The following is a 230,686-nucleotide window of genomic DNA, read 5'->3' as shown; positions in this document are numbered from 1 at the left end:
CCAGCCAAGCCATGGTATAAGAAATGGTGGGTTTGGGTATTGGTCGTTTTTGGATTGGTGATTGCAGTCAATGCAGTTTCCGGTGAAGAAGACGATTCTGCCAGTAACCAGTCAACTACTACAGCGACTCAGGACAGTTCTTCCAGTAATAGCGATGGGACGCTTAAAAGCAATTACAATGTCGGTGAAGTGGCCAACTATAAAGGGTATAAATTCAAGATCAATAAAGTGACGTTCTATAATGGCAACGAATTTGATACGCCCAAGGATGGTAATCGGTATGTGATCTGTAATGTAACCATTAAGAATGATACTGATGAGAAGCAGCCATATAATTCATTTGACTTCAAATGAAATGCTAATGGGAATTCCACCAACATGATGGAAGTCGTGACGAATGAAAAATATACTAACAATACGTTAAACAGTGGCGACCTGGATCCCGGCGCGAGTGTAACCGGTAACCTGATTGGTCAGGCAAAACGGGATGCCGACTTGAAGTTGGAATATCAGCCGTCAATCTGGGATGATAAGACCGTCAAAGTCGATATCAACGAATCAGCGTAAGTTATGGGGCATTTCTTTCACTCCACTTGCTCAATCATATACAATAATGGTGTAAGCGTTTTATGAATAAAAGGGAGGCTTTTTCATGACAGATCGTCTAAAGAATAAGGTCGCAATTGTCACCGGTGCCGGATCAGGTATGGGGGCTGCAATGGCCAAGTTGTTTACTGCTGAGGGCGCCAGCGTTGTCGCCGCTGATTTGAATAAAGATCGGGTTGACAAAGTGGTTGCTGCGATCACCAAAAATGGCGGCAAAGCAGTCTCAATCAAGACAGATGTTTCCAACGAAGACGATATTCAGGCAATGTTTAAGTTGGCAAAAAGTGAATTTGGTCAACTCGATATTGTTGTCAATAATGCCGGCATCATGGACAATATGGCGCCGGTTGGCAATTTGACTGATGACATGTGGAAGAAAGTCTTTGCCGTTAACACTGACAGCGTCATGTACTCGACTCGTGAAGCAATCAAGGAATTCCTGCCGAAGAAGCAGGGCGTCATTTTGAACATTGCGTCAGTTGGTGGAACGAATGGCGGCCGTGCCGGAGTTGCATACACGGCCTCAAAACACGCGGTTGTTGGTTTAACCAAGAATACGGCTTACATGTACCAAAATGACGGCATTCGAGTCAATGCGATTGCCCCCGGTGGCATCAAGACAAATATTGCTGAGTCAATGGGCAAGAATGTTGATAAATTTGGTTATGAGCGTCAATCCCAAGGGATGGGTGCATCACCTGAACCCGGAACTGCAGCCGAAATCGCAAACACCGCTTTGTTCCTGGTTTCCGATGAGGCTCGTTATGTAAATGGTGCTGTCTTGCCGGTAGATGGCGGTTGGACTGCCTACTAAAATTAAATAAGTTTGAACCGTGGAAGTGATTCCGCGGTTTTTGTTTGCCATGAAGTGCACTCCAGGGTATAGGGTAGAAACATTATATAAATAGAAAGAGGCTACCATGACAAAATCATTGATTATTTATTTTTCACTGTCAGGCACAACCAAAACCGCAGCGGAAACCATTCAAAAATATACCCATTCAGACATCATCAGACTGGAACCCAAGACACCATATCCAGCTGGTTACGACAAGTACTCCAAAGTTGGTATGCAGCAAATGCGAGACAAAGCAGATGTTGCCATCAAAACTGCAATACCCGATCTACACCAATACGATTATATTTTTGTTGGCTATCCGACTTGGGATGGACAGGTGCCGCGGATCTTCAACACTTTGTTTATGGAAAATGATTTCTCCGGCAATCGCGTGGTGCCATTTTCGACTAGCGTGTCGACGCCGTTTGAGGATACCCTTGGTTCGTTGAAGGCGGCCGTTGGAGACGGGGTTGCGATTGTTGGTGGGTTTAGGTATTCCGGGGAGGCACAAGTAAGGGATTATTTAAAGGATAATAATTTTAAATAGGCTTATTTTTTGATACTATGAAGACATTGGTTAGCACACTAACACTTTGGAGGTATCAAAATGGCTAAATTTGAATCCAGCATTTTGTCGATTCCTGATTATGTACCCGCAGATATCATTCGAATTAGAAAACTTGTTTCAGCTGATAAGACCAAAATGGCATTGTTCATGAATGTCTCATTGCGGACTTACAAAAAATGGGAAACCGGTCAAAGTCATCCAAGCAAACCCGCTCGCCGTTTACTGCAGATACTTGAGAAGAATCCCCAATTAATTGATAATTGGTTTTAAATCAGCATTTGATGACCATGTATAGAAGAATAATAGCTGAAGGAGTCGCGAAAAAACGCGGCTCTTTTTCATATTCTCACATCGCCACGTTGCATACTGAATATTCATGCATAATATCACCATATATTGACATAAAGTTTAAAAGGTTTATGATTGAGTATATTAAAATTCAATGAGGAAACGGGGAAACATTATGAGTATTTCTGTTATTAAACGATCGTTATTATCGCTTGGTATTCTAGCAACAACAGTCTTGCTGGCGGCATGTGGCTCCAAGAGCTCCGATCAAGGGTCGACTAAGCTGGCATCAAATCAAAAGATCAGCTTATCCACGACAGCTGAGATTACCAGCTTGGATTTGTCAAAAATCTATGATAAAACGTCATTTATTCAAATTGATGAAACTTTTGAAGGCTTGTATCGTTATGATGCAAACGGAAATGTGGAACCTGCGCTGGCAACCAAGACAAAAATTTCTAAAGATGGAAAAACATACACGATTAACATTCGTCACAATGCCAAGTGGAGTAATGGCGATCCTGTGACCGCAAAAGATTTTGTCTATTCTTGGCAACGGGCGGTCAATCCTAAAACGGCCAGTCAATACACTTACCTTTTTGATAATGTGAAAAATGCCGATGCAATTGTGAACGGTAAACTTTCACCGAATAAGTTAGGTGTGAAAGCAAATGGAAAATATCAACTAAAAGTTCAACTCGCTCGTCCAACGACCTACTTCAAAATGGTAATGGCGCGTGAGACGCTTTACCCGCTTGATCAAAAAGTTGTCGAAAAATACGGTAAGAAGTACGGCACATCCGCTAAATACACCGTGTACAACGGCCCATTCAAAAACGTTGGCTGGACTGGAACCAATGACTCCTGGAAGCTGGTTAAAAATAATCAGTATTGGGATAAAAAAGCAGTCAAACTTTCTCAGATCAATTACACAGTTGCCAAATCGCCAAGCACAGCATATAACCTGTTTCAATCTGGCAAACTTGATTTAATCAGTCTTGTTGGTGAACAAGCCAAACAACTTGGGAAGAGTAAAGATGCTGTTAAACGGCCACTAGCCGCAACAGAGTATCTGCAATACAACCAACGTAAAGGCGTCTTCAAGAATCGTAACTTACGGTTGGCTTTCTCTTTAGCTTTGAATCGAAGTCAATTAATTAACAAAGTGATGCAAAATGGATCAATTGTTTCGAAAGGATTTGTGCCGGCCGATTTCGCTAAGAATCCTAAAACCGGTGAGGATTTTGCCAAAGAAGCGTATGTTCCTGGAACAGTTGATCATGATGCGGCTAAGGCAAAGCAATACTACAAAAAGGCCTTATCACAATTGGGTAAGAAGAATTTAACTATCAAGCTCTTGTCGGCCGATGATGATCAAACCAAAGATGTCATTGAGTTTATTCAAAGTGAGCTTCAAGAAACGTTACCAGGTCTCAAGGTTGAATCAAGCAGTATTCCATTTGCCTCGATGCTTGCAAGAGCTTCAGCTGGAAACTTTGAAGTTAACTTTACGGGTTGGTCCGCTGATTTTGCTGACCCAATTTCATTTCTTTCCCAATTTACATCAAACAACCCAGAAAATAATGGCAAGTGGAGCAGTCAAGCATTTGATCAAGCCATTAAAGATTCCAATAACAAGGATGCGAATAATGCCACCAAGAGATGGCAAGATTTAATCAATGCTGAAAAGATTTTGGCCACTGATCAAGGAATTACGCCGATTTATCAAGCCAATGGGATTGACCTGGTTAACCCTAAGTTGAAGGGGGTTGTCTATGATCGAATTAATGGACATTATGACTACAGAACAGCTTATTTAACCAAATAATTTGAAAAAGGGGTAATATTTTGGATAAGAAGTCAGCACTAAATTTAATTGAACATTTATCCAATGCAAATGGACCAAGTGGCTTTGAGGACGAAGTAAAGGATTATGTCGTTCAAACAGCCTCCAGCTTTAGCTCGGTTCACGCGGATCACATGAACAACGTCTATTTGAAAAATAATCAAAATTCACCTTCCAAAGGCAAAACTTTGATGCTGGATTCACACTTGGATGCCGTCGGTTTGATTGTTCAAGCCGTCAAGCCAAATGGAACCATTAAATTTGTTCCGCTCGGTGGTTGGGTACCCGCTAATTTAACTGCAGAAAAAATGCGGATTCGAAACCAAGACGGAGAATGGATCACCGGTTTGGTTGCCACCAAGCCACCGCATTTCATGACAGAGGCAGAAAAGAAAAAACCAATTGATATTGCCAATCTAGTGATTGACGTTGGAACAAACAGCGCTGAAGAGACCAAAGAGGTCTTGAAGATTGATACGGGTTGTCCCATCGCACCTGACACTGAGTGGGAGTACTTCAAAACTCAAGATGTCATGATGGGCAAGGCGTTTGATAATCGGATTGGTACTGCATGCTTGATGACGGCAATGTCTGACCTGGCTGAGGAAAACTTGGATGTTAACTTGGTTGGTGCGATTGCTTCCCAGGAAGAAGTCGGCTGTCGGGGTGCGAAAGTGACTGTTAAAAAGGTTCATCCAGATATCGCAATCTGTCTTGAGGGATGCCCAGCTGATGACACGTTTACGCCAGAATGGCTGATCCAAACCGGGTTAAAGCGTGGGCCGATGCTGCGTGATATGGATACTTCCTTTATTGCTAATCCGCATTTTCAGCAGTTGGCTGTAGATCAAGCCCACCAGAACGGTATTCCATTTACCCGTGCTGTTCGGACTGGTGGTGGAATTGATGGTTCTGAATTGCTTGAGTTCCAAGGGGCACCCACCATTTGTATTGGGATTCCTGTTCGTTATGAACATACTAACTATGGATTTGTGGCATATTCTGACTTCGAAAATACCGTTAAATTACTCAAGGCAATTATTTTGAGCCTCAATGATAAGGTCATTGACGGTCTATAAATCAAGGAGCTGGTATATTTGGATAAACAATATGTAATTGGATTTCCCGCAGAGACTCGAATCATTAATAATCTTGCAAGAAATACCGTCAACGATGACGAGGTCGCTGGTGTCATCAAACACGGTGGGGTCCCAGTGCTCATTCCCACCCGCAATCCAGAAATCATGGAGCACTACGTTGACCTGATTGACGGTTTGCTGCTGCCGGGTGGACCGGATGTTGCGCCGAAGTTCTATGGTGAAGAGCCGGTTCAAAATCTCGGCGACACAGATGCCTTCTTGGACGCCAGCGAAATCGCCTTAGTCAAATTGGCGGTTGCCAAACGCAAACCAATTTTTGGGATCTGCCGGGGCGTCCAAGTGCTAAACGTTGCCCTTGGTGGCACCCTTTATCAAGATCTGTATAGCCAACGGAATCATCCAACCCTCCAACATTACCAAAAGGCGCCGATGCCACAAGGAACGCACACCATCTCCACCACTCCGGACTCCTATTTGGCAAAAATTATCGGCCAGGGTGACTCGACTTTGGTTAATAGCCACCACCACGAGGCCGTTAAGGCGGTTTCTGGCCAACTCAATATTTCCGCATTGGCAAAGGATGGCGTGATTGAGGGCGTTGAAAGCCAAGATGACGACTTGATCATTGGTGTTCAATGGCATCCAGAAGCAATGTTTCGGACCGATGAGAAGCAAGACGCGTTGTTTGCGGATTTCATGGCACGAGTGGAAAAATTCGCAAACCAGAAAGCTGTACATGATTCGGTTTCCACTGAGAATGAATAACAAACTAAAGGATCTTTGATAGGCCAGCGCCAACTGGTTTATCAAAGATCCTTTGTTATTCATAGTGTTCAGTTGTTGAATTGTACGTTAGCGTGACTGGCTGATTATTGAGGTTAACCGTGATTTTCCGGTAAGGTTGAAAACCATGGTGAACAAATTCAACGCTGACCTGACCGTGGTCAACGTTCACGAGATAATCGTTGAATTCGCCGTGCTGATACTTGAAGTCTAGGCCGTTATCCTGATAGTGATGATAGCTGCCCGAATCCCCATAGACGTTGAATGTCATTGTCGGATCAGGCGTTTCAGAAATATGATCGACTTCGGCTCCCCAAGGCAAAATGGTTCCTTTCTTGATAAACATCGGGAGCTTATCTAACGGTGCATCAACGACAATGTCTTGTTGGCCCTCATATTCCCGGTGGTTCCAAAAATCAATCCATTTTCCAGCCGGTAGATAAACCAGTCGTTTGGTCTGCGATGGTTGGACGATCGGTGCGACTAAGATTGCATCGCCAACCATATATTGATCGTTGATGTTTCGGACTCGTGGGTCATCTTCATAATTCAAAACCAGTGGCCGCATGAGTGGCAGACCATTTTTAGATTCTTTGGCAAATAGGTCGTATAGATAAGGGATGAATCGGTAGCGCAGCTTTAGAAATTTACGGTAAATTGATAACGTGGGTTCACCGAAGGCCCATGGTTCCTGGGCACGGGTTCCCATCGCACTGTGGTTTCGCAGCAGCGGACTGAAGATGGCTGCCTCAATCCAGCGGGTCAAAAGTTCCGGCGTTGCGTCTGAACCAAAGCCGGCAATATCGGTGCCGGCAAAAGTGAACCCACTGATTCCCAGATTACACAGTTGGGGAATCAGGAGTTGTAGGTGAGGCCAAATGCTATGATTGTCGCCGGTCCAGACAGTTGAATATTTTTGCGTACCCGAATAAGCGGCCCGGGTAATGACAAATGGTCGTCTATCGGTTGCGCGTTTCACCCCGTCATAGGTCGCCTTGGCCATGTTGTGGCCGTAGACGTTATGCATTTTCTTATGAGTCGACGGCTGGTCGTGATCGCTGAAAACAATGTCTTGGGGAATTTCTCCTTGAAATGAAGCGGGTTCGTTCATGTCGTTCCAAATCCCAGCAACCCCCATATCAGTCAGAAATTGATCATTTTTGCCCCACCATTTTTGAACAGCTTGGCGGCCAAAATCTGGGAAGACGGCATTCCCCGGCCAAACTTGGTTGACGTAGACATTGCCCGCCGGATCCTTGACGAAATAATCATTCTTGATGCCTTGATCATAAATGTTGTAGCCGGGATCCTTCTTGACGCCGGGATCGATAATGGCGACAATTTTTGTGCCGGTGGCTTTCAAATCCGTTACAAACTTCTTTGGGTTGCCTTGATAAGCCTCGTCATTCCAAGTGAACACCCGGTAGCCGCGCATATAATCAATGTCCAAGTGAATCACGTCAAATGGTAAATCGTATTTGTGCATCGAATCCACGATATCTTGGACCATCTTCTGGCTGGCAGAGTAACCCCAGCGTGATTGTTGGTATCCCAATGTCCATTTTTGCGGCAAAGGGGTTCGGCCGGTTAAGTAGGTATAATTGGTAACGATATCTTTGAGAGTTTTACCGCCAATTAGGTAGTAATTGAGGTTGCCGGCTTCAGCTGAGTAGAAATAATAGTTGGGATTTTCTTTGCCAAAATCAAAATGGCTCCGGTAGGGATTGTCGAAGAAGAGGCCATAGGGATGCCCAGCTTTGAGGCCGATCATCACTGGAATCGATTTGTACAATCTGGTGAAATTCTCCAAGTGGGGCGCTGGATTATCGGTATTCCAGTCATCATACTCATAGCCCCGTTTGTTCAGATAACCGGTCTTGTCTCCGAGCCCGTAGATCTGTTCATCAGGTGCCAAATCCTTCACAACTTGAAAGTAGTCGGGATTATTTTGATCGTCGGCACCGGGAACGTTGTGGCCCTCTTCTTGGACGAACTTTTTATGTTCCTCGTCAATCCCCCGATCAAGCGGAGTCCGACTGCCACGGTAGTCAGTGACCAGTGGGTTGCCGTGGGCATCATAGGCATCGATGTGCATGGCCGCGTCCACCTTGATGGTCAAGGCAGCGGTCGTGATTTCATAATGGTCAGGCTGTTGCTTAACTGTGTATGTCGTTGTGGTTTCCTTGTCGCCTTCAATCGCGTATGAGGCACCATGATCACCGCGATTTTCGGAGACCCGAATGATCTCTGGGGTGATAATAGTCAATTGAATTTGACGATTTGAATTGTTAAATGTAATGGTTTGATGATCTGTTTGATAGGTCGGTAACTTGGGCAAGTCTGTCAGTCCTTTCGTTTAGATTATCGTAGCATACGTCCCCTAAGAGATACAATACTGTTCGAAAAGACCAGCCCGCCTGATTTGGTGAGCTGGTCTTGGTTCTCAATGATGGTCGTCATCATGATCATGGAGGCCAATATAATAACCGTCCATATAACCGGAGTCGTAGTTGTCTTCGTCACTTCGGACATAGCCGCCGCCAAGCGGAGTGTTCCAATGATCAATGATCCAGACGACAAATATAATGAAACCCGCGAGCATTACCAGAGCAGATTTTACTTCTTCGAAGGTGGAATCACGCAAGCCATATGGTGCATAATAATTTTTTTGGATAGATTTATTGAGGACGTCAACCGTATTCATCACGTTGGCGGCAGAGACATCCATGTAATCCAGCTGCAAGCCCATAAACAAATTTTGAAAGTCATAAATGTTGTCCATAAAACTTTGGGATGCAATCGGCATCACGTGATATGGAAGGTTCGGATCAACGAGAATGATATTGACATCTGCCCTAATCACTATTTTGTCTTGATAGGGTGCTTGAGCCTGAAAATTTTTAGCATAGTAATCGCCAAACGGATTGTTGCCCATTGAGAATCGGGAAACGGTTGGGCCCTTTTTTCTGATATTGACGAGGTATCGTTCAAATTTTGGATCCTGCAGATCGGCGAGGGTTTTATTCGTTGAAATAATCCAAATTTGCTGACCCTCGTATTTTTTCATCAGGTGGCGATTGATTTGTTTAATTTGTCTGATCTGCTTCTGATTTAAAATGTGAAGTTCGTCAGAAATGACTGGTCGAGGGTTGCCATCCGCTGAGTTTGCATCTGCTCGGACGGAGGTGTTGAACATCAAAATGATTAATAGTGCGATAGGCAAAAGGATCGAACGGGTAAGATAGTGCAACCGCGGGTTCATGGTCATTGTCCTCCTTGGATTTTATGCTGAGTATAGCACCATTATTTTTGTGGGCGGTCAAGGTAACTCTTTTCATTTTTTTGTAATAAGTACTAGGGTTCTTTCATCTTTTGCCATAAAATTGAAATGTTGATTCACGCGTTTATTCAAATTGGAGGGATCCGTCATGGAACTGACAACCGCGAAAAATTATTTGTTATTAACTGAAAGAATCGGTAAGAAGCCAATGCTGCGAACGCGATTTACTGCCCAGGCGTATTTTGTTTTGGCGGCGTTATTTGACTTGGTCGACCAAAGAATTTTGGACATTGGGGAGACTATTTCAATCAAAGATGACCAAGAGTTTGCCAAATTGCCGGATTATCTGAGTGTTTTCAAATCAGAACTGACTGATGAAATTAAGGAGGGACATGACCTGCAGACACAATTGGCAATTATCACCAGTTGGGATATTGCCAACCAGCTTTATGACGGCCTTGGCGCAGGTCTGCTGGCGGATCAGTTGGTTGAGAAGAAGTCGGTCAAGAATAATTTGGACACCCACGTCATCTATCTGCCAAAGGACGCTGCTCGAAAGCAGGTTCAGGATTATCTGCGCAATCAGATTGACGGCGCGAAAATCAGTCAGGACGCCGTTAGTTTGGTGCTGATCCTGTCGGAGTTGGATGCTTTGAAATGGGTGTTTACCGACAAAGAGGAGTTGGCTAACTTGACTGCCGCCTTTCAGCAGAAGGTCGCCGGGGATGCGTTTTACGCCAAAGAAAAAGCCCTGGCCAAAGTGGCTCAAGACGTGATTACGAAGAAGAAGTTTTGGTATGATTCGTGGTTGAGTTGAGGACGCTCTTTGATTTGAAAAAGGCATTCTATGATATAACTAAAGTAAATACATGGGAGGTTTAATCATGAAAGTCCGAGAACAAGGAAACTCACTTGTTGTAACTGTTCCTAAGAGGTTTGGTATTAAGTCAGGAACGGAAGTGGTGGCCATTAAAGGAAAAGATGGGTCGTTCATGTATATTCCTAAAATGGAAAATCCCTTTAAAGATGATGCGGTTCACTTCCAACACGACGAAGCGTTTGATGGTGATTCTACAGGGCGAGAAGAAATATGACAGACTCAATATATTCATATCGCGGGTATACACCAGAACAGGGGGGATATTATTCAGTCTGTTCTTTTTCATCCGATTCTTCAGTTGGTTTCGTGGATCTGGGGATTTATGGTTCATGGGAAAGCCTATCACTCAAAAATGCTCAAAGCCCGATTTGAGAGTCAGTCTCAAATTAGACTTTGGGCATTTCAAGCTTAACCGTCGGCCATTGACGGGATGTCCCTTGCTCAGCTTGAATTCCCGAATTACCAAGCCTATTTTGTTGCATTTCACAAGCAACCTGCCATAATTAAAGTGTATTCAATGTAACCGTTTCCATTAGCATAAGGGGGATATTATCATGGCAATCAAGAAAGTTACTGTTGCTGGTAGTGGGGTCTTAGGCAGTCAGATTGCGTTTCAAAGTGCCTTTAAAGGGTTTGACGTGACTGTTTATGATATTAGTCAAGAAGCTGTTGATAAAGCTGAGGAACGAATCAAAGGTCTGCGCCATGCTTATCGACATGATATTGCGGCGACCGATGAAGAATTTAATGCCGGGATTAGTCGATTGAAATTTACGGATGATTTAGCGGCGGCAGTTAAAGACGCTGATCTGGTCATCGAAGCAATTCCGGAAAATCCCGACATCAAGCATGAATTCTATCAAAAATTGAGCAAGTTGGCACCAAGCAATGCGATTTTCACTAGTAACTCATCTACGCTGGTACCAAGCATGTTTGCCGCTGATACTGGTCGGCCAAAGCAGTTTTTGAACATGCATTTTTCCAACCAGGTTTGGTTGAACAACACCGCTGAAATTATGGGATCACCGGAAACTGATCCGGCAATCTATCAAGAAATTGTTCAGTACGCCCGGGACATCGGGATGGTACCGATTCAGCTGAAAAAAGAGCAGCCCGGCTACATTCTAAACTCACTGTTAATGCCGTTGAACGCGGCAGCGGGGGCATTGTGGCTGAAAGGGATCGCTGATCCAAAGATGATTGATCGGACTTGGATGGCCGCAACTGGCGCACCATGGGGACCATTTGGCATCCTGGACGCGGTTGGGATTCGAACTGCCTACAACATTACTTTGGCAGCCGCCAAAAAGGATCCGGCTGTGATGCCGCTTGCTGATGCTTTCAAGAAGATGCTGGATGAAGGCAAGCTTGGCGTTGAGTCAGGCGAAGGCTTCTACAAGTATCCTGATCCTGAGTATAAGACCAAGGCATTCCTTGAAGGTTAGCCTATTGTTGAATGAACAACAGGTCTAAATCGTTGATTAACCAGCGATCTAGACCTGTTTTTTGATTGCTGACAATTTTTGAAAAAATAAGTGCAGTTAGTTGTAAACGTTTACAAACGTGCTAAACTTTGGGCGTTGAGATAACTTGTTGGTTCTACTTTAGAAAGGATCGATTACAATGACCAAAGTGTTAGCAGTTCTGTATCCAGATCCAGTGGATGGTTTCCCACCAAAATATGTGCGGGACGACATTCCAAAGATTACCCACTATCCAGATGGCTCGACGGTTCCGACACCTGAGGGGATTGACTTCAAGCCGGGTGAGTTATTGGGCAGTGTGTCTGGTGGCTTGGGACTGAAGAAATATTTGGAATCTAAAGGTGTTGAATTTGTGGTCACTTCAGACAAGGAAGGCCCCGATTCAGTATTTGAAAAGGAACTTCCAACCGCTGACGTTGTGATTTCCCAACCATTCTGGCCAGCCTATCTGACAGCTGATTTAATTGATAAAGCCAAGAAATTAAAATTAGCGATCACTGCCGGGATTGGTTCAGATCACGTTGATTTGAACGCTGCCAATGAGCACAATATTACCGTTGCCGAAGTCACTTATAGCAACAGTGTCAGTGTGGCTGAAGCTGAAGTCATGCAGTTATTGGCATTAGTTCGAAACTTCATTCCGGCTCACGACATTGTTAAAGCTGGCGGCTGGAACATCGCTGACGCCGTTTCACGGGCCTATGATTTGGAAGGCATGACCGTCGGCGTGATCGGTGCTGGTCGAATTGGCCGGGCCGTACTGGAACGGTTAAAACCATTTGGGGTTAAATTAGTTTACAACCAGCGTCATCAATTACCTGATGAAGTTGAAAATGAGCTGGGACTGACCTATTTCCCTGACGTTCATGAAATGGTCAAAGTCGTTGACGCCGTTGTCTTAGCTGCACCACTGCACGCTCAGACCTACCACCTGTTTAACGACGAGGTGCTCGCTACTATGAAACGTGGGGCTTACATCGTTAACAACAGTCGTGGTGAAGAAGTTGATCGAGACGCGATTGTGCGGGCCCTGAATTCTGGTCAAATTGGCGGCTACTCTGGGGATGTTTGGTACCCACAGCCGGCACCAAAGGATCACCCTTGGCGGACCATGCCGAATGAAGCTATGACCCCACATATGTCCGGAACAACTTTATCTGCCCAGGCACGATACGCAGCCGGCGCTCGGGAAATTCTCGAAGACTTCTTAGAGGACAAACCGATCCGTCCTGAATACCTGATTGCCCAAGGCGGTAGTTTAGCTGGAACGGGTGCTAAGTCCTACACTGTCAAGAAAGGTGAGGAGACACCCGGAAGTGGGGAAGCTGAGAAGTAGGCTTGCTCATATAATGCTCAAGTAAAATAAAAAGGTTCTGCAATATCTGTCGTTAATAGATGTTTATCTATTGCTGGTGGCAGGTGTTGTAGAGCCTTTTTTATTCTGGTGAGCAATTAGAGATTGATTGTTAACCTTCTGCTTCATGGATATCATCTTGGATATTATCCACTGAAAAATCATGGTCCATATAATCACGATTGTCGACTGGCAGGTGTTGTTCCAACGTATCGAACAGTTGGTAAGCCACGTGGCCCTTATCCAGATGGAAGTCCAGCAGATGACCGCCAAATGTCTTGTCGGCAGAAAGGAAATGATTGTGGAATCCAGCAACTGCAGCGCCGTCAAATAAGGCTGGCGAGTAGTAGCTGATCAGTGTCCCTTCAACTTGGTCGCGGGTGAAGATGCTTTGTTTTTTGGCCGTTTGAGCCAATGTTTGAAATGGCGGCGTTGATTTCTTGACTGCCCGGGTCTTGACGGCCGAGAAGCTTCCGGTGATCTTGATCGAGAAGAACGTGTTGCTGGCCTGGGTAAGTGAGATGAGCTGTTCTTCCACATCAGCTTGAGAAAGATTTTCCAGTTCTGCCAAAGGTGAATAGTTAGCCAAGTGGCTGTTCGCAAATGGCATGTTGAAGGAGTTCGGGACCACATTCACGTTGCCGTCACTATCCACTTGGTAGGGCGTCCCGTCTAAAATGATCAATTCACCGTCAAGGCCTTCGCCAGTGCCGATCCCGGTGTCGCCGTGTTGCAGTAGGTCACCCATTGTCAGGGTGCCTTCTAGTAGGCCGGGGACCAGTAATGCCAAAGTGCCGTGCTGATACAAAGTTGTTAATTTTGTCATCGTTATCCTCCTCTAGTTTAGGATGTCTGGTAATAGAGCTGATTTGAGTTCAATGTTGTCACTGTAGTCAACTGGAATGTCGATGATGACCGGTCCAGCTGCCTGTTGTGCCTGATCAAGGGCATTGGCTAATTCCTCGGAGTTGGTTGCCCGAAAGCCCTTGGCACCAAAGCTTTCAGCGTATTTCACGTAATCAACCGGGCCGAACTTCACGCCGGCATTCTTACCATACTTGGCTTCTTCTTGGAATTTCACCATGTCATAGTAACCGTCATTCCAGATGAGCTGAACGATGTTTAGCTTCAATCGCACGGCAGTCTCAAGTTCCTGACCTGAGAACAGGAAGCCGCCATCGCCGGAGACGGAGATGACTTTTTCATCGGGTCGCACCAATTTGGCGGCAATGGCCCATGGCAGTGACACACCCAGTGTCTGCATACCGTTGCTGAACAGTAAATGACGCGGGCGATAAATTCGGAAGTGACGCGCCATCCAAATATAATGACTGCCGATATCCACCGTCACCGTGGTATCGTCGTCGACTTTTTCCTGCAGCGTATTGACGATATCAAGTGGATGCATGGTACCGGGCTTGGCAGTTGTTGCAGTGGTGCTTTGACCGTCAAATTCTGATCGCAGTTTGGTGAGTTGATCGACTGCTGTTTTCGGAAGGTGGTAGCTTGCTGGCAGAGCATCGGTTAAGGCCGACAGGGTTCCGGCAATGTCTGATTCAATTACCATATCCGGTTGATAATCGACGGTCAACTCCGGGGCCACCGTATCGATATTGATAATTTGGTCATTGTGTTCCACGTTCCAGTTGCGGGCCTCGTATTCCACTGGATCATAACCGATTGCGATAACCAAATCACTTTGCTTGAGCAGGGTGTCGCCGATTTGATTTCTGAACAGGCCAACCCGGCCAAAGTAATCCGCTTCAAATTCGTGAGAAATGGCGCCGGCACCTTGGTAGGTTTCAACTACTGGCAACGATACTTTTGCCAGCAGTTGGTGCAAGGCCTCTGTGACCGCTGGAGAAGAAGCCCGCATGCCTGCCAGGATAACTGGGAGCTTGGCGTTCTTCAGTAAATTAATAATCTGGTCAAGGGTTTTGGCGGATGTTTGAGTCTGCTCGGGTGCTTGCAGTTGTTGCATTTCCGGGCGGGTGACTTCGCCGCTTAAGACGTCTGCGGGTAGGGAAAGAAAGGAAGCGCCGGGCTTGCCCGAAATGGCTGTGCTGTAGGCGTTGGTGAAGGCTTCGGAAAGGTTGTTGGAATCTTGGACTTCAACGCTGCTTTTGGAAGCAACGCTCATCAATTCTTTGCTGGGGATGCTTTGGTGGGTGTAACGGGCAAGATCGTCGCGGGGAACTTGTCCGCCCAATGCAACCACGGGATCACCTTCAGCGGTTGCTGTCATTAGGGCCGTAACCAAGTTGGAAACCCCGGGGCCGGAGGTGGTGGCCACTACTCCCGGTTTACCTGTCAAACGGCCGATGCCAGCTGCAATGAAGGCGGCATTTTGTTCGTGCCGAGTGACGATCAATTTTGGTGCATTGGGCTGGTCGCTGTACTGGAGATCTTCGAATAACTGATCGACTTTGGCACCAGGGATGCCGAATACATATTGAACCTGTTGATTGATCATGGATTGAATTAAAGCTTGTGAACCACGTTTTTTATTTGTCATAAGGAGGACACCTCTTCATTTTTATGTTGACAATTCAACTTACATTTAAAGATAAAGGGCATGTGTTGAATTGTCAACAGGAAAATGATAATCTTACGGTAGGATTTGACGAATGGAAAGGAAAATGATTTTGAAAGATATTGGCTACCTTGCACAGGATATTTCAATTTTGCACCGGCAGTATTACAAGGATACCGGTAAGTTTTTTAAGGAGCAGCAGCTGAATCCAACGGCTGCCTGTATTTTATTGACGATTAATGATAATGCCGAGATTAATCAGAACCAGGTGGCCAAGTCGTTAGTGATCGATAAGGGACTGGCGACTCGAGAAATTAAAAAGATGCAGGCACTGGGTTATTTGACGAAAACAGCCGGGAGCGGCAAATCAATCATCTTGAGTCTCACGGCTGCCGGCCAGCAGGTGATTCCAACCATCCAGGCGATTCGGAAAAACTGGTGGGAGGAACGGTTTGCGGACACTGGGATTCAGCCCGATAGCCCGTTAGTGAGTGCGATTGAGAAGGTTGTTGACTCGATTGTGGATGAGAGTTTGGAGTGACGGCTCTGCTAGTTGGGATGATTTTTTAACGAGAAAATAGAAAAACTGAACCCCCTTGAATTAGATTTCTCCAATTCAAGGGGGTTTCTTGTGCGGTCAGGTAAATTCAAATTGTCAGAGTAAGGTCAATGATAATCGGTGATGTAAGGAGCATGCTGACTTTGGAGATTAGTTTTCATTAAATTATCACTAACACACGAAAAAATCCGTCGTGGCTAGTTGTATTTTCTGAAAATTCTGATGTAAATCAGTCTTAATACTGTCTCCAAGAAATCTCAAAACGAATTGTAAACGCTTTATTAGCAGCGATTCCAACTATCTGCTAGTATTTAACCTCAACCGGTTGTAAAATTGACTTTAATGAAACAAATTCATTTTCATAAATTATTCTGAAAATGTTGTGAAAGGAGTCTTTTTATGGACATCGTCAAAAATGACGTAACCACTTATCCGGCATATTTTGCTGGTAACTGGCAAGCCAGTGAATCCAATAAGACCATTGCAATTCAGTCGCCATGGCGGCACGAAACGATCGGTCGGGTTCAGGCTGTTACCCAATCAGAGGTTGATCAAGTGATTGAGGCTGCTCGGAAGGCGCAAAAGCCCTGGGCGAAGTTATCATTAAGTGAGCGAGGTGCCTACTTAAATAAGTGGGCCGACGAACTTGATAATCAAAAGGACGACTTGGCAACTGCTGTGATGGACGAAGTTGGTAAGAATTACAAAGCCGCTAAAGGCGAAGTCGTTCGTACGATTAACTTGATTCGCTACACTGTTCAGGAAGCCTTACATATGCACGGCGAGAGTGTCCGTGGTGATGGCTTTCCAGGCGGTTCAAAAGAAAAATTAGGGATTATCGAACGGGTCCCGCTTGGCGTTGTTCTCGCCATTTCGCCATTTAACTACCCAGTTAATTTGTCAGCTTCCAAGATTGCTCCAGCATTGATGGCAGGTAATGCAGTCATCTTCAAGCCGGCCACTCAGGGTTCAATTAGTGGCATTAAGATGATTCAAGCGCTCGACAAAGCTGGGCTTCCAAAGGGCTTGTTAAGTCTGGTTACGGGTCATGGTTCTGAAATTGGCGATTATCTCACGGAGCATTCCGGCATTAACATGATCAGTTTTACCGGAAGTACCAGAACCGGTAAACGATTATCCCAAAAATCAATTATGATTCCACTCGTTCTGGAACTTGGTGGAAAGGATCCGGCAATTGTCTGTTCGGACGCCGATTTAGATGTCACCGTCAAGAACATTATCGGTGGGGCATTCTCGTATTCAGGTCAACGTTGTACTGCCGTTAAGCGGGTTTTGGTTGACGACAAGATTGCCGATCAGTTAGTTGCCAAATTAAAAACGGCCGTTGAAAACTTGAGCGTGGGCTCGCCAGCCGACAACAGCACCATCGTTCCTTTAATTGACAACAAGGCAGCCGACTTTGTTTCAAACCTAATCGATGATGCGTTGGACAAGGGCGCTACCCTGGTTACCGGCAACCACCGCGATGGTAATTTATTGACGCCAACTTTATTGGATAATGTCACCCAAGACATGGACGTTGCCTGGATCGAGCCATTTGGGCCGGTCTTGCCGATCATCCGGGTTCATTCATTGGATGAAGCCATCAAGATTGCTAACAAGTCCAACTTTGGTCTGCAGGCCAGTGTCTTCACCCAGGATATTGACAAGGCCTTGGAAGCTGCTGGCGCCATTGAAGTTGGAACGGTTCAAGTGAATGGTCGCCCATCAAGAGGACCTGACAACTTCCCATTCTTGGGGGTTAAGGCATCCGGAATGGGAACTCAAGGCGTTCACAATAGTATTCTTTCGATGTCACGGGAGAAGTTGACGGTTGTTAACTTGCGACCTTGATGACTTGCAGTTACCGGATAAATAATCTTTAAACTAAATAACTCAACTGATTTTCTTGTTTGAGGAGTTATCCTCTGCAGAATGATTAGTTGAGCTTTTTTGTATATTGATAGATTATTTATGAAAAGATGCGTGATGAGTATTTCTAAGCTTATCGGGTATGTAAGTCATGTACACGCTTCTTTATCTTGTATGAGATAATATCATTAGTTGATAAGAACGTTGTTGCACGACACTTTTTACTTAGCAGAACATTGGCAACAGACGGACTGCGATGATGCATCTAGACTAGCTTACGTAGATGCCAATTCATACAAATCTCTTTCAATAAGGTGGTATTAATTAAATATGGCTCATAAAAAAACCAACTTGATTACATTGAAACAGATCGACACTTTTATTAACCCAAGTGCAAACGATTTGGGGCAATCGGATGATAAGCCCCTAAAGAAATTACCTAAAACCCTCAAACCTTTAAAAAAGTTGAATAATCAAGTAGCTTCTCAGGCGATCATCCAAAATTTATTAAAGAGTAACTATTTCTGGAGTGCCCAAACCACAATTTTGGGGCCAGTGTCTGCCTATTTGGACAGTTTGGTTGATAGTCAAAATAAAGATATCTTGAAACAGTTAACCCCACAAAATATCAAACTTATTAATATGTGCCAAATCATTAATCAACTACAGACTAATGGTGAAAATGGGTTGTTATCCGGTGATCAATTTTTTATGCCAGTTACGGAGAAGAGTCTGACCAAATTGCATTCAACCACCGGGGTATATGATTTGCTGACGGATCCCAAATCAAGATTGTATTTTTCAACCAAATACTTTCGCAAAGACATCATCAATAAGCGGCCGGTGGTCACATCGAATTATTTACCACAAAAGCATGCTGGTGAATATACAGCAATGGATGAAGATTTCAGCTTTGCGCCTCATAACGAAAACGATCCGCTTCAAACGATTACTCAAGACGAGCAAAAAAAGCTTCACAACCAGGATATTGATTCACAACTGGATAATATAAATAATATTCATTCAGTCAAGGTGATTGGTAATCCGTTAGAAACTGGACAATTACTGCATTTGTCACTTTTTGATGAACCTGAATTAAAGGATCGGTTTAAAGGTTTGGGTTTTGGCACCGTCGGCAAATTGAAGAGAGATATTTTCTGGGCGATTCAAAATGGTTTTGAGGTCAAACTGGATGGTGATGATTATTTGGCAATTAGCAACCTCAACTGGAATGACTTGAAGCGTAATTTAATTTCTGAAAACTATTACAGTTGTTTACTCAATAGTATTTTGAGCATTGGGTTGCTTAAATTACTCAGAGTTAAAATTTTGCATGAGGATTTAGTCAAAATTATCAGTGCTGGTGCCATGACGACTGCCAAGTATTTAGATCATCAAGGCATGACGATGATTTCACCCATGTGGGCTAAGAAACTGTACGGGTTAACTGAAGACTTGCGCTTTCTTGATGAAATTGGGTATCGGACTTTAAGCGCCTATGACGCTGATGATGACGTTGAATTTGGGAGTGATTTGGATGAAGTTATTTGTGAACTGCCTAAGTTTTTGAGTGAGTTGTACGATATTTGTGATTAGCGGGTGAGCGAGGCATTTAAGGGATTATTAATAATATTGTAGAACCAATAAATAGCGGCTTGTGGAAATAGTTTCCCACAAACCGCTATTGTTATGGTGCTAAATTTGTTAACTGTAAAAATTTAAATTAAAGCAATCCACCGCCGTCAACGGCATAAGCTTGGCCAGTAATAAAATCAGCTTCCGGACTAGCTAAGAATTCCACGATGTTTGCAATATCGTTGGGTTCAACAGTTCGACCTAGTGGGATGGTACCAATGAAGTCTTTCTTGTTTTGTCCAAGCGGCTTCCCGTTAATTTCTGACATCTTCCGGTCGATTTCGTCCCACATGCCAGTCGTACCAACAACTCCGGGCGCATAGGCGTTAACAGTGATGTGATCGGCAGCGAATTCGTTCGCAGCAGCTTGAGTGATGCTAATAACGGCTGCTTTAGTTGCTGAATAGGTTGCCCAAACAGGGAAGGCACGCATTCCGGCAATTGACGAGGCGTTGATGATTTTACCAGGAACGCCAAGTTCTTTAAATTTTTTGGCTGCAGCTTGGATACCATAGATGACACCAAAGACGTTGATTTTAAAACTAAATTCGAGGTCTTCCGGCTTAATATCTTCAAATTTGTCAACTCTTGCTACCCCGGCATTGTTGACCATGACATCAAAGCCACCAAGTTGGCTGGCTGCATCGTCAACAGCTTTGGCAACATTCGCCTGATTGGTAACATCGACGGGGATAAAGACAGCCTTTTGGCCAGCTGAAGCCACCTCGGTAATAACAGCTTGAGCCTTTTCCTTTTGTTGTGGTAAATCACCGATTGCAATATCGTATCCTTTTTTTGATAGATGACGCGCGATCTCTGCACCGATGCCTTGGGCACCACCGGTAATCATTGCTACTTTTGTCATTGTAAAACCTCCATTTGCATTAATTAAAGCGGTTGCACAGATGATTTTACGCTTATTATTTGGAAGTGCCAATGTACTTTTTTATCATTATTGGGGGATTTGGCTTACTGATTGGTAATGGGCAATATTTTGGGAAAATAATGAGCTATACTCTCTTAGTGGTATTACTTAACCGGAGAGTACAGCTCATTATTTCATATCAATATATTAATTTGTCGTTTCAGAATGGACTGCAGCTGGTTCTTTTACTGACTTTTGAACGTCATTGGCAGCAATCTTTTTGCGGTTCCAAACCATCAGACCTAAGGTAATTACAGCGATGACGATTGGTCCAACTAAAGTCAAGTTGGCAGTGAATTCATAAACGATCCATGCCAGTGGACTAGCTGCAAAATCAATACTTGCAACTGATGATGTGCCGGCTGGAATCAAGTTTGATTGCACCATCCGAACAGCTGAAGTGAAGATTGAGGCTAGTGCAGTGGCTGAAAGGACTCCGGCAACCAGGCTGACCAAACCAACTAGGAATGATCGTAAAACATTTCCTTTGGTGTATGGAAGAACCAATGGGAAAATGTAAATCAATCCAGATAGACTGGCAAGTGGTAGGAATTCGTTACCTGGGACGATTACTGATAAGAAGAGAATAGTTGGAACCAACAGAAGTGATACGACCAAAGTGGTTGGGTGACCAATTACCAAAGCTGGAGTCATACCAATGTTGAAGGCTCGGCCTTTGAACTTCTTGCTGACTAGTTCTTGAGAACGGGTCGAGATCGGGTTTAAACCTTCAATAAACATACCTGTAATTTTTGGAATCAATACCATAACGGCACTCAAGATAATTCCTAATTGAAGAGTCTTAGCCATTGGATATTTGGCAAGCAGACCAAGAATGATTCCGATGATCACACCAAGTAGGATTGGATCCCCGAACAGTCCGAAGCGCTTTTCAAGTTTCTTGGCATCGAAGTCAACTTTGTTGAGACCAGGAATTCTTTCAACAATCCAGTTAACAGCGATAGCAAATGGAATGAAGCTGACACAGAATGCCTGGGGAAGTGATACCCCCTTTAAATCTTCACCATAGAATTCTTCAACTTTTTTCTGTGAACGGTCGGCACCAACCAAGGTTACGATGATGGTGATGGTCGCGGCAAACACGCCCCACAGGAAACTTCTGGTTGCGATCGAAACGATTGATCCGATGAAGGCAAAATGCCAGTAGTTCCACAAGTCGATATTCAAGGTTTGGGTTGTCTTGGTTAATAACATTAGGATGTTGATTCCAAGACCTAGTGGGATGATGATCGCACCAACCTGGGTTCCAAAGGCAACAGCAGAAGCAGCTGGCCAGACCTTTGATCCTGACAGTCTGGTAGAAAAATATGCAGCCGCCGGGGTTCCCAAAGAACTGTATGTTCCCGAAGATGGTTTCAAAGATCAGTCCAAGGTGACCGTCACGCCAAGCATTACCTTAGCGCTGGGTGACAAATTTGATGCAACGGAGCACTTCATCGCTGCCATTACACCTGAAGGCCGTTCGGTTACGAAATACTGTGATGCAGCTGCTGAAGGGCTGGTCATTGACGGCGGCAACATCGATACCTCAAAGCCAGGCACTTACACGGTTACCTACCACTTCTATGGCAGTGATCAAAAGGCAACGATGACCGTCACGATCCCGGCCGCAGGTGGCGGTGGTGGCGGAAGCGTCACTCCACCAGCACCGATCACTCCGGCACCACAACCGACGCCAACCCCGAGTCCAGCACCAACGCCGACTGAACCCACTAAGCCGACAACACCGAACATCCCGAACTATGCGGCAACCAAGAAGGCAGCGGTTTACGCCCTCAAGACCATTTACCTCTACCAAAATCCAACCTTTAAGAAGGCACAGCGCATGGCTCGTTACCCAAAGCAGAAGCGGATTAATCGCCCAATGTTTGTTGTGATTGATTACGCACGGTCAAACGGCGGCGCACTTCGCTACAAAGTTCGTGACGTCAACCACAATAGCAAGACCGATGGCAAAATCGGCTACATCACAGCTAAGTGGTCCCACGTCCGTCCGGTATACTACCGCTCAATGCCAAAGGGCAACGTAATTACCGTTATTTCCAAGAAGGGTGTTCACGCCTACAAGAACAAGAATTTAACTGGGCAGGTTAAGTCATACAAGAAAGGCACGCACCTGAAAGTTAAGAGCTCAGTTAAGCACAATTTGACTACCCGTTATGTATTGAGTAATGGGTACCATGTCACCGCTAATAAGAAATTGGTGATTCAGGGGAAGTATTAATCGTATGTCAAAAAGGCAGATCCTAGTTGGGTCTGCCTTTTTGGTGTGCTCATTGAACTGGTTTAAAAATCGGTCTGCAGCTAACATTTAGGTCTAATTCAGTATGACAGCCCCTCATCAAAGGACTATAATAATTATGTTATAGATTTATTTACTATCTTTGAAGGGATGCTATCCATGAAACCAAACAATTCAACTGATGACGGGGCGGTACTCTTTTGCCCCAACTGCGGCCAGCAGGTGACCGTCAACGATGATTTCTGCCCAAATTGTGGGTACAATCTCCGTGCGTATCGGCAGGAAACTCAGGCCTCGATGCCGGATCAACCAACGGCTGTCTCCAAGCCGGCCAAAGCAGCTGGTCGAAAGAGAAAGAAAGTCAGAACCAAACAGCAGAGGCGCCGCAGACGAGAGATCTTTTTGGGCGTCCTAATTGCGATCTTGGTAATTGGCGGCATTACATATGGCGAGTACTACTATTCCAAGACCAGCACGTTACGGCGGGTGGTTGCCGCGGTGAAAAACAATCAAAGCGACTTGCACCGCTACTTTTACACCAACGATCGCAACCTCAAGCTGACGAATGAAGCTCTGCAGCCGCTGACCAAATACTTCAACCAGAATCCCGACCAGCTCCTGGCATTTAAGGCTCAATCAGCTGGATTAGGAACCTTTGACAATCAACGGCTCAGCTATCAAAAGGCCGGCCGGAAGTTTTTGATTTTTCCTGATTGGAAGGTCAAAGTTAAACCAGTCTACGTCACCCTAACTGTTAACGAGAAGAATGCGCAGATTAAAGAGAATGGCACCAAGATTGCCACTTCGAACACCCCACATTTTTCAAAGAAGATTGGTCCCTTGGTGCCCGGAAGTTACCAACTTTCCAGTTCGGCCAACCTAAACGGCCACAAATTGGCCAATACGAACACCTATCACCTCAACAGCAGTCGGACCATCCCGCTAACCCTCAAGACGGTTTCATTTAACGTCACCGGCCCTGCCGGCACGCACGTTGAGATTAATTCGAAGGACCAGGGTAAAATTGGGAGCAGCGGTGTCATGGCCTTCAAGGATTTCCCTTGGACTCAGGAAATGAAAGTTCAAGGAGTTTATCAGAACGGCAAAAAGTCGATTTCTTCTCAACCTCGGGTGATTAGCGGGTCCAATGGCGATCACGATGTTTCATTGGTTTTCAAGGGACTGGTCAGCTATGATGACGCAGACACCTTGTTTTCCAATTTATCCGAAGCCATGACCAGTTACAGTGATAGTGGTGATCTTGATGATGCCACGGACGATGATGGCGATGACATGTCTTCATTCTTTGTTGGCGGCGATTCGAGTCCATACTTTGGCCAATTCCGACATATGGGGAAGAGCTATTATGAAAACGATGATTTGGACGGGATCGATGTTTCCGCTACCGTTGATTCCATCAAGCTCAGTTCTCAAAACAGCAGTGATGTCACCTATGACATGAAGTATCGATTTGACACCGGCGGCCACTACCACATTCAAGTGTTCCGCTATACGGCCAACGTTGTGAAGAATGATGACGACGATAATCCAGTGGAGATCAATTCAATCTCCAACCAGTATCAGAAAATTAGTGATTATGACAAAGCATACTAATGATGTGTCTTTCACATGGGTGATCCAAACCATAGTTCAATTAACAAGAGACCCCAGGCAATTTGCAAAGTGAGCCCCAGCAGAAACCAACGCCGACCTCGACTAGCAATAATCGGCGAACAAATGGCAATTAGCATTGGCAGCGGGAGAAACACCGCAATTGCGGCCGTGATGACAAAAGTGGTATTAAGAAGGTTTAAGCAAATTGTGATGACAACGCTGGCGATGATCACCCATGCGATCCAAACCGAATAGCGTTGGGGGATACGGTAGTCGATCAGCTGATTGTTCACCAAATAATAACTCCCAGCGCTGATGAGTCCAAACAGCAGCAAGTCAACCAATAAGGTCACGGTCAGTTGAAATGAATTAGCGCCGATACCACTAACTGGTGGCAATATGTATAGATGGTGGCGTCGTCGAACCACAGCATAAGGCTTAAGCCGATGATAAAGTTTGCCCAGTATGTTATTAGTATTCGAACATTTTTTGAAATAATTAATCATCCTTTCCAATTATGAAAATCATAAACTGGTATTTAAAAATATTCAAGAAGAGGCATACCCTCAAGGCGATCACATAAACCTTGGAGGTATGCCTCTTCTCGAATTTCAAATATGAACAAACTAAGCTTTCACGAAATCAGGATTCTGGTATTCCGGATTTGGATAGTGATAGAAGCCTTCGCCAGTGGCAACCCCCAGCTTGTTGGCTTTGACCAGTTCATTGAGTTTATCAGCAATCTTTTGATAAGTCTCGTCTTTGGTATTCTCATAGAATCCCATTTCGATGTTGACGGCGGTGTTGAGTCCCATGATATCAAGGAATCCAAACGGACCGCGGTCGACTCCCATGCTGACCATCCAGTTCTTATCGATTGAAATTGGGTCTGAGAAGCCATTTGTCCACAGAGATAGTGCGGCATTGATCATTGGCAGGAAAATTGAATTCATGATGTACCCAGAGATTTCTTTTCTGATCAAAATTGGGATCATGTGAATTTGTTTGGCAAAATCTTCGGCATCGTCAATGGTTGATTGAGGGGTGTCAGGGGCCCACATTATCTCAGCCACATTGTGGATCCAAATTAAATTAGCAAAGTGCATCGCCATAAATCGTTGCTTATTTGGTACAAAATCAATCAATTGACTTGGAATTAGCGTTGATGAATTCGTCAACAATAGCGCATCGTCGGCGATAAACGGCGCCAGGTTCTTGTAAGTCGATTCCTTAATATCGAGTCGTTCCGGGACGGCTTCGATAATGACGCTGGCACCAGTGACGGCAGACTTTAAATCAGTGGTGAGTGATAGATTACTGTTGGCGGTGTCAATTTGGGCATCGGTGGCGTTGATGTCCTGTTGATACTGTTTTGGATAACTGGCAACTTTTTGCTTGGCACTATCGACGGCTTCATCTGAAATGTCATAGATGACGGTTGGGAACCCTGAAAAAGCGGATTGATAAGCAATCTGACTTCCGAGAACCCCGCCGCCCAGAATGACGACTTTATTAACGTTCATAATATCCATCCTTTCTTAATGCACACATATTGTATGCCGGAATGGAAGCGGTTACAATAATATACTTTTAAATTTTTGAGTGGGACTAGTCAGAAACGACAAAAAATAACCAACGGCATGATCCCGATAGAATATCACAATCATGCCGTTGAAGAAACTGCATAACAGTTTTAATTATTTAATTGTCTACTTGGTCGGGAGTATTTCTGCTCCAAATTAATTGGTTTCATCGGCAAATTTATTGTAAAGCTGCGTGAAGTTAATGGTCCCCAATCCACTCGCCTGGTTGTAAATCTTGCCAGGTTGGCCGGTGTAGTACAAATTGTTGTTGTTATCAGCGTCATCGAGGACGTTAAACGGACTGTCTGACTCTTGAGCAAATTTATAAATTTGCGGATTCCAGAAACCGATTGGGGTTTGGCGGCCGCTGTTCATCACGGCGTTGGCACCAGCCATCTGTGGTGAGGTGTAACTGGTTCCGCCGCCAATCAGCCATTTTGTGCTTGGGATGCGAAGGACCTTTTTACCCTTTAGCACTGGATTTTTTCCTGTGACGTAGGTCGCATACCCGGTTTGCAAATCAGCGTTGCCGGCAACGTCAGGAATGTTGCGTGAGTTGCCGGTTCCAAAGATAATGTGGGGATGCTTGGTGAGAGTGAACTTGCCGTTTTTATACGTTAGAAAATTTTCCGCTCTAAACGTATTCACACCGGAAACCCCTTGCTGATAACGAGGGGTCGGATTCAAAGCTCAGAAGCCGCCGCCACCGCCGCCAAAGATACCCATCTGTTTTTCATTGGCGGTCTGAGCGTACGTGTCGCCCCAAGCGCGTTCCTTGGAAACCGTAATGACTTTATTATTCAGAATCTTCTGGTATGGCAAGGTGGTTCCGCCCACTAAGACCTGATAAGGGGAAGTCGACAGACCATGGTTTTCCTTGGCACTCGGTTGACTAACCGGGCCATAGTCACCACTGGCCTGAAAGACGGTAATGCCTTGTGCGGCTGCCTGTTCATACATTAAGTTAAACGCGTCTGAGGTTTGTTTGACGGTTGCGCTTGGATCGCCCCAGTCGGCGGTCACTTCAGGAGCAGCCGAGAAGCTTGATGAAAGCTGCTTGTCCTGGTTGTCGGAAATGGCCGACATCGTGCCGGTGTAGATCGCTGAAGGGTCAGATGTATTTGGATTGGTGTCATCGCCAATGTAGAGATCAATATCTGCCTTTGGGGCAACTGATGAGGCTGATTCCACGTCAACCGTTGTTTCGGTCTGCGGGCTGCCGAGGAGATAGTTGACGCTCTTTTGGACCTCGGCCTTTGGATTGACGAGGTAGTGGTGGTGAATTTGACTCACATTAGCGTCAATGCCGGATTGCTTCCAGTAGGTCGCCACGTCGCCGTCATGAATGTCGCTAACAGTGATAATACCGATCCGCTGCCCTTGGCCCTGAAGACCCTTTTGATACAGGGGATTCAATTGGTAGGCTTTGGCAAACTTTCCGGCACCGTACTTCAGTGAAAAGGTGTTTGCTGAAACGTTGGTGTTTGGCTGCTGGTTGGAAATCGGCAAATCGGCCATTAATGCATGGGAAGCAGCTGCTTTTTTGGTTGTTTTCTTTGCAGTCGCCTTTTTAGTCGGCTTTTGCGCGTACAGCCCGATTACGGCAACCACCTTACTTGATAAATTGCCAGGCAGCTTATAGCTGGTAGTGGCTTCGTAACCCTTCTTGGCCGGTTTGACATATTTTGCGTTAAAAGCCTTTTGCATGTTTTTCGGCGTGGCGGTCAGCTTCATTGCCAAATTGCCGGGATACGCGTAACTGCGAATATGATATTTGTTGAGATAGTCTTTAAATGACTGAATGTAACTGGTGGATTGGCCAAATTTGTCGGCAAATTCACTCGGCGTTAAGTAATGATGATGGTTGGGACTTGTTGGATCGACCGTGTCGTAGACGTAGTTGCTCAAATCAGCCTCGCTGGTACTGGGCTTGAACGTCACGTTGACGACGGTCCGTTTAACGGTTGCCGCCTGACTCACAAATCCGATGGCCGCACTGGCTCCCAAAACCATCAGGCCGCTTAAAGCGGTAATGACAAAACTTTTTCCCCTCAATATAATCACTCTTTTCTTGTGTTATCTGGCTTCAATTATACCAATCTCATTGTGAGATTACTTGAATTTAGGCTGGTTTCCGGGGTTAGTTGGCCACTTTTGCCAGTCAGTACCCAAAACGTGCGATGATGGTAAAACATATTAATATCATAAACGGCGCAAATCAAAAGGCTTGGCGAGTCAACACACTCACTAAGCCTTGATTTGTCCCTTAAGACTCACTAAATTTAAACTTCGCAGGATCCCACATCCGTGAATCGCCAACCCGATCATACCCATAGTGAAAATTGATATACGGGTAGGGATCATCCGGCTGAACGTCCTTGCCGATCATCAGCAGCTGGGATTGGATGAAGCTTTGCACACTGTGACCAATGATCGTCTTATTTGCATTGCTGAGTTGCTGGAAATTGTCATTGACTTTAACAATAAAGCCGCGTTGCTTATCATAAACAATTCCGCCAACAAATAGTGACCAAGCATAGGCATTCTCGCCATTTTCGGCCTCCTTTTGGTCTTGAATCAACTCATCATCCAGACTTTGGTTAAACTCATCCCGTTCTTTTGCGGACAAAGCGGCATAAGGATCTTCGTCCGGGTCATCTGATTCTGATTCCGATGACCCGGGTTCCTCGGTTTCCGTTGATTCATCCAACGACTCCTCTGACGCACTGGATTCAGTCGCTGAGTCGGCTTGCTGACTGGTTTGAGTCGAACTGGAATTATCTGACTGGGTTCCGCCCGTGGCCATCCCAATCACAAATAACACACAGAAGGCAATCCCCAGGTGCTTCCAGCCAAACGGTGCAGGCTCTTGCTTTTGTCGTTTTTGGTATAAATAAATCGCTGCAATGATGAGGCCGATATAGCCCAATCCTAATAGTACTTCAAGAAATTCCATAAAATACCTCCGAATAAAGTGACGAATAATTGCAAATTTAAATGTTGCCAGCTAGGCCATACTAGATAGATACGGCACAAAACTCGTTTATCGTCATTATCTCTGAGAATTTCTTAAAATTACAATTTAAACTCTGAATCTGGGCAAAAATCCGCCCCCGGCGACGACCCGATTCATTAACAGTGTTACAATTTCTTTGGCGAACCAATCAATTTGAACAAGGAAGATGAAAATATGAATACCAAAAATAAATTAAAGGCAACCCTATTAATCGCTGCCGGAGCGCTCTTGCTGGGCATTTCGACGACCCAGCCGACCAGCGCCAGTGCCACAGCATCATCCACTACCAGCACCACTAAATCAACGTCCACCCGTTACGACGCCCAAATTATCACACCAAAGTCACTTGCAAGCGGCTACCAAATTTATTCCAACGTCCCTGGGGTCAAGAACACCACCGGAACGCCAACGACTACAACAGACAGCAGCAAGTACAACAACCAATACGTCCGCGTGATGCAGACGCAAAAGGCCAAGTCGGTTACATATGCGCAAATCCGCCTCAATGGTAAAATTTTGGGTTGGATCAACGCCAATGCACTTAAGCAGACTTCGTTCAAGGCAATCGCCCAAGCCACCATGCAAAAATATAATGCTGTTGGCAGCGTCCTGGTTTCTCACAACAAGAACCTGCAACCCACTTTGGTTAACAACGGCTATGCCAACATGCTCCACAGCACCAAGAATACCAGTGATGGGTCGGTTCTCTATCCACTGGCCTCACTTCAAAACACCATGACTGCAGCAATGATCCAACAATTGATCAACACCAAGAAGTTGACAGCCACCACGACTTTGAGCAAGTACTTCCCACAAGTCGCCCACAGCAAGACGATCACCATCCAGCAGCTATTGACCATGACCTCAGGCATCAAGGGAACAATCAAGGCGCCTGACGATCAGGTCACCGAAGATCAAGCCTACACCAACGCCATTAAGGCTTTGAAGTCCACTAACAAACACAGTTTCAGCTACAGTGACATCAACTACGTTCTGTTAGCTGGCGTTATCGCCAAAGTCACCGGCAAGTCCTACACCAAGAATCTCCAGTCGCGGATTTTGAACAAGCTGGGCATGAAGAATACCAATGCGATTAACGAAACCCAACCGGATTTGACGGCGATTAAGGCTGTCAGCTATAGCAGTTCCAACGGCAATGACTACCAGAACTCCCAGTCGGTTTCCTATCCGGCCCTTTCAGCGCTGCCCGGCGCCGGCAACGTTTTGACGACGCCAAATGACTACTACAAGTTTGTTATTGGCCTGCAAAACGGCAAAGTGCTGACTGCCAAGGGGTATCAGCAGCTAACCAGTTACAGCACCAAGTATTCCGGTGGGATGTACGTTGATCAAAAAGGGATGAAGTCCAATAACGGAACTTATCCCGGCAGCGGATTTAACACCGGCTACACCGCCTCAGACGGCAACCAGCACGTCGCAGTGGTCTTCTTGAACCAGTCACCACTGAAGAACAACATGACGGCTTCGGCATTTCTTGCCAAGATGAATATTGTCGCTACTTATTACTAAAATGTTAATCATTAACGCCCCTGATTGAGAGCATCCAAATGCTTGGAACTCCCGATCAGGGGCGTTTTGTTATCCATTCGTTTCCGGAATCGTTATGCGGAGGTGATAACTTAATTATTAAGATTTAAGAAGAAAAACCATGCCAAAACCATCACCGAAAATTAAAGAAATTCTCAAGAAACTAAAACTTAGCTAAAGGGCGGCTGAATTTCCTGCGAAATCGTTGCCATTTATTTCGGTTTGTTCATAATGGACTTAATTAAATGTTACTGGAATATTACAAACGGTTTACAGCCGTGTTTCCGGTTTTTAAAGGGGGGTGAGCCCATGAAACGGGGGCGCACGTACTTATACATAACACTGATTATCCTGGCGGTTGTTGGTACTGTGGGCGGGGCCATGTACTGGCGGGCTAACAACCAGGAGTTTCGAACGCAACAAGCGGCCAAACGTGCCAATCGCCGCAGGCAGGAGCAGCAGCTCAGCTCAACGGCTAAGAAGCGGGAGGCAAGCACACAAAAGTCGGCGCCAAGACAGATTCAGCACAAAACGACCCAGCAGACCAAGCAGATTACCAGTTACCTGAAGCGTAATCACTTTGTCGGCTCGGCGATTATTGTCAAAAATAACCACATTCTCTACCAGCAGGGCTTCGGTTATGCCAATTACAAATCAGACATCCCAAATACACCCAGCTCGGAATTTCAAATTCTATCCATTCAAAAATCACTGACGGCGGTAATGGCAATGAAGCTGATCACTCAGGGCAAGTTGTCATTGAACACCAAGCTGTCGAAGTACTATCCAAAGATTGCCAATTCCCGGAACATCACCATCCGCAATCTAATGGATATGGATTCCGGTTTGACGATGAGTGAGGCCGGTTCGGTCCGCACACTGAATGAAGAAAACGTCATTAAGTACGCGGTTAACCACATCGTCACTCGATCACCAAAGTATAAGGACTGGTACCAACCGGTCAACTTCGTCGTATTGGCGGGGATTATTTCCAAAATTACCCACAAGTCATACGGCAAATATTTCGATCAGCTGTTTACCAAACCGCTGAACCTCAAGGGGACCGGCTTCGTTCAACATTGGGGCACTCGACCGAACCGGACGCTTGGGTACCACTGGTTGGCTGCTAACCAACTGAAACAAAATTATAGCAGGCAGTATCACGAAGCCAAAGCATCGATGCAAAATGAATTGGGAACCGGCCAGGTTTTCATGACCCCGTTTGACCTCTTCAAGGTTGAGCAGGCGATCCTCAAAGGAAAGATTATTCCGAAAGCCAGCGTAGCCATTTTGCATCAGCCGGGTCTCAATGCCCCGTATGGCGGCGGTATTTATAACCAGCAAAACGGGATTCACTCCCATGGCATTGGCTACGGATATGAATCGTCATTGTTCATCACTCGTAATGGCAAATCCGGTGTCGTTTTACTCAGCAACGACTACCGGCCGGCCAACCAGATTCAAAACTTAGCTGCCAGGTTATTTGACGACCTGGCAACGTAAAAATTGAAAGGTCGCTTTGATTGAAAGCGCTGTAAAACAAGATATTATATGGGTGACGAAACGTTACCCATTTAACAAGGGGGATGATCATATGCCAGTACGACAATGGTTGCAAAAGCCGTGGGTGCGCTTTACGATCACGACGCTCATCTACTTTTCGATCATGTTGGTTCTTTTTTACCTCTACGACTATAGCGGCATTAATCAAGCGAAATTTATCTATAACGACTTCTAAGGGGGAACAACCAGATGATTGAAACGCTCATTTCAACAATCGATTCACATGCACAAAAACAGGGGGATAAGGTTGCTTACGCCTACGATGGCGAGAACCACACGTATCAAGAACTTAAAGATTACTCGGATGCTTTAGCGGAGCGGATCGACTCGATGGCACTACCGCTGAACCAGCCAATCATCGTCTTTGGCGGCAAGGCCTTTACGATGATCGTGTCATTTTTGGCGGCGGTTAAATCCGGTCACCCATACATTCCGGTGGACATCAATTCACCTAAGGAACGTTTGGAAATGATTAATCAGATTGCCAAACCGGTGGCGGTCATCGCGACTGAGCCATTACCGGAGAAACTGCCGGATATTCCAGAAATTGATCAGGAACAGCTCGACCACATTTGCCTGGAAAAAGTTGATTATCGACTGACCCATCCGGTTCATGGAGATCAAACCTACTACATCATTTTCACTTCGGGAACTACTGGTGTTCCAAAGGGTGTCGAAATCAGTTACAACAACCTGGCCGGCTTTGTCGACTGGATGGTGAGTGATGCTTTCGACTTGCCAAAGGATCTGCAGATGCTTCAGCAGCCGGCCTACTCGTTTGATTTGTCGGTCATGAGCCTGTATCCAACACTTTTCCAAGGCGGCACGCTTCATGTCTTATCCAAAAAGACCACCGATAATTTTATCGTCTTATTCACGGCACTGCGGACGATGCCGATTAACACCTGGGTTTCAACCCCATCATTTGTCGACATTTGCCTGCTGGAATCAACTTTTGATCAGGCCCATTATCCGAAGTTACATGATTTTCTCTTCTGCGGCGAGGAATTAACCCACAATACCGCGGCTGCCCTTAACAAACGGTTCCCGGCTGCTCATATTTTTAATACATATGGGCCAACTGAATCAACGGTGGCAATTACCGAAATTGAAATTACCAATGACATTTTGAATCACTATGAGCGGCTGCCAATCGGCTACCTTAAACCCGGCATGAATGCCCAGGTGGTCGACGAAAATGGTGTTCAGGTAACCGATGGCCAGAAAGGTGAGTTGGTCATCTACGGGCAGAACGTTTCCAAGGGCTACATCAACAACCCTGAGAAAAATGCTCAGGCCTTCTTTAAAATCGGCGACCAGCAGGCTTATCGAACCGGCGATATTGTCACCATGGCTGCAGATGGCCTGCTGCGCTACTTTGGCCGGAAAGACTTTCAGATTAAGCTCAACGGTTTCCGAATCGAATTGGAAGACGTTTCCGCACTAGTTAGCAAAGAAGAACACGTCAAGCAGGCGGTGGTGGTGCCCAAGTACAACTCACAGCACACCGTGTCAATGCTGATTGCCTACGTTGTACCGCAGGAAAATGATTTCAAGAATAACTTGGAACTCACCGCGGCGATTAAGAAGAACTTGGGGCAGGATATGATGGCCTACATGATTCCACAAAAGATTGTTTATCAAAAATCACTGCCGTTGAGCTCTAACGGGAAGGTCGACATTAAAGCAGTGATTGCCGAGGTCAACAGTCAATGAGATGGTACATTCCATACGGCAATCCAACCTACTTCATCTGGCTGGCGCTGGCGATTATCCCGTTAATGATTGGGTTGTTGTATGGGCACCGGTTCCGCGGCTACCAGACGATTATCTCGCTGTTCTTCCTGATTTTGACCTTTGGTGGGCCCAACTGGAAAACCGGGATCTCACTGAGTGGTTACTTGATTTATCAGTTGATCCTCGTGTGGCTGTACTCAGGGTACCGGCAGAAAAAGGACACGCCTAATAAGGGGTGGATCTTTGTCACCGCGGTGGTCTTGGCGATCGTTCCTTTGGTTATCGTCAAACTCACGCCGCTGTTTACGCCTGGTCGCCAATCGATTATCGGCTTTATGGGTATTTCCTACATTACCTTTAAAGTCGTGCAGACCATCATGGAAACCCGTGATGGGATGATTAAAGAATTCCACCCGGTGTTGTTTGGCCAGTTCCTATTGTTCTTCCCGACCATTTCTTCAGGACCAATTGACCGTTACCGGCGGTTTGAAGCTGATTATGCCAAGGTGCCGGAGCAGAGTGCCTACCTGGATATGATTCAAAAGGGTGTCCGCTACGTTTTCCAAGGCTTTGTCTACAAATTCGTCCTGGCCTACTACTTTGGTTCGGTACTGATGCCCCAGATTCAAATGCGGGCGTTGATGGCTCACGGCTTTTCCTGGAACATCGTCGCTTACATGTATGCTTACAGTATGGATTTATTCTTTGATTTCGCTGGTTACAGTTTGTTCGCTGTCGGCATCAGTTATCTGATGGGTATCAAGACGCCGATGAACTTCAATCAGCCGTTTAAATCCAAGAACATCAAGGACTTCTGGAACCGTTGGCACATGACTCTGTCATTTTGGTTCCGTGATTACATTTTCATGCGGTTAGTCTTCTTCTGCATGAAGCATCACATCTTCAAGAGTCGAACCACCACAGCCAACGTGTGCTACGTGATTAACATGCTCATCATGGGATTCTGGCACGGCGAGACCTGGTACTACATCACTTATGGTCTCTACCATGGGTTTGCGATGGTCATCAACGACACCTGGCTGCGGTTCAAGAAGAAGCATCAAGACCACATTCCGCATAACAAATTTACAGAAGCCTTTGCGATTTTTCTGACATTTAACGTTGTTTGTTTCAGTTTCCTGATTTTCTCAGGATTCTTGAACACATTGTTCTTTGCACCGAAACCATTTTAATTAAGAGGAGTTGTTCATAATGGATGATAAACAAACGGTACTTGATATTTTAAAAGATTTAACTGGTGAAGATTTTTCTGACAATTTGGATGAAGATTTATACTCAAGTGCGTTGCTGGATTCAATGGGGACGGTGCAGTTACTGCTGGATCTCCAAGATAAATTGGGCGTTCAAGCCCCCGTTTCAGAATTCGATCGAAACGAGTGGAACACCCCTGCTAAAATTATTGCGAAAGTTGAAGCAGCCAAATGAGTGTTAAAAAGCGGCTCTTCATGATATTTGGGCCGATTTTTGCTGCAGCACTGTTGATGCTGGCCGTGTTTTTATCGCCGCTGTGGTCGGGGTTCAGCTATGTGAATCCCACAGTCGTCGACAACGCCGCCGCATCGCTTTCGCCGCAGGTTTTAAAAGGCCAGCTGATTAAACGTAACGCACTTGAACATGGTTATGTCCCATTCTTTGGTTCATCAGAGTGGTCGCGGTTTGACCCGTTTCATCCTTCTGTTCTGGCGGCCAAGTACAAACGAAGTTATCGGCCGTTCTTGCTTGGTGCCCGGGGCAGTCAGTCACTGACGCATTTCTTTGTCATGCAGTCGGTCAATCCCCAGTTAAAAAATAAAAAGGCCGTCGTTTTCGTATCCCCCCAGTGGTTCACGCCCAAGGGAGAAGACCCCAATGCCTTTTCGTTCTATTATTCAACTTTGCAAACGACCAATTGGATTAAGCAGCAGAACGGATCCAAAATGGATCGTTATGCCGCTTATCGGCTCTTGCAGATGCCTTCCGGTAATTCCGACAAGGTGATTGCCGGCGCGTTGGCACGGATCGCTGCCGGTCTAAAGCCGACAACTTCTCAAATGTTGTATGTCAATTTGCGCAACCGCATTTTGCTGAATGAAGATCAAATCTTCTCGCGATATCGGATCCCGCTGAACAACGAGGAAACCATCGATAAGAACGAGGAGCTGCTTCCAGCTCAATACAACTATCAAAAGTTGGATCAGCTGGCTGGCAAAATTGGTGCCGAAAAGACGTCTTCAAATGATTTCCAAATTTCCAACAGCTTTTGGAATCGCCGATTGAAGACCCACGTGAAGAAACTCAAGGGGTTCCAGTCCAATATGAGCTTCTTAAAGTCGCCTGAATATAGTGATTTCCAATTGATGCTCAACCAATTTGCCAACGACCATACCAAGGTGTTATTCATCATTCCGCCGATTAACGCAAAATGGCAGAAGTACACCGGTTTGTCGGCAAAAATGCTGGATCAGTTCAGCAATAAAATTACTTATCAGCTGCGGTCACAAGGATTTACCCACATTGACAATCTCAGCCATGACGGCAACGTTCCTTACTTTATGACCGACACAATCCACCCTGGCTGGCGGGGCTGGCTGAAAATGGATCAGGCAATTCGGCCGTTTTTGACGAAGAAGGTCAAGACACCGCATTACCGAATTGACAACTACTATTACTCTAAAGATTGGCAAAATGAAAGTGGAAGTGACAACGATTTTGATGAATAAGTTTAAAAGCAGGACCGTCATGTTATTCTTGGCGGGCCTGTTGTCTGTTGGGGGCTTGATGGCCGGAAACAAGGCCTTTGCTGCCTATAATGCGGTGATGGCAACCAGCAATAAGCATTACGATGCCCAAATTGTGAATCAAACGACCGTCAAACGCGGCTATAATTTATACACCGACGGTCCTTACAATACCAACGCCACGACCAAGACGGCCGATGGCAATGGTTATAAATATAACAATGCCTATGTCCGGGTCCTGCAGATCAAGACCACCAAGACTGGTACTTACGTGTTATTGAGGTACTACAACCAGAAGCTGGGCTGGATGAATATTCACGGGATCAAGTCTGTGAGTTTCAATACGATTGCCAGTAACATGATGAAGCAATATAACGTGGTTGGAACAGCCGTTTTGGCTTCTGCCGGCAGCAACAATACCGCCGTTGTCAGCAATGGCTATGCCAATGCGTTGAGAAACGTGGTTAACACCAGCAACGGAACGGTTGTCTATCCGCTGGCTTCGCTGCAAAAGGCGATGACTGGCGCCATTATCCAACAGTTGATCAGTGCCGGCCAGTTGACGCCGACAACACCGTTAAGCAAGTACTACCCGACCGTGCCATATAGCAGTCAAATTACAATTGCTGAAATGCTGTCGATGACGTCTGGCATTGATAACACTGATGTGACGCCAAGCAGCCAATTGACGGAAAATCAGGCGTACGCCAGCATGATTCAGCGCCTGAAGTCGACCGGTCAGAATACTTATAATTACAGTGATGCCAATTTCGTGCTGTTGGCCGGTATTATTTCCAAGGTGACCGGCAAAAGCTATGCCCAAAATCTACAGAGCCGGATTTTTAACGCGGTTGGGATGAAGAATACCATCATCGTGGGCAGTAAGCAGCCCAGCACCAAGTCAACGGTGGCGGTCGGCTACACCAATCAAGGTAAATACAATTACCAGGATGCCGACGCGGTTTCTTATGCCCGACTCTCGGCAATTCCCGGTGCCGGCAACCTGTTAAGCACCCCGAGTGATTTTTATAAATTCGTTCAGGGCCTGCAAAACGGGCAGATCTTGTCAGCCAGTCAGTTCCAGCAATTGACCAGCTATGGCAACTACTATTCCGGCGGCCTGTACGTCAATAAGGATGGCCTGAAATACAATAATGGCTCCTTTGGCGTCTCAAGTTTCCATACCAGTTACTACGCCCGAGATGACAACTACCACATGGCACTGGTCTTTATGAACCAGTATCCGCTGGTGGGGGGCATTAGTGCGAAGGCCTTTACGCAGAAGATGTATGATGTGGCGACTTATTATTGACCTTAATGAGATAGAGAGTAAACAAGCGCCAGGCAGAATTAAATTTTGCCTGGCGCTTGTTATTACGTAAAGTATTTAAAGTTACTAATCATTATTTTTGACCATAAACCTGAAACTCATCAATTCCTGCGGCCGCATTGGCAGGTGTGTTCGTGCCATACGTATTGAATTGTGAAACAGTTACTTTGACATACCTTGCTTTGCCACTTAATTTGTCGCTTGTGAAACCAACATTTTGATTATTAGAGCCATCTGCAGCTAATTTCCAGGTTTTGTTGTCGTTACTTGTATAAACCTTGTATGCCGGGTAGTAGCTGGTGTTACCACCGTTGTTGAATGAGATATCAACTCGTGAAAGGTTGTAAGCTCTTTGAAGATCCACAGTGTAACTGAACGGCATTTTGACAGTTTGTCCGTTGCCTGTTAACGGTTTAAAATAACCGCTGTCCTGTGTATATTTGCCATCGTTGGCATTGTTGAGTGCCAAACTGGAATCAGAACTTTGAGTTGCATCTGTGCTTGCAGGCTTGCCTTGAGACAATAACAGGTCTTGATTGTTGGTGATTTTGTTCGTTGAAGTATTTAATTTCCAATTTGGATTGTACTGTAGATTCATGGAAGGGTTGCCGGAATTTTGATTGCTGATGGAAAGTGGCAGCCAAACGTAAGTGGAAGAACCAAGGGCATTGGCGTCCCATCGGTCACCTAGATAAAGATATTCAGGTGTTTTTTTGTTACCAACTTGCATAATGTTTGTTGATTGACTATAAAATGCCGTGTTATTTCCAAGTAATTGTGGGGATGAGCTGCTTGGCTTGGTCCAACTATTCGGATCAGCAATGTTGGTCGTATACGAATAGGATGCCTGGTTTGGATACCAACCGGTTTGGCTGGAGGTAATTAAGAAGTAGTACTTGCCAGAATGAATCATCGCTGGGGCTTCCCGATAATTATCAAACAGTGTGTATGGCTTCATCGAGTTGGTATCAACGTCAGTAAAGTCATCATTCAATTTGAAAATCATCATGTTTTTCCCACCAGAGGTAATGAGATAAGCATCATTGCCGTCTTGATAGAGCGTGAAATCACGGGATGAATAACCCCAAATGCTTGGATTATTGTTCATCTCATCTGGAGTGGCACCATTGATAATCGAACCGTTGCTATCTTCAACTTGACGGGTTCCATCAGCCAGCGTTCGGATTCGCCAGTTTCGATGAGTTGCATCAGATCCCGGTCGCCAATGGCCCTCAAAAGTATATTTGCCCGTTGCAGAGTTACTAGTTGCAACACAGATTTGGCTGCTTGAATAGTTGCTTTGGTCCTCCCAGTGGCCCCAGATAACATATTTGTGTGTTTTCTTGTTGTAAAGTAGCTTTGGCCGCTCGATCTTGTTGCCTAACAAACTTGTGTTGGTCAGCGATGGTGCAATAACCGTTTCTCGGTATGTCCAGTTTAATAAGTCGTGGGATGAGTATAAGTTGATGCCGTTGAAACTAGACTTGTTGTGGTTTTTATCTTCCCCGACCCAATAATAAATGGGGTTGCCATGCTTGTCAGTCTGTTTAAGAAAGCCACCTCCGTGGGCCTGAATTGGTGCTCCTTGAGTATCTCGCCAAGTTTTTCCAACGGGAACCGCCGAATAGTGAGTCTTGGTCTTTTTGACTAAATTCTGATTCTCCATTGAAGAGGACAATAATAAATCGACCGTGTCCAGCTGTGTTTGAGTTGCGGAATCGCTGTTCACAAGTGATTTTGCCATTTTGAGTGATCGATTGACCCGATTCTGACTCAGTTGAGCGTATGACTTAATCCTTGGCTGAAGTTTTTCGGCTCGTCTAATATCTTGTTCTAGATTTTGCTTGCTGGTAGTCGTAGTTGACTGGCTATCACTACTTTGTTCTTGAGCAAATGCAACCTTGAAATGACTAATATTTCCGGTTAAACCCATTGCCAAACCAAAGCTAACACTCAGTAATGCACTAAAGAGGATTTTGGATTTCATGAGATGAGCTCCTTTTCTTTTACCAATAATAAGTAAAATATAAATATATTACTAAAAATTATTTTAGCCCAGCACATGCTCTGTTGCAAGCGTTTTCAAAAATAAGGATCAATAATTGACTGTCCTTGCAACTTTCATTGTTATCCAAAAATATAAAGTTCAACATTCGATTTTGATATTCAAAGAGGTGCTCACAATGCCAAACCTTCCTTAGCATTGCGAGCACCTACTTAGTTAAATTAATGTGTATTTATGAGGTAATGACTTTATCTTAATTAAGGATAATTGGCAAATTACCACTCAATTTCCTCAACTGGTTCCGGCGAATCATTCAACTCATCATTCTTAACCTGACCGTCACCAATTTCGATGATGTGGTCAGCCATTGGTTTAATCATGCCATTGTGGGTAACGATGATCACGTTCTTGTCCGTTTTGTGGCTGAAATCTTGGAGTAACTTGAGGATGCTTTTACCGGTTTTATAATCCAGTGCCCCAGTTGGCTCGTCACAGAGGAGCAGCTCGGGGTTCTTGGCGATCGCCCGGGCAATGGCGACTCGCTGCTGCTCGCCGCCGGATAGTTGGGCTGGGAAATTGTTGGTTCGTTTGGCCAGGCCAACGTCTTTCATGACCTCGGGTACGTCCAGTGAGTCTGGTGAAATTTGGGATGCCAACTCGACGTTTTCCAAAGCGGTGAGGTTGGGGATCAGATTGTAGAACTGGAAGACAAATCCGACTGACAGCCGTCGATAGGTCGTTAGCTGTTTTGGCGAATAGGTCGCGATATTGCGATCGTTGACGATTATGTCTCCTTTAGTGGGCGTATCCATTCCGCCTAAAATGTTGAGCAGCGTGGATTCCCCCGCTCCCGAGGCGCCGACAATAATTGTGAGTTCGCCCTTTTTAATTTCAAAATTAATGTCGTCGTTGGCGCGGACTTCCTGCTCGCCGCTGCCGTAAATTTTGGATACGTGTTTGACGTCGATATATGCCATGACTGCCTCCCGAATTGTTTCTTTATCGATTATGATACTTGTGGTTTGCAGGGAAAGCAACCGTCATTGAGATAGAAAAAATCCTCTCGTGAAAGAACATTGCGAGAGGATTTTGCTTACTTCTTCAATTTATCAATGACTTCCTTAAGTGATTCCTCAAAAGTCGGTAGCGGATGTCCCAAAGCTTCAGGGAGGTCGTTGGAGGTTTCTTCCAGGTCACCATTTCGAATCAAGCGCTGCATGCCAACGATTGAAGCGGCAGCTGCCGGACTGTATCCTGTGGCCACAAGGCGCTTACGGTATTCGTCATCGGAAACCGACATCACTTCAAAGTCGTTATCGGTGACTAACTGTAAGGCGCGGGCCAAATCGGCATAGTCGTGTTGCGGTCCGGAAAATTCATACACTGTTTTCGGCTCATCGGTCATTAAAACTTTGGCAGCTGCTTCGGCGTACTCCCGTTCCAGTGCCCAGCCAACCCGGCCGTTTCCGGCAGAATAGACGAAGGGTCGGTTGTTAATGGCTGCGGGAATCTGCAGGCGCTCATTTTCCAGATACCAGTTGTTTCGTAAGAATGAGTAACCAATTCCCGATTGACGGATAGCCTGTTCAGTATTCTTGTGGTCAACGGCAAGTGGTGATTTGGCAGTGTCTGCGTGTGGGAAGCTGGTGTAGGCGATGAACCGGACACCGGCTTTTTTAGCGGCGTTAATCACGTTTTGGTGTTGTTGGATACGGCTGACTGCCTGACCCGGAATTGAGGAAATTAACAGCAGCTTATCGACACCGGCCAGTGACTTTTCCAGCACCTCCTGCGAATCATAGGACCCTGGTCGAGCTTCAATACCCGGCAACAGTTTCTCAGCCTTCTCAGTGTTCCGTGCCAGTGCGATGATGTCTCGGTTATCAACGTTTTCAGCTAACACTTTAATGACAGTTTGACCAAATTTTCCCGTGGCCCCGGTAACGGCGTATTTCATATTGGCGATCCCCTTTCAAATCATAATCTGAACGACTAAATTATCCTGTTTAATTGATGTTACCAAGGATTGGAGGGGCTTACAAGAATTTGAACTTGGAGAAATTTTCAATAAAATTCGATTATTCATGAAAATTTTCATGATGTTCGATATACTGAAATGAGGTTTTTAACTGGAGGACATGATGAAAAATAATGGCTGGTATCGATTAGGGCAGGTTAGTGCGGTATTCTGCGGTGGCGCGCTGGGCGGCATTGCCCGATATGAAATTGGAAACTGGATCCATAGTGCCAATGGGTTGTTTGGAACCAGCGTCGTAAATTTGGTGGGGTGCTTTTTACTGACGTTTACAATCTATGGCCTAGATTTGCGGTTTGATTTACCGGAGTGGCAGATTCTTGGGCTTGGTACTGGATTCGTTGGAGCTTTCACCACTTTTTCAACTTTTACTGTCCAATTTGTGCAGGGGATTTCCAGCAATCCCTTGGGCTCACTGATCTTCTTACTGGTCAATCTCATGGGTGGCATGCTCTGTGTCCTCCTTGGCTACTTAGCGGCTACTGCAGTTGGGAGGCGTCAGCGATGACAACGATGATCTGGGTAGGATTCGGCACCGGATTGGGAGCTGCTTGCCGTTATGGGATAACCGTTCTGGGCAAATTGGTATCACCGACGATTCCCTACGCGACAATTTTAATTAATGTGATTGGCTCGTTTCTGGCCGGATATTTGACTGGGAGTCAGCTACCGGGAACTGGGGCGCTATTTTTGCTGACTGGGGTTTGCGGTGGCTTCACCACTTTTTCAACGTTTTCCGTCGATACGTTTGTCTTGGTTCGCAATCGTCAGTATTTGGTTGCCGGTTGGTATTGGCTTGGGACGGTTGCCTTAGGTGTTTTGGCCGTGGTTTGCGGTTTGTGGTTGGGTCGATAAGTTAAATTATTGCTTGTAACTATACAAAATGCGATTTTTGTTTAGTGCACCATTTGTTGAGATGTTGCATAATATGTTTTGTAAGGAATGACATGACCCGTTGGTCAAGTGGTTAAGACATTGCCCTTTCACGGCAGTATCATGGGTTCGAATCCCGTACGGGTCATTTTTCAACATTGGGTTATAGCCAAGTGGTAAGGCAACGGGTTTTGATCCCGTCATGCGTTGGTTCGAATCCAGCTAACCCAATTTCATAATATAACTTCTCTCTCAAGTAGCCGACTGTCATTATCAACTATTGACAGTCGGCTATTTACTGATTGTAAAGAGGCCTTATTTTGTCACACATAGAATTAAAAAACGCTAATATAATTAGAATTTTTAATGATTTAGTAAAATAAACAAAGTTTTTCTATGCTCGATTAATCACTAATAGACAAAGTTATGGATGTGTCGTATGCCAGTATAACGGACATTTTATGATGAAACATACGGTTCACTAGAAAGTTATAGAAATATGGGAAAAATGAGCAAATTCGCTGAAATGAAAACTCTTAATTAGAATGTCGTAAACCGCTTTAAAATCTTTATTGAAGTGTTATGATGATGTTGCTGAGTAATCATATTATTAGCGTTAAGAATTGAAAAGAGGGATTTAGATGGACTCAATAGCCAAGCATGAATTAAGCACATCCTTAGAAGAACTTGTAACTAAGACATCTTTCGATGATGTATCTGTAAAATTAATTGTTTCAAATACTTCTTTTAATAGACAAACTTTCTATTATCATTTTCAAGATAAATTTGACTGCCTTCAGTACACACTGTCTGAGTTTGCTGACAAAATTGCGTCAGATATGGATTACTCAAATTGGCAAGAATGCTACTTGAGGATATTCAGATATATTGATTATCATAAAGAGTTTATGCAGCATATCGTGGATTCTCAAGCATACTCACTTTTTACGGACTTCGTTCTTCAATCAATTGATTTGATGCTCCATGGGGTTCTGAAATCTCTCCAAAAGGATGTTTCACGTAATCGAATGCAAGAACAACCTTGGAAGCTTTTTGAGTATGGACTACAGGGTATCATTATCAACTGGTTTACAGATGGGTTGAGAGAGAATCCAGAATTGTTAGTCAACGATTTATTGAATATTGATATGCCTCATCTTAAGATGCTTCTTGGAGTTGATACAGATCGTATTGATCAAACTGGACACTTTGTCCATTCCACGTCTACCATATAGGCAATTGCAATTATATTTTTTTAATTATGATCACGTTTCCCAAAAAGCCAAGCGATATGAAACTTTATCGCTTGGCTTTTTAGTCGCAGAATTTTACATCCTATACATATGGGGTCAGGTGTATAGAAGATATACAAACGGTAGCTTTTGTATATTTGCAACATAATATTTCTGATTTATGCTCAATACGTAACTAAGAGAGATGGCTTAGTTAATAAATAAAAACGTGGTCTGTTAGCATTTGAAAGCGGTACCACGTTTGAAGGAGATGTATTTGGTTTGGAAAGAGACGACGTTGAATCTCATGCTGAAAGCATTAAAAACGCCAACCAGATCACCGGGTTTCAGTTGTTCTCAATGACAACTTCCATGGTGATGACAGTTTATGGCTTTGCGGCATTTGCTAAGCAAGGCCCCACAGCATTGTTCTTTCTCTTCTTGGCTGGGATCTTATGGTTTATTCCAGTTACGAAGGCAGCTGGAGAAATGGCTTCCATTGACGGCTGGAGCCGAGGTGGAATATTTACCTGGGCAAGAAATATGTTGGGTGAAAAAACTGGATGGGCGGCATTGTTCTATCAATGGGTTCACATTACCGTTGGAATGAACACGATGATGTACTTTATTATTGGATGCCTTTCAATAAGTGTCGGATTACCAATCATGAATGATAATCCATTCGTAAAGTTTGGATTAATGATGGTTATCTTATGGGGATTGATTTTGGTCCAACAAAGAGGAACGAAATTAACTGGTAAGATCGCGCAATGGTGTTTCACATTAGGTGTTATTATTCCGGTATTTTTCTTACTTGCAATCTTCATTATCTACCTTGCACAAGGCAACCCAATGCTGATCAATATCAATTTCCATAGTATTCTTCCAAGCAGTTGGAGTGGGGATGTACTTGTTGGGTTTGTTCCATTTATGTTAGCATTTGCCGGTGCTGAAGGATCCGCTCCGCATGTTAAGGATTTGGATCATCCACGTGTCTATCCTAAGGTTATGTTGGCTTTAGCCATCGCGGCTATCGTTTCAGATATTGTCGGAAGTATGGCTATCGCTGGAACAATTCCTAATAAGGATATTCAATTAAGTACTGGAATTGTATACGCATATGGCGCACTGGTACAAAAGTTTGGAATTAGTGTTGTTATCGTAGAAAAGCTTAGTGGATTCTTGCTTGCTGTCGGCGTTCTTGGTGAAATTAGTAGTTGGGTCGTGGGCCCGAATGCCGGAATGTTTGAAGCAGCTAAGTCAGGATTCTTACCACCACGATTTTCTAAAGCAAATAAATATGGTGTTGAAACAAATGTCATGATTTTACAAGGAATTATCGTATCAATCATGGGTGCATTATTAACATTTGGAGCAGGTGGAAGTAAAGCTAACCTTTCCTTCCAAACCGCAATGAGCTTGACCGTTGCACTTTATACACTAATGTACATGTTGCTATTCATTAGTTACTTGGTACTTCAAATTAAGCACAGCGATTTGAACCGACCTTACGTTGCATCCAAGAGTAAGGTTATGAGATTAGTATATGGTGGATTAGGATTCATACTTTCTGCGTTTGGATTCTTTGTAACATTCTTCCCGCCAAAGGATATGATCGCATCTTCGCAAAGAACATATCTTACATTGCTATTAACTGGATTTGCTGTTGTATTCTTCATTCCGTTTATTTTGTATCGTTACCACAAACGTTGGGCAAACGAGTTGGGACTTCCTGCAGAAGAAACAGAAAAACCAACTGTTGTTATTACCCCACAGGCGCATGGAGAAACTGCTAAAAAGTAGGTACTTGTGAACGGCTCAAAATTTTTAAAAAATAAGGAGGAAGCTACCTTACCCAATAAGTAATCTAGCTATAACACGATGAGTGAAAAAAATGATGAACAGATGATTGATGAAATTGGTCTTGAACAGAACTTCTTAGGAAGTGTTGAAGCTGGTAAATCATTGCCAACTGAAGAGTTGCCAGAGCATCCAATGCCAGCTAGCATTGCTGCCCAACTTGTCCAGCATTATCGGCTGAATGAAGCTAAAGCTAATCAAAACCTGGCAACGTTCTGTACAACACAGATGGAGCCAGAAGCCGATAAGCTTATGACAGATGCTCTTAATACGAATGCAATTGATAAGTCTGAATATCCTAAGACAGCTGCAATGGAAAATTACTGTGTAAGCATGTTGGCTCACTTATGGGGGATCCCTAAGGGCAAGAAGATGTACAAAGATTTCATTGGAACATCGACTGTGGGATCTTCAGAAGGTTGCATGCTTGGGGGACTGTCACTGCTGTTGAGCTGGAAACATCGTGCGGAAAAGGCCGGCTTTGATACGAAAGATCTTCATCATCATCTTCCAAATCTAGTTATTATGTCAGGTTATCAAGTTGTTTGGGAAAAATTCTGCACTTACTGGAATGTCGAACTTCGACAGGTTCCAATTGATCAGAACCATATGTCTATGGACATGGATCATGTTATGGATTACGTTGACGAAAATACTATTGGTATTGTTGGAATTCAGGGAATCACTTATACGGGTGCGGTTGATGACATTCAAAAATTGGATCGATTAGTGTCTGAATACAACAAGACCGCTGTGCTTCCTATCCGAATTCACGTTGATAGTGCGTTTGGTGGACTGTTTGCACCATTTGTAGATGGATTCAAGCCTTGGGATTTCCGCTTGAAGAACGTTGTATCTATCAATGTATCCGGTCATAAATACGGAATGGTTTATCCTGGTATTGGTTGGATCGTTTGGAGAAACAATTCTGAGGATCTACTGCCAAAAGAAATGAGATTCTCTGTACCATATCTTGGTTCAAGTGTTGATTCAATTGCTATTAACTTTTCTCATAGTGGTGCCCACATTGTTGGCCAATACTATAACTTTGTTCGATTTGGTTACAAGGGCTATGAAGCGATTATGAACAATGTTCGTAAGGTTTCATTGCGGATTACAGAAGAATTAAAGAAATTTGGTATTTTTGAAATCCTGAACGACGGAAGTCAGTTGCCGATTAACTGCTGGAAGCTTGCTGATGATGCAAAAGTGGATTGGACATTGTATGACTTGGAAGGTGAACTTGCAAAGTATGGATGGCAAGTTCCTGCATATCCACTTCCAAAGAATCGTGAAGATACAACTATTAGTCGGATTGTTGTAAGACCATCAATGACTATGACAATTTTGGATGACTTCATGGAGGATCTAAAGATGGCCATTCATAATTTGAACAAGGAACATGGAAACAACGAATTGGAATACAATATTCCTTCAGCAGCAGACGCAACAACGGTCAGCAATAAATAAAGTAAATAATCAGATGGGAGAAGTGTCAGAAAATGGACGATAAGAAGGTTAGAGTAAGGTATGCACCAAGTCCAACAGGATTCCTGCATATAGGTAATGCACAATCAGCATTGTTTAACTATTTGTTTGCAAAACATTTTGGAGGAACGATGGTATTAAGAATTGAGGATACCGATACAAAGAGAAATGTTCCTCATGGTGAAGACAGTCAGATAGAAAACTTACACTGGCTTGGAATTGACTGGGATGAAGGACCTGATAAGCCTAATCCTAAGTACGCACCTTACCACCAAACCCAAAGAGTGTCATTGTATCACAAGTATATCCAACAATTGCTCGACAAGGGGTTTGCCTACAAAGATTACACTACTGAAGACGAACTCAAGGTTATGCGTGACGAACAACGAAAAAACGGTGAAGCCCCTCATTATGACGGGCGCTGGTATGGAAGAAGCGAAGAAGATCAAAAGGCAGCTGAAAAGCAGGGATTAAAGCCTGATGTGCGTCTTCATTTGCCAAGTAATCATATCTATGCTTGGGATGACATTGTAAAAGGTAACGTTCAATTTAATTCTGACAATATGGGTGGGGATTTCATTATTGAAAAGAGTAATGGAATGCCAACATATAACTTCGCGGTTGTTATTGATGATTATTTGATGGATATTACACACGTGCTTCGTGGCGATGATCATATTGCGAACACTCCAAAGCAAATTGCAGTGTATGAGGCGCTTGGTATTACTCCACCTAGATTTGGCCATATCACTCTAATTTACAATCCAAAAACTGGCAAAAAGTTAAGTAAACGTGACAAAGAAACGTTACAGTTTATTAGTCAGTATAAGAATCAAGGTTACTTGAGTGAAGCGATTTTTAACTTTATCGCATTCCTTGGATGGTCTCCAGTTGGTGAAAAAGAACTTTATTCCAAGGACGAATTAATTAAGGCTTATGATCCCGACCGGATGTCTAAATCTCCTGCATTCTTTGATCAACACAAATTAGACTGGATGAACTCTCAATACATCAAAAATGCTGATGTTGCAGATTTAACGGATCGGATAATGGATCTGATTAAAGAAGGCGAATCAGAGATTGCTAAGAAGCTCCAGGATGTTAATTTGCCAAACTTGCGTGAATTCATCAAGCATGTAACTAAGGTTTATCAACGTGAGGTTTATAAACTTACCGACATTATGGAAAAAGTATACTTCTTTGCAAATGTGGATAGTGAGACATTTGATTACTCACAATTTGATGATTTCTCGCCGGTGGTTGTTCGACTAATTTTGATGCAATTTAGGAGAGAATTGTTAGATGCCAGTGAAAAGGGTGATATCGACTTTGACACGATTATCCGATCGGTGGGAAATGCAACTGGAATTAAAGGGAGAGAACTGTATTTCCCATTAAACGTAACCTTTACAGGGAATACTAATGCTCCACAGGTTGGTAGCATTTTAAAACTGTATTCGATCAGTACAATTATTAATTTGGTTGATAAGGCGCTTACAGGAACTGAAGTAAAGAGTTAACAACTAAGTTCTACTGTGCGGATTGGGAAATTATCTCCATCGATCAATTATATTATTGGTCCGGATGATGGGCATCAGAAAAGGGCTGGACAAATTGATTTGTCCAGCCCTTTTCATTGTATAAGCGTTAATGATTGATAATTTTGTATGCTGCAGATGGATTGACAAGTGCCCAAGTGTATGGGAAGTAATTCATCCAAATATCGTCAGTAAATGCAGGTTCGAATGATTCAATCTGTGGTGAATCGATTCGAACTGGTCTGAGAATATCAGCAATTAATTCCAAACCAACCGTAGAAAATGCGGTGACTTGTATCTCTCTATTTTCGTCCAAGGAGTTGTTGACAGATTGTCCATTCAGCATGGTAAAAACATCATTTTCAATTTCGTTTAATGCCATTCTTTGTTGCATGAGATAAATATCCCATTCCCTGGAATTCGGAATGTACATTGAAAAATAATAATCTAGGAGAAAGTTTACGTATGTTCCAGCAAAATCCTTTGCAGGGGTGTACCCACCGTTTTCTGGACGACTATAAACTGATGCACCACTAAATAGATCTCGTATTGCTTGGAAAGGATTAGGGGCGCTCGAATACATTGATAGAAAGCCCATTTGGCGTTTATAAAGATTAACTGCGTCCGATGGTGTTAATGATCGTACTACCGAGACGTCCAACGAATAATCAACCTTATCAATGAATCGGATTTTACGTTGGGTTCCCAAACCTCGATCACGAAGACGGTTAACGTTTTTCGCGAATTCAGCAAAACAATCTTTTCGGCTTTTAAGTGTAGGTAAACTATTGTTATTCTTTTGCCAAGTTACGAATTGATTTCCCATATCTTGGTTCTTGGGGGAAAAGTTAGTTACTGGATCGATGCCCAGCTGTTCGAGCATTTTTCTCCCATCTAGACCAAGAATATGGCCATTACTACGATTTCTGTTTCTGAAAAATAAGCTGGTACAAAAATCCATGTTTAAATCAAAACTATTAAACATTAGCTTTTCCCTCCTTCTTTAGATTATGGTAGAACGACTAAGTCATAAACTTTTATGTCATTATAATTGTATCAAATACAAATAAAAATTCATAATTTGTTGTCTATCATTAATAACTATTATCTCCTTTTATTTAGAAAAAGCAACCTTTCTTATCTATATATTAGTCAGATAATCATTGTAAATGGATGTAAGCGCTGATAATAAAGCGTTTATGCATGTTAGAAAACATTACATTGAATCTTTTACGTTGTGGAATAAAATTCTAGAAAGTGTGACCATTATGAATTTGGAACAAGTAAAAACTGATTTAAAAAACGTCTTAATTGATTATTTTGAAAATGTTCAGTTTCCGCGGAACGGAATTTTCGTCGTTGGATGCAGCACAAGTGAAATTGTTGGCGATTGGAAAGGTACAAATTCTAGACTAGATATTGGCCGAGCTGTCATCGATACTGTGTATCCATTTCTGAGGATGCGACATATTCACTTGGCAGTCCAAGGGTGTGAACATATCAATAGAGCATTATTAGTCGAAGAAAGTGTTGCTGAGCGAAATAATCTTGAAATAGTCTCGGTTGTTCCTGCCATTCATGCAGGAGGTGGTACCCAGGTAGCAGCATATGAAAGATTTGAACGCCCGGTAGAAGTTGAACACATTTCTGCTTTCGGTGGAATAGATATTGGTGGCACAGATATTGGCATGCATGTGAAGTTTGTTCAAATCCCTGTTAGAACAGCCCATCGTCAAGTCGGTCACGCTGGGGTCGTAACTCTATCCTCAAGACCAAAACTTGTTGGAGGTCAAAGGGCACAATATAGTTTTACAGATAACAATTTGGTAGATTGTAAAATTAATCCGAACGCTGTTCGGACAAAAAAGATCAGCTTCCTTTAAAATGGTGTTTACCACAAACCCATCTTTTAGGAGCTGATCTTTTGTCTAGTATAACCTATTCCGAACGAATTAAAATCGAAACCTTTTGTGAACTAGGGCTGTCCAATATCCAAATGGGCGTTCGGCTGAACCGATCACCGTCAACAATTTCTTATGAATTATCTCGATGTCAACCTTATCAGGCTGAATTAGCACAAACAGATGCCGAATACAAGCGATCACGATGTGGTCGGAAAACTAAGCTGAGCGATGAGTTAAAGCAAAAAATTCTCAACCATTTACGTCTAAGCTGGTCACCAGGAATGATTGCTCACGAATTTAAACTAGCTACTAAATCTATTTATAATTGGCTAAGTCAGGGGAGAATTGGTTTCTCCTTGAATGATCTACCTGAACATGGCGTACGCCAACGGCGTAACGTTGACCAACGATCCAAATATAATCAATCTTTGGGGCGATCAATTGAACAGCGTCCCATGATCATTAATCAACGTAATCGCATCGGCGATTTTGAACTAGATACAGTCGTTGGTCCTCGTGGGCATAGTAAGGCAGTTTTATTAACTTTAATCGATCGAAAATCACGGTTCCTTTGGGCATACCGGTTAAAAGATCGGACGACAGCGACTGTTAATGAAGCACTAACTAAGTTCCTAACCACTTTTAATGGTCCGGTGCACAGCTTTACTGTGGACCGTGGCACTGAGTTTAGTGGGCTAGTATCACTTGAATCACAATATGGTATTAAGACCTATTACTGCCATGCTTATACTCCAGCTGAACGTGGTAGTAATGAACGCTTTAATCGGAATTTACGTTATTTTTATCCTAAAGGGACTCGTTTTGAGCACATTAGTGCTCAAGATTTAACGACGACGTTACTCCAAATTAACCAGCGACCGCTTAAAATACTCGACTGGCAAACACCGTATCAGGTTATGCTGACAAATTTGTCCAAAAATTCGGATTAAATTTGCAATCTACCATTTACGTGAATTTGTCCTGAAGAGATAAGTAGATGAAATTAGATCATGTTCCATCTCGCCTGCTTGTACCCTTGAGAGCTAAATTGTGTCTTCTTGTCTTAATTAATGCGGCTGTCAGTACATCATTTGTCTTAACTGTCCCTGATACTTCAATTAATGTAACTTTTTGTGATTTTGGAATCTTTCTGGGAGCTTTCATATATGGCTCATGGGGAGGAGGGGTTGTTGGTGGAATCAGCGGGCTTTTGATTGTGTTTTTTCATGGGAATCTGAGTTTTATGATTCCTTCCATGATTATTCATAGTGTTGAGGGAATATTCGTTGGTAAAATTGCCTCAAACTCAAATGATGAAGGTGGAACCCTTTATATTGCTGTGGTAACGGGGGTCATTATAATGGTATTAGGATATTTTGTTGCCGACAGTTTATTGTTAACACATACTGTAGCCTATAGAAATATTACGGACAATGTTACCGGAGGGATAATCAATGCAATAGGTTTGTTGTTAATTTCTCCATTGATTCAAGCATATCGCCAGACTAATTATTAATAGTGGCTTGCATGTATTGAATCTTGAAGTGATATCTGCTGAATACAGCATAGAATTGAAAAGGACACTGTTCTCTGTTCAGATGAGGATTAGTGTTCTTGTCATTTATAATTAAGTAAATAAGAAACACAATTCAACCTAATTTTAATTAACCACAAATCGGGAACTTTTTTAATACTCAGTAAAATTTAATTTGAAAAATTTGTGCAAACATGCTGTGTTGTCAAACGCTTTCATATTCGTTACACTATTATTTGTTGAGCTATATTCGATTAATCCAATAATTTTCGTGGTGGGGGATTATTGATTAATAATCATATTACTAGGCAGGACCAGTGAAAAATCTGATCTATTTTGTGTTGTACTTCTCAGAAGGGGGGAAATTATGGACGCACAAGTCGAAAAACCAAAGAAGCATTTCAAGCTGAAAATGCCCGGTGCCTTTGTCATTCTGTTCATTTTGACAATCGTTGCCGTGGCTGCCACCTGGATGGTTCCTGCCGGTAGTTATTCAAAATTATCGTACACGAATTCATCTTTGCAGGTAACTGACCCACACGGTAAAGTCACCACGGTTCCCAGCACCCAAAAAGAATTAGACAAGCTGGGCGTCAAAATTAACATTAAGCAATTTACAGATGGCGGCATCACTGCGCCGGTATCAATTCCAAATACTTACCAGCGACTCAAACAGCGGCCGGCAAGCATTGCGGCTGTCCCGACCAGCATGGTCAAAGGGACCATTGAAGCCGTCGATATTATGGTCTTCATCCTGGTTCTGGGAGGCTTGATCGGAGTCGTCAAAGCCAGTGGCGCTTTTGAATCCGGTCTGCTGGCCCTGACCAAGAAGACCAAAGGGCATGAGTTCTTGCTGATCTTCTTCGTTGCCATCCTGATGGTTCTGGGTGGAACCCTTTGTGGGATCGAAGAAGAAGCGGTCGCCTTTTATCCAATTCTGGTACCGATTTTCATTGCTATGGGGTACGATTCGATCGTGTCTGTTGGCGCAATCTTCCTCGCGAGTTCGATTGGAACCTGTTTTTCAACCATCAACCCGTTTTCCGTGGTGATTGCGTCTAACGCTGCCGGCATCGACTTTACCCAAGGTCTGCCGGAGCGGGCCATTGGTTTGGTGATTGCTGCCAGTTTTGTCGTGACTTATCTGCACTGGTACAGCAAGAAAGTTAAAGCTGATCCAAAGTTTTCTTACTCCTATGACGACCGTGACGAATTTAATGCAATGTGGGAAATTGCCCCAACCGGGGAAGATGCCAAATCCAAATTTACAATGCGTAAAAAGCTGATTTTGATATTATTCGTTGTCACCTTCCCACTGATGGTTTGGGGCGTTATGTCTCAAGGTTGGTGGTTCCCAACCATGGCGGCTTCATTCCTGTCATTTGCAATTATCATCATGTTCCTAACGGCAACTGGTAAAAATGGGCTTGGAGAAACGGGTGTCGTTGATGCTTTCGTGAAAGGTGCTTCCAGCTTGGTTGGCGTTTCGCTGATCATTGGCTTGGCACGGGGAATTAATCTTGTGCTGAATAACGGGAAGATTTCTGACACCATGCTCCAGTATTCATCAACCTTGGTTGCCCATATGAACGGTCCAATGTTTATTGTTGTGATGCTGATCATCTTCTTCCTGTTAGGATTCATCGTCCCATCTTCATCAGGCTTGGCGGTGCTGTCGATGCCGATTTTGGCACCGTTGGCCGATACGGTTCACATTCCACGTTATGTCGTGGTAACTGCCTATCAGTTCGGTCAGTATGCAATGCTGTTCCTGGCCCCAACCGGGTTGGTGATGGCAACCTTGCAAATGCTGAACATGAAGTATTCACACTGGCTGCGTTTCGTGTGGCCGGTGGTTGTCTTCGTCCTCGTGTTCGGTGGTGCATTGCTGGTAACTGAAGTTTTGATTAATTAATATTTAATACGTGAACTCAAAGTGCCTCCCCGTCAGGATTGACGGAGAGGCATTTTGCTCTAATTATTAAACAACTTCCAACAAATCCAGTGACAAACCAGCTATAATAATTAATAATCTGCACGAGACACATTCATGAGGAGGTTCATCATGGGGAAATATATTATCAATTCAAAGCTTAGAAAAGTTGGCGCTCAAGTCGACACAAAAACAGGTATTCATCAATTTATCGTCGATGAACCGATTGCCGGTCACGGAACAGACGCTGGTCCTAATCCGGTGCAATACTTGTTGTCGGCCGTCGGCAGTTGTTTAGCCATTACAGCCAACGACATCGCCCGAAAGCACCCGGAAATTCAAATTAAGAAGTTTGAAACCAAGACGACTGGCGAGACCACTCAGTATCAAGATGGGCGATCGGCGGTGACCAAAATTGTTGTTCAGATTCATGCCGAAACGAATTTGGATGAGGCTGGGCACAAGGCGTTTATGCATTCAGTCGTCAAGGACTGTACGGTTCATGAAACGTTAAAGCACGCGGTTCCGATTGAGTTGCAATTCATCTAGGAGGGGTACTATGGGAAAGATCCGAAAGGTGTCGTTAAGTATTGGAATTGTCATGGTTGCGGTATTTTTGGCGGCTTGTGGCAAGCAGTCTTCCCAAAATAATGCGCAGAACAAGTCGATTACCTTAATGCAGACATCTGATTTAACGTCGTTGGACAATACCAATCAAGCCATGCTGCCGGAGTTTAACACCCTAACCAACATTTCTGAGGGGCTCTACCGGCTTAACAGCAAGGATCAACCAGTCCCAGCAATGGCCACCAAGATTGTTAAGCCAACTGATAACGGTAAAAAGTATGTCTTTCATATCCGTTCGAATGCCAAGTGGAGTAACGGTGATCCTGTAAAAGCGGAAGATTTTGAATATTCCTGGAAACGATCCTTGAACCCGGCGAACAACCCGGTTTACACCTACGTCTTTAGTGGAATCAAGAATGCCGATGCGATTATCAATCACAAGAATTCCTACAAAACGCTTGGAATTAAGGCAACCGGCGACAAGACCCTTGAGATCAATTTGGATCACCCGATGGCCTATTTCAACAAGTTAGTCGCAATGCCGGTCTTCATGCCGCAGGATAAATCATTTGTCCAAAAGGTGGGTGTCAAAAAGTACGGGACTAACGCTAAGAATACCGTTTCCAACGGCGCCTTCAAGATTACCAACTGGACCGGTACCAACGATGCTTACCGGTTGGTAAAGAACCCATATTACTGGGACAGGTCGGCGATTAAGTTAGACCAAATCAACTATAAGACCGTTAAGGATTCCAATACGGCCCATAATTTATTCGAGGACGGCAAGTTGGACGATGCCACCATTTCCGGTGTTACCGCCAAGTCCCTGCAGAAGAATAAGGACTTGAAGCGGATACCTAAGGCCTGGACTTATTATCTGCAGGTTAACCAACGGAAAGGGCGACCACTTGCCAATCAAAAGTTGCGGCAAGCCATTTCATTAGCGATCAACCGAAAAGAACTGACCAATAAGGTCTTGGCGGATGGGTCACTGCCAGCCAGCAGTTTTGTCAGCCCAGGAACAGCCGTTGACCCAACGACTGGTAAGGATTTCAGTCAAGAGACTAGTTTTAGTGTCGCGCCTAACATCAAGCAAGCCAGAAGTTTGCTGGCAGCCGGTAAGAAGGAAGCCGGGATTACTGGTGATTTGAAGCTTTCTATTGTTGGTGATGATCAAGATGTAACCAAGAATGTTGCTCAATATATTCAGGGACAGTTAGATTCTAAACTCCCCGGCGTCAAGGTTAGTATCGCCAACCTTCCTGACAAAGCTCAACAGGCCCGCCGAAGCGAAGGCAAGTTTGATCTTGCTCAGTGGTACTGGTTAGCCGACTTCGGCGATCCAATCAATTACTTGGGAATCTTGACCTCCAACAATACAATGAATCCGGGCAAGTTTAGCGATGCCACGTATGATTCACTGATTGAAAAAGCCAAAACCGCCGCTAATCAGACCGATTACTGGAAATATCTCAGACAAGCTGAGAAGCGATTGATGAACCAAAACGGCATCATTCCGCTGTATTACGTGAGAGAAAGCCATTTGGTCAACCCGAAACTCAGTGGCGTTGAGTATCATGTCGCTGGGTTCCCAGATTATACGCGGGCAACGATTACGAAGTAAGTTGCTGAAAAATTGATAATCGATTTTAAAAGTAGGAGTGCTAGCTCGATTCAGACACAATCTGCATTGAGCCAACATTTCTGAACAGAACCCCTTGAATTGGATTTTTCCAGTTCAAGGGGTTCTATTGATCAAATATATTTTAAATTCATGCGTAATTCCGGTCAGAGAACCACTACCAGAAGGCTCTCTATGCCGAATATATGGTGATTCTAGTTAAATACATAGACCTTACTTTCATAAGGACGTAATTCCGTACCTTGATCATCACTGTAATTGCTGATGACGAGTTTGTCGGCTTTACCCTGACCATAATCTCGCGTCACCGTGTCGGCAGTGAAGTTACTGATTACTAGCAACGTCTTGCCTTGATAGTGACGCCGGTAAGCAAAGACCTCTGCGTCATCAGGATCAATCTCATCATAGCTTCCGAACTTAACCAAGTCAGAATCATGACGGAGCTGAATCAGCTTTTGATAGTGGTAAAAGACGGAATCTTTATCGTCCACCACAGCTTTAGCATTGATTTCTTTATAGGTTGGGTTCAAAGCAAACCATGGTTTTGCATCTGAGAAGCCGGCATTTTTGCCATCGTCCCACGGCATTGGTGTACGAGCATTATCTCTAGAAATGTTAGCTAAATATTTCAGCATGGTTGGCCCATCGACTAGCTTCTTTTCTTCAACCAACTCGTGATAGGCATTGATTGATTCGAGATCTTCGTACTGATCGATGCTGGTGTAGTGCACATTGGCCATACCGAGTTCTTCACCTTCAAAGACAAATGGCGTTCCTTGCATCATGTGAAGGGTCGTGCCCAGCATTTTGGCGGCGCGAACCCGGTACTTTGGATCATCGTTGGCGAAGCGCGAAACTGCCCGCGGTTGATCATGGTTGTTCCAGTAGAGACTATTCCAACCCTTTCCATCTAAGGCTTTTTGCCAACGGGATAGGGCATTCTTCAACTCTGGTAGCTTGACCGGCTGATCGTTCCATTTGCCCAAGCGTTTGTCTGGATTGGGTTCCAAGGCAACGTGTTGGAATTGAAAGACCATGTTCAGTTCATGGCTATCGAGGCCAGTGTAGTTGATGGCATCTTCGGGCTTTGAACTCGGCATTTCACCAACCGTCATGACATCGTAGTGGGAAAGTACCTTTTCGTTCATTTCGTGGAGATAGTCGTTTAACTTAGGACCATCGGCAACCAGACCTTCTGTGAGCGGGTAGGTGCCTGGCTCAGGTGCGTCCGGCAGGCCTTCAGGTTTGGAAATCAGGTTGATGACGTCCATTCTGAAGCCATCAATTCCTTTATCCAACCAGAATCGCATGATGTCCCAAACGGATTCCCGAACGGCTGGGTTTTCCCAATTCAAATCAGGTTGGCCAGGGGCAAACAAGTGCAGGTAGTACTGACCTCGTTCTGGAACGTATGTCCAAGCACTGCCACCAAAGGCTGCGTGCCAGTTGTTTGGTTCATGACCGTTAACTGGATCGTGCCACATATAGTAGTCAGCGTACTGGTTATCCTTGGATTGTTTGCTTTCTTGGAACCAGCGGTGTTGATCGGAAGTATGGTTAACCACGAGGTCCATCAGTAACTTCAATCCGTGGGCATGAACTTCTTTCAACAATTCATCGAAATCAGCCATCGTGCCATATTCCGGTAAGATTTTTTCGTAATCGGCAATGTCGTAGCCGTTATCTTTGAGAGGTGATTGATAAATTGGGTTCAACCAAAGGACGTCAACGCCAAGCTTCTTTAAATAGGGCAGGCGTTTGATGATCCCATGAAGATCACCAATCCCATCATTGTTGCTGTCTTGAAAACTTTGTGGATAAATCTGGTAAATTACGGCATTTTGCCACCATTTTTTGGTCATATTGAATTCTCCTCTTTCTCGTGATTATAGTTTAACCGGTTTACTCAGTTTTGAGTGGATAAAGCCAACTGAAAATGCAGCGATTACTAATGAAACCCCGCCAACCAAGAACATTGCTGGCATTGAGTGCCCAACCATTGGGAAGATGAAGAAGCTGCAAAGAGATGCTGCAATTTGCGGTAAGCAGATTGAACAATTGAAGAGTCCCAGGTAAGCTCCTTCATTTTCACCGTTCAAAGCCTCTGTTAAGAGTGAGAATGGTTGGGTGTTCATGGTGATATAAGTGATCCCAATCAGACAGAATGGCAAAACGAGCAGCCACTTGATGTGGATGAAGAAGATCATGATGAAGCCAAGGGCACCAGCAAGTAGGCCAAAGACATACCATGCTTTTCGATGTTCTGGCTTTGTCCGTGCTTGAACCAGCAAACCAAAGATAACCGAAGCAACGGCCTGGATGCAGGTAAGGACGCCATACCAATTACCAGCGGCTTGATAACCGGCTGATGAAGGGTTGGATGTGTGCCAAACATTGAGGGAAATGGCACCGGCGGCGTAGGTCCAAGAATAGAGAATGGCAAACCATGTAAAAAATTGGACAATTGAGATTTCCCAGAAGACTCGGGGGGCTTTTTTAGTTAATTCCCAGAGACTAGGCTGCTTCTTTTGCTTGGTTAAGTCAATATTGTGATATAAAGCATATTCTTCAGGATTGTATTCGTGAACTTTGGCAATCGTGTAAAACGAGGTCAGCAACAGAACGGCTGCGGCCAGGTAGTAGGCTAATTTAACGGTAATTGGCACTTCACCTTTTTGAGCGACGTTTGAAAGGCCAATGAATGCAAGGAAGAATGGAACCAGGCTGGCAAGAACTCCACCAAGGTTGGAGAAGGACTGCTGCCAAGACCAAGCCATATCTTTTTGGTCCTCGTTGACCATGTCACCGATGATCATCTTGAAGGGCTGCATACAAACGTTGGATGAAAGGTCCATAAATAGTGTGGCAATAGCGGCAAACCACAGTGCGGCCGCCGAACCGTAACCGAATCCGAATGAACCGGCGTTAGGAAGTAATACCAAAACAATTGCTGCGACGGGTGCGCCAATAAATAAATACGGCATGCGTCTTCCAAAACGGGTCCAAGTGCGGTCAGAGTATTTACCGATTAAAGGTTGAATAACCATTCCGGCTAACGGTGGCAAGATAAAGAAAAATCCTAAGTTATTCGGGTTAGCGCCAATAGTTTGAAAAATTCGCCCCATTTGTGATTGTTGAAGCGAGAATGCCATGTTAACCCCGAAAAAACCAAATGTCATTGCAAAAATCGTACTTACTTTCAAACTTGGCAAATGGGATGCAAAACTTTTAGGTTCAGTTTTAACGTCACCATTTCCAGCTTTTACTTTTGCGTCCATAGTAATTCCTCCTAAAAAGTGAGCGGATCCAGGCGGTTAGGGATCGGAGTGTAAGTCTCTTTGGCAGAAAGCTCAGTTCTGGAATTTTTTGTCGAAAACACTTATATGTAGATCTCTGCTTGGATAAGCTATCTCCGTGAACGCTTTCGCAACTTGGCCAATAGATATATATTGCAAGAAAACGTTTACAGCGATTATAATAGCACCCAAAGAAAACGTTTGCAAACCCTTTATATCAACAACACAAACGATTGCGTTTTACTAAAAATTAAAGCGACGTTTACTGTGCTAAAATGGGGTGAACAATGTAAAATGCTTAACGTTAATGATCCCATTAAAGCTTTACAACGTACATAGCTTTACAACGTACATAATAGAGAGGTGGCGCAATCATGGCAGTCACAATTAAAGATATTGCCAAACAGGCAGGTGTCTCTACTGCCACTGTTTCAAGGGTGTTGTCTGGCCAGACAGCATTTTACTCAGAAAAGACAGCAAAAAAGGTAAAAAAAACAGCCAAAAAGCTTGGCTATCAAAAAAATACGGCTGCCGTTGAACTGGTTACCCGTCGCAGCAAGGTGATCGCAGTCATTCTCAGCTCAACCAAATCAAACTTTTCTGATCAGATTATCAATGGTATTCAGCAAGAGGCCCGTCGGCATGATTTGAATGTGATTATCGTATTTGCCGGCGAAAATGATTCCCAGATGGAGCGGAAAGCATTGGAAACCGTGATCGAGCGGTCGGTAATGGGGATTTTGCTGGTCGCCGTTAACCTTAATCCGGCTAACGAGGACTTGTTACTGAATGCTAATATTCCGTTTCTGTTCCTGTCAATCACCATCGAAAATCGGGGATTGCCGTTCATTACCTCCGACGATTTTCAGATCGGCTATCAAGCCACTAAGTATTTGATTGATAAGGGTCATTCCAAGATTGGATTTGCCGCTGCAGATTTAGACTCTGTGACCGGTCAGTTGAGGTTGGATGGTTATCGTCATGCCTTGGCAGACAATGGGTTACCATTGAATTCAGGTTGGGTTTTGGGCGGTGACTTTGCCTATGAAGATGGCGTTAATGCCATGAAACAATATGGCCGTAAGCCGGAAGTGACCGCGGTGATCGCGTCCAGTGACTTGGCCGCAATCGGCGTGATGAATCAGGCGCGGGATTATGGATTAAAAATACCGGCTGACCTGGCTGTGATGAGCATTGATGGTACGAAACTTTGTGGCATCGTGCGGCCACAATTAACCAGTGTCACTCAGGAGTTCTTGGAGATGGGAGTTCGGGGGATGCAGCAGATTATCAGTCCGCCAGCAAAAGCCGCCAAGTCATCCTTTACCCCATTTAAAATTATTCCCAGACAAAGTGTCTAGGACCGTCGTACAAAGCAGCAACCCGAAACTCAACGGGGTTGAGTATCATGTCGCTGGGTTCCCAGATTATACGCGGGCAACGATTACGAAGTAAGTTATTTTAAAAGTTTGTAACAAAATAAGAAGCCTCAGTTCAATGCGGACGTGTGTCTGAATCGAACTGGGGCTTCTTATTTTGGCCATAAAGGCTTGAATGCTGGATTTCAATTTTATGCGAATAGAAATTCTTAGCATTACTGATTAGGCGATATTCTTTGAACCTCGCCGTCGAATGAGGATCCAGCCACCTGCCAAGATGATCAGTGAAATAACGACGACCACGACAAACAAATGTTGGTAAGCTTGCTGGGCAATTTGGTAAAAGGTGGCTAATTTGTCGGAGTGCGATTCGGCTGCCTTTGCTAATAAATTCCGATAGTATTCCTCAAGAGGTGTACTCAGCGACAGACGACTAAATCCGCTTTGGATGATGGTCGCATAAACGGTTGGCGCAATCGTGAGGCCAACTTGACGACTGACAGACAAAGTCCCAAGCGCAATCCCGTTATCGGCTTGGTCGGCGAATTGGGCCATCAAAACGGAAAGCTGGGCGCCCATCAGCATGCCGAATCCAAAGCCAGCCAACGTTGAGGTAGCTAAGAACCAACCGTCTGCTGGACTTAAGAAGGCAATCATGGCAAACCCGACTGCTGCTTTCCTGTCCCCCATATTTCCGATCCTCCACATGAATGTTTTACTTCGTGAGTGACGTCGTGTCACATAACCAACATCTGAATTATAGCGCGTCGATGACACGGTGTCACTATCGTTGCTCAATAAAAGCTTTTTTGGGATGTCAGAACATTTATCTTGTGGGCTTAAATTGACCCCGATTCAAATAATCATGTTAGAATCCTTTTGTAAGCTCTTACATTGAATATATTGTTGCTAAGAACAAAGACACAGTATCGATAGTACAGGGAGGTTACCTTATGAAAATTACAACAGCGGTTGCCCAGAAACAGGGTGCAAATTTAACAATTGAATCTGCAGAGTTGGACTCGCCTAAAGCAAATGAAGTTTTAGTGGAGATAAAAGCAACAGGCATTTGCCACACTGATGCTGCTGGTAGAGACTATGCCACGACACCGTACCCGGTTGCGCTTGGTCATGAAGGTGCAGGAATTGTCAAAGAAGTCGGTAGCGGTGTCAGTACTGTCAAGCCAGGTGATCACGTGGTCTTATCGTTTTCGTATTGTGGTCATTGTGAAAATTGTTTGACTGGGCATCCAGCCAGTTGCATTCACTTTAACGAACTCAATGCTGGTGGTCGTAATTTTGACGGTACTCATCGTATTCATAGTGAAGGTGGTAAAGATATTTCCACATTTTTTGGACAATCATCATTTTCCACTTATTCGGTTGTTGATGAACATGGTGTTACTAAAGTGCCAAGCGATGTCGATATTAGTTTGCTTGGTCCATTGGGATGTGGATTTCAAACTGGAGCTGGAACGGTTTTGAATGCCTTGAAACCTAAATTTGGTAGTTCTATTGCTATTTTTGGGACTGGCGCTGTTGGGTTGGCTGCAATGATGGCTGCTAAAATGATTGGAATGGATCATATTATTGCGATAGATATCCATGATAATCGATTGGAGCTTGCAAAAGAACTTGGCGCAACCGAAACCATCAATAGTCAGAAGCGGAATCCAGAGGATGTAGTTAAGGAATTATTGCAAACTGGAGTGGAGTATAGTATTGATACCACTGGTGTTTCTCCAGTTATCAAACAAGCTGTTCACGTCTTAAAACCATCTGGTACTTGTGCGTTAATTGGTTTGGCAGGCGATGTGACTTTCAATATTCAAGGAGAAGTGATCGGTGAGGCAAAACAAATTATTGGTATCATCGAAGGCGACGCCATCCCACAATTATTTATTCCCAAACTGGTCAACTACTACAAAAAGGGCTTATTCCCATTTGACAGACTGGTAAAATATTATAAGTTTGCCGATATCAATCAAGCCTTTGAAGACTCAGCCGACGGCAGTGTCATCAAACCGATCGTAAAAATTGGCAACTAAAAAATAGAAACGCTGGCTCAATCTGGATTAAAATCCACACTGAACCAGCGTTTCTATTTTTGCAGAAGATTATCTTTCCCAACCACACAACCGATAACCATGGCTGCGGGCCCAATGCTTGGTCACGTGGCGCTTGTAACCGGCGTTACTCAGGCCTCGGCAAGTCTTTGAGTAGTGATATCGTTTGCCGTGGTTTGACGCGATCCAGACATAGGTGGTTCTGGCCGAAACTTCTTGGGGCGGAATTGACATTAATCCGCCGCCCATCGTGAATGCTGCAACAACTGTCAAAGTTGCTTTCTTAAGCTTTAACATGATGTTTCCCCCGAAATATAAAATATGTGAATAATAGCACAAAAATAGTTTACCATAAATTATCAGGTATTAATATCACAATATTAATATTTCTATAAGGGAAATTGCTAATCATCTTGCATGATCTTGCGAATTCGTCCCTGCAAGTTCGGCACGACGTCCGTCAAAAACCAGGGATGCTGCTTCATCCAACCATAGTTCAATGGTGAGGGATGGACCAAAGGAAAATAGTCCGGCAAATAGTCTTCGAAGTGGCGAACTGTTTCAGTTAAGTTTCTTTGGCGCCGATTTCCTAGATAATATTTTTGGGCATATTGGCCAATTAATAATTTCAGTTTGATATTGGGCATCTGGGCTAATAGGGGCGGATGCCATTTTTGAGCGAAGCCTTTTCGCGGTGGCAAATCCCCGTGGGCACCTTTTCCGGGATAATAAAAGTCCAGTGGCATGACGGCAATTTTGCCTGAATGATAAAATTCTGTCTTGTTTAATCCCATCCAGTCCCGCAGCCGGTCGCCACTCGGGTCGTCCCAAAAGACCATCGATGCTTGGGCCTTGCGACTGGGTGCCTGGCTGATGATTAAGATTTCTGCTTGGGGATCAACGTGGAACAACGGCTGAATGCCTTGTTTGGTGAACGACTGATTTTGGGGGTCGTCTTGAATCTGCCTAAATAATTCCGCAACTGTGGCCATGAGATCACCTCGTTCTGACTTTTACCTTCATTTTCCACCAAATGATTATCCTGTCAAAGCAAATTCACCATTAACAAGGAGCAATGGCGTAAAATAACCTTAGTTAACAGAATCCGAAGGGGGAAGGGGCAAATGGGCCAAAAGACAATCTATTTTCTCTGCACTGGTAATTCCTGCAGAAGCCAAATGGCGGAAGGTTTTGGCAAACAATATTTGGGTGACCACTATCGGGTGTTCTCGGCTGGAATTGAAAAGCACGGCGTCAACCCAATGGCTGTTCAAGTCATGGCCGAAGCTGGTGTGGATATTTCTAGCCAAACCTCCAAGCTGATTGACCCGACAATTTTAAACCACGCTGACTTGGTGGTTACGCTGTGCAGTGATGCCGAGAAACGTTGTCCGATAACGCCACCGCAAGTCGCCCGTCAACATTGGCCTTTTCCTGATCCGGCCGCTGCAACCGGCAGTTCCAGTGAACAATTACAGGTTTTTCGAGAAGTTCGCGACGCCATCAAGGCGCGGATAATTGACTTTGCCAATCTTGAGGCCGACCAAAAAAATCATTAGTTTAGGCACTGTTATATCAGCCGTTCACGCCACCGACCCCAAAAATGTCCTTGCAATCTGCATAATCGATGCTAATATTAGTATTAAATTAAAACATTAAGCGATGATGAGAAGAGTAGCAAGTATCCTTTGGTAAAGAGAGCCGCGTTTGGTGAGAGGCGGTCAAAGTCAATCTTGTGAAGATGAGCTCAGAGCATTAGGCACGTGCAAGCGATGCCTACGTTAAGACACGTTACGATCTCAGACTTAATTAACCAATTTGGTTAACGAGTTGTGAAGGTGGCCGATTGTGAAATTGACCATAAAACTGGGTGGCACCACGTGTTTACGTCCCTGCAGTATTTGACTGCAGGGGCGTTTTTTTGTTGGGACAAATGAAATCCAGTCATTTGTCTCCGGAGTGCTCTTACATCATCCAAGGAGGTTCAAACAATGTTAGCAGCAGAAAAAATTGAGGTCAATAAAGACGGTACACGGCGGGGGTTATCCAACCTGGCCGTACAAATGATTGCCTTTGGCGGTTCGATTGGTACCGGCCTGTTTCTCGGTGCTGATAGTACGATTCATCGAACCGGACCATCAATCATCTTGGTCTACCTGGTCATCGGCATCTTCTTCTTTTTGATGATGAGGGCGATTGGCGAGATGATGTATTCCGATCCTGAGCAGCATACCTTCGTTTCGTTTATTGGCAAATACGTCAACGAACGCTTGGGCAAATTTGCGGCATGGAGCTACTGGCTGGAACTTATCCTAGCCGGAATGGCCGAACTTACAGCAATTTCAACCTATGTCAAATATTGGTTCCCTGATGTTCCGGCACCATTAATCCAAGTCGCATTCCTGGTGATCTTGAGTGGGGTCAATTTGGCGATGGTCAGTTCCTTTGGCAGGTCTGAAACCTTTCTATCAGGAATCAAAGTCATTGCGATCTTAGCCCTGATTGTCATCGGCGTCTATCTGGTCTTTACCCATCATCAAAATCCCGCCGGCACCCACGCCTCTTGGGGCAACTTGACCGATGGTTTCACAATGTTTCCAAATGGGATTCATCAATTCATCATGGCCTTTCCAATGGTCTTCTTCGCCTTTCAGGGAATGGAGTTTGTCGGCATCACCACCGCAGAAACCAAGAACCCTCGGCGGGTATTGCCCAAAGCAGTTAACCAAATCATCGCTAGAATTTTGCTCTTCTACATTGGTTCATTAATCATTATCATGGCGATCACCCCATGGAAGACCTTGAATCCCAATCAAAGTCCGTTCGTCCAAATCTTTAACCTGGCTGGAATTCCCGGCGCCTCAGCGGTGATCAACCTGGTGGTAATCGCTGCCGCCATGTCGACTTTAAACAGCGCCATTTTTTCCACCGGCCGGCATTTGTATCAGCTGGCTCAAGAGTCTCATGCTAAAGAAATGAAGGCGTTCCAAAAGGTTTCCAAGAGCGGCATCCCGATTGTCAGCGTCCTCTTTTCGGCAGGGATGATGCTTTTGGCACCCGTAATTAGTTCCTTTAACTCGCTTGGTGCGGCCTTTTCATTCATTGCCTCAGTTTCCAGCGATATTTACATTCTGGTGTGCATGCTGACAATGGTTGCCCATTGGAAGTATCGTCATTCCAAGGACTTTCGACCGGATGGCTTTAAGATGCCCAAATATCGTTGGTCCAATCCATTAACGATTGCCTTTTTCATCGCCATTTTTGCCAGCCTGTTCTTCAGTCATGATTCACTGTTGCCGGCAGTCGGTGCGGTCATCTGGGCCTTGGTATTCTACGCGGTCTTGCGGCGGCGGAATACCGAGAATTTGGGCGTTGAAGACAGCAGTGACTGATTTTGAATAGACCGGCGATTCAGCTTCCTGTATGATGGACTTAACAGATAAGGAGGATGAAATCGTGAAAAATGTTTACTTTGACCATGACGGTAACGTCGATGATTTGGTGTCGTTATTACTCTTGCTGCAAATGCCCGAAGTCAATTTGATTGGCGTGGGGGTGATTGACGCTGACGGCTACATTGAAGGATCGGTTCCAGCTTCACGAAAGATTATCACCCGATTCGGCAACGGCGCTCAGGTGTCAGTTGCGGCTTCCAACTCTCGCGCTGTTCATCAATTTCCTAAAGAATGGCGGCTCAGCTCGTTTTCCTTCGATGCTTTCCCGCTGCTCAACGAACACGGCGGACCAACCACGCCGTTGGCTGAGAAACCAGCTCACTTGGATATGATTGACAAGCTTAAGCAGGCTGACGGCAAAACTGACTTGGTGATGACCGGGCCATTGACTGATTTGGCAAGGGCGCTTGAAGTCGACCCCACGATTGTTGATAACATCCAGCGGCTATACTGGATGGGTGGCACGATGCGGACAGAAGGCAATGTTTTGGAGCCTAAGCACGATGGGACCGCTGAATGGAATGCTTATTGGGATCCTGAGGCCGTTAAGGCAGTCTTTGATGCCGATATCGATATCCAAATGGTTGGACTGGAAAGCACCAATCAAGTGCCATTAAATGCCGACGTCCAGCAGCACTGGGCCAGCTTGCGGCGTTACCCGATGATGGACCTGATCGGTCAAGGTTACGCATTGGTATCATCTTATGAAGCTAACTCAACCTACTACCTGTGGGATGTGTTGACGACGGTGGCCAGTCAGTACCCTGATTTGATTCAGTCAAAGGACATTCATGGTGATGTTTTGACCACAGGTGCCGGAGCAGGTCGCACGTTTGAGACTGATAACGGACGGCCAATTAACCTTGTGACCGAAGTTGACGGCCAGGCCTTTTATGATAAATTTGATGAATTACTGACTCAGGGTCATTAAAAATTGCAAATGTGAATAGATGAACAATCGCCTCCAATATGGTAGACTCAGCGTAGAGAACGTTGGCTTATCAATTTGGAGGCGATTTTATGTCGGCACTTAAAATGAAGGAGATTAAGGTAATTGCCAATATTGGCGCGGGAACCATGGGGCATGCCACGGCCCTGCAATTTGCGATGAATGGTTATCCAGTTAATCTCCTGGATATGAATCAAGCGGCTTTAAATCATGGGATGGATTTGATTGAACACGATCTAGCCACTTTTGAAGAAAACGGACTAATTAAAGGCAACCAGAAGGCGGATATTTTGGCACGGATTGTGCCGACCACCGATTATTCTGACGCCTTGGCAGATGCAGATTTCGTGATTGAATCAGTTGTGGAAAAGTTAGCCGTGAAAAAGACCGTTTGGCAGAAAGTTGAACACTATGTTTCCGAAGATGCCATTATGGCGACCAACACTTCGGGACTTAGTCCAACTACCATTCAAGCTGATCTAAAGCGGCCGGAGAACTTGGTGGTGACTCATTTCTGGAACCCAGCACAGTTAATGCCGTTGGTAGAAGTTGTTCCAGGTGAGCAGACGTCAGAAGTGACGGTCAAGACCGCAACGGCTTTAATGAACCACATTGGTAAACACGCAGTCGCCCTGAAGAAGGAATCGCTGGGATTTGTTGGCAATCGAATTCAGATGGCGGTTTTGCGGGAAGCCTTCAAGATTGTCGATGATGGCATTGCCAGTCCGGAAGCGGTTGATGACATCATCAAATACAGTTTGGGCCGTCGTTGGAGCCTGGTCGGGCCAATCGCCAGTGCAGATTTGGGTGGTTTAGATGTTTTTGAAAATATCAGCAGTTACCTCTACGATGATTTGGCCAATAATACCGGCACTGATCCAGTCTTGAAGAAACTGGTGGACGCTGGGAACCTGGGATTGAAGTCTGGCCAGGGATTCTACAATTGGGAAGGTGATATGGGTAAGGAAGCCATTGCCAATCGAGATCAGGCCTTATTGCAATTGTTGGCGGAGGATCAAAAGAAGCGCTAAGAGATGTTACACGTGAAACAACCAAGTGGCAGGGGAAATGGTTGAACCCTGCCATGCTTGAAGCTTCAAAATTCCTCAAGAACCAAAAATGGCATCTATTTCTATGATTTAGAAATAGGTGCCTACTTAATGCTATCTAACTTGACTTTCATTTTCATTGTCCTTTAGTAACTGAGTTCCAAAAGAGTCGGTTGCTTTCACTGGTTTGCAGATTGCCGGCATCTTGAACCTTCTTGGTAAATACACGTTCCAACATCTTCTTCAAAGTTTTCTTCATATTACATGCCCTCCCTGTGTTCAATTCTAAGAGTCATTAATGGTGTGATATCAAGGATTCAATTTAGTTGATTGAGACACTTTTCTTTGACTCCACCTTTAGTATAGGGCATAAAATATTACATTTGAAATGTTTTGCTCATGAATTTGTAAATTAGTTCATGAAAGTGAAATGTATGCGTTTACATTAGCCCAAGCGATTCATTGAAAAATTTTACGATTCAGGGCAGGGTGGGGTCCTTTTAACATCGTTGTCAGTTTGTGGGCAGCCTGGGATCGGCAAAGAAAAAGCACAACGCCATCTGCGCTGTGCCAAGTGCCCCCACACTTGTAATGAACTAAATGCTCTAAACTTGATTCGATACATATCTCTTGGATGATCCCCAATAACGTTTGAGCGATACTCCCCGGCTGATAGCTGTTAAGCCATCGCTTGTGATCCGTGGGACGAGTGATGATTGCCCCGTTCACAGAGCTATTGTACGATAATGCGAAGAAATATACAAGAAGAATTTGAATGAATAGTCCATGGTCAGCATAAGCGACGCTCTATTACTGTGGGTTGCTAAATGCCCAGTTTCCAAGAAGTGATAATTTCCATAATCGCCATCACGACCATGGTTGCGCCGAAGATCTGTAGTAATACCAGAATTGTGCCAAATGGATTAAATGCCAGCAGGATGCCAACCAGGATCAGTAACACACCATACAACACAAAGGGCATTGGTGAAACGTTGACGTACTGACGATGATTGAGCGCGGTGAAGACGTTGGAAATGCCTGTGACGATCAGGACGATCCCCAAGATAAATGGCAAAAATGACAAGAGTGGTTCTGCCAATAAGAAGACGATGACGGCAACGATTAACTGAGTAATGCCGACCGCCAGACTATAGTCGACCACTTCGTTATTTCGCCGCTGCCGCCAAGCAGAAATTAAATTGATCACCCCAAAGACAATGAAGAAAGCCGCAATTAAATTAATGGCGATATTCAACGTGTCGTGTGGGTCAAACAGGAACAGCAGGCCGAAGACTATGTAAGCGATACTTTTCAGCCAAATATAATTTTTAATCTGATTAATGAATGAATACATCTGAATTCCCCCTCAAGACTCATATTACCTATATAATACTAGTAATAAGTTTAAAACGACAGTCTCGAGGTGCGTGATGCAATATCCTAACGTTCATTTAGCCAAATTCATCGACCGACCCAACCGATTCATCTCTCATTGTCGACTGATCGAAACTGGTGAAGTCGTGACCGTTCACGTGAAAAATACCGGCCGGACAACCATTCTCCAACCTGGGGTGACGACAGCGCTGGTGCATAATGACAATCCTAACCGCAAGACAGCCTACGATCTGGTGGCCGCCAAGAAGTACGATCGCCAATGGATTAACATTGACTCTCAGGCGCCCAATAAAGTGGTTAAATCAGGGTTAATCAGCAATTACATTCAACTGCCGGGAATCGAATCGATTGCGACCGTTAACCCGGAGACGACCTATTTGGACTCCCGGTTGGATTTTTCCGGAACCGGCAATTTGGGCCAACGATTCTTCCTGGAAGTCAAAGGGGTGACCTTGGCCAATCAGGGGATCGCTGCATTCCCGGATGCGCCCACCACCCGTGGGTTAAAGCACGTGTTGACCCTGGAAAAGGCGGCTCAGGCTGGATATTTCGCCTATTTATTATTTGTCATCCAAATGAAAAATATTCATAAAATGACCATTGACCGTGATATTTTTAATGACCTGGCGGTGGCAATTGCAAAGGCGCAAAAAAATGGCGTTCACGTCCTGGCCTATGACTGTCAGGTCGAACCGGGATCCTTAACGTTGGACCAGCCAATTCCATTTGATTTGGACCAACCATTTGTCAGTGATGGGCTGCCGTCATCAATTGGTCATATTTGAAAGATTGGCGGTTCTTAGTTCAAATTCCCTTGAATGTCTCGCCAGTCGTGTTATTATGATAGGCGCATTGGTGCGAGTGCGGCATTGTTGATCGCACATACTTGATTTATTTGGAAGGAAGCAATTTTACACACAATGGTAAGTAAAACATTGATCTTCGGCCACCGAGGCTATCCCCATATGTTCACCGAGAATTCTTTGAAGGGCTTTGCGTACGCGATTGATCACGGCATCGATGGTTTGGAATTTGATGTCCATTTAACTAAGGATAACGTTCCGGTGATTATGCATGATGAAAAGATCGATCGAACCACGGATGGAACCGGCGAGATTCGCTCATATACCTTAAAGCAGCTCCGTGAGTTCCATTTGAGTGATGGTGAGACGGTTCCAATGCTCAAAGAGTTATTGACGCTGGCAAATGGCCAACCGGTTCATCTGAACTTGGAGTTCAAGACCAACGAAATCCACTATGACAATATTGAACAGATCGTCCTGGACATGGTGAAGCAATATGACCTGGTCTATCCGGTCATCTACTCATCATTTAACCTCGACTCCCTCAAAATTGCTTACAAGCTTGATCCGACTCAGCAGTATTGCTACCTGTCGGAAGAAGATATTAAAAATCCCCGTGAGTTGATGGCAAAGGAACACTTGGTGGGCTTGCATTTGAGTCACTACGTCCCAATGCGCCACGTGAAGGAACGGATCTGGACCGTTGATGACCCTAAGGTGCAAAAGCATCTATTCGGACTCAACGTTGCCGGTATTTTCACCAATAACTTTGAAGGTGCTGAAAAAATTAAAGCAAACGTCACTGCTTAATCTGATCATTTTACCTGCATTTCCATGACACTGAGTGTTGTGGGGATGCTTTTTTTCTTGTCTTGGATCCGTGAGCCAACTGTTCAGAAAATCACTGTTTTCGTGCTAAAATCGATTCATAGAGCACCATGAGGACACTGAGGGGGATGGATGAGATGAGTAAATGGATTCGCAGATTTTTAGTTGGTTTTGTGGCCTTATTTTCACTGGCTTTGTTTAATTCAGCAGCCGCTTCGACCGTCGATGCCTTCGGGACGATTTTTGAAAATATGATTATGGCGAACCGAATGAAACCGACGGCCCTGAAAGCCAATTCGACCGCGAGCTTCGATATTGTCATGAAGCCACAGGACTCGACGGCTTATTATCAAAAGGCGTTGGATGTCAATGATCCAACCAAGGCTGATTTTAAGAATTATCTGAGCACTTCGGATATTCGCCAGCAGTTTGGCCAGCCTGATGCCGTCATCAATGGGTGGGTTGCCTTGTTTAAAAAGAATCATCTGACCACTCACGTCTACCAGGATGGATTGGTGTTGAATGTGCAGGGGAAGACCAAGGATGTGAATCGCTTGTTCAAAACGAATTTGAGCGATGCCACCTATCACTCGGACCCGCTCCAATTTGGTAAATCCAAACCCAACATTCCCGCCAACCTGCAAGACTCCGTTCTGGCAGTGATGGGAATGGCCGATCATAACAAGAAATTCTGGTTCCCGGATTCTGACGTTACCTTTAAGAGTACTCCCAAAGCGACTAAGGCACTGGCTGATAAAAATGCCGGCTATACCAGTCATTTTACAAAAACCTATGGCGTTGACCAGCTTTACGATCACGGCCTGACAGGCAAGGGCCAGACGATTGGCCTGGTTTCTTTTGGCAATGTCCAAACCAGTGACCTCACGCACTTTTGGCGGCATGAACATGTAAATGCATCCAAGTCCCGGTTCCAAATGGTGAAAGTTCTTGGTGATAATTATCGGAAAGATATTAAATCGACCAGCGACGGAGAAGCCACGATGGATGCTGAATATGCCGGATCTGTGGCGCCTGAAGCCAACATTAAAATGTTTAACAGCGGTTCTGTGATTCCAACGTTAATCAATCTTATTAATACTTACTTAACGGCCTACGACGATGGCAGTGTCAACCAGATTTCCAGCAGTTGGGGGATGGGACCCAACAACTACTTCCAGATTTTGGAGAAAATGAATTTATTGCCATCCCAATATGTTGAGGTGTTGAACCTGGTGCTTGCACAATCGGCACTCCAGGGGATTTCCAATTTTGTGGCTTCCGGTGACAGCGGCGCCTTGAACTACACCGTGGTCGGCATTCATGGAAATGATGTTTTGTTGGACCGGAAAATCAGTGACGCCGATCCGTATACCACTAGTCCTTGGATCACCTCGGCCGGCGGAACCAGCTTACCGTTTAAGCAGTCCGTTGCTCCAAACGGCAAATCAATTGGCACAATCTCCAACCAAAAGCAACGAGCTTGGGGCAGCGATTATTGGTGGCCGTTCCTTCAGGTTAACGATGATTACCTGCTGACAATGCCTGAATTCTTCAACGACATTAGTGACGGCGGTGGCGGCGGGTTCAGTCACGTCTACCAGACGCCGGCCTATCAAGAAGGCGTTCCCGGTGTGAATACCTTTAATGCCCGCGAGTATCTGTCGCAATTAAGTGGCCCAGTCTATAACGCACCACTAGTTTCCGGAACTGATGATGGCAGAAACTACCCGGATATCTCAGCGAATGCAGATGCGACTACCGGTTACTTCACGTATCAAAAGACGAGCACCTCTAATGGCTGGGAGATAAGCGGGGGAACCAGCATTGTTTCACCACAGTTTGCGGGGGTGGCAGCGTTGATTAACAGTCAAGCTGACCATTCGCGAATGGGTTTCTGGAATCCACAGCTGTATCAACTGGCAACCAAATCGGATTCACCACTGCAACCACTGAACGACACTGAGAATAATTCAAATCTGTATTATACTGGTCAACCCAATACTGTTTATAATCAAGCGAGCGGGTTGGGGACCGTTGACTTTGCAAAGTTGATGGATGTTTACAAGTGATGTAATTGATAGTGATATAAAAAGTGCAAACCGAAAACGCGGTTTGCACTTTTTTGTGCTCTAAGACGGTGACGGATGAAGCTCTATTCTTCGTCAGGGCTATATTTCAAAATATCTCCAGGTTGGCAGTCCAACGCTTTACAGAGTTTCTCAAGGGTACTGAATCGGATTGCTTTAGCCTTACCCGTTTTTAAGATGGAAACATTGGTGGGAGTAATGCCCACTTTCTTGGCTAGTTCACCAGTCGAAATATTTCTTTCGGCCATGACAACATTAAGGGTAATTTTGATCAATTATATTCCCCCTTCCTTAAACAGTGAGGTCGTTTTCTTGCTTAATATTCATTGCCATTCTAAACAACGTGTAGATTAATGCGATAAATACCAGCATAACCGCATCATCCAGCAAATTTTCCCACGTATTATTAAATATACCGTTATTGACTCGGCCTAAGAATGACTAAGTCATTTGATTTCCGATCGCAAGAAAGACATCTGAGCAGATTGCGATCATTTGGGCATGAACGATTCTGCGGAGCATTGCTAAATTATCAGCCACAAAGTATTGCTTTTTCCCCAAGTTATGACTGATTCGAATAAATGCTGAAAAGGCAAACAGGGCAGAGAGGATGGCTAAGAAAATTCCAATCGCCATTAAGACCGAGTATGGGAGAATTGGGAAATGGGCAACAGCGCTGTGAGTTACTTGGGTGTGTCCGGGAACAATTAAGAAATCACCATTGTTGGCAATCATTTTCATAATATTGGCATGGGTGAATCCGTTATACAAGTAAATAAACGGCGTAATGAAACTGAAGCAGACAACAACGAAGGCGATCTGCATCAGGACGGAAACGGCACCAATACTGCGATCTAATAATTTTGACATGGATATCAGCCTCTCTCTTTTAATCTGGATTAATTAACTGTATCGAATATATCATATCGATAAACGAATATCAATATCTATTTCTCGATAAAATATATTTGAAATTCATTTGAATTTATTCGACGGTCAATATATGAATATCAAAAAATGGCTGGCAGGTTGGATTTTGAGTGGCTAATATGTGGTTATACCACAATCAATTTGATCTTATACAAAGTCAAAATGAAATTTTTACATTCATTATCATTTTTTTACTTTCAATTTACATTAACGAAACTGGCAATTTACATTGAACCCTCACAATAAATCTTGTAACGAAATAAATGATTTTGAGGTGAGATAATTGTCAATTACTTTAAGAAACGTCCGCAAAGATTATGATGCGCAGACAGAAGTCCTAAAAGATATTTCGGTGAAAGTCGAAACTGGCGAGTTCTTCGTCATCGTTGGCCCATCCGGATGTGGTAAAAGTACGCTACTTAGAATGATCGCCGGATTAACACCGATTACCGCCGGCGAAGTCAGTATCAATGACAAGGTCGTTAATGACTTGCCGCCAAAGGCTCGGAAATTAACGATGGTCTTTCAAAATTATGCCCTTTTCCCATTTATGAATGTCCGAGATAACGTTGCGTTTGGTTTGAAGGCCCGCAAAATGGACCAGGCAGACATTAAGCAGCGGGTCGATGAAGCTTTAAAGATGGTTAACTTAACTGAACTCGCGAACCGCAAACCCCGTGAGTTATCCGGTGGTCAACGACAGCGAGTGGCATTAGCCCGGGCGGTTGCCAGTGATGCCAAGATTTGTCTGATGGATGAACCACTATCCAACTTGGACGCCCAACTGAGAATTAAGATGCGCCAAGAAATTTATGCCCTACAACGCAAACTGGGTCTGACACTGATTTATGTCACCCATGATCAAGTTGAAGCAATGACGATGGCCGACCACATCATGGTCCTGAATGACAAACACGTTCAACAGATTGGAACTCCCAGTGAGATTTATCAAAACCCGGCAAATGATTTTGTTGCCAAGTTCTTCGGTACCCCACAGATTAACATTCTGAATGCCCAGCGTTCGCAAACCGATAGCCATGTTTTGAATGTTTCTTCTGATTTGGAAATTGCTTTGGATGAAGAAGTTCCCGCTGAAAATGTGAAGATTGGCATTCGTCCTGACGATATGAAAGCTGAGGCAGCTGAGAGTGTTGAAGCCAACGCCACCGTTAAGAACACCGAATTCTTAGGGGACGAAACTATTATCTACGCCACCTTGAATAGTGGCGAAGACATTCACGTCGTTGTCCCTGGCCAAGTCAATTACCGAATTTTCCAGCCAATTAAAGTTTCCGCTGATTCCAACCTGATGTTTTTTGATACAGAAGGCAAGCGAATGAACCTTTCAAAGGAGGCCTATGTTCATGCTTAAATCTCCAGCACAAAGCACACCGACAAGCCCGGTTTCGGTTGAGAAAACCAAAAGTAAGCTTGCTGAACAGGAAGCTAAGTTCACATTAAATGCCAAGGATAAGTACTTTGCCTGGGCATTTCTGGGACCGTCACTTTTGATCTTGGGCGTTTTCATTTTCTACCCAATGGTTAAGACACTTTATCTGAGTTTGTTCCTCACCAACACGGTTGGTAAGCCAACGGTGTTCGTTGGGATTTCCAATTATATCAATTTATTGACTTCGGCTGATTATCTATCCAGCCTTGGGGTCACGTTATTCTACGTTTTCGCGGTGACCATTATCACGATCGCTTTGGGATTGGTTCTCGCAAACCTGGCTAGCAAACGGCTGCCGGGAATTGGCCTTTTTCGAACACTATTTTCGGCAACTATGGGAGTTTCCGTTTCCGTTGCCGCCATCTTCTGGCTATTTATTTTTAACCCATCAACTGGATTCCTTTCTCTGGTCAGCACTTGGATGCATCTACCACAAATTCCTTGGTTGACTGATCCAACTGCTGCAATGTGGGCGGTCATCATCACCACCGTTTGGATGAACCTGGGCTTTACCTTCTTGATTTTGCTAGGTGCCATGTCATCTGTACCAACGACTTTGTACGAAGCCGCCAACATTGAAGGCGCCTCATCAAGATTTCAGTTCTTCCACATCACAATCCCATCCATTTCGCCAACCCTGTTCTTTGTTTCCATCATTACTTTGATCGAATCATTTAAGAGCTTTGGGTTGATTGACCTGATGACTAAAGGTGGGCCGACCAACGCTACTAACATGTTGGTTTATCGAATTTACAAGGACGCGTTTTACAGCGGTAACTATGCACAAGCCAGTGCCGAATCGATCATCTTAACGATCATCATTGCGCTGTTTACGCTCCTGCAATTTAAAGTTTTGGAAAAGCGGGTGAATTACTAATGGATCTTGTGACCAAGCCAAAATTGTCCCGGCGAATTTGGGACTACGCTTTATTAACGATTCTCGCGGTGATTGTTCTGGCACCGTTTCTGATTGGTTTGTGGACCAGTTTCCTGCCAACCATGCAGATTGCGCAGGGAAACTTCTTAAGCACCAAGGTTTCCTTCCAGAATTACATTGATGCCTTTACTCAAACGCCAATTCTCAGGTACCTGGGAAATAGTTTGGTAATTTCCACGGCAACCATGATTGCCCAACTGATCTTTTGTTCGATGAGTGCCTACGCCTTTGTGTTCCTGAAATTCAAAGGGCGCAAATTCCTCTTTGGCCTGTTCTTGGCAACCATGATGCTGCCATTTGAAGCCGAAATTATTCCCAACTTCCAGACTGTTAAAGCAATGGGGCTGCTCAACAGTTACTCCGTTATGGTGATTCCATTTCTGACATCGGCATTCGGGGTCTTCATGCTCCGTCAATCATTTATGCAGATGCCGATTGAACTTAAAGAAGCCGCCGATATTGAAGGCTTGGGCCACTTCCAGTTCTATTGGAAAATGGTCCTGCCTTACAACCGAATTCCACTGATGACATTAGGTGCCTACAGTTTTCTGGGTGCCTGGAACCAATATCTGTGGCCAATGCTGACGACTTTCAGCAATGATTTCCGACCAGTCCAGAACGGATTGCGCCAACTTCAGTCAGAAGAAACCTTTAACGACTGGGGCATGATTCAAGCCACAGCTGCAATCGTTGTGATTCCCACGCTGATTGTGCTGTTCATCGGTCAGCATTACTTCAAATCTGGTGTGAATGAAGGTGCGGTTAAATAATGAAAAAAGTAACAGCATTTCTCAAAACTTACGCACTGCCAATCTTTGCGATCTTTGCAATTGTTCTGGGGATCGCCTTTGTGAATGGCTCCAAGAACGCAAGCAGTGCCAAAGCCGGACGAATTCCAGTCGTCTTCTGGCACGAAATGGGCGGTCCAGCTGAGCAAGCTTTGGATAAGATGGTTGATGATTTCAACAAGTCTCAGGACAAATACGAAGTCATTCCCCAATACCAAGGTGCCTACGATGAGGCCGTTCAAAAGATTATTCAAAGCCACGGAACCAGCGCCTCGCCTGCCTTGTTCCAGTCGTTTGATATTTCAACTGCCCAGATGATGCACAGTAAGTACACCACCCCAGTTCAGAAATTCATCGATGAAGACAACTATGACGCCAGTGACATTTCACCAGTTGCCCGTTCGTTCTATTCTAATAAGGGTACTCAGCTGGCGATGCCGTTTAACACTTCTCAACCAGTGTTGTACTATAACGCTTCGTTGTTCAAGAAGTATGGTGTCACCCCGCCGTCCAAGTCGCCAAGCTATAGTGACGTGACCCGGGCAGCCAAGGAACTGTATGCCAAATCCCATCACAAGGTGAAGGGCATGACCATGGAAATTTATGGCTGGCTAATGGAAGAAGCCCTTGCCAATGCCCACACATCATTGATTAACAATGGTGATGGTCACACTGGCAATCCAACCAAGATTGATTTGAATAACCCGACAACTAAGAAGTTCCTGACCTGGATCAGAGCCAACATTAAATCCGGTGACTTCGTCAATTATGGATCCGGAGCCAGTGCCGAAACCAATGAAATTGCCGCCTTCCTGGCAAACAAATTAGGGATCTTCGTTCAATCATCTGCCTATATCGGCCAGTTGACCACCGGTACCAAGAACAAGCTGGGAATTTCCTACTTCCCACATCCGGATGGTGTGAAGGCCAATGGTGTTGGAATTGGTGGGGCTGCGCTTTGGATCTCGAATGATAAACCCGCTAAGACCCAACGCGGTGCCTGGGAATTCATTAAATTCGCTGAAACAGCTAAGAATCAAGCCAACTGGCAAAAGGCAACCGGCTACTTGGCATTAAACAAGAATTCTCAAAAGACCAAGACTTTACAAGATTTGTACAAAAAGATTCCGGCTGCCCGAGTTCCCGGTGAACAACTAGCCAGTGCCAAACCCAACAATACTAACTCTGGTATTTTGATGGAAGGCATGCAGTTGACCCGTGAATTGGAAGAAACTGCGATGGAAGGCGTCTACAATGGCCAGAATATTAACAGTGCCCTAAACACTGCCAACAAGGCCATGAATGCCAACTTGAAGACGACCAACAAAGCGGATGGCGGGTAGTTTGGATTTACTTTCCATTAAGGTTCACGACTGAATCTTAAAGGGAAAGTCGTTAAGAGAGTTGAAGAATTGAAAGGAAGTTACCCATTTTGAGTACTAAAACGTTAATTTTTGGGCATCGCGGTTACCCGTTCAAATTCCCAGAGAATTCACTAAAAGGATTTCAGTACGCTATTGATCATGGCATCGACGGCTTAGAGTTTGATGTTCACCTGACAAAGGACAACGTGCCGGTCATCATGCATGACGAAAAAATTAATCGAACAACTGATGGTAAAGGTTTAATCAACTCATACACCCTCAAGGAGCTGCAACAGTTCCACATGCGAGATGGTGAAACCATTCCAACTTTGAAGAACCTTTTGGCTCTGGCAGTTCATCGTCCGGTTCACCTGAATTTGGAATTTAAGACCAACAAGATCCACTACCCAAAGATTGAACAGATTGTCCTTGATCTGGTCAAGCAATACGACCTGATGTATCCGGTTATCTACTCCTCATTTAACCTGGATTCGCTCAAAATTGCTTACCAAATCGACCCCAACCAGCAGTATTGCCTGTTGTCGGATCATGTGATTAAGAATCCTAAGTCATTAATCGTTAAGGAGCATTTGGCTGGACTGCATCTCAGTCATTACCAACCATTAGCCAACGTTGACGAACGGATTTGGACCGTCGACGATCCGCGAACGCAGGAAAAATTGTTGGCGGATCATGTCGCCGGCATTATTACTGATAACTTTGAACAGGCAGTCAGAATTAAGAATCGTGCTGTAGCAATCTAGCATTAATGTCGACAAAAAGAGCATTCGGATTAGGTTTCCGAATGCTCTTTTAGTGTTATTTGGTGACATACAAACCTTTGTATCCATTACTCATACCGGCTGGATTCCACACAAATCCGTGGATGTTGGTTCGCCAGAGCTGAGTTGTGGCTGGCTGATACAGTGGAATGACGCCTTGGTCTTTCATCAAGACTTTTTCGGCGTTTACCAAATCCGCATATCGCTTGGTGCGGTTATTTGCATCAGTGGTTTTGGATGCTTCAATGTAGCGATCATATTGTGAATTAGCCCAGTGACCATTATTGGTTGGGTTATTCTTAGTCATTAAGTCCAAGAAATTGATTGGATCAGCGAAATCGGCACCCCAAGAGGAAACCACCAGATCAAAATCACCGCTGGTTGACCGTGACAGCTTGCTCTTAGTTGGCACATTGTGGATGGTAATACTCAACCCCAGTAACTTGTTGAACTGACTTTGCAGATACTGGGTGGTCTTCTTGGATTGATCAGTATCATCACTTAGCAGTGAGAGGTGCAGTTTCTTCACCCCAGTCTGCTTGAGGCCGGCTGCCCAGAGTTTCTTGGCTTGGCTTTGGTTGTAGGCAACCCCTGATTTTTCATAGGCGTCACTGGCAAAGTCGGCACCAGTCTTAGGATTCTGGAAGAAGTTGGTGGAGACGAATCCCTTTGGTGCGGTTGACCCATCACGCAGAACTTGGGTAGCCAGGGATTGTTTATTGATAATTTGGGATAAGGCTTGGCGAATTTTGACGTTCTTTAAGGCCTTGACCCGCTTTTGATTCATTTCAAGGTAGATGGTTGAGCCGCCGACAAACTTTTTGAACTCAGGCCGATTCTTGTAGGATGGCACCTCCTCGCCGGAAAGCGTCACAACATCCAACTTGTTTTGCTGGTAAAGCGAAAGTCCGGTGCTTGGCGTTTTGACAACTTGGAACTTAAGCTTGTTGAGTTTAACGGCCTGCTTGTCCCAATAATTAGGATTGCGCTTCATCGTCCAGGTATCACTGGTTCCATTCCAGTCGGCGAGTTCAAACGGTCCGTTGTATGCGGTTGTGGCGCTGCTGGTACCATAACTGCTGCCGTACTTCTTCACCGCGGATTCCTGTTGTGGGAAGAAGGTTGGAAAGGCGAGCAATAATTTGAAATATGGAACTGGATGGCTCAGGTGAACCACTAAAGTCGATTTGTTGGGGGCTGATACGCCCAACTTATTTGGCGATAGCTTGTTTTTTTGAATGGCACTGTAGTTCTTGACCCCTTCAAACAGGTAAGAGTACCCGGAAGCAGTCTTTGGGTTGACTACCCGACGCCAGCCATACACGAAGTCGTGAGCGACCACTGGTTGACCGTTATTCCATTTATCATTGGTCCGCAGCTTGAAAGTATATTTCAGGCCATCTTTTGAAACCTTGGTGCTGGTGGCCAGGGCATTTTCAACTTTGGATTTTGGACCAAGTCGATAGATTCCCTCGCCAATTTGGTAAAGTGGTGTCAAACTGCCGCTATCAGAAGCTTTGGCAGTGTCCAGTGTCGAGATTTCTGAATCGGTGCTGATATTGACAGTTTGGTCCTTGGCCATCTGGTTGCTGGAATTTTTGGTGCTTTGGTTGCCGCATCCTGCCAGCACCAAGATGAGTGCCAGCGCGCCTGTAATTGTTAGTAAATGTTGATTGATTTTCACGTTTTACCCCTCTTTTTTGACATGAAAACTGCCAGCACATTGATACTTGCTGGTCAGGTGATGATACATGAATTGAGTTACTTGGAATTTGTTAGTGCCAAGGTTGACTATATTAACATGGAATGTGGTGGGGTGGCAAATGTGGTGTAGGAAGTGCCTGAAATGTTACATAGTTGAAACGTGTTTTGAGCAACTGAGGCTAACTTCTAAGGGTACTCTGACTAAAGTCCCAAGACCAGGGACTTTAATCAGAGTACCCTTAGAAAACGCCTCACCCGTTGCTCAAAACACTCTAATCAAATTCCTCATACACATTCGGATCCTGCCCATCCACTCTGCCATCCGGCTTAGTGAGAGCGTTGATTTTTTTCATTTCATCCTCAGTCAGTTGGAAATCAAAGAGGTCTTTGTTCGTCCTCTGGTGAATTAAGCTGCTTGAACGGGGCACTGGGATGATGCCTCTTTGGGTATGCCACTTTAAGATGATTTGGCCGGTATTCTTATTGTACTTTTTGGCTAACTCTTGAATTAATGGTTCTTTCAATGCGGCACTCCCTCGGCCTAATGGGCTCCAAGCTTCGGTTGCGATGCCGCGCTGCTGGTCCTCTTTTAACATGCGTTCATTATTCCAATAGGGATGGACTTCAATCTGATTCACCGCTGGAGTGACGCCGGTTTCGTTAATCAATCTGTCCAAATGTTCCGGCTCAAAGTTGGAAACACCAATTGAACGGATCAGACCGCGTTTTTTAGCATCAATCATTGCTTGAAATGCTTCTACGTAGTGATTACGTTTCGGCAGCGGCCAGTGGATCAAATATAAGTCGAGGTAATCCAATCCCAAACGGTAGAGAGATTCCTGGATTGCCTTGGTTGCTTCGTCATATTGATGATACTTTCCCGGCAGTTTGGAAGTCACAAAGAACTCCGAACGGGGGATCCCGGAACGGCGAATCGCCTCGCCGACCATGCCCTCGTTATCATAATTGGTGGCGGTATCTAAACCGCGATAACCGTCCTGGATGGCAGCGAGTGTCTGCTGGAGACCTTCGCCACCGCGAATTTGAAAAGTTCCAAACTGAATCGTGGCCATCTTGTAGCCGTCGTTTAAAGTGATTTCTGGAATTGCGTTATTTGTCAATATTTGTACCTCCATGTTTAATCCTTGCGCGACAATTTATAGTTACGAAAAAAGGAGAACTATTTTTTTGTTTGCTGATCGTTATTTTGGGGTTGAGTTTTTGGATGCGGCTTGGTTGGCTGTTGGTCGACTTTTTTGATCGTGATGTACCAGCCGACCTGCATCGATTTGTTGGGGTTAATGTATTCCACGCTAAAGTCATAAAATTTGGCGTGGAGACTTTTTTCGATGAGCATATTTTTTACCTGCAGGGCATCTGCCCGACTTTCAAACCGCAGATTGCTATTGGTGCTGTACCCACTGTGCTTATTAGGGTCATTATAGGTCTGGTTAAAAAAGTCCAGGTATTCTTTGGAGTCGTTCAAGGTATCACGTCCTTCCTTCTTCCATTGTACCCAACATGCCACTCAATTTCATTGTCCGTGGCTAATTAAGTGGAAAACCTAAAACTTTTCAGATGATATGGAGAATTTTGATCAGGATTGAATTGTGTTTCACATAGGAAACCTCTAAAATATACATATATGGCGAGGAGGGGATCGTCTTGGCGAAAAATGGTTTGTTATTGGTGAATTTGGGCTCACCAGTGTCGCCCAGTAATGCAGATGTGAAAGCTTATTTGAAAGAATTTTTGAGTGATCAAAATGTCGTAACGCTGCCGAAGTGGTTTTGGCAGCCTATTTTGCGTGGCATGATTCTACCGATGCGCACTTGGCGTTCGGCAACCTTTTATCAGCACATGTGGACCAAAGCGGGTTCACCGCTGACGGCTTACACAGAAATCATGAAGCAAAAGGTTCAACAGGACTTGCCTGATTGGGACGTTCAATACGCCATGAATTATGGGCAACCCAGGATTGTCGATGTTTTGCACGAGATGAAAGATCGCGGTGATCGTGACATCGTTGTCTTGCCGCTGTTTCCGGATTACACACAAAGCACCCACGATACTATTATTGAAAAAGTTCAGTCGTCGGGAGTCGCGACTCATATTATTAAGAACTTTTATGATGAGCCGGTGTACCAACAGATTTTGGCCCGGCAAATTGACGAGGCTTACCCAAAGAAACAGTATGATGCGGTGATTTTCAGCTACCATGGCATTCCAATGTCGATGGTCAAAAAAGGTGACCCATACGAAGGTGAGTGTCTCGCCACGACTCAGGGTGTGATGAAATACGTTAAACAGGTTCCGAGTGACAAAGTCAAAACGGTTTTTCAATCTAAATTTGGACCGATGCCGTGGCTCAAACCTTATTTGAAAAATTATTTGATGGAGTTGGCCGCAATGGGTAAACGCAATGTGTTACTGGTGACGCCATCATTCGTTGAAGATTGTTTGGAAACCATCGAAGAAAATAATGTTCAAAACTATCAGACCTTCAAGGCAAGCGGCGGCAACGTCTTTGACTCAGTCAAACCAATGAATGGCAGCGATGATTTTTGCCAATTCTTAGCCGACCTCAGTGTTAAACAACTTCGGGGAGGCGAGGCCGATGAGCCAAGAGCAAACGCATAAAAGCCTTGATGAAATTAATCAAAGTGTCGAGGTTCCCAGCGTTTATGAAACTTCATTTGTGCAAAAGTTTCTTGCATACAGTGGCCCTGGAGCGTTAGTCGCCGTCGGGTACATGGATCCCGGAAATTGGCTGACGTCACTTTCTGGGGGCAGCCAATATCGGTATTCACTTTTGTCGGTGTTATTGATGTCGATTTTAGTGGCCATGTTCATGCAGACATTGTCGATCAAATTGGGCGTCGTTGCCCGGCTGGATCTCGCCCAGGCAATTGCCCAGAAAGTGCCTAAAGCCGGTCGCTACACGTTGTGGATCATCAATGAGTTGGCGATGATGGCAACTGACATGACTGGCGTCGTCGGCACGGCCATCGCATTAAAATTATTATTTGGTTTACCATTGTTATATGGGATTTTGTTCACGATATTCGATGTATTGTTAGTGCTATTATTTTTAAGATTTGGAATCAGAAGAATCGAATTTATTGTGTTAACGGCCATTTTAATTGTTGGTGTCATCTTTGGAGTTGAGGTATCACGGGCAACGCCCAATCTGGCCCAAATTGCTGGTGGCCTGCTGCCGACACCCAAGATTTTGACTAATCATGAAATGCTGATTATGAGTTTGGGGATTGTTGGGGCGACGATCATGCCGCATAACGTTTATCTCCATTCTTCACTCGCTCAGAGTCGCCGGTATGATTACCATAATCCCGCCCAGGTTAATGAAGCTTTGAGATTTGCCAAATGGGATTCCAATGTTCATTTGGTGGCCGCCTTTTTGATTAATGCCTTGTTGTTAGTCCTTGGCGGAACGCTATTTTTCCACACGAACGGGCAGTTGTCGGCCTTTCAGGATGTTTACAACGGCTTGAAGAATTCGGCAATCGTTGGCAACCTTGCCAGCCCGTTGATGAGCACCTTGTTTGCGTTTGCGTTATTGATCACTGGGATGATTTCTTCAATCACCAGTACGTTATCCGGGCAAATTGTGATGGAAGGCTATCTTCATATTCGTCTGCCACTTTGGGAGCGTCGGTTACTGACCCGGTTTGTTACCCTGATTCCGATTTTAGCAATCGGGTTTCTGGTTGGATTTAACGATCACGATTTTGAACAAATTATCGTCTATGCCCAAATTGCGTTATCGATTGCCTTGCCATTCACACTGTTCCCGATGGTCGCCTTGACCAGTAACCATGATTTGATGGGGGTTCACACCAACCAGCGGTATGTGACGATGATTGGCTACCTGCTGACGACGATCATTACCGTTTTGAATTTGCAGTTTGTGATTGCTGCTTTTTAATCAATGTATTTAGAATATTTAAGAGATAAGGGGGAGTTGGATTGAAAATACTTGGCATTTTAGGGTCTCATAGAAATGACGGCGCAACGGACATGATGCTGGAAACCGTGCTGTCTGCGGTTAAAGCGCCTAATACCACTGACATGATCTATTTGGAAGACTATCCATTCAAGCCGGATCAGGGAGATCACAAAGATCCGGTGCTGGATGAACTTGAAGCAAAGATGCTTGAAAGCGATGTTTGGGTGATTGCAGCCCCGACTTATTGGGGTGGCCTAGCAGGGAAGATGAAAGACTTCTTTGACTGCATGCGCCAACGCCTGGTCCGCTTTGATCATGAGGGTGGTACCCATCCGGACCGGTTCAAGAATAAGCACTATTTGAGCATCACGGATTGTTATACCGGAACCTTCGAGAACTGGGTAACCGGCGTCACCGACCAAAGTTTTCGAACCATTGATAAGGTGATGTCGGCGGCTGGTGTGATTAAAATTCACGAACTGGTGTTGACCAACACTTGGGGAATGAAGGCATTGCCCGAGAACAAAAAACAGGCCTGCCTCAAATGGGGTGCCCGCCTGAATACTGAACAAAAGAGAGATGATAGTACATTGAAACGATATATTGAATTATTCTTTATGGTTGCTGTGATGGCGTTATTGACGATGGGAATTCAAGTTGGTTTGCGTTTGGTTTCCACTGCTGATTTCTGGTGGCGCTACGCTTCGTTTGTCGTCATCTTCTATGTGTTGTTGGGATGCATCCTTCATTTCTTTACGGTTGTGAAACATCGCCGACGGTAATTTAACTTGATACTAACATGAGAGTCAGACGCACGGCGTTTTGATCTCATAATTTAATGTAAACAGGCCATCATTCCTAGTTTTGGAATGATGGCCTGATTGTGTTTTAGCCGATCGTTTCACGTTTATTCTCGATAACAGTCGGATTCAACAAGTCTAAGATGAGGTCTCAGCCTTACCGATTATTGTAATTTTTTCTTCACTTTATTCAGTTCCTCAGCAAGTGCAGGCCTGGATGGATACTCATCGATTAAGCCATCGATCCATTTGATAGCGGTTTGCACGCTGCCGAATGCGGTATAGTTTTTGATTCTTCGGCCCATTCGTCGATAGGCTTGTCTGCCGGGATATTTTTCGTTCAGAACAACGTTTTGGTAATACAGCTTGTTGACGACATCTGGGTAGTTAGGGTACAGGTCCTTGCTATAAGTTTCAGTGAGTTCAGGGTTCTGCATGATTAGCTGCATGAGCTTATCGAATTCACGTTCCTTGTCTAAGATGAAGGCATAGTTTTCCGGTGTCAGTTTCTTCGCCGCTTTAGCCAGGAAAGCCGGATATTGGGCATCCCAACTCTTATCCTGTTGTCGCAGTTTCTTGAGTGGTTCGTATGCGTCGGGGTAGTTTGCGAACAGACGGTTTTCGAGAACCGCTTCTTGTTTTTGCTGCTGATCGGTAGCGTCATAAATTTTGATGAGATATCGCTCCCAAATTCGCCGCCACCCCTGGTCCTGTTTTGAAGCCTCGAGGCACAGTTCTTCTGCTCGAACATAGTTTTTGTTTTGAATCGCATTTTGGATTTCCACTTCGCGAATTTGCGGAATGGTTTTATGCTCGTCCATAAACTTCTCGGCATCGGACTGCTCTCCAAGTTGAATCAGGATCCGAGCATGAAGCACTTTATCGTAAATTTCAGACTGAGTCGTTTCAAATCCTTCGTCGGCTGCTTTGATAACTGCCCGAGATGCGGATTGAGCAAGCTTGGCAGACTTTGGTGTGATCAGCGGGAGGGCATTATACAATACCTGATAGCGTTGTTCGGGCCAGCCGGCAAATATTTTTCGCTTAAAAACGCGAACCACGTCCTTAATGACGATTTCTTTTTGTGATTCCAAAATCTCAGGGGCGATATTGGTGCTTAAGTTCTTCATCGAACCAAAGACACGATCAAACGTGTCGGTTAAGGCACCGGAACTGCTGTCGGCATCGCTGAGCATTTTCGCAGCCGTTTCCACGACCAACAGCAAGCCATTCATTGCATGATGATAATGGCCTTGTCTGAACCGGAGCATGTACTTATTGATCACATCATCCAAGACATTGCAAACAACAATGCAGCCTTGGTAATCAATAAAGCCGTAAGATTTGTTTTTACGGACTGTACTTTGAATCAGTTTCTTGGTTTGCACCAACTCAGCATCCGTGTCGAGATCGCCAAATTGGGCGGTCACGTCTCTAAAAAATGTGGGATCGAACTGCGCCTGATTAATTATGAATTGCCGAAGCCCCTCAGGAGAGGCTTCGTTGACGGCTTTGATTAAGGATTGTTTTTCTCCGGAATTCATAATTGTTTCACGCTCCTCTGACGATATCGGAATAATTCAAATCGATAGTACCATAGATTATGAGTGGTTGCTACCGCTTTCAGTAACTAAGTGCTAAATCTTAATGGACAAGGTTTGCAGGCTGAAAGATTACTTCAGTCCACGGGTGTTTAAAAGGTACCCATGTGTGGTATTATTTATATGGGAGCTAAATCCCAAATTAATGAAAAACATTTTGCAATCACTAGGATCTGGTCGGGGAGAAATCTCTGGCCTTTTTTGTTTGGTTTCCGGTTTGCGTGTTGCAATACCTTCCATTCAAGATATATAATTAAAATAATATTAGAGCTATCTCATTTTCATATAATATTCACGAGGGAGATATTGCCATGAAAAATGTTAAGAAGTGGTTGGTGATCGGGACGATTAGTCTGTCGACATTGGCATTCGCAGCCTGTTCGAACAACAAATCATCCGAGTCCCAATCCAAGCCCATTTCCATGCCGACAACTTATAGTGCGACTGGAAAGGCAAGCAAAGCAGACGATGATAGTACGCTGAACGCTGCTGAAGTCGTTGACGCACCGTTTACCGGGATTACACTTGCCGTACTACAGGATAACGTTGAGGATTCTGATGTCTATTCACCAGGTGGTGGCGATCAGTTGTTTAAAAGCAACAAAGATTTTAAGATTGTCAAGGGCGGCCTGGCGAACTTGAAGCTGGACCGATCGAATAACACGGCTACGATTACCATACGGAAAAACGCCAAGTGGTCAAACGGCAGCCCAGTAATTGCCAAGGATGTTGAGTACGCTTATGAAATCATCGGCAATCAAAATACGGGCGCTGAACAGTACTCATCTGACATGGCAACCATTAAAGGCATGGCTGCTTATCACACTGGCAAGGCGAAACAGATTTCAGGGATTACCTATCCTGATGGACAAAACGGCAAGCAAGTGGTGATCCACTACACCCATTTATCCCCTGCGATGCAATACGCCGGCAATTCATTCTTATGGGGGACGGTGGTTCCTTATCAGCACATTAAGAATGTGAAGATTTCCAAGTTATCGTCCTCACCTGCAGTCCGTAAACACCCAATTTTCGTTGGACCTTACAAACTGCAAAACCAGGTTCAAGGTGAGTCGACTGCTTGGGTACCCAATAAATATTATTGGGGACCGCAGCCAAAGATTAAGCACGTCAATATCCAAGTTGTTTCCTCAAGCAATGCTGCAGCGGCGTTTAAGGCGAAAAAGTTCGACTTTGCTTTGGGCGGCCTGCCTGCCAGTCAATATAAATCAGTTAAGAATATCAAAGGCTACACCCTCGCTGGGGCACCTGGTTTAAGTTATGGTTACTTTGGCTTCAACGTTGGCCACTTTGACACCAAGACCAACAAGAATGTCATGGATAAGCACAGCAAAATGGGTAACAAGAACCTGCGAAAGGCCATGCTGTACGCAGTTGACCTGGACAAGGTTAACAAGAAATTATTGAGTGGGGTTCAATGGCGGCCAAATACCTTGATTCCACCAATTTTCAAGAAATATCATGATAATAAAGCAGCCGGGTTCCCATATGATATGGCGAAAGCTAAGAAACTGCTGAAAGACGCCGGTTACAAGAAGAAGGGCAAGTGGTACGTCCAACCCAACGGCAAGAAATTGACCATTCACTTCGGCGCGATGCAGGGGTCCGCTGCCAGCAACGAAATTTCTCGATATGAAGTTCAGCAGTGGCGGAAATTAGGTCTGAACGTTCAAATGACCAACGGCCGACCACTTGAGATTAACAGCTTCTATTCAATCTTGGGCAAGCCAAAGCAAAAGCAGATTGACGTCTTCGTTGGCGGCTGGCAGTTAACTTATGAACCAACGCCAACCCAGTTCTATGGTGAAGATGCCACTTATAACATGGGACACTTTGTGACCAAGAAGAACACCAAGTTACTCAACAGCTTGAATAGTAATAAAGCTTGGAATCAGCAGTATCGGATCAAGCAATTTAAGAAGTGGCAGGTTTATATGAACAAAGAAGCCGCTTATGCGCCTCAAAGCACCTTGCTGAGTTTCACGCCGGTTAACCACCGACTAAAGAACTTTAAGCAGGCGGCCTACAACAACTACCTCTTCCCAACTTTCTGGGATCAATTGGAACTGACTTCGAAGACTCCTAAATAGTTCTGTATAAAAGTAGCGTCATGGGATTTAACTTCCATGGCGCTACTTTTATGTGCTGGATAAACCAAATGCAAAATTCACTCACAAAAAGAGAAACCGGAAACCAATAACGCAAACCTAATGTGAAATTAGGGGGGGCGCAACAAATGCTTTCTGGTAAAGATAGTAAAGTTTTGTATATTGGATGTAGAATCAAAATACTTTCCAAGCGAGGTGCCGCATGATAACACAAAATAAACCTAATTGGGTCAACAATCCCAGAAAGTGGATTTGGATGCTAGTGGGATTTATTATTATCGAGAAATTTTTGGAGAATGGCATATTAGTTCCAGTACTCCTAAAACTGCCCTTTGGAGATCTTACCAGCAATATTTTGTACAAAGGGATCGAAGTGTTGCTAGTTTTGGGGTTAAATATCTGGCTAATCAAACAGAAGTTGTATTTCTCCGTTAATGTTACCTTAAAGACAACTCTCTTTTTCCTTTTTGGTATTGTCTACATTAGCCTGTTTATCTCATCAGGACCGGTGAAACTTTTGCCTCCAATTATACTGTGGACGTTGTTGACGGCGATTTCTGAAGAACTGCTCTTTAGGGGAGTGATTTTTGGGGATTTATTCAAACGCCTCACTCAGCGTCATCTGACGAAGCGTAGCGTTGCAATTACGATTGGTTTATCAAGTCTGTTGTTCAGCCTACAGCATTTGAGCAATTTGGCAAATCAGTCATTGCTGGATACAGTTTGTCAGATGATTGAAACTTTTGGGATGGGGATTTTGCTGGCAGCGATTTATGTGAGAACCGGATCATTAATCACGACGATTTTTGCCCATTTTCTAATTGACTTTCCGATTTTGTATTTAAGTCAGATCAGCACTGGTTCTACCTCTACTGCAAATATGTCTGGGAATGTTTCAGTGGTCGGATCGATTATTGTCGCAATCGTTTATGCCCTGGTTGGAATAGTTGTCATCCGATCAAAATTAGCCAATAACAAGTTACCGGCAATTACACATACTATGGAAAATCCAGCAAATTAAAAGTCCCGATCCCGATAGTCATCCCAATCCGGCATCTTTGAATGGTTCTCCTTGGCGGTTCGAATGTCATGATAAAATCTGACCTTGCGCTTGATGTGACGTTCGTTTTTTTTCAAAAGCGCCAGTTGTTCAAGGACGCGTTGATAGTGGTTATCCAAAATGTCACAGGTTTTGTCCAAGTCCGCATCGTCGTCTTGGGCGGCAAACAGTTCCTGCAATTCCTTGAGTGTCATCCCGGTATCTTTGAAGCAGCAAATCGCTCCCAGGCGGTTGAGGTGCTGCTGAGTATAAGCCCGTCGGCCCTTGATGCGGGGGATGTCGTAAAGTAAGCCCAGGTCTTCGTAATAACGCAAGGTCGTGGTTGGCAAGTGATACATTTTAGATACTTCGGTGATCGAATAAGTTTTCACGGTTGCGGTTTTCAAACAGTTGACCTCCCAAGTCGAAATAAGTTTACTTCAAGTATACTCGAAGTGTTACATTTAAGCTAAACAATTTAGGAGATGGCGAAATGTATCAAGCATCCAAAGATCGTTACGATAAAATGGTTTATAACCGGGTTGGCAAAAGTGGCCTCAAGATTCCTGCCTTGAGCCTTGGACTCTGGCATAACTTTGGTAGTGTCGATTCCTTTGAAAATCAAAAGGCGATTATCCATCAAGCTTTTGATTTGGGGATTACCTATTTCGATTTGGCCAACAACTATGGCCCGGAACCTGGGAGTGCCGAAGAGAACTTCGGGCGGATTATGGCAGAAGATATGAAGCCTTATCGAGATGAAATGATCATTGCCAGCAAAGTGGGCTATTACATGTGGCCGGGTCCATACGGTGAATGGGGATCACGGAAGAATATTATTGCCAGTGCCAATCAGAGTTTGAAGCGGATGGGATTGGATTATGTGGATATCTTCTATTCTCACCGATTTGACCCGGACACGCCACTGGAAGAAACGGCCCTTGCCTTGGATGAGTTGGTTCATGAAGGTAAAGCGCTCTATATCGGGATTTCCAATTATGACGGCAAACAAACAGAAGAGATTACCAAGATCTTCAAGGATTTGAACACGCCGTTTGTGATTCATCAACCCCGCTACAACATGTTTGACCGGCACATCGAAAATGATCTCTTCCCGGTATTGAAGAAAGAACATAAGGCAGCGGTCAGCTTTAGTTCGCTGGCTCAAGGTTTACTCACGGACAAATATTTAAATGGGATTCCAGCTGATTCACGGGCTCACAAATCTGCCAGTCCATTTCTTCATGAAGAACAGGTCGAAGAGACCATTAAGACAGTTAAGAAATTGTATCAGGTCGCTGCTGATCGTGGCCAAACTTTGGCTGAGATGGCCTTGGCTTGGAATCTGCGTGAGCCGGAAATTGCCAGCGTTTTGATTGGTGCCAGTCGACCGGAACAACTGCTTGATAACGTGAAGGCACTGGACAATCTTGAATTTTCTAGTGAAGAACTTAAGAAAATTGATGAGATTTTGGCGACCCAAAAGCCGATTAAATAAATAAGAGTGGAACGCGAGGCGTTTTGCTTAAATGGCGGGGATCAGCCGATCGTTGCACGTTTAAACTTCATACCATTGGAACTCAAGAGAGGCCGAGATATAACTGACAATCAGTTGTATCCCGGCCTCATTTTGATATACAAATTAACTTCCCATTGATGGTTGACTTGAAGTGTAAACTGCTCGATACTTCAGAACAATATTGGCTTTCTTTTGGGTGCCAACCGATGACCACTTACCTTTGGTCTTTTGGTAGACGAACTTTGGTGAAGTGCCATTCAATTGAACAAAGAACTGACCGTCACCTGATTTACGTACCCGGTAAACTTTTGTTTTGCTGGTTGGTGAAAGGGTCGTTTCTGGATCGGTCTTGTTATAAGCGACAATACTCTGTCGAATCATATCTTTATATTGGTTGGTTTGATGGCTTTTCATGATAATCCCGACGATGCCGGCAATCACAATCAGCACCATCAGTGACAGCATGATCCACATGATGTTGGCTCGTTTGGCGTTTTGAGCTTTTTCCTTCTCATTCATTCTATATCACCCCACTATTTCCATTGGAATCGAAAAACCTTACATGTTAAATGTATCACACAAATGGCCCCTTGAGAAAAATGTGGGGGGATTTCTTCAACAGAACATCAAAAAGTAGTCCCAATTTTGTGATAAATACAAATCATTTTAAAATAGTGTTCAGTTGGATGATGGCAGCACGATTTCAAGGTGTACAATAATCACATTATTGCAATTGGAAGGAATGACTTGATGAACATTCTGTTACTGATTATCGTTGGCTTTATCATCGGCACCGTTGTGATTACCCTCGGCGGTGGCGGGGCCGCCTTTTACCTTGGAATTCTCACGACGGTCTTTGGCTTGGGGCCAGCAAGCGCGGCCGCCACTTCATTGGTGACCTCGTTTCCATCATTGTTAATCGGCTCGTACTCTTATTTTCGACTACACAAAATTAAATTACGGATTGCTTGGCGGATGATCATTTTTGCAGTCCCAGCTGTGGTTGTGGGATCCTTGATCTCACCATATATCCCGGTCAAAATTTATTTGTATATTATCGGGGGGATTTTGGCGATTTTAGGGCTCCAGACGTTGTTTAGCAGACAAAAGGATCACCAAAATCCTAATAAATGGTTGGCACCAGTCTATGGTGTCATCAGTGGTCTAATGGTTGGTGTCGGCGGGCTCAGTGGTGGTGGACCGGTGGTTGCCGGACTGCTCGTGATGGGATCCGACATGGTCACCGCGGCCGCCACTTCTTCCTTAGTCCTGGTCGTAATGACCGCAACCGGGTTAATCTTTCACCTTTCTGCCGGTAACGTTGACTGGTCGGTGGGGCTTGGCCTCATGTTTGGGGCGATTCTGGGATCATTTTTGGCGCCGGTCCTGTTGGGCAAACTCGATCCTCAGAAGTTCACGAAATATGTGAAGCCGATTCTGGGAGTTCTGTTGGTTGTGATGGGTGTCTTTACGGCATTAAAGTAATGGCCATAAAGGTCTTGAATTAACCCATGGTGCATGATAATTGTGGATAAAAAAGACGCAAACCTGGTTTGCAATTGGTTTGCGAACAAAAACCAATTCAATTACATTCAGATTTCCCTTGCTCATCACCTTACGTCATCAGCTATAACAGAATCAGGAGGTGAAACCGATGTCGACATATACAACAGGAGAGTTTGCCAAGTTGGGTGGTGTATCAATCAGGACCATCCAATACTATGATCAAAAAGGAATCTTGAATCCGACAACCATTTCAGATGGCGGCCGTCGCTTATACACGGACAAAGAGTTGAAAACCTTGCGATTGATTTTATTGTTGAAATCAATGGGCCTATCTCTGACGACGATTAAAGACCTGTTATCAGAAGATAATTCAACTCAAGTCCTGTCGTTGATGCTTAAGGAACAGGAAAAGAAAATTCAGCATGAGATGACAATGACCGCGGATCAGCTGGAAATGATTCGCAAGGTTCAAGACAGCCTGGCTGATTATGCGCTAATTTCCCAACCTGACCTTGACGGCATCGAAAATATGATGGAAAGCAAACCAAAATTAACCAAGTTTCGCTGGTGGATGTTAACTTGGGGACTGATGATGGATGCACTGGAAATCTTAGCAATTGCCGTTTGGATTATCACCGGCAATTGGGTGCCAGCCGCAATCATCTTCCCAGTTGTGATTGTAATGGCCATTTGGATTATCCGGGATTATTACAACAAAGTTGAGTATATCTGCCCAAATTGTCACCAGCATTTCAAACCGAGCTGGCGTGACTTTACATTTTCCAAGCATACTGCCAAGACGCGGAAACTAACGTGTCCCAATTGCGGTTACCGTGGCTATTGCGTTGAGGTTTACGATGTGAATCCAAAACAATAGTTGGCAATTAATCATGAAAAACACACCCCTTGGACTCTTTTTGAAGTTTAAGGGGTGTGTTTAGTTTGATAGGGTACTTATGCTAATTAAAAACTAGGTTTAATATACGGAACACGTTTGATTGTCGCCCCAACCGAACTTTCTGTGATCCAATTTTGGTTTACCAAGGGCTTAAAGTTTTCTGTTTTTCCAGTAATGATGATGCCAGAAAATCTTGCTTGATTTAATGTCGGATATTTCTTGGCAAATCCGTGGGCATAGTCAGTGATTGAAAAACTATTATATGTGCCGAGATTTTTAGCACTTTGCAATGATTTTCTGAAGCCCTTATAGTCATTTGGACCAAGTTTGCCATTAAATGACTGAATTCCAAGAAAACAATTATCTTCAATCGTTGGATCTGCTTTACCGTTGACACCAAGCCAGAACCAATTTGCTTGGATGCCTTTCGGCAGCTTTTGTAGTATTTGTGAATATGTCATTGGATGGCGAAAGGTCAAAGCCACCTCACCTACATAATTTTTCATTTGCGAAATTTTCTTAACTTCGTAAGCCTTCGACACATTTGGTGATTTAACTCGATTATTGTAAAATAACGGAATCTTGGTTTGGGTTGTTCTCGTGTAAGCCGCCTGATTATCTGTATCCACTAAGTTATCGGTTTGAATTTCATGATATAACCAATTGTACTTACCTTCGACAGTCTGCCATGGTAAATGATAGCCATCAATGTCTTTATATTGGTGGCTTACGACAGTGCCGCCGCCAATGTTACTGTTACCAATAACCAAGTCACTGTTTTGGATATTGGGGCTCATGAGGTCTTGTTGAATTTCCATCTCTTTCATAAGCCCACTAGATTGACGGGCGGAAAAAGATTGAGTAATTTTATATCCAACTGCCGTCATTATTGGAAAAAGAATAATAATTAATAAAATTGTGATTACCCAACGCTTGAGTTTAATACGAAAAGCTAATTTTTCAAATTGTTTATCTTGGTTCATTATGATTCACCAAATCCCTTCTTAATCTTCTTTCTCAACCGATACAAACGCATTTTCACTCCTGGAGAGGTTATCTTTAGATTGGTGGCAATTTCATCAATAGATTGACCTTCGATGTATTTCATTTTTAAGATTTCTTGATCACCAGGAGATAACTTTTGGATAATTCGCTGTAGTTTTTTTGATTTGTCTTCTGTGTGTGGTTCCCTCGTTTGCTTCTGCTGCGGAATAAGGTATTGTTGTAAAATTTTCTGAAGACGGGCTTCACGACGATTTAAATCAATGTATTTCGTTTTGGCAATTTTGTACATATAAGGGCGAATCTTATCTGGCGGGAGTATTAGATCCATTTCCAAAACTTTTACAAAGACATCTTGAACAACGTCTTCTGCGATGTCTTTACTAGCTCCGCGTGAAACCAGGAAATGATTTAATTCGATTGAGATGTTTTTCAGTAGTACCTCATACTCATCAAGTTTCATGACAACCCCCTTTCACTGTATATAACGAACGGGATTCGAATAAGTAACGATAATTACTCAATTATGTAAAAAGAGCCAGACAAGAATGTCCAGCTCAACGACTATAATTTATTCATGTTCCAAAATCTGATTCATCGCGCTGTCGGCACTACTCTTATACATTGTGCCGAATTTATTGGTGTGAACCATCAAGTAATACAGCCGATAAAAGTTCAGCCGTTCATTGGCGCCCGGATCCAAAGGGTAGACTGCGTTATAAGCGGCGTAGAAGTCCGCGTCAAAGCCACCAAAGACGGTGGTAATCCCCAGGTCGAATTCCCGATCACCATAGAAAGAAGCGGGATCAATCAATGCCGGACGACCGTCCGCCAAGAACATGTAGTTGCCGCCCCACAAATCGCCGTGAAGCAGGGATGGCTCGCTCTCATGCTTCGACAACTGATCGAGAATCACTTCGCGAACCCGTTTGTATTTTTCATCGTCACTTGGATTCCATAAATGCTTTTTCATCAAAGCATCGCGGAGCCGGTCCAGTCGGTGGTTGACGAATAATTCACTCCAAGAGTCGGTCCAACTGTTATCGAAGCTTTCATCGTTGCTGACATAGGGCAGGTCAAAGCCAAATTTTCCATTCTTGCTGTAATGCTGATGCAAGTTGGCAACCAGTTCACCTAAGTCACTCTGACTGCCGGAACCTGATTCCAAAAAGTTCAGCAGCAAATAAGCATCGCCGTTAATTTGACCATTGCCCAACACTCGGGGAGCCAAGACGTTAGCTTCCTCGAAAGCTTTGAGCCCAGCAATCTCGCCAGCGTAAAAGTCGGCAGTCGTCTGGGGCTGAACCAGTAGGAAATATGTGTCATCTTTTGTTTCTAATCGAAATGCCTGATTAACATCGCCGCCACCAACGGGGACTGCTTTAGTAATCCCTTTGATGGGCAGTTGTGATAGCCATTGATCATCCATTGAATCATCACCTCTGGGTTCATTGTAACTGAAAATTGAATTTTATGTAGGCTGGAATTGCGATGGGGGTCAAATCGGGTTACCATTAAATCAAATCATATCGTCGATTAAGCAAATTTGCTGGAAAGGAGCTGCAAATGAATTACTTACAAGTTGCCAAGCCGTTGGTGTTACCCAACGGTCAGCAGGTCAAAAATCGATTCTTTAAATCGGCCATGAGTGAAACAATGGCTAACCAAGATCATCAGCCAGATGAACGATATGCCACCTTGTATCGAGCATGGGCAATGGGTGGTTCTGGAATTGTGGTAACTGGTAACGTCATGGTCGATTCAACCGCCTTGGCAGAACCCGGCAACGTGGTCGTTGAGGATGAGCGGAGCTTGGCAACCCTTCAAAAGTGGGCTCAAGCGGGAACGACAAACCACACCCAGTTGTGGATGCAGCTCAATCATCCCGGCAAACAGTCACCAAAATATTTGTCCACTCAACCAGCTGGGCCCAGTGCCATTCCTGTACATGGCCCTAATCAGAAATATTTTAATCCCCCACGTGAATTGAAGAATTCTGAAATTCATGAGATTATCGCTAAATACATTCGAACCGCAGAGATTGCCCAAGAAGCCGGCTTCTCCGGTGTCCAAATTCACGGTGCGTACGGTTATTTGGTTAATCAGTTCTTGTCTCGCAAAGACAACCAGCGGACAGATGAATTTGGCGACTCACTGGAGAATCGAATGCGATTTCTCGTAGATATCTATGAAGGGATTCGCGAATCATGTGGGCCCCAGTTTTCGATTGGGCTAAAGCTCAGCGTGCTTGACCTTGATTTGGAAGGATTCACCGAACACGATTCGATTGCCGTGATCCAAAAGATGGCCGACCTTGGCATCGACTTGATTGAAATCTCTGGTGATGATTACGAAAACTCAACCGTTGGCTTTTCCGGCTATGCCCATATGATCCATCAACTTACAGATGTCCCCATTGTGCTCAGTGGCGGGTTTAGACGAATTTCCACGATGGAAGAGGCGCTGGGAACCCACGACGCCGACATGATCGGAATGTGTACACCAATGGCGGTAATGCCGGACCTGCCTAATCAAATTTTAGCTGGCAGCTACCAACCAGTTCCACTACCACTAACGATGGGGAGTCGGAAGTTGGATGAGAAGTATTCGCCAACATTCATTACCGCGTATTGTGAACAACAGGCGCGTCGGCTGGCAGAGGGGAAACGACCACAGCTATACACGAGTGCCTGGCGCGCCTTGGCGGCAAGCATTCAAATGCACGGGCCAAATGGACTTACACCTCGCCGTGCTCAATAAATAATTGAAGATTGGAAGAAATTCATGTCACAACCATTTGAACCAAATTCATTAGATGAACTAAAAGATCAGTATGACGTCATTGTCATCGGCTCTGGTAGTGCTGGCCTCACCAGTGCCATTCGGGCAACCGAACTCGGATTGAAACCAGTGATTTTTGAAAAAATGCCGAGTGTTGGCGGTGATACTAAACGGGCCTCGTCGGGGATGAACGCCGCGGCAACCTTTGTTCAGACTGAGCATGGAATCGAAGATAGCGTTGGGGCCTTTTATTACGAGACGTTGCGTGGCGGTCATGGCCAAAACGATCCAGCGTTATTGAAGAATTTTACCGAGCATGGTGCGCGGGCAATCGAGTGGCTTTATAAACAGGGTGTCCAGCTGGATGATTTGACAATTACCGGTGGCATGAGTGTGCCCCGGGCGCATCGACCAAGTTCGACTCAACCAATTGGTGGTTACTTGATTAATGGTCTGCTAAGCCAAGTTCAGGCAAAACAGATTCCACTGTTCACCAACGTCAAAGTGACTGAAATCCTGCACGATGATCGGGTTTCCGGCGTTCAAATTCAAACAGAAAACGGTTCGCAAACTGTTCACGCCAAAGCAGTGATTATTGCCGCTGGCGGGTTTGGTGCCAACAAGTCACTCATTGCAAAGTATCGCCCGGATCTTACCAAATACAAGACAACCAACCAGCCTGGAAATACCGGTGATGGCATGTTGCTGGCAGAGCATCTGGGTGCCCAGCTGGTTGATATGGATCGAATTCAAATTCACCCCACCGTTCAACAGGATACGGACCACGTCTATTTAATCGGTGAAACGGTCCGTGGCGAGGGCGCTATCTTAGTTGATCAAAACGGAAAGCGGTTTGTGAATGAAATGGAAACCCGCGACAAAGTTACCAACGCAATCGAGAAGTTGGGTGGTACTGGCGCATACCTCATCTTTGATGCCAAGGTTCGCAAACGTGCCAAGGCAATTGACTTCTATGATCATGTTGGCTTGGTTAAGACAGGCGATGATTTAGCCAAACTTGGTAAACTGATTGGTGTTGATAGTGATACACTATCGCAAACCGTAGCCAAGTGGAATCAGGCCGTTTCCGATCGAATGGACATTAACTTTGGCAGAACGACCGGCCGCCACATCCTTGAAACTGCCCCATATTATGCGATTCACATTGCCCCGGCGATTCATTATACAATGGGCGGTTTGAAGACTAACGATCAAACTCAAGTGCTTAAGGCGGACGGCCAACCGATTCCAGGATTATATGCGGCCGGAGAGGTGGTTGGTGGCCTACATGGTGATAATCGAATTGGTGGCAACTCCATTGCGGAAACCGTCGTATTTGGTTTGCAGGCAGCTCAGCAGGTACGCGATTATATTTTTGAAATGTGAATAAAACGAGGGGTCATTGGAATTTACCCAATGGCCCCTCAACTATTTTTATGTTAAATCCGTTGGATCAAGAAACAAACTTCATCGATCTCAAAATAATCGATTAATCTCATCAAATTCTGCTGGACTCAGTTGTACATCCAACGCTTTGGCATTACTATCAACTTGCTCTGGCAATCTTGCACCGGGAATCACCACGCTAATATCAGGATTGGCAATGTACCAAGCCAAAATCGTTTGAGCAATCGTTGCCTGATGACTTTCGGCGATGGTTTTGACTTGATCTAAACTATCCATGATCTGATTGAATTTTGATGTAGAGAACCTGCTGAACTTGTCTGCATCGTTTCGACTGTATTTGCCAGTTAGCAAGCCTGAAGCCAGTGGGAAATAGGGGACAAAGGAAATTTGGTGTGCCTTTAGATACGGGAAGATTTCTGTTTCTGCATCCCGGTGAACCAGGCTGTAATTGTTCTCCACGACATCGACTTGATTGTCTTGATTGGCTTCCTTGATCTGGTTCAAATTAAAATTAGAAATCCCGATTGCCCGAATCTTACCGGCCTTTTTTGCCTGGGCCAGCGCGTCAACTGCTTCTGCCTTCGGGGTCTTGTCATCCGGAAAATGAATGTAAAAAATGTCGATGTAATCGGTTTGCAGCCGTTCCAACGACTCATCAATCGATTTGGTCAAGAACTTAGGATCGTTATTAGGCTTCAAGTCGTTGTTGGGATCCTGAGCTGCTTTCGATGCGATGACAAATTTTGAACGATCGAAATCTTGAATGACGTTGCCAATAATGTCTTCAGACTTGCCCAATCCATACATAAATGCGGTATCCAGTAACGTAATGCCGTCGTTCAATGCCGCTTTAACAACTGCCTCGCCGTCCGAATCTTTCAGGCCGTCAAATAAATTATGGCCGCCGACCTTGTTGGTCCCCAGACCCAAGGGGCCGCTGACAACCTCGCTCTTACCAATTTTAACTGAGTTATTCAAAGTCAATTCCTCCTTACATATCAATAATGCTCTGCCATAAAAATAGGGCTGAAATTAAAATATTTCAACCCAAGTGTCTATTTTTCGATAATTGATTATTCGTCGTAAGGCCCTTTGCCGAGGTAGGCGTTAATCATCCAAATATTCTTATCAATGTCTTCTTTAAAGCCATTCAGCATATCTTGAGTTGGAAAATCTTTTTCCTCGTCAGTGACCTCGATGCCCTTTTGATATTGATCACGCAAATACCTGAATTGATCAACCAGCCGCTGCATGAAGTCACGCATGGTTAATTGATCCCAGGTAACCTTTTCGTCCGGTAAGCCGGTGTTATCAATGAATTCGTGAGTGGTTGCGAACGGCGAACCGTTGATTGCGATCAGTCGCTCGGCAACGTTATCCAATTGATCAGCTAATTGATCACTATAATCATCCATCAGCGGGTGCAGGCGAAAGAAGTTCTCACCCCGCATGTACCAGTGGGTTTGTTGGATGTTGGTCTGCAGCTGGCTGAGATCTGCGACTAATTGATTCAATTGTGCGCGTGTCTTTGGAAAATCGTACTTGTCTGCCATCAGATTACCTCCCAGAATAATTTTGAATTCGCTTACACAGTCAGTGTACTCGATTCTGGGAGACGGTCGCAAGGAAGTTGCCTTTTAGTTTTCGAAAGGCTTAGTGGTCTTTTGGTCCACTGACAGTCGGTGCCTGTGGTTGGTCAGGCTCCGTCGTTTCCGGAGATTCTTCCAGTTTGGAATGCTTGGATGTCTCCAGCATCCTGACGTAGACGAGGAAGCTGACAAATGCCGCTGCTGATACATAATAGAAGAACCAGTCTTCATGACCGATGTGTTTGAGCCACAGGGCAATGTATTCAACACTTCCACCAAAGATCGCAACGGTCAGCCCATAAGGAAAACCAACCCCGAGTGCCCGAATTTCAGTCGGAAATAATTCTGCTTTAACGATGGCATTAATTGAAGTGTAGCCACTGACGATCAGAAGGCCGCCTAGCATGAGTAGAAACGATGCCACGGGGCTATCGAAGGATTTGAGTCCGAGAAAGATTGGAACGGTCAAAATTGTTCCACCAATCCCGAACCAGTAGAGTAAGGGCTTTCGGCCAATTTTATCTGAAAGGTGGCCAAACAATGGTTGGGCAGCCATAAAAATCAGCAAGGCACCAAAGTTGATCATTGTGACCAGCTTTGGTGCCAGCCCCAATGAATTGATCATGTATTTTTGCATATAGGTCGTGTAGGTGTAGAAAGCAATTGTCCCACCCAAGGTTAATCCAACGACGGTCAACACTTGATTGGGATATTTTGCCAACTCACGCAAGGATCCTCTGGTGGCCTTTGTTTTCTCAGTCTGTTTAAATTGATTTGTTTCGTCCATTGAAAGTCGCAGGTATAAAACGATAACGGCGCCAACTGCCCCAATGGCGAAAGGAATCCGCCAGCCAAATGCCCGCAGTTGTCCATCCGAAAGCATTGATTGTAGAATGATTTGAACGATTAAGGCGATCAGTTGACCGCTGATTAAAGTTACATACTGAAACGATGCGTAATAACCACGCCGTCCAGAGGTTGCCATTTCTGATAAATAAGTGGCAGAAATGCCGTACTCGCCGCCAAGTGATAATCCTTGGACCAAACGAATACAGACCAACAGCAACGGCGCAAAAACGCCGATTGAACTGTAGGTTGGGATAATGGCAATCAACAGCGATCCGGTTGCCATGATGCTGACGGAGAGCGTTAAGGCGGCCCGGCGGCCTTTTTTATCGGCATATTTACCCATGATAAAGCTGCCGAACGGTCGCATCAGGAAACCGACCGCAAAAATAGCGGCTGCACTCAGCAGTTCGACGGTTTGATCACCGTCTGGAAAAAATGATCCGGCAAAATAAATGGCAAAGGATGCATATATATACCAATCGAACCATTCAATCATATTGCCTAAAGAACCTTTAATGATATTGCTTGTAACCCGTTTTTGGCTGTATCGTTGCATGTTGGGACCTCCTTTAATTCAGAACCGAATTAGAAATTAATTAGAGATATTCTAATTAATCACCTAGTATAGGTTAATAATTAATGGGATGCAAGATATCGTGTTAGGTTATATAACATTTTACCAAAACAAAAATGACTGTCACCTGTGAACCAATTGTGGGTTCAACTCCATGGGGCAGTCATTTGAGCTTGATTCAATTAGACAATTGCTTCCAGCCGCAGGAGATGATCAATCTCATAAGTTGGCTTCAATCGGATGGTATTGGGCTGATGGGTTGGGTTGAACCAGACTGAATCGAGGCCATATAAATTGGCCCCTTTAATATCGGAGGTCAGCGAATCACCAATCACCAGTGACTGGTCTTTTGAAAAGCCCTGAATGTTGTGTGCAACATAGTCAAAAAAGCCAGGATCAGGTTTTTGGACGCCGATAGTTTCGGACGCGAAAACATGAGTAAAGTAGGGTGCCAGACCAGACTCGTTGAGCCGCCGATGTTGAGTTTTGGCGATCCCATTGGTCACGACATAAATATCGTGACTTGCACTGAGGTCGGCCAGCAATTGCTTGGCTTGCGGCATCGGGCTGTGACCTTCGGCTAGAAAACTGCGATACCGTTGTTCATAGGCTTTTCCGTCAACAACTTGGCCGTAATGGTCGAAGAAACGACGGAATCGAGTATCCAGCAGCGTTTGTCGACTGATTTCGCCTAATTCATATTGCTGCCAAAGCTGTTCATTAAATTGATGGTAGTCGGCATAGACCTCAGAGGTCAGCGGCTGGCCGATGGTTTTGAATAATTTTTTGAGGGCGTCATGCTCAGCTGCCTGGAAATTCAACAGCGTGTCATCAACGTCAAAGAGTAATGTCGAATATTTCATGAAAGGAGACCTCACGTCATTTTTGTTAAATTCTATCACAATCCGGTGGGAATTTTGCTGATATTCACAAACTTGTCAGAATTGTTGGCTTACCCTTCCTGCGAAGTGCTACCATTAAAGGAAAGGTCTTTTACATTACACACAGGGGAGTCTTAACATGGCAAATCATATCACGCTATATCAGCACGGAACGCTGGCATTACTTGTTCCCGGGCTTTTAAAGGGAACCATTACAATGGGGGAACTGTTAAAACATGGCGATACCGGCATTGGGACTGGCGAAGGATTGGATGGTGAATTGATTATTCTAGATGGCAAACCATATCACGTCCACGCCACCGGGGATGTCACACTAGCCCCCAAGTTATTCACCATGCCGTTTGCCAATGCCCATTTTGCCCGCTACACGCCACTGGCCGAACTGGAAAACGTTGATCAGGCTGATTTGAACAAACAATTGGTCTCGTTAAGTCGAGCTGCCAACACTTTTTTCTCCATTAAAATAACCGGCACTTTTGCCAACATCCAAACCAGAGCGGCGGTTAAATCTCAGCCGCCGTATAATACTTTGGCTGAAACCGCTGAAAATCAGAGTGTCTTCACCCGGGATCAGATTAATGGGACGTTGATTGGCTATTATGCCCCACAACTGTTCGAGGGTGCAGCTGTGGGCGGCTTTCATCACCACTTCATTTCCGATGACCGCAAGTTTGGTGGCTACGTCTTGAATTTCCACCTTGTAAAGGGTGATGTCAGCTACCAGCTGTTTGATACCTTTGAACAACATTTGCCGGTCAGTGATAAGGACTTTATGCAGCACGATTTTTCAAAGGACGACATCGCCGGCAGCATTCAAAAGTCTGAATAATGAAACCATTAATTACAATTATTCCGATTATCGTTATCATAATTTAACGCTTTATAACCTTTTAGTAAACGTAATACTAATATTAGTAAAACTTTTGCATTCGCCGTAAACACTGGGGTGAGTGCATTTTTGTTTGGTCCAATTTAGAAATTTGTATGATAACCAGTTTTAGTACTTGATTTATACGGATGAATCCGTTAACATAACAAACTATGGACGCTGGTTATTTTTTGATAGCGGTCCATATGTAATGCTGTAAATGAATGTAAGCGTTACGACTGTGCGTATAAGAGAGAATGTCACACAACAAAGAATGTGTTGGATTTGTCTGATTTGTTATGTAACCCCTTCCAATCTTTTGGATTGGGGAATCACGACTAATCAAGCGTTGGCTTAAAGTGTAAAGGAGAATGATGATGGAAAAGGCTGTTGCAACAGAAAAGAAAATCTCAAGCGGATTTATTTATTTCTTTGGTTCATTCGGTGGGATTCTGTTTGGATATGATATTGGGGTTATGACGGGGGCACTCCCATTTTTACAAACTGATTGGGGACTGCAAAATAATGCGACGATCACTGGCTGGATTACGTCAGCTGTAATGTTGGGTGCCATCTTTGGTGGTGCGATTGCCGGGCAGCTGTCCGATAAGATGGGTCGAAGAAAGATGATCCTGCTTTCAGCTCTGATTTTCATGGCCGGATCATTGCTATCTGCCATCTCACCGCATGACGGGCAATTCTACCTGATTGCTGTTCGCGTCTTCTTAGGCCTTGCCGTTGGGGCATCTTCAGCTCTGGTGCCGGCCTATATGTCAGAAATGGCGCCGGCCAAAATGCGGGGGCGTTTGACCGGGATTAACCAGACGATGATTGTGTCTGGGATGTTGCTATCTTACGTGATGGATTTCGTATTGAAAGACCTGCCTGAGAACTGGGCATGGCGTTCAATGCTTGGCCTGGCTGCCTTGCCTGCCTTGATCTTGTTCTTTGGCGTATTGAAGCTGCCTGAATCACCACGTTTCTTAGTTAAAAACGGTCGCCCTGACGATGCTCGCAGAGTGTTGAGCTACATCCGGGAAAACGACACCGAAATTGATGACGAATTAGAGCAAATTCAAGATACTGCTTCACAAGAAAAGAAAATTTCAAAATCAACCAGTTGGGCAACTGTCTTCAGTTCAAAATACCGTTACCTGGCAATTGCCGGTATCGGCGTCGCGGCTTTCCAACAGTTCCAAGGAGCCAATGCAATCTTCTATTACATTCCATTGATTGTTGAAAAGGCGACAGGAACTGCAGCTAACTCAGCTTTGATGTGGCCAATTATTCAAGGAATTATCCTGGTAATCGGATCACTGGTATTCTTGGGAATCGCTGACAAATTTAAGCGTCGGACCTTACTAATTCTTGGTGGAACGGTCATGGGATTATCATTCCTCCTGCCAACTGCCATTAAGTTCCTGGTACCAAACGCCAGTCCATTACTGATTGTCTTCTTCCTGAGTATTTACGTTGCCGCATACTCATTTACTTGGGCACCCTTAACTTGGGTTCTGATTGGTGAGGTCTTCCCACTGGCAATTCGTGGCCGGGCATCAGGAGCCGCTTCATCTGCCAACTGGGTTGGTTCATTCGCTGTTGGCCTGCTCTTCCCGATCATGACCGCCAGCATGCCACAAGACGCCGTATTCGCTATTTTTGGTGTCATCTGTCTGCTGGGTGTTTGGTTCATCCATTCACGGGTACCGGAAACCAAGGGCCGCAGTTTGGAAGATATTGAAGAAGAAAACATTAATAAATAATCTGATGATCGATTCCGGACAAATTCTGGGATAGCATCCTATAAAAATTAAAAGCGTCTGACACAAATTTTTCTATTTGTGTCAGACGTTTTTGATTTTGATAGTTACTTCTATATGATAGGGCAACAAAACTCTCTACGAACCCTTATTGCAGCAGCTCTTTAATAATCGCTTCACCAACACCAGTCGCTGAGTTGGGATTTTGGCCGGTAATCAGTCGGTCGTCGACAACGACATTCGGCTCAAAGGCAGTCCCCTTCACGAAGTTGGCACCGGCTTTGTCCAATTCATCTTCCAGCAGGAACTCAACGTCATTCGTGAGACCGTTTAAGGCTTCTTCATCATTGGTGAAGGCAGTCAGCTTGCGCCCATGCACAAAGCGTTTGCCATCTTCTGTCCGCATGGGCAGCAGGCCACACACGCCGACGCAATTGGCTGAGACAATTCCGCCGTTGGCATAAATTGTTTCGGCCAGCCCCGCCAATTCGGTGTTCTGTGGGAAATCGGTCATCGTTCCGTGGCCGCCAACAAAATAAATTACCTGGTAGTCCTTCGGATTGACGTCGGCCGGGGTGAGTGACTGGGCCAAATGGTGATTTTGGAAGGTGTCGTCCAGATAATATTCCCAATCCGTGGCGTCCATGTCATCGGTTCCCAAGCTCAGAGGATCGAGCGGGACATAACCGCCCTTAGGACTGACATAATCGACATCGATGCCGTTATCGGCCATCACTTTGTTGAAATGGGTCGCTTCCTTCAGCCAGATTCCGGTGGCCCGTTGAATCTTCTTGAATTTGGGGTTGTTTGTCACAACCATTAAAGCTTTCGTCATAAGCAGCGTTACCTCGATTCTTCGTTCTGATTAGACTTGTCGATTTCATTTCCTCACCCCCATCATAACAGATAATTCATGAGGATGATGAGAAATGGGGTGTTGTATAAGTTTTAACACATATGTTATCCTTAAGGCCAACCATTCATGAAAATGAGTGGCCCTTTACTTGTAGAATTGTGTTTGAGTATAAATACTAGGAGGAACACATGGCAGACTCAATATTAAATGTCGAGCATCTTAACAAGAACTTTGGCCACAAGCAGGTTCTCAAAGATGTGTCGTTTTCAGTACAAACCGGACATATTGTGGGCTTGGTTGGTCCCAACGGTGCCGGTAAATCAACCATTATGAAAGCCGTCTTAGGACTCTTTAATTACTCAAGCGGCAAGATCACCATTGATGGCGATCCAGTTTCACCCACCAGTCATCGGGCGATGGATAAGGTTGGCGCCTTAATTGAATACCCCGGGATTTACCCATTCCTGACAGGTTATCAGCACCTGCAGTTATTTTCAAAGGAATCGACTTCAAAAGATCAGATTATGGACATCGTTGACAAGATGAAGATGGATTCATACATAAACCGCAAGGCCAAGACCTACTCTTTAGGTATGAAACAAAAGCTTGGGATTGCCTTGGCTTTAGTCGACCGCCCCAAACTGGTTATTTTGGATGAGCCGATGAATGGTCTGGATCCCCAAGCCAACAAAGACTTGCGGACCATTATTTTGGATTTGGCCAAACAAGGCACCACATTCCTGATCTCCAGTCATATCTTAAGTGAGTTGGAAAAATTGGTCGATGACCTGGTTGTCATTGATAAGGGACAGATCGTTTACACTGAGAGCATGGCCAACCTGGAAAATGGCGGTAAGAAGTTATTGGTTCTTAAGACCTCAGACGACGCCCATGCTAAAGATATTTTGAGCCAAAACGGCTACCAGCTTGATGACGGTGATAAGCTCAGCATTGTCGAAACTGACTCAACCAAGATGGCTGACGTGATCAAATTACTGTCCGATAACGATATCGAAATTGAAGATGTCCAACACGTTCACAGCGATTTGGAAACATCACTCTTAAATCTGCTCAAAAACGACAAAGTAAAGGAGTCATAGCATGATAACGTTAGTCAAACAAGAAATCTTTAAACTGCTTCATAAGAAAAGCACCTACGCAGTCTCAGCTACATTATTGATTCTGATGACTGTTTTTGGTGTATTGACCAGAAACTATCCCAAGTACTGGGGTGATCCCAAAGGATTATTTGTCGAAATGTTTACCGGGATCAACTGGATCGTCTTGTTCATGATTGCGGCCTGCAGCTCAATCATTGCGATGGAATTCCAGTACGGCACGATTAAAGAATTATTGTATCGCAAGTACTATCGGGGTCAAATCCTGGTCAGCAAGTGGATTACCATGTTGCTGTACTCGATTTATTTCTATGTTTTGAGCTTTGTCTGGTCGATGCTTTTGAAAGTTGTTTTGTTTAACGATAAATTCAAACTTTCAGATACCTATCAATCAGGTCATTCAGTTATCGAAGCACAATGGCTCGGCATTATCGGCTCCTTTCTAACGATCTGGCTGGTTCTCAGTCTGGTATTATTATTGGCCAATATCTTCAAGAGTACCGCAGCAGCGATTTCAATCGGGATTATCGGTTACTTTGCTTTGAGCATGGTTTCCGGGGTCATGTTCTTATTGATGCACAAGTGGGAATGGCTGAAGTGGAACCCATTGAACATGATGAACCTGCCACAACAGTTGCTATCCAGTTCGGTTCATAAAATGACTTTGTTATCGACACCGGAAATGGTGGTCGGCAGTCTGGTATACACAGCAATTTTCATGGCAATCAGCTACGTTGTCTTCAAGCGCCGGAGTGTCTAAATTAAAATTGAACGTTTCAAAGATGGAATCGGCTAACAGCTGGTTCCATTTTTTTGTGCATAGATTCATGTTTCCAAAAAGGTGTCATTTTAATAACAATCTCATTATTTGTTAAGAGTGTCTAACGTTTGTTCAGAATGAAAGCCTGGGAATAGCAAAATCTGTGATGTTTGGTACTATGTATCTGATTAAATGTTACAGATATATTTCAAGATTGCATGACGGGGGGATTGCATATGGTACATAAGAGTTGGCTGCTATTGCCACTGACGGTATTGTTGATGGGATGCAGCGCGCACAAGACGACCACCGCTCAGACGACTTCGAGCACGGCGAGTGAACAGGATGGCAAATATAACGGAGTGACCTTAGACGTTGCCCGGCGCCACTACCAAGTCGGAACGTTGCAAAAGTTCATTCAATTAGTGGGGGATCATAATGGTCGGTTTATTCAGCTGCACTTAAGCGATGACCGGAATTTTGCGATTGAAAATGACTACGTTGGTCAGTCCTTGAAGAATGCCCAGAAGGTTGATGGCGTTTGGCATAACAAAAAGACCCACCAGTTCTTTTACAGCAAGGCCGAAATCAAGTATTTGGTCAACGATGCCGAACAGCACCACGTGACGCTGATCCCGGAAATCGACACCCCAGCGCATGTGACTGCCTTGGTGAAGCTCATGAAGGCCAATGGCAAGGCACAACTGGCTGATCAAGTCAGCTGGTACTCTAAGAGTTACCGCGACGAGATTCACCTCAATCAAACCGGCATTGATTTCACCAAAAAGCTGGACGACGAGGTTGGCACCTTGTTTGCCGGGCAGGCCAATCCCCGCTTTCATTTAGGCGGCGATGAATTTTCCGATAAGCTAACCAGCAACGCTGCTTACGTCAAATATTTAAACGCCACCAGCGCCAATGTGGAAAAAATGGGGTTCACACCGGAAGCTTGGAACGACGGCTTTTTAAACAGCAGTTTGAGCAAACTCAATAAAAACATCCAAGTAACTTACTGGAACTGGACCGCAGATCAAACCGGCAAGTTAGCTGCTGAGCGCCACAAATACTGGGCCTCGATGCCAAAATTGATCAACCGTGGTTCCAAAGTTTTCAACTATAACGACTACTATCTGTATTTCAATTTATCCAAAACCAACATGTCCAAGAAAAACGTCGCTTATATGATTAAGGATATGAAGCAATACTGGAAACCGACGTTATGGCACAACGACGTTGACACCAAGTTGAAGTCCAAACGGGGGATTGTCGGCAGCAGCGTATCACTATGGGCAGACTCGGCTGGATCGGTCAATGATCAGCAGGTGTACGCCGCCAGTGAGCAGTTCATCAAAACCTTTTTGGCCTTGGCCGAAAGTAGATAGAATGGGGGGATATTATGAGTACCTTGAGTGATTTTGTCATTTTATATCCAGTAATTGTGTCGACAATTTGGATCGTGGGGTCAATCTTTTTCTCCATTCAAGAACGGCGGGTACCGCTGAATAACGACCATCAAGGACAACCAGCTGACCTGGTTTCAATTTTGATTCCAGCCCACAATGAACAGGACACCCTGGCCCAAGTGGTCGAGTCGATCTCAAAGATCACTTACCAACGGATTGAGCTGATTTTAATGAACGACGGCAGTCAAGACAATACCTTGGCGGTGATGACTCAGCTTCAGGAACGGTATGGCCATCAGTTTCCAGTTAAAATTGTTGATATCAAGGTCAATAAGGGGAAAGCCAACGCCCTCAATGAAGGGGCCAAGGTGGCTCAAGGGGAATTTTTGTTGTGCCTGGATGCGGATTGCTACGTCGATCAAAATGTTCTGGAACCGATGCTGGCCAGATTTTACGATGATCCGAAAGTCGGCGCAGTCGCCGGCAAACCAATTGTCCGCAACCGGACCAGTATTCTAGGTCGGCTGCAGTTGTTGGAATATGTGGGCGTAATCGATATTATCAAACGCGGCCAGGCTTTCGTTATTGGCCACATCACAACGGTTTCCGGTGTGGTGGTGGCTTATCGAAAATAGGCGATTATTGATGCCGGCTGGTGGAATATCGATGCCATTACTGAGGATATTGATATTACTTGGCGCCTTTATCACCATGGCTGGCAGGTCCGTTACTGCCCGGAGTCGGTCGCATGGATCTTGGTTCCGGAACGAATAATCGATTTGATTCACCAACGAAGGCGCTGGGCCCGCGGAGGCTTTGAAGTGCTGTTTCGCAACCGGGGGATGTTTATCACCGGTCGCTTGAGTGAACAGTGGCTGCTGATGGACATGGTGCTCAGTGATTTGTGGGCTATCAGCTGCTCATTTGTGACGTTGTTTTATCTGTTCACGATTATGTTCACAGGTGACATCATCATGGACGGCGTGATTTTATTTCTACTATTGCTCATTAGTTTGATTCAATTCTTGATTGGTTATGCCGATTCCAGAGAGTCCGATTTTATCAAATGGCAGGACCTGTCACTGTTGCCACTGTATGTGATTTTTTATTGGTTCATCAACTTGGTCAGTTGCCTAACTGCCCTGGGATCGTTCTTCCTGGATCCGAGTCATGTTGGCAGTTGGCGTAGTCCGGATCGGGGGCTTTAATCATGAAAAAGAAGACTAACAACCTGATTATTCGGAAACGATCCTCAATTCTTAAATTGTTGGAACGGTTCATCTTTTTGGTGGCTTTGTGGGCCATGACAGCTTACGTGATCTACGTCAACGTTTGCTTCCTATTGAACGCATACTCGGACACGCTGGTTTCTGATTACCTCTTTTTGAACCTGTCCTACTTTGCCTATGCCCGATTTGCCATCCTGGTCGTGGTGATGGTCATCTTGATGACAATTTTTGGTTGGCTGCGAATTAAGAAACTTGAGCGGAGGGCGAAAAATCATGAGCAAAACAAGTCGTAAGTGGATTCTAAGCGGTTTTATTCTGGTCTTTTTGGCACTTTTGGCAGTCAGTGTTCGACACAATATTGCCTATCAGCTGGGCAATCGGCCTGATTTTGCGATTTCCAAACGTGACCAGCGAATCAAAAATGGCATCATGGTGTTCTCCTACCACCGGATTTTGGCACCGAATGACATTGTCCGGTTCGATGAAAAAGTGTCGCCGAACACACAGTTTCACGATTTTAACGTCAACCTGCCTTCCTTTAAAAAGCAGATGTATTATTTGAAATCCCATCACATCAAAGTGATTTCAATCAAACAAATGATTGCTATGGCTCACAGCAAGCGCCCCATTCGCGGTAAGTACGTGGTAATTACCTTTGATGATGTTGACCGGACGTCGATCGACAATGCGTTTCCGATCCTCGAAAAATTACATTACCCGTTTACCCAGTCGATTATTACCGGCAACACCGGTTGGTATAAGCAGGGAACTAAATTGGCAACTTGGCCGGCAATCCAAAGGCTGCAAAAACAGGCCGATAGTTTAGTGACCTTTGGTGTTCACACCAATCGGATGCATTATTTGGTTGATCACGGGATCCCGGTGTTCAACATTCCGGCGAACTACACTCGCTTTAAGCGTGATTATGCGGTCAGCCAGGATGTCTTGAAGGAAAAGGTCGGCTATAAGTCACCAATTTTTACTTATCCATACGGCAGCGGCGACTCCCAGATTCAAAAGTTTCTTGCCAACCGCCCCGGCCTAAAAGTCATCTTGACCTTGAACGATGGCTTGGTGACCAACCATAGTAACTTAAAACTCACCCCAAGAATTATTGTGAATAATTACAGTTGGCCGAGCATCACCAAATGGATTAACAATTGAACGAAACTTTGAGATAAAATGAAGATAACGATAAAGGGGGATGCACAATGACGTTTTACACGTACGACTATCTTCAAGGTTCTCAAAGTAGCTGGCAGTACGCCAGAATCATTATTTTAAGCGTGCTGGCAGTCATTTTTATTGGCTTTTTGGTCCATTACCTTCGTAATCGAATGGACAGCAAATACAAAGATTTAACCATTATCGTCGGGACGCTGCTGCTGCTTATTTTAGCGATCCAATACGACGACTTTAGTGCAATTCAGTCCGCTTCTGCGCAGACTGGTCAGATTACGCAGACAGTTAAGCAGATTGCCAAGCGGCTTCATGTGGGAACCAAAAGCGTCAGTATCAATTCGACCACCCAAAATGCCAACCTGATGGCTAAGACCCCCAGCGGTTATTACCGGGTCGACTATAACGCTGACGGGAGTCAGTTTGTGTTGGAAAAGGTCGAATTAGATAGTTCGAGCCACATCAAAGTTCAGGAGGCAAATTGATATGTTTACATATTCAGACGTTGCACTTAAATTAATCGTCGGTTTCTTATTTATCACCATTTTGATTAACCTGACCGGAAAAGGGAATCTGGCACCGACATCAGCAATGGATCAGCTGCAAAACTACGTCCTTGGTGGCATTATCGGCGGTGTGATTTATAATCCGGCCATCACGATGGCGCAATTTTTAGTGATTCTATTGCTTTGGGCACTGTTAATCATGGTGACCAGATATTTGAAAACCCATATTCACTGGTTTGGCAAATTTATCGAGGGTGAGCCAATCACACTGGTGCGTAATGGTCAGCTCTTGGTTGAGAATTGCATTCGCGCCAATCTCTCCGGTAAAGATGTTGATTTCAAGCTGCGAACTGCCGGAGTGTATGACATTCAAGACGTGAAGCGGGCCATTTTGGAACAAAACGGTCAGCTGACGGTTTTGAATAAAGGGGAGGGTAGTATTCGCTACCCGGTAATCGTGGACGGCCAGGTGGATCCGGACGTCTTAGATCTCATGGGTCGAGACCAGCAGTGGCTTGAAGACGAGCTCGCCAAGCAAGGCTTCGACAATATCCGCGATGTGTACTGGGCAACCTATCGTGAAAATGTGTTGAAAGTCGCGGCTTTCCCTGAAAAATGATAATGGTGGAACTAACACGGCCGTGTAAAAATAAACGCGATTTTACCATACGATTATTGAAATACACGGCAATCAAGAATCAAAGGCATAATTATACAATCGATTGATCTTTCATTGACTTCTCAGAGAATTGTTATATTATTAACAATAACTTTTACCGAATCATTGGCAGGTTTTAAATCTGAGTTTTCCGGAGGTCACCATTATGGAATTAGACAGTATCAACCCTTATGTGTTAAAAGTCATGCCGTCCGCAATGCGGAAATTTGATCATGACATTAGTTCCGATCCAAAGATTATCAAATTAACTTTGGGCGAGCCCAACTTCAACGTTCCCGACCATATTAAGCAGGCCGCAATCGACGCGATTAACCACAACGAATCTCATTATCCTTACTATTGGGGTTACCAACCGCTTCGTGAAGCTGCATCAACTTATTATCAAGCTAAGTTCGGCTATCACTATTCCGCTGATCAAATTTTGGTGACGGTTGGGGCGACTGAGGCCGTTGCTTCTGCAGTGAAGACCTTGTTTAAGCCTGGTGACGCCGTGATTATTCCTACGCCGGCCTATCCGCTGTATAACGCTTTGACGACCTTAAACGAGTTGAATACGATTCTGGTGGACACCAGCGATGATGGCTTTATTTTGACCCCGGCCAAAGTCAATCAGGCAATTGCCGACCACCCTGACTGGGATGTCAAGGGTCTGATTTTAACCGACCCGAATAATCCGACTGGCGTTGCTTATACCGAAGAACAAATTAACGCGTTGGCGCCTGTTTTAAAGAAAAATGGCATCTGGGTTATCAGTGATGAAATCTATGGCGAGCTGACATACGGCCAGAAGCACTATTCCATCTCAAAAGTTCTGCCGGATCAAACGGTCGTGATTAACGGGTTATCCAAGTCTCATGCCATGACCGGTTATCGATTGGGATTGGTATTTGGTCCCAGCGGTTTCATCGATGAAATTGCCAAAGTTCACCAGTACACCGTGACCGCAGCTGCGTCAATCGTTCAATACGCAGCGATTGAGGCGTTGACACACGGTCAGGACGATTCCAAACCAATGCTGAAGGAATACCAAAAACGTCGAGATTTTGTCGCCAAGGAAATGGCTGAAGCCGGTTTTGGCGTCGTTCATCCTGGCGGGGCGTTCTATGTTTTTGCCAAGATTCCAGCAGATCTGCAGATGAACAGTTGGGACTTTGTTAATACACTGGCAAAGGAATACCACATTGGCTTGATGCCAGGAGATCCATTTGGCGATAACGAATACGTTCGGATCAGCTACGCAGCCAGTGATGAGGCCTTGGCTGCAGCGATGAAGGCTGTTAAGCAGTTGGTGGCGGATCATTCAGCACAAACAACTGAATAAAATGTGCTGGCTGACGGTTTCATAATAATTTAGATTTAAATGGTACCTCAATTGTCAAATCAAGTGCAACACTAAGAATCTATTCTTAGAAGTGGTCTAGTTGCTAAGCTAGTTCAGGCATTAGATCGGCTGGGCAGCGATAGTTCAATGACCGCCGTAGCCGGTTGTTTAAGGTATCTTGAGCCAGCTGAATGTCAATGAGTGAGGCCGAAGCCAAGGATCTGCCCTTCGGGAAGAACTCGCGCAAAAGGCCGTTAGTGTTCTCATTGGTTCCACGTTCCCATGGTGAATAAGGATGGGCAAAGTAGATGTCAGTTCCCTTGACTTGACTCAAGCTTGAGAACTCAGCACCATTATCAAAAGTAATGGTTTTAAAGTGCTCGGTTCCATAGTCATATAAGGTATTCTGGAGGGCTTTCAAGCAAGTGTCGGCATGATAATTGGGAAGTTTAACGATGATCTCTAAGCGACTAACACGTTCAGTCAAAGTCATTAATGCTGGCTCAGATTCAACCCGTTTGCCTTTGACCAAGTCACCTTCCCAGTGTCCAAGCTCTTGACGCGCTTGAACCATGGCGGGACGCTCTTCGATTGAATGGCCCAGATTTTTCTTATTGATTCGATGATGCTTTGCCCCGGGGCATTTAATCCGGCGACGTAGTTTAGCTGGTAGGTCTGAATTGCGGATAACTAAACGCTGGTCATCAATATACCGGTACACCGTCGGTGTTGAGGGGCAGACAAGCCTTGGGTGATCAGTCTTGAATTGGTGGACAAAAGTATCCACACTATGCATCCTGGGACGCGCTTTTAAAGCTGTCACCAAAGCATTACAGAAGGTTTGACAATGATCAAAGAGTCCACGATAACAGCTATTTAGTCGGTGCTTACGATAAATTGCTTCACCAGTTTCTGCCAGATATGACTGTTCAAAGATATGAGTACTAGCGTTAATCTGTGTCGTTGTCCCACGTTTTAATTCACGTGAAATCGTGCTGGGATTACGATGAAGGGCCTGGGCAATCCGGCGGATAGACCAATCTAAGTCCCTTAGGGATTCAATTCGACCACGTTCAGCTAAATTGAGTTGGTGATACTGATTAGATATGATATTCTTAATTCGGGTCATGAAGATACCTCTTTCTTGTTTGTGGTGAATTAAGAATAGGTCTTCATGGCCTTTTTGACTAGTCTGAATAAAGAACTGGTCTAGTAGAGCAGGTGTTGCACTTCAATTTTAAATCGAGGGATTTAAATGGTACTCAAAAAAGGTCGCAACGTAATTTTTGCTAATTATGTTGCGACCTTTTTGATTTTTATTCAAGATTCAATTATGCGCGCTTACGATCCTTAATGGTAAATGAAAGCAGGAAAGCCACTGCAGCCACGATCAACGTAAACCACAGACCAACGTGGACCCCATTGGTAAAAGCAATTTGATGGCTGACATGACCAGCAGCCGAGTTTCCAAATGCCAACAAACTGGTAGCGATGGCGGTTGCCATGGCCCCGATAATTTGCTGGAAGGTATTCATGATAGTGCTGCCGTCTCCGGAAGTTTGTTCATCCAAAGCTCCCAGGCCAAATGTTTGGGCGGGCGACATGGCGAGCGGCACACCTAACATAATGATGATGTGAGCCAAGATGACGTACCACATTGGCGAAGTTGAGCTGGCCAAAAGTAACAATACCAGGCCGACGATGGTCACACCAAAGCCCAACGTTGTCAGCAGTTTGGGGCTAACCGTATCTGAGAAGCGCCCAGCGATCGCTGAGACAATCGCGTTGACGATTCCCCCTGGCAGCATCACAATTCCAGTCATAGCGACGGGAATTGCCAAACCGTTTTGCCAGAACATTGGCAGTAAGTACATTGATGAAAGAATAATGGCGAAATCCAACATCACTAAAACGGAGCCAACCGTAAATTGATGCTTTTGGAACACGCGGAAATTCAGAATTGGGGTTTCAGATTTTAATTGGCGACGGATGTACCATGCCAAGATAATGACTGAGACGATCAAGGTTCCAATCACTTGGGGTGAGCCCCAACCGGAATCACTCGCCAAGCTGACACCGGCGACGAGGCCGCCAAAGCCGATCGCTGACAAAATGATTGAGAACCAGTCGATTTTGGGCTTAGTGATGTCACCCACGTTTGGCAGGTACTTGAAGGCCAAAATAAAGGCGATTACCAGAAATGGTACAAACAACCAGAAAATCCAATGCCATGAAAGCAGGCCGAGGATCATTCCAGCTAAAGTTGGACCGACAGCGGGCGCAAACATGATGACAAGTCCGATCATCCCCATGGCTGAACCCAGCTTATAGGGTGGAAAGATTAAAGTCGCTACCGTGAACATCAAGGGCAGAATTAAACCGGTGGCAATCCCCTGAATCATTCGGCCGACCAGTAAAATGGCAAAATTCGGTGCCAGTGCTGAAATGACCGCACCGACGATAAAATCACATAGGGCGAATAAGATTAATGAGCGGGTCGAAAAAATCCGCTGAAGCAATGAAGACATCGGCAGGACAATCCCGATTACCAGCATGTAGCCGGTCACCAGCCACTGCATGGTGCCGATGCTGACATGAAGTTCGGCAATCAAACTTGGTAACGCGATGTTGAGGGAAGTTTCACTCAACATCCCAACAAAGCCGCCAATCAGCATGCCCAACATTGCTAAGAATGGACGAGCAACCGGTTTGGCTGCTTGTTTTTGTTTTGGTTCGACAGACGCTTGGTCTGCATTTAACGATTTTTCCATAATGTTTCTCCTAATTCTTAAAACTTTTATATCATGACAATTGATTACACTACCATAAATAAAAGCTGCTCGTAAGTTTTATTTTCAAAAACTTTCATAAAACATGAAAACTTGGTTTAACAGTGGTTACTGGGAACGCTTACGAAAAAATGCAAATATGTAGATAACGGTCACACATTTATGCCGGTTTTCTACTACAATATAGGCAGATGCGTAGACGGATTTGGCAAACGCATTTCGCTGAAATTATTAACGGGGAGCGATTGAATATGAAACATACAGTGTTAATACTGACCGGAATCGGTGTCGTGGTTGCCGGTGCCTGCCTTTTGAAGTCGATGGGGTGGTTTGAAGATGACTCTCACCTGTACGATGAGTACGAAGCGAAATAATTTGTTTGGAGGAATTCTTAATGACAAAAAATAAAGCAATTATGATCGGTGCCGGCTTGGCTAACATGGCAGCTGCGGTCTATTTGATTCAAGAGGGTAACTGGAAGGGCAACCAGATTACTTTTTACTCGATTGACGACCATGGTTCAAATGACGGTTCACCTGCCAGCGAGGCTGCCGGAGAATATTGGAACAAAGTTCACCCAATGGAAAACACCAAAGGCTTCATTGCCCGTGGTGGACGGATGCTCAACTATCGAACATACGTTGATCTGATGGACTTATTAAGCCGAGTGCCTTCCGCAACTGAACCGGGGATGACCGCTGCCGAAGATACCCGTGATTTTGATGCCAAGCATCGCACGTTTGACAAAGCCCGCCTGATGGAAGGCGGCAAGGGCATTATCAATGGTGGCAAGATGGGCTTCAATAATAAGGACCGACTGAAATTAACCGAATTGATCATGATGCCGGATTCTAAAGAAGAACAACTTGATAACGTCACGATCGCTGATTACTTCAAGGATGATCCGCACATGTTTACCACCAACTTCTGGTACATGTGGGAGACGACCTTTGCCTTTCGGGTACAAAGCTCAGCGCAGGAACTACGGCGTTACATGCACCAAATGATTTACGAGTTTACTCAAATCGAGCACTTGGTCGGTGTCAACCGGACTCGTTACAATCAATATGAGAGTATTATGCTGCCGCTGATCAATTACTTGAAAGATCAAGGCGTCAACATTATTTTGAATCGAAGAGTAACTAATTTTGAATTTAAGGATACGCCGATGCAAGACGAGATTACGGTAACTGCCTTGCGGATGACGAATACGGAAACTGGCGAGGAAGAAGACGTGCCGGTTGATGATGACACGGCCGTGATCTTCACCAACGGTTCAATTACCGATTCAGCTACTCTTGGTGATTTCAATACGCCGGCTGAAGAGAATATGGATTATGGTGCCGCGGCCAGCCTTTGGAAGAAGGCCACCAACCGGTTCTATAATTTGGGGAATCCGGACAAATTCTTTAACGATCGTAATGCCAGTGAGTGGGTCAGCTTTACTTTGACGACAAAAGATCATATTTTGTTGAATGAAATTACCCGGATTACCACCCAAGTTCCAGGCAATGCATTAAATTCATTCATTTCCACTTCACCAATTACCCCAATGGGCAATAAGGATGTCAACATGTCGATTGTCGTGCACCACCAGCCGCATTTCACCACCCAAAAGGCCAATGAATCGGTGATTTGGGGCTACTTCCTGTATCCACGACGGAAAGGTGAGTTTGTGAACAAACAGTACATCAAGATGACTGGTAAGGAAATGGTTGAAGAGCTGCTGGGTCAATTATCCAAGGTTGATCCGGGACCGGGCAACATTATGGATAAGAAGCAGGAAATCATGGACAGCGTGATTAACTGCATCCCGGCATACATGCCGTATGCATCCGCTTTGTTCAACAACCGTGCCAAGACGGATCGACCAAAGGTGATTCCAGAGCATTCAACCAATTTAGCTTTCACCGGTGAATTTGTGGAGCAGCCGTATCAAATGGTCTTCACCGAGCAGAGTGCCGTGCGATCAGGAGAAATCGCGGCTTACCACTTTGCCGGAGTGCCAATGGCTAAGTTGGTGAAGAATCCGCGGTATGATCGGGATATTAAGACTTTGGCCAAGGCTACGCGGAAGATGTTCGAGTAATCTGGCCTATACGTCGGTTGAATGAGTCTTAAAAGCAACGTTTAAGCCACATACTTAAACGTTGCTTTTTTGTCTTTGAAAACTATCCCAGTAAATGTGGATAACCAAGATGAGTTGTACACCTTCGACGCACCAAAAACGGCTGAGAAGAGTCACCTGACATTGATTCCATATTATGCTTGGGCAAATCGTGACGAAAAACAAATGAATGTCTGGATCCAACAAGCAAGAATCTAATCAACCAGGATTATATAAGTGAAGTTGAATTAACCACTTTAGATATTTGAACAAAACAAAGAATCCTCCTGTAAATTGTTCTCATTGATTTACAGGTTCTACAATATCTGTTGTTGGTAATAGATTTTTATCTATTACTGATGACAGATTTTTTGTTTATCATTAGAATAAAAAAGCGGACATCTCCCGTCCGTTAACTTGCTCCCACCACAGAATTAAGTCAAGAAAGGAAATGCCCTATGTCAAATGATACTACGAAAATGTTGTTAGGAATAGATGATGAACACTTAATAATTGAGGAAGGACAAGTGGGTGATGATGGAGTGATTCGATTGGTGGGGTCCCTAAACTACACCCCCAAGGCATGCCGCAATTGTGGGATTATCAATGATCACCAAATTATTGGCTATGGTTGGCGGAAGACCACCATTAGATTCGCAAAAACATTGGGCAGCACCGTTATCCTGTGTCTCAATCGGCGAAACTTTCACTGTAAGGCTTGTCATACCAATTTCCTGGCGCAGACGAATGCGGTGCCGAAACACTGCACGATTTCAAATACGACCCGCAAACAATGCTTAGAAAAACTGACCGAACCGGTTTCGCTCAAACACATTGCCGATGAGTTATCCACTTCGGATTCATTCGTTGGTCGGCAGCTCTTGCGCGCTGAACGGGACTTTCAAACCAACTGGCACTATTTACCAAAAGTTCTCCTCATGGACGAAGTTAAAAGCACTAAGAGCGCCACCGACGCGATGAGCTTTGAATTTATGGATGCGGAAACCCACGAATTGATCGACCTGTTACCCTTTAGGACCATCTATCAGCTTCAAAAGTATTTCCAGCATTACGACCAGGCTGCGCGAGAAAATGTGAAAATTATCGTCACCGATATGAACTATACCTATCCCAAATTGGTGGGGCAGATCTTTCCGAACGCCATCGTTGTCATCGATCCGTTCCACTTGGTTAACGCTTTAAATCGAGCTTTTAATAAGACGCGGGTGCGCCTCATGAAAACCCTGGCGACTTCCTCACGCGAGTATCACGCCCTAAAACGCTATTGGAAACTATTATTAACGCCGGAAAATCACCTCAACTATGAAGCTTTCCGTAAGTGGACAAACTTCCCTTATCCAGCGACTGCCACTGATGTGGTTGATGCTTTATTGGACATTGATCCCGAGCTCAAGCAAACTTACAACGTGATGAATCGGTTACGTGAAACCATCAAAAACCGTGATTGGCCCAACTATAATCAAGTATTCCATCACTTAGAGGGCTGCTCGGAAGAGATGTTGGCAACCCTCCAGACCCTAGCGACTCATCATGATGAAATTGGCAATACCTTTACTCACCATTACACCAACGGGCCCTTAGAAGGTTCAAACAACAAGATTAAAGTCATTAAACGCACTGGATTTGGTTACCGAAACTTCTTCAGATTCCGGCTAAGAGTGCTGTTCGCTTTTCGAGTTCATACAAAAAGAGCTCTAATCACCAAGTGATTAGAACTCCAATATTTTGTTCACCAACAACAGTTGACGAAGAACCGATTTACAGGAGGATTCTTCATTACATAAATTGATTACCGGCGCCGTCATCCGGTGTGTTTGGTTTTAGACTGATGTATTTCTTACGGTATTCGGAAGGCGACATGCCATAACCTTTTTTGAAGGCCATCGAGAAGTAATAGACGTTTTGGTAACCAACCTTCGTGGCGATGGTGCTGATTTGGTCAGAAGTCAATAACAGGTACTTGGTTGCTTCTTCCAAACGATATTTTGTCAGGAGATTATTGGGGGTGATGCCGAATGTTTTCTTCATATATAAAGAAACAGAATTCGGATGGATATGAAATTCCTTGCCTAGCTCTTCATAAGTAATCTTTTCGTCAAAATGATCTTCAATGTAGCGCTGGATTTTGTTGGCAATCATCGTGGTTGGCGACTCTTGCGATGTTTGAACCTGAATCTGCTGGAGCAGGTCCAAGAATAGTTGCTGGGCCTTCCAGAACTCAATTGAATTTTGGATGGTGTCAGAGTGGTTTTCATTGGACTTACGGCTGTTGGCAAAGATCTTTTTGATCATTGAGATCACCGTTTCTTCATTAGGAATCGGCTGTTGCTTCTCCAAAAATAAAGTAATGGCCGAGGTGTAGTAATGAATTGCCGGCACGGGAATGACTGGTCGCATCTGCTTTGGTTCCCGGGCTTGGACGTAATTGCCGGCTGTTGCAAAGTGAATCCAGTAGTATTCAGTGGTTTCATCCATTGGTTTCCATGAATAGTGATGGTGCTGTGGTTGGAGAATGAACATCTCACCGGCACTCACGGTGTATTCGGTATTATCTTCTGCGATAAATAATTTTCCGCGTTTCATGAACATCATGACAAAGAATTGGAAATTCTTCCGGTTGGGATGCCGCTCACCGGGACTAAAAACCACGTGGCCGCTTTGAATATAGGTCGGTGTCGGGATACATGAAATCGATAGGAATTGCTTAACCATAGAATAACCTCCAGTGCAAAATCGAATTGTTTGCTGATCACAATTGGGATTTTATAAATCTTTCTGTTGTTGTTATAAAAATAATTCAGAAAGCATAAAAAGTCAATTTCAAATCAGTTTTATATTTCACAAAGAAATTGGCTAAAGACTATTTTTACGCGAATTCTTGCTTGTTCAGCAAATTATAAAAGCGCTTTTATAAATATGTTTTATTTTATAAACACTTGATAGATTTTTAGATTCAATTGATGCCGTTTACACGGTATTCTATATATCGTAAGCGGTTACAGAATCAGATGATTTGCTGATCACATTAAATAAATTTGTTTCCAGAAAGGGCAATTCAAAATGAAACCGGTATCATATTACGACATTAAATATTTGCCAGATTCGACTTTGAAAGAAACGTTCGAAAGAAACATTAACTGGATGCTTTCCCTCACACCAGATCAATTGCTATACAACTACTTGCCGTTGCAACTTTCTTAGCCTTCACCGCACCAAACTTGCATGGTACCGCTAAGCTCTGGTATGCCGGGTTCACTTATATCTTGGCCGCTGGTGTTATTTACACTGGTATTCAAACACCAATTACTGCTATTCTTCCTAGTTTGACCACTAATGGCCAGGAACGTATCAATGCCAACACATTCCGTATGTGTGGTGGTGCCATTGGTATTCGATAAGGTGGTGATGCATTCATTCAGAAAATTGCAGTATTTCACAATTCGGACATTATTTCTGACATAATGCTTTCACGAACCCATTCGTGTTCCGAGTTACCCACTAATAAATCAAGAGGCTCAAATCGTTGAATAAACGGTTTGGGCCTCTTTTACTGAATATATATTTGATAAATATAATAAAATGTGAAGACTTCTAATAAAATTTCTGCTAAGATATTACCTAATGATGTAAATGACGGTTGTGAGTCTACAATCGGTTTACAGGATGTATTTGTCACACAAGCTAATATAGAAAGTGGGAATAATTTTGACCAACGTTAAGTCATATATTGAATCAATCAAAGATCAAATTGATCGTCGAGATCCGAACCAAACCGAATTTCAGGAAGCTGTATTTACTGTCCTGGATAGCCTGGAACCAACTTTAGAGGCCCATCCAGAATATGTGAAGAGCAATCTGCTCGCACAATTAGTCGAGCCGGAACGGGCAATTCAATTCCGGGTTCCTTGGCAGTCAGACGATGGCCAATTTAATGTCAATCGTGGGTTTCGGGTTCAATTTAACTCCGCCATTGGTCCTTACAAAGGCGGTTTGAGGTTACATCCCAGTGTTAACTTGAGCGTGGTCAAATTTCTTGGCTTCGAACAAATTTTGAAAAATAGTTTAACTGGTTTGCCCATCGGTGGTGCCAAGGGTGGCAGTGATTTTGACCCCAAAGGCAAATCTGATTCTGAGATCATGCGCTTCTGTCAAAGCTTTATGACCGAATTACAACGCCACATTGGGCCTGACCTGGATGTTCCTGCAGGCGATATTGGTGTTGGCGGCCGTGAAATTGGCTACTTATTTGGTGCTTATAAACGGCTGAATGGTTATCAAAATGGCGTGTTGACTGGTAAAGGATTGACATTTGGCGGCAGTCTCGCCCGTACTGAAGCGACCGGTTTTGGCTTGCTGTATTACACTAACGCGATGTTAAAGGCCCAGGGCGACACTTTAACCGGCAAGAAGATCAAGATTTCAGGTGCCGGAAACGTCGCCACTTATGCCATTCAAAAGGCCACAGAACTCGGGGCCAAAGTCATCACCGTTTCAGATTCCAACGGCTACATTTATGACCCCAAAGGAATTGACTACAAAGTTGTTCAGCAGATTAAAGAAGTTGAACGCGGCCGGATCCGTGAATATGCCGACCGGGTGGCATCCGCTGAATACCATGGTGGATCTGTCTGGGATTTTGACGTTGACTATGACATTGCTTTACCATGCGCGACTCAAAATGAAATCAACAAGGATCAGGCAAAATTGATCGTCAAAGACGGTGTCAAGTATGTCTGTGAGGGTGCCAACATGCCGAGTTACCCGGATGCGATTGCAATTTATCGTGACGGCGATATTCTGTATGGCCCGGCCAAAGCAGCCAATGCTGGCGGCGTGGCGGTATCTGCTTTGGAAATGAGCCAAAACAGCGAACGGTTGGCTTGGAGTTTTGAAACGGTCGATAACCGGCTTCAAGACATCATGGAAGATATTTTCACCAAGTCCGAAGCTGCTGACAAAAAATATCATTTGGATAAGGACTATCAAGCTGGCGCCAATATTGCTGGATTTGAGAAGGTCGCTGAAGCCATGATGGCACAAGGATTAGTATAAGCACTTAACAAGTTGGAACTGAATTTTTGGTGGAAATACCTTTGATGAGCACTTATTGAAAGCATCAAAGATCCATCAATCTCTCAGTTCCAACTTTTTGTATAAAATATACAAAATATGAATAATATCTATTTGAATAATTAGATAAATACTCATCATTCCCTTAAAATCAACCCGCAAGCGGCTTTAAGCTTAATGATATGTGAGGTATTGCGACATCTAAATTGAGCCAACCTCTTCCCATAGTGCTGATAAAATGCTATATTTTATAAAAGCCATTTTTGAGGAGTGAGTATTTTGAAAAAGATTAGAAGATTATTAATTATATTTGTGTCGGCGTTCTCGTTTTTATTCCTAATGAATAATGTTGCATCCGCACAATCAAAAGAACACTACACAATTGGTGTTGGACCGACCTTTGTGCCGTTTGAAATTCAGGCCAAGAACGGATCTTATAATACGGCTCACCCTGGTCTCGATATTGAAATCCTTCGGGCGGCCGCCAAGAAGGAGAACTTCACCTACACGTTGAAAGTCATGAACTTTGCGGCAGCCATTCAAGCGTTGGAAGGCAACCAAGTTGACGGCGTGATTGCCGCTATGATGGCGACGCCGGAACGAGCTGAGAAGATTGATTTTTCAAAGCCATATTATAATGTTGGCCTCGCATTGGCAGTGCCAAAGGGGAGTTCGATTAAAGGATATAATGATTTGAAGGGCAAGACCGTCGCCGTTAAGACCGGTTCAACCTCTGAGCAGTATGCCGAAAGCATTCAAAAGAAATATGGCTTTCATATTACCCGGTTCAACGATAGTAACACTGAACTGAGTAACGTTTTGGTTGGAAACTCGGCTGCGGCGATTGATTCCACGGCCACGTTGTTATACTCAATCAAAAACAAGATGAAACTCCAGTTAGTTGGGAAGGCCGCCAATAAAAATCCGGTCGCCTTCGGGGTTAAGAAAGGCCACAATCAGGAATTGCTGAAACGATTCAATGCCGGTTTGGCTGCCATCAAAAAAGATGGGACCTACGATAAAATCGTCAAATTCTGCACTGGTGAACACAGTAAGTCAGCGATCCCAGTTCAATCAAATTCCGATCGGACATACTTTGGCCTGTTGAAGAGTAACGCCACTTCGTTTGGCAACGGGATCAAGATGACCCTGGAGATCACGATTGTTGCCATTTTCTTCGCGACGATCATCGGAATTATTCTCGGTATCTTGGGCGCCACGCCAAACAAGTTCCTGCGAGGATTATCTTCCACTTACGCCTTTGTCTTCAAGAGTATTCCAGTCATGGTGTTGGCATTCTTCGTGTACATTGGGATTCCCAACCTAACAGGTGAGAAGATCCCACTGTTTATTGCCGGGGTCATCACCATCGTTATGGAAAATAGTGCTTATACGGCTTCCTTTGTCCGTGGTGGGATTGAGGCAGTCGAAGGTGGTCAAATGGAAGCGGCTCGTTCCAACGGGATGTCGTATTTCCAAGCCATGAGATACATTGTACTGCCGCAAGCCTTGCGAATTATGGCACCCTCATTTATCAACCAATTTATCATCGCATTAAAAGGGACCTCGGTTCTGTCGGCGATCGGGGTGGCTGAACTGACCCAGCAAGGAACAATCATTATTTCCAGAAACATGGAAGGTTTCAAAGTTTGGTTGCTGGTATCGTTGATGTACCTGGCAATGATTGGGTTGTTGAGTTACCTGTCCAATCTCGTGAAGAAGCATTATCAATTGGCAAGTTAAAGCGAATCTAACTTAATAGCAGTAAAAAATGAGCAGGACCACCGTCAAATCTGGTGATCCTGCTCATTTTATTTCTTTTAATTCAAATATTGTTGGCCAATTTCTTTGTAAGTCTCAATCATATTGTAGTAAGTATCCAGATCAATATATTCATCGTGCTGATGGCTGGTCGTGTTCCCCGGCCCGAGGACCACCACATCCATCTTTTGGTTCACTCGGGTGTATTCAGAGGCATCTGTTCCAAGCGACACCCCGATCGTTGGCAGGTCCAAAGATTCATGCAGGTGGTGGGCGCCAGCTTTTTGGGCGATGTCGATAATCGCTGATCCGGGATGATTGATCACCGGCCGTTTACTGGTAATATCGATTGTCAGGTTGTACCCTGGCTGTTGATTTAAATGATCAATCAGCTGGTGGAGTTTCTTGATGATCGTTTGGTTATCGAACTCAGGGATCGTCCGAACTTTGACTTTCAAGCTGGCAATGTCTGGAATACTGTTGATTTGTTTACCACCGGCAATAATTGTCGGAGCGTACACGGTATCGCCCAGAATTGGATCAGTGGCTTGAATGCTTTGATAGAACTGTTTTTCCTTGAGGTAGTAATTCACCAGCATATCGATGGCGTTGATTCCCATCTTTGGCATTGATGAGTGGGCTGCCTTACCATGGGCAACGACTTCATACATCAGCCAGCCTTTATGGGCAAAGAAGATAAAATGCTGTTCAGGCGATTTTCGGTCATGACTGACCTGATGGAGCTTGGCTGCCAATTCTGGCGTGAATTTAGCGCCGCCACTATCGACGTAAGCATCGAGGCGCTCTTTTGAGACCCCACTGGGTTCACCGATCACCACGGCGTCGAGATCATCTACGTAGCCTTTATCGGCCAATAATTTTGACCCGAGCTCACCGACTTCCTCACCCATAGTCACATAAAGCCTCAAAATGCCATTGTGGACGCTTTTGGACTCCACAAGGCTGATGAACGCGATTGTTAGGCCAGCGAGTCCACCTTTCATATCGGCGGCTCCACGGCCATATAAACGGTTATCACGGACATTGGGTTCAAAAGGTGGCGTCGTCCAAGTTGATAAGGCGCCTTCATGGACAACGTCGGCGTGGCCGGAGAAGCCCAGAACCGGCCCAGGATTACCCGTGTCATATTCAGCAATCAAGTCATCTCGGTTTTCAGCGTATTTGATGAAAGTTGAGCTTATCCCGTGTTTGGCCAGCAAGTCGTGAATATAGGCGGTTACCAGATGTTCGTTGCCGTTGACGGTGCGAAAGGAAATCAGATCCTTTAAAATCTGCAGCTTTTCATTATTATCCATATTGTGCTATTCCACCTTATCTTTCTGATTAAAATGAGCTAACAGTGCCAATGCAGCCTGCTCGTGGAACTTCGCTGCGTATTTGAGGCCTTCGGGGTTGGCAATAAAGTCCGGGTGATGTAAGTTAGCCTGGCCCTTGCTGCCCATGAATGCGTAACAGCCGGGAATTAATTGCTCATACTCGGCAAAATCATCATCGGCGTTGGAAGGGATGGCATCAGTGACTTTCATGAATTGGCTTGCCTGGTTTGCGATGAGGTTTGTGATTGCTTCACTGTTGTCCACAGGAGCGGGTCCCTGATCCCATGTAATGGTTGCTGTTTGGTCATAAGCGCTGGCAGTGGCATTCACAATCTCGTAAAACCGCTGTTTGGCAAGTTTGCGGTCGGCTTCGGAAAAAGTCCGGATGGTTCCTTTAAAGCCGGCACTTTCCGGAATGACATTGTTGACATGGCCGCCGCGAATGGCACCAACTGTTAGGACTAGCCGATCAGAAGGCGAGATGTTTCGGCTGACAATCGTCTGCAGGGTCATAATCGTATTTGCAACGGCAACGATTGGGTCACGGCCGGTTTGCGGCATTGCGGCATGGGAGCCAACTCCGGTGATGGTCACGTCAAAATTGTCGTTGGAGGCCATCAACTTGCCGATTTTCATGCCAACGGTCCCCACTGGAATGGTTGGCATGTTGTGGATTCCAGAGATTGCCAGGACATCTTTAAGGATCCCCGCATGAATCATTTCCCGTGCGCCAACGTGGCGTTCTTCGCCGGGTTCAAAGATTAAGCGGACATTGCCGGATAACTGCGATTCTCGTTCTTTTAGTAACTTCGCTGCCCCTAAGAGTGCCGCAATATGAAAATCATGTCCGCAAGCATGCGCTGCGCCGGAGATTTCTGATTTGTAAGGTAAATCAGTTTCTTCTTGGAGCGGTAGTGCATCAATATCTGCACGCAACGCAATTGTTGGACCATTACCTGGGCCAATTTGGGCGACAAGGCCGCTTTGAATGGGAAAATTCAGGATTGGAATGGCCATTTGATGCAGCTCATCGGCAATCTTGGCCGTTGTCCATTTCTCTTGATCACAAAGTTCGGGGTGGCGATGAAATTGTTTAAATTGCTCGATCATATAGCGATCGAGTTCGTCTGTAACGGGCGCTGTTTCAACCATCCTAATCACTCCTAATCATTCTTTAATATATATTTAATAATACTTTAAGAGTTTAAGAAAAGATAGTCAAGCAAGGCTTAAAATGTTTCGTGAAACGACTTAGGCAGATTAAGCTTATTCAATAAATGGGCCTGAGACCTTTTGTATTGGCGGCTGATATGATACATTTAAGTGAAACAACGCAAGGAGGAACACACAATGGGACTATTAATTACTGGAATTATCATCATCGTTCTAATCGTGATCGTTGTCGCCTTATACAACGGCCTGGTTAGCCAACGGAACCTGGTTGACGAAGCTGCCAGCCAGATTGACGTTCAGCTTCAGCGACGGGGAGACTTGCTGCCCAACTTGCTGGAAACCGTTAAAGGTTATGCCAAGCACGAACAGGAAACCTTTGAAAAAGTGACCGCGATGAGATCACAAATTCAAGACCCCAACGCCAGTCTGGGCGATAAGGTTAAAGCCGATAATGAGTTAACCGGGGCGTTGAATCATTTGTTTGCGGTTTCCGAAAACTATCCCGAATTAAAGGCAAACCAAAATTTCTTGGCATTGCAGGAAGAACTGACCAATACCGAGAATAAGATTGCCTTTTCACGGCAGAATTACAATAGTAACGTCATGGCATATAATAACAAACTGCAAACCTTCCCAAGTAATTTGGTTGCCAAATTCGGAACCTTCCCAGCTCGTTCTTATCTGGAAGTTCCTGAACAGTCCAAAGAAGTACCACAAATGAAATTTTAAAGGGGCCTGACTGATAATGGATACCATAAATCAGCAAGTTCAGCAGAATCGACGACGAACCTGGTCAGTCATGGCTTTCTTTGTTGTTTTAATTGCCGTTATTGGCTTTCTAATTGGGTTGGTGTTTGCGGTTGCCACCCAAGATGAAAGTATTGATTGGCTGATTCCGACTTACACGATGGTTGGCTTTCTCATTGGGGCGGCCATCTATTCGTTCTTTGTCTACATGAGTGTGACCAACATTTTGATGAAATCTGCCAATGCGCATCAACTCCAAGAATCAGACGACCCGGAATTGTTTAACATTGTCAGTGACTTGGTGATGGTTGCCCATATCCCAATGCCGGCAATCTATTTGACGGATGATCCTTCTCCAAATGCCTTTGCAACCGGAAGAGATCCGCAACACGCTGCGGTTGCGGTTACTAAAGGTTTGCGGGAAATGATGAACCGTGAAGAGTTGGAAGGGGTTTTGGCGCACGAAATCTCGCATATCAAAAACTACGATATCCGAGTATCATCGATTACCGTTGCCTTAACCACGTTTATTGCCGGGGCCGGGACAGTTCTGATTGTTTCCGGAATCAGCTTAATCAGAGGTGGCCGTTGGTTCAGCTGGTTCGGCAGTGACAGCGACGATGACGCCAAATCCAGTTGGGCAATTGCGGTTGGAATTTTAGTTTTTGGACTCATCATGTGGCTCGGCGGCTGGATCATCCGCGCAGTCGGAGTGCCAGTTGCCCAAATCCTCCAGTTCTCTGTTTCACGTGAACGGGAATCATTGGCCGATGTTTCCGGGGTTAATTTGACCCGGGATCCGCAAGGCTTAATTAATGCATTAACCTTGTTAAAAAATGACACCACACCAACCAACAATCCGACTGCCAAGAGTGCCGCGCTTTATATTAATGAGCCGGTCACCCGGCAAGGAAAAACACCTTTTTTGGCCAAGATGTTTGATACCCATCCACCGTTGGATGAGCGGATTGCCAGGCTTAAACGACTGCTGGGTGAACAATAACCAATTCAAATTATGTATGCAAATGGGCAACCGACTCGTGTTTTGACACGTCCCGGTTGCCCATTTTATATTTTAGATTATGCCACTTGTGCACTAGGCGTAATTTTGGTTCGATTGAGCAATACTGAACTGGTAACGACTGACAGGGAACTCAAGGCCATTGCCAAACCAGCCAATTCGGGACTCAAGGTCATTCCGATAAAGTAGAATACTCCAGCAGCAACTGGAATTCCCAATACGTTATAGACAAATGCCCAGAATAGGTTCAACTTGATCCGGTTAAATGTCTTCTTGCTAAGTTCCAATGCCTTGTAAACGTCGCGGAGATCATTTTTAACTAAGACAATTCCACCGGACTCAATAGCGATATCGGTTCCGGATCCCATGGCAATGCCGACGTCAGCGGTGCTCAAGGCTGGAGCATCGTTAATACCGTCACCGACAAACGCCACTTTGCCGGCGCTTTGAAATTGCTTGACCTGGTCGGCCTTGTCGGCTGGCAGCACGTCGGCAACGACTTGATCAATGCCAACTTGGCTGGCGATTGCCTGTGAAACTGCCTGATTGTCACCAGTCAGCATGACTGTCTTTAGCCCTTGTGATTTGAGCGCTGAGATGGCATCCTTTGAAGTCGGCTTGGGAGCATCTTGAATGGCGATTAGGCCAATAATTTGGTGACCTTGGCCAACAAAGACGACTGTTTTGGCTTGTGACTGTAAAGTTGCCATTTGTTGTTTAAATGTGTCACTCACTTCAACGTCATTCAACAACTTGGCATTGCCGACAAAGGCACTTTTTCCATCCACCACGGCTCGAACGCCCTTGCCTTCAATGGCTGAAAAGTTTTCAGCAGGTGAGTAATCAATGCCGTGCTCCTTGGCATTCTTGATAATTGCGGTTGCCAATGGATGCTCGGATGAGGCTTCCAAACTTGCGGCAATCTTTAAGACTTGGCTGGCGTCGCCAACAATATCTGTGACTTGGGGCTTACCAACCGTAATCGTTCCGGTCTTATCAAAAATGACTGTTTTAACATCGTTGACAGCCTCTAAAACTTCACCATTTTTAATCAGGATTCCCATTCGGGCACTGCGGCCGGTTCCCACCATTAAGGCGGTTGGTGTTGCTAAGCCGAGTGCACATGGGCAGGCAATGACGACCACTGAGACTGCAAAGATCAGGGCGTTGGCAACGCTGGCACCAATGAAGACGTACCAGATTAAGAAGGTTGAAATGGCGATTATCAATACCAGCGGGACAAAGATTTCCGAGACTTTATCGGTTAATCCTTGAATTGGCGCATGACTATTCTGAGCTTTTTTGACCAATTCGACGATCTGAGCCAGCATGGTGTTTTTGCCCACTTTGGCTGCTTTGAAAGTGAACGTTCCAGTCCCATTGACTGTAGCGCCAACAACTGAATCACCGGCCTTTTTTTCAACCGGCATACTTTCGCCAGTAATCATTGATTCGTCAATCGTTGATGACCCACTGACGATTTGGCCGTCAACAGCAATCTTTTCACCTGGCCGAACTTTGATGAGGTCACCGACGACAATCTCTGAGATTGGGACTCTGACAATCTTGCCATCACGGACAACTTCGGCATCTTTCGCCTGTAAATTGACCAATTTTTCAACGGCATTGGAGGCATTGTTGCGCATCCGTTCTTCAAAGACCTGTCCAAGCAGAACAAATGTGGTCACGAATGCTGCACTTTCAAAGAACACCGGCTGGTGAGTTGCCATCGCATAAATGCTGTAAACATATGCCGTGGTCGTTCCGATCGCCACTAGGGTGTCCATATTGGAGTGGTGTTTTTTAAACGATGCCCAGGCACTATTGATGAATGGGCCGGCTGCGACGATCATCACGATCGTGGTCAGAATAAACATTGTCCATTCCCCGCCAGGCATCATCCAGCCGAATGGCTTTAGAATCATCTCCGCCAACATTGGCAGCGAAAAAATCAGTGCGATCCAAAATCGTTTTGTGATAGTCATTAGACAACCTCAACTTTCCCTTTGAACATGTCCATGCCACAGCTAAAACCAAATTCGCCAGCCTGGTCCGTTGGCACTTGAACCGTCTTGGTGACGTTGACTGGGAGTTCTTCAGAAAAGCCGAGTTCATTGGAATGGACAACATCCAAGCACCCCTGGTCATTAATCCGTTTGAAATTGATTTCGGCTGGCACACCCTGCTTCAATTTGATGACAGATGGCTGATAGCCCCCGGCGACGGTTACGTTAACTGTTTGTTTATTTTCATTCATGATTGATTCCTCCATTTATTTAATCACTAATTTGCCGTGAAACATATCCATTCCGCAGGCCCGTTGGAACTCTCCGGATTGGCTGGTATCGATTTCAACTGATTCTTTTTGGTTCTGCGGTAACGCTTGGTTGATTCCAAAGTCCGAAAAGACGACTCGATCCAAACAGGATGATGAATCTGTTCGGGTAAAGTTCAGGGTCGCGGGAACGCCTTGCTTCAACACAACCACTTCCGGTGAATAGCCACCTTTGACCTCAACATCGACGATTTGCTGATCATCGTTAACCTTGGCGTTGGTTTGAGCAACTTGGTGCTTGCCGAAGAACCACCAGCCGATAAAACCAATCAAGGCTAATCCAGCAATTAAAACAACTATTTTCAAAAACCCATCTCCCATTCGTCCAAAATCTACATGTGTAAACTTTAATTGTCTATATCTTATCGCCAAAGGTTACACTTGTCAACGCGAAAAACGGAAATTCTTTCAAACCATGACTACAAATGGATTCTCCGAGGCTGCTTCAGGCATTTTAAAAAAAGTTTCCAAATTTTGGTTGACAATTAAAATCTCGTGAGTTAGATTATAGGCACATTAAAATTTGATTGAAAAAATGCAGCGATGAGGAGAGTAGATTCGTCTAACCATTTCAGGGAGTCCCGTTAAGTGAGAAGGGATGATGGTGATCGAATTGAAAGTAGCCTCTAAGCAGTAGATGCGAAGTGATGAGTATCTTCGGTGTGCACCCCTTAAAGTGCCAGTGTATCGTCAGCAATGGCCGTACATGATGAGACGATTTGTGTGAGCAGATCGTGAATTTAGGTGGTAACACGCGAAAGCGCCCTTAATCTTAGAGATAAGATTAGGGGCGCTTTTTTCAGTCAAAAATAAAATAGAAAATTGGAGTGTGGTTTTTATGAAGTTTGCAATGATTGGTGCAGGCGCAATGGGATTACGATATGGTATTTTACTGCAAGAGGCTGGCAACGATGTCACATTTATCGATACATGGCAGCCACATATCGACAAGATTCGTGAACAGGGTGGTGTATATGTGATGCGTGATCATAAGGACCGCCATTTGACTAAGATTAAATTGGAAACCCCAGAAACCTTTGATGGCCATCCGGACATGTTTATTTTCTTTACCAAACAAATGCAGCTGCAAGATTATCTTGATCGCTGTTCACATTTCTTCCACGAAGATCAATACGCCTTCACTGCGATGAATGGGATGGGCCACATTGAAAAACTACAGAAGTACTTCGCTGATGACAAAATCATTGGCGGAACCGCGTTAATTGCGACCGTGCTTCCCGGTCCCGGCGAGGTTGACTTCATGGGTAAGCGGGGTGCCGGCAAGATGAACATGTGCCCACTCAACGAAAAGCCGGACGCAATGTGCCAGGCACTCTTCGATGAACTGCAAAAAGCCAAGATGAACCCAACCTTAACGGATGACTTCACCGGAACTTTGATGACCAAGGTTATCTTTAACTCAGTTATTAACACGATTTGTACCATGTTCGAGTTACCAATGGGTGAATTTGGCAACTTCAAAGGGGCTTATCAAATGGGCCGGCAATTGATTGATGAAGCCTATGACATTTGTGCCCGAGCTGATATCAAATTAGTTTCCAGCCGTGACGAAGAAATGGCTGCCCTTGACCACAACACCCGAATCGATATGCCGCTTCATTACCCATCAATGTATCAGGATATGATTAAGGACCGGCCAACTGAAGTTGATTACATTAACGGCTACATTGCCGAACTTGGCCGTAAATACCATTATGAAGCCAGCACCCATTTGTTTGTTACCCAAGCTGTTCACCTGGCAGAATTTCATCGTCAGAATTTGGCCAAGCAACGTGCCATCAAGGCTAAGCAGGAGGCCCCAGCAGCTCAGACAGCATAGTAGCCGAGGGGATGAACCTGATAATTGGCAGCCATTCGCTCAAGCGTCTTAAAGAGATCAGCTTGCTGATCACGGGTTCCAGAGACTTCGAGATAAAATGAATAGACCCCTAACTGCGTTTTGGTCGGCAAGGACATTAATGCCACCAGATTTAATTGGCTGGCCGCAAAGTAGCCGAGAATGTTGTAGAGGGTTCCCGGGTGATCGTTGAAAGCCGGCGTGACAAATAGTGGTGCCTTGAACTGGTCAGTCACTAATGTTTGCTGGGCAAGCCTATCCAGGTGCGCTCGTCTTGATTTGAACACAATGAACCGCGTGCTGTTATCGTCTTGGTCTGCGACATTATCCATCATTAACGGTGCGGATAAATCGCCCATCTGCGATTGGGGGATGATCGCCGCGTCGCCCGGCTGGCCGGACTGGAACTTCTCCAGTGAAATCATGTTTGATGATGTGGTGATGATTTGCACGTTGGGGATGGTTGACAATAACTTCTGGCACTGACCCTCAGTCTTGAATTGAACATAAAGTCGTTTAATTTGTTGTAAATCAGCAACGTTTGCTACCAGGCCAAAATCAACTGGAATGGTGACTTCGCCGATTTCCGTGACGTTGGCGGTCTGCAGGCGTTGAAGGGTTGCGGACACATAACCGTCAAGCTGGTTTTCTAATGGCAATAAACCAAGGTTGTCGCCGGAAACGGCTTGGTAGACTTGATCGAAAGTGGGATGATAGTCAAAAGTCACGTTGGTTAATGGCTGGGTTTTAAGATAAGCTTTCGCGGCTGCGTCGGCAAAGGTGCCGGCTGGCCCGAGGACTGAAAATTTCATGATATAACCACCTTGTCGTTGGAATTGAGATAATGCTGTTATTATCTCACACTGGATTTCGAAATAATGATAAAAATGAAAGAAAACTCTTTTAATATCTGTGGAAGCGGAAAATTCCCTGATACTTGGAAGAGTTTTTGTTTTTGTTAAACAAAAGTAAAGTCGTTTGACTTCATTCCAACGAGTAACTACTATTAATACTAACGTTTAAGGGGGATTAACAAAAATCAATGAAATTAGCAAACATCAAACCATCAAAATTCAAAACACTGATTTTACCGCTGACGGCTATTACTGCCGGCAGTTTTTGGGTTAGTCTCAAACTCTTTGACATCGCGTTTAAGCGGGTCGATTATGTCCCTGAAACTTCGAAAGAAAAGCAGCAGTACGCCGATCTCTACTATCAATATGTGGATTGGTTCCATCAAATGCCCTCTGAAGAATGGTATTTGAACCGCAATGATCCCGACAAGCGGATGGTGGCAACCTACATTCCGGCCGAGGGCATTTCCAAGAAGACGGTCATCATTGCCCATGGGTATAAGGGGAACCGGGAAACAATGGCCAATTACGCCAAAATGTTTCACGAAATGGGCTTTAATGTCCTGACACCCGATGACCGTGGGCATGGTGAGAGTGCCGGCAAATACATCAGTTTTGGCTGGCTGGATCGTTTGGATTACCTGAAGTGGATCGATCAAGTCATTGACCACGTTGGCGAAGACGGTAAAATCTTACTTTTCGGCGTCAGTATGGGTGGTGCGACGGTGGAAATGCTGTCGGGTGAACGCCTGCCTACTCAGGTCAAAGCCATCATTGCCGATTGCGGCTATTCAAGCATTAAGGAAGAACTCACTTATCTGTTGAAGAAACAGTATCATCTCCCGGAATATCCGGTTGAACCAATGGTGAGTGAAATTAACAAACGGGCTGCCGGATTTGGCCTCAACAGTGCTTCATCGGTCAAACAGCTGGCCAAGAACAAACGGCCAATTCTATTTATCCATGGCGGCAAAGACACTTATGTGCCGGCCCACATGGCTTACGAGAACTACCAAGCCACCCACGCACCCAAGCAAATCTGGATTGTCCCAAACGCCACGCATGCCGAGAGTTTCTGGTATGATCCGGTGGCTTATAAGCGGCGGGTTCAGGAATTTCTGAGAACTTATTTTTAACCATGCAAATCAACTGAAAAAAGTGTTGGACATCTGAAAATGCCCAACACTTTTTCTATTTATAATGACGTCATTTATCGTTTTCAAGTTTACATTAAACCAACTGGTTATACTTACGAAAAGTAAGTCTAAATGCTGGCATTCCATTTTCAGCATGCCTATACTTAATAATTGAACCAAAGATATATTGGTGTTTCACCATTACATGATATCTAAATGAAGGAGATTTTGTTGATGACTAAGATGATTGCAGGACAAGCTTTAGTTAAAGTACTTGAAGACTGGGGCGTGGACCACGTCTATGGAATTCCCGGCGGCTCAATTAATCATACTGTCGAAGGACTCTACCTTGAAAAAGATAAAATGAAGTATATTCAGGTCCGTCATGAAGAGGTTGGCGCCATTGCAGCTTCTGCTGATGCCAAATTCACCGGAAAAATCGGTGTCGCATTTGGTTCAGCCGGCCCTGGTGCAACACACTTATTCAACGGATTATATGATGCCAAAATGGACCATGTTCCAGTGTTGGCGTTAGTTGGCCAAGTGCCACAGCCAACAATGAATACCAATTACTTCCAGGAAATGGATGAAACCCCGATGTTCAGCGACGTTTCGGTTTATAACAAACAAGTCACAACCGCTGATCAGATTCCTTACGTTGTTAACCAAGCAATCAAGGAAGCTTATCGCCAAAAGGGTGTTGCCGTGGTTATCTTGCCAGAAGACTTAACCTCTCAAGAAATTGATTACACACCAACTCGCACGCCATTAACGGTTGCTGACGATTTCAAACAGAGCGTGGATCCGAAAGCTGTCGACGACACTTTGAAGATGATTAAAGAAGCCAAGCACCCATTGATTTATGCAGGCCGTGGCTTGTTGGGCGCTCGCGACACCTTAACCAAGTTCTCTGAGCAGTTTAACATTCCTGTGATGAACAGTGTGCCAGCCACCGGTGTGATCAGCACCGACCATCCTAACTTTGTCGGAGCGACTGGCCGTCTGGGCACTAAGTCAGGATTTGAGGCGATTCAAAACGCCGATTTGATCTTATTCTTAGCTTCAGAGTATCCATTTGCCAACTATTGGCCACAAGATACCAAGATGATCCAAGTCAACAATAACCCTTACGATATTGGTAAACGAATCGACGTTGATTACGCCGTTATCGCTGACGCCAAGAGTTACTTACAAGCAATGATTAATACTGGTGAGAGTCGGCCAAAAGATGCTTGGCTCGAAGCCAACCAAGAGAATAAGCAGAACTGGGACAAATGGCTCGAGCAATTGGCTGATGATGACAGCGATGGTTTGAACGCCGAATCAGTTACCAAGAAGATTGCCGAGTTGGCTGGTCCTAACGATACCTATGCTGTCGATACTGGAAATGTTTCAGAGTGGGGTGTCCGTGGCCTGCCAATGAACAAGAACCAACGCTTCGCAATTTCCGGATTGTTTGCAACCATGGGCTTTGGCCTTCCTGGCGGTCTTGCTGGTGCTTTGAGCGTTCCAGATGCGCAAGCTTGGTCACTCTCTGGTGATGGTGGTTTTGCCATGGTCGCCCCAGACATTTTGACTGAAGTTCGCTACAAGCTGCCAGTGATCAACGTGGTCTTCTCAAATGACCGCTTCGGCTTTATCTGGTACGAACAAATGCAGACCAAGCAACACTTCTACGGTGTTGACTTGAACGATGCTGACTGGGCCAAAGTTGCTGAAGGCTTGGGTGCAATTGGCTTCACTGTCAAGAGCATTAAGGATCTCGATGAGGTCTTTGCTAAGATCAAGGATCTGCAGGCCTCTGGCAATCAAAAGCCAATCGTTATCGATGCCAAGATCAAGCAGGACGATCCGGTCGCAACTGCCTTTATGCCGTTGGATGCTCAAAAGTACGGTGAAGAGACCGCTGAAGGATTTGCAAAGCAATATCACATTGATCGCAAGCAACAACCATCATTGGAAGAACTGCTGCGTTCAAAGGAAAAGTAGTCGATATATGAGTTCGTATGAAAGTGGTCAAATCTTTACAATGATTTGGCCGCTTTTTTACGTTTGCTTCGTGGCGCTCAGAATTAAAAGAAACTGAAACGCTGCCGGACCTGTGAATGAGTTGCTAATGTTACAAAACGATTACGACAATTAGGCGAAGATTGATATACGAGTTTGTGAATTTTACATTAATGAAACATTGTTATATCAGTCTATTCATCACTAATAAGATTGTGCATAATCAAATGGTAACCGCTAACTTAATATTTGGTAAAGGTGAAAATGTTACACCAACATTTCATTGACATCATCCTGTAACGTGGCATAATGAGTTTAATCTTTTAGGGAGGTAGCATGATTATGAAAAAATTTGCAACAATCATTACCGTAGCTTCACTGGCATTACCACTTGCTTTTGCAGCCCCATTGGCCGTATCAGCCGCAACAACACCGACCACGACTGCAGCCAAGACCAAAGGTACCACTTACACTATTGCTAAGAACGGTGTTAAGAACTTCAAGGCGCGTGCATATCACATTAAGAAGAACATTACCTTATATAAGGGCTTCTTCTATGCCGATGCTGGCAAGGTAACCTTTACACCTAAAGGTAAATTGACCAAACCAATGACATATAGTGTTACCCGTTCGGTCACAGTCGCTGCAACTAAGACATCCAAGGCTAAGACATTCTTATATGTTAAGGGCTATGGTTACGTTCTTTCATCACAAATTACCAAAGGACGTTACATGTCAGCTGACTAATTGAATTTGAATAAATGATTAAGCTTCATCCTTCTATAATCTGGTCAAGAGCAATTGTGTTCTTGGCCTTTTTATATGGGGTATAATTGAGAAAATTGATATTGAAGAGGCGATTGCAGTGACTGCAACTTTAACTTTAATTACCGGTGCTGATAAGGGGATCGGCTTTGAAACGGCGATGGCGTTAGCTAAACTCGGCCAACATGTCTTATTGGGATCCCGCCATCAGGATCAAGGGCAGCAAGCCGTTGATAAAATCCGGCAGGCAGGTTATGATGCCGAGCTGGTGATTTTGGATGTTACCAAACAAAGTGATATTGACCGAGCCAAGGCAAGAATTGATGAAAAATACGGTTACCTGGATGTTTTGATTAATAACGCTGGGATTGCTTTGGATAATCACGAAAACGCCGAAACTTTGTCCACGAATGTGATCCGGGCTGAGTTTGATGTTAATTTCTTCGGCACCGTCAGCATGATCCAGGCATTTATTCCGCTGCTAAAGAAATCCAAGTCTGCCAAGATTATCAACGTTTCCAGCAATATGGGCTCGCTGGGGCTGGCGTCAGATCCGAATTCGCGCTTCTATCACGTTAGCTCCCTGGGCTATCAATCCTCCAAAGCGGCGGTGAACTTCGCCACGATTACATTTGCCAAAGAGCTCAAGGATACCCACATCACAGTCAATTCTGTTAACCCGGGATGGACCGCAACTTCCTTTGGCGGCCGTGATGTCAGCCAGCCGGTGCCACAAGGGATGCAGTCGGTCCACCAGGGGGCCCAGCAGATTATCAAGCTCGCCAGTGATCCTACCAATGAACTGAATGGGACGTTTACCGAGAATGAGGGGACGCTTCCCTGGTAAGTTGAGTCTATTCAAAAAACAAAAACGGCACCAACTCGATTTGCTCGGGTTGGTGCCGTTGTGCGATGGTCATTCATTATTCACTTTGGCTAATAACTTTTTAATAAAGGCAATGTAGATTAAAAACTTGTCATTGGTCAGCCGGTAATCCAGACCAGTTCGTTTGTAGATCATCTCCAGCCGATAACGAACGGTGTTGGGATGCGTAATCAGAGCTTGACTGGTCTTTTTGACGGATTCGTTTTGTCTGAAAAATTCCCGGATGGTTTCAAACATCTCATGATTCTCCAATAACTGGTCCATCTCTTCCGGGTACAGACGACTATCTTGAACTCTTGAGAGCTTTTTCACCAGGTCCCACAGGCTGACGTCCCGGTAAAAGATTGGCCGTCGTGACCAGTCCAAGGTTTTAGCGATGTTGATGCCGAAGCTGGCCTCAATATAGGAGCGATGAATTTTTTTGGCCGGGTGGGCATTGGAGACGCCCTCGTAGACGGTAAAACGAGGAATGCGGACATTACTAATCAGCCGTTTAAAAGGAATGCGGTCATCGGGCGGCAATTCCATTTGTTCGTGGTCAAAGAAGGAAATCGCGGTCGCACCATCAGCTGATTCAACGATAAAGTAGGTTTTGATTCGTTTTTCCTGTTGGACTCGGTCAAAAAACGCCCGGATTTGATTCATCAGGTTGAACTGGACAGCAATTCGTTCACTTGGTTTGGGCATTTCCGATAATGAGATTCTGGCGACTCTCACTTTGAGACTGTATAGGTCAACATTCTTCAAACTGGAGATGAAGTCGAAGTCTTTATCCGAAGCGGAATTGGTTTTTAATAAATAGTCCAGATCCAAATCGGCCATCTTATTGATCCGGCGGCCCTCAAACAGAATGGCGTTAATGTCATTCATGATTTGAATGTAGGTGGTATTTTCCCGAATTTGAAATAGCGGGAAGGCTAAGTGCGTACAGTAATCGATTAACGTCTGGGGGATGTCTGATTCCTCATTGTCTGCGTAAGGCTTAATCATCAAGCAGCTGGCTTGTTTTTCCACTAATTGGTGAATCAACGTTTTGGCTGTCTCAATCTTTTCGGGCATCATCCGAGAACTGGTAATCACGATTTGACCGGCCTGTGCCCAGCCGTCAGCCGTGCCGCTGTCCATAATGGTAATCGCGTTGACCTTGCGATTGGCCAACGGTACCTGGTTGACTTGAACAATGTACTTTTGCTCTTTATTGGCGATTTTCTGCAAATCAATCACAAATCTCACCTCCAAAATCCGACGGTTTCATTACCATTATGGTAACGCTTTTTTAAATCTTAGTACATATGAATTGCCAAAATGATAGCTGTTTTGTTATCAAATGTTTTGTCGAGAGCGATTTTGGACATTTGTGCTAAAAAAACGTTAATTTTTTGGAGGAAGACACAAAACTTTTAGGCTGTCGGGATGATACACTCATCCTTGAAAGATGACATCCTTCAACATCCTTCAAAACGAAAGATCGAGTGCTTATTAGAAGGTGTACGCCATGTATTTACTTGACGTGATTCAATATTGTCGATGTCCCCCAATTGGGGAATCACCCTTCCATTGCCATCATGACGCTTGGAGTTAAGATCCCCTTCAGAGTGTTACTAGACTTACGAGTGGCAGAAGCTGTTAGATGATGCAGTAATATCAACTGAGAGTGATATTTAACCACTAACATCGGCAGATTAGTGGTTCATCATTGATGGCAACATGCACCTTGATGGCAGCAAAAAGGGTTCTTCGTCAACTGTTGTTGGTGAACAAAATATTGGAGTTCTAATCACTTGGTGATTAGAGCTCTTTTTGTATGAACTCGAAAAGCGAACAGCACTCTTAGCCGGAATCTGAAGAAGTTTCGGTAACCAAATCCAGTGCGTTTAATGACTTTAATCTTGTTGTTTGAACCTTCTAAGGGCCCGTTGGTGTAATGGTGAGTAAAGGTATTGCCAATTTCATCATGATGAGTCGCTAGGGTCTGGAGGGTTGCCAACATCTCTTCCGAGCAGCCCTCTAAGTGATGGAATACTTGATTATAGTTGGGCCAATCACGGTTTTTGATGGTTTCACGTAACCGATTCATCACGTTGTAAGTTTGCTTGAGCTCGGGATCAATGTCCAATAAAGCATCAACCACATCAGTGGCAGTCGCTGGATAAGGGAAGTTTGTCCACTTACGGAAAGCTTCGTAGTTGAGGTGATTTTCCGGCGTTAATAATAGTTTCCAATAGCGTTTTAGGGCGTGATACTCGCGTGAGGAAGTCGCCAGGGTTTTCATGAGGCGCACCCGCGTCTTATTAAAAGCTCGATTTAAAGCGTTAACCAAGTGGAACGGATCGATGACAACGATGGCGTTCGGAAAGATCTGCCCCACCAATTTGGGATAGGTATAGTTCATATCGGTGACGATAATTTTCACATTTTCTCGCGCAGCCTGGTCGTAATGCTGGAAATACTTTTGAAGCTGATAGATGGTCCTAAAGGGTAACAGGTCGATCAATTCGTGGGTTTCCGCATCCATAAATTCAAAGCTCATCGCGTCGGTGGCGCTCTTAGTGCTTTTAACTTCGTCCATGAGGAGAACTTTTGGTAAATAGTGCCAGTTGGTTTGAAAGTCCCGTTCAGCGCGCAAGAGCTGCCGACCAACGAATGAATCCGAAGTGGATAACTCATCGGCAATGTGTTTGAGCGAAACCGGTTCGGTCAGTTTTTCTAAGCATTGTTTGCGGGTCGTATTTGAAATCGTGCAGTGTTTCGGCACCGCATTCGTCTGCGCCAGGAAATTGGTATGACAAGCCTTACAGTGAAAGTTTCGCCGATTGAGACACAGGATAACGGTGCTGCCCAATGTTTTTGCGAATCTAATGGTGGTCTTCCGCCAACCATAGCCAATAATTTGGTGATCATTGATAATCCCACAATTGCGGCATGCCTTGGGGGTGTAGTTTAGGGACCCCACCAATCGAATCACTCCATCATCACCCACTTGTCCTTCCTCAATTATTAAGTGTTCATCATCTATTCCTAACAACATTTTCGTAGTATCATTTGACATAGGGCATTTCCTTTCTTGACTTAATTCTGTGGTGGGAGCAAGTTAACGGACGGGAGATGTCCGCTTTTTTATTCTAATGATAAACAAAAAATCTGTCATCAGTAATAGATAAAAATCTATTACCAACAACAGATATTGTAGAACCGCAAAAAGCACGTTGGTAACCAGCATTCAGTGTTGGTCATCAGCGTGCTTTTGTTTATTATAAATTAAAGTTCAACGCCGTTGACAATGTAATCCGGCTTATCGCCCTTGTCCATTGCCACAGTATTCTTCGCAACAATCTCAGCCATGGCATCACGTGCTTCAACAGTTGCGTTACCAATATGTGGTGTTAAGATGACGTTCTTCAATGCTTTAAAGCCATCGTCAACTTTTGGTTCGGCTTCATAAACATCCAGGCCGGCACCGGCAATTTCACCGTTTTGCAAAGCGGTTAATAATGCGGTTTCGTCAATTAGCGGTCCACGGGCAGCATTGATCAGCATTGCGCTGTTCTTCATTTCTTTGAACTGCTCAGCTCCTAGAAGATGATGGGTTTCTGGAGTTGCCGGGGCGTGAAGGGTAATGACGTCGGCGTTCTTGACGATTTCATCAACGGTGGTAAATTTAGCACCTAATTTTTCTTCGGTTGCTGAATCAAGTTGATGACGTTGGTTGTAGAGAATCTTCATATCAAATGCGTGCATTCGTTTGGCAACCGCCTGACCAATTTGGCCCATACCGATGATTCCCAAAGTTTTGCCTGCGAGTTCGTGACCCAAGAAGAACAGTGGTGCCCAGCCAGTGAAGCCCTTGGTCCGCATGAGTTGGTCACCTTCAACGACTCGGTGGGCCAAACTAATCATCAAAGCACATGTGACTTCCGCGGTTGAAGTGGTCGAAACCTTTGGTGTGTTGGTCACTGGAATACCCTTTGATTTGGCATAATCAGTGTCGATGTTATTGAATCCGGCACCATAGTTGGCAATCAGCTTGAGGTTTGGGGCGGCGTCGATTACATCAGAATCAACTTTCGTGGAAAGTGGTGTGATCAAGAAGTCTTTGTCAGCAACCCGCTTGCTGAGTTCATCCTTGGTAATCAGATTTTGACTGTCATCAAATACATCAATGTCTAATCCGGCATCCTTGAGAATGTTCAAGGCATGCTCTGGAATTCGACCTGCAATTAAAACTTTAGACATAAACTCACTCCCTAACAAATATTTCATACAACTCCATTATAGGGCATATCAGGGTTGTATGAAACCGCTTTTACGAGTAATGCTATCAACTGATTAACTGAATGACAGTGACAATTTGGTAGGGAAAACCCATGTTGTTTTAAGCTAAAATAGATCTTAGAACGACTATACGTTAAACCATTGTTATATGCATTAATCCTTTGATCGGTTTCGCTGAAAAAACCAGGTAACAATTGAACCAATTAGGATAACGACGCCTATAACTAAGAAAATAAGGTTCATAACCTTATCAACTATATCAGCAGTCCCCTTATAAAGGGTGTATCCGCTATCTGCGACGATCCAAATGCCGATTAATACGCTAAGTAATAGCCCAACCACCGGAACAACTCCAGCTTTCATTTTCTTTTTCATACGTAACTCCTTTCAAGTTGTTTGGGAAGTGGATTATGTAATATGGTGACACTAGAGGGTTGTGCACTTCATCTAGGGTCACCATGCCGAAATTATTGTTGTAAAGGTTCTGAATAGCTTACATATGAGGCGCCTTTTTTTCTGGACGTATATTTGATTCCTTCACCTATACCATAGGTATTCCAAACTGGTGCCAAAGAAAATTTTGAGCTTCCACCAGAAGTATTTGCTAACACACTGTTGGAAAGAGTTGATGTGTTGGTAAAGGTCGGACCAATAAGTTTCATTTTAATAACCTCCTTAGGCTAAATGACTTCCTTCTTTGAAACCCTTACCAAAAGCATCTCTGTGCTTCCACTCGGAGCGTGCAAGCCCTATCATGACGGTTGTCCATATATTGCCACCGGATACCATTGCTAGTTTCTTTGACGAAATAGGCACCACGTTTAAAGATGTGAGTTTATCAAAAGTATTTTGACTGTGATTCATGTTTGTCGACCTCCATTTGTTCGATTTGCCAAAAATCTCGCGAGAACTTTATGACATCTTTAGGATCTCATCAACATCGTGGAAGTTCAAGCTGCAAATTATAGACATGGCGATAAGTGAACGCGTTTATTTCAAAAATTCAAAGAATAATTGTCATATGAGGTTTGAAAATCATATTGGATTGAAATAGATTAAAATGCCGATAATACATGCAAGTAGGAAGATTACCCATGTGATCGTGATGTAGATACCAACATGTCCATGGGAATAATATTTGGTGCTGTCAAGATTTTTATTCTGCATTATCTACTTTTCCTTTATCAAGTTATAGTATTTGTTTCTGTTGCGTAGTAATTGGGAATGAGTACCACTTTCAACGATCGTTCCATTATCCATCACAATGATGCGATCTGCAGCCTGTGCGACTTCCAATCTATGTGCAATATAAACTATTGTTTTGTTTGGAAGTGATCGCAAATTAGTGAGTATTTTCTTTTCGGTCAATACATCTAAGTTGCTAGTTGATTCATCAAATACTAACACCTTTGCGTCGCTTATTATTGCACGAGCGATTGCAAGTCTTTGCATTTGTCCTCCTGATAAACCGGTGTCTTCTGATAAGATAGTTAGATATCCCTTAGGAAGCCTTTTGATCTCTTCATCAATTTCAGCTAATTGTGCAGCCTTTTTTACTTGGGCAAGGGTTTTATCATTTTTTGTCCCAAGTAAAATGTTATCGAGTACCGAACCTGAAAATATATACGGCGTCTGAGGATTATATGCAATATATTTCCGCAATTCTGATGTTGGGGCAGTAGTTGTACTATAGTCATTGATCATGATAGTTCCAGTCGATGGTAAATAAAATTTTATCAATAATTTTAGTAGAGTTGTTTTCCCTGATCCGCTAGATCCGATAATTGCTGTTGATTCGTTACGATTAATAGTTAGGTTTATTTGTTTTAAGATTGGTTGGCCGTACTTGTATTCAAAAGAAACATTAGAATATTGAATAAAGTTTAGAGTAGACTGGTCCTTATTCTCAGAATTTCTAATACTCTGATTGGTTTGTTGATCTATCGGTATGTGCAATATTTGATTTAGCCGCGAACTGGCAGTTCCTGCATGTTGAAGATTGTTCTGCAGATTAATTATTGATTCAAAAGGACCAATGAAATATCCCATTAACGAATTAAATGCTACTAACTGTCCAACTGTAATTTGACCATTAATTGCCATCTTTGCTCCGGAATAAAGTACAAGTAAACTCAAAATTAACCCAGTTGTAGACTTTAATGACTCTTGCAATATAACGGCAACATTATATTGGTGATCAGCTCGCAAGGTATTTACAAACTTTTTGTCAAGGGTTTCATACATTTTGTCCTCAGCATTCAGCGATTTTATCGACTCCATTCCCCTTAGATCTTCAATAAGTTGAGAATTAAGGTCTGAATTTTTCTCCATTCGATTGTAATTATATTTGTGGAAGGGTTTATAAAAGATAAGCATAATTATAATATAAGCGGGAATGCCAATTGCGGATAATATAAAAAGCCTCATATTAATACAAGATAAGACAATTCCAGTGATGATAATTACACCACTGTCCAAAATTGTGATAACTACTGTTCGAGATAAAGTCGAAATAATCGTTTCGGCATCTGAAAACCGTGATGTGATTTCGCCGATCTTTCTTTCTTCAAAAAATGCCATTGGTAGTTTGAATAGGTGGCGAATATATTTCAACAAAATTTCTAGAGATACTCGCTGCCCAAGAACCATTGATAAGTACTCTTGAGTGTAAGTGAAGAAGCCATGGAAAATGTAGGCTAGTAATAATGAGAGTGCAGTGGCACATAATACATCGGCCTGCCCTTTTTTAACCATTGAATCAATAATCTGCTTTAAAAAAAATGCCCCACTAATTGTTATCAATGTTGATAACATAGTTGCTAAGAGTACGGAAGCGATGATTCCTTTTTGCCTAAAAAGTAATTTTGAAGTCGACCTAAGATCGTTAGTATCTTCTTTGATTACGGTGTATTTATCAGTTGGAGTCATGTGAAGTGAAATGCCTGTCCAATCCTTACCAAATGAATTGTATGACATACGAACAGTTTTTATAGATGGGTCAGGATCTGCAATGGTGACTGTGGACTTTGACAATTTACATACTACGACATAATGCTGTCCATATTTTTTATTAACGTGGGCAATAAAAGGGATCGGAATATCTGGTATATTTCCTTTTAAAAATGATATGTTCGTTTTTATTGCCTTTGGGGCTAAATTAAAATGTGTTGCTGCGTGAATTAGACCCAGTGCAGTGGTACCATTTTTGTCTGTTTGTGCATATTTACGAATTGTTGATATTGATACTCGTGACCCATAATACTTCAATATCATCGCCAGAGCTGCAGCCCCACAGTCTGTTTCATCTAATTGACTGACATAATAATGATTCCACATCATATTTTTCCTCCATGAATGCCATGCTCAAATTTTTAATCGACAATTAAAAATTAAGTAAGATATTTTCTAATAGACATATTGTAACATTATTTTGGTGATTTTATATAAAATATTGTACCTAATAAATAATATTATACCTAAAAATATTGATGTGGTATATAATGTTTATAATTAGACAATGGACTCTGGAGGACTAGTTATGAATGTTTCACAGAAAATACAATATTGCAGAACACTAAGAAATCTTACACAAGATGAAGTCGGAAATTTGTTGCACGTATCGAGAAAGACAATTTCAGGCTGGGAAACAGGAAGGAGTTCTCCAGATATTCTCAGCTTAGTCAAACTTTGCAATCTTTTTGACATTTCTCTTGATGATTTGCTACGTGACGAACATATGATTGATCGTGATTACCATGGATAGGGTTATAGTTAATGGCCAACAACAAGAAAGCTTCACCAACGAGATAGAAATGTCATTCTTGCTATGTATTTTAAAAATTTGTAGATTGCTCCTAGGTTGCACAGAAACTCGTTAAATATCATCTTTACAAATTACTATTGACATTGTACTAATGGATGTCTACAATATTTATTAAACAATTAGAAAACGCTGTGAGAAAGTTGAGTAGCGTCATGACAACCTGAAGCGAGCTTCGTTTGGTGAGAGGAAGCAGGAGGATTGACGCGAAAATCCCTTTTGAGCGATGTACCGAAGAATGACAGTAACGTGCATTGGTGACACCCATTATCGTGTTAGCGTATCGCTTTTTTGGCCGTACGTGAAAGGCAGTTGTAGCGATATAACTGCAAATATAAGGTGGTACAGTGCAGTAGGCGCCCTTAATTCAGCATTAGCTGGATGAGGGGCGCCTTTTTAGTTACTCAAAATTTGGATCGTTTTCTAGTGAATCTAGATAGGAAAAGAGTTGGTGAAAATGAAATCTCAGATTGATATTAGTCAGATTAGGAATCAAATTCAGGACTTAAATAATTTATTCATTAAAGGAGATCTTCATTTATGCAGGAATTACATGACTTAAATCCAAACCCGTTACGGAAACGCGATTATTTCGTCGTCAGCTCAATGTTATTTGGCCTCTTTTTCGGGGCTGGGAATTTGATTTTCCCAATTCATTTGGGTCAATTGGCTGGGGCTCACTGGCTGCTTGCGGCGGTTGGCTTTTTAGTGACTGCGGTTTTGCTGCCGCTGTTGTCGGTACTGGCAATCAGTGTCACTCACTCTGAAGGGGTCTATGACGTTGGTAAGCCGCTTGGTCCCGTGTTTGCCTTGACATTCATGGTATTAATTCACGCAACCATCGGCCCATTATTTGGAACCCCACGGACAGCCACGGTGCCATTTACCGTCGGAGTGCAGCCACTGCTGCCGTCATCAATGGCGCATGTTGGCCTGTTAGTCTTTTCCGCCGTATTCTTTGGCTTAGCTTTTCTGGTTTCTTATAAGGAATCTAACGTCATGACGTCAGTTGGAAAAGTGCTCAATCCAGTCTTTTTATTGCTATTATTCAGTGTTTTTGCATTAGGATTTGCCAATCCGATGGGCGTTGCCGGCAAACAAGCCGTCACCGCTGCTTACAAGAGTGATTCCTTCTTCAATGGTTTCCTGCAAGGGTATAACACCATGGATGCTCTGGCTGGCCTGGCATTTGGGGTTACCGTCGTCACGGCTGTTCGCCAGTTGGGAAAGACCAAGCCCAGCAGTAATGCCAAGGTGACTGCTAAAGCCGGGGTCTTCGCAACGGGGGCCATTGGCTTGATCTACCTCGGGTTGATCTGGTTGGGTGCCACGACACTTTCAACGTATAAAGCATCTGCCGACGGTGGTGTGGCCTTCAACCAATTGGTAACTTATTACCTGGGTGGTCTGGGTCATGCTCTGCTTGCCACTTTGTTAACCGTCACTTGTTTAACGACTGCCGTTGGACTGGTGGCTGCCTTTGCACAAGATTTTCATAATCATTTCTCTAAGGTCAGCTATCGCGGCTGGTTAGGCTTTATGTGTGTCGCATCGTTTGCGACTGCGAACTTTGGCCTCGATACGATTATCCAGTGGTCGACACCAATGCTGATGTTCTTGTACCCATTCGCAATGGTTTTGATCTTGCTGTCCGTCTTCTCACCGTTGTTCAACCGTGATCCACTGGTTTATGCACTGGTCGTTGGCTTCACCACGGTCCCAGCCTTGCTGGACATGGTTGCTGCTTTCCCACCAGTCGTGAGTCAAAGTGCCTTTGGTCAGGCGTTGGGTGCTTTCCAGCAGCACGTATTGCCATTTGCTAATCTGGGGATGGATTGGGTGGTTCCCGCTGCTGCCGGTGCCGTCTTGGGACTTGGCCTGCATTTTCTCCGGCCGGTTTTGGGCAGAGCCAAAGCACCTTCATCTGAAGAAAATAATGATTAATACAGTCACATAATGTTTTAACCGATAAAAAAATCGTTGAGCCAGCCACCAGTAATGGCCAGCTCAACGATTTTTTGTGATTTAACAGCTGATTATTGTAAATTAGTAAATGCGCCGTTTTCTTGAAGCAATTTCACAAATCCAGGAACGGTATCTTGACGGTTCCAATCCCGCTGCAGTTCGCAGACTAATTGTGGAATCGTAATCAGGTGAGCGCCGGCTTGTTCAACTCGACGCAAGGCAGTTTCGTGCGCGATCGTGGACGTGCCGCCGACTGCGTCGACAACTGGGTAGACATCAAAGCCTTCAGCGATGGCATCGATGGTTGGGAACGTGAGACAAGCTTCGGTCCATAAGGCTAAAATAATAATCTTTTTCCGGCCGGTTGCCTTGATTGCATCATTGTAATCCTTGTCTTCCCAAGCATTGATGGAAGAACGGTCGTAGGAAGGGGTGTCGCCTATCAAGTCTTTCAGTGGTTTAACAGTATCTGAATTGCGTTGATTATGGGCATTCACTGTCGAAAGCACAATTGGCAGTTTAAAGAGTTTGGCTGCTTCCACAACCATTTCTGCATTCTTCAGTAAGTCCGCATGCCGCATCGAACCAATTGAACCAATTTGCACTGGTTGGTAATCAATGATTGTTAAAACGGCATTGTCAGGTGATAGTAAGCGGTCGTCTGCGCCTCGTTTGTCAAAACTTGTCATAGTATCTTCCTCCTCAAAATTAAATCCATAAGTCCTCTAGAATTCGCTTTCATGATACAACGATCAGGGAGTCGATACTACTAATTACACCTTGACCTCAAAGCCTTGGGAAAGGATTCAATTGTTGAAAAATTTACATTGAAGACTAACATGGAAATTGGATGAAAAACGTAGTAAATAATTTCAAAGCGGCGACAAATGAAATGGTTAAAAAAGTTTTTTTAGCAATGGTGACAATCTTAGTTTCAGTTCTAATGCTTGGGTCGGTCAATTCTCAGGCCAGTTCCAAAGTGAATAACTACATAGCAAGTCACAATATTTCTCACAATCAAGTCTCAAGCAAGATTTGGGGCGGTTTTCCACATTATAAATACCGTCACGGTAAAAATAAGCCTGAGGGCGTGGTCGTTCATGAAACCGGGAACTCCCACTCCACGATTTTTGGCGAAATTGCGTACATGAAGAAGAATTACCGAAACGCCTTTGTCCACACTTTTGTCGATGACGACCACATTATTAACATTGCCAGCACCAAGTATCTCTGCTGGGGCGTCGGCTATCCCGGCAATGCCCGCTTTGTTCAATTTGAACAGGTCGAAATGCACAGTAAGAAATCATTCGCCGGTGAGGTGGAAAACGCTGCTTACTATACGGCCTATATTTTGCACAAATATCACCTTAAGCCCAATGACGCGGTATACGACGGCCACGGCACCGTCTGGTCTCATGGTGCTGTTGCCCATTATCTTGGCGGGTCTGACCATACCGATCCAAAGGGATATTATGCCAATCGCGGCAAAAAATACTTCCACCAATCTTATACCATGGCACAATTTTATCAGCTGGTGTTGACCAACTATCACAACCTTTAATTTGGTGAAATATCAAAAAAACCTTTACAGGTGGAATCTTTTAGATTATTATCAAAAGAGTAATCGTTACTATTTGCAAGGGAGAGGATATCTCATGTTACATAAATTTTCGGGCTTCAAGGCCTGGCTGTTAGTCGTAGTGGCAGTTGCTTTAGGCATTGGCCTAACCGGTTGTGCAAGCAACTCAGCCAGCAATGGCAAAATCAAGATTACCGCTACGACTGATTTCTATGGCGAGGTCGCAAAGGCGGTTGTCGGCAGTAAAGGGGACGTGACTTCCATCATTACCAACCCCAACGTGGATCCTCACGATTATCAGGCATCCACAAAGGTGGCCAAGGAAACGGTTGGCTCAAAGATTGTCATTGCCAACGGGATTGGCTACGATGGCTGGATGAATAATCTGGTTAAGGACAGCAGCAAGGTTGACTATATCAAAGTCGGTGAAGATTTGATGGGTAAGCAGAACGGCGACAATCCACATTTGTGGTATAATCCGGCAACCATGCCTAAGTTAGCCAATACTATTGCGACAAAGCTTGGTAAACTGCAGCCCAAGAACAAGGCCTACTTTAAGAAGAACGCTAAGAAGTACATCGCTTCATTGAAGCCGGTCAATGATAAAATTGCCCAGCTGAAGCAACTCGCCGCAACAAAGAAGAACAAAGAAGTCTACGTCAGTGAGCCGGTATTTGACTACGCCCTTGAAGCAACCGGCTTTAAGGTTGGCGACACCCAGTTCGAAAATGACACTGAAAAAGGCGTCGATCCATCACCGCAGACAATTCGAACGATGCAAAACGGCATCAAGAACCACAAGATCGCCTTCTTCGTTTTCAACAAGCAGGTTGACAGCAAGACTGTCAATAATCTGGTGGCCTTAGCAAAGCAGAACAAGGTCCCGGTATTACCAGTAACGGAAACATTGCCAGCTCATAAGACTTACGTCAGTTGGATGGATTCACAATATACCCAGTTACTTAATATTTTGAAATAGTTCGTATCAAAAAAGCCGAGAAGTCAGAATTGATTTCTCGGCATTTTTGTATTTAATTTTAAATTTTTCGATCAGCGATTAGTTCAAATAGCCACGCCAAATCCAGCCGCCATGATTGCCGACGGTACTGCGAACGTGATAGTAAATTGCATAGTTACCGGTGTTTTTCTTGTACAACTTTTCATGCGCATCGGTTACCCAAGTCACGTTGGGGAGTTCTGAGTTGTAGCCATACCGGGTGCCAAGGTGCTTGGAGTATCTGGCACCCTTGGTGGTTGTGTAGTAGTGCTTGCCCATATTGGCGCGCCAAACTAATTTGACGGATGCCGAACGAGCTGCCGAATACTGCTTACCGGATGGGCCAGGAATCTTGACGATTTCCCCATCATTTTTAGAACTGGAACCAGAGTTGCTTGGTTTTGTCGCACTGCTGGAACTTGATTCACTGGAAGCACTCGAGGCACTGCTTGAGTTAGCGTTGGTGTTGGTAGAAGCTGCCGCTGAACCGGAGTTCAAGTAGAAGCTGTTATTTAACTGGCTAACATCCAAATTCTGGTTGATATTTGGGAACCGGTAGTCGGAAGCCCATTGCCAGGCATTGGCTGAAGGGTACTTCGACCCGGTTGGGGTTGCCGGATAGTCGGCAATCCAGCCCTGGTTGGAGGCGTTGGTGTCAATCTTTACGCCCAACCAACTTGCCATGGTATATAAATCGGTCTTGTTATAGCCGCCCTGATTCAAAGCTGAATCAAAAGCTGCCAAATTGGCATCGTTATTCGCTTTGGAAATTCCACCTAATTCTGAAGATTCAAAGTCAGCTACCATCACGACATCTTTCGAACTGGTAACTGATTGAACGGCATTCATGAAGTTTTGGGCTTCCTGAGCGGCTTGATCAGTCGTCGTAAAGTGAACAAAATGATAGAAATTAATACTTAACCCTGCCTGCTGGGCATACTGCACCTGTTGAGAAAGATACGGATTGATATATCCGGTTCCCTCAGATGCTTTAATCGTGACCGCTTTAACCCCATTTTGAGCTAATGTTTGATAATCAGCGGCAGTTAAATTTCCCTGCCAACTGGAAACATCAACCATGTTGGCGCCAGGTTGGGTACTGGACGGCGTCAAAGCCGCGTGGGCAGTGGCGTTCGTCCCAAATAAAATTCCCCCGGCGAAGAGCCCTAAGATAACGGCCCCTCTTTTGAAACTTTTCCTCATAATCACTCAACTCCCATCTATGTATATACACATCACTGTGATACTAACATGAATGAGGGCCTTTCGGAAGAATGTTTACTTATTGTTTCCACTTCGTCGATCAAGTGAAAAGCTCCAGTAAATTGCGAGTAACAAAACGGCTGCGATTGAAATAGTTGTAATATTATTGGCCATCGCATGGGTGCTGACCTGCCAGGCAACGTAAATTAACGCGAGTTGGAAAACCCACGATAGGATGGACTGGCCGGCAAACTTTTTGGTAAAAAATTTCATTAGATAATTCCTCCTATTATTCTGGAATGTCACCATTCTCAGGGATGTAATCAATTGAATCGGCAATTCGCTTGGGAATTGGAATCTGTGGATCAACGTGGGGATTGTTAAGGTGAATCAGGTTGTAGGACTTGCGATACTCAGTCGGCGATAACCCGGTGGCACTCTTGAAACGCCGCATGAAGACCTTTGGATCGTTGAAGTAAGAGTTGTCGGCGATTTGCTTGATCGACATATCGGTTCGAATCAGCAGCAGTGTCGCCACTTCAATTTTGACGTGATTCAAGTACTGCAAGGTTGTCATGCCGGTGCAGTGTTTGAACAGCCTGGTCAAATAATCTGGATTCAGATGACTGCGGTCGGCAATCTCTGCGACGGTTAAATCACTGGACATGTTAGCCCGAATCCATTCTTTGAGACTGTTAATCCGCGAGCTGTCTTCATTGGCATCGGGACGATTGAAGTATGACTTGTACAGCTGAATTAAAAGTGCAGAAACCAGATAGTCCCGTTCTTCGATAAATGATAATTCATTGTGGATTGATAGAATCTGATGAATCAGAATGGTTGCCTCTTCATAATCGGCTAATTTGAAATACTGCGGCAGAAAAATTTGCCGCTTCTTGCTGGTACTGGCTTTAACTTTTTCAGTCATGTCGTCTTCATCGGCAGTGAGCGTATCTTCTTTGTGCTGGGAGAAAAAGTGAACCCAGTAGAAGTCGACGTCACCTGGGGAATCTTGATAACCATAAAAAGTGGTAAACGGCGGGACAATCAAGACTTCGTGGGTGTTGAGGGTATACCGCCGATCGCCAATCTGTAGATAAATCGGTCCCTTAATACATAGGATTAATTCATAATCACCCTTATGATACATGCGTCGATGGTGCCAGCCTTTATGAGCTAAAAATTCACCACCTTTATAGTAGAGTAGCGTTTTTTCCATTGTGAACGTTGAGAATAACATTTCAAGCCAACCTCCTAACGGTGTCGGAAATCGTCACCAAATGTACGCAAAAATAGTTTTACGGCAATGTCGGAAACAGTCACCAAATGTACAAAACAGTGTCACTATTGGCCTCGTGACGCTATCACGGAACCCAATATTTTCTCAACTGGTCGGATATCATCACTTCTTTTGCCATTATAGACCTTTTTTTATTATTTGGAAACGCTTACTATAAGACTTGTAAAAACAAGTTATGTTTTGAACATTGATTTTTCAGAAAGGAAGTTGAGGCCAATGGTTCAAATTGACGATCGACTAAGAAGCTCACCAGTTTCTTAATCGGGTTAGTTTCAGTGTTTCAGCAATCATTTTTATCCGCCCAACAATGAGCGGGTTACCAAAATTAATTTATTTGGAGGAATTATCATGAGCTCAAATGCAAACGTAGATTCAAATACGGCAAGTGCTCAAGCATTGCTTAACGACACGTTACCTTGGCACAGAAAGATTACCTATGGTTTTACTGATATGTCTGGTAACTTACTGTACTGTATTATCAGTTCTTACATGCTTTACTTCTTCACCAACGTCTTCGGTCTCTCTGTTGGAACGGCCGGTGTTTTACTTCTGATCGGCCGTGTCTTTGATGCCATTGGTGCTCCTGTCATGGGTATCTTGGTTGACCACACCCACAGTAAATATGGTAAGAGTCGTCCTTGGTTCTTGTGGATGTCATTGCCATTTGCCATCTTTGTCTGGTTACTGTTTACCACCCCAGCATTGAGCGGCACTTTAAAAGTTGTTTACGCCGGTGTTATGTACATCTTAGCCGACTTATCATACACCGCAATGTCCACACCAATCACTTCGGTTTTGCCTAACTTAACTTCAAGTACCGACGGCCGGATGCAAGCCAACTCAATTCGTTTGGTTCTTGGTAACGTTGGTAACTTCTTCGCCGTTACTTTCATCATTCCATTCGCTGGTTTACTCGGCGGTGGGAACGAGCAAAAAGGTTGGTCATTAGCTGTTGGTGTTTACTCAATCGTTGCCTTCCTTCTCTTAATCATCGCCTTCTTTGATATGCGTGAAAAGAATATCGAAAACGAAAAAGTGATTACCATTAAAGAAAGTTTGAAAGCCACTAAAGGCAACTGGCCTTGGGTCTTGATTGTTGTTGCCAACTTGGCTTACTGGACTGCATTTATCGTTCGTAACGCTTCAATGCCTTACTACTTCCAGTACAACATGGGCAGCAAGGGTCTGATTTCATTCTTCAACGGTTTCACAATTATCCAAGTTATCGGAATGGCTTCAGTTCCATTCTTCGTTAAATTTATGCACAAGTGGGGCACCACAATCTTCTTCCTGCTGATGACCATGGTTGGTCAAGCATGGGTTGGTTTAGCTGGTTCAAACGTCACTTCCGCTCTGATCGGCTGGTGTGTCGCATGTATCGGTTCAGGTAGTGCCTGCACAATGTTCTTCGCCATGGTCGGTGATACCGTTGACTTTGGTGAATGGAAGACTGGTATCCGTGCCAACGGATTCTTAACTGCCATCGGTGCTTCATTCTGTATCCAAATGGGTTCAGGATTTGGTTCATTCATTGCTTCAATGCTTCTCAAAGGTTTCGGTTTCAACGCTGCCAATGCAACTCAATCAAGCGCAAGTCTTGGTGGAATCAGCTTTACCTTCGTCTGGGTTCCAATTATCATTTACGCAATCAGTGTTATCTTGATGATTATGTATCGTAAATGGGAAAACCACGAACCAGTTGTTAAGGCTGACCTTGCAAAGCGGAACGCCGAAGCTGAAAAGAACGCTGAAGCTGCACAAGCTTAATTGTGAGATTGATTTTAAACTTTAGGAGGAACGCATAGTATGCAAGTTTATACCACACCAAAATTAAATAAGGTCAAGGTTACTTCAGATTTCTGGAAACGCTACCGTGAACTCGTCGTCAAAGAAGTCCTGCCATATCAATGGAAGGTTATGAACGACGAAGCCGACATTTCTATTTCTGAAGATCCCCAAAACAATGGCCAAGACAAGAACAGTCATGCGATTGCCAACTTGAAGATCGCTGCCGGTCAAATGAAAGGCCACCACTATGGCTTTCCATTCCAAGACACCGATGTCTACAAGTGGTTGGAAGCGGCCGCATACTCATTCGGGTATCATCCAAATCCAGACCTCAAGAAGATTACCGATAATCTGATTGATTTGATCGCTGACGCCCAAGATGACGACGGCTATCTGTCAACCTACTTCCAAATCGACGCCCCAGAACGTAAATTCAAGCGACTCCAACAGTCACACGAACTTTACACGATGGGTCACTACATCGAAGCAGGAGTTGCCTATCATCATGAGACTGGCAATGAAAAAGCTTTGGACATTGCTAAACGGATGGCTGACTGCATCGACCGCAACTTTGGCCTTGAAGAAGGCAAGATTCCCGGCTACGATGGTCACCCTGAAATCGAATTAGCACTGTCACGTTTATATGAAGAAACCGGTGAAAAACGTTACCTTGACTTGGCCCACTACTTCTTGAACCAACGGGGCCAAGATCCGGCATTCTTTGAAAAGCAGATTCAAGCTGATGGCGACAGTCCTGACCGCGACCTCATCCCAGGGATGCGTGATTTCACCCGTGAGTACTACTTGGCCGCAGAACCGATCAAGGATCAAAAAGTTCCTCATGGCCACGCTGTTCGAGTTGTCTACCTGTGCACCGGAATGGCTTACGTTGCCCGCTACACTGGCGACAAAGATTTGTTAGCTGCCTGTGATCGCTTCTGGAACGACATTGTTAAACGTCAGATGTATATCACTGGTAATATTGGTCAAACCACGACTGGTGAAGCTTTTACCTACGACTATGACCTGCCCAATGATACTGATTACGGCGAGACTTGTGCTTCAGTTGGGATGTCCTTCTTTGCCCGTCAAATGCTGAACATCCACGCCAAAGGTGAATACGCCGACGTGCTGGAAAAGGAACTGTTCAACGGTGCCTTAAGCGGCATGGCACTTGATGGCAAGCACTTCTTCTATGTCAACCCATTGGAAGCAGATCCAGTTGCTTCAAAGGGTAATCCAGGTAAGTCCCATGTTTTGACTCACCGGGCTGATTGGTTCGGTTGCGCCTGCTGTCCTGCCAATCTTGCACGTTTGATCGCCTCAGTTGATGAGTATCTCTACACTGTGAATGGTGATACGATCTTGTCACATCAGTTTATCTCTAACGATGCTGAATTTGATGACGGTCTGAAGATTTCGCAAACGAACCACTTCCCATGGAGCGGCGACATTCATTATGAGATCGCCAACCCAGACGCCAAATCATTCAAGCTGGGCATTCGGATTCCTAGCTGGTCCGCTAACTTCGACTTGACTGTTGACGGTAAGTCAACCACCTTGCCTGTTGAAGATGGCTTCATCTACATCGATGTTGATGCCAAGTCGTTAACCATTGATTTGAAGCTCGATATGGACGTCAAGATCATGCGCGCCAGCAACAGAGTCAGTGCTGACTTTGGCAAGGTTGCCGTTCAACGTGGACCAATCGTTTATGCAGCTGAAGAAGCCGACAACCAAGCACCACTGGCTTCATATGAAGTTGCAACAGACGCTAATACCGACTACCACTTCGATGAGAAATTGTTAGATGGTGTCGGAGTTGTCAAAGTTGCTGCTCAACGACAAAAGTTGGATTCCAAGGATGCACCTTTGTATGTTGACGCCAGTCAGCCGGTTGAGTCAGAATCAGTTGACCTGAAGATGGTGCCATACTACGCATGGGCTAACCGTGAGAATGGTCAAATGAGAGTTTGGTTAAATAAATAAATCATTTAAAGTTAGCGTTTTCAACCTCTTTCATAATTGGTTAAAATGCTGTATAGTATGACGAGATCCTGATGTTATTTCTGACATAACATCACAACGAACCCCATTCGTATAAGGATCGAGCCCCTCCAAGCAATCCTGCTTGGAGGGGCTTTTTGTGTATTGGCAGGTAAGACAGCTGGCATTTTGAGGTTGAATAATGACCTTTTTTGGCTGGAATCCGGGGCATTTTCAAAAGATTTTCATTCTTAACGCTTACATCATGAAAATGTTTCAAAAATCTATATACTGAATTTTCATAATGGCCTATAATAAATTCGAAAGCAGCAAGGTTGGCTTGCTGTCGGGGGTTCGAGTGCTTAGGAGGCTATTAAAATATGAACAAAAAATCTGGAATGATGTCGTTTTCGATTCTGATGCTGTCATTATTACCAATGTCAACGGGGGCGACGGCTTCCACAATTCCCGGATTAATGAAACAATTTCCAGCGGTTTCATCGGAAACGGCCGAGCTGACTGTCACCATCCCATCATTCACGATGGCCGTAGTGATTATCCTCAGCAGCTTGATTGTCAAACGAATTGGCACCAAAAAATTAGTTCTGGCAGGAACTGCATTAACCGCATTTGGAGCAGGACTTTCAATGTTTTCACCAAGCGTTGCAGTCTTGTTGATTGCCAGAGCGATTATGGGAGCTGGAATTGGAGCTTTTAACACCCTTTGTATCAGTTTGATTGATCGCCTGTACAGCGGTCAGCAGCGTGAACGGATGCTGGGTTTTCAGAACACTTTTCAAGGTTTGGGGGCTGCCGGCGGTGCACTGGGAGTTGGTCTGATATTGATGTACAGTAACTGGCGGATGGCGTTTGGAATTTATTTGATCAGCGTCGTCTTGTTTGTACTGTATCTTTTCTACGTACCTGAAGTTCGTTATGATAACGATGATCCCCAAACTGTCGGTCAAGCTGACGAGAAAGTCTCTTGGATGTCCAAGTTGCAGTTTGGTTATTATTGGATCGTCATGTTCATCTTGATGGTGTTCTACATGACTGTTAATGTGAAAATGCCAACCTACATTTTGAATAATCATTTCGGCGCCTTGTCAGTTGGATCCACGGCGGTCGTTGTGATGTCGATCGGCACGATTATTGGCGGCCTGATTTATGGCTTTATTGAATCGATTGCCAAAAACGCCACTTTGGTCATGGCGATTGCCATTGAAGCCGTGGGTGTCTTCATGATCAGTACGGCCGGCTCGGCGTTGGCCTGCTTCATCGGGGCTTTTACCGTTGGTTTTAGCTTTGGTCTGTTTATTCCGTTCATTTTTTCCAAAGGACTGTCGTTTGTTCCCAAAAAATATGGCAATGACGCGACGACTATTTTGATGATCAGTACCAATGGCGCCAACTTCCTTTGCCCATACGTCAGCAAGTTCATCAACATCGGCGGTACTGACCGCAGTTTGTTTATGATGTCCGGCGTGATTGCCTCAATTCTGGGAATCATCGAGTTGGTCAAATTATTAGCCAATCGGCCGCGAAGAACTGTTCCCGAAGCTTAATGTTTTTGTGAATTTTACTAATCTAAATGTATTTCTGAACCTCTGTATGATATTATTCATACAGAGGTTCTTTCTATATTATGAGCCATGCTGAGTGTTACACTTGAGATGGCTTTAATACAAGGATCGAGTGTTAAAAAATCAATTCGGAATATGAGTGTAATGGGTGATAAGATGACAACAATTAAAGATGTCGCTAACGAAGCGGGTGTTTCGATATCGACAGTTTCACGAATTTTGAACTTCGACGATACGCTTTCTGTGGGGGAAGACACGCGTAGAAGAGTGTTGGAAGTTGCTGAAAAGCTGCAATACAAGAAGCGGAATCGGCATGTACCAAAAGGCGGTAAAAAGATTGGTATTATTCAATGGCATTCTGATAAAGAAGAGCTGACTGATCTTTACTACCTGCAAATTCAATACGGCATTGAGAACAAGGCGGCCAGCTTAGGTGCCGGCGTTGAGAAGTTGACGTTTGATTCGATCGATAAGAGTCGGGTGAAGGGCCTCAGCGGAATGATTGCCGTTGGTAAGTTTGATAAGACCGAAGTCATGAGTTTGAAATCATATGATATCCCACTGGTCTTTATCGGTGAGAACTATTTAGCTTACGATTGTGATAGTATCCGTAGTGATTTCGAGTCACCGGTTCGTAAGATTATTGATCGGTTTATTGAGTACGGTATCAAGGATATCGGGATGATTGCCGGTAAGGAAACGACCGTGACTGAAAAGCAGGGCGTTCGCGATCCTCGAGTGTCAACATTTGATTCGTATTTGTCAGAAAAGGGTTTGTTCAATGATGCCTTCGTTTTCCAAGGACCATTTGGCCCGGATTCAGGGTTTGAGCTGATGAACACTGCAATCAAACAGTTGGGCGACAAGCTGCCCCATGGATTCTTGATTGGCAGTGATTCAATGGCCGTTGGTGTCTTGCGAGCCCTCCAGCAGCAGAATATCAGCGTCCCGGATCGGGTCAGCTTAATCAGCTTTAACGATGTTGCAATTGCCAAGTATACCAGCCCGGCATTGACGACGGTCCACGTTCACACCGAATTGATGGGTGAGCGGGCAATTGAAATGCTGACGGACCGGATTAAAGAACCGAAGAAGGTCCCAGAGCTGACGGTGATTGCGACGGAATTGATGGAGAGGGAGAGCAGTTTATAAAATCAGAGTGGAGCAAGAGGCGCTTTGATCCCAGAATGTAAGGTAATTAAGTGATTATTCCCGGTTTTGGAATGATTGCTTAATTGCCTTACATGGCGGGGATCAGCCGATTGTTGCACGTTTCGGCAAAGTAAAAGTGGTGCTAATGCAAGAGTGGAGCAAGAGGCGTTTTGATCCCAGAATTTAAGGCGATTAAGCGATTATTCCGGGGCTTGGAATGATTGGTTTGCCGGCTTAAATGGCCGGGATCAGCCGATTGATGCATGTTTCAGCAAGGTAAAAGTGGTGCTCACGCAAAATAACAGGCAGGGTCAAAAGCGAATAACTTTTGCCCAGCCTGTTTTTTTAGTAAATTTAAAGATTAACATCTGTTATAACGTAGAATCCAAGTCATCAAAGGAAAAAGCAAGCCTCATTCTCTAGGATGTTTTTCTCAATAGCGACGGGGATTCTCGTCCCCTTTAGAATAGTTTTACTAAAATCTATTGACTATACCCGATAATATAGTAAAATTAAAGCAACAGCACAAAAGAAAGCGCTTGCGAAAGTGATAAACAATTACCACTTTTAAACCCTAGGAGGATGAAACGATGGAAAAAGGTTTACTTTATCCAGTTACCAATCAATTTAGACAAGATCAAAAGTTAGACGGCTTATGGGATTTTAAGTTTGACCCACAAGCTCAAGGTGAGGCCAAGGGATGGACAACCGGTTTTGACGATCCAATTAAGATGCCGGTCCCAGCCAGCTTTAATGATTTCTTTACCGACAAAGATTCCCGTGAGTATACCGGGGATTTCTGGTACGCCAAGAAGTTCTTCGTACCAACCTACATGGATGGCCAGACCATTCAGTTGCGTTTTGGAGCAGCAACCCACCGAGCAACCGTTTATGTAAATGGCCAAGAAATTCGCTCACACGAAGGCGGCTTTCTGCCTTTCACTGCAGATATTACCGATGCAGTGAAATTAGGTCAAGAAAATATTGTGACTTTGAAGATGAACAATGAACTTCATCGAGATGCATTGCCAGCAGGTGATACAGCCACTTTGAAGAACGGCAAGAAGATGGCTAAGCCTTTCTTTGATTTCTATAACTATTCGGGCTTAAACCGGAGTGTTCATTTATTAGCCGTTCCGAAGAACCATATTTATGATTACTCAACAACCTATGATGTCAGTGAGGATCAGGCAACCGTTCATTATAGTGTCCAAGCAACTGACGGCAGCAATTTCAAAGTCAGCCTGAGCGATGAGGATGGCAAGGTGGTCGCAACCGCTGAAGGACAGACTGGTGATTTGGTGGTTAAGAATCCGACATTATGGCAGGTTCGCGACGCCTATTTGTACACCATCAAATTTGAGTTATTGGATGCTGGCAAGGCTGGTGATGAATACAGTGATGAAATTGGTTTGCGAACCATCGAAATCAAAGGTCACGAAATCTTAGTCAACCACAAATCTGTCTACCTGCGCGGCTTTGGTCGTCACGAAGACAGCATTTATGCCGGTCGGGCATTTGATTTGAACGTTGAACGACGTGATATGAATCTGATGAAATGGATTGGAGCCAACTCATTTAGAAGTTCGCACTATCCATACGATGAACAGGTCTATAAATTTGCCGATCGCGAAGGCATTCTGATTACCGATGAAGTGCCTGCTGTTGGGTTCAAGATGGCTGCAGCCAGTTTCCTCGGCGGTTTAAACCAATCATTCTTTGACGGTGACTGGATTGATGAATTGTACAAGAAGCATATTGATCAGGTTAAGGACATGATCAAGCGTGATAAGAACCATCCAAGTGTCCTGGCATGGAGCTTATGCAACGAACCGGATACTTCAACTGACTCGGCGGTGCCATACTTTACCAAGTTGTTTAATGATTCAAAGGATTTGGATCCTGAACAACGACCAAGAACCTTTACCCTTAACGAGGACGACACCTTTGAAAAATCCAAGTGTTTGAAATTCCCTGACTTCTACCTCCTGAACCGTTATCCAGGCTGGTACCACAAGTGGGGATACGAAATCTCTGATGGTGAAGCTGGTTTGCGGGCTGAATTGGATGAATGGAAGAATTCTGACATCGATAGGCCGATTGTCTTCTCAGAATATGGTGCCGATACTGAACCAGGACTGCACAAGTTGCCATCGATTATGTGGAGCGAGGAGTATCAAATCGAATTGCTGGATATGTTCGATCGGGTATTTGACTCCTACGACTTTATCCGGGGTGAACAACCTTGGAACCTGGCCGACTTCCAGACCGTGGAAGGCAACATGCGGGTTAACGGTAACAAGAAGGGGATCTTTACCCGGGATCGTCAACCAAAAGCCGCAGCCTTTTATTTGAAGAAGCGTTGGACTTCATTACCACTGGATTATAAAGCAGGTAAATAGCATTGCAGGAGAGGTCGGAACAATACTTAACGAGTACTGGTGTTCCGGCCTCGTTGTATAAAAGCAAATAGGGTGACTGAAAAGGAGTGTTAACATGAACCAGACAAGTTTTGTCATTGACGGGGAGCAACTGGATCTAAATGCCAAAGATGCCAATACATTTAAAGGCTTTGGCTACTTGAGCTGTAACAATTCTTCCCGACTGCTGCTGGATTATAAATGGGAACATCGAGACAGTTATGATCAGATTTTGCAGATTCTCTTTGGTGGTAAGCATCCATTAATGCGGATGTTAAAAGTTGAAATGGGCGATGATGCCAACACGTCTTCTGGAACTGAACCGGCAACGATGCGCTCTGCCTCGGAAACCGCAAACGTTAACCGTGGGGCTGGTTTCCAGTTGATCGCCGACGCTAAGAAAATCCAACCGAACTTAAAAACGGCCATTCTGCGCTGGGGTGAGCCTGGTTGGCTGAGAAAAGATTGGTTCAACGCCAAGTCGGCTGATCCGGATGGTAAAGTGCCGGCAACTGCCTATGAGCCGATGTATCAGTGGTATAAACAGACGATCATCTCGGCTTATCAGACATATGGTTTTCTGATCGATTATATTGATCCTGACCGGAACGAAACCAAGCATCCGATGGTTAAATGGATCAAATGGTTTGCGGATCGCTTGGAAAACGATCAGTCTGAGTTTCCGAATGACTTTCCGATTAGTCGGTACCAGCAAATCAAAATTATTGCTGCCGATCAGAACTATGAACGTGATTTTGGCGATATGATGATTGCTGATCCGGACTTGCGTGAACGAGTCGAAGCACTTGGCTTTCACTACAACACCGATGATGGCGAAAAACAGCCGTTTACAAAGTTAGCAGACGATTACCATCATGAAGTTTGGTACAGTGAAGGAATTGCGCCGATGACGATGGGTAAGTACCGAGTTCGCGCCAGCAATGGTGACGGAATCAGCGGCCGTCAAAGCGGCTTGGATGTTGCTAACCGACTGATTAAGAGCTACGTGAAATCTCGTCGAAGTTTGTATATTTTCCAACCGGCAGTTTCCGCTTATTATACCGGGGTCAATTACAGTCACAAAGAGCTGATCAATGCCTGCCGACCGTGGTCAGGTTACTACGAAGTCGATAATGTCGGGCTGCAGTGCATGAAGCACTTTACTGATTTTGCCAAAGCCGGTTGGGAAGACGAAGGTGCTTGGCGGTACTTAACCAGTGCCTGCGACAGTCAAGTCGGCGGAACTGAAAACCTGGATCATAATCGGCAGGCCCCAAGTTACATGACTTTGATGGCACCAGACAAGGCCAACTACTCTGTGATTTTTGATAATGACAGTCCTGAAGCGCGCACCTACCAGATTCTGCTGAAAAATCTTCCGGCTTGTGAAGACAAACCGGTTGCCGTTTGGCAAAGCGTTGGTCCCGAGCATACTGGAGATGCATATGACAGTCGGATGAAGCAGTTACGAGAAACCGTTTCGCCAACGGACGGTTTGCTCAAAATTATTGTTGCACCCCATTCGATTGCGACCGCCACCACATTGGATTTGGCTGACGATCCGGAAGTGGTCTATCATCGCTTGGAGAGCCCCCATGAAGACCACACCCTTGGTATCAAATCTGATGATGGCGTTTTGTATGAAGATGATTTTAGTTGCTCGGGCTACCCAGAAAATTATTTATCTTCTCGAGGGAATACGCCACGGTTCACTGCTGATCAAGGTGGCGCCTTTGAAGTGGTCCAGACCGACGAAGGCAACGTCATGCAGCAGATGATTACCGATAAGCAGCGGGCTCTTGACTGGGAATATTCATTTGCTCCCAACTTAACATTCGGCGACGACCACTGGACGGATTACGAGGTTGCCGTGTCAATGAAATTTGACGATCAAACTCAGCAGAATTCGCCAACCGGAAACTACTTTGGGATCGGTTTGCGGGAAATGACCGACGTCAAGGGTCGCCTTGAGAGTGCCCCGTATGTCTTTAAAGTAGCCATTGATGGTGGATGTGAGTTGATTAAGGATGACCAAATTATTGCCGTGGAACACATTGACGGCTTGGATGTTTCGGCAACGCATCAAGTCACGTTTGCAGCGGAAGGTAATCATTTAACTGCGACATTTGATGGGCAGCGGGTTTTCGATTATACCGACACCGACAATCCACATTACAGTGGCCGCGTCAAGCTTGGGAGCGGGTATTACCATACCCAGATTCAGCAGTTAACAGTTACCCAGGGCAAACAGCCACATTTGATTGAACACAGGGTAGATGATCTCGATTCAGCTGTTCAATATACAGGCAAATGGGATCATGTTTGCGGTTTGGGCAATACCAAATGGAATCGAACACTGTCGATGGCAAGTGCCGACCAAGATAATGTGCCAGGCTTTGAATTTGACTTCAACGGATCTGGATTCTCACTGATTGGGGCTCAAGATGCTGGCAGTCGTCTGAAGGTGACGGTGGATGGAGCCGTTCGCAATTGGAATCTGGCACCACAAGTTGGTGCTGATCGGACAGAGAATATCGTTGTTCATGGGTTGTCTGCCGGTAAACATCATGTCGCCATCCAAGTTGTTGGTGGTCGTTACACACTAGATGCGGTGGATTTCTTAAAATAATCCAGAAAAAAGCGAACTGAAATTTCAGTTCGCTTTTTGTATCCCTTAATATTGACGAATTTTAGGTGGTGTGTAGTTCGTCATGAACGTATAAATTTCATCCAGTGAATCGGAGAACAGCACCTTCTTGCGGTCAGCTGCCGATAAGAAACCTTCGCTGGTCATCTTATCAAACATTTTGGCCAACAGGTCATAGTAACCATTCACGTTATAAAACACGCAGGGGTTGGGATTATCCCCCAGCCGAGCCCACGAGAAGGCCTGGGTGATTTCTTCAAGCGTTCCGATGCCGCCGGGAAGGGCGATACAGCCATTGGAGATGTTCATCATCTCAGCTTTGCGGGCAGACATGTTGTCGGTTACCGTCAAATCTGATAATTCTCTTAAACGCGGTGACTCAGCTCCTCGAGCAACTAACTGCTTGGTGGTGACACCGTGAATTTTCCCGCCTTCAGCCAATACTTGATCGGACAACACGCCCATCAACCCGACGCCACCACCGCCGTAAATCAATTCAAGATCGTGGCTGACTAACCAAGATGCCAGTTTTTTAGTGGCGGTGACGTATACGGGATTCGTGCCGGTTGCGGCCCCGCAGTACACAGCTATCCTTTTCATATCCAGTCTCCTTTGAAAATAGTCTAGTCTTATTCTACCAGTTTTTCTGAAAACAATTTTTGAAAATCGACATAGGGGACTATAATTAAATTACCATTTCACGAAATAATTTAAGGAGGTTACCATGGAAACCTATATTTTAGATGATTCAGACGACATGTGGCAGCATTTTGCCAAACTGATTGGCAACGTTTCTTGGCCGGCAGGCAAATATTTGGCCAATGAAATGCTCGGCGGACGGGTGTCTGATTGGGAACGGGTTATCGTTCTAATGGATGACGACCAGTTAGTGGGCTTTTGTGCGGTCGTTCGGGAAGATATCGTTAAAGGAACCGGCTATTCACCATTCATTGGCTTTGTCTTTGTCAGCGAGGATTACCGCGGCAGACATCTCAGCCAACAGTTGGTCAAATTGGCCGAGAACCAAATCAAACAAATTGGGTTTCATAAGGCATACATTGTCACCAAACACGTTGGACTGTACGAAAAATTGGGGTACGAACAAATCGATACTTCCGTCGACCAGTTGGGAAGAAAGATGAGGATTCTAGCAAAGCAATTATAATCTGATTGAGGAGAGAAAGAACTAATGAACGAAGAGACCACAGTACCAAGCCGCCAGAAAGTCATTTTGGGTGCTCTGCTGATATTTTTAGTGGGTGCCAATATGCGGACGGCGATTACGATTGTGCCACCAATTTTGACCAATATTCAAAACTCCTTTCAGATGCCGGAATGGTTTCTGGGGAGCTTAACGACAATTCCTTTGATCTGCTTTGGATTATTATCACCGACGGTTACATATTTTATTAAGCGCTTCGGGATTTTGCCGGTAACGATGGTGGATCTGGGCTTGCTGACAATCGGCAACTTCATCCGGGTTTATTCCTTTACCAGCTTACTGTTCGGGACAATCTTGATTGGTTGTGGGATTGCGATGTTGAATGTCCTCGCACCAACTTTGGTTTCCTATTTGTTTCCGATGCAGATCGGGACTTATACCGGGATGTATGTTTTCGCGTTGTCACTATCGAGTTCGATTTCTGCCGGCTTTAGCGCCGTAGTCAGTCACTTGATCACTTGGCAGGTGATGATTCAATTCATTTCGATTATTCCAGTTATCACAATTATCGTGGCGATCATGTTGAGAACTTCAGGCAAACGCAAGACCTCAGTCAAAAAGACGGCGACACCACTTAATCCAGAGGTCAAAGTGAGCGTTTGGAAGCGGCCGCTTGCCTGGGCATTGGGTGGCTTCATGGGTTTGCAGTCACTTCTTTTTTACTCAATTCTAACCTGGCTGCCACCAATCCTGATGGCATCAGGGATTAATCAGAATACGGCAGGATACTTGTTGGGGCTGCTCCAGTTAGTGGCACTGCCGATTTCCTTTGTCGTTCCAAGAATTATCAGCTCGGTTGCCAAACAGTCAACGATGATTTGGACGATCTCTGGTTTGTTTATCGTCGGATTGGGATCATTAATGATGGCTGAAACCAGTTTCTGGTTTGCGGTCCTTGCTTGTGTCCTTTTGGGATTGTCAACCAATATGGCGTTCAGCGAGGCAATGACCTTGTTCTCGCTGAAGACAAGAACCCCCAACGAAACAGCCTCAGTCTCTGGAATGGGTCAATCATTTGGTTACCTATTGGCAGCGACAGGCCCGATGATTTGCGGCTGGATGAATGGCCTGACCACAAACTGGTTTGCGGTTTTGATTTTCCTACTGGCTGTGACCGTTGTCATGACTTTTGTGGGGTTGTTGGTTGATCGTGAGGAGTATGTGTTTTAAAAATCAGTGTGGGCAAATAAGCGCCTAGCTTCCAGAGTATAAGAGAGTTCGCCAAATATCCAGGGCTTGGATATTTGGCGAACTCTCTTATACGGCCGGAAACTGCTTATTTGCCCACGATTCCACTAGGTAATAGTAAAAAGGCACAAAGTAAACACCAAAATTACATTCCACAAACGCCTCATTAAAAATAAATTAAAAAATGAGTTGACTCTCAGAAAAAATCTGTTACGATAATCACTAATATATTTAACGAGGATCGAATGAGTAATCAGTGGAGTTAGCCAAGAGAGCTGTCACGTCGGTGAAAGACAGCCTAACGAGATTGATGAATATGGTTCGTGAGTTGCAGTAGCCGAGCACTTGTAAGGCTACGATGTTGGGCACATTATCGTCTACAGTTTGAAAACTGACTGAGAAAGCATGCGTGAGTGTGCTTTGAAATAGGGTGGTACCGCGATACGTTCGCCCCTATGGCAGCTTTAACAATTGACCGGTTTGTTAACGCAAACCGGTTTTATTTTTCGAAATTTTGAGGAGGCGGATACTGATGAAGAAGATAGTCGTTTCAGTAGTGGGATTGGTGAGTGTTTTGGTGTTAAGCGCCTGTGGCAAGTCAACGTCCAGTAAGGATGCGACCAGCCGGACCTTTCGAACGACAGCCCAGACAAATGTCATCACTGTCGATCCTAATCGGGCAACTGATGTTGGGAGTTATTTGGCAATTTCGCAAGTTGTCGAGGGCCTGTATAAACAAAATAATCAAGGAAAGATTGTACCGTCGGTGGCGACCAAAATTGTTCAGCCAACTAATGGCGGGAAAACCTACACCTTTAACTTGCGGCACGATGCCAAATGGAACGATGGCAGTCGGGTCACTGCCGGCGACTTTGTGGCCTCGTTCAGACGACAAGTTGACCCCAAGACCAAGTCTCAACGTGCCGGTCATTTGAGCGATATTCAGAATTATGATGCGGTTAATTCTGGCAAAGCGGCGCCATCCAAATTAGGTGTTAAGGCCATTAGCAAGTATAAACTGCAGCTCAAGTTGAGCCACCCGGTTCCGTATTACAACTACGTGATCGCTACCCAGTTGTATCCGATTAATCAGCGGGCGCTCGCCAAATGGGGGAGTAAATACGGTCAGGATTCAAAGCACGCGGCTTCCGACGGTGCTTATGAAATTAAGAACTGGAATTCTTCCAAAGATACCTGGAACTTGGTCAAGAACAAAGACTACTACGATGCGAATAAAGTCGACTTAACCAGAATTCATTTCCAAGTTGTGAAAACACCACAAACCAGCATGCGGTTATTTCAGGCAAAAGACATCGATGAGACCCAAATTTCGGGCAGTTTGGTTGCTGATGCCAAGAAACAATTTAAGAATGAAACGGTGGTTTCAAAATATGGTCAGTTAGCCTTTATCCCTTGGAACAATTACCGTAAGACGACGCGGAATCTCAATTTGCGGCGGGCACTAAGCTACGCTATTAATCGACAATCCTTGGCAAAGAACGTCTTAAAGGACGGATCACTGCCGGCCCAATCAGTGGTTCCGGAGGGTGAAGTTAAAGATGCCAGTGGCAAAGATTTCAATGCCGGGGTTGCCCCAAAGTTGACGTATAATCTCACTAAAGCCCGCCACTACTTCAAATTAGCCCAAGAAGAGTTGGGAAAAGAAACCATCAATGTTCAATTGTTAACCGCGGACACCGATGCCTATAAAGCCGTCGCCGAATATATTCAATCACAGGCCAAAAAAGTATCGCCCAACTTTAATTTGACCGTGCGCTCAATTCCATTGCAGCAAGAGATTTCCGACTTCAGTAATCACAAGTTTGACGCCGGCACGCTCGGGTGGTCGACAGACTTCCCAGATCCAATTGATTATCTGAACTTGGCTGCCAAAGCCGGGGTCATCAACTTTACCAAGTGGACGAACGATAAGTATCAAAAACTGATTGATCAGATTAATGACACAACGCACCAAACTGCTGGGCAACGAGTGAAACTGCAGCAGCAGGCCGCCTCGTTGTTAAACGAACTTCAAGGCGTCACGCCACTGTACCAGTACGCTTCGGTTCATTTGCGAACCAAGAATATTAAAGGCTTGGATTATCCATTAATTGGTTATCAGAAGTATGAGTATGCAAGCTGGAAGAAGTAGTAGAGGAGATTTGATTTTATGACGATTAAAATTGGCATTGCCAGTAATCATTTGATTCATCCAACTGAACGATTCGGAACAAATTTTGTCGATTATATTCAACGAGACTATGTCACTGGGCTGAGACATGCTGGGATGTTGCCGTTAGTCCTGCCCTTGGGCGATCCGAAAGACGCTGAAGATTATATTGCTGGAGTTGACGGGCTGCTGTTGTCTGGCGGCCAGGGGGTGACGCCAATTTTGTATGGCGAAGAGCCCTTGGCGGAAGTTGCTGAAACGGATATTTACCGGGATCAATTTGAAATTGCCTTGATTAAAGCTGCTCAGAAAGCTGACAAACCGGTGCTGGGGATCTGCCGTGGCATGCAGGTGATTAACGTCGCGTTAGGCGGCAATCTGTACCAGGACATCTATAAACAAGCCGGGGCAACGGAGAAACACAATCAGTATCCAACATCTTGGGAGATTCCTACTCACCATGTGACAACCACCGAGGACTCATGGCTTCACCAAATCTTGGGTGAGCGGTTTGCGGTTAATTCCTTTCACCATCAAGGGATTCATGAACCGGGTAATGGCTTGAAAGTCGTTGCCAAAAGTGATGATCAGGTCGTTGAAGGGATCGAATCAAACAATGGTCGAATTATCGGCGTTGAATTTCATCCGGAGATGATGCGGGCAGTTCATCCGGAATTCCAGCGGATTTTTGATTATTTTGCTAAATTGGCAACAGAGAATTAATATAAATGTCAAAGGCTGAAGCCCAGTGATTGTACTGGTGCTTCAGCCTTTTTTTCGCCTACTTAACAATGATAGAGTTGATGATGTTACGGCACCTCTGAGCGCCACTTCTATCTAGACCAAACGTGCAGCAATCGGCTGATCCCGGCCATGTAAGGCACTTAAGCAATCATTCCAAGCCCGGGAATCAATGCTTAAGTGCCTTACATTCTGGGATCAAAACGCCTCTTTCTCCACTCTATGCTTAAATCTCCGCTGCCGGATTCGTCGTATACGTTGCCCACGCCTGAACAGCGACTGTGCCCAGGATTAGGACGGCGCCGATGGTTTCCGGTACGCCAAAGCTGACGCCAAGAAAAATGATCGAAAGTGTGGTTGCTGATAGCGGTTCGAATGACCCCAATACGCTGGCAGTCGTCGGTTGAATGTATCGCAGGCTTTGAAGGTAAAATAGGTATGCAAACATCGTGCCGAAGATCACCACAAAGGAGACGCTGCCGTATGTTGTCCAAGAAAAGGCCGGCATGTCGTCCCAGATCCGGTAATAAAGACTAAAGGCGGTTCCACCGATTAGCATTGACCAACCAACGATGGGAATCGAGCCGTATTCTTTCAGGAGGTTTCGTGGTAATAAGGTATAGAGGGTGGAACTAACCGCTGCCCCCACACCCCACACAAAGCCCCCTAACGGCATTGCCAATGTGGTCAGTTGACCATGAGTCACGAGAAGAACTGTCCCCGACAAAGCCATAATGACCGAGAAGACGTCGATTCGCCGGGGAAAGCGCCGGGTCCACAGAGCTAAATAAATAATAATCATTGCTGGTGCCAAGAACTGAAGGATGGTGGCGGTGGCGGCATTACCAGCCTCAATCGCCATGAAATATGTATATTGTGAAGCAGCCATTCCAATAAAGCTAAAGAAGATTAAGCTTAGTGAGTCCCTTTTGTGGTGCCAAACCCGCATTTCTTGTCGATGATTGCCAATCAAACCATACAGGACCAACAGAATACCCGAAATCAGCATTCGGACAGAAACCAGCCAGTGTGAGCTTACATGGATATCGTCAAATAAAAATTGGGCAAGTGTTCCCGAGATTCCCCATAGTAAAGGTCCCAGCATTGCCAACACAATGCCGCGGATACTTCCATTCTTCACCTGATTCACCTCCCATACATAATGAACCAATTATATTACAAAGATAACCGATTTAGAATAACCCTTTGTAAAATAAAGTGAATTGCGTTAGAGTATCATTAATATTTAATGATAGAACAATACATAAGAGGAGGCCTGCACATGTTTGATAAAATTGGCCAGATTATTTTCAACAACGAAATTGTCGCGAATGCCAGCGACTTTAATATGGGCATTGAGGTCGAAACGATTCGGATTGATTCGGCTGGAAGATTAACCAAGGAACCGTACCCCAAAGCCCTTGGCAATCAACGAAAGAACCATTTCATCAAAACAGATGTTTACCAGATTCAAAGTGAGATTATCACACCGACTGCCCGCAAGTCCTTGGATGCGATGCATTATTTGATGGCACTTAATGATACGCTGTGAAATGCTTTGGAGCCTAACGAATTATTATGGCCGCTGAGCATGCCGCCCGTGTTGCCCCAAGACAAAAGCACGATTCCAATCGCTGATGTTGACCCCGAACAGAAGGCCTACTACGAAAAATGGATCAAAACCCGTAGCGATACCCAAGGGATTCCTGTCGGGGTCCATTTGAACGTCAGCATTAATGACGACGTGCTCAAAACGGTTTGGCAGGCGGTTGACGATCAGTATGATTCATACGCTGATTTTGTAAATTATATTTATATCAAGATCGCCCAAGGCTTTGACTACTACCGGTGGTTAATCACTTATTTGTTTGGTAATAGTCCAATCGCTGAAAAGAATTTCTTCAAACCCGATGAGGACCAGCCGCAGCATGAAGTGCGCAGTATTCGTTCATCGAACTATGGATTGACGTCTGATGTGACCCACAATTATCGCAGTGTGCCGGATTACGTCAAGAATATCGAGTCAAATATTGCCAGCGGCGCCTTGTTCAGTGAAGCCGAATACCATTCAAGCGTTCGTCTGAAAACCATGCATGGCGACCTAACTGACATGATCAAAAACGGGACCGAATACATTGAGTTACGAATGCTGGATCTTGACCCGACGACCGCCTTGGGTGTGCGGACATCCGCCATCCGCTTTTTCAGAATCCTGCTAAGTTATTTCATGATGATGCCGACTCTTGAAAGCGATGAGAAGATTAACCTCAAGTTGGAACAGGGGCGGGCAATGAACGAAGTGGTTGCCCTTGAAAGCCCATCCCAACAGACAATTTATCATCATGAGGCGCAAACTTTCTTGGATCAACTCCAATTGTTTGGGGCCCAGATTCAGTGGGGCCCTGAATACCAGGAAGTCTTGGATACGATGCAGGATCGACTCGACAACCCGAACCTGACGCCGGCTGCAACGCTGTGCGATCATGAGGTTGACGGCTCACTGATGTCATACGGTCTGGCAATGGCCAACCGTTATCAAAATCGCGCCCATGAGAATCCTAATCCATTTACCGGCTTTGAGGAACAGCCCGATATGACGGCCAACGAACTCAGGCAGCGTCTGTTTGGTGTCATGGGGAAACCGGAAAATTATAAGAACGGCTGATTCGTTGACATGCGGCTGACGAATCACTAAAATACTTGATAATTAATTGAAGCCTCTACCAGGTTTAGACGAAGCGAAGCTGTGATGTCCTACAAGTTTTTTCTTGTAGGATATTTTTGAAAATAAAGGATGGTGGGCAAATGAAACAAGCAAAAGAAGTTTCTGATTTCATTAATTCGACGGTTGGGTTGGAGGTGGAAACCCACCGGATAAATAAAAGCGGTCAGTTGAGTCACAAATCATATCCTAAAGGCCTGCTAAATGAGCGTCAGCACCATTTTATCAAGAATGACTTTTTGGAAACGCAGTCTGAATTGATTACCCCGCCAACCAAAACCACCTTGAAGGGGTTGAAATACCTGGGCGTGTATCATCAGGCACTGCGAAGTGAGTTGGCTGGTAAAGAGTACCTCTGGCCATACAGCATGCCGCCGAAATTAAAAGCGGACCATTCTGATATTGTGATTGCCCAAACCGACCCCAAGAGCTATGAGTACCGCCAACAGGTGGCCAAGATCCGAAAAATTGAACGAACTGCCGAGACCGGAGTTCACGTCAATATCGGGTTGACGAAGAAGGCCATCAAGGACTTAACTGCTCAGGAGGCCAATGTGAGCACCGATGATCTGTATCTCCAGGCAGCGGTTGGCTTTATGCGCTACCGCTGGCTGTTGACGTACCTGTTTGGCGCAACACCGGTGGCCTTTACTAATTATTTTGCTCCAAATACCGATGCGCCCATCAGTCCGGTCAGATCACTGCGTAATTCGCACTTTGGCTTTGGAAATGGGTTTATTTCCAGTTATCAAAGTGTCCAACAGTACGTTGACGGCATCTTGAAGGCCGTGGATGATCAAAAGCTGATTGCCCAGCGTGAGTATTATGGGACGGTGCGGTTAAAGCGTAGCGATAATGTTTCTGACCTCCTAACCAAGGGAATTGCCTACCTGGAGCTGAGAATTTACGATTTAGATCCTTTTGAACCGTTGGGGGTGTCTGAAGATGCCGTCGACTTGGTCCGTTTGATGTTTGCCTATTTTGTCAGTCATCGCCCATTTGATTTGCGGACGGCGGATGAAGATATTGCTAAGGCAGACCAGAAAAATGATGTCGTTGCTTTGGAAAATCCATTGAAGATTAGTCAATATCATGATGAGGCGGCGGAATTTATCGGTAAACTGGAAAAGTTCAGCGCTCAAGCTGTTATCCCATTCAATGCTCAACATCTGTGTTTCAAATTAATGGAAATGATTGACGACCCGGTGTTGACGCCGAGTGGGCGAATGGCTAATTGGCTCGGTGAAGACTCGAAAAAGGTGTTTGAAGAACTGTTAAAATTTGCCAAGGGCTACCAGGATGATTTGATTCATAACCCGGCAATCGGCTTCGAATCATTGAGTGCCGCGGACCAGAAGGAAATCTTGGCGACCTTGAAGCAGGGAATTCCGGTGAGAATCAAATAAGAGTGGAGCAAGAGGCGTTTTGATCCCAGAATGTAAGGCGATTAAGCGATTATTCCCGGGCCTGGAATGATTGCTTAATTGCCTTACATGGCGGGGATCAGCCGATTGCTGCACGTTTCGGCAAGGTAGAAGTGGTGCTGGTGCATGGAGCAAGAGGCGTTTTGATCCCAGAATGTAAGGTGATTAAGCGATTATTCCGGGGCTTGGAATGATTGCTTAATGGCCTTACATGGCGGGGATCAGCCGATTGATGCACGTTTCGGCAAGGTAAAAGTGGTGCGGAGTGGTGTACAAAAGTTGCAGACTCATGTCAACTAATGCTTGGAAGCCGCCGCGAAGAGCCCATTATCCAAACAGAAGTTGCCCACAAAAAAGGTCGGAACAATAGGCTAAACCACCTACGTTCCGACCTTTCAATATGAATTGGTAAATTAATAAAAACTAGGTTTACTCCACTCAGTCCCCGGCTCACCCAAGCCTAAGCTTTCACGATGGTAATCCGCTTTTCCGGTTAACAAATCAGTGACAAACTGAGCAACGGCTTGTCGGGTGACTTGCGCTTCCTTGAAGGGTTCACCCTTTTTAGTAACGTGAACCTGCGTATTGCCGGCTTGATTATACAGCCAGGTGATCCGCAAAATCACATAGTCCAAATCACTAGCTTCGACAATGTCGGCCGACTTCTTTCGATCCGATTTCCAAATAATTCCGGTGTGTTCTCGATACCAGGCTTGAAACTTGCCGGTAACTTCCTGGTATAAATCAGGAATGTTGGCGGCAATGAACCGGGTGACCTTGGCTTCATCGAGAACCTTCACAATGCCGTCGGTGATTTCCGGTCCGGCAACAAAGCTCAGATACACCGCATCGGCGTCCTTTAAGTTGGCTTTGATTTTATCAAACTCGGTGAAATCGCCATCGACAAACGTCACGCGGGGACTCTTTTTGGCTGCCAAGCGAGATGAGACGTTATGACCATACAAGACCAAATCAAAATCGGTTTGAGTTAACAGGTCATCAGTCACCATTTGACCAATCTGGCCGGCTGCTCCTAAAATCATTACTTTCAAAATTTTACCTCCATTGGGTTACTTATCGTCATTGTTCCAGCGACCGCCGCCACCCAGACGTTCAACCATCTTTGGATCACGGTGGTCAAAGAATGCCGATTCCTTCATATCCAGGTTTTGGATGAGCTGCATTTCTTCATCGGTCAATTCGAAGTCAAAGATGTTGATGTTTTCAATCATCCGCTCCTTGTGAACCGACTTGGCCAGTGTGATAACGTCCCGTTGGTACAGCCAGCGCAGAACAACTTGGCCAACCCCTTTATGATGATTTTGGGCAATTTCTGATAAGACATCGTTGGTAAATAAGCCGTGCTTGCCTTCTGCGAACGGTGCCCAGGCCTCTGGCTGGATGCCTAATTTCTTCATCCAGTCGAGTTCATCCTGCTGCTGGAACCAGGGATTTAATTCAATCTGGTTGACTTGTGGGGTGACCTCGTTATGCTGCGCTAAGTCGACAAATCGGTCGGCGTTAAAATTGGAGATCCCAATCGCCCGAATCTTGCCTTCTTTTTGAAGCTCTTCCATGGCTCGCCATGAGCCGTAAACGTCTCCGTATGGCTGGTGAATCAAGTAAAGGTCCAAATAATCCAGCTTCAATTTGGTTAACGCCTGCTCAAACTCTTTCTTAGTCGCGTCATAGCCGGTATCACTCACCCAAACTTTGGTGGTCACAAACAGCTGGTCACGAGGGATGTTGGATTCTTTAATGGCATCGCCGACTTCGGTTTCGTTGCCATAAGCCTGAGCAGTATCAATGAGTCGATACCCAGCCGAGAGAGCATCGGCAACAGCTTGTTTAGTTCCACCGTTTTCGATTTGGAAAACGCCGAAACCGGCTGCTGGGATTTCAATGCCGTTATTTAATTTAAATGTTGGTGTATTCATGATGATTATTCTCCTTTATGATTGTCTTTCAAATATGGTTTCTGCCAGAGTTTCTCCGCGTTGTCGGCGGTCATTTCACCGGCATCGAATTTGGCTAAATGCTCATCGAAGGTGTCAATTTTATATTTCAGCAGGGCTTGCGTGTCCTGCATTTCTTTGAGTTTTTCGTTTAAAATCGTCAACTGTTCATGCAAAATATCCTTTTGAGCTTGCCGGACGGCCCCACCTTTGCGGGCCAGGGTGGCAAACTCAATCAAAGATTCAATTGACAGGCCGGCGCTTCTTAAACTTTTCGCCAGGAAAATCCAATTCAAGTCATTGGTTTGGTAGACACGATAACCGTTGTGATCGCGTTTAACCGGGGGAATGACGCCAATCCGCTCGTAGTAGCGAAGCGTATCGGTAGACACCCCAAGTAGTTCCGAGACTTTCTTACTGTTCATTATTTCAATACCTCCGTTCCTCAACTGACAAATACAATATAAACCGTGGAGTGGACTCCATAGCAAGTAAAAAAACTTTAAATATCAATTTAATTTATTTCAGATCTGGTTATTTGATTTTTGAAAGACTAAACTGAGTTTCAAAGGAGTGATAAATGAATGTGTACAAGTGTGACTTTTCTATCTGAAACGGGCGACAACTTTTTAGCCCGAACTATGGATTTTGCTTTTGAATTAGATGGCCGACCAATCGTGATCCCCCGAAAGCAGCATTTTGACAGTGATGCCGCAGAGGCTGGATACGATACGACCTATGGTTTTGTCGGTGCCGGCAGAAACTTGGGCCATTATATTTTGGTTGACGGTGTCAATGAGAAGGGCTTAAGCGCAGCTGCACTGTATTTCAGTGGCGAAGCAACCTACGCCAAAACGGCTAAGACAAACCGGGTCAACCTGGCACCCCACGAAGTTTTGAATTGGCTGTTGGGCAATGCCAGTGACTGTGAGGACCTGGGCCGCAAAGTCGACCAGCTAAACATCATCGATGCTCCGGTCAAGATTCTTGGCAAGGCCACCCCGCTTCACTGGATCATTTCTGATCGCTCGGGTGCCTGCTATGTCTTGGAAATGCTGGCAGATGGCATTCATTATCAAAAGAACCCCGTTGGCGTCATGACCAACAGTCCGGACTTTGGCTGGCATTTGAAAAACCTCAGCAACTACACCGAGTTGAAACCATCACCACATCCTGCCCGCTCATATAACGGGTATGAAATTACGTCATTTGGGCCCGGAAGTGGGGCGCTGGGGATGCCTGGTGACTATACTTCTGTTTCGAGATTTATTCGCACCGTATTTATGCGGGAATATGCCGATCAGGTACCAACTGATCAAACTGTCAACGAACTCAGCCACATTTTGAACTCGGTTGAAATTCCCAAGGGCGTTAAGTTGAAGCAGGATGGCAGCGAAGATTACACCCAGTACCGCGGCTATATGGATATGAAAAATTGTGCTTACTATATGCAGCCTTACGATAATCAAACGATCTACAAGGTGTCCTTGTCAGAAGAACTGCTGAATAAAAAGGCACCGAGTGAATTTCCGATTAAACACCAACAAGTATACGAAACGCTTCGGTGAGGTATCCTCACTGAATGGCGGTTCGTGCACACATGAGTTGTTAAAATCTAAGAAAAAACGCTCGATCATCCCTTTACTGGAATGGTCGAGCGTTTTTTGAATAGTGATAAAACCTATTTTCTGGTCTTGTCAGCGACCTTTTGGCTGCGATTAATGAAGTCCTTGAATAGCTTCCGCGAGTCCTCATAATGCTTGTAAATGTTTTCTGGATGCCACTGGACTGCTAATATCTGATCATTATCTACTGATTCAATCGCTTCAATCACTTGGTCATCGGCTCTGGCGGTCACCTTCAAATACGGGGCGACGTCTTTAACGGCCTGGTGATGACGTGAATTGACATATGGGCGCTGGCCAATAATGTCATTCAAGCGGCTGTGTGGATCAACTGTGACGTGATGAGATGGCATGTTGCCTGGGGCTTCCTGGGAATGTTTCAAAGTCGCGTGTAAGTCCTGGGACAAATCTTGATAGAGGGTTCCGCCCAGGCCAACGTTAATCAGCTGCATCCCTCGGCAGATTCCCATGATGGCTTTGCCGGCAGTCACAGACTGTTTCAATAATTCAATTTCAAATAAGTCGCGTTTGAGATAAGTCATCCCCAGCTTCTGGAATGGTTCTTCACCATAGAAAGTGGGATCGACATCAGCGCCGCCAAGGAAACAGACGCCGTCAAACAGTGTCATATAATCGCGCACGTCTTCGGGATTGACACTTGGGAAAATGACAGGTACGCCACCGGATTTAACGATGGCTTCGATTGCTGGCCGAGGCGCGAACGCGGCATTTCGTTCATTAATGACGTTGGTTGCCTCGGCGAGCGTGTCAGCAGGTAATGCGATTCTTGGGCGCAATAAAATCCCTCCTCAATAATTACTTTCAGTCTATTTGTGTTATTGTACTCCAAACTAATAAATTTACGTGATATTTTGATTGTTGTCAATGTAATTTGAGCTTATTTGTCGACTTTTGATTTGTCGGGTTCCCAACTGCCTTTGAATAATTCCTGCTTTAATTCGTTGGCTGACAGCTTGGCTTTATTTTCAAATCCTTTAAATGGGCGAATCGACTGGAGTGCCGATTGTTGGTAGCGCTTGGCCCGTTTAATCGCATATTCTTCCAAAGAACCATTTTTCAAATGGGTGATTAACTTGGCACTTGGCGTGGTGAGCGGATTTTCGACGCGGTCTTGGAGGTCTTCAAGTTCTTCTTGGTATTCAGGTCCAAGCTGGATTCTATCCGCGTACATTTCCAAGCTTTGGAGGAAGGCTCTGGCATTGGCTTGATATTTGGAAACATCATTGGGATGTTCTTCGGAGACTTCTTCGTTCATCTTATCCGAACGGGCGATGACCTTCTCAACTTCCTCAGGATTCATTGCCGGCGACATGATGAAATAGCTGGCCAGTAAACGGATAAACCGTAACGTATTGGTCCGAATCCCCACAGAACTGCTGGGGTCAAGGTCGAGCATTCTCAATTCAAGGTAGCTGACCCCGGTCTTCGGCAGCTCTCGCAAGTGGGTGTTGCCCTTAAAGCGGACGGCACCATGGAATTCGTAATCTGAAATCAGCTTGCCGTCAGCGACGCCCTTTTCAATTCGGTCAACATAACGCTGAACGTTCGTGTAGTCGCCGCTAAATGGATTGCCAAAGCCGTGTGAACTCTGGCGGATACTGCGAATCGGTGCTTTTGGTCCTTTACCCGGATCAAAATAGTTGGCTTCAGCGACGGGGCTGGCGCCAAATAGATATGTAATGACCCAACGATACCGCAGAAAGCCTTGGGCAATCTTGGCGTATAAGTAGTTTTGCAGCTCAACTTTGGAATTGAAACGATCGCTCATGTTGGCCAGAACTAAATCAAACACGTGGGGATCGATACTCAAGTTGATATGCGCGCCACAAGGCGTTCCTTGAGAAAAGCCGTGACGTTTCAGCCATTCTTTTAAGTAGGCTTCCTTCTTGGGTCCCATTTTAGCGAGGGGAATCTTGCTCTTGTCTTTTGGCAGTCGCGGCGGCATCGATAACGGCCACAACAGCTCACCTGGTGACAGGGCTGACCGCAAGGCGTTGTTAATGCTGAACAAGTAGTGCATGGCGTCCAGGGCATGAGCGGCCGGTGGGGTCACAACCTCAGACATGGTTTCCAGAAAATCATTGGTAATCCAGGGGTTGGTTTGTTCGTCACCGGCCCCGGCTGGGTAGGGTTCTTGGCTTAAATTGCCATTTTCATCAACTCGCTGCATCTCAATTTCAATTCCCATGGTAAAGTCTGAGGTTTTCGCAACGGCTTCGTTATCAAATATTAACTGACCAATTTCACTGAACATGGCATACCTCCTAGTTGAATTAAAATTTGATGATAATTGATGACAAAATACTAACACTATCGCGGACTATAAGCAATGCTAATGGTGTTATGTCACGGAGATTTGTGCTAAAATTATTTTATTTAATTAATTTCTAATTTAGAGGTGGAATCATGAGTATCTTTGTCAAACTGGGCTGGTATTTCAAAAGGGAATGGAAAATCTACCTGGTTGGTTTATTTGGCCTGCTGCTGACGGCGTTGGTCGGAATTATTCCGCCACGGATCATCGGTAATCTGGTCGATTCGATTCATAACGGTAAATTAACAGCTAAATATCTCATGTTTTTGCTGATTGTTTTGACGATTGTCTCCTTTGCCCAATACGGAGCCCGTTATATGTGGCGGACCGCGATTTGGGGTGAAGCTGCCAAATTGGAAAAAGTGTTGCGGAATCGGTTGTTTTTCCACTACACCAGTATGGATCATGAATTCTTCCAACGCTATCGAACCGGTGACCTCATGGCGCACGCTACCAACGACCTGTCCGCGATTCAACGAGTGGCCGGTGGTGGAATTTTGCAGTTCGCCGATTCCATGATTACCGGCGGCACGACCTTGATCGCAATGGTCACGTTGATTGATTGGCGATTAACCCTGATCGCCATTTTGCCGTTTCCGCTATTGGCAGTGATGGCGCGATATTTGGGGACTAAGATTCACATTGCTTTTCGAGATTCTCAAGCTGCCTTTTCACGGCTGAATAATAAAGCCGAGGAAAGTATTACCGGCATCAAGGTCATTAAGGGCCTTGGGCAGCAAAAAGAAGATATGCAGGATTTTGACAACCAGGTTGCCAGAACCATCAACATCAACCGGCGGGTCAATTTTCTGGATTCTTTGTTTGACCCGATGACCACCATGATCATCGCGCTGTCCTATGTGATTACGATTGTTTACGGTGGCTATTTGGTCACCAATGGGACAATTACCATCGGTTCGCTGGTTTCGTTTGTTTCCTATCTGGCCATGATGATCTGGCCGATGTTTGCCGTCGGCATGCTGTTTAACACGTTGGAACGTGGGAATGCCAGTTATGATCGGGTCATGGACCTGATTAACCAGCAAAGCAAGGTGATTGACGATCCTAATGGTGTGACAATTACACCGAAGGGCGAAATCGATTATGACGTTAAGAGTTTCTCATATCCCGGTGACAAACGACTGGCCCTGCAAAACATTGACTTTAAAGTGCCGGCTGGCAAAACGGTCGGGTTGGTCGGCAAAGTGGGCTCCGGGAAGAGTACGATTTTGCGGCTGATTTTACGTCAATTTGATAATTATAAAGGGTCAATTAAGTTTGGTGGCATTGATATCAAGCAATATAAGATGGACGCTTTAATTCCTGCAATCGGCTACGTGCCTCAAGATACGTTCCTGTTCTCACAAAGTATTCGGGAAAACATCCGCTTTGCCCGTCCTGACGCTACCCAAGCTGAAGTGGAACAAGCTGCCAAAAAAAGTGATTTGTATGACCAGATTCAAGCGATGCCAGATGGTTATGACACAGCTGTTGGTGAGGAAGGCATTTCACTTTCGGGTGGTCAACGTCAGCGGCTTTCAATTGCCCGCGCGCTGTTAATCAACCCGGAACTATTAATCTTGGATGATGCGTTATCTGCGGTTGATGCGGAAACGGAAACCCAAATTCTCGAAAATCTGCACGCTGAACGTTCCGATAAGACGACGATCATTTCTGCCCATCGGTTGAGTTCAGTGATGAATGCCGACGAAATTCTGGTGATCGATGACGGCAAAATTGTTGAGCGCGGCACTCACGATCAATTAATGACCCGCGGTGGTTGGTACCACGAAATGTTTGAGCGTCAGGAACTGGAAACCAAAGTGAAGGGAGGCAACAGCTGATGGCTGATTCATCAAAGCATCAATCTGCCTGGTCGAAATCCATTCCGGTTAAGCAGCAGATGCACATTATTGGGCGGCTGTTCAAGTACGCTGCTCCCTATAAATGGTATTTCTACTTTTCAGTCCTGTTTGCGATTGCGGTTGCCGTTGTCAATATTCTCTTGCCAAGAATCATTCAAACCTTTATGGACAGCCACTTGGTCGTTGGTCATCCTGATTTTGCGATGATGTGGTTCTTTGCCGGTTTGTACTTCTTTGGCATGTTGGCAAAGGCTGTGATGCAATTTACCCAGACCTATCTGTATGAAATGGGTGCTGAGTATATGCTCGAAAATACCAGACGGAAACTGTTTGCGAAACTGCACACCTTGGGGATGCGGTACTTTGACCAGACCCCCAGCGGCTCCATTCTTTCAAGGTTAACCAACGATACCATGGCCTTTGCAAACTTCTGGGCCCTGTTCAGTAGTTTGGTGGTTACCATTTCGGCCATGGTTTCCTCATTTGTCGCGATGTATTTGGCAGACGCCAAAATTGCCATGTGGCTGTTGGTGTTCATGCCGTTCTTGTTCGTGACAGTCTGGTACTATCAGCGATACAGTACCCGGGTCTACCGTCGGATGCGTGAACGGTTGAGCCTTTTGAACGCTAAATTAGCTGAAGGCATTACCGGGATCAGTGTGGTTCAGCAATTCCGCCAGGAAAAGCGGATCAATCACGAATTTAGTGATACCAATGACCAGTATTATAATACCCGCCGGGCGATGATTCGCATCAACTCGTTGTTGTTAAACCCAATCATTAACTTGTTCTACGCTTTGGGAACGGTGCTGGTATTAGGGATGTTTGGTATCCGTGGGCTGCATGGCTATGTGCCTGCCGGAATTATTTATGCGTTTGTGACTTATCTTTCCAACTTCTATAACCCAATGTCTGAAATGATGGATCGGCTAAGCGACTTCCAAGATGGGGTCGTTGCCGGCTCAAGAGTGCTGCGGATTATGGATGATCAGACCTACGAACCGAAGCAGCACGCGGATCCCGATGCCACGATTACCCGAGGAAAGATCGAATTCAAACATGTCACCTTTTCTTATGATGGCGAAAATGATGTCCTACATGATATTTCCTTTGTCGCCGAACCGGGACAAACCATTGCTCTAGTGGGTGAAACCGGAAGTGGGAAGACGTCAATGATTAACATCTTGATGCGCTTCTACGAATTTGGTGAAGGGGAAATTCTGATTGATGACCGTGATATTCGTGATTACACCATTCAAGAACTCCGCAAGAAAATGGGGTTGGTACTCCAGGAACCCTTCATGTTTTACGGAACCGTTGCCTCTAACATTCGAATGTTTAACCAAGAAGTCACCGATGAAGAAGTCCATGAAGCGGCTCGATTTGTTCAAGCCGATCAATTTATTGAAGACTTGCCTGATCAATACGACTCGAGAGTGATTGAGCGTGGTGCCAGTTATTCCAGTGGGCAACGGCAGTTGATTTCCTTTGCCCGGACTCTGGTGACTGATCCGAAGATTTTGATTCTGGATGAGGCAACCGCCAATATCGATACTGAGACCGAACAGATTATTCAAACCGGGTTGGCCAAGCTCCAAGAAGGGCGGACGACCATTGCGATTGCCCATCGCCTTTCGACCATCCAAAACGCCGACTTAATCTTAGTTCTGGAGGCCGGCCGGATTGTTGAACGGGGAACGAATGACGAGCTGTTGGAGAAACATGGTTTCTATTACGATATGATTCAACTTCAGAATTCCGCCCATTTGGATTAGGGTGGTTTGCGAATTTTGACTGAAAAAATGGTTGATAGCAAATTTTATTTTGCTATCAGCCATTTTTATATTACGGTATTAAATTATTGAATCTCAATATTGCCGCTGTCTTCATGACTGTCAGCAGCCTTTGGCAATGTAATGGTCAAGACACCATCATTGACTTGAGCTGAGATGTTGTCACGATCGACACCAGGCAGTTCGTAAGTTCTGGACATGACACCATGACTACGTTCACTGGCAACGACCCGGCCTTGTTCGTCCTTCTTCTCAGAATCACGTTCTTGGTCGATGCTCAATGCCAAGTCACCATGTTGATATGCCAGATGGATGTTCTTCTTATCAATACCTGGGACATCAACCTTCATGATGTAGTTCTTATCATTTTCGGTGATGTCAGTCTTTAGATCACCATTTACCATGTAGTCGTTGTCTGCATCAGTTGGACTGAAGAAACGACGTGCCAAAGTATCAAAGAAAGGATCCATTGCGAAACGGTTCATTAATTCATTTGCCATAATACCAATCTCCTTTGTTGATTATTAATAAGATTAATTAATAAGCGTCAAAGGTGGTGAAACGGGGTCTTGGAATCACGTTCCCCCAAAAGAAGCTTTACTGAAGTTTCAAAAGCTGACTACCTGAATCCCTAACCAACCACTCCAAAATATTCGTCAAAATTACTGAATATCAATGTTGCCGGTTTGATCTTCGCTTTCAGTGACTTTTGGTAATGTCACATTTAAAACACCATTGTCAATGTGGGCTGAAATGTTGTCGCGGTCAACACCAGGTAATTGATAGCTGCGTGACATAACGCCGTGACTGCGTTCGCTGGCAATTACCTTACCGTTTTCATCTTTTTGCTCAGATGAATGTTCCTGGTTAATATTAATTGAGAGAACGCCATCTTGATAGTTCAAGTGAATGTTGTTCTTATCGATGCCGGGAACATCAATCTTTAATGAATAGTCTTTATCGGTTTCGTTAATATCGGTCTTCAAGTTGCCGAAGTTCTCATAATCCTTGTCGAAATCAGAAGGGCTGAAGAAGCGGTGAGCCATTCGATCAAAGAACGGATCCAAATCGAAACGATTCATTAATTCATTTGCCATAATATCTATCTCCTTAATTTCAAAATGATTATTCAAGATAACGGGGAACAACACGTCACTTTTTTGTTCCTCCTTTACCTTTCAACTACTATGATAATCAGTTTTAAAATGAATGCCAGCATTTAGCACTCTAATGTTGAGAGTGCTAAAATTTTCTCTTGAATTGGTAATGTTTGCACCTAACAAAGCTCGCCTATGCGCGTTATCATTGGGATGTGCTATGCTGAAGTGAGAAATCAATGAGGCTGGGTGAATGATCATGAGCGATCGTTTTTTCAACAAAAATTTTATTTGGAAGATAATTTGGGTAGGCATTGGGACAATTCTGGTCTGCCTGTTATTTCTGTCGGTCGGATTTTCTACCCAACTCTCACCAGCATTAGTCGATCAAAATGACACCCCCACCCAGCAGGTCGATACAACGACTACGCCGGCGTACAGTCCGAAAACGAATTTCCACTGGTCAACCAAGACAGTTGCCTACTTTATTACTAAGCAGACGAACGGCCATTACCGAGATGTTTGGATGCGGGCAGTCAAAGCCTGGAATGCGGTCGGGGTCGTTGATCTGATACCAGCAGACAATGCGGATCGAGCTGACGTCATTCTCAGTGTCAAACAATCCTATCATGAAGGCGGCGGTACGGTTGAGAATATCGCCGGTGGGGTGGTTGGCTACACCAGCGAGGAATTTGGTCACGTGGACGGGATCCCGCTATTCGTCCATCAAAATAAAAGTTATTTGATTACTGATTCCCTGAAGCAAGCCCACTACGATTCTGTCAATGAACAAGCAAGCGTGGCGATGCATGAGCTGGGGCATGACTTGGGGTTGGAGCACAGTGACAGTCCCCATTCGATCATGCAGCAGGCGGCGCCGACTTATTTGGATAGTATTCCCGAAGTTGATGCCAAGCATTTGGCGCAGTTGTATGCTGGGGTGCCGCGGGGGTGAAAGTAGCCGTATTACCTATTATGGTAATGTTTACCATGCAAAAAAAAGAGCGGCTCAGAAAGTCGCTCCAATTAATAGAACTCTAAGTATTGAACTCACCACACTTACACTGCCAGCAATACCCCGACAGAGTAGTGAATGATCATGGTGATGATCCCAACAATAATATTTCGAATAATAGCTGTTTTAACCAAACCATTCCCCAATCGGGCACTTAGATAACCTGTCAGGCCAACCGAGAGGCAGACGGCCAGAATGGTTGCCGGCCACTGGAAGGCAACTGGTGTCAGCGTCATGGCACACAAGGGGAAGATACCACCGGCAGAGGCGGAAAAGAGTGATGAGAACGCTGCGTCCCAAGGATTCATGTAGTGTCCCAACTTGAGGCCGTATTTGACATTGACAATCGTTTCCAAAGGATTTTTGCTCATTAAGTCTTTGGCGATTTTGTCAGCAGTTTCTTTGGTGACACCCTGATCAACGTAATAATCGGACACTACGTTGAGCTGGTCTTGATAATTAGTCATCAGTAATGCTTTTTCTTTCGTCACCACAGATTGTTCAGTATCTTTTTGGGTACTAACAGACGCATATTCGCCTGATGCCATCGAAAAGGCACAGGCCAACAGGTCGGATAATCCGGCAATGAAGATCGTAAACTGATTAGTTGTCGCAACGGCAACACTGAACAGCACCCCAACAACGGTTAAGATGCCGTCGTTGGATCCCAACACGCCGGCCCGCAGGGTATTGAGCTTCTCATCCATTGTCTGACCATCTTTTTTCTTTTTGGAACGAACACTTACCATGTTCTTCGCCTCATTTCTCTAAAATATGATGTTCAAGATCCAATTAAAGTCCCAATTGTGTAGGTGACTAACATGGTCAAAATCCCGGAAATAATGTTTCGAATCATACCCCGGCCTTTGTTGGCGTTGCCTAATTGAGCGGCAGTGTAACCAGTGATCGCCAATGCAACTACGACGGCAATGAAGGTTGCCGGAATGCGAATGGTCTTTGGGAACAAAGTAATCGCTAAAAGTGGTAAAATTGACCCCGTCGGAAATGAAATCATCGAAGCGATTGCTGCTGATAATGGATTGGTATATTCACCAACGTTGAAGCCATATTTTTGACGAACCGTTGTCTTGACCGGATCTTTTGCCATCATTTCAGAAGTTGCTTGGGCCGCTAAATCGGCAGAAATGCCGTCACCCATCAGTTTGTGTTTGACGGTGTTGAATTCATTATCGTAAGCGGAACTTAAGGCCGCCTTTTGGAGACTGATGGCGTGTCGTTGAGAATCTTTTTGGGTATTAACAGACACCCACTCGCCCATGGCCATTGAGACGGTCCCGGCCAGCATCCCGGAAATACCGGAAATAAAAATTGCAAAATTATTTGATGTCGCCCCGGCAACACCGATAACGATTCCGGCAACCGAAACGATGCCGTCATTGGCCCCCATCACCGAAGCCCGCAGAACATTAATCTTTTGTGAAAGCGATCTTTTCTTCGCCATATGCTCACCTACTTCATAGTTTATAATCATTATTATCTAACAAAAATTATTTTAGTCCTTTATTGTTTAAAAGTAAATTAAAAGTATTGTGTTAGCTAACCACGTTATCATGTCGCTTGACACATATGCTGTGAAGAACCAATTTAGAATCACTATCAAATAATTAGCTATTAACTTTAAGAAGGAGATGCCACTCGTGACCAACCCGATTCTTGAACAATTAACTCAGCACCGTAGTATTCGTGAATTTGAAGATCAACCGTTGAGCCCGCACCAAGTCACTGAATTAGTGAATGCGGCCCAACATGCTTCAACCAGCACCTTTTCTCAACAGTATTCCATCGTCAGTGTAACTGATCCAGCCAAGCTCCACGCGATTGCCGAAGTCACTGGCCATCGTTGGATGGTAAATGGCGGTCACTATTTCGTGATGGTTGCAGATCAGTATCGAAATCTAAAGATTGCCAAAGCACATGGTATCGATCCATACATGTTGCATTCAACAGATAAATTTCTGGCAAGTGTCTTTGACACGGCGATTGCCACGGAAAACATCATGGTGGCCGCAGAAGGTATGGGACTCGGCGGCACCATTATGGGCAGTGTCTTGAACAATCCCAGAAAAATGATTGAATTATTAAATTTGCCTGAGATGACATTTCCCTTATTAGGGATTGCACTGGGGTATCCAAAAGACAAACCAGAATTGAAACCCAGGTTGCCAAAAGCATCAATGCATTTCGAAAACCAATATGATCTTGGTGCAAACTTTGACCAGGAACTCACCGATTATGATCAGCTAATTCGCGAGTATTATCAGTCTCGCAGCACCAATGGTCGATCGGAAACCTTCAGTCATCACATTGTTTCTGAACTCAGCGGGAATCGGAATCTGCGGTCGGATTTGTTTGCGATGATCCAAGCCCAAGGGCTGATGACTCACTAAACAATTATTAGTAAAAATAGTTGACTTTTGAGATGTTTAACATTACATTATTAGTTAATTGATTGACAGTCATTTGAATTTCACAATGTTGAAGAGAAGAGTACGTTGTTGGGCTGCACAAAGCGACCGCTGATAGTGAAAGAGCGGGCAGACAATGACCGAAAGTGCGCTCGGAGTTGTGGCATTTAATTAAAGATGCATTCGAAATGAGGCGTTTTGTTTTTGACAAGACGCAAAAAAGGGTGGAACCACGGTAATTCGTCCCTGATGATCAGCTGATGCTGGTTATCAGGGACGTTTTTGTGTTCAAATGACTGCAAAATAACTTGTGAGGAGATGATTGACAATGAGCAGCTGGGCCGTTATCCAACAGAGCTTACCGATGTTTGAGAAGGGGTTTCAACTCACCTTGTGGCTTTCTTTCGTCGGGATTATTGGATCCATTATTGTTGGCATAATTGTGAGCCTGCTTCAATATTTCAAAGTACCCGTTTTGCACCAAGTGGCATCGATTTACGTTGAAGTTTCGAGAAACACACCGTTATTGATTCAGCTATTTTTCCTGTATTACGCGTTTCCAGTGATCGGCATTAAGTTTGGTGCCGAGTTGTGTGGCATTATCGGATTGATATTTCTCGGCGGCAGTTACATGGCAGAAGGGTTTACCGGCGGCTTCAACGGCGTTTCCAAAGGTCAGTTGGAGTCTGGTAAGGCAATCGGGTTGAGTCGCTGGCAGCTTGCCAGATACATTGTTTTCCCACAAGGATTCTCACTGAGCGTTCCGGCAATGGCCGCCAATGTCATCTTTTTGATCAAGGAGACTTCGATCTTTACGGTGATTGCCATTCCGGAATTGACTAACACTGCGTTGGATTTAATTGGGATGTATTACCGGTCCAACGAGTATCTATTGGTCTTGGTTGTTGGCTATGCGATTATTTTAATTCCACTATCAATCATTTTGACTTTACTAGAAAAGAGGGTTCGCTATGGATCATTCGGGAATTAGTGTTTTATTCGAAGGAACCAATTTTGAGCGGTTGCTCGGCGGCCTCTGGGTAACGGTTAAAATTGCGGCAGTGGCTTTGATTGTCGGCCTCATCTTGGGAATTATCCTGGGTGTTTTGAGGACCTTTAAGAATCGGCCATTGCGAGTGGTTTTGAGACTGTATCTTGAATTCTTCAGGATTGTCCCAACCGTCGTGCTGCTATTTTTGTTCTATTACATCTTGCCACGCCAATTGAATTTTAATCTCCCTGGCGATCAATTGGCCACCTTGGTATTTGCCTTGTGGGTGGCTGCTGAAATGAGCGATATTGTTCGCGGCGCCCTAATCTCGGTGCCGCAGCACCAACGCGAATCCGGTAAAGCAATTGGGCTCAATCGTTATCAGCTCTATCGTTACGTATTGATTCCCCAAGCGATCAGTTTGGAAATCCCGGCGACCATCAATTTGGCCACCCGGGTCATCAAGACGACTTCTCTTTTGATGCTGATTTCTGTGATGGATGTGATTAATATTGGCCAACAAATTATTGAAGCCAATAATCACACCCATCCAACCGGCGTTTTCTGGGTTTACGGATTGATATTTCTATTCTATTTCCTAATCGACTATCCACTATCTTGGTGGGCCAAGCGACTAGAGAAGAAGAGATTGGAGCGGGCAAATGGCTGAGCAGATTTTACAGGTTGAACATTTAGAAAAGTATTATCAAAAGAAACACGTCTTACACGATATCAATTTTCACGTCGATAAGGGCGAGGTCGTCACGTTATTAGGACCGTCCGGATCCGGGAAGAGTACCTTGATTCGCTGCCTCAACGGTCTGGAGGAATACCAGCAGGGGACAATCACTTTTGAGGGGAAGCGGATTAATCCGACCGAGAAAAATTGGCAACAGATCCGCCAAAAGATCGGGATGGTCTTTCAGAGTTACGACCTATTTCCAAATTTGACCGTTATGGACAACATTTTGCTCGGGCCGACCAAGGTGCAAAAGCAGGATAAGTTCGCAGCCAAAAAGGAAGGCCTTGAATTGTTGGAACGAGTCGGTCTCGAGGATTATGCCAACGCATATCCCCGGCAACTGTCCGGCGGCCAAAAGCAGCGGGTCGCGATTGTTCGCGCCCTGGCGTTGCATCCGGATTTTATGTTATTTGACGAAGTGACTGCTTCACTGGATCCCGAGATGGTCCGAGGAATTCTCAACATCATCCAAGACTTGGCTGATGTTGATCACATGACCATGATCGTGGTGACCCATGAGATGAACTTTGCCCAGCAGATTGCTGACAGAGTGATTTTCCTGGAAGATGGCCATATTTTGGAACAAACACCTTCAAAACAGTTTTTCAACGCACCACAAACTAAACGCGCACAAGCATTTTTGGATAGTATGGATTTCTAATATTGAGGAGGAACAATTTCATGAAGAAAAGATCATTTACCAGAATTATCGCCGTTGTGAGTGTCTTCGCTGCTTTATTACTGGTCTTAACCGGCTGCGGTAACAGCAAGAAGTCAAGTTCGCAAAGCAATAACCCAAGTTCCGTTCAGCAGATCAAGAAAAACGGGACGATTAGAATTGCGGTTTTCGGTGACTTACCTCCTTATGGCTGGGTCAACAAAGACGGCAAGCGAGTTGGTTACGACGTAACATTAGCCCACCAAGTTGCCAAAGACCTCGGAGTCAAAGTTAAGTTTGTCCAAGTCAATGCCAACAACCGAGTTGATGCTTTGAATTCCAACAAAGTTGATCTGGTTCTGGCCAACTTCACGGTCACCCCAGAACGGAAACAGGTTATCGATTTTGCCAAACCATACATGAAAGTTTCCGTTGGTGTGGTTTCACCTAAGAATAAGTCGATCACCAAGGCCAGCCAGCTAAAGGGTAAGAATGTGATTGTAACCAAGGGAACAACTGCCGAAAATTACTTCACGTCCAAGCAGCCTGATGTTAAACTGTTAAAATTTGATTCTAAGACGCAGCAGTTTAACGCCTTGAAGAACGGCCGTGGGGTTGCCCTTGCCGATGACAACTCATATCTGTACGCCTGGTCCAAGGATAACCCAAACTACACGGTGGGCATTAAGAGTATTGGACCTAAGTCCTACATTGCCCCAGCTGTGAAGAAGGGCAACAAATCACTTCTTGATTGGACCAATAAGGAAATTAATAAGTTGACCAAGGAGAGTTTCTTTGTGAAAGATTACAATACCCAATTGAAGCCTTACTTCGGTAAAGAAGTGAAACCTTCAGATATTGTTCTGCCAGTTAAATAATCATTGATTAGGCAGCCAAAAAAGCTTTTGGCTGCTTTTTCTAACATTAAAAAATAATTAGAGTTGACGAATCAATTCTAATATGTTTTAATAAGTTCAACATTTCAAGAAAGGAATTATATCTATGAATACTCAACTTCAACAATTGAATGCCTATTATTACGGCTATGCATGGTTTAAGTAGCGCTCGTCAGATGCGGGCGCAAAACGCGTTCGCGTCTAACCTGGGCAAAGTCGTAACTTTGTTGCTGCCAGCTAGACGCTAGAGTCTAGCCGGATGGGTATAATTTCTTAAGCGAGTGAATAAGAAATGGTTCTACAATATCTGTTGTTGGTAATAGATTTTTATCTATTACTGATGACAGATTTTTTGTTTATCATTAGAATAAAAAAGCGGACATCTCCCGTCCGTTAACTTGCTCCCACCACAGAATTAAGTCAAGAAAGGAAATGCCCTATGTCAAATGATACTACGAAAATGTTGTTAGGAATAGATGATGAACACTTAATAATTGAGGAAGGACAAGTGGGTGATGATGGAGTGATTCGATTGGTGGGGTCCCTAAACTACACCCCCAAGGCATGCCGCAATTGTGGGATTATCAATGATCACCAAATTATTGGCTATGGTTGGCGGAAGACCACCATTAGATTCGCAAAAACATTGGGCAGCACCGTTATCCTGTGTCTCAATCGGCGAAACTTTCACTGTAAGGCTTGTCATACCAATTTCCTGGCGCAGACGAATGCGGTGCCGAAACACTGCACGATTTCAAATACGACCCGCAAACAATGCTTAGAAAAACTGACCGAACCGGTTTCGCTCAAACACATTGCCGATGAGTTATCCACTTCGGATTCATTCGTTGGTCGGCAGCTCTTGCGCGCTGAACGGGACTTTCAAACCAACTGGCACTATTTACCAAAAGTTCTCCTCATGGACGAAGTTAAAAGCACTAAGAGCGCCACCGACGCGATGAGCTTTGAATTTATGGATGCGGAAACCCACGAATTGATCGACCTGTTACCCTTTAGGACCATCTATCAGCTTCAAAAGTATTTCCAGCATTACGACCAGGCTGCGCGAGAAAATGTGAAAATTATCGTCACCGATATGAACTATACCTATCCCAAATTGGTGGGGCAGATCTTTCCGAACGCCATCGTTGTCATCGATCCGTTCCACTTGGTTAACGCTTTAAATCGAGCTTTTAATAAGACGCGGGTGCGCCTCATGAAAACCCTGGCGACTTCCTCACGCGAGTATCACGCCCTAAAACGCTATTGGAAACTATTATTAACGCCGGAAAATCACCTCAACTACGAAGCTTTCCGTAAGTGGACAAACTTCCCTTATCCAGCGACTGCCACTGATGTGGTTGATGCTTTATTGGACATTGATCCCGAGCTCAAGCAAACTTACAACGTGATGAATCGGTTACGTGAAACCATCAAAAACCGTGATTGGCCCAACTATAATCAAGTATTCCATCACTTAGAGGGCTGCTCGGAAGAGATGTTGGCAACCCTCCAGACCCTAGCGACTCATCATGATGAAATTGGCAATACCTTTACTCACCATTACACCAACGGGCCCTTAGAAGGTTCAAACAACAAGATTAAAGTCATTAAGCGCACTGGATTTGGTTACCGAAACTTCTTCAGATTCCGGCTAAGAGTGCTGTTCGCTTTTCGAGTTCATACAAAAAGAGCCCTAATCACCAAGTGATTAGAACTCCAATATTTTGTTCACCAACAACAGTTGACGAAGAACCTAAGAAATCAGCCAGCTGGATTCTAATATCCAGCTGGCTTTTTGTTTACTTACATACTTGGGAGAGTGATATCATGACAAAATCTAATAAACGCAGATTATCAATGGCCTTATACCTCAACTACCTGGTTCACGGAATTGGGTTGATTATTTTAACCCAGAATATGCAGGCTCTGGGTGGCTTTTGGAACGTGCCGATTGCGACGGTTTCCTACGTCATTTCAGGGATTGGAATCGGGAAATTAATTGCTTACTTCATCTTCGGTTACCTCTCAGACCGCTTTGGCCGGGAAAAGTTGGTCTTAACCGGGACCCTCAGCTACATGGTATTCTTTATCGGGATTCCGTTTACCCACAATATCGCGATGGCCTACCTGTTTGCAATTATTGCCGGAGTAGCCAATTCGGCGCTGGATTCAGGAACTTACCCGACTTTTGTGGAAATGGGCGGTAATTCAAGTGCCTCGAATGTTTTCATTAAAGCATTTATGAGTGTGGGTGAGTTCATCTTACCGCTGTTCATTGCTACTTTGGAAGCTCATCAATTATGGTTTGGTTGGTCATTCATCGGCGCCTTGCTGGTGTTAGTCGTCAACTTATTCATTCTTCGCGGCGCAGACTTTCCAGATCGGAACCAGGTTGATGAAGAGTTTAGTGAAGAACACCAATCACTTTCCAAAGTTCGGCGAGTGATTGCGACGATTGCCCTTGCGTTGTACGGTTACACAACCATGGCAATCATGATTTTATTTACCCAATGGATTAGTCTATTCGCAACCAACGACCTTGGTTACAGTTCATTGATTTCCCACGGTCTGTTGTCGCTGTACAGTATCGGTTCAATCAGTGGTGTGGTCGTGATGTTTATCCTGTTAAAATTGAATTTCACCGAAACGAAACTGTTAGTGGTGACCAATACAATTTCTCTCATCGCAATTCTCACGGTGACCCATGCCTCAACGGTCATTGTCACCGCCGTTGCCTGCTTCATATTCGGCTTCACCGCAGCCGGTGGGGTGATGCAAATTGCCCTGAACGTTTTGTTGAAAATGTTTCCAAAGCATAAGGGTGTGATTACCGGGACTTACTTTACGTTTGGCAGTATCGCAACCTTTACGATTCCGATTGTGACCGGAATCTTGTCGAAAACCAGTCTTCAATCTGTGATGAATTTTGATGTGATGATTGGCTTGGTTGGAACGGTTTTAGTGGTCGTGACTGCCTTGGCCATCAGTACTGGGAACGTCTTCGCCCATGCCGGCCAGTCGATGATGACCCTTCTTCATATGGGACCGGCACCAATTAGTCAGGGCCGCTCAAAAGATGAATAGTTTGTCAGACAAAAAGGAAACCGCAACTTTGCGGTTTCCTTTTATTGTGTTTCAAATCGTTTCATTTCTGTTCGCAGATCGTCAATCGCAATCTGTCCGGGGGCTGATGCATCACCGACCGTTGCAAAACTCATCACCGACCCAAACAATGGCGCGGTAACTCGAGAGATTCTTCCCAGACTGCCCATGGAAATTGCGATGATTGGAATTTCCAACTTGTCTGATTCGGTTGTAGTGGCCCGCATCATTGTGAGAACGTCCTTGAATTTGTTGGGCATGGCAGCGATCTTGGCAATATCAGCGTTTTGATTCTGCATCTGTTGCAGTAAGTTGATAATCTCCAGTTCCGGCGGGGTACCTTGGAATTCGTGGGCACTCAAGATCACCTTGATGTTGTGTTGGTGTGCTAAGTAAATCAGGTTACTGATTGCCTCTTCGCTGAAATGCAGCTCAACATCCAATATGTCCGTCAACTCATTGGCAATCAACCGTTTATATAGGGTCACATAAGCTGCTTCATCAAGGTCGGCTTCACCGCCTTCACCAGCGGTTCGAAAGGTGGTTAAGAGAATTGTGTCGCCCAAAATACGCCGTAACTTGGCGTAGGTGGCTTGATAAGTGGCGGGATCCAAACCAGCTTGATCATAGTCGATGCGCCATTCAATGACGTCCGGGTGAGCAGTTACTGCTGCTTGGGCCTGCGCCAGAATATCATTGACGGTCCGACCGGTGATCGGCACCGCTATTTTGGTGGTTCCGGTTACAAATGACGTTCGTCGAACTGTTAGCTTTCCACTCATCTCATCAACCTCTCTTTTCTGTATTAAAATCTTGTCCCAATTCTAACAAGCGGTGACCGCAACTTCAATCAAAAAAAGCCTCCCAAATATCGGGAAGCTGCTAATTTCAGTTAAAATCCGCGGAAATCTCCTCTGCCAAAGTACTGCAGGTTAGCCAACAATGGTTTTTGCATCAGCGTTGGCAAGGTCACAAATGTGTAGCCCCGTTTCTTCAGTGATCGAATAATCTGGGGAACGGCGGCAACTGACGTCGGGTGAATATCATGCATTAAAATAATTGAGCCAGGGTGAGTCGTTGCCAGAACATGACTGACGGTTTTAGGCGTATTGAGATATGCCCAGTCTCTGGAGTCAACATTCCAGCGGACGATTGGCCGGTCAAACAAGTTCCCAATCCGACTGTTAACGGCGCCGTATGGTGGCCGGATATAGGTGGGAATTGTTCCCGTGGCCTTATAAATCGCTGCATCGGTCAAGGCAATCTGATGAATTGCTTTGGCACTGGAAAGGGTGGTTAAATCAGGATGGTTCCAAGAGTGGTTGCCGATTTGGTTGCCATATTTGAGAACCAATCGACTGACGCTTGGATAGCGGATAACACTGCTGCCAACCTCAAAGAAGGTTGCGTGGACGTTATAGTGCTTTAAAGTTTTAAGTAATTTCGGTGTTAATGTCGGATCCGGACCGTCATCAAAGGTTAAAGCAACGACTTTCTTGGGTGTTTTCGGTTTGACAAAGTCATATTGCGACGGCATGTAGCGATTGAGAATAATGCCGGTTAACTTACTCAATGGAATGGCGACGTCTTTGACACCATATGAATTTTTAACCAGATGAATGGTTAAAGCCGTTTTGCTCAAAGTAAAGTTATGGGCTGTTAATCGCTTGGGTAACGGCAGGTAAATCAAGTTTTGAACCTGCTTGCCAGACAGCTTGTGATCTTCAGCCAGTTGGGCGCGCGTCAATTGGCGGATGGTGCCCAGACGGTGGAGACTGTTATTGGTGATTTTGCCATAGGTTAATGTAGTCGCTGCATGTGCTTGTGGGACTGAATGATTGCTGATGCTGAATGTCAATAACGATGCAGCTGCGATACTGAACGTTAATAATGCGCGTTTGTTGATCATGATGATCACCCCAAATTACTTTCAAATTTTATTTCAATTTCATTTTCACATTGCCTTTGTGGGAAGTCAATCAAACTTATTTTTGAAATTTTTTCGATGCGATTAAGCCTTGATGACACGGTGATGTGACATTCAAAACGATCAATTCACCAGTGTTGATTTTAAGAATAGGTGTTGACAATTTTTCCAGAATTCGTTATTGTACATGACATTAGATATCGATGAGAAAGTGCTTAGAGAAATTGAAAAGTCGGTATTAAGAAATTCCAAGAGAGCGTCGTTATCTGTGAAGGCGTAATTTCTTAATCACTTAAAGTCAATTTTGAGCACGGTGGTTCGTCAAGAGTCACTAGGGTGCGCCCAATACAGCGCCAACGTATACCGAGTCGACCGGTCGTACGTGAGAGGTGGAATGAATTTCCGCAATGAAGGTGGTACCGCGCAAAAGCGTCCTTTTAGAAGTTTAACTTCTGATTGGACGCTTTTTGTGTTTCATGGACACAAGCGCGGCTGTATGGTCATCGATATCAATACAAAATTATTGGAGGAATTGCGATGTTTAAGGATATTAGATTTACAGCCATTATCAGTGTTGTCATTGGGTTCATGGCTGTCTTATTAAGCGGCTGTGCGTCGACAGCAGTCGGCGGCGGTGCAGGAAGTGCCGAAAAAGCCTTAAAAATAACAATCCCAGGGGAGCCATTGACGATTGACCCAACCAAGTCGATTGAAACTAATGGCGGTGCGGTGATCGATCAGGTCAGCGAAGGCATTTATCGCAGGGATGCGAATAACAAAATTGCTGCCGGAGTGGTTGATGAGGTTGTCAAACCAACTGATAACGGCACGAAGTACACGTTTAATATCAAGAAGGATGCTAAATGGCAGGATGGTTCACCTATCAAGTCGGAAGATTTTGTCAATTCGATTGACCGGCAGGCTGATCCGAAAACTAAGTCCCAGCAGACGACATCCATTCAATACATCGAAAACTTTGCTGCTGTGAACAACGGTAAGGCCGATCCAAGTAAGCTGGGGATTCATGCAGTTAACGACCGAACATTTACGGTTAAATTGACCAAGCCGGTGCCATTCATGAATTATGAATTTACGAACTTCTATCCGATTCAAACGGCGGCTATTAAAAAATATGGCAGTCATTATGGCACTAATTCAGAGACGACCGTGGCCAATGGTGCATACACCATCACTGGCTGGAACGGCAGTAATGATTCTTGGAAATATGAAAAGAATAAGAACTATTGGGATGCCAAAAACGTCAAAATTCCTGAAGTGGATGTGACGGTTGTTAAAGACAATAACACCGCGCAAAACATGTTTAACGGCGGACAAATTGATTTGACCAGTTTGACTGGACAATACGTTAAACAAAATAAGAACAACAAAAATCTGGTGGTAACTGAAACTGGCCGAAACAATTACATTTACTTCAATGATAAGAAGAAAGCCACTTCCAATGAAAACTTGAGAAAGGCCATCAGCATGGTCATCGATCAGGATCAATTGGCAAAGGATGTCCTTCAAGATGGCTCGATTGGTGCTAACAACATCGTTCCAAAGAACTATGCTAAGGATCCGAAAACCGGTAAGGATTTCACCTCGGAAATGGGCGATCAAGCACCAACTGATACCACTAAGGCCAAGCAATATTGGGCAAAGGCACAGAAGGAAATTGGCAAAGACAAGATTTCCCTTGATTTCCTGGTGGATGATACTGATACCGAAAAGAAACTCGCTGAATATGTTCAAGGAGCAGTTTCAGACAATCTGAAGGGCCTGACCATCAATATTGAATCGGTCCCGCATGCCACCCACGTAACGCGTGATTTCTCAACTGATTTCGATATTTGTACGGTCGGCTGGGGACCTGACTATCCGGATGCCCAGAACTTCTTGGACGGCATGCGCAGCAATAACACCATTAATTTCTCGAAATTCAAAGATCAACAGTATGATGACTTGATGAATAAAGTGGATGACACAACTAAGTACGATGCCAACCAGCGTTGGGACTTTGAAAAGCAGGCAGATAAGCGCTTGATGTCAATCGCAGCCGTAGCGCCAACCTATCAAGCCTCGCAGGCACATCTGATCAGCAGCAAGGTCGGCGGTTTGAAGTGGGATGCAATGTCGGGCCAGTCCGGGAAGTTGCAGTATGCGTATTGGAAATAGAGCGCGACGAGACCCGGGAAGCGCGGTTTCTAAGGGTACTTTGCTTGAAGTCCCTGTGTTTGGGACTTTAAGCAAAGTGCACTTAGAAGTTAGCGCTTGGGTCGTCGGAGCGTATTTTCAAAGCCGAAGGGAGCACGCAAGAAGCTAACAAACGTGCTTTTGATCTGAATCTTGGGTGACAGAATACTAAGTTCCAAGCCAGTGCACTTGATCGCAAACTTCCATTTGTGTAACCAAACTACACTGTCGAAAAGTAAATTCAGTTTTGATTCAAAAAGAAAATCCCACTTAAGGAGGTGGTTGCCATGGCATACCAGTTAACGAAATCTAAAGATGTTCCATCTCAGTTAGTCTGCAACCAAGCATTTTACATCGAAAGGAAGATTTATTATGACAAAAATCAATTATACGAATGTCGCAATTTACAACCATGAGAAGCAGAACTTTATCGCTAACCAACACATGGTCGTCGATACGGATACCGGCAAGATTGTTGAAGTTGGCAATGGCAGTTCCACAAACCAAGTTGTCGATGAAGTTTCCGATATGCACGGCAGGTACGTGATGCCGGGAATCATGAACGCTCATACCCATATCACCAGTATTCCAACCTATTGGTGGAACGATGGCAAAGAACAGCGCCATTCCGATTCACGGGAATTTAATACGATGTTTGCCGTGAGAAACATGGCCGATGCAATCGATCACGGGATTACTTACATTAGAAATGTTGGTGCGGCTTTTGACATTGATATCGAAGTCAAGAAAATGCAGGAAAAAGGTTGGATCAGAGGGCCAAAGGTGATGACATCCGGCAAGGCATTTTCAATTACCGGCGGCCATGGATCCGGTGGGGGTTATGAAGTTGACGGCGTTGACGAGGTTCGTAAAGGCGTTCGCCAGGCCATGAAGAATGGTGTCGACAACATTAAAATGATGGTGACTGGTGGCGTCCTTAAAAATGGGGAAACGCCTGATGATATTCAGTTCACGCCTGAAGAGGCCAGAACAGCAGTGGTCGAAGCCCACCACAAGGGGAAGACTGCTGCAGCTCATGCCCAAGGGAACGCGGGTGTTAAAGAGGCAGTTGCAGCCGGGTTTGATACCGTCGAGCACGCATTTGATATCGATGATGAGACGATCGCAATGATGAAAGAACACGGCACGGTGGTGGTTCCAACCATGAACGCGATGTACGCCATCTACAAATATGGGAAAGACACGGTTCCTGATTGGGCTCGCGAAAAGGTGATTGTCAACATCAAGAAGCATTTTGCCAGCATCACCAAAGCTGTTCAGTCCGGGATTCCAATCGCAATGGGCACTGATGCCGGGACACCATACAATGGCTTTAGAAATGAAAGTGCCTACGAGATGGAATTATATGTTGAGAAGGCGGGCATGACCCCTGCTCAAGCAATCGATTCGGCCACCATCAATTGTGCCAGAGCCATGCACGTTGACGATGAGTACGGCCAAATTGTTGCCGGCAACTACGCCGATTTTATTTCTATGGCAGAAAATCCCATTAATGATATTAGTGTCATTCAACACGACAAAGACGTCTATCAAAACGGTACCCGTGTCCACGAACAGGCTGTTGCCACTGCTGCTGAGCGACAATCTGCTCCAAGTAAAGTCAGTGCTGCTATTTAAAAGTGGCAGCATCTTCTGGAATTAAAATCAAATGAGTGAATGATTAGGGTTGACGAATAATTTCTAATATGTTTTAATTAATACAACTTTTACGAGAGGAATTGATAACCATGACAAAGCAATTCACTGAAACTTCAGCCTATTATTTTGACTATGCCTACTTTAAGTAGTGTCCGCTTCGGGGCGGGCGCAAATTTGAGCGTTCGCGTCCAAGTGGTGCAGAGTCAATGCTTTGTTGAGCCCACTAGACGTAATAGTCTGGCTGGGTGAGTTATCATTCTTTACGAATTTAGTAAACCAGCTGGATACCATATCTAGCTGGTTTTTTTAATGGCAATTAGGGGTGTTAATGATGACAAATAAAATTGAAACAGCAACTGAGAGTGACAACCAGGCAATTCAAGCTGCCCGCGAGCAAATCAACCAATTAGATCAAGGCATTGTTGACCTGCTGAAGCAGCGATTCCAAACGTCGGCGTTGATTGGACAGATCAAGGAAAATTCCCAACTGCCAGTGCTCGATGGCGACCGTGAAAGAGAGGTCCTCAATCAGGTTGCACAGCTGGATTCGGATCCTGGCACCCGCAAGTATCTGCAAAAGATATTCCAAGAAATTTTGAAAAACTCACGTGATTACCAACATGAATTAATGCAAAAGGAGACTAAATGATGAATTACTTAACAGCTGGAGAATCTCACGGCCCACAATTGACCGGTATCATTGAAGGCATTCCTTCGGGGCTGCATTTGGACGTTGGTGCGATCAACGACCAACTCAAGAAACGCCAAGGCGGCTACGGTCGCGGCAATCGCCAAAAAATTGAACATGATGAAGTCACCATTACCGGCGGGGTTCGCCACGGGATTACCCTTGGTTCGCCGATTGCACTAGTAGTCAACAATCGCGACCATGCCCATTGGAGTCAAATCATGGATCCAATTAGTCCCGAAACGCCCGAGAACACCTTAAGAAAGGTTGAACGTCCTCGGCCAGGCCACGCTGATTTGGTTGGCGGGATGAAATATCGGCATGAGGATCTGCGAAACGTCTTGGAGCGCTCGTCAGCTCGGGAAACGGCAATCCGGGTGGCAATCGGTGCTGTTTGCAAGCAACTTTTACAACAGTTGGGCATTAATATTGTTGGTTATGTTGAACAGATTGGCCAAATTTCCACCGATGAAAATCCTGAACTTAATGTGGCTAAAATTGAAGCAGAAATTAGTCAAAACGACTTGCGAATCATTGACCAGTCCAAGGTTAGCCCGATTCATGATCTGATTGACCAAACTAAACGTGACGGTGACACCCTGGGTGGCATTATCCGCGTGGTTGCCACCAACGTGCCGGCTGGACTGGGCAGTTACATCAGCTGGGATACCAAATTGGATGGCAAGTTGGCTGCTGCCGTGATGGGCGTCAATGCCATGAAAGGCGTTGAAATCGGCGATGGTTTCAAAGCTGCAACCAGCTTCGGCAGTCAAGTGATGGATGAAATTGATTGGAATCAGGACCAAGGATTCTTCAGGAATACCGATCATCTCGGTGGCTTTGAAGGCGGGATGACTAACGGAATGCCAATTATCGTTAAAGCGGCAATGAAGCCAATCCCAACTTTGTACAAACCATTGCAAAGTGTTGACATCCAGACCAAAGAGGTTAAGAAAGCCAATGTGGAGCGATCGGACACAACGGCAATTGTTCCAGCATCAATCGTCATCGAAAGTGTGGTTGCCATTGAGTTGGCCAAGGCACTCACCGACAAGTTTGATGGTGACAATTTACAACGACTACAAGAACAGCTTGACCAATATCGCGATGAACTGAAAAAATTCTAGGAGGTTTCTATGGAAAAAGTTAAAACGCAATCAACTAAACAGCTCCAAGGAAGTCTCCAAAACGGCCTTCACGGTGAATTGGCCGTTCCCGGCGACAAGAGTATTTCCCATCGAGGCATCATGTTTGGCGCCATTAGTGAAGGGACAACGATTTTGCACCACTTTCTAACCGCAGAAGACTGCCTCTCCACGCTTAAGGCGTTTCAACAACTTGGTGTGCCGATCACCCGAGATGGGGACACAGTCACGATTCAAGGCGTTGGTCTCCACGGACTCCACCAGGCGGAACAACCACTTGATATGGGCAATTCCGGTACCACCACTCGGTTGATCATGGGGCTGCTTGCCGGTCAAAACTTTCCAAGTGAATTAACCGGTGACGCTTCGTTATCCAAGCGGCCGATGCGACGGGTGAGTGAACCTTTGGCAGAGATGGGTGCCAACATCGAAGTGACCGATGGCCATCTTCCTGCTGTGATTAACGGGGAACAATTACACGGTGTCGACTATCATCTGAAAGTGGCCAGTGCCCAGGTCAAAAGTGCCCTCATTTTGGCGGCTTTGCAAGCCGATGGGGTCTCGATTCTGGTTGAGAAGCAGCCGACCAGAAATCACACGGAAAAGATGCTGCGGGCATTTGGGGCTGAGATTGAAACTGAATCGGATGACGTGACGATTACCGTCCATCCTGAACCCCACATGAAAGGGATTACCCTGAATGTTCCTGGTGACATGTCGTCGGCAGCGTTCTTCATGGTTGCCGCCAGCTTAGTGCCAGGTTCCAAAGTCACCTTGAGAAATGTTGGCATGAACGACACCAGAACCGGTCTATATTCGATTTTGAAGCGAATGGGCGGCAGGATCAGCCTATCAAACGAACAAAGTACGGGCGAACCGACAGCGGATTTGACGGTGGAAGCTGCCGAGTTAAAACCAATCGAAATTGGGGCGGATGAAATTCCAGCAGTCATTGATGAGTTGCCATTAGTCGCGTTACTGGCAGCCAAGGCCAACGGGATCAGTAAAATTACTGGTGCCGGGGAGCTGCGGGTCAAAGAAACCGACCGGATTTCAGCCATCGTCACTGAATTCCGGAAGCTGGGAATTGATATTCAAGAACTCGATGACGGCTTCATCATTGACGGCAGAAAACCATGGCAGGTTTTGGATTCGAAATTAGACAGTCATGGGGATCACCGGATTGGCATGGTGATGGCAGTGGCAGCGCTGTTGGTTGATCAGCCGTTAACTCTCACCGGTGCAGACAGCATTAACATTTCTTATCCGGAGTTCTTTGACGATTTGGCAACTTTAATTGCGAGGTGAGTGCTGATGACAACAGTTTTGATTAGTGGGCTGGGGCTGATTGGCAGCTCAATTGCCCGAATTATCAAGGCTGGGGATGCAACTGTTGAGATCATCGGCAGTGACCCGGATGACAATTCCGCCCAGTTTTTGTTGGATCATCAAATAATCGATCAGCGGGCTGACTTCGCTCAGGCAGCCCCACAAGCAGACTTGATTATTCTAGCGGGTCCGGTATCGGTTATTTTGAGGCAGATTGATGAGTTGGCCCAATTAAAATTAAAGGAGCAGGTCTTGGTGACAGATGTCGGCAGTACCAAGCAGTCGATTATGACAGAAGCCAAGCGCCTGACACATAAGGGAGTTGCTTTTCTCGGTGGCCATCCCATGGCTGGTTCACATTTGACCGGTAGCCGGAATGGCTCAACTGATTTATTTAACGGTTCAAAATACTTCCTGGTAACCGGTTCACAAACCAAACAGCAACTTCGCGACTTTGAACAGCTGCTGGATTCGGCAAATGTTGATTGGACGGAGATAACAGCGGAAACCCATGACAAACTGGTTAGCGAACTGAGCCATCTGCCTCATGTGGTTGCGGCAACCCTGGTTAACAGCGTCGCGGACGGCTTGGCCCATGATCCAGTGGGCTTAAAAGCGGCTGCCGGCGGCTTCAAGAGTACGACCCGAATTGCTGCGTCGGATCCAAAAATGTGGACGGCGATTATGATGAGCAATTCCCAAGTAATTGCGCAGGAATTGGCCACTTTTCAAACCGCATTAAGTCATTTTGAACAAGCCATTCAAGACCAAGACGAAGCTGCGATTTATGCCGCTTTCGCCAAAGCACAAAAAATTAGAAAGTCCTTGGACGATTAAGGAGAAAGCCTATGAAACTCATATTGGTTGGATTTATGGGAAGCGGCAAAACCACCGTCGGCAACTTATTGGCACAGAAACTCGGCTTGCCATATCACGATCTGGACGATGTCATCGTGGAAACGGCCGGCAAGTCAATTAAACAGATTTTTGCTGATGACGGTGAGCCGGCATTTCGGCAGCTGGAACATGATGCTTTGAAAGCGTCTTTGGCAGATGATGGGATCTTGGGAACTGGTGGCGGCACGCCGATTCAAGCTGCCAACTTTGAGTTGTTAAAGGCCAGTGATGTCCCAGTCGTGCTTCTTGATGTGATGCCGGAAACAATCATTGACCGATTGAAGAATGATACCGACCGGCCGTTAGCTCAACAGCTCGGGCTGGATGGACTGGTGGATTTGAAAGGTCAACGGGACACTTTATACCAACAGGTGAGTGATTTTCGAATCGCCACCGATGATTTGGCGCCCCTTGAAGTCGTTGACGTCATTAACCAAGAGGGCATTTTGAAGATGTCGTTTGGGAGGAATTAAAATGATCGATGGACACACAAAATTATTTGGCTTATTAGCCCATCCGGCTGCTCACAGCTTGTCGCCGTTGATTCACAATACCAGCTTCCAAGTGACAGGGATCAACGGGATCTATTTGGCCTTTGACGTGACGTCTGCCGGGCTCGCCGACAGCTTGGCGGCGATGCGGGCGATGCACATTGGCGGTTTTAATTTATCAATGCCGCTGAAGACCGACGTTTTGCCATTGCTTGACGAAATTACCCCACGAGCTGAGCGCCTATCTGCCGTTAATACGGTCATTAACCGCGATGGTCGACTGATTGGTGACAGTACCGATGGGCAAGGCTGGGTAGATGCTCTCAAGCAGGATGATATGACCATCGATGAAAAGGTCGTGACCGTTTTAGGTGCCGGTGGTGCCGGGCGGGCGATTATTTCCGCTGCCGTCGACGCAGGGGCGAAGCAAGTTTATGTATTTAAACGGACCAACGATCTTTTTGAAGCCAGAAAAGAACAGTTGGAAGGGTGGTCGGATGTCGTCACTGTCCTGCCTTATGAGGATGAAGGGCTGATTGCCGAAGCGTTTGATGAAAGCCAAATTATTGCCAATGCGACCAACGTTGGGATGGCCGGCGATCAATCGCTGCCAGTTAGTCAGTCCGTGATGAACCATTTGACACCGCAACACATTGTGTCCGACGCCATTTACTTTCCACTCGAAACGCCGTTCATCCATGCAGCCAAGCAACGCGGGAGTCGTACATATAATGGGATTGGGATGCTGGTGAATCAAGCCGCCGGTTCCTTTTTGGAGTGGACAGGACAGCGAATGCCGATTACCCCAGTGATCGAAGCCGTTCATCAGGCCGGCTTACAACGGTCGAAGAATTAAGGGGCTAAATGACCGACAAGCATTCTGTTTTCGGTTATACTTAATGAAGTGTCGAAATTAAATATCAGATAACATTAGGAGAGCCAATCGGCTGAGACGGAACATCTTCGGACCCTTCGAACCTGATCTGGTTTGCGCCAGCGTAGGGAAGTGTTAAAAGAAGCCAAAAGCCTCCTTTTGTTATCTAACGAAAGGAGGCTTTTTATGCACAGAAATATGACTTATAAAATGGTGCTAACGGCGATTCTATCTGCGATCGGCGTGGTCGGCGGCAGTATGTTTGAGTTCACTGTCGGCGTTGCCAAAGTGGCCCCGATGCAGCATTTGATCAATTTGATTTCCGGTGTCCTGGTTGGCCCATGGTGGGCAGTCACCCAGGCATTTATCACTTCATTAATTCGTAATTTATTGGGAACCGGAACTATCCTGGCATTTCCAGGCAGTATGATCGGTGCGTTCTGTGTCGGCTGGCTTTTCCAGAAAACCAATCGACTGATTATTGCGGCATTTGGTGAATTGATCGGCACTGGCATCATTGGTGCAATCGTTGCTTATCCGATTGCCAGTTGGATGATGGGAACCACCGGTGCGATTTATCTGTTCATTCCCAGTTTCTTCTTGAGTGCCTTGGTCGGTGTTATCTTCGGCTATATCATTCTCAAGAGTATTTGGAAACGGATCATTGTACCTCAACAGGACAAATTGGGGATCGGACGCAAGACTAATCGGGATTAAACGTTTCCCGGTAGTGGAATTTGCCAGGGATGATATTTCTGACGTGCCAATCCCGTGGGAACTTGACGAGGGTCTCGGCGTGCAGGACTGCTGCGTACCCCAATTCAACTTTGGGCAGCCAAATGCTGGTGAGCGATGGTGTCAGGTACGAAGCGAATTCCAAGTCATCAAAACTGATGATTTTGACGTTTTTTCCAGGAACCACGTGGTGTTTGGCTAAGCCCTTCATCACCCCAATTGAGAGTGGGTCGGAAGCGACCAGCAGGCCGTCGAGTTGATTGCCATATTCATTCAGCAGGTCATCAGTGGCATCCATTGATTGCTTGGTAGTCCAGTCCGTCAATTTAACGATTGGCTGATGATGGTTGATCGAACACCATGTTTTATAGGTGAGGGTCCGTGCGTCATCAATGATACGACCCTGGCTGCCGTCCAAATTCACTTCATGACGGGAACCGCCGATAAAACCAATTGTTTGGGCATGCGGTGTCATTTCGTTCAAGGCTTTATCCGTTAGCTGAGCTAAATTCGTATCAACCGTATCGACAACGTCATCGACATCACTTCCGCCATCAACCAGAACGACGTTGGGATTAAATGATTTAATGGCGTTGATGGCGGATTTGGAAAGACTGCCAACGACGATGACGGCATCGTAAGCCGCAAAATCGTTTGGCTCAACGCCTTCATCCAACCTGACCACCCGCTTGATACTGATATTCTGAGATTTAGCAGCTTCATAGACCCCTCTGCGGACAAACCGCCAGTATTCATCGCGCGTTTCTTCTTTCAGACTGAGGGTAGTGATCAGCGCAAAGTTCAACTGATTTTTGTCCGGTTTGGGGGCTAGGGAGTATTTATAACCCAGCTTATCAGCAACTTCTCTCACTTTGTCGCGCGTTTCTTTTGCCACATATTCGCTTTTATCCGGACTCAGCGCGCGCGAGACGGTCCCGGGTGAGACCTGCGCCAGTCGGGAAATGTCTTTGATTGTCGCCATCCATCTTCACTCCTCAATTGAATTGTATTACCTCTAGTTAAACACAATTAAATGTTTGGTAGATTGCAAATTTAATCCGAATTTTTTGACAAATTGGTCAGCATGACCTGATAAGGTGTTTGCCAGTCAAGTATTTTAAGTGGTCTCTGATTAATTTCGAGTAAGGTGGTTTTCAAGCCTTGAGCACTAATGTGCTCAAAATAAGTCCCCTTAGGATAAAAATAGCGTAAGTTCCGATTAAATCGTTCATTACTGCCGCGCTCAGCTGGCGTATAAGCATGGCAGTAATAGGTCTTAATACCATATTGTGATTCAAGTGATACTAGCCCACTAAACTCAGTGCCACGGTCCACAGTAAAGCTGTGCACCGGACCATTAAAAGTGGTTAGGAACTTAGTTAGTGCTTCATTAACAGTCGCTGTCGTCCGATCTTTTAACCGGTATGCCCAAAGGAACCGTGATTTGCGATCGATTAAAGTTAATAAAACTGCCTTACTATGCCCACGAGGACCAACGACTGTATCTAGTTCAAAATCGCCGATGCGATTACGTTGATTAATCATCATGGGACGCTGTTCAATTGATCGCCCCAAAGATTGATTATATTTGGATCGTTGGTCAACGTTACGCCGTTGGCGTACGCCATGTTCAGGTAGATCATTCAAGGAGAAATCAATTCTCCCCTGATTTAGCCAATTATAAATAGATTTAGTAGCTAGTTTAAATTCGTGAGCAATCATTCCTGGTGACCAGCTTAGACGTAAATGGTTGAGAATTTTTTGCTTTAACTCATCGCTCAGCTTAGTTTTCCGACCACATCGTGATCGCTTGTATTCGGCATCTGTTTGTGCTAATTCAGCCTGATAAGGTTGACATCGAGATAATTCATAAGAAATTGTTGACGGTGATCGGTTCAGCCGAACGCCCATTTGGATATTGGACAGCCCTAGTTCACAAAAGGTTTCGATTTTAATTCGTTCGGAATAGGTTATACTAGACAAAAGATCAGCTCCTAAAAGATGGGTTTGTGGTAAACACCATTTTAAAGGAAGCTGATCTTTTTTGCCCGAACAGCGTTCGGATTAATTTTACAATCTACCGTTTTAATAAATCTTTGGTTTGTTTTAATAAAATTTATTGACAATTTAACTGTAAACGTTTACATTCTAGATAGCAATTATTTTTTAAAATTTATTTTTATGGGGGATTAATTTATGGCAAGTAATACCAACATTACTACTGGTCGTAGAATCACATCTCGATTATCGTACTCATTTGGTGCGTTCGGTCATGATATGTTCTACGCAACGCTGTCGACCTACTTTATTATGTTTGTCACCTCTCACTTGTTCGATAAAAGTGCGGGCGGACAAAATGATCGAATGATCTTTTGGATCACCACGATTATTTCACTGTTACGTTTTGTTGAATTAGCCATTGATCCATTTATTGGAAACACCATTGATAATACCGAAACCAAGTGGGGCCATTTTAAACCTTGGATCCTCGCTGGTGGGACGGTTGGTTCCATTACATTAGCTATTTTATTCACTAATATGGGTGGTTTGAACCAATCCAACCCATTGTTGTACCTGTTAATCTTTGGTGTTTTGTACATCACCATGGATATCTTCTATTCATTTAAAGACGTTGGTTTCTGGTCAATGATTCCAGCGATCTCATTTGATTCTGCAGAACGTGAAAAAACGGCAACGTTTGCCCGGGTCGGTTCCAACATTGGTGCCAACATTGTTGGGGTTATCGTAATGCCGCTGGTTGTGTTCTTCTCAATCAATGCCAACCATGGTCAAGGTGACCTGCGAGGCTGGTTCATGTTTGGTGCCATCATTGGCCTGATTTCCTGGCTGTCAGCTGTTGTTGTTGCCATGGGAACTAAGGAAAACGATTCATTACTGCGTAAAAATGCTGAAAAGACCCGGATGCGTGATGTGTTCAAAGTGTTAGCCCGTAACGACCAGTTAATGTGGTTATCATTGACTTATGGTCTGTACACCTCAGGAATTGCCATTACCAACTCACTTGAACTTTACTACTTCACTTATATCATGGGTAAACCAGGCGAATTCTCTGTGTTGGCTTCATTGAACATGGTAATCGGAATTATTTCAGTGTTACTGTTCCCACCGTTGGCACAGAAATACAGCCGTCGGAACGTTTTCTTCCTATCTATTAGCATTATGATCGTTTCAATCATCTTATTCACATTTGCCGGCACATCATTACCACTGGTTCTGCTCGCCGCAATTCTCTTCTGTATTCCACAACCACTGATTTTCTTGGTTGTTTTGATGATCTTGAGTGATTCAGTTGAATATGGTCAGTTAAAATTTGGACACCGTGATGAATCATTAACCTTAGCTGTTCGTCCACTGCTTGATAAATTAGGTGGGGCTCTTTCCAACTGGGTTGTTGGGATTGCTGCCGTTCTTGCAGGAATGACTGCTGGTGCGACTGCCAGCGACATTACAACTCATGGACAAATTATTTTCAAGCTGTTCATGTTCGGTATTCCTGCCTTACTGATTTTGAGTGGAACCTTCATCTTCTTCAAGAAAGTCACCTTGGATGAAAAAGAACATGCCAAGATTGTTGATGAACTTGAAAAGACTTGGAACGAGCATTTGGAAACTAACGGAGAGGAATCAATGGCCGACATCGTTAAAGAAGTTGCCAAAGATACGACCTATAAAGCGCCGATTAGCGGAACAATGATTGCCCTTTCAGATGTGTCCGATCAAAACTTTGCCTCTGGGAACATGGGTAAAGGATTTGCTATCAAACCATCTGATGGTAAGGTCTTTGCACCATTTGACGGAACGGTTGAAGCAACCTTCCCAACCCGTCATGCCATCGGACTTCGTTCAGATAACGGTATCCTGACACTGATTCATATTGGAATCGGCACCGTTGAAATGCGTGGAACCGGATTTGTTCAATACGTTCAAAAGGGTCAGCACGTTACTGAAGGCCAAGAATTGCTTGAATTCTGGGACCCAGCAATTAAGAAGGCCGGCTATGATGACACAGTTATGGTGGTTATCAATAACTGGAAAGATATCAAAGACTTCAACTACACAGTTGAGTCCGGGGATGTTAACCACGGTGATGATTTACTGACATTGTCCAAACCTGAAGAATCATCAGACGATAGTGATCAGAAGTAACGCTTAACAAAAACTGAAAAGGGATTGATAAACGTGGCAATTAGAATTGAAGATCAGAATCTGCTGTTTCATTTACAGACGGACCATACCAGCTACATTTTTCACATGATGGAAAATGGTGAACTCGGCCAGATCTATTATGGCAAACGGGTTCACTCAAAGCCTTCATACGATAATTTGATAACCAGAGAGTGGCATAATGCCGCCGCTGTTTGGCGACTTGACCATAAGGACGTGCAGCCGCAGGTCCTTAAACAAGAATATGCCAGCTTGGGGAAGGGTGATTTCCGTTACCCAGCCTACCAAGTTGCGCAAGCAAATGGCAGCCGCATTACTGAATTTAAGTATGAGAGTTACGAGTTGGTGGACGGTAAACAACGCTTGGCCGGGCTGCCATCGGCATTTGATGATATGGATGACGACGCCCAGACTTTGACGATTGCATTACGGGACAAATTGTTGGGATTAGTGATGCATTTGAACTACACGATTTTTCCCCATCAAGATGTCATCGTCCGCAGCGCAGAGTTCCAGAACCAGGGTAATGAAAAGCTCAGGTTGAATTCGGCAGCCAGCGCCCAGCTTGATTTACCAGATGCCGACTACGATTTCATTCAGTTCTCTGGTGCCTGGGCCCGCGAACGTCATATGATTCGAACGCACTTACGCTCCGGTGTTCAAAGTGTTGGCAGCCTCCGCGGTACTTCCAGTCATCAACAAAATCCCTTTGTGATGCTGGCACGTCCGAATACTGATGATGCACAGGGTTCAGTCTTTGGTTTTAATCTGATTTATTCCGGGAACTTTTCCGACCAGGTTCAAGTTGATCAGTATGATGCCAGCCGGGTTCTTGTGGGGATTAACCCAGAAGAATTCGCTTGGAATCTCAAGCCGGGCGACAAATTCCAGACTCCCGAAGCTGTTCTCAGTTACACGGATGCTGGAATGAACCAGTTAAGCCAGCAAATGGGCGCCTTCTACCAAGATCACCTGGTTAACCCACGATTTGCCCACGAGCAGCGGCCAACGTTGATTAATAATTGGGAAGCCACCTTTATGGACTTTGATGAAGACAAGTTGTTAAGCTTCGCGACCACCGCCAAGAAGCTGGGACTGGAAATGTTTGTCTTGGATGACGGCTGGTTTGGTCACCGAAACAATGACGACAGCTCATTGGGTGATTGGTTTGTCAACGAGCCGAAGTTCCCGAGCGGGTTTGGGACGTTTACCCAAAAGATTCATGACTTGGGATTGAAGTTTGGCCTGTGGTTCGAACCAGAAATGATTTCAATTGATAGTGAGTTGTATAAGCAACATCCAGATTGGTTAATCAACGCCCCCGGACGCCACGCTTCACCTGAGCGTCAGCAGTTCGTGCTCGATATGACCCGGTCCGAAGTTGTCGACTATCTCTTCGATGCCATGAGCAAGATCATTGAGATGACCAAGCTGGATTACATCAAATGGGATATGAATCGCAACATTACCGAGACTTACAGCAGTCAGCTCAGTGCTGACGACCAATTAGAAGTGCCGCACCGATACATTCTCGGTGTTTATCAGCTCTATGACCGCTTGGTCAAAGCTTATCCGGATGTCCTGTTCGAATCCTGCTCGTCTGGTGGCGGTCGCTTCGACTTGGGGATGATGTACTATGCTCCTCAAGCTTGGACCAGCGATGACACCGATGCAGTTGAGCGGATGCTGATTCAATTTGGCACATCTTATGGTTACCCGCAAACGATGATGGGTGCCCATGTCTCAGCCGTGCCAAATGATCAAGTCGGCCGGATCACTTCTTTGAAGACCCGTGCCAATGTTGCTTACTTCGGTGATTTTGGCTATGAACTGGATATTACCAAGATGTCTCCGGAAGAACAACAACAGGTCAAAGAACAGACTGCCTTCTACAAGGAACATCGCCAACTCTTCCAGTTTGGGAAATTCTATCGAATCGATAACCCATTTGCCAATGGCGGTAACGTCATGAGCTGGGAAGTCGTCAGCGATGATCAAAAGCACGCAATCGCTGCGCGTTATCAAATTTTGAATCGACCAAACACCGGTTACATCCGCTTGTACCTTAAAGGGCTCGACCCTGACACCAAGTACACCGTTAATGGTGGTAGCGAACAGTTCTACGGCGATGAGTTGATGAACGCTGGATTGTTTGTAAGTGACATTCTCCATGAAACGCACGGAACTGATCAGTCGGCTGACTTTAATTCAAAGCTGTTTGTCATTGATGCCGTCAAATAATCAATTAAAATAACCAAAAATGCCAGTTAGAAAACTGATGATCATCAGTTTCTAACTGGCATTTTTATGTTTTTAAGGCTACTCCCAGACATCCAACTTATGCGACTTGAAGTAATATTCCTTATCATGATCGTTAATCGATCGGGCCACCCGACAAGGATTACCATATGCGACAACATTATCGGGAATATCTTTGGTCACCACGCTGCCGGCACCGATGACGGTATTGCTGCCAATGGTGACTCCTGGTAAGATTTGGACACCGGAGCCGATCCAGACGTTATCTTTTATGGTGATTGGGAAATTATATTGGTAACCGTTTTTCCTCAGAATCGGCAGGACCGGATGCCCAGCAGTGCTCATTACCACGTTGGGGCCGATCATACAGTGATTGCCAATGGTGATGTCATCATCGTCCACCAAGGTTAAGTTGAAATTGATGTACACATCATTGCCTAAATGAAGATGGTGAGCGCCCCAGTTAGCGTGCATGGGCGGTTCAATGTAGCAGTTTTCGCCGACTTCCGCGCACATTTCAGTCAGCAACTGATTGCGTTTGTCGGTTTCTTTTGGGGATGTCATGTTAAATGAATACAATTTCTCCAGGTATTCCTGTTGTCGATCCATTAATTCCGGAACGTCCGGGTGATACAGCAGATGTTTGGCTTTTCGCTCGAGATTATTCATGGTGGAACCCTCCTTTGATGACTCAAGCTTATCATTTTTGGCGATCCAACAGGGGAGAAGTGTCGAAGATATTTTTGTACAGTTCGGCGGTTTTGAAATTCTTACTTTCTTATTCTGGTATAAAAGTTGTAGTATAGAAAGAGTGACTTTTATAAGAAAGAGGAGAATATCTTGTCTAAACGCGATATCATGATTGTGACTTGTGCACTGTTGCTGTCAAACGCAATGAGTGGACTGGACAACACAACCATCAATACTGCTTTACCAGCAATTATATCCGATCTCCACGGAATTGAATTAATGGGGTGGATCGTCGCCGTTTTCCTGTTGGGAACCGCGGTCAGTACACCTTTATGGAGTAAATTGGGGGAACACATCGGCAACAAGCGCAGCTACCAGTTAGCAGCCACCTTATTTGTGGTTGGCTCATTTCTACAAGGGATGGCGCCAAATATTGTCTTCTTGATTCTCGCCCGAACCTTGATGGGAATTGGTAATGGGGGAACGGTTTCGCTGCCATACATTATCTATGCCAGAATGTACAAGAATCCCCGCAAACGAATGCAGGTGTTGGGATTTGTTTCTGCTAGTTATAGCATGGCCACGATTATCGGCCCACTAGTGGGTGGTTATATCGTTGATACATTTAGTTGGCACTGGGTCTTTTATCTGAACGTGCCGATTGGCCTGATCTCAATTGCCTTGGTCCAAATCTATTACAAAGTCAGTCATGAAACTCGCCAGACCCAAGCAGTTGACTACCGGGGAGCCATTATGATGACTATTGGATTGGTGGGTTTGCTTGCCGGAATTGAAATGATCGGCAATGCCAACTTGATTTTGGTGCTGGCCGTGATTGGATTTTCCATTATTGTCCTGATTGTCATGGGGATTTTGGAAGAGAATGTCGACGATCCGATTATCCCAAGTCGATTATTCAAGAACCTGCCGTTGATGATTGACTTTGTTCTGTTCACATTAATCTGGGGAGCGTTTATTGCCTTCCTGATTTATAGTCCAATGTGGGCGCAAGGGTTGTTGGCAACCCCTGCCCTGATTGGTGGTGCCACGCAAATTCCCGGTGCCTTTACCGATTTTATCGGGTCAGAGGTCGTTGCCCCCATCCGGAACTTTTTGTCGCCACAACGGGTAATTGCCATGGGGATCGTCATGTTAATGATTTCCTTTATCATCATGGTCATCTCTGGCGTTCAAACGCCTTATTGGGTGCTATTGATTGCCGGCGCCTTTGAAGGATTCGGGAACGGAGCCTGCTTTAATGAACTCCAAGTTAAAGTCCAGCAAGATGCCAACCCGACGGATATCCCGATTGCGACTTCGTTTAGTTTCTTGATTCGGATGCTCAGTCAGACATTCACGGCTTCAATTTTTGGAATCATTATGAACAATGCCTTACGTGATGGTGTCAGTAAGGCTGGCGGTTCGATTACCATGAAAATGATGAACGAATTAAGCGATGCCTCCAGTAGCGGTTCCTTGCCGCAGCACTTACTGCCGCAAATGAGAATGATTTTGTATAATGGCCTTCACAATATTATGTGGCTGTCGTTGATTTTGATGATTATTTCTCTGCTTATTAACATTTGGGCACAGAAATTGGAACATGATAAAGTTGTTAAACGGGCTGCCAAAGCATCATAAAAAGTCTCCATCAAAAACCAATTTGAAAACTGGTTTTCGATGAAGACTTTTTTATTGTGACTATTTCTTAGCAGTTAATGATGTATCTTTAAAGGTTGATAGTGAAACATTTGCGGTTGCCAAACTATTGCCGGTAACCGTTTCGGCCTTGAAGCTGACCCGATCGCCTTCCGCAATGAACTGCAGCAATGGGTTGAAGTTCTTGGCGCTGGTATCAATCTTATAAACTTGATTGTTGTTCTTCAAAATGAACAGTAAACTGTTATCCGTTCGAACAACTCGGTTGATGGTCCCGCTCACGGTCTTACCGGCTGGAACCGATGCTGCAACCCCGGTCTTTGCCTCGACTCGTTGTTCGAAGATTGCCAAGGTGCTTTGGGCATCGTCGCCAATTGCGTAAGTGCCACTTTGGTTGTTACCATCCGCCAATAGATAAACGTATTTCATAAATGAGTTATTATCCCGATCAAGCATGGAGACAACCCAAGTGGGGTCCCCATTGATTCGGTACAGTAACGGTAATGTCCCGCGGTAATTCTGGGGGTTGATATCCTGTTGGGCATAAGAGATTGCCCGTTCAGGCGTCATAACATTGCCATGCTCACGATAATAGTGCAGGGTGTTGGTCCGTGCATCAACGAAAGTATATCCAAGAATTGAACTCTGGTGTTCGTTGACACTGGTCATACCGGTGAAGTAATAGACACGGCCTTTGTAAGCGTAAGGCGTCAACTTGTCGCCGCCTTCAGTTCCGGCAGTGGTTGGCTTCATAACGCCACTGTGGCCTCCAAAGCTGGTTGCGTTCCAGAAGCCGTGCCGATAACGGCCAAACATTGAGACTTCCTGACTGACAAATTCAGGGGTGACCGCAATATCAACGAACTTCGGCACCTGCTTAGGTGAGTAGACTTTCACTTTACCGGTAATCGTGTTCAGAACAGCGACTTTATAGTGTTTAAAGTCATAGTTTCGGTTCAAGTATGAAATTGGTTTGGCAAGTGTTCTGACATAGTAAGGCGTGCCGTTATCGTCAATTTCCAATTGAGCCGTTGCACCAACCATTGAGTAGCCCAAACTGTGGGCGCTGATCCGCCGGTCGGCATCATTGTTGAAGTAGGCACTTGGCGTGTACTTCATCGGCTTGGCAACAAATTTTGGATCGGCATTCTTGTCGGTGGCGTTGGTTCTAAAGTAACCAGGCACTTTCAAGTAATGAAGATAACGCCAGAAGCCACCGGAGAATTCGACAGGGGCAACATAAATCATCTTGCCCTTATAAATCTGAACCCGCATGTGATTCAAATCATAAACGTTGGAGTTCTTAAAACTATTCAATGAGTTATTCATATCGGTCGAAATCGTTTGTGGTGCGTTCACTACAGGCGTTTCGGCACTGTTTTTGATCACGGGCATTGGCGCGTTCTTGGTGTCATCGTTCATATCCGTTTGGATTGATTGAACGGCTGGTCGTGGATTCATCTTGGTGACCAGGGATGTAATACTGCCTAGGATGATGAGGACGATCACGGCAAGAACGGCGACCATGGCGATTTTACCCAACCAGCCAAATGCGCCGGTGAATCGCTGAACAATTTGGCCAACGATCCCATCGCCGGCTTCCGCTGTTCGAGCAACAGCAGCGTGTGGTGAATACAGAAAGCGGCGGAGCGCAGCGACAACAATCATTCCGAAGATGAACCACATCAACCAACCATCGATCAAAGACGGATACGCAAGATCCGGCAGGTTGAAGTAGGTGTTAATGTAACTGACGATGAACAATAGCACAATGGCTAGTGTTCCGTACGTTCGACCCCGGCGGTCTGCGATAACCAGCAGCCAGATAAATGGAATTAACAAACCTGACAGCTTAACCAGGGTGATGAGTGCAAAATAACTAAGCATGAAATTTCTCCCTTCAATACTGTTAACGAGTTTGAGTATTAAGACTATTATACCTTACTCAAGAGGCAACACCTAACCGCTTTCAAACGGTTAATTCAGGTACCCGCTTGCACCATAGGATCACAAATGCGTTCGAGCCGATGTGAGTTCCAACCACCGGTCCGATCTGGCCAACTTGAAAACTGGCTTTGGGATATTTGGGCTTCAGGGATGCACACCATTTTTGAACGGCTGGCAGGTTATTGGTGCCGGTGACCATCACGTGAAGCGGATAAGCGACTTTCTGATATTGGGTGTTGAATTCTTCATCCAAGTGCTTCAAAGCCTTCTTCATCGTCCGAATCTTTCCGATTGCTTCGATTTGATGCTGGTCGTTCAAAGTTAATAACGGTTTAACTCTCAGTAAGCCACCTGCAAATGCAGCGGCGTTGGTGAGCCGCCCGCCGGTAACTAAGTTCTTGAGGTCATCGACGACAAAATATTCATCGATAGTTGCCCGGACATCATCCAGATTTTGGAGAATTGTGCTCATTGATTCGCCTTGATTGGCCATCATTGAAGCGTATTTCACAAGATATCCCAACGGTTCAATCGTGATGTGTGAATCATAGACTTCAACCTGGGCGTTGGTATAGCCCCGGACTACAGTGCGCAGATTGTTGACAAAGCCCGTGATACCAGTAGTCAAATGAATACTTAGAATCTGGTCGTAGCCTTGATTGGCCAGCTGATCATACACTTTTAACATTTCCATCGGTGTCGGCGGTGCAGTTGTCGGTAATTTTTTGGCCTTCGCCAGTGCGGAATAGAATTCATTATTGGTAATATCAATTCCCTCACGATAGGTGGTACCGTTCATGTTAACGACGATCGGAACGATAGTCACGTTGCCAAGCCGTTGGACTTCTTCATCAGAAAGGCTGGCCGTGCTGTCGGTTACGATTGCGATTTTACTCATTGTTTCATCTCCCGATCTTAGTGATGTTAAATTGATTATAGCATATACTCCAGCATGCCATGCCGCATCTGAGGGTACGGTAAGCCAGGGATCGTAAAATTTGATGAATTATGAAAGAATTCTCATCAAAATAGCGAATCAATATGAGAAGATTACCCAGTCACCAAAGTTTCGATTGCCGATCGTTCATCATTTTGCTGATCATATTGTCTATCGCTCATTAAGCAATGCCCTTAAGGATTGCGACCGCTTACTTCAAAAACGGTCTATGTACACAAATGGCCCCCAGCGATTTCTTTTCTAAAATGGGTGTTGACATCTCCACGTAATGATGTTTAAATGATAACAATTTCATTTTTATCATTATTTTCTCACGCAATTATAATTATAGAAAAAAGCGAGGTAATGCCAATGGATACAGAAGCAAATAAGCCAGTTGATAAACTGACAGTCAAAGATTACGTATACTTAGTTTCAGCAGGGGTTTCAAACGCCGTCCTAGTGATGTTAGGGGTCGGATTATTAACCCAGACCATTGCCAACTTCGTGAATTGGCCACAGTTACACCAAGTCGGGGCAATTGCCCAATGGTTATTGGCACCTGCATTTGGTGCCGCTGTTGCATCTCAATTAAAAACCAACACACTGGTCCTGTTTAGTTCCATGATTGCCTCAACTGTTGGGGCCAACGCCGTTTATTTCATTTCATCCGGCGTTCACGCAGCAACCGCCACTGGTAACCAGATGGCACAAGCAGCCGGAACCGGTGTCTTCACAACTGGTCAACCTATTAGTGCCGTTGCCGCCGGGTTAATCGCTGCCTTAGTTGGTAAGTATTTAACCGGTAAAACGCCACTTGATATGATGTTAGTACCACTTGCCTCAACCTTAGTTGGTTCAATCGCCGGCTTGGGACTTGCAAGTGTCACCACGCCAGCCCTTAACTGGTTGAGTGCCTTTATCGCTCAATCAATGCAGGTTAACCCAATCCTCGGCTCAATGGCCGTTGCCTTGGCATGGTCACTCTTCTTGATGACACCGGCATCGTCAGCTGCCCTGGCAGTTGCCGTTATGCTTGATCCACTTTCATCAGGTGCCGCATTGATTGGAACGACCGCTCAATTTGTTGGCTTCACGGTTATCTCATGGCGTCAAAACAACCTTGGTGCCAACATTGCCCAAGGCTTCATCACACCAAAGGTTCAGTTCCCGAACTTGTTGGCCAACCCACGGCTCGCAATTCCTTCAATGACTGCCGCTGTGGTGGCCGCACCGATTGCGACAATGTTCTTTGGCTTCAAGGTGCCTTACACATTAGGCGGCCTGGGATTGAACTCATTTATCGCCCCACTTAACCTGGCATCAACCAACATGAACATGTTCGTTGCTTACCTGGCAATGGGAATCGTTGTTCCAGCCGTTATCTCAATCGTGCTTTACAGAGTTCTTCTCGGCATGCACTGGGTTAAGGATCAACAACTGCATCTTGAAATTGTTTAAGCTATTACTACCTATATTAATAATATAAAATCAATAACAAATAGAAGTCCCGGAGCTGGATTGCTCTGGGGCTTCTATTTTGTTGATCGTCATTGTTTATTTAGTGCACGATGGCTGTTACTTTGGAAATTGCGGTACCTATGTAATGCTGGTAATGAGCAGCGGGATACTTTGGTTCCCCATTTATACCTGTGATTTTATAACCAATCTTGACAGTCTTCCAATTCTTTTCAGGTGTAATGAAGACCCAAACAGCTTTTGACAGGTCATTGTTTTCCGCCCCATTTAGTACATATGTCGTGTAATCATGCGTGTAAATCATCCATTTGCATCTGAGCGTTCCCGTAGCTGTATTTTTAATGACAAACCCGTCTTTAACAGCATAAAAGTACATATGTTTTGGAATAGAATTAGCCCCTCGATTGACCGTGGCACGCCAATATCTTCCTTGAATTGGGGCGGGGAAACAATCATGTACCCGGCTGGCACTGGCCGTTGAACTGAACATAACTGATAGTACTAAGATTCCCACAAATGATATGATCCACTTGATAATCTTGTTCATGATAGTTCCCCCTGTTGGTAACTTTTTAGTACCTAAAGTGGGATTGGTTCTAATTATTTAACTTGTCAATTATTTTTTTGGACAAAATTGTGAATAAAAATATTTAAAATATTTAATTAGTTTGGCTGTCCTGTCGCAAATATAGAAGAAAAAATCTAACAAAATTCAACATCCCGTTACGCATTGAACAAAGCTATTGTAATATATTCGTAAAGTGCTATAACGAGAAATGGGTACAATAAATGTTACCCAGGTAAAACAAATTATTTTGGGGGTCTCAAGAATGAAAGTCAATAAGATTGAACAAACAATATTGCTAGCGCTTTCCGTTATGGGGGTTTGCTAGGGGGAGCGGTTGGTGCACATGCGGCCACTGCCGGCACAAATAGTCAACCGATTGCTCAAACCTCAGTTGTGTCGCCTGCCGGAAATGCGACATCAGATACAAATACAAGTAAGAGTGCTTCGGTTCAATCAACAAATGGTGTTGAAAGCTCAAACACTGCAGGGAATATGGCGTCGAACAATGACCCCAACAATTCAAAAGCGGATACAGTTAATCAATCAGCAACGCCGAAAGCCAAAAAGACCGTTTCTCGTTCAACCGAGTACAGAGAAACGAAAACCAACACCAAAGTTAAGAAGACTAAACGGGGAACTAAGACGGTTAAGCAACAAGTGATTCGCAAGCAGGTTGTTAATAACACCAAGAAGGGAAAATCAGCTGATCAGACCACTGATAATTCGAATGGCAGCAATCAGGCTGACAGTACCAATTCGACCCAAGCCGATACATCGACCAATGCAGCTACACCAGTGAATACCAATAATACTGCCGCGCAACAAAATACCACTCAGGCTCAGCCAACGATCACGCCGGCAGAAGCCCAAGCAAATCAGGATGCACAAAATCAAAATATCCAGCTGCAGCCTCAGTTAACTCAATCGCAAATTTCCGCCAATAAGGGCCAAGCAATTTACGATATTACGGGTGCTTTTTCTAATGTTGTTGGTCAGGGAACCGCAATTGTTAATTCAATCTGTGAGATTATCTCAACCATTAGAAACTTGCTTTAACTTGATCTAGAGGGGGATAATGATGATGAAGCCTATCAAGTACAAGTATTTGTATAGAGCTTTAAGTTTAGTTGGTATTTCGATAATGTCGCTGTTGTTGGTTGGGACAACTGGTGCGTCCGCTCATGAGCAGAGCCAATTCACCAATGTCACTAACAGTCAGAATCAAAATAATGACGATGACAACAACGACAACGACAATGACAACGGTAATAACGATAATAATAACAATAATGGCGGTGGGGGCTACATTCCTGGTGGAAATTCCGGTGGGAGTAGCGTCAATAACAATGGCGGTGGAGGAATATCTGCCGGTGGTGCAACAGCTGGTGCCACAGCCAATAATGGTTCTGCCACTGTTGTATCCAATCCTCAAGGCCAGTCCGTTAATGGGACGAATAACAGCACTGCTGAGGGCATGACAGGTGTCAACGATTCTGTTGGTTCTGCAACTACGAAAACAGGTAGTGCTGTCACCGGTAGAAGTTCTAACCAGACTCAGTTTCAAAGTAACAACTCTAAGAACAATGGTGCTTCTACATCTGTTACTTCTCAAAAACAGCCACAGAATAAGGAAACTCGCAACTCCCATTCTGATCATTATTCTCAGAAATCTATGCATTCAAACGGTCAATTTCAGCCAAGCAATAAGACAAAACACAAGCCTTATAAGACGACTTGGAGAAAGGGACAAAAGCTGGATAGAAACCAGCAAAGGGAAGTCAGGTATGAAAGAAGGCATTGGAAAAATACAATAAAAGATATCCAAACTATGGTAGATTGCAAATTTAATCCGAATTTTTTGACAAATTGGTCAGCATGACCTGATAAGGTGTTTGCCAGTCAAGTATTTTAAGTGGTCTCTGATTAATTTCGAGTAAGGTGGTTTTCAAGCCTTGAGCACTAATGTGCTCAAAATAAGTCCCCTTAGGATAAAAATAGCGTAAGTTCCGATTAAATCGTTCATTACTGCCGCGCTCAGCTGGCGTATAAGCATGGCAGTAATAGGTCTTAATACCATATTGTGATTCAAGTGATACTAGCCCACTAAACTCAGTGCCACGGTCCACAGTAAAGCTGTGCACCGGACCATTAAAAGTGGTTAGGAACTTAGTTAGTGCTTCATTAACAGTCGCTGTCGTCCGATCTTTTAACCGGTATGCCCAAAGGAACCGTGATTTGCGATCGATTAAAGTTAATAAAACTGCCTTACTATGCCCACGAGGACCAACGACTGTATCTAGTTCAAAATCGCCGATGCGATTACGTTGATTAATCATCATGGGACGCTGTTCAATTGATCGCCCCAAAGATTGATTATATTTGGATCGTTGGTCAACGTTACGCCGTTGGCGTACGCCATGTTCAGGTAGATCATTCAAGGAGAAATCAATTCTCCCCTGATTTAGCCAATTATAAATAGATTTAGTAGCTAGTTTAAATTCGTGAGCAATCATTCCTGGTGACCAGCTTAGACGTAAATGGTTGAGAATTTTTTGCTTTAACTCATCGCTCAGCTTAGTTTTCCGACCACATCGTGATCGCTTGTATTCGGCATCTGTTTGTGCTAATTCAGCCTGATAAGGTTGACATCGAGATAATTCATAAGAAATTGTTGACGGTGATCGGTTCAGCCGAACGCCCATTTGGATATTGGACAGCCCTAGTTCACAAAAGGTTTCGATTTTAATTCGTTCGGAATAGGTTATACTAGACAAAAGATCAGCTCCTAAAAGATGGGTTTGTGGTAAACACCATTTTAAAGGAAGCTGATCTTTTTTGCCCGAACAGCGTTCGGATTAATTTTACAATCTACCCTATAGTCACTTCTGGCAGGGTGGTGACTGTACTAACTGGGCATCACAAGATAGATTACATGCTGGGGGACGAATGACTTCTAGCCAGAAACATGCTAAAAAGCACTTTTGGTCTGGAAACAGAATTTCTACAAAACGATCAAAATGGTATTGTAAACGGATGAAATCAACATTCTTTGGTGCTCGCAAACACTGGAACTATTCCACAAGCTGGACAACGGTTAATGGCTTCTACCGATATTGGACGAAAACGAAGCATCGACCACACTTTACAACAACTAGTTTTCGGAGAGTAATGGCTCATGTCCATGTTGGTGATGTAGTTCAGTTACACTCGAAGAAAGATGGATGGCACCATACTGTAACTATCTCAAAAGTTACAAAGCATATGGTGTACTATACGTCTCAAAACAAAAATAGAATTTTTGCGCCGTTGACGAAAATTAAATCATTAACTGGTCTTTCTAGGACAAACAAAATGCGAGTTATTGAAATGGGGATTTAAAAATGAAAAGGAAAATAATGAAAATTGTATTCGTAGTGATGGGTGTACTTTTCCTGACATGCCTGTTTTTTACGATTTCAGTAAAAAATGCCGTTCGAGCTAACTTGATGGTGCATGGTGTATCGCCGGTTTCAGCTTTTAATTGTAATCCAAAGTTTTCTCCAAAAACGAGTAAGTCGCTACAAATTCCAGTATATTATGTTCCTGACAAGTATGCTTACAAAGATGGGAGTACAGGTGTTCATACGTCAACCTTTGCTATCCGGACGTATTTAGGAATTTTTCACGTTGCTGTCACGGCTGATCAATACTTTGGATAGAAGGAAAGCTATGTAGGAGACCGATCAGTTGACCTCACTACTGGTGATTGGTATTCACGGGGGAAAGAGGAAAAGCAGATGAAAAAAGAATGGTATCGAGTATTTCTTCTAATGATCATGACATTTGCCGGAGCACTATTGATTGGATGCAATCAGATACATGCTGCTGCATGGCAGCCATACAGTCCCAAAATCATGGGATACGCAAAGAAGCAGCGGATTCTCAAATACAATGGAAGTAACTGGGGAAACTATGAAGAGATTTATGAGAAGAGGTATTTTAAGGATACCAAATCAACTAAGTATAAATATAATCATCAATCTCGGGTGATGGTTATTCGCTATCTGAACAAATCAAAATCCCCTGAAGTAAATACAAAGTACAATTATCGAAAACTTGTTTTCCATGGAAACAAACGGCACCCAGTTATTCAATATTATTACAGGCTCGGTAGTCGGAAGTTTCAGTTCCTGTATACGATCAAGTACTGGATGTTTAAGCCAATCAAATATTAGTCCTTGGAAGTGGGCTATCCGGCGACGTATCGATTCTGGTTGGTCAAGCCGGTTAATCACTAACTAGGTCAGTCGCATTTAAGATTCGTTGGATTGTGGATGAGTGTTGTTCACAAACACCCATTAAATGAAAGGTCGATGATGAACTTGTTAGTTACTAGGCAACATCGGATTACTTTAAAGTGGTTGTTACTGTTAGCGTTCTTTTCTGTATTGGTTTTAGTCCCTACCTCAGCGTCTGCCAGTGCCAACTGGAAACACCTTAATATGAATTCATTAGGAGCTGCCACAAAGATGAAAGTTCTTAAATACAATTCACTTAATTGGGGTGAGTATTATGATGATCAGAGTGATTTGTTTAAAGATACTAAGCATGTGCAATATAAGTACGCCAAACGCACCCGAACGCTCATCATGCGGTATCGGAATCCCCAGCAGTTTCTTTTAAAAACTAAGTATAATTATCGGAAGCTGATTTATCGACATGGTCATAAAAATCCAATTGTGACCCATTACTTTAAAGTGGGACACGAAAAGTGGAAATTTGCAACGACCATTCATTATTGGCTAAAGAAGCCAATCCGATATTAGTTATTAACGGAACCTCGAAGCTGATACTTCGGGGCTTTCGTTCCTATGGTTTACCTCTCAGTATTATTTTAATTATGTCCCCAAATTGTTTAATTTTAAACAATTTGGGGACATAATTAAAATAGCTTGTCTTTAAGAATCGGTGGCGTAGTTATTTAAATCTAATCTTACGTGTGAATATCCACTGATTTTTAGGAAATTGGGCGATAATACAAAAGCACCAACTATATTGGAATAGTTGGCGCTCGCCTGTGATTTAATTTAACTCAGTGAAATGCATTGGCTTAAGACGTTAATCAAAAAAGCCAAAAATATCTTTAACGGCAGTCATAGCTTGTGCTAATTCTGCCGCATTGACATGATCAACAATCTTGCCGGATCGGGCGATGTAGTCATAACCCAAAAGACCGGTTAAAATAACATGGCCTTCTATCTTATGAGAAGAAAGTGTAATCTGAAAAGGTGCCTTAATTTTAGTTGCATGGGTAATTGGAAAGCCGACAATCATACCTGTCCGTTGATTATATGCTTTATCACTGACAACCAGTAACGGTCTAAAAGTATTACTGGAATCTGGATTATGGCCACCATATTCATGGCCTGCATGCGGTTCACTATCGATCCAGATGAGATCTCCTTGCTGCGGGATGTCTTTAGTCATTCCAAATATCCTCTCGTCCAACCGGCGTGCCATTGTCCCCAATGTTTTCTTCTTCCATTGCTTTTCGAAGATCGTAGTTCGAGTCTGCACTATAAATGTTGTGTCGAACTGGTAACAAACTGATCACGCCGTTTTCATCCTTGATTGGTTCAAACTCAACGTTTTCCCCTATGTTAAACGAAGCAGGAATTGTCACCATAATCGAATTGCCTTGACGCCGTGTTTTTACAGTCATTATTACCACCCTTTCTACACGTAATTATATATGTAATTACATTTAAACTCAAGAAATTTGTATCGATTAAAATTAGAACGATCTATTTGTTTTGTACGTTGAAAACATAGACTGGGAGGCTTACACTTATAAGCATGCTAAGTACATATAATAGGAGGAAAAGATGAAAGTAATCAAGAGCATCTTCAACTGGATCCTGCCAATTGCCATTGGATTGGCACTGGCGTTACTACTCAAAGCCTATATTATTTCACCAGTCAGAGTGGATGGTGATTCGATGATGCCCAACCTGCAGAACAACGAGCACGTGGTCATTTTAAAAACCAAGCCAATCAAACGCTTGTCAGTGGTAGTGTTTAATGCTTACAAATTGGCACCGGATACGCAACCGAACACTGAATTTGTCAAACGGGTCATTGGCATTCCGGGTGACAGGATTACCTATACTAAGACGGGGCATTTATATGTGAATGGTAAGTACATCAAGCAGCCGTTCATCTCCCGTCAGCAGCAGACCACTGGTACTTTGAGCAACGTCGACGGTAATGGTTTTAATTTATCGATTCTTTCCAAGAAGTGGCGCAGAGGTGGACAGACTGCTGTGGTTCCCAAGGGTCAGTATTTTGTGATGGGTGATAATCGGAATATTTCCTATGACAGCCGTTACTGGGGATTTGTGCCAAAGTCGCATATGGAAGGCGTCGTCTACACATTCC

206 protein-coding genes, 2 tRNA genes, 5 pseudogenes, 1 riboswitch and 2 other annotated features (2 of these 216 running past the window's edge) are annotated in these 230,686 nt (G+C 44.7%); of the genes and pseudogenes, 134 read left to right on the top strand and 79 right to left on the bottom strand.

From position 1 onward, the window contains the following. From KE627_RS12470 to KE627_RS05795, 7 genes and pseudogenes are all read left to right on the top strand, one after another. A pseudogene (locus KE627_RS12470) lies at positions 1–567 on the top strand (DUF4352 domain-containing protein) (it extends 54 nt beyond the left edge of the window). Positions 568–652: 85 nt separating this feature from the next. Beyond that, on the top strand, positions 653–1,420 hold the full coding sequence (locus KE627_RS05820; protein WP_013726913.1) for a glucose 1-dehydrogenase: 768 nt from the start codon (positions 653–655) through the stop codon (positions 1,418–1,420). 106 nt (positions 1,421–1,526) lie between these two features. After that, complete coding sequence (locus KE627_RS05815) at positions 1,527–1,991, top strand: flavodoxin (protein ID WP_013726914.1); 465 nt, start codon at positions 1,527–1,529, stop codon at positions 1,989–1,991. 60 nt (positions 1,992–2,051) lie between these two features. Then, positions 2,052–2,282, top strand: a complete 231-nt coding sequence (locus tag KE627_RS05810) for a helix-turn-helix domain-containing protein (RefSeq protein ID WP_013726915.1) — start codon at positions 2,052–2,054, stop codon at positions 2,280–2,282. A gap of 193 nt (positions 2,283–2,475) precedes the next feature. Next, complete coding sequence (locus KE627_RS05805; protein WP_013726916.1) at positions 2,476–4,128, top strand: peptide ABC transporter substrate-binding protein; 1,653 nt, start codon at positions 2,476–2,478, stop codon at positions 4,126–4,128. 20 nt (positions 4,129–4,148) lie between these two features. Further along, complete coding sequence (locus tag KE627_RS05800; protein WP_013726917.1) at positions 4,149–5,225, top strand: M42 family metallopeptidase; 1,077 nt, start codon at positions 4,149–4,151, stop codon at positions 5,223–5,225. A gap of 18 nt (positions 5,226–5,243) precedes the next feature. Then, positions 5,244–6,011 carry a gamma-glutamyl-gamma-aminobutyrate hydrolase family protein gene (locus tag KE627_RS05795; protein WP_013726918.1) on the top strand — a complete coding sequence of 256 codons (768 nt, stop codon included), beginning with the start codon at positions 5,244–5,246 and terminating at the stop codon, positions 6,009–6,011. 55 nt (positions 6,012–6,066) lie between these two features. Here KE627_RS05795 and KE627_RS05790 read toward each other — a convergent pair whose 3' ends face one another. Both KE627_RS05790 and KE627_RS05785 read right to left on the bottom strand, forming a co-directional pair. Further along, positions 6,067–8,367: a glycoside hydrolase family 31 protein gene (locus tag KE627_RS05790; RefSeq protein WP_013726919.1), complete on the bottom strand. Its 2,301-nt coding sequence runs from the start codon at positions 8,365–8,367 to the stop codon at positions 6,067–6,069. 105 nt (positions 8,368–8,472) lie between these two features. After that, a complete protein-coding gene (locus KE627_RS05785) occupies positions 8,473–9,291 on the bottom strand; it encodes a hypothetical protein (RefSeq protein WP_056938675.1) in 819 nt (272 codons plus the stop codon). Between the two features lie 166 nt (positions 9,292–9,457). On the opposite strand from KE627_RS05785, the gene KE627_RS05780 reads away from it, so the two are divergent. The 4 genes from KE627_RS05780 to KE627_RS05765 all read left to right on the top strand — a co-directional run bounded on the left by KE627_RS05780 (position 9,458) and on the right by KE627_RS05765 (position 13,009). After that, positions 9,458–10,126: a hypothetical protein gene (locus KE627_RS05780; RefSeq protein WP_013726921.1), complete on the top strand. Its 669-nt coding sequence runs from the start codon at positions 9,458–9,460 to the stop codon at positions 10,124–10,126. A 67-nt stretch (positions 10,127–10,193) separates the two neighbouring features. Further along, positions 10,194–10,403, top strand: a complete 210-nt coding sequence (gene mazE / locus KE627_RS05775) for a type II toxin-antitoxin system PemI/MazE family antitoxin (RefSeq protein WP_013726922.1) — start codon at positions 10,194–10,196, stop codon at positions 10,401–10,403. A 340-nt stretch (positions 10,404–10,743) separates the two neighbouring features. Beyond that, entirely contained in the window at positions 10,744–11,634 is an 891-nt protein-coding gene (locus KE627_RS05770) for a 3-hydroxyacyl-CoA dehydrogenase (RefSeq protein ID WP_013726923.1), read from the top strand. 178 nt (positions 11,635–11,812) lie between these two features. Then, positions 11,813–13,009: an NAD-dependent formate dehydrogenase gene (locus KE627_RS05765; RefSeq protein WP_013726924.1), complete on the top strand. Its 1,197-nt coding sequence runs from the start codon at positions 11,813–11,815 to the stop codon at positions 13,007–13,009. Between the two features lie 130 nt (positions 13,010–13,139). On the opposite strand, the gene budA (KE627_RS05760) is transcribed toward KE627_RS05765, so the two are convergent. Both budA (KE627_RS05760) and alsS read right to left on the bottom strand, forming a co-directional pair. Further along, positions 13,140–13,853, bottom strand: a complete 714-nt coding sequence (budA, locus tag KE627_RS05760; protein WP_013726925.1) for an acetolactate decarboxylase — start codon at positions 13,851–13,853, stop codon at positions 13,140–13,142. 12 nt (positions 13,854–13,865) lie between these two features. Next, complete coding sequence (alsS, locus tag KE627_RS05755) at positions 13,866–15,542, bottom strand: acetolactate synthase AlsS (protein ID WP_056938674.1); 1,677 nt, start codon at positions 15,540–15,542, stop codon at positions 13,866–13,868. 112 nt (positions 15,543–15,654) lie between these two features. Between alsS and KE627_RS05750 the strand changes: the two genes are divergently transcribed. The 3 genes from KE627_RS05750 (at position 15,655) to KE627_RS05740 (ending at position 19,587) form a co-directional block, all read left to right on the top strand. Continuing rightward, on the top strand, positions 15,655–16,101 hold the full coding sequence (locus KE627_RS05750) for a MarR family winged helix-turn-helix transcriptional regulator (RefSeq protein WP_013726927.1): 447 nt from the start codon (positions 15,655–15,657) through the stop codon (positions 16,099–16,101). A 417-nt stretch (positions 16,102–16,518) separates the two neighbouring features. Further along, positions 16,519–17,973 carry an NADP-dependent glyceraldehyde-3-phosphate dehydrogenase gene (locus KE627_RS05745; RefSeq protein WP_013726928.1) on the top strand — a complete coding sequence of 485 codons (1,455 nt, stop codon included), beginning with the start codon at positions 16,519–16,521 and terminating at the stop codon, positions 17,971–17,973. 348 nt (positions 17,974–18,321) lie between these two features. After that, positions 18,322–19,587: a hypothetical protein gene (locus tag KE627_RS05740; protein ID WP_013726929.1), complete on the top strand. Its 1,266-nt coding sequence runs from the start codon at positions 18,322–18,324 to the stop codon at positions 19,585–19,587. Between the two features lie 127 nt (positions 19,588–19,714). Here the strand turns inward: KE627_RS05740 and KE627_RS05735 are convergent, their stop codons facing one another. Next, positions 19,715–20,491, bottom strand: coding sequence for an acetoin reductase (locus KE627_RS05735; RefSeq protein WP_013726930.1), 777 nt, complete (start codon positions 20,489–20,491; stop codon positions 19,715–19,717). 207 nt (positions 20,492–20,698) lie between these two features. Further along, the gene (locus KE627_RS05730) at positions 20,699–21,865 is read right to left on the bottom strand and encodes a PTS transporter subunit IIC (protein WP_311318478.1); all 1,167 of its coding nucleotides are present in this window, start codon (positions 21,863–21,865) and stop codon (positions 20,699–20,701) included. Here KE627_RS05730 and KE627_RS05725 point away from each other — a divergent pair. Then, positions 21,771–22,796: a DUF5776 domain-containing protein gene (locus tag KE627_RS05725; RefSeq protein ID WP_338133925.1), complete on the top strand. Its 1,026-nt coding sequence runs from the start codon at positions 21,771–21,773 to the stop codon at positions 22,794–22,796. The genes KE627_RS05730 and KE627_RS05725 overlap by 95 nt on opposite strands. A gap of 177 nt (positions 22,797–22,973) precedes the next feature. Continuing rightward, positions 22,974–24,428 (top strand): zinc ribbon domain-containing protein, encoded by a 1,455-nt coding sequence (locus tag KE627_RS05720; protein ID WP_056938672.1) that lies wholly within the window; start codon positions 22,974–22,976, stop codon positions 24,426–24,428. Between the two features lie 11 nt (positions 24,429–24,439). Here KE627_RS05720 and KE627_RS05715 read toward each other — a convergent pair whose 3' ends face one another. The 4 genes and pseudogenes from KE627_RS05715 to KE627_RS05700 all read right to left on the bottom strand — a co-directional run bounded on the left by KE627_RS05715 (position 24,440) and on the right by KE627_RS05700 (position 28,967). After that, positions 24,440–24,826 carry a hypothetical protein gene (locus KE627_RS05715; RefSeq protein ID WP_056938671.1) on the bottom strand — a complete coding sequence of 129 codons (387 nt, stop codon included), beginning with the start codon at positions 24,824–24,826 and terminating at the stop codon, positions 24,440–24,442. 228 nt (positions 24,827–25,054) lie between these two features. Next, on the bottom strand, positions 25,055–25,951 hold the full coding sequence (locus KE627_RS05710; RefSeq protein WP_056938670.1) for a 3-hydroxyacyl-CoA dehydrogenase: 897 nt from the start codon (positions 25,949–25,951) through the stop codon (positions 25,055–25,057). A 216-nt stretch (positions 25,952–26,167) separates the two neighbouring features. Next, a pseudogene (locus KE627_RS05705) lies at positions 26,168–28,024 on the bottom strand (S53 family peptidase). 253 nt (positions 28,025–28,277) lie between these two features. Beyond that, on the bottom strand, positions 28,278–28,967 hold the full coding sequence (locus KE627_RS05700) for a hypothetical protein (RefSeq protein ID WP_056938669.1): 690 nt from the start codon (positions 28,965–28,967) through the stop codon (positions 28,278–28,280). A 234-nt stretch (positions 28,968–29,201) separates the two neighbouring features. Between KE627_RS05700 and KE627_RS05695 the strand changes: the two genes are divergently transcribed. The 8 genes from KE627_RS05695 to KE627_RS05660 all read left to right on the top strand — a co-directional run bounded on the left by KE627_RS05695 (position 29,202) and on the right by KE627_RS05660 (position 37,925). Further along, positions 29,202–30,557 carry a serine hydrolase domain-containing protein gene (locus KE627_RS05695; RefSeq protein WP_056938668.1) on the top strand — a complete coding sequence of 452 codons (1,356 nt, stop codon included), beginning with the start codon at positions 29,202–29,204 and terminating at the stop codon, positions 30,555–30,557. 327 nt (positions 30,558–30,884) lie between these two features. Then, positions 30,885–32,078, top strand: coding sequence for a serine hydrolase domain-containing protein (locus KE627_RS05690; protein WP_056938667.1), 1,194 nt, complete (start codon positions 30,885–30,887; stop codon positions 32,076–32,078). A gap of 91 nt (positions 32,079–32,169) precedes the next feature. Continuing rightward, complete coding sequence (locus tag KE627_RS05685; protein ID WP_013726941.1) at positions 32,170–32,313, top strand: teichoic acid D-Ala incorporation-associated protein DltX; 144 nt, start codon at positions 32,170–32,172, stop codon at positions 32,311–32,313. A 14-nt stretch (positions 32,314–32,327) separates the two neighbouring features. Continuing rightward, positions 32,328–33,854, top strand: a complete 1,527-nt coding sequence (dltA, locus tag KE627_RS05680; protein WP_056938666.1) for a D-alanine--poly(phosphoribitol) ligase subunit DltA — start codon at positions 32,328–32,330, stop codon at positions 33,852–33,854. Then, positions 33,851–35,068, top strand: coding sequence for a D-alanyl-lipoteichoic acid biosynthesis protein DltB (gene dltB, locus KE627_RS05675; protein WP_056938665.1), 1,218 nt, complete (start codon positions 33,851–33,853; stop codon positions 35,066–35,068). The genes dltA and dltB overlap by 4 nt, the downstream gene beginning before the upstream one ends. 19 nt (positions 35,069–35,087) lie before the next feature. Continuing rightward, a complete protein-coding gene (dltC, locus tag KE627_RS05670; RefSeq protein WP_013726944.1) occupies positions 35,088–35,321 on the top strand; it encodes a D-alanine--poly(phosphoribitol) ligase subunit DltC in 234 nt (77 codons plus the stop codon). Further along, entirely contained in the window at positions 35,318–36,595 is a 1,278-nt protein-coding gene (gene dltD, locus KE627_RS05665) for a D-alanyl-lipoteichoic acid biosynthesis protein DltD (protein WP_056938664.1), read from the top strand. The genes dltC and dltD overlap by 4 nt, the downstream gene beginning before the upstream one ends. Positions 36,596–36,614: 19 nt before the next feature. Then, positions 36,615–37,925, top strand: coding sequence for a serine hydrolase domain-containing protein (locus KE627_RS05660; protein WP_056938684.1), 1,311 nt, complete (start codon positions 36,615–36,617; stop codon positions 37,923–37,925). Between the two features lie 91 nt (positions 37,926–38,016). Here KE627_RS05660 and KE627_RS05655 read toward each other — a convergent pair whose 3' ends face one another. The 3 genes from KE627_RS05655 to KE627_RS05645 all read right to left on the bottom strand — a co-directional run bounded on the left by KE627_RS05655 (position 38,017) and on the right by KE627_RS05645 (position 41,905). Next, entirely contained in the window at positions 38,017–39,930 is a 1,914-nt protein-coding gene (locus tag KE627_RS05655) for a discoidin domain-containing protein (protein ID WP_056938663.1), read from the bottom strand. Between the two features lie 293 nt (positions 39,931–40,223). Further along, positions 40,224–40,925, bottom strand: a complete 702-nt coding sequence (locus KE627_RS05650) for an ABC transporter ATP-binding protein (protein WP_211772874.1) — start codon at positions 40,923–40,925, stop codon at positions 40,224–40,226. 116 nt (positions 40,926–41,041) lie between these two features. Next, on the bottom strand, positions 41,042–41,905 hold the full coding sequence (locus tag KE627_RS05645) for an SDR family oxidoreductase (RefSeq protein WP_013726949.1): 864 nt from the start codon (positions 41,903–41,905) through the stop codon (positions 41,042–41,044). A 184-nt stretch (positions 41,906–42,089) separates the two neighbouring features. On the opposite strand from KE627_RS05645, the gene KE627_RS05640 reads away from it, so the two are divergent. The 8 genes from KE627_RS05640 (at position 42,090) to gltX (ending at position 48,956) form a co-directional block, all read left to right on the top strand. Next, positions 42,090–42,491: a fluoride efflux transporter FluC gene (locus tag KE627_RS05640; RefSeq protein ID WP_056938661.1), complete on the top strand. Its 402-nt coding sequence runs from the start codon at positions 42,090–42,092 to the stop codon at positions 42,489–42,491. Next, complete coding sequence (locus KE627_RS05635; protein WP_056938660.1) at positions 42,488–42,838, top strand: fluoride efflux transporter FluC; 351 nt, start codon at positions 42,488–42,490, stop codon at positions 42,836–42,838. Before KE627_RS05640 ends, KE627_RS05635 begins: the two co-directional genes overlap by 4 nt. A 94-nt stretch (positions 42,839–42,932) precedes the next feature. Beyond that, positions 42,933–43,004, top strand: a tRNA-Glu gene (locus KE627_RS05630). Positions 43,005–43,015: 11 nt separating this feature from the next. Beyond that, positions 43,016–43,087 (top strand) — tRNA-Gln (locus tag KE627_RS05625). Positions 43,088–43,497: 410 nt separating this feature from the next. Beyond that, on the top strand, positions 43,498–44,091 hold the full coding sequence (locus KE627_RS05620) for a TetR/AcrR family transcriptional regulator C-terminal domain-containing protein (RefSeq protein WP_013726952.1): 594 nt from the start codon (positions 43,498–43,500) through the stop codon (positions 44,089–44,091). A gap of 279 nt (positions 44,092–44,370) precedes the next feature. Further along, positions 44,371–45,891 (top strand): amino acid permease, encoded by a 1,521-nt coding sequence (locus tag KE627_RS05615; RefSeq protein WP_056938659.1) that lies wholly within the window; start codon positions 44,371–44,373, stop codon positions 45,889–45,891. A 78-nt stretch (positions 45,892–45,969) separates the two neighbouring features. Then, complete coding sequence (gene gad / locus KE627_RS05610) at positions 45,970–47,418, top strand: glutamate decarboxylase (RefSeq protein ID WP_013726954.1); 1,449 nt, start codon at positions 45,970–45,972, stop codon at positions 47,416–47,418. Positions 47,419–47,450: 32 nt separating this feature from the next. Next, positions 47,451–48,956 carry a glutamate--tRNA ligase gene (gene gltX / locus KE627_RS05605; RefSeq protein ID WP_013726955.1) on the top strand — a complete coding sequence of 502 codons (1,506 nt, stop codon included), beginning with the start codon at positions 47,451–47,453 and terminating at the stop codon, positions 48,954–48,956. 127 nt (positions 48,957–49,083) lie between these two features. Here the strand turns inward: gltX and KE627_RS05600 are convergent, their stop codons facing one another. After that, positions 49,084–49,959: a hypothetical protein gene (locus KE627_RS05600; RefSeq protein WP_056938658.1), complete on the bottom strand. Its 876-nt coding sequence runs from the start codon at positions 49,957–49,959 to the stop codon at positions 49,084–49,086. 283 nt (positions 49,960–50,242) lie between these two features. On the opposite strand from KE627_RS05600, the gene KE627_RS05595 reads away from it, so the two are divergent. From KE627_RS05595 to KE627_RS05570, 6 genes are all read left to right on the top strand, one after another. Beyond that, a complete protein-coding gene (locus KE627_RS05595; protein WP_133286514.1) occupies positions 50,243–50,857 on the top strand; it encodes a TIGR01440 family protein in 615 nt (204 codons plus the stop codon). 41 nt (positions 50,858–50,898) lie between these two features. After that, the gene (locus KE627_RS05590; RefSeq protein WP_211772873.1) at positions 50,899–51,828 is read left to right on the top strand and encodes an IS30-like element ISLpl1 family transposase; all 930 of its coding nucleotides are present in this window, start codon (positions 50,899–50,901) and stop codon (positions 51,826–51,828) included. Positions 51,829–51,875: 47 nt separating this feature from the next. Continuing rightward, complete coding sequence (locus KE627_RS05585) at positions 51,876–52,394, top strand: ECF transporter S component (RefSeq protein ID WP_013726958.1); 519 nt, start codon at positions 51,876–51,878, stop codon at positions 52,392–52,394. A 385-nt stretch (positions 52,395–52,779) separates the two neighbouring features. Further along, positions 52,780–54,327, top strand: a complete 1,548-nt coding sequence (locus KE627_RS05580) for a YfcC family protein (RefSeq protein ID WP_013726959.1) — start codon at positions 52,780–52,782, stop codon at positions 54,325–54,327. A 150-nt stretch (positions 54,328–54,477) separates the two neighbouring features. Beyond that, on the top strand, positions 54,478–54,894 hold the full coding sequence (locus KE627_RS05575) for an OsmC family protein (RefSeq protein ID WP_013726960.1): 417 nt from the start codon (positions 54,478–54,480) through the stop codon (positions 54,892–54,894). A 10-nt stretch (positions 54,895–54,904) separates the two neighbouring features. After that, on the top strand, positions 54,905–56,536 hold the full coding sequence (locus tag KE627_RS05570) for a peptide ABC transporter substrate-binding protein (RefSeq protein WP_056938887.1): 1,632 nt from the start codon (positions 54,905–54,907) through the stop codon (positions 56,534–56,536). A gap of 212 nt (positions 56,537–56,748) precedes the next feature. On the opposite strand, the gene KE627_RS05565 is transcribed toward KE627_RS05570, so the two are convergent. Together KE627_RS05565 and KE627_RS05560 are read right to left on the bottom strand one after the other, a co-directional pair. Continuing rightward, positions 56,749–58,416: a glycoside hydrolase family 13 protein gene (locus tag KE627_RS05565; protein ID WP_013726962.1), complete on the bottom strand. Its 1,668-nt coding sequence runs from the start codon at positions 58,414–58,416 to the stop codon at positions 56,749–56,751. Positions 58,417–58,440: 24 nt separating this feature from the next. Continuing rightward, positions 58,441–59,832 (bottom strand): SLC45 family MFS transporter, encoded by a 1,392-nt coding sequence (locus KE627_RS05560; protein ID WP_056938888.1) that lies wholly within the window; start codon positions 59,830–59,832, stop codon positions 58,441–58,443. Positions 59,833–60,224: 392 nt separating this feature from the next. On the opposite strand from KE627_RS05560, the gene KE627_RS05555 reads away from it, so the two are divergent. Then, positions 60,225–61,211 carry a LacI family DNA-binding transcriptional regulator gene (locus tag KE627_RS05555; protein WP_013726964.1) on the top strand — a complete coding sequence of 329 codons (987 nt, stop codon included), beginning with the start codon at positions 60,225–60,227 and terminating at the stop codon, positions 61,209–61,211. Between the two features lie 240 nt (positions 61,212–61,451). Here KE627_RS05555 and KE627_RS05550 read toward each other — a convergent pair whose 3' ends face one another. Continuing rightward, positions 61,452–61,919 carry an MFS transporter gene (locus KE627_RS05550; protein WP_173667700.1) on the bottom strand — a complete coding sequence of 156 codons (468 nt, stop codon included), beginning with the start codon at positions 61,917–61,919 and terminating at the stop codon, positions 61,452–61,454. 263 nt (positions 61,920–62,182) lie between these two features. Here KE627_RS05550 and KE627_RS05545 point away from each other — a divergent pair, with 263 nt between their 5' ends. Continuing rightward, positions 62,183–63,277 carry an NAD(P)-dependent alcohol dehydrogenase gene (locus tag KE627_RS05545; RefSeq protein ID WP_013726965.1) on the top strand — a complete coding sequence of 365 codons (1,095 nt, stop codon included), beginning with the start codon at positions 62,183–62,185 and terminating at the stop codon, positions 63,275–63,277. A 69-nt stretch (positions 63,278–63,346) separates the two neighbouring features. Here the strand turns inward: KE627_RS05545 and KE627_RS05540 are convergent, their stop codons facing one another. Together KE627_RS05540 and KE627_RS05535 are read right to left on the bottom strand one after the other, a co-directional pair. Then, positions 63,347–63,592 carry a hypothetical protein gene (locus KE627_RS05540; RefSeq protein ID WP_013726966.1) on the bottom strand — a complete coding sequence of 82 codons (246 nt, stop codon included), beginning with the start codon at positions 63,590–63,592 and terminating at the stop codon, positions 63,347–63,349. Positions 63,593–63,699: 107 nt separating this feature from the next. Then, on the bottom strand, positions 63,700–64,287 hold the full coding sequence (locus KE627_RS05535) for a uracil-DNA glycosylase family protein (protein WP_056938889.1): 588 nt from the start codon (positions 64,285–64,287) through the stop codon (positions 63,700–63,702). A gap of 132 nt (positions 64,288–64,419) precedes the next feature. Between KE627_RS05535 and arsC the strand changes: the two genes are divergently transcribed. The 4 genes from arsC (at position 64,420) to KE627_RS05515 (ending at position 68,730) form a co-directional block, all read left to right on the top strand. Next, on the top strand, positions 64,420–64,854 hold the full coding sequence (gene arsC, locus KE627_RS05530; RefSeq protein ID WP_013726968.1) for an arsenate reductase (thioredoxin): 435 nt from the start codon (positions 64,420–64,422) through the stop codon (positions 64,852–64,854). A gap of 432 nt (positions 64,855–65,286) precedes the next feature. Beyond that, entirely contained in the window at positions 65,287–66,687 is a 1,401-nt protein-coding gene (locus KE627_RS05525) for an amino acid permease (RefSeq protein WP_056938890.1), read from the top strand. A gap of 64 nt (positions 66,688–66,751) precedes the next feature. Continuing rightward, the gene (locus KE627_RS05520; protein ID WP_013726969.1) at positions 66,752–67,681 is read left to right on the top strand and encodes a nucleoside hydrolase; all 930 of its coding nucleotides are present in this window, start codon (positions 66,752–66,754) and stop codon (positions 67,679–67,681) included. A gap of 89 nt (positions 67,682–67,770) precedes the next feature. Further along, positions 67,771–68,730, top strand: coding sequence for a 3-hydroxyacyl-CoA dehydrogenase family protein (locus tag KE627_RS05515; protein WP_082602312.1), 960 nt, complete (start codon positions 67,771–67,773; stop codon positions 68,728–68,730). Between the two features lie 154 nt (positions 68,731–68,884). Here KE627_RS05515 and KE627_RS12450 read toward each other — a convergent pair whose 3' ends face one another. Beyond that, positions 68,885–69,007, bottom strand: coding sequence for a hypothetical protein (locus tag KE627_RS12450; protein ID WP_013726971.1), 123 nt, complete (start codon positions 69,005–69,007; stop codon positions 68,885–68,887). Positions 69,008–69,571: 564 nt separating this feature from the next. Then, the gene (locus KE627_RS05510) at positions 69,572–70,102 is read right to left on the bottom strand and encodes an HdeD family acid-resistance protein (RefSeq protein WP_013726972.1); all 531 of its coding nucleotides are present in this window, start codon (positions 70,100–70,102) and stop codon (positions 69,572–69,574) included. Between the two features lie 76 nt (positions 70,103–70,178). On the opposite strand from KE627_RS05510, the gene sfsA reads away from it, so the two are divergent. The 3 genes from sfsA to KE627_RS05495 all read left to right on the top strand — a co-directional run bounded on the left by sfsA (position 70,179) and on the right by KE627_RS05495 (position 73,843). Beyond that, positions 70,179–70,928 carry a DNA/RNA nuclease SfsA gene (gene sfsA, locus KE627_RS05505; RefSeq protein WP_013726973.1) on the top strand — a complete coding sequence of 250 codons (750 nt, stop codon included), beginning with the start codon at positions 70,179–70,181 and terminating at the stop codon, positions 70,926–70,928. A 135-nt stretch (positions 70,929–71,063) separates the two neighbouring features. Further along, entirely contained in the window at positions 71,064–71,756 is a 693-nt protein-coding gene (locus KE627_RS05500) for a glycerophosphodiester phosphodiesterase (RefSeq protein ID WP_056938891.1), read from the top strand. Between the two features lie 155 nt (positions 71,757–71,911). Beyond that, the gene (locus KE627_RS05495; protein ID WP_013726975.1) at positions 71,912–73,843 is read left to right on the top strand and encodes a S53 family peptidase; all 1,932 of its coding nucleotides are present in this window, start codon (positions 71,912–71,914) and stop codon (positions 73,841–73,843) included. Positions 73,844–73,926: 83 nt separating this feature from the next. On the opposite strand, the gene KE627_RS05490 is transcribed toward KE627_RS05495, so the two are convergent. Beyond that, the gene (locus tag KE627_RS05490) at positions 73,927–74,109 is read right to left on the bottom strand and encodes a helix-turn-helix domain-containing protein (protein WP_044502712.1); all 183 of its coding nucleotides are present in this window, start codon (positions 74,107–74,109) and stop codon (positions 73,927–73,929) included. Between the two features lie 193 nt (positions 74,110–74,302). Then, entirely contained in the window at positions 74,303–74,731 is a 429-nt protein-coding gene (locus tag KE627_RS05485) for a DUF2975 domain-containing protein (protein WP_225427172.1), read from the bottom strand. 343 nt (positions 74,732–75,074) lie between these two features. On the opposite strand from KE627_RS05485, the gene KE627_RS05480 reads away from it, so the two are divergent. The 5 genes from KE627_RS05480 (at position 75,075) to KE627_RS05460 (ending at position 80,094) form a co-directional block, all read left to right on the top strand. Further along, on the top strand, positions 75,075–76,163 hold the full coding sequence (locus KE627_RS05480; protein WP_056938892.1) for an ABC transporter ATP-binding protein: 1,089 nt from the start codon (positions 75,075–75,077) through the stop codon (positions 76,161–76,163). After that, positions 76,156–77,118, top strand: a complete 963-nt coding sequence (locus tag KE627_RS05475) for a carbohydrate ABC transporter permease (protein WP_013726979.1) — start codon at positions 76,156–76,158, stop codon at positions 77,116–77,118. Before KE627_RS05480 ends, KE627_RS05475 begins: the two co-directional genes overlap by 8 nt. Beyond that, the gene (locus KE627_RS05470; protein ID WP_013726980.1) at positions 77,118–77,948 is read left to right on the top strand and encodes a carbohydrate ABC transporter permease; all 831 of its coding nucleotides are present in this window, start codon (positions 77,118–77,120) and stop codon (positions 77,946–77,948) included. The genes KE627_RS05475 and KE627_RS05470 overlap by 1 nt, the downstream gene beginning before the upstream one ends. Then, positions 77,948–79,309: an ABC transporter substrate-binding protein gene (locus tag KE627_RS05465; RefSeq protein ID WP_013726981.1), complete on the top strand. Its 1,362-nt coding sequence runs from the start codon at positions 77,948–77,950 to the stop codon at positions 79,307–79,309. Before KE627_RS05470 ends, KE627_RS05465 begins: the two co-directional genes overlap by 1 nt. 89 nt (positions 79,310–79,398) lie before the next feature. Continuing rightward, entirely contained in the window at positions 79,399–80,094 is a 696-nt protein-coding gene (locus KE627_RS05460; RefSeq protein WP_013726982.1) for a glycerophosphodiester phosphodiesterase, read from the top strand. A gap of 55 nt (positions 80,095–80,149) precedes the next feature. Here KE627_RS05460 and KE627_RS05455 read toward each other — a convergent pair whose 3' ends face one another. From KE627_RS05455 to KE627_RS05445, 3 genes are all read right to left on the bottom strand, one after another. Then, a complete protein-coding gene (locus KE627_RS05455) occupies positions 80,150–81,796 on the bottom strand; it encodes a peptide ABC transporter substrate-binding protein (protein ID WP_056938894.1) in 1,647 nt (548 codons plus the stop codon). Between the two features lie 292 nt (positions 81,797–82,088). Beyond that, entirely contained in the window at positions 82,089–82,952 is an 864-nt protein-coding gene (locus tag KE627_RS05450; protein WP_056938895.1) for an aldo/keto reductase, read from the bottom strand. 44 nt (positions 82,953–82,996) lie between these two features. Further along, entirely contained in the window at positions 82,997–83,344 is a 348-nt protein-coding gene (locus tag KE627_RS05445; protein ID WP_225424194.1) for a hypothetical protein, read from the bottom strand. Positions 83,345–83,481: 137 nt separating this feature from the next. Here KE627_RS05445 and hemH point away from each other — a divergent pair, with 137 nt between their 5' ends. From hemH to KE627_RS05430, 3 genes are read left to right on the top strand one after another with little or no spacing between them, the layout of a single operon-like run. Then, positions 83,482–84,456: a ferrochelatase gene (gene hemH / locus KE627_RS05440; protein WP_013726985.1), complete on the top strand. Its 975-nt coding sequence runs from the start codon at positions 83,482–83,484 to the stop codon at positions 84,454–84,456. Beyond that, a complete protein-coding gene (locus tag KE627_RS05435; RefSeq protein WP_056938896.1) occupies positions 84,434–85,762 on the top strand; it encodes an Nramp family divalent metal transporter in 1,329 nt (442 codons plus the stop codon). The genes hemH and KE627_RS05435 overlap by 23 nt, the downstream gene beginning before the upstream one ends. A 41-nt stretch (positions 85,763–85,803) precedes the next feature. Then, on the top strand, positions 85,804–86,565 hold the full coding sequence (locus KE627_RS05430; RefSeq protein ID WP_014939191.1) for a flavodoxin family protein: 762 nt from the start codon (positions 85,804–85,806) through the stop codon (positions 86,563–86,565). Between the two features lie 182 nt (positions 86,566–86,747). On the opposite strand, the gene KE627_RS05425 is transcribed toward KE627_RS05430, so the two are convergent. Continuing rightward, positions 86,748–88,127 carry a hypothetical protein gene (locus KE627_RS05425; RefSeq protein ID WP_013726988.1) on the bottom strand — a complete coding sequence of 460 codons (1,380 nt, stop codon included), beginning with the start codon at positions 88,125–88,127 and terminating at the stop codon, positions 86,748–86,750. A gap of 368 nt (positions 88,128–88,495) precedes the next feature. On the opposite strand from KE627_RS05425, the gene KE627_RS05420 reads away from it, so the two are divergent. After that, positions 88,496–90,295 carry an ABC transporter substrate-binding protein gene (locus KE627_RS05420; RefSeq protein WP_056938897.1) on the top strand — a complete coding sequence of 600 codons (1,800 nt, stop codon included), beginning with the start codon at positions 88,496–88,498 and terminating at the stop codon, positions 90,293–90,295. Positions 90,296–90,515: 220 nt separating this feature from the next. Then, complete coding sequence (locus KE627_RS05415) at positions 90,516–91,334, top strand: CPBP family intramembrane glutamic endopeptidase (protein ID WP_056938898.1); 819 nt, start codon at positions 90,516–90,518, stop codon at positions 91,332–91,334. On the opposite strand, the gene KE627_RS05410 is transcribed toward KE627_RS05415, so the two are convergent. Further along, positions 91,331–91,759: a MerR family transcriptional regulator gene (locus KE627_RS05410; RefSeq protein WP_013726991.1), complete on the bottom strand. Its 429-nt coding sequence runs from the start codon at positions 91,757–91,759 to the stop codon at positions 91,331–91,333. The genes KE627_RS05415 and KE627_RS05410 overlap by 4 nt on opposite strands. A gap of 86 nt (positions 91,760–91,845) precedes the next feature. Between KE627_RS05410 and KE627_RS05405 the strand changes: the two genes are divergently transcribed. Next, positions 91,846–92,850 (top strand): aldo/keto reductase, encoded by a 1,005-nt coding sequence (locus tag KE627_RS05405; RefSeq protein WP_056938899.1) that lies wholly within the window; start codon positions 91,846–91,848, stop codon positions 92,848–92,850. 144 nt (positions 92,851–92,994) lie between these two features. Here KE627_RS05405 and KE627_RS05400 read toward each other — a convergent pair whose 3' ends face one another. Further along, on the bottom strand, positions 92,995–93,390 hold the full coding sequence (locus KE627_RS05400; RefSeq protein WP_013726993.1) for a hypothetical protein: 396 nt from the start codon (positions 93,388–93,390) through the stop codon (positions 92,995–92,997). 231 nt (positions 93,391–93,621) lie between these two features. Here KE627_RS05400 and KE627_RS05395 point away from each other — a divergent pair, with 231 nt between their 5' ends. Both KE627_RS05395 and KE627_RS05390 read left to right on the top strand, forming a co-directional pair. Beyond that, positions 93,622–94,356 (top strand): sulfite exporter TauE/SafE family protein, encoded by a 735-nt coding sequence (locus KE627_RS05395; RefSeq protein ID WP_013726994.1) that lies wholly within the window; start codon positions 93,622–93,624, stop codon positions 94,354–94,356. Positions 94,357–94,525: 169 nt separating this feature from the next. After that, positions 94,526–95,254, top strand: coding sequence for a MerR family transcriptional regulator (locus KE627_RS05390; protein WP_056938900.1), 729 nt, complete (start codon positions 94,526–94,528; stop codon positions 95,252–95,254). Positions 95,255–95,340: 86 nt separating this feature from the next. Here KE627_RS05390 and KE627_RS05385 read toward each other — a convergent pair whose 3' ends face one another. From KE627_RS05385 to KE627_RS05375, 3 genes are all read right to left on the bottom strand, one after another. Then, positions 95,341–96,258: an anti sigma factor C-terminal domain-containing protein gene (locus KE627_RS05385; RefSeq protein ID WP_056938901.1), complete on the bottom strand. Its 918-nt coding sequence runs from the start codon at positions 96,256–96,258 to the stop codon at positions 95,341–95,343. Continuing rightward, positions 96,258–96,740, bottom strand: coding sequence for an RNA polymerase sigma factor (locus KE627_RS05380; RefSeq protein WP_013726996.1), 483 nt, complete (start codon positions 96,738–96,740; stop codon positions 96,258–96,260). The genes KE627_RS05385 and KE627_RS05380 overlap by 1 nt, the downstream gene beginning before the upstream one ends. Positions 96,741–96,848: 108 nt before the next feature. After that, the gene (locus tag KE627_RS05375; RefSeq protein ID WP_014939199.1) at positions 96,849–97,706 is read right to left on the bottom strand and encodes a fructosamine kinase family protein; all 858 of its coding nucleotides are present in this window, start codon (positions 97,704–97,706) and stop codon (positions 96,849–96,851) included. A 137-nt stretch (positions 97,707–97,843) separates the two neighbouring features. On the opposite strand from KE627_RS05375, the gene KE627_RS05370 reads away from it, so the two are divergent. Then, on the top strand, positions 97,844–99,037 hold the full coding sequence (locus KE627_RS05370; protein WP_013726998.1) for an oxidoreductase: 1,194 nt from the start codon (positions 97,844–97,846) through the stop codon (positions 99,035–99,037). A 24-nt stretch (positions 99,038–99,061) separates the two neighbouring features. Then, positions 99,062–100,444 (top strand): flavocytochrome c, encoded by a 1,383-nt coding sequence (locus KE627_RS05365; RefSeq protein ID WP_056938902.1) that lies wholly within the window; start codon positions 99,062–99,064, stop codon positions 100,442–100,444. A 90-nt stretch (positions 100,445–100,534) separates the two neighbouring features. Here KE627_RS05365 and KE627_RS05360 read toward each other — a convergent pair whose 3' ends face one another. From KE627_RS05360 to KE627_RS05345, 4 genes are all read right to left on the bottom strand, one after another. Continuing rightward, complete coding sequence (locus tag KE627_RS05360) at positions 100,535–101,443, bottom strand: aldo/keto reductase (RefSeq protein WP_013727000.1); 909 nt, start codon at positions 101,441–101,443, stop codon at positions 100,535–100,537. 95 nt (positions 101,444–101,538) lie between these two features. Further along, entirely contained in the window at positions 101,539–102,018 is a 480-nt protein-coding gene (locus tag KE627_RS05355) for a Dps family protein (RefSeq protein WP_013727001.1), read from the bottom strand. A gap of 100 nt (positions 102,019–102,118) precedes the next feature. Continuing rightward, entirely contained in the window at positions 102,119–103,459 is a 1,341-nt protein-coding gene (locus KE627_RS05350) for an MFS transporter (RefSeq protein WP_056938903.1), read from the bottom strand. Between the two features lie 200 nt (positions 103,460–103,659). After that, a complete protein-coding gene (locus KE627_RS05345; protein ID WP_056938904.1) occupies positions 103,660–104,340 on the bottom strand; it encodes a YjjG family noncanonical pyrimidine nucleotidase in 681 nt (226 codons plus the stop codon). 157 nt (positions 104,341–104,497) lie between these two features. Here KE627_RS05345 and budA (KE627_RS05340) point away from each other — a divergent pair, with 157 nt between their 5' ends. Further along, positions 104,498–105,208, top strand: a complete 711-nt coding sequence (gene budA / locus KE627_RS05340; RefSeq protein ID WP_056938905.1) for an acetolactate decarboxylase — start codon at positions 104,498–104,500, stop codon at positions 105,206–105,208. A 416-nt stretch (positions 105,209–105,624) separates the two neighbouring features. Then, the gene (locus KE627_RS05335; RefSeq protein ID WP_044502577.1) at positions 105,625–107,010 is read left to right on the top strand and encodes a sugar porter family MFS transporter; all 1,386 of its coding nucleotides are present in this window, start codon (positions 105,625–105,627) and stop codon (positions 107,008–107,010) included. Positions 107,011–107,155: 145 nt separating this feature from the next. On the opposite strand, the gene KE627_RS05330 is transcribed toward KE627_RS05335, so the two are convergent. Beyond that, complete coding sequence (locus KE627_RS05330; RefSeq protein ID WP_056938906.1) at positions 107,156–107,842, bottom strand: type 1 glutamine amidotransferase domain-containing protein; 687 nt, start codon at positions 107,840–107,842, stop codon at positions 107,156–107,158. Between the two features lie 209 nt (positions 107,843–108,051). On the opposite strand from KE627_RS05330, the gene KE627_RS05325 reads away from it, so the two are divergent. The 9 genes and pseudogenes from KE627_RS05325 to KE627_RS05285 all read left to right on the top strand — a co-directional run bounded on the left by KE627_RS05325 (position 108,052) and on the right by KE627_RS05285 (position 116,058). After that, entirely contained in the window at positions 108,052–108,963 is a 912-nt protein-coding gene (locus KE627_RS05325; protein WP_013727007.1) for an ABC transporter ATP-binding protein, read from the top strand. A gap of 1 nt (position 108,964) precedes the next feature. Beyond that, a complete protein-coding gene (locus KE627_RS05320; protein WP_013727008.1) occupies positions 108,965–109,741 on the top strand; it encodes an ABC transporter permease in 777 nt (258 codons plus the stop codon). A 236-nt stretch (positions 109,742–109,977) separates the two neighbouring features. Then, on the top strand, positions 109,978–111,123 hold the full coding sequence (locus KE627_RS05315) for a family 20 glycosylhydrolase (protein ID WP_173667697.1): 1,146 nt from the start codon (positions 109,978–109,980) through the stop codon (positions 111,121–111,123). Positions 111,124–111,137: 14 nt separating this feature from the next. Then, positions 111,138–112,352: pseudogene (locus tag KE627_RS05310) on the top strand (glycosyltransferase family 2 protein). Positions 112,353–112,354: 2 nt separating this feature from the next. Further along, positions 112,355–112,666 carry a hypothetical protein gene (locus KE627_RS05305; RefSeq protein WP_056938907.1) on the top strand — a complete coding sequence of 104 codons (312 nt, stop codon included), beginning with the start codon at positions 112,355–112,357 and terminating at the stop codon, positions 112,664–112,666. Further along, positions 112,647–113,537 carry a polysaccharide deacetylase family protein gene (locus KE627_RS05300; RefSeq protein ID WP_056938908.1) on the top strand — a complete coding sequence of 297 codons (891 nt, stop codon included), beginning with the start codon at positions 112,647–112,649 and terminating at the stop codon, positions 113,535–113,537. The genes KE627_RS05305 and KE627_RS05300 overlap by 20 nt, the downstream gene beginning before the upstream one ends. Before the next feature lie 47 nt (positions 113,538–113,584). After that, positions 113,585–114,037: a DUF3290 domain-containing protein gene (locus tag KE627_RS05295; protein WP_013727012.1), complete on the top strand. Its 453-nt coding sequence runs from the start codon at positions 113,585–113,587 to the stop codon at positions 114,035–114,037. Position 114,038: 1 nt separating this feature from the next. Further along, on the top strand, positions 114,039–114,677 hold the full coding sequence (locus KE627_RS05290; RefSeq protein ID WP_014939217.1) for a DUF421 domain-containing protein: 639 nt from the start codon (positions 114,039–114,041) through the stop codon (positions 114,675–114,677). A 205-nt stretch (positions 114,678–114,882) separates the two neighbouring features. After that, complete coding sequence (locus tag KE627_RS05285; protein WP_013727013.1) at positions 114,883–116,058, top strand: aminotransferase class I/II-fold pyridoxal phosphate-dependent enzyme; 1,176 nt, start codon at positions 114,883–114,885, stop codon at positions 116,056–116,058. 103 nt (positions 116,059–116,161) lie between these two features. Here the strand turns inward: KE627_RS05285 and KE627_RS05280 are convergent, their stop codons facing one another. Next, positions 116,162–117,187, bottom strand: a complete 1,026-nt coding sequence (locus KE627_RS05280) for an IS30 family transposase (RefSeq protein ID WP_035181582.1) — start codon at positions 117,185–117,187, stop codon at positions 116,162–116,164. 202 nt (positions 117,188–117,389) lie between these two features. Next, positions 117,390–118,829 (bottom strand): DHA2 family efflux MFS transporter permease subunit, encoded by a 1,440-nt coding sequence (locus KE627_RS05275; RefSeq protein WP_013727014.1) that lies wholly within the window; start codon positions 118,827–118,829, stop codon positions 117,390–117,392. 269 nt (positions 118,830–119,098) lie between these two features. Between KE627_RS05275 and KE627_RS12445 the strand changes: the two genes are divergently transcribed. From KE627_RS12445 to KE627_RS05260, 4 genes are all read left to right on the top strand, one after another. Continuing rightward, on the top strand, positions 119,099–119,221 hold the full coding sequence (locus KE627_RS12445; protein WP_013727015.1) for a hypothetical protein: 123 nt from the start codon (positions 119,099–119,101) through the stop codon (positions 119,219–119,221). A gap of 20 nt (positions 119,222–119,241) precedes the next feature. Next, positions 119,242–120,936, top strand: a complete 1,695-nt coding sequence (locus KE627_RS05270) for an oleate hydratase (RefSeq protein ID WP_056939299.1) — start codon at positions 119,242–119,244, stop codon at positions 120,934–120,936. A 96-nt stretch (positions 120,937–121,032) separates the two neighbouring features. Then, entirely contained in the window at positions 121,033–121,173 is a 141-nt protein-coding gene (locus KE627_RS05265) for a hypothetical protein (protein ID WP_170174836.1), read from the top strand. A 239-nt stretch (positions 121,174–121,412) separates the two neighbouring features. Beyond that, positions 121,413–122,684, top strand: coding sequence for an ISL3 family transposase (locus KE627_RS05260; RefSeq protein ID WP_035181568.1), 1,272 nt, complete (start codon positions 121,413–121,415; stop codon positions 122,682–122,684). A 67-nt stretch (positions 122,685–122,751) separates the two neighbouring features. Here KE627_RS05260 and KE627_RS05255 read toward each other — a convergent pair whose 3' ends face one another. Continuing rightward, a complete protein-coding gene (locus KE627_RS05255; RefSeq protein WP_013727017.1) occupies positions 122,752–123,687 on the bottom strand; it encodes an AraC family transcriptional regulator in 936 nt (311 codons plus the stop codon). Positions 123,688–124,193: 506 nt separating this feature from the next. Here KE627_RS05255 and KE627_RS05250 point away from each other — a divergent pair. The 3 genes from KE627_RS05250 to KE627_RS05240 all read left to right on the top strand — a co-directional run bounded on the left by KE627_RS05250 (position 124,194) and on the right by KE627_RS05240 (position 127,788). Further along, positions 124,194–124,373 carry a hypothetical protein gene (locus tag KE627_RS05250; protein ID WP_369581018.1) on the top strand — a complete coding sequence of 60 codons (180 nt, stop codon included), beginning with the start codon at positions 124,194–124,196 and terminating at the stop codon, positions 124,371–124,373. A 307-nt stretch (positions 124,374–124,680) separates the two neighbouring features. Next, positions 124,681–126,027, top strand: coding sequence for an NADP-specific glutamate dehydrogenase (gene gdhA, locus KE627_RS05245; protein ID WP_013727018.1), 1,347 nt, complete (start codon positions 124,681–124,683; stop codon positions 126,025–126,027). A 357-nt stretch (positions 126,028–126,384) separates the two neighbouring features. Further along, positions 126,385–127,788, top strand: coding sequence for an ABC transporter substrate-binding protein/permease (locus KE627_RS05240; protein ID WP_225424212.1), 1,404 nt, complete (start codon positions 126,385–126,387; stop codon positions 127,786–127,788). A 77-nt stretch (positions 127,789–127,865) separates the two neighbouring features. On the opposite strand, the gene KE627_RS05235 is transcribed toward KE627_RS05240, so the two are convergent. Both KE627_RS05235 and KE627_RS05230 read right to left on the bottom strand, forming a co-directional pair. Then, complete coding sequence (locus tag KE627_RS05235; protein ID WP_082602324.1) at positions 127,866–129,122, bottom strand: M20/M25/M40 family metallo-hydrolase; 1,257 nt, start codon at positions 129,120–129,122, stop codon at positions 127,866–127,868. A gap of 6 nt (positions 129,123–129,128) precedes the next feature. Continuing rightward, positions 129,129–130,295: an amidohydrolase gene (locus KE627_RS05230; protein ID WP_013727020.1), complete on the bottom strand. Its 1,167-nt coding sequence runs from the start codon at positions 130,293–130,295 to the stop codon at positions 129,129–129,131. Positions 130,296–130,493: 198 nt separating this feature from the next. Here KE627_RS05230 and KE627_RS05225 point away from each other — a divergent pair, with 198 nt between their 5' ends. Both KE627_RS05225 and KE627_RS05220 read left to right on the top strand, forming a co-directional pair. Further along, positions 130,494–131,045, top strand: coding sequence for a LemA family protein (locus KE627_RS05225; protein WP_013727021.1), 552 nt, complete (start codon positions 130,494–130,496; stop codon positions 131,043–131,045). Between the two features lie 16 nt (positions 131,046–131,061). After that, positions 131,062–132,066 (top strand): M48 family metalloprotease, encoded by a 1,005-nt coding sequence (locus KE627_RS05220; RefSeq protein ID WP_013727022.1) that lies wholly within the window; start codon positions 131,062–131,064, stop codon positions 132,064–132,066. 77 nt (positions 132,067–132,143) lie between these two features. Here the strand turns inward: KE627_RS05220 and KE627_RS05215 are convergent, their stop codons facing one another. The 3 genes from KE627_RS05215 to KE627_RS05205 are packed head-to-tail and all read right to left on the bottom strand — an operon-like array spanning position 132,144 to position 134,725. Further along, positions 132,144–134,069, bottom strand: coding sequence for a copper-translocating P-type ATPase (locus tag KE627_RS05215; RefSeq protein WP_013727023.1), 1,926 nt, complete (start codon positions 134,067–134,069; stop codon positions 132,144–132,146). Continuing rightward, on the bottom strand, positions 134,069–134,341 hold the full coding sequence (locus KE627_RS05210; RefSeq protein WP_013727024.1) for a cupredoxin domain-containing protein: 273 nt from the start codon (positions 134,339–134,341) through the stop codon (positions 134,069–134,071). Before KE627_RS05210 ends, KE627_RS05215 begins: the two co-directional genes overlap by 1 nt. A 15-nt stretch (positions 134,342–134,356) precedes the next feature. Beyond that, positions 134,357–134,725: a cupredoxin domain-containing protein gene (locus KE627_RS05205; protein WP_146971963.1), complete on the bottom strand. Its 369-nt coding sequence runs from the start codon at positions 134,723–134,725 to the stop codon at positions 134,357–134,359. A 532-nt stretch (positions 134,726–135,257) separates the two neighbouring features. Between KE627_RS05205 and KE627_RS05200 the strand changes: the two genes are divergently transcribed. Next, complete coding sequence (locus KE627_RS05200; RefSeq protein WP_013727026.1) at positions 135,258–136,259, top strand: ketopantoate reductase family protein; 1,002 nt, start codon at positions 135,258–135,260, stop codon at positions 136,257–136,259. Here the strand turns inward: KE627_RS05200 and KE627_RS05195 are convergent. After that, the gene (locus KE627_RS05195) at positions 136,247–137,089 is read right to left on the bottom strand and encodes a prephenate dehydratase (protein WP_013727027.1); all 843 of its coding nucleotides are present in this window, start codon (positions 137,087–137,089) and stop codon (positions 136,247–136,249) included. The genes KE627_RS05200 and KE627_RS05195 overlap by 13 nt on opposite strands. A gap of 230 nt (positions 137,090–137,319) precedes the next feature. On the opposite strand from KE627_RS05195, the gene KE627_RS05190 reads away from it, so the two are divergent. The 4 genes from KE627_RS05190 to KE627_RS05175 all read left to right on the top strand — a co-directional run bounded on the left by KE627_RS05190 (position 137,320) and on the right by KE627_RS05175 (position 141,886). Then, the gene (locus KE627_RS05190; RefSeq protein ID WP_013727028.1) at positions 137,320–138,267 is read left to right on the top strand and encodes an alpha/beta hydrolase; all 948 of its coding nucleotides are present in this window, start codon (positions 137,320–137,322) and stop codon (positions 138,265–138,267) included. 234 nt (positions 138,268–138,501) lie between these two features. Then, complete coding sequence (gene spxB / locus KE627_RS05185) at positions 138,502–140,256, top strand: pyruvate oxidase (RefSeq protein ID WP_056939219.1); 1,755 nt, start codon at positions 138,502–138,504, stop codon at positions 140,254–140,256. Between the two features lie 360 nt (positions 140,257–140,616). Further along, complete coding sequence (locus KE627_RS05180) at positions 140,617–141,021, top strand: hypothetical protein (RefSeq protein ID WP_013727029.1); 405 nt, start codon at positions 140,617–140,619, stop codon at positions 141,019–141,021. A gap of 112 nt (positions 141,022–141,133) precedes the next feature. After that, positions 141,134–141,886 carry an SDR family oxidoreductase gene (locus tag KE627_RS05175; protein ID WP_371862042.1) on the top strand — a complete coding sequence of 251 codons (753 nt, stop codon included), beginning with the start codon at positions 141,134–141,136 and terminating at the stop codon, positions 141,884–141,886. Positions 141,887–141,955: 69 nt separating this feature from the next. Here the strand turns inward: KE627_RS05175 and KE627_RS05170 are convergent, their stop codons facing one another. The 7 genes from KE627_RS05170 to KE627_RS05140 form a co-directional block, all read right to left on the bottom strand. Continuing rightward, positions 141,956–143,149 (bottom strand): PucR family transcriptional regulator, encoded by a 1,194-nt coding sequence (locus KE627_RS05170; RefSeq protein ID WP_056939217.1) that lies wholly within the window; start codon positions 143,147–143,149, stop codon positions 141,956–141,958. A gap of 553 nt (positions 143,150–143,702) precedes the next feature. After that, a complete protein-coding gene (locus tag KE627_RS05165; protein ID WP_035181568.1) occupies positions 143,703–144,974 on the bottom strand; it encodes an ISL3 family transposase in 1,272 nt (423 codons plus the stop codon). 209 nt (positions 144,975–145,183) lie between these two features. Continuing rightward, positions 145,184–146,158, bottom strand: a complete 975-nt coding sequence (locus tag KE627_RS05160; RefSeq protein ID WP_013727032.1) for a 2-hydroxyacid dehydrogenase family protein — start codon at positions 146,156–146,158, stop codon at positions 145,184–145,186. A gap of 192 nt (positions 146,159–146,350) precedes the next feature. After that, positions 146,351–146,572: a hypothetical protein gene (locus tag KE627_RS05155; protein WP_013727033.1), complete on the bottom strand. Its 222-nt coding sequence runs from the start codon at positions 146,570–146,572 to the stop codon at positions 146,351–146,353. Positions 146,573–146,664: 92 nt separating this feature from the next. Then, a complete protein-coding gene (locus KE627_RS05150) occupies positions 146,665–146,859 on the bottom strand; it encodes a hypothetical protein (RefSeq protein WP_013727034.1) in 195 nt (64 codons plus the stop codon). Between the two features lie 13 nt (positions 146,860–146,872). Beyond that, a complete protein-coding gene (locus KE627_RS05145; protein ID WP_013727035.1) occupies positions 146,873–147,061 on the bottom strand; it encodes a hypothetical protein in 189 nt (62 codons plus the stop codon). A 306-nt stretch (positions 147,062–147,367) separates the two neighbouring features. After that, entirely contained in the window at positions 147,368–149,536 is a 2,169-nt protein-coding gene (locus KE627_RS05140; RefSeq protein WP_056938962.1) for a peptide cleavage/export ABC transporter, read from the bottom strand. Between the two features lie 199 nt (positions 149,537–149,735). On the opposite strand from KE627_RS05140, the gene KE627_RS05135 reads away from it, so the two are divergent. After that, positions 149,736–149,960 (top strand): helix-turn-helix domain-containing protein, encoded by a 225-nt coding sequence (locus tag KE627_RS05135; protein WP_013727037.1) that lies wholly within the window; start codon positions 149,736–149,738, stop codon positions 149,958–149,960. A gap of 182 nt (positions 149,961–150,142) precedes the next feature. After that, positions 150,143–150,384, top strand: a binding site (T-box leader). A gap of 173 nt (positions 150,385–150,557) precedes the next feature. Beyond that, entirely contained in the window at positions 150,558–151,961 is a 1,404-nt protein-coding gene (gene brnQ / locus KE627_RS05130) for a branched-chain amino acid transport system II carrier protein (protein WP_013727038.1), read from the top strand. A 92-nt stretch (positions 151,962–152,053) separates the two neighbouring features. Here brnQ and KE627_RS05125 read toward each other — a convergent pair whose 3' ends face one another. After that, positions 152,054–152,671: an isochorismatase family protein gene (locus KE627_RS05125; protein WP_013727039.1), complete on the bottom strand. Its 618-nt coding sequence runs from the start codon at positions 152,669–152,671 to the stop codon at positions 152,054–152,056. 161 nt (positions 152,672–152,832) lie between these two features. On the opposite strand from KE627_RS05125, the gene KE627_RS05120 reads away from it, so the two are divergent. After that, the gene (locus KE627_RS05120; protein WP_056938961.1) at positions 152,833–153,543 is read left to right on the top strand and encodes a peptidoglycan recognition protein family protein; all 711 of its coding nucleotides are present in this window, start codon (positions 152,833–152,835) and stop codon (positions 153,541–153,543) included. Between the two features lie 94 nt (positions 153,544–153,637). Continuing rightward, positions 153,638–154,540: a metal ABC transporter solute-binding protein gene (locus KE627_RS05115; RefSeq protein WP_056938960.1), complete on the top strand. Its 903-nt coding sequence runs from the start codon at positions 153,638–153,640 to the stop codon at positions 154,538–154,540. A gap of 78 nt (positions 154,541–154,618) precedes the next feature. Here KE627_RS05115 and KE627_RS05110 read toward each other — a convergent pair whose 3' ends face one another. The 3 genes from KE627_RS05110 to KE627_RS05100 form a co-directional block, all read right to left on the bottom strand. Beyond that, the gene (locus KE627_RS05110; RefSeq protein WP_013727042.1) at positions 154,619–155,761 is read right to left on the bottom strand and encodes a GH25 family lysozyme; all 1,143 of its coding nucleotides are present in this window, start codon (positions 155,759–155,761) and stop codon (positions 154,619–154,621) included. A gap of 75 nt (positions 155,762–155,836) precedes the next feature. Beyond that, positions 155,837–156,034: a hypothetical protein gene (locus KE627_RS05105; protein ID WP_013727043.1), complete on the bottom strand. Its 198-nt coding sequence runs from the start codon at positions 156,032–156,034 to the stop codon at positions 155,837–155,839. A 16-nt stretch (positions 156,035–156,050) separates the two neighbouring features. Continuing rightward, entirely contained in the window at positions 156,051–156,980 is a 930-nt protein-coding gene (locus tag KE627_RS05100; protein WP_225424200.1) for an AraC family transcriptional regulator, read from the bottom strand. 429 nt (positions 156,981–157,409) lie between these two features. On the opposite strand from KE627_RS05100, the gene KE627_RS05095 reads away from it, so the two are divergent. The 6 genes from KE627_RS05095 (at position 157,410) to KE627_RS05070 (ending at position 168,619) form a co-directional block, all read left to right on the top strand. Next, a complete protein-coding gene (locus tag KE627_RS05095) occupies positions 157,410–158,828 on the top strand; it encodes an MFS transporter (protein ID WP_056938958.1) in 1,419 nt (472 codons plus the stop codon). 39 nt (positions 158,829–158,867) lie between these two features. Further along, entirely contained in the window at positions 158,868–160,838 is a 1,971-nt protein-coding gene (locus KE627_RS05090) for a glycoside hydrolase family 127 protein (RefSeq protein WP_013727046.1), read from the top strand. A 377-nt stretch (positions 160,839–161,215) separates the two neighbouring features. Next, positions 161,216–162,400 carry an MFS transporter gene (locus KE627_RS05085; RefSeq protein ID WP_056938957.1) on the top strand — a complete coding sequence of 395 codons (1,185 nt, stop codon included), beginning with the start codon at positions 161,216–161,218 and terminating at the stop codon, positions 162,398–162,400. A gap of 174 nt (positions 162,401–162,574) precedes the next feature. Next, positions 162,575–163,570 carry a LacI family DNA-binding transcriptional regulator gene (locus KE627_RS05080; protein ID WP_041805824.1) on the top strand — a complete coding sequence of 332 codons (996 nt, stop codon included), beginning with the start codon at positions 162,575–162,577 and terminating at the stop codon, positions 163,568–163,570. A 590-nt stretch (positions 163,571–164,160) separates the two neighbouring features. Continuing rightward, positions 164,161–165,972, top strand: a complete 1,812-nt coding sequence (uidA, locus tag KE627_RS05075; protein WP_056938956.1) for a beta-glucuronidase — start codon at positions 164,161–164,163, stop codon at positions 165,970–165,972. Between the two features lie 94 nt (positions 165,973–166,066). Further along, positions 166,067–168,619 carry a glycoside hydrolase family 30 protein gene (locus tag KE627_RS05070; RefSeq protein WP_056938955.1) on the top strand — a complete coding sequence of 851 codons (2,553 nt, stop codon included), beginning with the start codon at positions 166,067–166,069 and terminating at the stop codon, positions 168,617–168,619. 45 nt (positions 168,620–168,664) lie between these two features. On the opposite strand, the gene KE627_RS05065 is transcribed toward KE627_RS05070, so the two are convergent. Further along, the gene (locus KE627_RS05065) at positions 168,665–169,237 is read right to left on the bottom strand and encodes an LOG family protein (RefSeq protein WP_013727051.1); all 573 of its coding nucleotides are present in this window, start codon (positions 169,235–169,237) and stop codon (positions 168,665–168,667) included. Positions 169,238–169,361: 124 nt separating this feature from the next. Between KE627_RS05065 and KE627_RS05060 the strand changes: the two genes are divergently transcribed. From KE627_RS05060 to KE627_RS05045, 4 genes are all read left to right on the top strand, one after another. Then, positions 169,362–169,802 (top strand): GNAT family N-acetyltransferase, encoded by a 441-nt coding sequence (locus KE627_RS05060; protein ID WP_013727052.1) that lies wholly within the window; start codon positions 169,362–169,364, stop codon positions 169,800–169,802. Positions 169,803–169,826: 24 nt separating this feature from the next. Then, positions 169,827–171,029 carry an MFS transporter gene (locus KE627_RS05055; protein ID WP_082602313.1) on the top strand — a complete coding sequence of 401 codons (1,203 nt, stop codon included), beginning with the start codon at positions 169,827–169,829 and terminating at the stop codon, positions 171,027–171,029. 246 nt (positions 171,030–171,275) lie between these two features. Beyond that, positions 171,276–171,505: a binding site (T-box leader), on the top strand. A gap of 74 nt (positions 171,506–171,579) precedes the next feature. Further along, a complete protein-coding gene (locus KE627_RS05050; RefSeq protein WP_056938954.1) occupies positions 171,580–173,199 on the top strand; it encodes a peptide ABC transporter substrate-binding protein in 1,620 nt (539 codons plus the stop codon). Between the two features lie 51 nt (positions 173,200–173,250). After that, positions 173,251–173,940, top strand: coding sequence for a gamma-glutamyl-gamma-aminobutyrate hydrolase family protein (locus KE627_RS05045; RefSeq protein ID WP_371862038.1), 690 nt, complete (start codon positions 173,251–173,253; stop codon positions 173,938–173,940). A gap of 244 nt (positions 173,941–174,184) precedes the next feature. On the opposite strand, the gene KE627_RS05040 is transcribed toward KE627_RS05045, so the two are convergent. Further along, positions 174,185–175,099 carry a DMT family transporter gene (locus KE627_RS05040; RefSeq protein ID WP_013727055.1) on the bottom strand — a complete coding sequence of 305 codons (915 nt, stop codon included), beginning with the start codon at positions 175,097–175,099 and terminating at the stop codon, positions 174,185–174,187. 108 nt (positions 175,100–175,207) lie between these two features. Here KE627_RS05040 and KE627_RS05035 point away from each other — a divergent pair. Next, positions 175,208–176,623, top strand: a pseudogene (locus KE627_RS05035) (glutamate--cysteine ligase). A gap of 140 nt (positions 176,624–176,763) precedes the next feature. Next, positions 176,764–178,086, top strand: coding sequence for a glutamate--cysteine ligase (locus KE627_RS05030; RefSeq protein WP_056938953.1), 1,323 nt, complete (start codon positions 176,764–176,766; stop codon positions 178,084–178,086). A 431-nt stretch (positions 178,087–178,517) separates the two neighbouring features. Here KE627_RS05030 and KE627_RS05025 read toward each other — a convergent pair whose 3' ends face one another. From KE627_RS05025 to KE627_RS05015, 3 genes are read right to left on the bottom strand one after another with little or no spacing between them, the layout of a single operon-like run. After that, positions 178,518–179,156 carry an NAD(P)H-binding protein gene (locus KE627_RS05025; protein WP_013727058.1) on the bottom strand — a complete coding sequence of 213 codons (639 nt, stop codon included), beginning with the start codon at positions 179,154–179,156 and terminating at the stop codon, positions 178,518–178,520. A gap of 18 nt (positions 179,157–179,174) precedes the next feature. Then, on the bottom strand, positions 179,175–180,041 hold the full coding sequence (locus KE627_RS05020) for an aldo/keto reductase (protein WP_013727059.1): 867 nt from the start codon (positions 180,039–180,041) through the stop codon (positions 179,175–179,177). A 5-nt stretch (positions 180,042–180,046) separates the two neighbouring features. Next, the gene (locus KE627_RS05015) at positions 180,047–180,484 is read right to left on the bottom strand and encodes a MerR family transcriptional regulator (protein WP_013727060.1); all 438 of its coding nucleotides are present in this window, start codon (positions 180,482–180,484) and stop codon (positions 180,047–180,049) included. 159 nt (positions 180,485–180,643) lie between these two features. Here KE627_RS05015 and KE627_RS05010 point away from each other — a divergent pair, with 159 nt between their 5' ends. Next, positions 180,644–181,627, top strand: a complete 984-nt coding sequence (locus KE627_RS05010; protein WP_013727061.1) for a choloylglycine hydrolase family protein — start codon at positions 180,644–180,646, stop codon at positions 181,625–181,627. A gap of 113 nt (positions 181,628–181,740) precedes the next feature. On the opposite strand, the gene KE627_RS05005 is transcribed toward KE627_RS05010, so the two are convergent. Both KE627_RS05005 and KE627_RS05000 read right to left on the bottom strand, forming a co-directional pair. Continuing rightward, positions 181,741–182,481, bottom strand: a complete 741-nt coding sequence (locus KE627_RS05005) for a gamma-glutamyl-gamma-aminobutyrate hydrolase family protein (protein ID WP_013727062.1) — start codon at positions 182,479–182,481, stop codon at positions 181,741–181,743. A 101-nt stretch (positions 182,482–182,582) separates the two neighbouring features. Further along, entirely contained in the window at positions 182,583–183,959 is a 1,377-nt protein-coding gene (locus KE627_RS05000) for a glutamate--cysteine ligase (protein WP_013727063.1), read from the bottom strand. Positions 183,960–184,111: 152 nt separating this feature from the next. Here KE627_RS05000 and KE627_RS04995 point away from each other — a divergent pair, with 152 nt between their 5' ends. Together KE627_RS04995 and KE627_RS04990 are read left to right on the top strand one after the other, a co-directional pair. Then, complete coding sequence (locus KE627_RS04995) at positions 184,112–185,863, top strand: ABC transporter ATP-binding protein (protein WP_013727064.1); 1,752 nt, start codon at positions 184,112–184,114, stop codon at positions 185,861–185,863. Further along, the gene (locus KE627_RS04990) at positions 185,863–187,659 is read left to right on the top strand and encodes an ABC transporter ATP-binding protein (protein ID WP_013727065.1); all 1,797 of its coding nucleotides are present in this window, start codon (positions 185,863–185,865) and stop codon (positions 187,657–187,659) included. Before KE627_RS04995 ends, KE627_RS04990 begins: the two co-directional genes overlap by 1 nt. Before the next feature lie 83 nt (positions 187,660–187,742). On the opposite strand, the gene KE627_RS04985 is transcribed toward KE627_RS04990, so the two are convergent. Then, the gene (locus KE627_RS04985) at positions 187,743–188,177 is read right to left on the bottom strand and encodes an Hsp20/alpha crystallin family protein (RefSeq protein WP_013727066.1); all 435 of its coding nucleotides are present in this window, start codon (positions 188,175–188,177) and stop codon (positions 187,743–187,745) included. A 162-nt stretch (positions 188,178–188,339) separates the two neighbouring features. Then, positions 188,340–188,774, bottom strand: a complete 435-nt coding sequence (locus tag KE627_RS04980; protein ID WP_013727067.1) for an Hsp20/alpha crystallin family protein — start codon at positions 188,772–188,774, stop codon at positions 188,340–188,342. A gap of 259 nt (positions 188,775–189,033) precedes the next feature. Between KE627_RS04980 and KE627_RS04975 the strand changes: the two genes are divergently transcribed. Next, positions 189,034–189,729, top strand: a complete 696-nt coding sequence (locus tag KE627_RS04975; RefSeq protein ID WP_056938963.1) for a matrixin family metalloprotease — start codon at positions 189,034–189,036, stop codon at positions 189,727–189,729. Positions 189,730–189,833: 104 nt separating this feature from the next. Here KE627_RS04975 and KE627_RS04970 read toward each other — a convergent pair whose 3' ends face one another. After that, positions 189,834–190,538, bottom strand: a complete 705-nt coding sequence (locus KE627_RS04970) for a VIT1/CCC1 transporter family protein (protein ID WP_013727068.1) — start codon at positions 190,536–190,538, stop codon at positions 189,834–189,836. A 32-nt stretch (positions 190,539–190,570) separates the two neighbouring features. Further along, positions 190,571–191,251 carry a VIT1/CCC1 transporter family protein gene (locus tag KE627_RS04965; protein ID WP_013727069.1) on the bottom strand — a complete coding sequence of 227 codons (681 nt, stop codon included), beginning with the start codon at positions 191,249–191,251 and terminating at the stop codon, positions 190,571–190,573. Positions 191,252–191,447: 196 nt separating this feature from the next. Between KE627_RS04965 and KE627_RS04960 the strand changes: the two genes are divergently transcribed. From KE627_RS04960 to KE627_RS04930, 7 genes are all read left to right on the top strand, one after another. Next, a complete protein-coding gene (locus tag KE627_RS04960; RefSeq protein WP_013727070.1) occupies positions 191,448–192,197 on the top strand; it encodes an NADPH-dependent oxidoreductase in 750 nt (249 codons plus the stop codon). Between the two features lie 346 nt (positions 192,198–192,543). Beyond that, complete coding sequence (locus tag KE627_RS04955) at positions 192,544–193,206, top strand: amino acid ABC transporter permease (RefSeq protein ID WP_003645001.1); 663 nt, start codon at positions 192,544–192,546, stop codon at positions 193,204–193,206. Further along, positions 193,187–193,876: an amino acid ABC transporter permease gene (locus tag KE627_RS04950; protein WP_013727072.1), complete on the top strand. Its 690-nt coding sequence runs from the start codon at positions 193,187–193,189 to the stop codon at positions 193,874–193,876. The genes KE627_RS04955 and KE627_RS04950 overlap by 20 nt, the downstream gene beginning before the upstream one ends. Beyond that, positions 193,869–194,609: an amino acid ABC transporter ATP-binding protein gene (locus tag KE627_RS04945; protein WP_013727073.1), complete on the top strand. Its 741-nt coding sequence runs from the start codon at positions 193,869–193,871 to the stop codon at positions 194,607–194,609. Before KE627_RS04950 ends, KE627_RS04945 begins: the two co-directional genes overlap by 8 nt. Positions 194,610–194,629: 20 nt before the next feature. After that, a complete protein-coding gene (locus KE627_RS04940; protein ID WP_056938952.1) occupies positions 194,630–195,484 on the top strand; it encodes a cysteine ABC transporter substrate-binding protein in 855 nt (284 codons plus the stop codon). Between the two features lie 457 nt (positions 195,485–195,941). After that, entirely contained in the window at positions 195,942–197,213 is a 1,272-nt protein-coding gene (locus KE627_RS04935; protein WP_035181568.1) for an ISL3 family transposase, read from the top strand. A 119-nt stretch (positions 197,214–197,332) separates the two neighbouring features. Beyond that, positions 197,333–198,589 carry an MFS transporter gene (locus KE627_RS04930; protein WP_013727075.1) on the top strand — a complete coding sequence of 419 codons (1,257 nt, stop codon included), beginning with the start codon at positions 197,333–197,335 and terminating at the stop codon, positions 198,587–198,589. A gap of 41 nt (positions 198,590–198,630) precedes the next feature. Here the strand turns inward: KE627_RS04930 and aroD are convergent, their stop codons facing one another. Together aroD and KE627_RS04920 are read right to left on the bottom strand one after the other, a co-directional pair. Further along, on the bottom strand, positions 198,631–199,389 hold the full coding sequence (gene aroD / locus KE627_RS04925; protein WP_013727076.1) for a type I 3-dehydroquinate dehydratase: 759 nt from the start codon (positions 199,387–199,389) through the stop codon (positions 198,631–198,633). A 110-nt stretch (positions 199,390–199,499) separates the two neighbouring features. Then, on the bottom strand, positions 199,500–200,516 hold the full coding sequence (locus tag KE627_RS04920; RefSeq protein WP_013727077.1) for a polysaccharide deacetylase family protein: 1,017 nt from the start codon (positions 200,514–200,516) through the stop codon (positions 199,500–199,502). Between the two features lie 555 nt (positions 200,517–201,071). On the opposite strand from KE627_RS04920, the gene KE627_RS04915 reads away from it, so the two are divergent. The 9 genes from KE627_RS04915 (at position 201,072) to thiW (ending at position 210,527) form a co-directional block, all read left to right on the top strand. After that, positions 201,072–202,709 carry a peptide ABC transporter substrate-binding protein gene (locus tag KE627_RS04915; RefSeq protein ID WP_056939189.1) on the top strand — a complete coding sequence of 546 codons (1,638 nt, stop codon included), beginning with the start codon at positions 201,072–201,074 and terminating at the stop codon, positions 202,707–202,709. A 390-nt stretch (positions 202,710–203,099) separates the two neighbouring features. Beyond that, positions 203,100–204,365: a metal-dependent hydrolase family protein gene (locus KE627_RS04910; protein WP_013727079.1), complete on the top strand. Its 1,266-nt coding sequence runs from the start codon at positions 203,100–203,102 to the stop codon at positions 204,363–204,365. 349 nt (positions 204,366–204,714) lie between these two features. After that, on the top strand, positions 204,715–205,035 hold the full coding sequence (locus KE627_RS04905) for a chorismate mutase (RefSeq protein WP_013727080.1): 321 nt from the start codon (positions 204,715–204,717) through the stop codon (positions 205,033–205,035). Then, complete coding sequence (gene aroC, locus KE627_RS04900) at positions 205,032–206,201, top strand: chorismate synthase (RefSeq protein WP_013727081.1); 1,170 nt, start codon at positions 205,032–205,034, stop codon at positions 206,199–206,201. Before KE627_RS04905 ends, aroC begins: the two co-directional genes overlap by 4 nt. Positions 206,202–206,210: 9 nt before the next feature. Continuing rightward, positions 206,211–207,527, top strand: coding sequence for a 3-phosphoshikimate 1-carboxyvinyltransferase (gene aroA, locus KE627_RS04895; protein WP_056939190.1), 1,317 nt, complete (start codon positions 206,211–206,213; stop codon positions 207,525–207,527). Between the two features lie 6 nt (positions 207,528–207,533). Further along, the gene (locus KE627_RS04890; RefSeq protein ID WP_056939191.1) at positions 207,534–208,385 is read left to right on the top strand and encodes a prephenate dehydrogenase; all 852 of its coding nucleotides are present in this window, start codon (positions 207,534–207,536) and stop codon (positions 208,383–208,385) included. Positions 208,386–208,396: 11 nt separating this feature from the next. Then, on the top strand, positions 208,397–208,918 hold the full coding sequence (locus KE627_RS04885) for a shikimate kinase (protein WP_013727084.1): 522 nt from the start codon (positions 208,397–208,399) through the stop codon (positions 208,916–208,918). Between the two features lies 1 nt (position 208,919). Continuing rightward, a complete protein-coding gene (gene aroE, locus KE627_RS04880) occupies positions 208,920–209,792 on the top strand; it encodes a shikimate dehydrogenase (RefSeq protein WP_013727085.1) in 873 nt (290 codons plus the stop codon). 66 nt (positions 209,793–209,858) lie between these two features. Continuing rightward, positions 209,859–209,958, top strand: a riboswitch (TPP riboswitch). Between the two features lie 38 nt (positions 209,959–209,996). Then, the gene (gene thiW / locus KE627_RS04875) at positions 209,997–210,527 is read left to right on the top strand and encodes an energy coupling factor transporter S component ThiW (protein WP_013727086.1); all 531 of its coding nucleotides are present in this window, start codon (positions 209,997–209,999) and stop codon (positions 210,525–210,527) included. On the opposite strand, the gene KE627_RS04870 is transcribed toward thiW, so the two are convergent. Together KE627_RS04870 and KE627_RS04865 are read right to left on the bottom strand one after the other, a co-directional pair. Further along, positions 210,514–211,527, bottom strand: a complete 1,014-nt coding sequence (locus KE627_RS04870) for a LacI family DNA-binding transcriptional regulator (RefSeq protein WP_013727087.1) — start codon at positions 211,525–211,527, stop codon at positions 210,514–210,516. The genes thiW and KE627_RS04870 overlap by 14 nt on opposite strands. A gap of 71 nt (positions 211,528–211,598) precedes the next feature. Continuing rightward, positions 211,599–212,528, bottom strand: a complete 930-nt coding sequence (locus KE627_RS04865) for an IS30-like element ISLpl1 family transposase (RefSeq protein ID WP_146971951.1) — start codon at positions 212,526–212,528, stop codon at positions 211,599–211,601. A 213-nt stretch (positions 212,529–212,741) separates the two neighbouring features. Between KE627_RS04865 and KE627_RS04860 the strand changes: the two genes are divergently transcribed. Both KE627_RS04860 and KE627_RS04855 read left to right on the top strand, forming a co-directional pair. Continuing rightward, positions 212,742–214,712 (top strand): sugar MFS transporter, encoded by a 1,971-nt coding sequence (locus KE627_RS04860; protein WP_211772872.1) that lies wholly within the window; start codon positions 212,742–212,744, stop codon positions 214,710–214,712. Between the two features lie 33 nt (positions 214,713–214,745). Continuing rightward, on the top strand, positions 214,746–216,971 hold the full coding sequence (locus KE627_RS04855; RefSeq protein WP_056939192.1) for an alpha-galactosidase: 2,226 nt from the start codon (positions 214,746–214,748) through the stop codon (positions 216,969–216,971). A gap of 78 nt (positions 216,972–217,049) precedes the next feature. Here the strand turns inward: KE627_RS04855 and KE627_RS04850 are convergent, their stop codons facing one another. Continuing rightward, the gene (locus tag KE627_RS04850; protein WP_013727090.1) at positions 217,050–217,658 is read right to left on the bottom strand and encodes a sugar O-acetyltransferase; all 609 of its coding nucleotides are present in this window, start codon (positions 217,656–217,658) and stop codon (positions 217,050–217,052) included. Positions 217,659–217,829: 171 nt separating this feature from the next. Here KE627_RS04850 and KE627_RS04845 point away from each other — a divergent pair, with 171 nt between their 5' ends. Then, positions 217,830–219,320: an MFS transporter gene (locus KE627_RS04845; protein WP_013727091.1), complete on the top strand. Its 1,491-nt coding sequence runs from the start codon at positions 217,830–217,832 to the stop codon at positions 219,318–219,320. A 60-nt stretch (positions 219,321–219,380) separates the two neighbouring features. Here the strand turns inward: KE627_RS04845 and KE627_RS04840 are convergent, their stop codons facing one another. Beyond that, positions 219,381–221,225, bottom strand: a complete 1,845-nt coding sequence (locus KE627_RS04840) for a hypothetical protein (RefSeq protein WP_056939193.1) — start codon at positions 221,223–221,225, stop codon at positions 219,381–219,383. Positions 221,226–221,307: 82 nt separating this feature from the next. Continuing rightward, the gene (locus KE627_RS04835) at positions 221,308–222,183 is read right to left on the bottom strand and encodes a DegV family protein (protein WP_013727093.1); all 876 of its coding nucleotides are present in this window, start codon (positions 222,181–222,183) and stop codon (positions 221,308–221,310) included. Between the two features lie 411 nt (positions 222,184–222,594). Here KE627_RS04835 and KE627_RS04830 point away from each other — a divergent pair, with 411 nt between their 5' ends. Then, entirely contained in the window at positions 222,595–223,683 is a 1,089-nt protein-coding gene (locus KE627_RS04830) for a PTS sugar transporter subunit IIC (RefSeq protein ID WP_014939294.1), read from the top strand. Between the two features lie 100 nt (positions 223,684–223,783). On the opposite strand, the gene KE627_RS04825 is transcribed toward KE627_RS04830, so the two are convergent. Then, positions 223,784–224,248 carry a hypothetical protein gene (locus KE627_RS04825; RefSeq protein WP_013727095.1) on the bottom strand — a complete coding sequence of 155 codons (465 nt, stop codon included), beginning with the start codon at positions 224,246–224,248 and terminating at the stop codon, positions 223,784–223,786. A 339-nt stretch (positions 224,249–224,587) separates the two neighbouring features. Here KE627_RS04825 and KE627_RS04820 point away from each other — a divergent pair, with 339 nt between their 5' ends. Together KE627_RS04820 and KE627_RS04815 are read left to right on the top strand one after the other, a co-directional pair. After that, the gene (locus KE627_RS04820) at positions 224,588–225,325 is read left to right on the top strand and encodes a hypothetical protein (protein ID WP_013727096.1); all 738 of its coding nucleotides are present in this window, start codon (positions 224,588–224,590) and stop codon (positions 225,323–225,325) included. 19 nt (positions 225,326–225,344) lie between these two features. After that, positions 225,345–226,148, top strand: coding sequence for a hypothetical protein (locus KE627_RS04815; protein WP_136861229.1), 804 nt, complete (start codon positions 225,345–225,347; stop codon positions 226,146–226,148). Here KE627_RS04815 and KE627_RS04810 read toward each other — a convergent pair. Beyond that, on the bottom strand, positions 226,114–227,043 hold the full coding sequence (locus KE627_RS04810; protein ID WP_146971951.1) for an IS30-like element ISLpl1 family transposase: 930 nt from the start codon (positions 227,041–227,043) through the stop codon (positions 226,114–226,116). The genes KE627_RS04815 and KE627_RS04810 overlap by 35 nt on opposite strands. A 103-nt stretch (positions 227,044–227,146) precedes the next feature. On the opposite strand from KE627_RS04810, the pseudogene KE627_RS12515 reads away from it, so the two are divergent. The 4 genes and pseudogenes from KE627_RS12515 to KE627_RS04790 all read left to right on the top strand — a co-directional run. Further along, a pseudogene (locus KE627_RS12515) lies at positions 227,147–227,647 on the top strand (amidase domain-containing protein); the annotation flags it as partial. Positions 227,648–227,649: 2 nt separating this feature from the next. After that, positions 227,650–227,967, top strand: a complete 318-nt coding sequence (locus tag KE627_RS04800; protein ID WP_041805543.1) for a hypothetical protein — start codon at positions 227,650–227,652, stop codon at positions 227,965–227,967. 78 nt (positions 227,968–228,045) lie between these two features. Next, on the top strand, positions 228,046–228,483 hold the full coding sequence (locus KE627_RS04795; protein ID WP_013727100.1) for a hypothetical protein: 438 nt from the start codon (positions 228,046–228,048) through the stop codon (positions 228,481–228,483). 267 nt (positions 228,484–228,750) lie between these two features. Then, positions 228,751–229,074: a hypothetical protein gene (locus tag KE627_RS04790; RefSeq protein ID WP_133286466.1), complete on the top strand. Its 324-nt coding sequence runs from the start codon at positions 228,751–228,753 to the stop codon at positions 229,072–229,074. Between the two features lie 292 nt (positions 229,075–229,366). Here KE627_RS04790 and KE627_RS04785 read toward each other — a convergent pair whose 3' ends face one another. Both KE627_RS04785 and mazE (KE627_RS04780) read right to left on the bottom strand, forming a co-directional pair. Beyond that, complete coding sequence (locus tag KE627_RS04785; RefSeq protein ID WP_013727102.1) at positions 229,367–229,735, bottom strand: type II toxin-antitoxin system PemK/MazF family toxin; 369 nt, start codon at positions 229,733–229,735, stop codon at positions 229,367–229,369. Continuing rightward, a complete protein-coding gene (gene mazE / locus KE627_RS04780) occupies positions 229,728–229,970 on the bottom strand; it encodes a type II toxin-antitoxin system PemI/MazE family antitoxin (RefSeq protein ID WP_013727103.1) in 243 nt (80 codons plus the stop codon). The genes KE627_RS04785 and mazE (KE627_RS04780) overlap by 8 nt, the downstream gene beginning before the upstream one ends. Positions 229,971–230,133: 163 nt before the next feature. On the opposite strand from mazE (KE627_RS04780), the gene lepB reads away from it, so the two are divergent. Then, positions 230,134–230,686, top strand: partial view of a signal peptidase I gene (gene lepB, locus KE627_RS04775; RefSeq protein ID WP_056939187.1) — the 5' portion only. 41 nt of this gene lie beyond the right edge of the window; the window shows 553 of its 594 coding nt (coding positions 1–553); its start codon is at positions 230,134–230,136; its stop codon lies beyond the right edge, outside the window.

This window comes from Lentilactobacillus buchneri (genome assembly GCF_018314255.1).
Classification (GTDB): domain Bacteria; phylum Bacillota; class Bacilli; order Lactobacillales; family Lactobacillaceae; genus Lentilactobacillus; species Lentilactobacillus buchneri.
This window is presented reverse-complemented; position numbering and strand designations above follow the sequence as displayed.

Bases quoted from the DNA above. Each gene is read 5' to 3' on its own strand.
- KE627_RS04930 (WP_013727075.1), top strand. From the start codon at position 197,333: ATGACAAAATCTAATAAACGCAGATTATCAATGGCCTTATACCTCAAC.
- KE627_RS05370 (WP_013726998.1), top strand. From the start codon at position 97,844: ATGAATTACTTACAAGTTGCCAAGCCGTTGGTGTTACCCAACGGTCAG.
- KE627_RS04785 (WP_013727102.1), bottom strand. From the start codon at position 229,735: ATGACTAAAGACATCCCGCAGCAAGGAGATCTCATCTGGATCGATAGT.
- dltD (WP_056938664.1), top strand. From the start codon at position 35,318: ATGAGTGTTAAAAAGCGGCTCTTCATGATATTTGGGCCGATTTTTGCT.
- KE627_RS04860 (WP_211772872.1), top strand. From the start codon at position 212,742: ATGGCAAGTAATACCAACATTACTACTGGTCGTAGAATCACATCTCGA.
- aroC (WP_013727081.1), top strand. From the start codon at position 205,032: ATGATGAATTACTTAACAGCTGGAGAATCTCACGGCCCACAATTGACC.
- KE627_RS05155 (WP_013727033.1), bottom strand. From the start codon at position 146,572: ATGAAAAAGAAAATGAAAGCTGGAGTTGTTCCGGTGGTTGGGCTATTA.
- KE627_RS05285 (WP_013727013.1), top strand. From the start codon at position 114,883: ATGGAATTAGACAGTATCAACCCTTATGTGTTAAAAGTCATGCCGTCC.
- KE627_RS05195 (WP_013727027.1), bottom strand. From the start codon at position 137,089: ATGAAATTTTCAGTCCTCGGGCCAGCCGGCACCTTTGCCGACGCAGCC.
- KE627_RS05735 (WP_013726930.1), bottom strand. From the start codon at position 20,491: ATGACAAAAGTAGCAATGATTACCGGTGGTGCCCAAGGCATCGGTGCA.
- KE627_RS05125 (WP_013727039.1), bottom strand. From the start codon at position 152,671: ATGACAAGTTTTGACAAACGAGGCGCAGACGACCGCTTACTATCACCT.
- KE627_RS05450 (WP_056938895.1), bottom strand. From the start codon at position 82,952: ATGGAGGTACAAATATTGACAAATAACGCAATTCCAGAAATCACTTTA.
- KE627_RS05485 (WP_225427172.1), bottom strand. From the start codon at position 74,731: ATGTCAAAATTATTAGATCGCAGTATTGGTGCCGTTTCCGTCCTGATG.
- KE627_RS04975 (WP_056938963.1), top strand. From the start codon at position 189,034: ATGAGCGATCGTTTTTTCAACAAAAATTTTATTTGGAAGATAATTTGG.
- dltC (WP_013726944.1), top strand. From the start codon at position 35,088: ATGGATGATAAACAAACGGTACTTGATATTTTAAAAGATTTAACTGGT.
- KE627_RS05180 (WP_013727029.1), top strand. From the start codon at position 140,617: ATGAAAAAATTTGCAACAATCATTACCGTAGCTTCACTGGCATTACCA.
- KE627_RS04915 (WP_056939189.1), top strand. From the start codon at position 201,072: ATGTTTAAGGATATTAGATTTACAGCCATTATCAGTGTTGTCATTGGG.
- KE627_RS04980 (WP_013727067.1), bottom strand. From the start codon at position 188,774: ATGGCAAATGAATTAATGAATCGTTTCGATTTGGATCCGTTCTTTGAT.
- spxB (WP_056939219.1), top strand. From the start codon at position 138,502: ATGACTAAGATGATTGCAGGACAAGCTTTAGTTAAAGTACTTGAAGAC.
- KE627_RS04815 (WP_136861229.1), top strand. From the start codon at position 225,345: ATGATGATGAAGCCTATCAAGTACAAGTATTTGTATAGAGCTTTAAGT.
- KE627_RS05215 (WP_013727023.1), bottom strand. From the start codon at position 134,069: ATGACTATCACAAAACGATTTTGGATCGCACTGATTTTTTCGCTGCCA.
- KE627_RS05345 (WP_056938904.1), bottom strand. From the start codon at position 104,340: ATGAAATATTCGACATTACTCTTTGACGTTGATGACACGCTGTTGAAT.
- KE627_RS05150 (WP_013727034.1), bottom strand. From the start codon at position 146,859: ATGAAACTTATTGGTCCGACCTTTACCAACACATCAACTCTTTCCAAC.
- KE627_RS04950 (WP_013727072.1), top strand. From the start codon at position 193,187: ATGGATCATTCGGGAATTAGTGTTTTATTCGAAGGAACCAATTTTGAG.
- KE627_RS05535 (WP_056938889.1), bottom strand. From the start codon at position 64,287: ATGGCCACAGTTGCGGAATTATTTAGGCAGATTCAAGACGACCCCCAA.
- KE627_RS04795 (WP_013727100.1), top strand. From the start codon at position 228,046: ATGAAAAAAGAATGGTATCGAGTATTTCTTCTAATGATCATGACATTT.
- KE627_RS04800 (WP_041805543.1), top strand. From the start codon at position 227,650: ATGAAAAGGAAAATAATGAAAATTGTATTCGTAGTGATGGGTGTACTT.
- KE627_RS05495 (WP_013726975.1), top strand. From the start codon at position 71,912: ATGAGTAAATGGATTCGCAGATTTTTAGTTGGTTTTGTGGCCTTATTT.
- KE627_RS05645 (WP_013726949.1), bottom strand. From the start codon at position 41,905: ATGAAATACGCCGTTACCGGGGCCACGGGAAAATTTGGTCAAACTGTC.
- KE627_RS05350 (WP_056938903.1), bottom strand. From the start codon at position 103,459: ATGCAACGATACAGCCAAAAACGGGTTACAAGCAATATCATTAAAGGT.
- KE627_RS05000 (WP_013727063.1), bottom strand. From the start codon at position 183,959: ATGTTCAGTGAAATTGGTCAGTTAATATTTGATAACGAAGCCGTTGCG.
- KE627_RS04825 (WP_013727095.1), bottom strand. From the start codon at position 224,248: ATGAACAAGATTATCAAGTGGATCATATCATTTGTGGGAATCTTAGTA.
- KE627_RS05100 (WP_225424200.1), bottom strand. From the start codon at position 156,980: ATGGAAAAAACGCTACTCTACTATAAAGGTGGTGAATTTTTAGCTCAT.
- KE627_RS05235 (WP_082602324.1), bottom strand. From the start codon at position 129,122: ATGGATAATAATGAAAAGCTGCAGATTTTAAAGGATCTGATTTCCTTT.
- KE627_RS04995 (WP_013727064.1), top strand. From the start codon at position 184,112: ATGAGTATCTTTGTCAAACTGGGCTGGTATTTCAAAAGGGAATGGAAA.
- KE627_RS04920 (WP_013727077.1), bottom strand. From the start codon at position 200,516: ATGATCAACAAACGCGCATTATTAACGTTCAGTATCGCAGCTGCATCG.
- KE627_RS04890 (WP_056939191.1), top strand. From the start codon at position 207,534: ATGACAACAGTTTTGATTAGTGGGCTGGGGCTGATTGGCAGCTCAATT.
- KE627_RS05595 (WP_133286514.1), top strand. From the start codon at position 50,243: ATGAATTTGGAACAAGTAAAAACTGATTTAAAAAACGTCTTAATTGAT.
- KE627_RS05515 (WP_082602312.1), top strand. From the start codon at position 67,771: ATGTCGGCACTTAAAATGAAGGAGATTAAGGTAATTGCCAATATTGGC.
- KE627_RS05405 (WP_056938899.1), top strand. From the start codon at position 91,846: ATGTATCAAGCATCCAAAGATCGTTACGATAAAATGGTTTATAACCGG.
- KE627_RS05065 (WP_013727051.1), bottom strand. From the start codon at position 169,237: ATGAAAAGGATAGCTGTGTACTGCGGGGCCGCAACCGGCACGAATCCC.
- KE627_RS04835 (WP_013727093.1), bottom strand. From the start codon at position 222,183: ATGAGTAAAATCGCAATCGTAACCGACAGCACGGCCAGCCTTTCTGAT.
- KE627_RS05165 (WP_035181568.1), bottom strand. From the start codon at position 144,974: ATGTCAAATGATACTACGAAAATGTTGTTAGGAATAGATGATGAACAC.
- KE627_RS05510 (WP_013726972.1), bottom strand. From the start codon at position 70,102: ATGTATTCATTCATTAATCAGATTAAAAATTATATTTGGCTGAAAAGT.
- KE627_RS04850 (WP_013727090.1), bottom strand. From the start codon at position 217,658: ATGAATAATCTCGAGCGAAAAGCCAAACATCTGCTGTATCACCCGGAC.
- dltA (WP_056938666.1), top strand. From the start codon at position 32,328: ATGATTGAAACGCTCATTTCAACAATCGATTCACATGCACAAAAACAG.
- KE627_RS05570 (WP_056938887.1), top strand. From the start codon at position 54,905: ATGGGAAAGATCCGAAAGGTGTCGTTAAGTATTGGAATTGTCATGGTT.
- aroA (WP_056939190.1), top strand. From the start codon at position 206,211: ATGGAAAAAGTTAAAACGCAATCAACTAAACAGCTCCAAGGAAGTCTC.
- KE627_RS05335 (WP_044502577.1), top strand. From the start codon at position 105,625: ATGGAAAAGGCTGTTGCAACAGAAAAGAAAATCTCAAGCGGATTTATT.
- dltB (WP_056938665.1), top strand. From the start codon at position 33,851: ATGAGATGGTACATTCCATACGGCAATCCAACCTACTTCATCTGGCTG.
- KE627_RS05545 (WP_013726965.1), top strand. From the start codon at position 62,183: ATGAAAATTACAACAGCGGTTGCCCAGAAACAGGGTGCAAATTTAACA.
- KE627_RS05810 (WP_013726915.1), top strand. From the start codon at position 2,052: ATGGCTAAATTTGAATCCAGCATTTTGTCGATTCCTGATTATGTACCC.
- KE627_RS05585 (WP_013726958.1), top strand. From the start codon at position 51,876: ATGAAATTAGATCATGTTCCATCTCGCCTGCTTGTACCCTTGAGAGCT.
- KE627_RS05690 (WP_056938667.1), top strand. From the start codon at position 30,885: ATGAAACGGGGGCGCACGTACTTATACATAACACTGATTATCCTGGCG.
- brnQ (WP_013727038.1), top strand. From the start codon at position 150,558: ATGCAGGAATTACATGACTTAAATCCAAACCCGTTACGGAAACGCGAT.
- KE627_RS05210 (WP_013727024.1), bottom strand. From the start codon at position 134,341: ATGAATGAAAATAAACAAACAGTTAACGTAACCGTCGCCGGGGGCTAT.
- KE627_RS05220 (WP_013727022.1), top strand. From the start codon at position 131,062: ATGGATACCATAAATCAGCAAGTTCAGCAGAATCGACGACGAACCTGG.
- KE627_RS05280 (WP_035181582.1), bottom strand. From the start codon at position 117,187: ATGACCCGAATTAAGAATATCATATCTAATCAGTATCACCAACTCAAT.
- KE627_RS04870 (WP_013727087.1), bottom strand. From the start codon at position 211,527: ATGGCGACAATCAAAGACATTTCCCGACTGGCGCAGGTCTCACCCGGG.
- KE627_RS05525 (WP_056938890.1), top strand. From the start codon at position 65,287: ATGTTAGCAGCAGAAAAAATTGAGGTCAATAAAGACGGTACACGGCGG.
- arsC (WP_013726968.1), top strand. From the start codon at position 64,420: ATGGGCCAAAAGACAATCTATTTTCTCTGCACTGGTAATTCCTGCAGA.
- gltX (WP_013726955.1), top strand. From the start codon at position 47,451: ATGGACGATAAGAAGGTTAGAGTAAGGTATGCACCAAGTCCAACAGGA.
- KE627_RS05275 (WP_013727014.1), bottom strand. From the start codon at position 118,829: ATGGAAAAATCGTTAAATGCAGACCAAGCGTCTGTCGAACCAAAACAA.
- KE627_RS05435 (WP_056938896.1), top strand. From the start codon at position 84,434: ATGAGCCAAGAGCAAACGCATAAAAGCCTTGATGAAATTAATCAAAGT.
- KE627_RS05105 (WP_013727043.1), bottom strand. From the start codon at position 156,034: ATGAAATTTTTTACCAAAAAGTTTGCCGGCCAGTCCATCCTATCGTGG.
- KE627_RS05085 (WP_056938957.1), top strand. From the start codon at position 161,216: ATGAACAAAAAATCTGGAATGATGTCGTTTTCGATTCTGATGCTGTCA.
- KE627_RS05080 (WP_041805824.1), top strand. From the start codon at position 162,575: ATGACAACAATTAAAGATGTCGCTAACGAAGCGGGTGTTTCGATATCG.
- KE627_RS04905 (WP_013727080.1), top strand. From the start codon at position 204,715: ATGATGACAAATAAAATTGAAACAGCAACTGAGAGTGACAACCAGGCA.
- KE627_RS05240 (WP_225424212.1), top strand. From the start codon at position 126,385: ATGAATAATGTTGCATCCGCACAATCAAAAGAACACTACACAATTGGT.
- KE627_RS05325 (WP_013727007.1), top strand. From the start codon at position 108,052: ATGGCAGACTCAATATTAAATGTCGAGCATCTTAACAAGAACTTTGGC.
- KE627_RS05780 (WP_013726921.1), top strand. From the start codon at position 9,458: ATGGAACTGACAACCGCGAAAAATTATTTGTTATTAACTGAAAGAATC.
- uidA (WP_056938956.1), top strand. From the start codon at position 164,161: ATGGAAAAAGGTTTACTTTATCCAGTTACCAATCAATTTAGACAAGAT.
- KE627_RS05720 (WP_056938672.1), top strand. From the start codon at position 22,974: ATGAAACCAAACAATTCAACTGATGACGGGGCGGTACTCTTTTGCCCC.
- KE627_RS05320 (WP_013727008.1), top strand. From the start codon at position 108,965: ATGATAACGTTAGTCAAACAAGAAATCTTTAAACTGCTTCATAAGAAA.
- KE627_RS05230 (WP_013727020.1), bottom strand. From the start codon at position 130,295: ATGGTTGAAACAGCGCCCGTTACAGACGAACTCGATCGCTATATGATC.
- KE627_RS05820 (WP_013726913.1), top strand. From the start codon at position 653: ATGACAGATCGTCTAAAGAATAAGGTCGCAATTGTCACCGGTGCCGGA.
- KE627_RS05145 (WP_013727035.1), bottom strand. From the start codon at position 147,061: ATGAATCACAGTCAAAATACTTTTGATAAACTCACATCTTTAAACGTG.
- KE627_RS05305 (WP_056938907.1), top strand. From the start codon at position 112,355: ATGAAAAAGAAGACTAACAACCTGATTATTCGGAAACGATCCTCAATT.
- KE627_RS05770 (WP_013726923.1), top strand. From the start codon at position 10,744: ATGGCAATCAAGAAAGTTACTGTTGCTGGTAGTGGGGTCTTAGGCAGT.
- KE627_RS05710 (WP_056938670.1), bottom strand. From the start codon at position 25,951: ATGAACGTTAATAAAGTCGTCATTCTGGGCGGCGGGGTTCTCGGAAGT.
- KE627_RS05095 (WP_056938958.1), top strand. From the start codon at position 157,410: ATGAGCTCAAATGCAAACGTAGATTCAAATACGGCAAGTGCTCAAGCA.
- KE627_RS05745 (WP_013726928.1), top strand. From the start codon at position 16,519: ATGGACATCGTCAAAAATGACGTAACCACTTATCCGGCATATTTTGCT.
- KE627_RS05315 (WP_173667697.1), top strand. From the start codon at position 109,978: ATGGTACATAAGAGTTGGCTGCTATTGCCACTGACGGTATTGTTGATG.
- KE627_RS04970 (WP_013727068.1), bottom strand. From the start codon at position 190,538: ATGGTAAGTGTTCGTTCCAAAAAGAAAAAAGATGGTCAGACAATGGAT.
- mazE (WP_013726922.1), top strand. From the start codon at position 10,194: ATGAAAGTCCGAGAACAAGGAAACTCACTTGTTGTAACTGTTCCTAAG.
- KE627_RS05565 (WP_013726962.1), bottom strand. From the start codon at position 58,416: ATGACCAAAAAATGGTGGCAAAATGCCGTAATTTACCAGATTTATCCA.
- KE627_RS05385 (WP_056938901.1), bottom strand. From the start codon at position 96,258: ATGAACCAAGATAAACAATTTGAAAAATTAGCTTTTCGTATTAAACTC.
- KE627_RS05635 (WP_056938660.1), top strand. From the start codon at position 42,488: ATGACAACGATGATCTGGGTAGGATTCGGCACCGGATTGGGAGCTGCT.
- KE627_RS05600 (WP_056938658.1), bottom strand. From the start codon at position 49,959: ATGTTTAATAGTTTTGATTTAAACATGGATTTTTGTACCAGCTTATTT.
- KE627_RS05700 (WP_056938669.1), bottom strand. From the start codon at position 28,967: ATGGAATTTCTTGAAGTACTATTAGGATTGGGCTATATCGGCCTCATC.
- KE627_RS05815 (WP_013726914.1), top strand. From the start codon at position 1,527: ATGACAAAATCATTGATTATTTATTTTTCACTGTCAGGCACAACCAAA.
- KE627_RS05015 (WP_013727060.1), bottom strand. From the start codon at position 180,484: ATGAACAGTAAGAAAGTCTCGGAACTACTTGGGGTGTCTACCGATACG.
- sfsA (WP_013726973.1), top strand. From the start codon at position 70,179: ATGCAATATCCTAACGTTCATTTAGCCAAATTCATCGACCGACCCAAC.
- KE627_RS12445 (WP_013727015.1), top strand. From the start codon at position 119,099: ATGAAACATACAGTGTTAATACTGACCGGAATCGGTGTCGTGGTTGCC.
- KE627_RS05200 (WP_013727026.1), top strand. From the start codon at position 135,258: ATGAAGTTTGCAATGATTGGTGCAGGCGCAATGGGATTACGATATGGT.
- KE627_RS05030 (WP_056938953.1), top strand. From the start codon at position 176,764: ATGAAACAAGCAAAAGAAGTTTCTGATTTCATTAATTCGACGGTTGGG.
- KE627_RS05500 (WP_056938891.1), top strand. From the start codon at position 71,064: ATGGTAAGTAAAACATTGATCTTCGGCCACCGAGGCTATCCCCATATG.
- KE627_RS05300 (WP_056938908.1), top strand. From the start codon at position 112,647: ATGAGCAAAACAAGTCGTAAGTGGATTCTAAGCGGTTTTATTCTGGTC.
- KE627_RS05290 (WP_014939217.1), top strand. From the start codon at position 114,039: ATGTTTACATATTCAGACGTTGCACTTAAATTAATCGTCGGTTTCTTA.
- budA (WP_013726925.1), bottom strand. From the start codon at position 13,853: ATGACAAAATTAACAACTTTGTATCAGCACGGCACTTTGGCATTACTG.
- KE627_RS04935 (WP_035181568.1), top strand. From the start codon at position 195,942: ATGTCAAATGATACTACGAAAATGTTGTTAGGAATAGATGATGAACAC.
- KE627_RS05765 (WP_013726924.1), top strand. From the start codon at position 11,813: ATGACCAAAGTGTTAGCAGTTCTGTATCCAGATCCAGTGGATGGTTTC.
- KE627_RS05050 (WP_056938954.1), top strand. From the start codon at position 171,580: ATGAAGAAGATAGTCGTTTCAGTAGTGGGATTGGTGAGTGTTTTGGTG.
- KE627_RS05550 (WP_173667700.1), bottom strand. From the start codon at position 61,919: ATGGGGGACAGGAAAGCAGCAGTCGGGTTTGCCATGATTGCCTTCTTA.
- thiW (WP_013727086.1), top strand. From the start codon at position 209,997: ATGCACAGAAATATGACTTATAAAATGGTGCTAACGGCGATTCTATCT.
- KE627_RS05475 (WP_013726979.1), top strand. From the start codon at position 76,156: ATGCTTAAATCTCCAGCACAAAGCACACCGACAAGCCCGGTTTCGGTT.
- KE627_RS05355 (WP_013727001.1), bottom strand. From the start codon at position 102,018: ATGGCAGACAAGTACGATTTTCCAAAGACACGCGCACAATTGAATCAA.
- KE627_RS05415 (WP_056938898.1), top strand. From the start codon at position 90,516: ATGATAACACAAAATAAACCTAATTGGGTCAACAATCCCAGAAAGTGG.
- KE627_RS05425 (WP_013726988.1), bottom strand. From the start codon at position 88,127: ATGAATTCCGGAGAAAAACAATCCTTAATCAAAGCCGTCAACGAAGCC.
- KE627_RS05055 (WP_082602313.1), top strand. From the start codon at position 169,827: ATGAACGAAGAGACCACAGTACCAAGCCGCCAGAAAGTCATTTTGGGT.
- KE627_RS05660 (WP_056938684.1), top strand. From the start codon at position 36,615: ATGTTATTCTTGGCGGGCCTGTTGTCTGTTGGGGGCTTGATGGCCGGA.
- KE627_RS05695 (WP_056938668.1), top strand. From the start codon at position 29,202: ATGAATACCAAAAATAAATTAAAGGCAACCCTATTAATCGCTGCCGGA.
- KE627_RS05110 (WP_013727042.1), bottom strand. From the start codon at position 155,761: ATGAGGAAAAGTTTCAAAAGAGGGGCCGTTATCTTAGGGCTCTTCGCC.
- KE627_RS05020 (WP_013727059.1), bottom strand. From the start codon at position 180,041: ATGAATACACCAACATTTAAATTAAATAACGGCATTGAAATCCCAGCA.
- KE627_RS05225 (WP_013727021.1), top strand. From the start codon at position 130,494: ATGGGACTATTAATTACTGGAATTATCATCATCGTTCTAATCGTGATC.
- KE627_RS05330 (WP_056938906.1), bottom strand. From the start codon at position 107,842: ATGACGAAAGCTTTAATGGTTGTGACAAACAACCCCAAATTCAAGAAG.
- KE627_RS05380 (WP_013726996.1), bottom strand. From the start codon at position 96,740: ATGAAACTTGATGAGTATGAGGTACTACTGAAAAACATCTCAATCGAA.
- KE627_RS05260 (WP_035181568.1), top strand. From the start codon at position 121,413: ATGTCAAATGATACTACGAAAATGTTGTTAGGAATAGATGATGAACAC.
- KE627_RS05685 (WP_013726941.1), top strand. From the start codon at position 32,170: ATGCCAGTACGACAATGGTTGCAAAAGCCGTGGGTGCGCTTTACGATC.
- KE627_RS04830 (WP_014939294.1), top strand. From the start codon at position 222,595: ATGGATACAGAAGCAAATAAGCCAGTTGATAAACTGACAGTCAAAGAT.
- KE627_RS05560 (WP_056938888.1), bottom strand. From the start codon at position 59,832: ATGGACGCAAAAGTAAAAGCTGGAAATGGTGACGTTAAAACTGAACCT.
- gad (WP_013726954.1), top strand. From the start codon at position 45,970: ATGAGTGAAAAAAATGATGAACAGATGATTGATGAAATTGGTCTTGAA.
- KE627_RS05010 (WP_013727061.1), top strand. From the start codon at position 180,644: ATGTGTACAAGTGTGACTTTTCTATCTGAAACGGGCGACAACTTTTTA.
- KE627_RS04885 (WP_013727084.1), top strand. From the start codon at position 208,397: ATGAAACTCATATTGGTTGGATTTATGGGAAGCGGCAAAACCACCGTC.
- KE627_RS05190 (WP_013727028.1), top strand. From the start codon at position 137,320: ATGAAATTAGCAAACATCAAACCATCAAAATTCAAAACACTGATTTTA.
- KE627_RS05650 (WP_211772874.1), bottom strand. From the start codon at position 40,925: ATGGCATATATCGACGTCAAACACGTATCCAAAATTTACGGCAGCGGC.
- KE627_RS04840 (WP_056939193.1), bottom strand. From the start codon at position 221,225: ATGCTTAGTTATTTTGCACTCATCACCCTGGTTAAGCTGTCAGGTTTG.
- KE627_RS05400 (WP_013726993.1), bottom strand. From the start codon at position 93,390: ATGAATGAGAAGGAAAAAGCTCAAAACGCCAAACGAGCCAACATCATG.
- KE627_RS05365 (WP_056938902.1), top strand. From the start codon at position 99,062: ATGTCACAACCATTTGAACCAAATTCATTAGATGAACTAAAAGATCAG.
- KE627_RS05160 (WP_013727032.1), bottom strand. From the start codon at position 146,158: ATGTCTAAAGTTTTAATTGCAGGTCGAATTCCAGAGCATGCCTTGAAC.
- KE627_RS04990 (WP_013727065.1), top strand. From the start codon at position 185,863: ATGGCTGATTCATCAAAGCATCAATCTGCCTGGTCGAAATCCATTCCG.
- KE627_RS05120 (WP_056938961.1), top strand. From the start codon at position 152,833: ATGAAAAACGTAGTAAATAATTTCAAAGCGGCGACAAATGAAATGGTT.
- budA (WP_056938905.1), top strand. From the start codon at position 104,498: ATGGCAAATCATATCACGCTATATCAGCACGGAACGCTGGCATTACTT.
- alsS (WP_056938674.1), bottom strand. From the start codon at position 15,542: ATGACAAATAAAAAACGTGGTTCACAAGCTTTAATTCAATCCATGATC.
- KE627_RS05470 (WP_013726980.1), top strand. From the start codon at position 77,118: ATGGATCTTGTGACCAAGCCAAAATTGTCCCGGCGAATTTGGGACTAC.
- KE627_RS05090 (WP_013727046.1), top strand. From the start codon at position 158,868: ATGCAAGTTTATACCACACCAAAATTAAATAAGGTCAAGGTTACTTCA.
- KE627_RS04940 (WP_056938952.1), top strand. From the start codon at position 194,630: ATGAAGAAAAGATCATTTACCAGAATTATCGCCGTTGTGAGTGTCTTC.
- KE627_RS05270 (WP_056939299.1), top strand. From the start codon at position 119,242: ATGACAAAAAATAAAGCAATTATGATCGGTGCCGGCTTGGCTAACATG.
- KE627_RS05375 (WP_014939199.1), bottom strand. From the start codon at position 97,706: ATGGATGATCAATGGCTATCACAACTGCCCATCAAAGGGATTACTAAA.
- KE627_RS05390 (WP_056938900.1), top strand. From the start codon at position 94,526: ATGTCGACATATACAACAGGAGAGTTTGCCAAGTTGGGTGGTGTATCA.
- KE627_RS05420 (WP_056938897.1), top strand. From the start codon at position 88,496: ATGAAAAATGTTAAGAAGTGGTTGGTGATCGGGACGATTAGTCTGTCG.
- aroD (WP_013727076.1), bottom strand. From the start codon at position 199,389: ATGAGTGGAAAGCTAACAGTTCGACGAACGTCATTTGTAACCGGAACC.
- KE627_RS04790 (WP_133286466.1), top strand. From the start codon at position 228,751: ATGAATTCATTAGGAGCTGCCACAAAGATGAAAGTTCTTAAATACAAT.
- KE627_RS05115 (WP_056938960.1), top strand. From the start codon at position 153,638: ATGTTACATAAATTTTCGGGCTTCAAGGCCTGGCTGTTAGTCGTAGTG.
- mazE (WP_013727103.1), bottom strand. From the start codon at position 229,970: ATGACTGTAAAAACACGGCGTCAAGGCAATTCGATTATGGTGACAATT.
- KE627_RS05750 (WP_013726927.1), top strand. From the start codon at position 15,655: ATGGAAAGGAAAATGATTTTGAAAGATATTGGCTACCTTGCACAGGAT.
- KE627_RS05490 (WP_044502712.1), bottom strand. From the start codon at position 74,109: ATGGCCGAAAGAAATATTTCGACTGGTGAACTAGCCAAGAAAGTGGGC.
- KE627_RS05140 (WP_056938962.1), bottom strand. From the start codon at position 149,536: ATGATGTGGAATCATTATTATGTCAGTCAATTAGATGAAACAGACTGT.
- KE627_RS05575 (WP_013726960.1), top strand. From the start codon at position 54,478: ATGGGGAAATATATTATCAATTCAAAGCTTAGAAAAGTTGGCGCTCAA.
- KE627_RS04985 (WP_013727066.1), bottom strand. From the start codon at position 188,177: ATGGCAAATGAATTAATGAACCGTTTCGCAATGGATCCTTTCTTTGAT.
- KE627_RS05395 (WP_013726994.1), top strand. From the start codon at position 93,622: ATGAACATTCTGTTACTGATTATCGTTGGCTTTATCATCGGCACCGTT.
- KE627_RS05540 (WP_013726966.1), bottom strand. From the start codon at position 63,592: ATGTTAAAGCTTAAGAAAGCAACTTTGACAGTTGTTGCAGCATTCACG.
- KE627_RS05580 (WP_013726959.1), top strand. From the start codon at position 52,780: ATGGACGCACAAGTCGAAAAACCAAAGAAGCATTTCAAGCTGAAAATG.
- KE627_RS04945 (WP_013727073.1), top strand. From the start codon at position 193,869: ATGGCTGAGCAGATTTTACAGGTTGAACATTTAGAAAAGTATTATCAA.
- KE627_RS05060 (WP_013727052.1), top strand. From the start codon at position 169,362: ATGGAAACCTATATTTTAGATGATTCAGACGACATGTGGCAGCATTTT.
- KE627_RS05555 (WP_013726964.1), top strand. From the start codon at position 60,225: ATGGCAGTCACAATTAAAGATATTGCCAAACAGGCAGGTGTCTCTACT.
- KE627_RS12450 (WP_013726971.1), bottom strand. From the start codon at position 69,007: ATGAAGAAAACTTTGAAGAAGATGTTGGAACGTGTATTTACCAAGAAG.
- KE627_RS05640 (WP_056938661.1), top strand. From the start codon at position 42,090: ATGAAAAATAATGGCTGGTATCGATTAGGGCAGGTTAGTGCGGTATTC.
- KE627_RS05255 (WP_013727017.1), bottom strand. From the start codon at position 123,687: ATGGTTAAGCAATTCCTATCGATTTCATGTATCCCGACACCGACCTAT.
- KE627_RS04910 (WP_013727079.1), top strand. From the start codon at position 203,100: ATGACAAAAATCAATTATACGAATGTCGCAATTTACAACCATGAGAAG.
- KE627_RS05655 (WP_056938663.1), bottom strand. From the start codon at position 39,930: ATGAAATCCAAAATCCTCTTTAGTGCATTACTGAGTGTTAGCTTTGGT.
- KE627_RS05725 (WP_338133925.1), top strand. From the start codon at position 21,771: ATGTTGATTCCAAGACCTAGTGGGATGATGATCGCACCAACCTGGGTT.
- KE627_RS05465 (WP_013726981.1), top strand. From the start codon at position 77,948: ATGAAAAAAGTAACAGCATTTCTCAAAACTTACGCACTGCCAATCTTT.
- KE627_RS05785 (WP_056938675.1), bottom strand. From the start codon at position 9,291: ATGAACCCGCGGTTGCACTATCTTACCCGTTCGATCCTTTTGCCTATC.
- KE627_RS05740 (WP_013726929.1), top strand. From the start codon at position 18,322: ATGGCTCATAAAAAAACCAACTTGATTACATTGAAACAGATCGACACT.
- KE627_RS04965 (WP_013727069.1), bottom strand. From the start codon at position 191,251: ATGGCGAAGAAAAGATCGCTTTCACAAAAGATTAATGTTCTGCGGGCT.
- KE627_RS05295 (WP_013727012.1), top strand. From the start codon at position 113,585: ATGACGTTTTACACGTACGACTATCTTCAAGGTTCTCAAAGTAGCTGG.
- KE627_RS05070 (WP_056938955.1), top strand. From the start codon at position 166,067: ATGAACCAGACAAGTTTTGTCATTGACGGGGAGCAACTGGATCTAAAT.
- KE627_RS05620 (WP_013726952.1), top strand. From the start codon at position 43,498: ATGGACTCAATAGCCAAGCATGAATTAAGCACATCCTTAGAAGAACTT.
- KE627_RS05135 (WP_013727037.1), top strand. From the start codon at position 149,736: ATGAATGTTTCACAGAAAATACAATATTGCAGAACACTAAGAAATCTT.
- KE627_RS05805 (WP_013726916.1), top strand. From the start codon at position 2,476: ATGAGTATTTCTGTTATTAAACGATCGTTATTATCGCTTGGTATTCTA.
- aroE (WP_013727085.1), top strand. From the start codon at position 208,920: ATGATCGATGGACACACAAAATTATTTGGCTTATTAGCCCATCCGGCT.
- KE627_RS04955 (WP_003645001.1), top strand. From the start codon at position 192,544: ATGAGCAGCTGGGCCGTTATCCAACAGAGCTTACCGATGTTTGAGAAG.